Annotated in this window: 211 protein-coding genes and 5 tRNA genes (2 of these 216 only partly in view); 73 read left to right on the forward strand and 143 right to left on the reverse strand. The window is 73.0% G+C overall.

The annotated features are described in order from the left end of the window. The 7 genes from uvrA to polA all read right to left on the reverse strand — a co-directional run. Positions 1–811: the start of an excinuclease ABC subunit UvrA gene (uvrA, locus tag KYT88_RS09090; RefSeq protein ID WP_043586673.1), read on the reverse strand. Its footprint begins 2,111 nt before the window's first position; the window shows 811 of its 2,922 coding nt (coding positions 1–811); it begins with the start codon at positions 809–811; its stop codon lies off the left edge, out of view. An 82-nt stretch (positions 812–893) separates the two neighbouring features. Beyond that, the gene (uvrB, locus tag KYT88_RS09095; RefSeq protein WP_043586665.1) at positions 894–2,960 is read right to left on the reverse strand and encodes an excinuclease ABC subunit UvrB; all 2,067 of its coding nucleotides are present in this window, start codon (positions 2,958–2,960) and stop codon (positions 894–896) included. Between the two features lie 9 nt (positions 2,961–2,969). Beyond that, entirely contained in the window at positions 2,970–3,584 is a 615-nt protein-coding gene (gene coaE / locus KYT88_RS09100; protein WP_043586662.1) for a dephospho-CoA kinase, read from the reverse strand. Between the two features lie 87 nt (positions 3,585–3,671). Next, the gene (gene rpsA, locus KYT88_RS09105) at positions 3,672–5,126 is read right to left on the reverse strand and encodes a 30S ribosomal protein S1 (RefSeq protein WP_012038440.1); all 1,455 of its coding nucleotides are present in this window, start codon (positions 5,124–5,126) and stop codon (positions 3,672–3,674) included. 186 nt (positions 5,127–5,312) lie between these two features. Continuing rightward, positions 5,313–6,992, reverse strand: a complete 1,680-nt coding sequence (locus tag KYT88_RS09110; protein WP_043586655.1) for a DUF885 domain-containing protein — start codon at positions 6,990–6,992, stop codon at positions 5,313–5,315. Continuing rightward, entirely contained in the window at positions 6,989–7,447 is a 459-nt protein-coding gene (locus KYT88_RS09115) for a PTS mannitol transporter subunit IIA (protein WP_043586652.1), read from the reverse strand. The genes KYT88_RS09110 and KYT88_RS09115 overlap by 4 nt, the downstream gene beginning before the upstream one ends. Before the next feature lie 43 nt (positions 7,448–7,490). Then, positions 7,491–10,175: a DNA polymerase I gene (gene polA, locus KYT88_RS09120; protein WP_043586650.1), complete on the reverse strand. Its 2,685-nt coding sequence runs from the start codon at positions 10,173–10,175 to the stop codon at positions 7,491–7,493. Positions 10,176–10,228: 53 nt separating this feature from the next. Between polA and KYT88_RS09125 the strand changes: the two genes are divergently transcribed. Further along, positions 10,229–10,663, forward strand: a complete 435-nt coding sequence (locus KYT88_RS09125; protein WP_043586646.1) for a PaaI family thioesterase — start codon at positions 10,229–10,231, stop codon at positions 10,661–10,663. A 39-nt stretch (positions 10,664–10,702) separates the two neighbouring features. On the opposite strand, the gene KYT88_RS09130 is transcribed toward KYT88_RS09125, so the two are convergent. Next, the gene (locus tag KYT88_RS09130) at positions 10,703–11,311 is read right to left on the reverse strand and encodes an ANTAR domain-containing response regulator (protein WP_012299329.1); all 609 of its coding nucleotides are present in this window, start codon (positions 11,309–11,311) and stop codon (positions 10,703–10,705) included. Between the two features lie 84 nt (positions 11,312–11,395). On the opposite strand from KYT88_RS09130, the gene KYT88_RS09135 reads away from it, so the two are divergent. Continuing rightward, positions 11,396–11,478 (forward strand) — tRNA-Leu (locus KYT88_RS09135). 96 nt (positions 11,479–11,574) lie between these two features. Here KYT88_RS09135 and pyk read toward each other — a convergent pair. The 48 genes from pyk to KYT88_RS09375 all read right to left on the reverse strand — a co-directional run bounded on the left by pyk (position 11,575) and on the right by KYT88_RS09375 (position 65,189). Beyond that, positions 11,575–13,020, reverse strand: a complete 1,446-nt coding sequence (pyk, locus tag KYT88_RS09140; protein WP_043586642.1) for a pyruvate kinase — start codon at positions 13,018–13,020, stop codon at positions 11,575–11,577. A gap of 86 nt (positions 13,021–13,106) precedes the next feature. Continuing rightward, the gene (locus tag KYT88_RS09145; protein ID WP_043586640.1) at positions 13,107–14,564 is read right to left on the reverse strand and encodes a glutamate synthase subunit beta; all 1,458 of its coding nucleotides are present in this window, start codon (positions 14,562–14,564) and stop codon (positions 13,107–13,109) included. After that, positions 14,557–19,128 carry a glutamate synthase large subunit gene (gene gltB / locus KYT88_RS09150; protein ID WP_043586637.1) on the reverse strand — a complete coding sequence of 1,524 codons (4,572 nt, stop codon included), beginning with the start codon at positions 19,126–19,128 and terminating at the stop codon, positions 14,557–14,559. The genes KYT88_RS09145 and gltB overlap by 8 nt, the downstream gene beginning before the upstream one ends. A 108-nt stretch (positions 19,129–19,236) precedes the next feature. Further along, a complete protein-coding gene (gene lgt / locus KYT88_RS09155) occupies positions 19,237–20,259 on the reverse strand; it encodes a prolipoprotein diacylglyceryl transferase (protein ID WP_043586636.1) in 1,023 nt (340 codons plus the stop codon). A 71-nt stretch (positions 20,260–20,330) separates the two neighbouring features. Next, positions 20,331–21,143, reverse strand: coding sequence for a tryptophan synthase subunit alpha (gene trpA, locus KYT88_RS09160; protein ID WP_043586633.1), 813 nt, complete (start codon positions 21,141–21,143; stop codon positions 20,331–20,333). Beyond that, positions 21,140–22,354, reverse strand: coding sequence for a tryptophan synthase subunit beta (gene trpB / locus KYT88_RS09165; protein WP_043586632.1), 1,215 nt, complete (start codon positions 22,352–22,354; stop codon positions 21,140–21,142). Before trpB ends, trpA begins: the two co-directional genes overlap by 4 nt. Beyond that, on the reverse strand, positions 22,351–23,127 hold the full coding sequence (trpC, locus tag KYT88_RS09170) for an indole-3-glycerol phosphate synthase TrpC (RefSeq protein ID WP_043586631.1): 777 nt from the start codon (positions 23,125–23,127) through the stop codon (positions 22,351–22,353). The genes trpB and trpC overlap by 4 nt, the downstream gene beginning before the upstream one ends. Then, positions 23,127–23,369 carry a DUF6704 family protein gene (locus tag KYT88_RS09175; RefSeq protein WP_043586629.1) on the reverse strand — a complete coding sequence of 81 codons (243 nt, stop codon included), beginning with the start codon at positions 23,367–23,369 and terminating at the stop codon, positions 23,127–23,129. Before KYT88_RS09175 ends, trpC begins: the two co-directional genes overlap by 1 nt. Before the next feature lie 103 nt (positions 23,370–23,472). Beyond that, positions 23,473–24,111, reverse strand: a complete 639-nt coding sequence (locus tag KYT88_RS09180) for a Trp biosynthesis-associated membrane protein (RefSeq protein ID WP_043586628.1) — start codon at positions 24,109–24,111, stop codon at positions 23,473–23,475. Further along, positions 24,111–25,670, reverse strand: coding sequence for an anthranilate synthase component I (locus KYT88_RS09185; RefSeq protein ID WP_043586626.1), 1,560 nt, complete (start codon positions 25,668–25,670; stop codon positions 24,111–24,113). The genes KYT88_RS09180 and KYT88_RS09185 overlap by 1 nt, the downstream gene beginning before the upstream one ends. Then, entirely contained in the window at positions 25,667–26,065 is a 399-nt protein-coding gene (gene hisI, locus KYT88_RS09190; protein ID WP_043586625.1) for a phosphoribosyl-AMP cyclohydrolase, read from the reverse strand. The genes KYT88_RS09185 and hisI overlap by 4 nt, the downstream gene beginning before the upstream one ends. Continuing rightward, the gene (hisF, locus tag KYT88_RS09195) at positions 26,062–26,862 is read right to left on the reverse strand and encodes an imidazole glycerol phosphate synthase subunit HisF (RefSeq protein WP_051629364.1); all 801 of its coding nucleotides are present in this window, start codon (positions 26,860–26,862) and stop codon (positions 26,062–26,064) included. Before hisF ends, hisI begins: the two co-directional genes overlap by 4 nt. 2 nt (positions 26,863–26,864) lie before the next feature. Further along, a complete protein-coding gene (hisG, locus tag KYT88_RS09200; protein WP_043587852.1) occupies positions 26,865–27,704 on the reverse strand; it encodes an ATP phosphoribosyltransferase in 840 nt (279 codons plus the stop codon). 48 nt (positions 27,705–27,752) lie between these two features. Beyond that, positions 27,753–28,016: a phosphoribosyl-ATP diphosphatase gene (locus KYT88_RS09205; RefSeq protein WP_043586624.1), complete on the reverse strand. Its 264-nt coding sequence runs from the start codon at positions 28,014–28,016 to the stop codon at positions 27,753–27,755. Positions 28,017–28,125: 109 nt separating this feature from the next. Then, positions 28,126–28,494 carry an FKBP-type peptidyl-prolyl cis-trans isomerase gene (locus KYT88_RS09210; RefSeq protein ID WP_012038460.1) on the reverse strand — a complete coding sequence of 123 codons (369 nt, stop codon included), beginning with the start codon at positions 28,492–28,494 and terminating at the stop codon, positions 28,126–28,128. Positions 28,495–28,528: 34 nt separating this feature from the next. Beyond that, a complete protein-coding gene (gene rpe / locus KYT88_RS09215; protein ID WP_043586623.1) occupies positions 28,529–29,197 on the reverse strand; it encodes a ribulose-phosphate 3-epimerase in 669 nt (222 codons plus the stop codon). Positions 29,198–29,207: 10 nt separating this feature from the next. After that, positions 29,208–30,689 carry an RsmB/NOP family class I SAM-dependent RNA methyltransferase gene (locus KYT88_RS09220; protein ID WP_081840964.1) on the reverse strand — a complete coding sequence of 494 codons (1,482 nt, stop codon included), beginning with the start codon at positions 30,687–30,689 and terminating at the stop codon, positions 29,208–29,210. Next, positions 30,686–31,603: a methionyl-tRNA formyltransferase gene (fmt, locus tag KYT88_RS09225; protein WP_043586622.1), complete on the reverse strand. Its 918-nt coding sequence runs from the start codon at positions 31,601–31,603 to the stop codon at positions 30,686–30,688. The genes KYT88_RS09220 and fmt overlap by 4 nt, the downstream gene beginning before the upstream one ends. Positions 31,604–31,694: 91 nt before the next feature. Then, positions 31,695–33,767: a primosomal protein N' gene (locus KYT88_RS09230; protein WP_081840963.1), complete on the reverse strand. Its 2,073-nt coding sequence runs from the start codon at positions 33,765–33,767 to the stop codon at positions 31,695–31,697. Positions 33,768–33,809: 42 nt separating this feature from the next. Continuing rightward, positions 33,810–35,021: a methionine adenosyltransferase gene (gene metK, locus KYT88_RS09235; RefSeq protein WP_012038465.1), complete on the reverse strand. Its 1,212-nt coding sequence runs from the start codon at positions 35,019–35,021 to the stop codon at positions 33,810–33,812. Positions 35,022–35,059: 38 nt separating this feature from the next. Then, entirely contained in the window at positions 35,060–36,274 is a 1,215-nt protein-coding gene (coaBC, locus tag KYT88_RS09240; protein ID WP_043586618.1) for a bifunctional phosphopantothenoylcysteine decarboxylase/phosphopantothenate--cysteine ligase CoaBC, read from the reverse strand. A 78-nt stretch (positions 36,275–36,352) separates the two neighbouring features. Then, positions 36,353–36,622 (reverse strand): DNA-directed RNA polymerase subunit omega, encoded by a 270-nt coding sequence (rpoZ, locus tag KYT88_RS09245; RefSeq protein ID WP_012038467.1) that lies wholly within the window; start codon positions 36,620–36,622, stop codon positions 36,353–36,355. Positions 36,623–36,670: 48 nt separating this feature from the next. Continuing rightward, positions 36,671–37,579, reverse strand: coding sequence for a guanylate kinase (gene gmk, locus KYT88_RS09250; protein ID WP_043586615.1), 909 nt, complete (start codon positions 37,577–37,579; stop codon positions 36,671–36,673). Further along, positions 37,576–38,469 carry an orotidine-5'-phosphate decarboxylase gene (pyrF, locus tag KYT88_RS09255; RefSeq protein WP_051629363.1) on the reverse strand — a complete coding sequence of 298 codons (894 nt, stop codon included), beginning with the start codon at positions 38,467–38,469 and terminating at the stop codon, positions 37,576–37,578. Before pyrF ends, gmk begins: the two co-directional genes overlap by 4 nt. After that, positions 38,466–41,756: a carbamoyl-phosphate synthase large subunit gene (gene carB, locus KYT88_RS09260; protein ID WP_043586609.1), complete on the reverse strand. Its 3,291-nt coding sequence runs from the start codon at positions 41,754–41,756 to the stop codon at positions 38,466–38,468. Before carB ends, pyrF begins: the two co-directional genes overlap by 4 nt. Further along, on the reverse strand, positions 41,756–42,928 hold the full coding sequence (gene carA / locus KYT88_RS09265) for a glutamine-hydrolyzing carbamoyl-phosphate synthase small subunit (RefSeq protein ID WP_043587845.1): 1,173 nt from the start codon (positions 42,926–42,928) through the stop codon (positions 41,756–41,758). The genes carB and carA overlap by 1 nt, the downstream gene beginning before the upstream one ends. 5 nt (positions 42,929–42,933) lie before the next feature. Then, a complete protein-coding gene (locus tag KYT88_RS09270; protein WP_237583624.1) occupies positions 42,934–43,461 on the reverse strand; it encodes a PH-like domain-containing protein in 528 nt (175 codons plus the stop codon). After that, the gene (locus KYT88_RS09275; protein WP_043586607.1) at positions 43,458–44,870 is read right to left on the reverse strand and encodes a dihydroorotase; all 1,413 of its coding nucleotides are present in this window, start codon (positions 44,868–44,870) and stop codon (positions 43,458–43,460) included. Before KYT88_RS09275 ends, KYT88_RS09270 begins: the two co-directional genes overlap by 4 nt. Further along, positions 44,867–45,823, reverse strand: coding sequence for an aspartate carbamoyltransferase catalytic subunit (locus KYT88_RS09280; RefSeq protein ID WP_043586605.1), 957 nt, complete (start codon positions 45,821–45,823; stop codon positions 44,867–44,869). Before KYT88_RS09280 ends, KYT88_RS09275 begins: the two co-directional genes overlap by 4 nt. Then, positions 45,820–46,404 (reverse strand): bifunctional pyr operon transcriptional regulator/uracil phosphoribosyltransferase PyrR, encoded by a 585-nt coding sequence (pyrR, locus tag KYT88_RS09285; RefSeq protein ID WP_043586600.1) that lies wholly within the window; start codon positions 46,402–46,404, stop codon positions 45,820–45,822. The genes KYT88_RS09280 and pyrR overlap by 4 nt, the downstream gene beginning before the upstream one ends. A gap of 112 nt (positions 46,405–46,516) precedes the next feature. Further along, positions 46,517–48,559, reverse strand: a complete 2,043-nt coding sequence (acs, locus tag KYT88_RS09290) for an acetate--CoA ligase (RefSeq protein WP_043586598.1) — start codon at positions 48,557–48,559, stop codon at positions 46,517–46,519. Positions 48,560–48,631: 72 nt separating this feature from the next. Next, positions 48,632–49,498 (reverse strand): ABC transporter permease, encoded by an 867-nt coding sequence (locus KYT88_RS09295; protein WP_043586593.1) that lies wholly within the window; start codon positions 49,496–49,498, stop codon positions 48,632–48,634. After that, positions 49,495–50,547: an aliphatic sulfonate ABC transporter substrate-binding protein gene (locus KYT88_RS09300; RefSeq protein ID WP_043586590.1), complete on the reverse strand. Its 1,053-nt coding sequence runs from the start codon at positions 50,545–50,547 to the stop codon at positions 49,495–49,497. Before KYT88_RS09300 ends, KYT88_RS09295 begins: the two co-directional genes overlap by 4 nt. Before the next feature lie 73 nt (positions 50,548–50,620). After that, entirely contained in the window at positions 50,621–51,490 is an 870-nt protein-coding gene (locus KYT88_RS09305) for an ABC transporter ATP-binding protein (RefSeq protein WP_043587843.1), read from the reverse strand. A gap of 105 nt (positions 51,491–51,595) precedes the next feature. Beyond that, the gene (gene nusB, locus KYT88_RS09310) at positions 51,596–52,009 is read right to left on the reverse strand and encodes a transcription antitermination factor NusB (RefSeq protein ID WP_043586586.1); all 414 of its coding nucleotides are present in this window, start codon (positions 52,007–52,009) and stop codon (positions 51,596–51,598) included. Positions 52,010–52,012: 3 nt separating this feature from the next. Further along, positions 52,013–52,576 carry an elongation factor P gene (gene efp, locus KYT88_RS09315; RefSeq protein ID WP_012038481.1) on the reverse strand — a complete coding sequence of 188 codons (564 nt, stop codon included), beginning with the start codon at positions 52,574–52,576 and terminating at the stop codon, positions 52,013–52,015. 110 nt (positions 52,577–52,686) lie between these two features. Next, positions 52,687–53,127 carry a type II 3-dehydroquinate dehydratase gene (locus tag KYT88_RS09320; RefSeq protein WP_043586584.1) on the reverse strand — a complete coding sequence of 147 codons (441 nt, stop codon included), beginning with the start codon at positions 53,125–53,127 and terminating at the stop codon, positions 52,687–52,689. A gap of 32 nt (positions 53,128–53,159) precedes the next feature. Continuing rightward, the gene (locus KYT88_RS09325; RefSeq protein ID WP_043586582.1) at positions 53,160–53,942 is read right to left on the reverse strand and encodes an SDR family oxidoreductase; all 783 of its coding nucleotides are present in this window, start codon (positions 53,940–53,942) and stop codon (positions 53,160–53,162) included. After that, positions 53,939–55,081 (reverse strand): 3-dehydroquinate synthase, encoded by a 1,143-nt coding sequence (gene aroB, locus KYT88_RS09330; RefSeq protein WP_182480756.1) that lies wholly within the window; start codon positions 55,079–55,081, stop codon positions 53,939–53,941. The genes KYT88_RS09325 and aroB overlap by 4 nt, the downstream gene beginning before the upstream one ends. Next, positions 55,078–55,569, reverse strand: a complete 492-nt coding sequence (locus KYT88_RS09335) for a shikimate kinase (RefSeq protein ID WP_043586581.1) — start codon at positions 55,567–55,569, stop codon at positions 55,078–55,080. Before KYT88_RS09335 ends, aroB begins: the two co-directional genes overlap by 4 nt. Before the next feature lie 2 nt (positions 55,570–55,571). Beyond that, positions 55,572–56,810: a chorismate synthase gene (gene aroC / locus KYT88_RS09340; RefSeq protein ID WP_043586577.1), complete on the reverse strand. Its 1,239-nt coding sequence runs from the start codon at positions 56,808–56,810 to the stop codon at positions 55,572–55,574. A gap of 137 nt (positions 56,811–56,947) precedes the next feature. Continuing rightward, positions 56,948–57,838: a shikimate dehydrogenase gene (locus tag KYT88_RS09345; RefSeq protein ID WP_043586573.1), complete on the reverse strand. Its 891-nt coding sequence runs from the start codon at positions 57,836–57,838 to the stop codon at positions 56,948–56,950. Next, a complete protein-coding gene (gene mltG / locus KYT88_RS09350) occupies positions 57,831–59,183 on the reverse strand; it encodes an endolytic transglycosylase MltG (RefSeq protein WP_237583625.1) in 1,353 nt (450 codons plus the stop codon). The genes KYT88_RS09345 and mltG overlap by 8 nt, the downstream gene beginning before the upstream one ends. A 154-nt stretch (positions 59,184–59,337) precedes the next feature. Further along, a complete protein-coding gene (ruvX, locus tag KYT88_RS09355) occupies positions 59,338–59,823 on the reverse strand; it encodes a Holliday junction resolvase RuvX (protein WP_043586572.1) in 486 nt (161 codons plus the stop codon). Continuing rightward, positions 59,823–62,480 carry an alanine--tRNA ligase gene (alaS, locus tag KYT88_RS09360; RefSeq protein ID WP_043586571.1) on the reverse strand — a complete coding sequence of 886 codons (2,658 nt, stop codon included), beginning with the start codon at positions 62,478–62,480 and terminating at the stop codon, positions 59,823–59,825. Before alaS ends, ruvX begins: the two co-directional genes overlap by 1 nt. A 5-nt stretch (positions 62,481–62,485) precedes the next feature. Continuing rightward, positions 62,486–62,707 carry a hypothetical protein gene (locus KYT88_RS09365; protein WP_012038491.1) on the reverse strand — a complete coding sequence of 74 codons (222 nt, stop codon included), beginning with the start codon at positions 62,705–62,707 and terminating at the stop codon, positions 62,486–62,488. 185 nt (positions 62,708–62,892) lie between these two features. Beyond that, positions 62,893–63,522 carry a 30S ribosomal protein S4 gene (gene rpsD / locus KYT88_RS09370; RefSeq protein WP_012038492.1) on the reverse strand — a complete coding sequence of 210 codons (630 nt, stop codon included), beginning with the start codon at positions 63,520–63,522 and terminating at the stop codon, positions 62,893–62,895. 248 nt (positions 63,523–63,770) lie between these two features. Next, positions 63,771–65,189: a replication-associated recombination protein A gene (locus KYT88_RS09375; RefSeq protein WP_081840961.1), complete on the reverse strand. Its 1,419-nt coding sequence runs from the start codon at positions 65,187–65,189 to the stop codon at positions 63,771–63,773. A gap of 72 nt (positions 65,190–65,261) precedes the next feature. Here KYT88_RS09375 and KYT88_RS09380 point away from each other — a divergent pair, with 72 nt between their 5' ends. The 3 genes from KYT88_RS09380 to KYT88_RS09390 all read left to right on the forward strand — a co-directional run bounded on the left by KYT88_RS09380 (position 65,262) and on the right by KYT88_RS09390 (position 67,718). Continuing rightward, entirely contained in the window at positions 65,262–65,573 is a 312-nt protein-coding gene (locus tag KYT88_RS09380) for a hypothetical protein (protein ID WP_043586568.1), read from the forward strand. A gap of 207 nt (positions 65,574–65,780) precedes the next feature. Further along, entirely contained in the window at positions 65,781–67,013 is a 1,233-nt protein-coding gene (locus tag KYT88_RS09385) for a DUF349 domain-containing protein (RefSeq protein WP_043586566.1), read from the forward strand. A gap of 93 nt (positions 67,014–67,106) precedes the next feature. After that, positions 67,107–67,718 carry a type IV toxin-antitoxin system AbiEi family antitoxin gene (locus tag KYT88_RS09390; protein ID WP_043586563.1) on the forward strand — a complete coding sequence of 204 codons (612 nt, stop codon included), beginning with the start codon at positions 67,107–67,109 and terminating at the stop codon, positions 67,716–67,718. Here KYT88_RS09390 and KYT88_RS09395 read toward each other — a convergent pair. The 16 genes from KYT88_RS09395 to KYT88_RS09470 all read right to left on the reverse strand — a co-directional run bounded on the left by KYT88_RS09395 (position 67,705) and on the right by KYT88_RS09470 (position 81,765). Then, on the reverse strand, positions 67,705–69,954 hold the full coding sequence (locus tag KYT88_RS09395; RefSeq protein WP_012038496.1) for a RelA/SpoT family protein: 2,250 nt from the start codon (positions 69,952–69,954) through the stop codon (positions 67,705–67,707). The two genes, KYT88_RS09390 and KYT88_RS09395, sit on opposite strands and share 14 nt — an antisense overlap. Before the next feature lie 161 nt (positions 69,955–70,115). Continuing rightward, positions 70,116–70,475 (reverse strand): rhodanese-like domain-containing protein, encoded by a 360-nt coding sequence (locus tag KYT88_RS09400; protein WP_043586561.1) that lies wholly within the window; start codon positions 70,473–70,475, stop codon positions 70,116–70,118. Then, positions 70,472–71,482 carry a protein translocase subunit SecF gene (gene secF / locus KYT88_RS09405; protein WP_043586559.1) on the reverse strand — a complete coding sequence of 337 codons (1,011 nt, stop codon included), beginning with the start codon at positions 71,480–71,482 and terminating at the stop codon, positions 70,472–70,474. The genes KYT88_RS09400 and secF overlap by 4 nt, the downstream gene beginning before the upstream one ends. Beyond that, on the reverse strand, positions 71,482–73,308 hold the full coding sequence (gene secD, locus KYT88_RS09410; protein WP_043586554.1) for a protein translocase subunit SecD: 1,827 nt from the start codon (positions 73,306–73,308) through the stop codon (positions 71,482–71,484). The genes secF and secD overlap by 1 nt, the downstream gene beginning before the upstream one ends. A 126-nt stretch (positions 73,309–73,434) precedes the next feature. Further along, positions 73,435–73,818, reverse strand: coding sequence for a preprotein translocase subunit YajC (gene yajC / locus KYT88_RS09415; protein WP_237583626.1), 384 nt, complete (start codon positions 73,816–73,818; stop codon positions 73,435–73,437). A 76-nt stretch (positions 73,819–73,894) separates the two neighbouring features. Then, a complete protein-coding gene (ruvB, locus tag KYT88_RS09420) occupies positions 73,895–74,974 on the reverse strand; it encodes a Holliday junction branch migration DNA helicase RuvB (RefSeq protein ID WP_043586550.1) in 1,080 nt (359 codons plus the stop codon). After that, a complete protein-coding gene (ruvA, locus tag KYT88_RS09425; RefSeq protein WP_043586548.1) occupies positions 74,971–75,615 on the reverse strand; it encodes a Holliday junction branch migration protein RuvA in 645 nt (214 codons plus the stop codon). The genes ruvB and ruvA overlap by 4 nt, the downstream gene beginning before the upstream one ends. 16 nt (positions 75,616–75,631) lie before the next feature. Beyond that, complete coding sequence (ruvC, locus tag KYT88_RS09430) at positions 75,632–76,240, reverse strand: crossover junction endodeoxyribonuclease RuvC (protein ID WP_043586544.1); 609 nt, start codon at positions 76,238–76,240, stop codon at positions 75,632–75,634. Between the two features lie 51 nt (positions 76,241–76,291). Then, on the reverse strand, positions 76,292–77,059 hold the full coding sequence (locus KYT88_RS09435; RefSeq protein ID WP_043586538.1) for a YebC/PmpR family DNA-binding transcriptional regulator: 768 nt from the start codon (positions 77,057–77,059) through the stop codon (positions 76,292–76,294). A 76-nt stretch (positions 77,060–77,135) separates the two neighbouring features. Further along, positions 77,136–77,765, reverse strand: coding sequence for a pyridoxal 5'-phosphate synthase glutaminase subunit PdxT (gene pdxT, locus KYT88_RS09440; protein WP_043586537.1), 630 nt, complete (start codon positions 77,763–77,765; stop codon positions 77,136–77,138). Continuing rightward, entirely contained in the window at positions 77,755–78,657 is a 903-nt protein-coding gene (gene pdxS, locus KYT88_RS09445) for a pyridoxal 5'-phosphate synthase lyase subunit PdxS (RefSeq protein ID WP_043586535.1), read from the reverse strand. The genes pdxT and pdxS overlap by 11 nt, the downstream gene beginning before the upstream one ends. 13 nt (positions 78,658–78,670) lie before the next feature. Further along, a complete protein-coding gene (locus KYT88_RS09450; RefSeq protein ID WP_051629362.1) occupies positions 78,671–79,255 on the reverse strand; it encodes an HIT family protein in 585 nt (194 codons plus the stop codon). A 2-nt stretch (positions 79,256–79,257) separates the two neighbouring features. Beyond that, the gene (thrS, locus tag KYT88_RS09455; RefSeq protein ID WP_051629361.1) at positions 79,258–81,312 is read right to left on the reverse strand and encodes a threonine--tRNA ligase; all 2,055 of its coding nucleotides are present in this window, start codon (positions 81,310–81,312) and stop codon (positions 79,258–79,260) included. A 157-nt stretch (positions 81,313–81,469) separates the two neighbouring features. Beyond that, positions 81,470–81,544 (reverse strand) — tRNA-Val (locus tag KYT88_RS09460). 10 nt (positions 81,545–81,554) lie between these two features. Next, positions 81,555–81,628, reverse strand: a tRNA-Cys gene (locus KYT88_RS09465). A 65-nt stretch (positions 81,629–81,693) separates the two neighbouring features. Next, positions 81,694–81,765 (reverse strand) — tRNA-Gly (locus KYT88_RS09470). Positions 81,766–82,044: 279 nt separating this feature from the next. Here KYT88_RS09470 and KYT88_RS09475 point away from each other — a divergent pair. Continuing rightward, a tRNA-Val gene (locus tag KYT88_RS09475) sits at positions 82,045–82,117 on the forward strand. Between the two features lie 32 nt (positions 82,118–82,149). Here KYT88_RS09475 and KYT88_RS09480 read toward each other — a convergent pair. Next, positions 82,150–83,109: a sugar-binding transcriptional regulator gene (locus KYT88_RS09480; RefSeq protein ID WP_043586532.1), complete on the reverse strand. Its 960-nt coding sequence runs from the start codon at positions 83,107–83,109 to the stop codon at positions 82,150–82,152. Between the two features lie 109 nt (positions 83,110–83,218). On the opposite strand from KYT88_RS09480, the gene KYT88_RS09485 reads away from it, so the two are divergent. Continuing rightward, positions 83,219–84,979: a glycerol-3-phosphate dehydrogenase/oxidase gene (locus tag KYT88_RS09485; protein ID WP_043586530.1), complete on the forward strand. Its 1,761-nt coding sequence runs from the start codon at positions 83,219–83,221 to the stop codon at positions 84,977–84,979. Between the two features lie 108 nt (positions 84,980–85,087). After that, entirely contained in the window at positions 85,088–85,579 is a 492-nt protein-coding gene (locus tag KYT88_RS09490; RefSeq protein WP_043586528.1) for a glutathione peroxidase, read from the forward strand. 44 nt (positions 85,580–85,623) lie between these two features. On the opposite strand, the gene KYT88_RS09495 is transcribed toward KYT88_RS09490, so the two are convergent. Then, positions 85,624–86,139: a mycothiol transferase gene (locus KYT88_RS09495; RefSeq protein WP_043586527.1), complete on the reverse strand. Its 516-nt coding sequence runs from the start codon at positions 86,137–86,139 to the stop codon at positions 85,624–85,626. 91 nt (positions 86,140–86,230) lie between these two features. Here KYT88_RS09495 and KYT88_RS09500 point away from each other — a divergent pair, with 91 nt between their 5' ends. Next, the gene (locus tag KYT88_RS09500; protein ID WP_043586525.1) at positions 86,231–86,647 is read left to right on the forward strand and encodes a YchJ family protein; all 417 of its coding nucleotides are present in this window, start codon (positions 86,231–86,233) and stop codon (positions 86,645–86,647) included. Positions 86,648–86,680: 33 nt separating this feature from the next. On the opposite strand, the gene dhaM is transcribed toward KYT88_RS09500, so the two are convergent. The 3 genes from dhaM to dhaK are packed head-to-tail and all read right to left on the reverse strand — an operon-like array spanning position 86,681 to position 89,073. Further along, positions 86,681–87,415 (reverse strand): dihydroxyacetone kinase phosphoryl donor subunit DhaM, encoded by a 735-nt coding sequence (gene dhaM / locus KYT88_RS09505; protein ID WP_043586523.1) that lies wholly within the window; start codon positions 87,413–87,415, stop codon positions 86,681–86,683. After that, complete coding sequence (dhaL, locus tag KYT88_RS09510; protein ID WP_043586521.1) at positions 87,412–88,068, reverse strand: dihydroxyacetone kinase subunit DhaL; 657 nt, start codon at positions 88,066–88,068, stop codon at positions 87,412–87,414. Before dhaL ends, dhaM begins: the two co-directional genes overlap by 4 nt. A 3-nt stretch (positions 88,069–88,071) precedes the next feature. Next, on the reverse strand, positions 88,072–89,073 hold the full coding sequence (gene dhaK / locus KYT88_RS09515) for a dihydroxyacetone kinase subunit DhaK (protein WP_043586520.1): 1,002 nt from the start codon (positions 89,071–89,073) through the stop codon (positions 88,072–88,074). Between the two features lie 227 nt (positions 89,074–89,300). On the opposite strand from dhaK, the gene KYT88_RS09520 reads away from it, so the two are divergent. Both KYT88_RS09520 and glpK read left to right on the forward strand, forming a co-directional pair. Further along, positions 89,301–90,107, forward strand: coding sequence for an MIP/aquaporin family protein (locus KYT88_RS09520; protein ID WP_182480720.1), 807 nt, complete (start codon positions 89,301–89,303; stop codon positions 90,105–90,107). 30 nt (positions 90,108–90,137) lie between these two features. Beyond that, complete coding sequence (gene glpK, locus KYT88_RS09525; RefSeq protein WP_012038518.1) at positions 90,138–91,655, forward strand: glycerol kinase GlpK; 1,518 nt, start codon at positions 90,138–90,140, stop codon at positions 91,653–91,655. Positions 91,656–91,744: 89 nt separating this feature from the next. Here the strand turns inward: glpK and KYT88_RS09530 are convergent, their stop codons facing one another. Both KYT88_RS09530 and trpD read right to left on the reverse strand, forming a co-directional pair. After that, entirely contained in the window at positions 91,745–92,491 is a 747-nt protein-coding gene (locus tag KYT88_RS09530) for an SOS response-associated peptidase (protein WP_043586516.1), read from the reverse strand. A gap of 46 nt (positions 92,492–92,537) precedes the next feature. Beyond that, positions 92,538–93,593, reverse strand: a complete 1,056-nt coding sequence (gene trpD, locus KYT88_RS09535) for an anthranilate phosphoribosyltransferase (protein ID WP_043586514.1) — start codon at positions 93,591–93,593, stop codon at positions 92,538–92,540. Positions 93,594–93,672: 79 nt separating this feature from the next. Here trpD and ctaE point away from each other — a divergent pair, with 79 nt between their 5' ends. The 7 genes from ctaE to KYT88_RS09570 all read left to right on the forward strand — a co-directional run bounded on the left by ctaE (position 93,673) and on the right by KYT88_RS09570 (position 100,552). Next, a complete protein-coding gene (gene ctaE, locus KYT88_RS09540; RefSeq protein ID WP_079533409.1) occupies positions 93,673–94,311 on the forward strand; it encodes an aa3-type cytochrome oxidase subunit III in 639 nt (212 codons plus the stop codon). A 26-nt stretch (positions 94,312–94,337) separates the two neighbouring features. Beyond that, entirely contained in the window at positions 94,338–95,138 is an 801-nt protein-coding gene (gene qcrC, locus KYT88_RS09545; RefSeq protein WP_043586512.1) for a cytochrome bc1 complex diheme cytochrome c subunit, read from the forward strand. A gap of 45 nt (positions 95,139–95,183) precedes the next feature. Beyond that, entirely contained in the window at positions 95,184–96,293 is a 1,110-nt protein-coding gene (gene qcrA, locus KYT88_RS09550) for a cytochrome bc1 complex Rieske iron-sulfur subunit (RefSeq protein WP_043586510.1), read from the forward strand. Next, the gene (gene qcrB, locus KYT88_RS09555; RefSeq protein ID WP_119374015.1) at positions 96,277–97,908 is read left to right on the forward strand and encodes a cytochrome bc1 complex cytochrome b subunit; all 1,632 of its coding nucleotides are present in this window, start codon (positions 96,277–96,279) and stop codon (positions 97,906–97,908) included. The genes qcrA and qcrB overlap by 17 nt, the downstream gene beginning before the upstream one ends. A 113-nt stretch (positions 97,909–98,021) precedes the next feature. Next, entirely contained in the window at positions 98,022–98,942 is a 921-nt protein-coding gene (locus KYT88_RS09560; RefSeq protein WP_043586506.1) for a methyltransferase domain-containing protein, read from the forward strand. A gap of 230 nt (positions 98,943–99,172) precedes the next feature. Continuing rightward, on the forward strand, positions 99,173–99,448 hold the full coding sequence (locus KYT88_RS09565) for a hypothetical protein (RefSeq protein WP_051629360.1): 276 nt from the start codon (positions 99,173–99,175) through the stop codon (positions 99,446–99,448). 9 nt (positions 99,449–99,457) lie between these two features. Next, the gene (locus KYT88_RS09570) at positions 99,458–100,552 is read left to right on the forward strand and encodes a PP2C family protein-serine/threonine phosphatase (protein ID WP_051629359.1); all 1,095 of its coding nucleotides are present in this window, start codon (positions 99,458–99,460) and stop codon (positions 100,550–100,552) included. 226 nt (positions 100,553–100,778) lie between these two features. Here KYT88_RS09570 and KYT88_RS09575 read toward each other — a convergent pair whose 3' ends face one another. The 6 genes from KYT88_RS09575 to KYT88_RS09600 all read right to left on the reverse strand — a co-directional run bounded on the left by KYT88_RS09575 (position 100,779) and on the right by KYT88_RS09600 (position 106,342). Further along, the gene (locus KYT88_RS09575; protein WP_043586504.1) at positions 100,779–101,216 is read right to left on the reverse strand and encodes a GNAT family N-acetyltransferase; all 438 of its coding nucleotides are present in this window, start codon (positions 101,214–101,216) and stop codon (positions 100,779–100,781) included. Between the two features lie 4 nt (positions 101,217–101,220). Continuing rightward, complete coding sequence (locus KYT88_RS09580; RefSeq protein WP_043586502.1) at positions 101,221–101,637, reverse strand: cytochrome c oxidase subunit 4; 417 nt, start codon at positions 101,635–101,637, stop codon at positions 101,221–101,223. A 1-nt stretch (position 101,638) separates the two neighbouring features. Continuing rightward, positions 101,639–103,384, reverse strand: a complete 1,746-nt coding sequence (gene ctaD / locus KYT88_RS09585) for an aa3-type cytochrome oxidase subunit I (protein ID WP_043586500.1) — start codon at positions 103,382–103,384, stop codon at positions 101,639–101,641. A gap of 10 nt (positions 103,385–103,394) precedes the next feature. Further along, the gene (gene ctaC / locus KYT88_RS09590; RefSeq protein WP_043586498.1) at positions 103,395–104,306 is read right to left on the reverse strand and encodes an aa3-type cytochrome oxidase subunit II; all 912 of its coding nucleotides are present in this window, start codon (positions 104,304–104,306) and stop codon (positions 103,395–103,397) included. A gap of 124 nt (positions 104,307–104,430) precedes the next feature. Next, positions 104,431–104,793: an iron-sulfur cluster insertion protein ErpA gene (erpA, locus tag KYT88_RS09595; RefSeq protein WP_012038530.1), complete on the reverse strand. Its 363-nt coding sequence runs from the start codon at positions 104,791–104,793 to the stop codon at positions 104,431–104,433. Positions 104,794–104,920: 127 nt separating this feature from the next. Further along, the gene (locus KYT88_RS09600; RefSeq protein ID WP_043586495.1) at positions 104,921–106,342 is read right to left on the reverse strand and encodes a dipeptidase; all 1,422 of its coding nucleotides are present in this window, start codon (positions 106,340–106,342) and stop codon (positions 104,921–104,923) included. A 40-nt stretch (positions 106,343–106,382) separates the two neighbouring features. On the opposite strand from KYT88_RS09600, the gene KYT88_RS09605 reads away from it, so the two are divergent. Continuing rightward, a complete protein-coding gene (locus tag KYT88_RS09605; protein ID WP_043586493.1) occupies positions 106,383–106,976 on the forward strand; it encodes a DUF3043 domain-containing protein in 594 nt (197 codons plus the stop codon). Between the two features lie 30 nt (positions 106,977–107,006). Here KYT88_RS09605 and KYT88_RS09610 read toward each other — a convergent pair whose 3' ends face one another. The 3 genes from KYT88_RS09610 to hisD all read right to left on the reverse strand — a co-directional run bounded on the left by KYT88_RS09610 (position 107,007) and on the right by hisD (position 109,900). Next, complete coding sequence (locus KYT88_RS09610; RefSeq protein WP_043586491.1) at positions 107,007–108,041, reverse strand: quinone-dependent dihydroorotate dehydrogenase; 1,035 nt, start codon at positions 108,039–108,041, stop codon at positions 107,007–107,009. Between the two features lie 63 nt (positions 108,042–108,104). Continuing rightward, on the reverse strand, positions 108,105–108,578 hold the full coding sequence (gene nrdR / locus KYT88_RS09615) for a transcriptional regulator NrdR (protein WP_043586489.1): 474 nt from the start codon (positions 108,576–108,578) through the stop codon (positions 108,105–108,107). 17 nt (positions 108,579–108,595) lie between these two features. After that, a complete protein-coding gene (hisD, locus tag KYT88_RS09620) occupies positions 108,596–109,900 on the reverse strand; it encodes a histidinol dehydrogenase (protein WP_043587829.1) in 1,305 nt (434 codons plus the stop codon). Between the two features lie 61 nt (positions 109,901–109,961). Here hisD and KYT88_RS09625 point away from each other — a divergent pair, with 61 nt between their 5' ends. Further along, positions 109,962–110,477 (forward strand): flavin reductase family protein, encoded by a 516-nt coding sequence (locus KYT88_RS09625; RefSeq protein ID WP_043586487.1) that lies wholly within the window; start codon positions 109,962–109,964, stop codon positions 110,475–110,477. Positions 110,478–110,508: 31 nt separating this feature from the next. On the opposite strand, the gene dnaE is transcribed toward KYT88_RS09625, so the two are convergent. From dnaE to KYT88_RS09725, 20 genes are all read right to left on the reverse strand, one after another. Then, on the reverse strand, positions 110,509–113,970 hold the full coding sequence (gene dnaE, locus KYT88_RS09630) for a DNA polymerase III subunit alpha (RefSeq protein ID WP_051629408.1): 3,462 nt from the start codon (positions 113,968–113,970) through the stop codon (positions 110,509–110,511). 127 nt (positions 113,971–114,097) lie between these two features. Beyond that, the gene (locus tag KYT88_RS09635) at positions 114,098–115,015 is read right to left on the reverse strand and encodes an RluA family pseudouridine synthase (protein ID WP_043586483.1); all 918 of its coding nucleotides are present in this window, start codon (positions 115,013–115,015) and stop codon (positions 114,098–114,100) included. 135 nt (positions 115,016–115,150) lie between these two features. Then, positions 115,151–115,798 carry a DivIVA domain-containing protein gene (locus tag KYT88_RS09640; protein ID WP_043586482.1) on the reverse strand — a complete coding sequence of 216 codons (648 nt, stop codon included), beginning with the start codon at positions 115,796–115,798 and terminating at the stop codon, positions 115,151–115,153. A gap of 138 nt (positions 115,799–115,936) precedes the next feature. Beyond that, positions 115,937–116,236, reverse strand: a complete 300-nt coding sequence (locus KYT88_RS09645; RefSeq protein ID WP_043561739.1) for a YggT family protein — start codon at positions 116,234–116,236, stop codon at positions 115,937–115,939. 66 nt (positions 116,237–116,302) lie between these two features. Further along, complete coding sequence (locus KYT88_RS09650; protein WP_012038541.1) at positions 116,303–116,797, reverse strand: cell division protein SepF; 495 nt, start codon at positions 116,795–116,797, stop codon at positions 116,303–116,305. A 48-nt stretch (positions 116,798–116,845) separates the two neighbouring features. Next, positions 116,846–117,577, reverse strand: coding sequence for a YggS family pyridoxal phosphate-dependent enzyme (locus KYT88_RS09655; protein ID WP_043586481.1), 732 nt, complete (start codon positions 117,575–117,577; stop codon positions 116,846–116,848). Further along, positions 117,574–118,713: a cell division protein FtsZ gene (gene ftsZ, locus KYT88_RS09660; RefSeq protein WP_012038543.1), complete on the reverse strand. Its 1,140-nt coding sequence runs from the start codon at positions 118,711–118,713 to the stop codon at positions 117,574–117,576. The genes KYT88_RS09655 and ftsZ overlap by 4 nt, the downstream gene beginning before the upstream one ends. A gap of 137 nt (positions 118,714–118,850) precedes the next feature. Beyond that, on the reverse strand, positions 118,851–119,912 hold the full coding sequence (locus KYT88_RS09665; RefSeq protein WP_237583627.1) for a cell division protein FtsQ/DivIB: 1,062 nt from the start codon (positions 119,910–119,912) through the stop codon (positions 118,851–118,853). Between the two features lie 164 nt (positions 119,913–120,076). Continuing rightward, on the reverse strand, positions 120,077–121,507 hold the full coding sequence (gene murC / locus KYT88_RS09670; RefSeq protein ID WP_043586477.1) for a UDP-N-acetylmuramate--L-alanine ligase: 1,431 nt from the start codon (positions 121,505–121,507) through the stop codon (positions 120,077–120,079). 42 nt (positions 121,508–121,549) lie between these two features. Then, positions 121,550–122,653: an undecaprenyldiphospho-muramoylpentapeptide beta-N-acetylglucosaminyltransferase gene (murG, locus tag KYT88_RS09675; RefSeq protein WP_043586476.1), complete on the reverse strand. Its 1,104-nt coding sequence runs from the start codon at positions 122,651–122,653 to the stop codon at positions 121,550–121,552. Continuing rightward, the gene (gene ftsW / locus KYT88_RS09680) at positions 122,650–123,939 is read right to left on the reverse strand and encodes a putative lipid II flippase FtsW (protein WP_043586474.1); all 1,290 of its coding nucleotides are present in this window, start codon (positions 123,937–123,939) and stop codon (positions 122,650–122,652) included. Before ftsW ends, murG begins: the two co-directional genes overlap by 4 nt. Next, positions 123,896–125,440, reverse strand: coding sequence for a UDP-N-acetylmuramoyl-L-alanine--D-glutamate ligase (murD, locus tag KYT88_RS09685; RefSeq protein ID WP_043586472.1), 1,545 nt, complete (start codon positions 125,438–125,440; stop codon positions 123,896–123,898). Before murD ends, ftsW begins: the two co-directional genes overlap by 44 nt. Positions 125,441–125,442: 2 nt before the next feature. Then, on the reverse strand, positions 125,443–126,552 hold the full coding sequence (mraY, locus tag KYT88_RS09690; protein WP_012038549.1) for a phospho-N-acetylmuramoyl-pentapeptide-transferase: 1,110 nt from the start codon (positions 126,550–126,552) through the stop codon (positions 125,443–125,445). Beyond that, on the reverse strand, positions 126,546–127,955 hold the full coding sequence (locus KYT88_RS09695) for a UDP-N-acetylmuramoyl-tripeptide--D-alanyl-D-alanine ligase (protein ID WP_043586470.1): 1,410 nt from the start codon (positions 127,953–127,955) through the stop codon (positions 126,546–126,548). Before KYT88_RS09695 ends, mraY begins: the two co-directional genes overlap by 7 nt. Before the next feature lies 1 nt (position 127,956). Next, positions 127,957–129,501 carry a Mur ligase family protein gene (locus KYT88_RS09700; protein WP_043586468.1) on the reverse strand — a complete coding sequence of 515 codons (1,545 nt, stop codon included), beginning with the start codon at positions 129,499–129,501 and terminating at the stop codon, positions 127,957–127,959. A gap of 12 nt (positions 129,502–129,513) precedes the next feature. Further along, a complete protein-coding gene (locus KYT88_RS09705; RefSeq protein WP_043586466.1) occupies positions 129,514–131,295 on the reverse strand; it encodes a peptidoglycan D,D-transpeptidase FtsI family protein in 1,782 nt (593 codons plus the stop codon). A 91-nt stretch (positions 131,296–131,386) separates the two neighbouring features. Then, positions 131,387–132,061 carry a cell division protein FtsL gene (gene ftsL, locus KYT88_RS09710; protein WP_043586464.1) on the reverse strand — a complete coding sequence of 225 codons (675 nt, stop codon included), beginning with the start codon at positions 132,059–132,061 and terminating at the stop codon, positions 131,387–131,389. Further along, complete coding sequence (gene rsmH / locus KYT88_RS09715) at positions 132,058–133,014, reverse strand: 16S rRNA (cytosine(1402)-N(4))-methyltransferase RsmH (protein WP_043586462.1); 957 nt, start codon at positions 133,012–133,014, stop codon at positions 132,058–132,060. The genes ftsL and rsmH overlap by 4 nt, the downstream gene beginning before the upstream one ends. A 103-nt stretch (positions 133,015–133,117) precedes the next feature. Continuing rightward, positions 133,118–133,549, reverse strand: a complete 432-nt coding sequence (gene mraZ, locus KYT88_RS09720) for a division/cell wall cluster transcriptional repressor MraZ (protein ID WP_012038555.1) — start codon at positions 133,547–133,549, stop codon at positions 133,118–133,120. A gap of 339 nt (positions 133,550–133,888) precedes the next feature. Next, entirely contained in the window at positions 133,889–134,284 is a 396-nt protein-coding gene (locus KYT88_RS09725) for an SCO2097 family morphological protein (RefSeq protein ID WP_051629357.1), read from the reverse strand. A gap of 77 nt (positions 134,285–134,361) precedes the next feature. Here KYT88_RS09725 and KYT88_RS09730 point away from each other — a divergent pair, with 77 nt between their 5' ends. Continuing rightward, on the forward strand, positions 134,362–135,483 hold the full coding sequence (locus KYT88_RS09730; protein WP_043586460.1) for a polyprenyl synthetase family protein: 1,122 nt from the start codon (positions 134,362–134,364) through the stop codon (positions 135,481–135,483). A 51-nt stretch (positions 135,484–135,534) separates the two neighbouring features. Here KYT88_RS09730 and KYT88_RS09735 read toward each other — a convergent pair whose 3' ends face one another. Further along, positions 135,535–135,876 (reverse strand): Rv2175c family DNA-binding protein, encoded by a 342-nt coding sequence (locus KYT88_RS09735; RefSeq protein WP_043586459.1) that lies wholly within the window; start codon positions 135,874–135,876, stop codon positions 135,535–135,537. Between the two features lie 213 nt (positions 135,877–136,089). Between KYT88_RS09735 and KYT88_RS09740 the strand changes: the two genes are divergently transcribed. Continuing rightward, positions 136,090–137,361, forward strand: a complete 1,272-nt coding sequence (locus KYT88_RS09740; protein WP_051629356.1) for a muramidase family protein — start codon at positions 136,090–136,092, stop codon at positions 137,359–137,361. Positions 137,362–137,443: 82 nt separating this feature from the next. Beyond that, positions 137,444–139,393 (forward strand): Stk1 family PASTA domain-containing Ser/Thr kinase, encoded by a 1,950-nt coding sequence (gene pknB, locus KYT88_RS09745; protein WP_043586457.1) that lies wholly within the window; start codon positions 137,444–137,446, stop codon positions 139,391–139,393. An 80-nt stretch (positions 139,394–139,473) separates the two neighbouring features. On the opposite strand, the gene KYT88_RS09750 is transcribed toward pknB, so the two are convergent. From KYT88_RS09750 to KYT88_RS09760, 3 genes are all read right to left on the reverse strand, one after another. Beyond that, positions 139,474–140,844: a class II 3-deoxy-7-phosphoheptulonate synthase gene (locus KYT88_RS09750; protein ID WP_043586456.1), complete on the reverse strand. Its 1,371-nt coding sequence runs from the start codon at positions 140,842–140,844 to the stop codon at positions 139,474–139,476. Between the two features lie 59 nt (positions 140,845–140,903). Continuing rightward, entirely contained in the window at positions 140,904–141,593 is a 690-nt protein-coding gene (locus KYT88_RS09755; RefSeq protein WP_012038562.1) for a lysophospholipid acyltransferase family protein, read from the reverse strand. 78 nt (positions 141,594–141,671) lie between these two features. Continuing rightward, on the reverse strand, positions 141,672–142,637 hold the full coding sequence (locus KYT88_RS09760; protein WP_043586454.1) for an ROK family glucokinase: 966 nt from the start codon (positions 142,635–142,637) through the stop codon (positions 141,672–141,674). A gap of 133 nt (positions 142,638–142,770) precedes the next feature. Between KYT88_RS09760 and KYT88_RS09765 the strand changes: the two genes are divergently transcribed. Beyond that, entirely contained in the window at positions 142,771–144,597 is a 1,827-nt protein-coding gene (locus KYT88_RS09765) for an AMP-dependent synthetase/ligase (RefSeq protein WP_043586452.1), read from the forward strand. Positions 144,598–144,633: 36 nt separating this feature from the next. Here the strand turns inward: KYT88_RS09765 and KYT88_RS09770 are convergent, their stop codons facing one another. From KYT88_RS09770 to KYT88_RS09780, 3 genes are read right to left on the reverse strand one after another with little or no spacing between them, the layout of a single operon-like run. Next, the gene (locus KYT88_RS09770) at positions 144,634–145,125 is read right to left on the reverse strand and encodes a peptide deformylase (RefSeq protein ID WP_043586449.1); all 492 of its coding nucleotides are present in this window, start codon (positions 145,123–145,125) and stop codon (positions 144,634–144,636) included. 32 nt (positions 145,126–145,157) lie between these two features. Next, positions 145,158–146,630, reverse strand: coding sequence for a mycothione reductase (locus tag KYT88_RS09775; protein WP_043586447.1), 1,473 nt, complete (start codon positions 146,628–146,630; stop codon positions 145,158–145,160). Between the two features lie 15 nt (positions 146,631–146,645). Next, entirely contained in the window at positions 146,646–150,047 is a 3,402-nt protein-coding gene (locus KYT88_RS09780) for a pyruvate carboxylase (protein ID WP_043586445.1), read from the reverse strand. Positions 150,048–150,126: 79 nt separating this feature from the next. Here KYT88_RS09780 and KYT88_RS09785 point away from each other — a divergent pair, with 79 nt between their 5' ends. Beyond that, positions 150,127–150,939 (forward strand): ParA family protein, encoded by an 813-nt coding sequence (locus KYT88_RS09785; RefSeq protein ID WP_012038568.1) that lies wholly within the window; start codon positions 150,127–150,129, stop codon positions 150,937–150,939. 195 nt (positions 150,940–151,134) lie between these two features. Here KYT88_RS09785 and KYT88_RS09790 read toward each other — a convergent pair whose 3' ends face one another. The 4 genes from KYT88_RS09790 to KYT88_RS09805 all read right to left on the reverse strand — a co-directional run bounded on the left by KYT88_RS09790 (position 151,135) and on the right by KYT88_RS09805 (position 154,600). Continuing rightward, positions 151,135–151,677, reverse strand: a complete 543-nt coding sequence (locus KYT88_RS09790) for a MerR family transcriptional regulator (RefSeq protein WP_012038569.1) — start codon at positions 151,675–151,677, stop codon at positions 151,135–151,137. Between the two features lie 265 nt (positions 151,678–151,942). Next, positions 151,943–152,644: a transcriptional regulator FtsR gene (gene ftsR / locus KYT88_RS09795; protein WP_012038570.1), complete on the reverse strand. Its 702-nt coding sequence runs from the start codon at positions 152,642–152,644 to the stop codon at positions 151,943–151,945. Next, positions 152,644–153,126 carry an FHA domain-containing protein gene (locus KYT88_RS09800; RefSeq protein WP_012038571.1) on the reverse strand — a complete coding sequence of 161 codons (483 nt, stop codon included), beginning with the start codon at positions 153,124–153,126 and terminating at the stop codon, positions 152,644–152,646. The genes ftsR and KYT88_RS09800 overlap by 1 nt, the downstream gene beginning before the upstream one ends. An 88-nt stretch (positions 153,127–153,214) precedes the next feature. Then, positions 153,215–154,600, reverse strand: coding sequence for a cation:dicarboxylate symporter family transporter (locus tag KYT88_RS09805; protein ID WP_043586444.1), 1,386 nt, complete (start codon positions 154,598–154,600; stop codon positions 153,215–153,217). Positions 154,601–154,741: 141 nt separating this feature from the next. Here KYT88_RS09805 and KYT88_RS09810 point away from each other — a divergent pair, with 141 nt between their 5' ends. The 5 genes from KYT88_RS09810 to KYT88_RS09830 all read left to right on the forward strand — a co-directional run bounded on the left by KYT88_RS09810 (position 154,742) and on the right by KYT88_RS09830 (position 159,443). Beyond that, positions 154,742–156,463 (forward strand): sensor histidine kinase, encoded by a 1,722-nt coding sequence (locus tag KYT88_RS09810; RefSeq protein WP_237583628.1) that lies wholly within the window; start codon positions 154,742–154,744, stop codon positions 156,461–156,463. Further along, complete coding sequence (locus KYT88_RS09815; protein ID WP_043586442.1) at positions 156,460–157,164, forward strand: response regulator; 705 nt, start codon at positions 156,460–156,462, stop codon at positions 157,162–157,164. The genes KYT88_RS09810 and KYT88_RS09815 overlap by 4 nt, the downstream gene beginning before the upstream one ends. A gap of 93 nt (positions 157,165–157,257) precedes the next feature. Further along, positions 157,258–158,304 carry a M4 family metallopeptidase gene (locus KYT88_RS09820; RefSeq protein ID WP_043586440.1) on the forward strand — a complete coding sequence of 349 codons (1,047 nt, stop codon included), beginning with the start codon at positions 157,258–157,260 and terminating at the stop codon, positions 158,302–158,304. Further along, on the forward strand, positions 158,305–158,586 hold the full coding sequence (locus tag KYT88_RS09825) for a protealysin inhibitor emfourin (RefSeq protein ID WP_043586438.1): 282 nt from the start codon (positions 158,305–158,307) through the stop codon (positions 158,584–158,586). Next, positions 158,583–159,443: a DUF3097 domain-containing protein gene (locus KYT88_RS09830; RefSeq protein WP_043586435.1), complete on the forward strand. Its 861-nt coding sequence runs from the start codon at positions 158,583–158,585 to the stop codon at positions 159,441–159,443. Before KYT88_RS09825 ends, KYT88_RS09830 begins: the two co-directional genes overlap by 4 nt. A gap of 21 nt (positions 159,444–159,464) precedes the next feature. Here KYT88_RS09830 and KYT88_RS09835 read toward each other — a convergent pair whose 3' ends face one another. After that, a complete protein-coding gene (locus KYT88_RS09835; protein ID WP_043586433.1) occupies positions 159,465–160,538 on the reverse strand; it encodes a substrate-binding domain-containing protein in 1,074 nt (357 codons plus the stop codon). Positions 160,539–160,650: 112 nt separating this feature from the next. Between KYT88_RS09835 and KYT88_RS09840 the strand changes: the two genes are divergently transcribed. The 5 genes from KYT88_RS09840 to KYT88_RS09860 are packed head-to-tail and all read left to right on the forward strand — an operon-like array spanning position 160,651 to position 166,357. Further along, the gene (locus tag KYT88_RS09840) at positions 160,651–161,859 is read left to right on the forward strand and encodes an extracellular solute-binding protein (RefSeq protein WP_237583629.1); all 1,209 of its coding nucleotides are present in this window, start codon (positions 160,651–160,653) and stop codon (positions 161,857–161,859) included. Beyond that, positions 161,856–162,809, forward strand: a complete 954-nt coding sequence (locus tag KYT88_RS09845) for an ABC transporter permease (RefSeq protein WP_043586431.1) — start codon at positions 161,856–161,858, stop codon at positions 162,807–162,809. Before KYT88_RS09840 ends, KYT88_RS09845 begins: the two co-directional genes overlap by 4 nt. Continuing rightward, positions 162,809–163,624, forward strand: coding sequence for an ABC transporter permease (locus KYT88_RS09850; protein ID WP_012038581.1), 816 nt, complete (start codon positions 162,809–162,811; stop codon positions 163,622–163,624). The genes KYT88_RS09845 and KYT88_RS09850 overlap by 1 nt, the downstream gene beginning before the upstream one ends. A gap of 7 nt (positions 163,625–163,631) precedes the next feature. Beyond that, positions 163,632–164,783 carry an ABC transporter ATP-binding protein gene (locus KYT88_RS09855; RefSeq protein ID WP_043586429.1) on the forward strand — a complete coding sequence of 384 codons (1,152 nt, stop codon included), beginning with the start codon at positions 163,632–163,634 and terminating at the stop codon, positions 164,781–164,783. Next, entirely contained in the window at positions 164,780–166,357 is a 1,578-nt protein-coding gene (locus tag KYT88_RS09860; RefSeq protein WP_043586427.1) for an inositol monophosphatase family protein, read from the forward strand. Before KYT88_RS09855 ends, KYT88_RS09860 begins: the two co-directional genes overlap by 4 nt. Here KYT88_RS09860 and KYT88_RS09865 read toward each other — a convergent pair. Continuing rightward, positions 166,354–167,310, reverse strand: coding sequence for an NUDIX domain-containing protein (locus KYT88_RS09865; RefSeq protein WP_237583630.1), 957 nt, complete (start codon positions 167,308–167,310; stop codon positions 166,354–166,356). The two genes, KYT88_RS09860 and KYT88_RS09865, sit on opposite strands and share 4 nt — an antisense overlap. Before the next feature lie 40 nt (positions 167,311–167,350). Between KYT88_RS09865 and KYT88_RS09870 the strand changes: the two genes are divergently transcribed. Beyond that, positions 167,351–167,830 carry a hypothetical protein gene (locus KYT88_RS09870; RefSeq protein ID WP_043586425.1) on the forward strand — a complete coding sequence of 160 codons (480 nt, stop codon included), beginning with the start codon at positions 167,351–167,353 and terminating at the stop codon, positions 167,828–167,830. 52 nt (positions 167,831–167,882) lie between these two features. Here KYT88_RS09870 and KYT88_RS09875 read toward each other — a convergent pair whose 3' ends face one another. Continuing rightward, positions 167,883–168,890, reverse strand: a complete 1,008-nt coding sequence (locus KYT88_RS09875) for an NADP-dependent oxidoreductase (RefSeq protein WP_043586424.1) — start codon at positions 168,888–168,890, stop codon at positions 167,883–167,885. Between the two features lie 116 nt (positions 168,891–169,006). Between KYT88_RS09875 and KYT88_RS09880 the strand changes: the two genes are divergently transcribed. After that, positions 169,007–169,792, forward strand: a complete 786-nt coding sequence (locus tag KYT88_RS09880) for a Pr6Pr family membrane protein (protein WP_237583631.1) — start codon at positions 169,007–169,009, stop codon at positions 169,790–169,792. Between the two features lie 63 nt (positions 169,793–169,855). Beyond that, positions 169,856–170,599: a hypothetical protein gene (locus KYT88_RS09885; protein WP_043586422.1), complete on the forward strand. Its 744-nt coding sequence runs from the start codon at positions 169,856–169,858 to the stop codon at positions 170,597–170,599. Here the strand turns inward: KYT88_RS09885 and KYT88_RS09890 are convergent. After that, a complete protein-coding gene (locus tag KYT88_RS09890; RefSeq protein WP_043586420.1) occupies positions 170,596–172,089 on the reverse strand; it encodes a flavin monoamine oxidase family protein in 1,494 nt (497 codons plus the stop codon). The two genes, KYT88_RS09885 and KYT88_RS09890, sit on opposite strands and share 4 nt — an antisense overlap. Positions 172,090–172,132: 43 nt before the next feature. On the opposite strand from KYT88_RS09890, the gene KYT88_RS09895 reads away from it, so the two are divergent. Continuing rightward, the gene (locus KYT88_RS09895) at positions 172,133–172,561 is read left to right on the forward strand and encodes an RNA-binding S4 domain-containing protein (protein ID WP_043586418.1); all 429 of its coding nucleotides are present in this window, start codon (positions 172,133–172,135) and stop codon (positions 172,559–172,561) included. On the opposite strand, the gene KYT88_RS09900 is transcribed toward KYT88_RS09895, so the two are convergent. After that, the gene (locus tag KYT88_RS09900) at positions 172,558–173,526 is read right to left on the reverse strand and encodes a hypothetical protein (RefSeq protein WP_043586416.1); all 969 of its coding nucleotides are present in this window, start codon (positions 173,524–173,526) and stop codon (positions 172,558–172,560) included. The two genes, KYT88_RS09895 and KYT88_RS09900, sit on opposite strands and share 4 nt — an antisense overlap. Positions 173,527–173,618: 92 nt before the next feature. Between KYT88_RS09900 and KYT88_RS09905 the strand changes: the two genes are divergently transcribed. Next, the gene (locus KYT88_RS09905) at positions 173,619–174,053 is read left to right on the forward strand and encodes a hypothetical protein (protein ID WP_012038592.1); all 435 of its coding nucleotides are present in this window, start codon (positions 173,619–173,621) and stop codon (positions 174,051–174,053) included. Positions 174,054–174,122: 69 nt separating this feature from the next. Further along, positions 174,123–174,380, forward strand: coding sequence for a hypothetical protein (locus KYT88_RS09910; protein ID WP_043586413.1), 258 nt, complete (start codon positions 174,123–174,125; stop codon positions 174,378–174,380). A gap of 55 nt (positions 174,381–174,435) precedes the next feature. Here KYT88_RS09910 and KYT88_RS09915 read toward each other — a convergent pair whose 3' ends face one another. From KYT88_RS09915 to KYT88_RS09930, 4 genes are all read right to left on the reverse strand, one after another. Beyond that, the gene (locus tag KYT88_RS09915; RefSeq protein ID WP_043586411.1) at positions 174,436–175,407 is read right to left on the reverse strand and encodes a J domain-containing protein; all 972 of its coding nucleotides are present in this window, start codon (positions 175,405–175,407) and stop codon (positions 174,436–174,438) included. Beyond that, positions 175,407–177,065 carry a stealth family protein gene (locus tag KYT88_RS09920; protein WP_043586409.1) on the reverse strand — a complete coding sequence of 553 codons (1,659 nt, stop codon included), beginning with the start codon at positions 177,063–177,065 and terminating at the stop codon, positions 175,407–175,409. The genes KYT88_RS09915 and KYT88_RS09920 overlap by 1 nt, the downstream gene beginning before the upstream one ends. Before the next feature lie 115 nt (positions 177,066–177,180). Beyond that, positions 177,181–177,630, reverse strand: a complete 450-nt coding sequence (locus KYT88_RS09925) for a hypothetical protein (protein WP_051629355.1) — start codon at positions 177,628–177,630, stop codon at positions 177,181–177,183. Continuing rightward, positions 177,627–178,361, reverse strand: a complete 735-nt coding sequence (locus tag KYT88_RS09930; RefSeq protein WP_043586408.1) for a hypothetical protein — start codon at positions 178,359–178,361, stop codon at positions 177,627–177,629. The genes KYT88_RS09925 and KYT88_RS09930 overlap by 4 nt, the downstream gene beginning before the upstream one ends. 175 nt (positions 178,362–178,536) lie before the next feature. Between KYT88_RS09930 and KYT88_RS09935 the strand changes: the two genes are divergently transcribed. Then, on the forward strand, positions 178,537–179,448 hold the full coding sequence (locus KYT88_RS09935) for an FAD binding domain-containing protein (RefSeq protein ID WP_043586405.1): 912 nt from the start codon (positions 178,537–178,539) through the stop codon (positions 179,446–179,448). After that, entirely contained in the window at positions 179,445–182,327 is a 2,883-nt protein-coding gene (locus KYT88_RS09940) for a molybdopterin-dependent oxidoreductase (protein ID WP_043586403.1), read from the forward strand. The genes KYT88_RS09935 and KYT88_RS09940 overlap by 4 nt, the downstream gene beginning before the upstream one ends. Positions 182,328–182,349: 22 nt before the next feature. On the opposite strand, the gene KYT88_RS09945 is transcribed toward KYT88_RS09940, so the two are convergent. Continuing rightward, entirely contained in the window at positions 182,350–183,642 is a 1,293-nt protein-coding gene (locus KYT88_RS09945; RefSeq protein ID WP_051629354.1) for an APC family permease, read from the reverse strand. Beyond that, on the reverse strand, positions 183,639–184,745 hold the full coding sequence (locus KYT88_RS09950) for an XdhC family protein (protein WP_043586402.1): 1,107 nt from the start codon (positions 184,743–184,745) through the stop codon (positions 183,639–183,641). Before KYT88_RS09950 ends, KYT88_RS09945 begins: the two co-directional genes overlap by 4 nt. A gap of 186 nt (positions 184,746–184,931) precedes the next feature. Between KYT88_RS09950 and KYT88_RS09955 the strand changes: the two genes are divergently transcribed. The 4 genes from KYT88_RS09955 (at position 184,932) to KYT88_RS09970 (ending at position 188,577) form a co-directional block, all read left to right on the forward strand. Next, complete coding sequence (locus KYT88_RS09955; protein WP_043586400.1) at positions 184,932–185,561, forward strand: hypothetical protein; 630 nt, start codon at positions 184,932–184,934, stop codon at positions 185,559–185,561. Positions 185,562–185,648: 87 nt separating this feature from the next. Next, complete coding sequence (locus KYT88_RS09960; protein ID WP_043586398.1) at positions 185,649–186,248, forward strand: hypothetical protein; 600 nt, start codon at positions 185,649–185,651, stop codon at positions 186,246–186,248. Between the two features lie 13 nt (positions 186,249–186,261). After that, complete coding sequence (locus KYT88_RS09965) at positions 186,262–186,912, forward strand: hypothetical protein (RefSeq protein WP_043586397.1); 651 nt, start codon at positions 186,262–186,264, stop codon at positions 186,910–186,912. A gap of 210 nt (positions 186,913–187,122) precedes the next feature. Next, entirely contained in the window at positions 187,123–188,577 is a 1,455-nt protein-coding gene (locus KYT88_RS09970; RefSeq protein WP_051629353.1) for an amidohydrolase family protein, read from the forward strand. An 18-nt stretch (positions 188,578–188,595) separates the two neighbouring features. Here KYT88_RS09970 and KYT88_RS09975 read toward each other — a convergent pair whose 3' ends face one another. The 3 genes from KYT88_RS09975 to KYT88_RS09985 all read right to left on the reverse strand — a co-directional run bounded on the left by KYT88_RS09975 (position 188,596) and on the right by KYT88_RS09985 (position 191,202). After that, positions 188,596–189,285, reverse strand: a complete 690-nt coding sequence (locus KYT88_RS09975) for a response regulator transcription factor (protein WP_255719751.1) — start codon at positions 189,283–189,285, stop codon at positions 188,596–188,598. Next, a complete protein-coding gene (locus KYT88_RS09980; RefSeq protein ID WP_051629352.1) occupies positions 189,282–190,721 on the reverse strand; it encodes a sensor histidine kinase in 1,440 nt (479 codons plus the stop codon). The genes KYT88_RS09975 and KYT88_RS09980 overlap by 4 nt, the downstream gene beginning before the upstream one ends. Positions 190,722–190,833: 112 nt before the next feature. Next, positions 190,834–191,202, reverse strand: a complete 369-nt coding sequence (locus KYT88_RS09985) for a hypothetical protein (RefSeq protein WP_043586396.1) — start codon at positions 191,200–191,202, stop codon at positions 190,834–190,836. A 56-nt stretch (positions 191,203–191,258) separates the two neighbouring features. On the opposite strand from KYT88_RS09985, the gene KYT88_RS09990 reads away from it, so the two are divergent. Further along, the gene (locus KYT88_RS09990) at positions 191,259–191,882 is read left to right on the forward strand and encodes a nucleotidyltransferase family protein (protein WP_051629351.1); all 624 of its coding nucleotides are present in this window, start codon (positions 191,259–191,261) and stop codon (positions 191,880–191,882) included. A 19-nt stretch (positions 191,883–191,901) separates the two neighbouring features. Here KYT88_RS09990 and KYT88_RS09995 read toward each other — a convergent pair whose 3' ends face one another. Both KYT88_RS09995 and KYT88_RS10000 read right to left on the reverse strand, forming a co-directional pair. Continuing rightward, positions 191,902–192,435 carry an iron-sulfur cluster scaffold-like protein gene (locus KYT88_RS09995; RefSeq protein ID WP_043586395.1) on the reverse strand — a complete coding sequence of 178 codons (534 nt, stop codon included), beginning with the start codon at positions 192,433–192,435 and terminating at the stop codon, positions 191,902–191,904. After that, entirely contained in the window at positions 192,432–194,243 is a 1,812-nt protein-coding gene (locus tag KYT88_RS10000) for a gamma-glutamyltransferase family protein (RefSeq protein ID WP_043586393.1), read from the reverse strand. Before KYT88_RS10000 ends, KYT88_RS09995 begins: the two co-directional genes overlap by 4 nt. Before the next feature lie 100 nt (positions 194,244–194,343). Here KYT88_RS10000 and KYT88_RS10005 point away from each other — a divergent pair, with 100 nt between their 5' ends. The 5 genes from KYT88_RS10005 (at position 194,344) to KYT88_RS10025 (ending at position 198,978) form a co-directional block, all read left to right on the forward strand. Beyond that, the gene (locus KYT88_RS10005) at positions 194,344–195,783 is read left to right on the forward strand and encodes an MFS transporter (protein WP_043586391.1); all 1,440 of its coding nucleotides are present in this window, start codon (positions 194,344–194,346) and stop codon (positions 195,781–195,783) included. Between the two features lie 97 nt (positions 195,784–195,880). Next, positions 195,881–196,909: an LLM class flavin-dependent oxidoreductase gene (locus tag KYT88_RS10010; protein WP_043586389.1), complete on the forward strand. Its 1,029-nt coding sequence runs from the start codon at positions 195,881–195,883 to the stop codon at positions 196,907–196,909. Positions 196,910–197,021: 112 nt separating this feature from the next. Further along, complete coding sequence (locus KYT88_RS10015; protein ID WP_043586387.1) at positions 197,022–197,837, forward strand: SGNH/GDSL hydrolase family protein; 816 nt, start codon at positions 197,022–197,024, stop codon at positions 197,835–197,837. Continuing rightward, entirely contained in the window at positions 197,834–198,526 is a 693-nt protein-coding gene (locus KYT88_RS10020; protein WP_043586385.1) for an NAD(P)H-hydrate epimerase, read from the forward strand. Before KYT88_RS10015 ends, KYT88_RS10020 begins: the two co-directional genes overlap by 4 nt. 155 nt (positions 198,527–198,681) lie before the next feature. Then, on the forward strand, positions 198,682–198,978 hold the full coding sequence (locus tag KYT88_RS10025) for a hypothetical protein (RefSeq protein ID WP_043586383.1): 297 nt from the start codon (positions 198,682–198,684) through the stop codon (positions 198,976–198,978). A gap of 92 nt (positions 198,979–199,070) precedes the next feature. Here KYT88_RS10025 and KYT88_RS10030 read toward each other — a convergent pair whose 3' ends face one another. The 4 genes from KYT88_RS10030 to KYT88_RS10045 form a co-directional block, all read right to left on the reverse strand. After that, the gene (locus KYT88_RS10030; protein ID WP_043586381.1) at positions 199,071–200,099 is read right to left on the reverse strand and encodes an NADPH:quinone reductase; all 1,029 of its coding nucleotides are present in this window, start codon (positions 200,097–200,099) and stop codon (positions 199,071–199,073) included. Positions 200,100–200,140: 41 nt separating this feature from the next. Continuing rightward, positions 200,141–201,706, reverse strand: a complete 1,566-nt coding sequence (locus KYT88_RS10035) for an amidohydrolase (protein WP_043586379.1) — start codon at positions 201,704–201,706, stop codon at positions 200,141–200,143. After that, a complete protein-coding gene (locus tag KYT88_RS10040) occupies positions 201,703–202,371 on the reverse strand; it encodes an FMN-binding negative transcriptional regulator (protein ID WP_043586377.1) in 669 nt (222 codons plus the stop codon). The genes KYT88_RS10035 and KYT88_RS10040 overlap by 4 nt, the downstream gene beginning before the upstream one ends. 114 nt (positions 202,372–202,485) lie before the next feature. After that, positions 202,486–204,201, reverse strand: coding sequence for an AMP-binding protein (locus KYT88_RS10045; protein WP_043586375.1), 1,716 nt, complete (start codon positions 204,199–204,201; stop codon positions 202,486–202,488). 125 nt (positions 204,202–204,326) lie between these two features. Here KYT88_RS10045 and KYT88_RS10050 point away from each other — a divergent pair, with 125 nt between their 5' ends. Next, a complete protein-coding gene (locus tag KYT88_RS10050; protein WP_043586373.1) occupies positions 204,327–205,163 on the forward strand; it encodes an alpha/beta fold hydrolase in 837 nt (278 codons plus the stop codon). A gap of 811 nt (positions 205,164–205,974) precedes the next feature. Here the strand turns inward: KYT88_RS10050 and KYT88_RS10055 are convergent. Continuing rightward, entirely contained in the window at positions 205,975–206,322 is a 348-nt protein-coding gene (locus KYT88_RS10055; protein ID WP_043586371.1) for a LysR family transcriptional regulator, read from the reverse strand. Between the two features lie 127 nt (positions 206,323–206,449). Between KYT88_RS10055 and KYT88_RS10060 the strand changes: the two genes are divergently transcribed. From KYT88_RS10060 to KYT88_RS10125, 14 genes are all read left to right on the forward strand, one after another. Continuing rightward, positions 206,450–207,070: a (deoxy)nucleoside triphosphate pyrophosphohydrolase gene (locus tag KYT88_RS10060; RefSeq protein WP_043586369.1), complete on the forward strand. Its 621-nt coding sequence runs from the start codon at positions 206,450–206,452 to the stop codon at positions 207,068–207,070. Positions 207,071–207,102: 32 nt separating this feature from the next. Further along, positions 207,103–208,293, forward strand: a complete 1,191-nt coding sequence (locus KYT88_RS10065; protein ID WP_043586367.1) for a sensor histidine kinase — start codon at positions 207,103–207,105, stop codon at positions 208,291–208,293. Beyond that, positions 208,290–208,934 carry a response regulator transcription factor gene (locus KYT88_RS10070; RefSeq protein WP_043586365.1) on the forward strand — a complete coding sequence of 215 codons (645 nt, stop codon included), beginning with the start codon at positions 208,290–208,292 and terminating at the stop codon, positions 208,932–208,934. The genes KYT88_RS10065 and KYT88_RS10070 overlap by 4 nt, the downstream gene beginning before the upstream one ends. Before the next feature lie 129 nt (positions 208,935–209,063). After that, positions 209,064–210,119, forward strand: a complete 1,056-nt coding sequence (locus KYT88_RS10075) for a DUF418 domain-containing protein (protein ID WP_081840957.1) — start codon at positions 209,064–209,066, stop codon at positions 210,117–210,119. 49 nt (positions 210,120–210,168) lie between these two features. Further along, on the forward strand, positions 210,169–210,828 hold the full coding sequence (locus KYT88_RS10080) for a VOC family protein (RefSeq protein WP_051629349.1): 660 nt from the start codon (positions 210,169–210,171) through the stop codon (positions 210,826–210,828). A 154-nt stretch (positions 210,829–210,982) separates the two neighbouring features. Further along, positions 210,983–211,888 carry an alpha/beta hydrolase gene (locus KYT88_RS10085; RefSeq protein WP_043586363.1) on the forward strand — a complete coding sequence of 302 codons (906 nt, stop codon included), beginning with the start codon at positions 210,983–210,985 and terminating at the stop codon, positions 211,886–211,888. Positions 211,889–212,036: 148 nt separating this feature from the next. Continuing rightward, positions 212,037–212,936, forward strand: coding sequence for an alpha/beta hydrolase (locus KYT88_RS10090; RefSeq protein WP_043586362.1), 900 nt, complete (start codon positions 212,037–212,039; stop codon positions 212,934–212,936). Positions 212,937–213,185: 249 nt separating this feature from the next. Beyond that, positions 213,186–214,610 carry a threonine/serine exporter family protein gene (locus KYT88_RS10095; RefSeq protein WP_043586360.1) on the forward strand — a complete coding sequence of 475 codons (1,425 nt, stop codon included), beginning with the start codon at positions 213,186–213,188 and terminating at the stop codon, positions 214,608–214,610. Beyond that, positions 214,607–215,230: a histidine phosphatase family protein gene (locus KYT88_RS10100; RefSeq protein WP_043586358.1), complete on the forward strand. Its 624-nt coding sequence runs from the start codon at positions 214,607–214,609 to the stop codon at positions 215,228–215,230. Before KYT88_RS10095 ends, KYT88_RS10100 begins: the two co-directional genes overlap by 4 nt. A gap of 63 nt (positions 215,231–215,293) precedes the next feature. Then, on the forward strand, positions 215,294–215,971 hold the full coding sequence (locus tag KYT88_RS10105; protein ID WP_043586355.1) for a response regulator transcription factor: 678 nt from the start codon (positions 215,294–215,296) through the stop codon (positions 215,969–215,971). A gap of 28 nt (positions 215,972–215,999) precedes the next feature. Beyond that, entirely contained in the window at positions 216,000–217,292 is a 1,293-nt protein-coding gene (locus KYT88_RS10110; RefSeq protein ID WP_237583632.1) for a sensor histidine kinase, read from the forward strand. A gap of 35 nt (positions 217,293–217,327) precedes the next feature. Beyond that, the gene (locus KYT88_RS10115) at positions 217,328–217,942 is read left to right on the forward strand and encodes a PepSY domain-containing protein (RefSeq protein WP_043586350.1); all 615 of its coding nucleotides are present in this window, start codon (positions 217,328–217,330) and stop codon (positions 217,940–217,942) included. A 109-nt stretch (positions 217,943–218,051) separates the two neighbouring features. Further along, positions 218,052–219,287, forward strand: a complete 1,236-nt coding sequence (locus tag KYT88_RS10120; protein WP_051629347.1) for an amidohydrolase — start codon at positions 218,052–218,054, stop codon at positions 219,285–219,287. Positions 219,288–219,322: 35 nt separating this feature from the next. Beyond that, positions 219,323–219,562: a PLDc N-terminal domain-containing protein gene (locus KYT88_RS10125; RefSeq protein WP_043586348.1), complete on the forward strand. Its 240-nt coding sequence runs from the start codon at positions 219,323–219,325 to the stop codon at positions 219,560–219,562. A gap of 50 nt (positions 219,563–219,612) precedes the next feature. On the opposite strand, the gene KYT88_RS10130 is transcribed toward KYT88_RS10125, so the two are convergent. Then, positions 219,613–220,086, reverse strand: a complete 474-nt coding sequence (locus KYT88_RS10130) for a DoxX family protein (RefSeq protein ID WP_043586346.1) — start codon at positions 220,084–220,086, stop codon at positions 219,613–219,615. A 99-nt stretch (positions 220,087–220,185) separates the two neighbouring features. On the opposite strand from KYT88_RS10130, the gene KYT88_RS10135 reads away from it, so the two are divergent. Next, positions 220,186–220,734 (forward strand): DinB family protein, encoded by a 549-nt coding sequence (locus KYT88_RS10135; RefSeq protein ID WP_043586344.1) that lies wholly within the window; start codon positions 220,186–220,188, stop codon positions 220,732–220,734. 21 nt (positions 220,735–220,755) lie between these two features. Here KYT88_RS10135 and KYT88_RS10140 read toward each other — a convergent pair whose 3' ends face one another. Next, positions 220,756–221,916 carry a hypothetical protein gene (locus tag KYT88_RS10140; protein ID WP_043586342.1) on the reverse strand — a complete coding sequence of 387 codons (1,161 nt, stop codon included), beginning with the start codon at positions 221,914–221,916 and terminating at the stop codon, positions 220,756–220,758. 164 nt (positions 221,917–222,080) lie between these two features. Here KYT88_RS10140 and KYT88_RS10145 point away from each other — a divergent pair, with 164 nt between their 5' ends. Further along, complete coding sequence (locus KYT88_RS10145; RefSeq protein ID WP_043586339.1) at positions 222,081–222,845, forward strand: SDR family NAD(P)-dependent oxidoreductase; 765 nt, start codon at positions 222,081–222,083, stop codon at positions 222,843–222,845. 103 nt (positions 222,846–222,948) lie between these two features. On the opposite strand, the gene KYT88_RS10150 is transcribed toward KYT88_RS10145, so the two are convergent. After that, complete coding sequence (locus KYT88_RS10150; protein WP_043586337.1) at positions 222,949–224,319, reverse strand: LLM class flavin-dependent oxidoreductase; 1,371 nt, start codon at positions 224,317–224,319, stop codon at positions 222,949–222,951. Positions 224,320–224,550: 231 nt separating this feature from the next. Between KYT88_RS10150 and KYT88_RS10155 the strand changes: the two genes are divergently transcribed. The 3 genes from KYT88_RS10155 to KYT88_RS10165 form a co-directional block, all read left to right on the forward strand. After that, positions 224,551–225,522 (forward strand): trypsin-like serine peptidase, encoded by a 972-nt coding sequence (locus tag KYT88_RS10155; RefSeq protein WP_051629346.1) that lies wholly within the window; start codon positions 224,551–224,553, stop codon positions 225,520–225,522. A gap of 66 nt (positions 225,523–225,588) precedes the next feature. Further along, a complete protein-coding gene (locus KYT88_RS10160; protein ID WP_051629345.1) occupies positions 225,589–226,542 on the forward strand; it encodes a trypsin-like serine peptidase in 954 nt (317 codons plus the stop codon). Between the two features lie 218 nt (positions 226,543–226,760). After that, on the forward strand, positions 226,761–227,712 hold the 5' portion of the coding sequence (locus tag KYT88_RS10165; protein ID WP_051629344.1) for a trypsin-like serine peptidase. It continues 59 nt past the right edge of the window; the window shows 952 of its 1,011 coding nt (coding positions 1–952); it begins with the start codon at positions 226,761–226,763; the stop codon falls past the right edge of the window.

Genomic DNA, 227,712 nt, shown 5'->3' on the forward strand with positions numbered 1-227,712 from the left:
TGAGCTGGATCGGGTGGTTGTTCGGGCAGGACAGCTTCTCGGAGTACGTCCGCAGGCCTCCGGGGCCGTCGACGTCGACGAAGTCGATCATCACGATGCCGTCGGTGAGCCGGAGCGCGGTCTCGAGCGAGTCCGTCAGGCGTCCGAGGATGTCGTCGCTCGCGACCAGGCGGTCGACGACAACCGAGATGTCGTGCTTGTACTGCTTCTTGAGCTTGGGCGGCGAGCTGAGCTGGATGAGCTCGCCGTCGACGATGGCCCGCGAGTAGCCGCCCGACGCGAGCTCCGCGAAGAGGTCGACGAATTCGCCCTTCTTCTGCGACACGATGGGGCTGACGACCTGGTACCTGGTGCCGGTCTCGAGCTCCATGAGCTGGTCGGCGATCTGCTGCACGGTCTGGCGCGAGATGCGCTCGCCGCAGACGGGGCAGTGCGCGACGCCGATGCGCGCCCACAGCAGGCGCATGTAGTCGAAGATCTCGGTGATGGTGCCCACCGTGGAGCGCGGGTTGCGGTTCGTGGACTTCTGGTCGATGGAGACCGCGGGGCTCAGGCCCTCGATGAAGTCGACGTCGGGCCGGTCCACCTGCCCGAGGAACTGGCGCGCGTACGCGGACAGCGACTCCACGTAGCGGCGCTGGCCCTCGGCGAAGATCGTGTCGAACGCGAGGGACGACTTGCCCGAACCCGACAGACCCGTGAAGACGACGAGCGAATCGCGCGGGATGTCGAGGTCGACGTCCCGGAGGTTGTGGACGCGGGCGCCGCGCACGCTGAGGAGGGAGGAGGACTCGACGGGGGAGATTGACACCTGTCCATCGTATGCGTCGCCACCGACAGCGGCCGCGGCCCGGGCGCGCGAGCGACGGCCGTCCGCCGCGCGCCCCTCGGCATCAGGAAAGGTGACCGGCCTTCTCCATCTGCCGGAGCTCGCGCTTCAGGTCGCCCAGCTCGTCGCGGAGCCGCGCGGCCAGCTCGAACTTGAGCTCGCCCGCGGCCTGGAGCATCTGGTCGTTGAGGTCGGAGATGATCGTCTCCAGCTCGTTCGCGCCCGCGGCCGCCTTGCCCTCGCGCCGGAGGTTCGGGGTGGGCGAGCGCTTGCCGCCGCCGCGCCCCTCGAGCATCTTCTTCGTGTCCTCGCCCTCGCGCGCCAGGATCTCGGTGATGTCGGCGATGCGCTTCCGCAGCGGGGTCGGGTCGATCCCGTGCTCCGTGTTGTAGGCGACCTGCTTCTCGCGCCGGCGGTCGGTCTCCTCGATGGCGCGCTTCATGCTGTCCGTGAGCACGTCCGCGTACATGTGCACCTCGCCGGACACGTTGCGCGCTGCGCGCCCGATGGTCTGGATGAGCGACGTGGAAGAGCGGAGGAAGCCCTCCTTGTCGGCGTCGAGGATCGCGACGAGCGAGACCTCCGGGAGGTCGAGGCCCTCGCGCAGCAGGTTGATGCCCACGAGCACGTCGTACACGCCGGCCCGCAGCTCGCTGAGGAGCTCGACGCGGCGCAGGGTGTCCACGTCGGAGTGGAGGTAGCGCACGCGCACGCCCGCCTCGGCGAAGTAGTCGGTGAGCTCCTCCGCCATCTTCTTCGTGAGCGTGGTGACGAGGATGCGCTCGTCCTTCTCCACGCGGATGCGGATCTGCTCCAGCAGGTCGTCGATCTGGCCCTTGGTGGGCTTGACGACGATGGCCGGGTCGATGAGGCCGGTGGGTCGGATGATCTGCTCCACCACGCCGTCGCCCATGCCGAGCTCGTACTTGCCGGGCGTCGCCGACATGTACACGGTCTGCGGCACGCGTTCCGTGAACTCGTTCCACTTGAGCGGCCGGTTGTCGAGCGCGCTCGGCAGGCGGAAGCCGTGCTCGACGAGCGTGCGCTTGCGCGAGGAGTCGCCCTCGAACATGGCGCCGATCTGCGGCACGGTGACGTGCGACTCGTCGATGACGACGAGGAAGTCGTCCGGGAAGTAATCGAGGAGGCAGTGCGGGGCCTCCCCCGCGTCCCGTCCGTCGATGTGCCGCGAGTAGTTCTCGATGCCCGAGCAGAAGCCGATCTGCTGCATCATCTCGATGTCGAAGTTGGTGCGCATGCGGAGGCGCTGCGCCTCGAGCAGCTTGCCCTCGCGCTCCAGCACCGTGAGCCGCTCCTCGAGCTCCTGCTGGATCGTGCCGATGGCGCGCCGCATGACCTCGGTCTCCGCCACGTAGTGCGAGCCCGGGAAGACGGACACGGAGTCCATCTTGCGGACCACGTCGCCCGTGAGCGGGTGCAGCTGGTATAGCGCCTCGATCTCGTCGCCGAACATCTCGATGCGGATGGCCAGCTCCTCGTACATCGGGATGATCTCGATGGTGTCGCCGCGCACGCGGAAGTTGCCGCGCGAGAAGTCGACGTCGTTGCGCTGGTACTGCATGGACACGAACTTGCGGATGAGGGTGTCCCGGTTGATCTGCATCCCCACCTGGAGCGCCACCATGGCGTTCATGTACTGCTCGGGCTGGCCGAGGCCGTAGATGCACGACACCGTGCTGACCACGACGACGTCGCGGCGGCTGAGCAGCGAGTTGGTCGTGGAGTGGCGGAGGCGCTCGACCTCGGCGTTGACCGACGAGTCCTTCTCGATGAAGGTGTCCGTCTGCGGGACGTAGGCTTCGGGCTGGTAGTAGTCGTAGTAGGAGACGAAGTACTCGACCGCGTTGTCCGGCATGAGCTCGCGGAACTCGGTGGCGAGCTGGGCGGCCAGCGTCTTGTTGTGGGCGAGGATCAGCGTGGGTCGCTGGACCTGCTCGATGAGCCAGGCGGCCGTGGCCGACTTTCCCGTCCCGGTGGCGCCGAGGAGCACGACGTCGGGCTCTCCGGCGTTGACACGACCCGCCAGCTCGGCGATGGCCGTGGGCTGGTCGCCGCTCGGGGAGTAGTCGCTGACGACCTTGAACGGGCGCACGGAACGGGTGGGCTGCATGTGATCAGCCTACGAGCGGCCACCGACAGCGCCGGACAGGTTCGCCCAGAGCCGATCCGTCTGCGCGAGCGTCGACGCCAGCGAGTTGCCGGAGTCGACGACCTCGTCGGCGACGGCCAGGCGCTGCTCGTCGGTGGCCTGCGATGCGATGCGGCGCTCGGCCTCCTCGGGCGACATCCCGCGGAGCTCGACGAGGCGGCGGATCCGCTCCTCGCGCGGCGCGTGGATCACGATGATGCGGTCGAACTCGTCGACGCGGCCGGACTCCACGAGGAGCGGGATGTCGTAGACGATGACCGCGTCGGCGTCCGCCTCCCCCGCCGCGGACATGCGCGCGGCGGACAGCGCGCGCACGGCGGGGTGCGTGATCGCCTCGAGGTCGCGTCGCGCGTCCGGGTCCTGGAACACGATCGCGCCGAGCGCGGGCCGGTCGAGGGACCCGTCCGCGGCGATCACGCCGGGGCCGAAGCGCCGGGCGATCTCCGCGAGGGCCGGGGTGCCCGGCTCCACGACCTCGCGGGCCAGCCGGTCGGCGTCGATGCGCACGGCCCCGAGCTCCGCCAGGCGGTCGGCCACCACCGTCTTGCCCGCGGCGATGCCGCCCGTCAGTCCGATCACCTGCATGGATCCAGCCTAGGCGGGCCGATCGACCGGGGACGACGGAGGCCGCCCTCCCCGGAGGGAGAGCGGCCTCGTGATCGTGCGGTGGTGCTACTTCGAGCTGGACAGCTTCTCGCGCAGGGCGGCGAGGCTCTCGTCGTCCGCCAGCGTGCCGGCGCCCGTCGAGTCGCTCGTGAAGCCGGGGCCGGCGGACGTGATGCCCGTGTCGGCCGCCTCGGCCTCGGCTGCTGCCGCGACCTGCTTCTTGTGGGCCTCCCAGCGGGCCTGGGCTGCGGCGTACTGCTGCTCCCAGGTCTCGCGCTGCGACTCGAAGCCTTCCTTCCACTCGTTGGTCTCCGGGTCGAAGCCCTCGGGGTACTTGTAGTTCCCCTGGTCGTCGTACTCGGTGAGCATGCCGTAGAGGGCGGGGTCGAACTCGGTGCCCTCGGGGTCGACGCCGTCGTTGGCCTGCTTGAGGCTCAGCGAGATGCGACGACGCTCGAGGTCGATGTCGATGACCTTGACGAACACCTCGTCGCCGACGGACACGACCTGCTCGGCGAGCTCGACGTGCTTGCCGGAGAGCTCCGAGATGTGCACGAGGCCCTCGATGCCCTCGGCCACGCGGACGAACGCACCGAACGGCACCAGCTTGGTGACCTTCCCGGGCGCGACCTGGCCGATGGCGTGCGTGCGGGCGAAGACCTGCCACGGGTCCTCCTGCGTCGCCTTGAGCGACAGCGAGACGCGCTCGCGGTCCAGGTCGACCTCGAGGATCTCGACGGTCACCTCCTGGCCCACCTCGACGACCTCGCTGGCGTGCTCGATGTGCTTCCAGCTGAGCTCGGAGACGTGCACGAGGCCGTCGACGCCGCCCAGGTCCACGAACGCGCCGAAGTTGACGATCGAGGAGACCACGCCCTTGCGGACCTGGCCCTTCTGGAGGTTGTTGAGGAACGTGCTGCGGCTCTCGGACTGCGTCTGCTCGAGGAGGGCACGGCGCGACAGGACCACGTTGTTGCGGTTCTTGTCGAGCTCGAGGATCTTCGCCTCGATCTCCTGGCCGAGGTACGGCGTGAGGTCGCGGACGCGGCGCAGCTCGATGAGCGAGGCCGGGAGGAAGCCGCGGAGGCCGATGTCCACGATGAGGCCGCCCTTGACGACCTCGATGACGGTGCCGGTGACGACGCCGTCGGACTCCTTGATCTTCTCCACGTCGCCCCACGCACGCTCGTACTGCGCGCGCTTCTTGGACAGGATCAGACGGCCTTCCTTGTCCTCCTTCTGGAGGACGAGGGCCTCGACGGTGTCGCCGACCTTGACGACCTCCGTGGGGTCGACGTCGTGCTTGATCGACAGCTCACGCGAGGGGATGACGCCCTCGGTCTTGTAGCCGACGTCGATCAGGACCTCGTCCCGATCGATCTTCACGACGGTGCCCTCGATGAGGTCTCCGTCGTTGAAGAACTTCAGTGTCTTCTCGACCGCGGCGAGGAAGTCCTCAGCAGATCCGATGTCGTTGATCGCGACCTGCTTGGGCGCCTTGTCGGTCGTTGCGATTGTCATGTAGTTAGTGCTCCAGGATGGGCATGAATAAGGCCGCTGGCGCGGACCCGCGCGGGTACCGGTCGAGCGGCGGACGGATGGGTCGTCGCAGAAGTGCGACAGTCGATCTTAGACCCGGCCGCGGAGGCGGGACAACCGCGCCGCGCGGGACGCCGGCCCTCGGCCGGTCGACCGCCCCGCCCGCGGTCAGCGGAGGACCGCCGCCCGCAGCGTGTCGAGGCCGACGCCGCCCACGTCGAGCGCGCGGCGGTGGAACGCGCGGATGTCGAACGCGTCGCCCTCGCGGCGGCGGGACTCGTCGCGGAGGTCCTCCCAGATGCGCTGGCCGACCTTGTAGGAGGGGGCCTGTCCGGGCCAGCCGAGGTAGCGGTTGACCTCGAAGCGCACGAAGGACGGATCCATGTTGACGTTCCGGCCCATGAAGTCGAAGGCGTACTCGGCGTCCCAGACGCCCTCGCCGTCGGGGCGCGTCTTGCCGAGGTGGACGCCGATGTCGAGCACCACGCGGGCGGCGCGCATGCGCTGCCCGTCGAGCATCCCGAGGCGGTCGGCCGGGTCGTCGAGGTAGCCGAGCTCCTGCATGAGGCGCTCGGCGTAGAGGGCCCAGCCCTCCGCGTGGCCCGACGTGCCGGCGAAGCGGCGCCACGTGTTGAGCTCCGCCTTGTTGTAGGTGGCCTGCGCGATCTGCAGGTGATGCCCCGGGACGCCCTCGTGGTAGACGGTCGTCAGCTCGCGCCAGGTGTCGAACTCCGTGACGCCCTCGGGGACCGACCACCACATGCGCCCGGGGCGGCTGAAGTCGTCCGCGGGACCCGAGTAGTAGATGCCGCCCTCCTGCGTCGGAGCGATCATGCACTCGAGCGCGCGGATCTCCTGGGGGATGTCGAAGTGCGTGCGGCCGAGCTCCTCCACCGCGCGGTCGCTCGTCTCCTGCATCCACGCGCGGAGGGCCTCCGTGCCGTGGAGCTTGCGCGACGCGTCCGCGTCGAGGTGCGCGATGGCCTCGAGCACGCTCGCGCCCGGGAGGATCTCGCGGGCGATGGCCTCCTGCTCCTCCACCATGCGGGCGAGCTCGCCCACGCCCCACTCGTACGTCTCGTCGAGGTCGACCTCGGCACCGAGGAAGGAGCGCGACCGCAGGGCGTACTGCTCGCGGCCCACGGCATCGGCGTCGCGGCCCGCGGGCTCGAGCTCTGAGCCGAGGAACGACGCCAGGCGCTCGTACGCGGACCGGGCCTCCTCGGCGCGCGCCCCGAGGTCCTGGCGGAGGGACGCGGGCAGCTCGCCGGCGTCCGGTCGCGCCTCGTCCGCGAAGGACCGGAAGAAGCCGTCGGGCGCGGCCTGGCGCTGGACCTGGCCGAGCACCTCGCGGATCTGGCGCTTCGCGGGCACCTGGCCGCGGCGGACGCCCTCCCGCAGGGTCTCGATGTAGCCGTCGACCGCGCCGGCCACGTTGCCGAGCCGCGTCGCGATGCCCTCCCAGTCGTCCGCGGTCGCGGTGGGCGAGATGTCGAACACCTCGCGGATGCCCTGCGCGGGCGACGCGATCACGTTGAGGTCGGAGAGGTGCACGCCGGCGTCGTGCATCTCGACGTCGAGCTCCAGCTCCCGGGTGAGGTCCATGCGGGTGACCTCGTCGATCGCGTCGACGGGCGTGGCCTGGGCGAGCTGCCGGACGACCGCGCGGGCGGCGTCGGCGTGCGCCGCATGCCCCGCGGGCGACATGTCGCCGTACTCGCCCTCGCGTCCGGGGCGGCCGAGGTAGACGCGCTCCTCGGGGTGCAGGTCGAGCGAGGCGTCGATCCACCCCTCGGCGATCCTGTCGATGTCCGTCTGCGGTCGGGGGGCCTTCGGCGTCGTCGTCATCCCTCGACCGTAGCGGCTCCCAGGAGGGACCGGACGGTCGCCGGATCCGTCGCGCCGCGCAGCTGCTCCGCGCGCACGGGGTCGAGCAGGATCTCCGCGAGGCGCGACAGCAGCGCGATGTGCCCGCCTCCGGTGGCCGCGATGCCGATGACGATGCGGACGTCGTGGCCGTCCCAGTCGACGCCGTCGGGCAGGCGCAGCAGGCTGATCGCGTCGGCCAGGACGAGGTCGCGGCCGGCGGCGAGCGTGCCGTGCGGCACCGCGACGCCCTCGCCCACGAAGGTCGACACGGATCGCTCGCGCTCGACCATGGCGTCGACGTAGCCGGGCTCGACGGCACCGGCCGCGACCAGCGCCTCGCCCGCCTGGCGGATGGCGGACTCGCGGTCGTCGGCGCGCGCGTCGAGGCGGATGGAGCCGTCCGCGAGGAGGTCGGAGAGTCGTGCTGTCGTCATGCGCTGTGCTCCTCGTGCTGGGTGGATGGAGGGGATCCGCCGGTCAGTGCGCGGCGGCGGCCCACGAGTCGCCGCGGCCCACCTGCACCTCGAGCGGCACCCGGAGGTCCGCCGCGTGCGCCATGCGGTCCGTGACGATGGCCTCGAGCGCGTCCCACTCCCCCGCGGCGACCTCGAGGATGAGCTCGTCGTGCACCTGGAGCAGCATGCGCGACGCCATGTCCCGCTCGCGCATGTCGGCCTCGATGCGGATCATCGCGATCTTCATGATGTCGGCCGCCGATCCCTGGATCGGCGCGTTGAGCGCGGCCCGCTCGGCGTTGTCGCGGAGGACGCGGTTCGGGCTGTTGAGGTCGGGGAAGGGACGACGACGGCCGAAGATCGTCTCCGTGTAGCCGGCGGCGCGCGCCTCCTCCACGACCTGGCGGAGGTAGTCGCGCACGGCACCGAAGCGCGCGAAGTAGTCGGTCATGAGCTGCTTGGCCTCGGACGACGGGATGCGCAGCTGCTTGGACAGCCCGAAGGCGCTGAGCCCGTAGGCCAGGCCGTAGCTCATGGCCTTGACCTTGGTGCGCATCTCGGCGCTGACGTCAGCCGGCTCCACCCCGAAGATGCGGGATCCGACGAAGCGGTGCAGGTCCTCCCCCGCCGCGAAGGCCTCGATGAGGCCCGCGTCGCCGGAGAGGTGCGCCATGATCCGCATCTCGATCTGCGAGTAGTCGGCGGTGAGCAGCGTCTCGTAGCCCTCGCCGACGCGGATGGCGCTGCGGATGCGGCGGCCCTCCTCGGTGCGGACGGGGATGTTCTGCAGGTTCGGGTCGTTCGAGGAGATGCGGCCGGTGGTCGTGCCGGTCTGCACGTAGGTGGTGTGGATCCGCTCGTCGTCGCCGATGCCGCGCTCGAGCGTCTGGATGATCTGGCGCAGCTTGCTCGCGTCGCGGTGCTCGAGCAGCAGGTCGAGGAACGGGTGCGGGTTCGACGCCTGGAGGTCGGCCAGCGCACCGGCGTCGGTCGAGAAGCCGGTCTTGTTGGCCCGGGTCTTCGGCATGCCGAGCTGGTCGAAGAGCACCTCCTGCAGCTGCTTCGGCGAGCCGAGGTTGATCTCCTTGCCGATCTCGGCGAACGCGCGCTGGGCGAGGTCGGTGATGCGCTCCTGCAGCTGCGCCGACAGCTCCGCGAGGCCGGCGCGGTCGGTCGCGACGCCGCGCAGCTCCATCTCCACGAGCACGAGCAGCGTCGGCATCTCGATGTCGACCATGACGCCGAGCGTGCGCTCGTCGAGCACCTCGCGCAGCGCGTGCTCGACCCGGAGCGTGTACCAGGCCTCGACCGGCGCCGTGAGCGCCTCGGTCTCGGGCACGAGCTGGTTGGCGTCGGGCTCGGGCAGGTCCTCCAGGAGGTAGCGGCTGACGAGGGCGGCGAGCGTCTTGTCGGTGAACCCGGGACGCAGCAGCCAGCCCGCGACGAGCACGTCGAACGCGAGCCCCTGGACCTCGAGGCCGGCGCGACGCATGGCCTTCACCTGCAGCTTGGCGTCGGACATGATCTTCGGCGCGTCGCTCGCCAGCCACCGCTCGAACGGCGCGTAGTCGGCGCGGCCCTCCTGCCACGGCAGGGTCACCGCCTCGGTCGCGCTCGCGAGCCCGAAGCCGACGGGCCTCCCGTCCTGCGTCTCGACCGTGAGGCCCAGGCCGTGCGGCGACGCGGCGCTCTGCCTCTCGATCCACTTCGCGAGCTCCTCGTCGAGCAGCTGCTGCGGCCGCGGGGCGGCGGGGGCCGTGGACGGCTCCTGCTCGACCACGCCGACGGGCGTGCCCTCGCTCGACGCGGAGGCGCCGGATCCCTCGAGCTTCAGCACGCGCTCGAGCAGCTGCTTGAACTCCAGCACCGCGAACACCTCGCGGAGGGCGGGCTCGTCGATGGGCTTCCGCTCGAGGTCCTTCGGCCCGAGCGGCAGCTCGACGTCGGTGAGCAGCCGGTTGAGGCGGCGGTTGCGGATGACGTTCTCGTACTGGGCACGGAGGTTGTCGCCGACCTTGCCCGAGATCTCGCCCCGGTGCTCGAGGACGGCGTCGAGCGACCCGTACTGGTTGAGCCACTTGACGGCCGTCTTCGGGCCGACCTTGTCGACCCCGATGAGGTTGTCGCTCGTCTCCCCCACGAGCGCCGCGATGTCCGGGTACATCTCGGGCTGCACGCCGTACTTCTCGAACACCTTCTCGGCGTCGTAGCGCGTGAGCTGGGAGACGCCCTGGGTGGACGGGTAGAGCAGCGTGACGTCGTCGTTGACGAGCTGGATGGCGTCGCGGTCGCCCGAGACGACGAGCACGCGGAAGCCCTGCTCGCGACCCTGCGTGGCGAGGGTCGCGAGGATGTCGTCCGCCTCGTGGTCCTCCTTGGTGAGGGTGGGGATGTTCATGGTCTTGAGCGCCCGCTCGAGCAGCGGCACCTGCCCGGTGAACTCCACGGGCGTCTCGCCGCGCGTGCCCTTGTACTCCGGGTACTCGCGCGTGCGGAACGAGAAGCGCGAGATGTCGAACGCGACGCCCACGTGCGTGGGCTTCTCCTTCTGCAGGAGGTTGATGAGCATCGCGATGAAGCCGTGCACGGCGTTCGTGTGCTGCCCCTCGCGGTTCTGGAAGCTCTCCGCCGGCAGGGCGTAGAAGGCCCGGAACGCCAGGGAATGGCCGTCGATGACGAGGAGGGTAGGCTTTTCCGTGTTCGGCACGGGTCCAGCCTATAGAGGGCTCCCGACGTACGACCGGCCCTGGAGGATCCCCCATGACCCAGCCCGCACCCGAGTCGTCCGCCACCGCGCGGCTCCTCCGCCAGCCCCAGGACGTGGGCGCGCTCGCCGAGAAGATGGGCATCGTCTTCCAGGAGCTGAGCCCGGAGCGATCCGTCGCCACCATGCCCGCCGAGGGCAACACGCAGCCGTACGGCGTCGTGCACGGCGGCGCGTACGTGGTGCTCGCCGAGTCGCTCGGATCCATGTCGGCCAACGTCCACGCCGGCCCCGACCGGGTCGCCTTCGGCATCGAGCTCAACGCGAGCCACACGCGCTCGGCGTCGACCGGGACCATCACCGGCACCTGCACGGCCATCCACCTCGGCGGCACGCTCACCACGCACGAGGTCGTCATGACGGACGACGAGGGACGGCGGCTGTCGACCGTGCGCATCACGAACATCATCCGCGAGCGCTCGCGACGCTGAACGGGGCGACCCCTGACCGCGCGTCACGCGCGGCGGCGGCTAGGCCTTCTTGGCGCTCAGCTGCTCGATGATGGCCTGCGCCACGTCGTGCATGGTGAGGCGGCGGTCCATGGACGCCTTCTGGATCCAGCGGAACGCCTCGGGCTCCGTGAGGCCCATCTTCTCGTTGAGCAGTCCCTTGGCCCGGTCGACGAGCTTGCGGGTCTCGAAGCGCTCGACGAGGTCGGACACCTCGGCCTCGAGGGTGATGATCTGCGCGTAGCGCGCCAGCGCGATCTCGATGGCAGGCAGCAGGTCGTTCGGCGTGAACGGCTTGACGACGTAGGCCAGCGCGCCGGCCTCGCCCGCGCGCTCGACGAGCTCCTTCTGGCTGAACGCCGTGAGGAGGACGACGGGCGCGATGTGGTTGCGGTTCAGCCGCTCGGCCGCGGAGATGCCGTCGAGCTGGGGCATCTTGACGTCCATGATGACGAGGTCGGGACGCAGCTCCGTGGCGAGCGCGACGGCGGTCTCGCCGTCACCCGCCTCGCCCACGACCTCGAATCCGTTGTCGCGGAGGGTCTCCACGATGTCGAGGCGGATGAGCGACTCGTCCTCGGCGACGACGACACGGCGGGGGGCTGCGGGGGTTGCTTCCTGGTCACTCACGGATAGGAGCCTACGGTATCGTCGGGCGGGCCGGTGCGCGCCGGGACGGCGGGTGCCCGCAGGATCCCGGGTCGACCGGGGTGCGCCGGATTGGCGGAATGGCAGACGCGGAGCACTCAAAATGCTCTGTCCGTGAGGGCGTGTGGGTTCGAGTCCCACATCCGGCACCGCATCCCGCAGGGGAGACGCGAGAGGGCGGGCGACCAGTCAGGTCGCCCGCCCTCCGGCGTCTCCGCGGGGGCCGGGGCCCCCGCGTCCGCGCGCTACTTCTCGTACGCGGGAGCGGCCTCGTTCACGGCGTCGCCGACGACGTGGACGCGCAGCTCGTTGGTCGAGCCCGCGATCCCGGGAGGGGATCCGGCGATGACGACGACCTTCTGGCCGACCTCCGCGAGGCCCTCCGCGAGGAGCACCTCGTCGACCTGGTGGAACATCTGGTCGGTGTGCGTGACCGGATCCACGAGGTAGGTCTGCACGCCCCACGACAGCGCCAGGCGACGGCGGATGCCCTCGTTCGGCGTGAAGGCGAGGATCGGGATGCCGTTGCGCAGGCGCGTCATGCGGCGCACGGAGTCGCCGGACTCGGTGAAGACGCAGAGCGCCTTCGCCTCGACGAACTCGGCGACCTCGGCGGCCGCGAGCGTGATGGCGCCGCCCTGGGTGAACGGGCGCGTGCCGAGCTTGGGGATGCGCTCCAGCCCGTGCTCCTCGGTCGACTCGATGATGCGGGCCATGGTCTTGACCGTGACGACGGGGAACTCCCCCACGCTCGTCTCGCCGCTCAGCATGAGCGCGTCGGCGCCGTCGAGCACCGCGTTGGCGCAGTCGGAGGCCTCGGCGCGCGTGGGCCGCGGGCTCGTGATCATGGACTCGAGCATCTGCGTGGCCACGATGACGGGCTTCGCCTTGCGGCGGGCGAGCTCGACCGCGCGCTTCTGCACGATGGGCACGGCCTCCAGCGGGAGCTCGACGCCCAGGTCGCCGCGGGCGACCATGATCGCGTCGAACGCGTCGACGATCTCCTCGAGCGCGTCGACGGCCTGCGGCTTCTCGACCTTGGCGACGACGGGGACGCGACGGCCCTCCTCGTCCATGATCTCGTGCACGCGGACGATGTCCGAGGCGTCGCGCACGAAGCTCAGCGCGATGAGGTCGGCGCCGAGGCGGAGGCCCCAGCGGAGGTCGGCCTCGTCCTTGCCGGAGAGCGCGGGGACGTTGACCGCGACGCCCGGGAGGTTGATGCCCTTGTTGTTGCTGACGGCGCCGCCCACCTCGACCGTGGTCGTGACGCGGGTGCCGTCGGTGGAGACCACACGGAGCGTGACCTTGCCGTCGTCGATGAGCAGCGGATCGCCCGGCTTCACGTCGCCGGGGAGGCCCTTGTACGTGGTGGAGCAGATGTCCTTCGTGCCCAGGATGTCCTCGACGGTGATGACGAAGGTGTCGCCGAACGCCAGGTCGTGGGGCCCGTCCGAGAACTTGCCGAGCCGGATCTTCGGGCCCTGCAGGTCGACGAGGACCGCGACCGCGCGGCCCGCGTCGTCGGCGGCCTTCCGGATGGTGGAGTAGATGCCCTCGTGGACGTCGTAGGTGCCGTGGCTCAGGTTCATGCGGGCCACGTCCACGCCGGCGTCGATGATGGCGCGGATGCTCTCATAGGAGCTGGTCGCGGGCCCGAGGGTCGCGACGATCTTCGCTCGTCTGGTCATGCTCTGTCTGTCTCGCGTTTCTGCGTCGCACACGGACGCGGTTCGGGTGAGTGGTCGCGGCCCGCGCACATGGCGCGGCGGCCGGGTCAGATGGAGAGAGCGCGGTCCGTGGGACGGACCGGGAACGGGAGCTCCGTGTCCCCCTCAAGGTACCGGTCGACGGCGGAGGCCGCTGAACGTCCCTCCGCGATGGCCCACACGATGAGCGACTGGCCGCGGCCCGCGTCGCCCGCGACGAAGACGCCGGCCTGGTCGGTCTGGTAGTCCTCGCCGCGCGCGACGTTGCCGCGCTCGTCGAAGGGGACCTCCAGCTGGCTCTCGAGGGCGGCCTTCTCGGGGCCGGTGAAGCCGAGCGCGAGGAGCACGAGGTCGGCGGGGATCTCGCGCTCGGTGCCCGACTTCGGCACGCGGCGCCCGTCGCGGAACTCGGTCTCGGCCACGCGGACGGCGCGGACGTGACCGTCGTCGTCCTTCAGGAACTCCACCGTGGTGGCGAGGTAGTGGCGCTCCCCGCCCTCCTCGTGCGCGCTCGACACCTCGAAGAGGGTCGGGTACGTCGGCCACGGCTGGTCGGGGCGACGCTCCGTCGGCGGCTGCTGGCCGATGGCGAGGTTGGTGACCGAGGCCGCCTTCTGCCGGTGCGCGGTGCCGATGCAGTCCGCACCTGTGTCGCCGCCGCCGAGGACTACGACGTGCTTGCCCTCCGCGTGGATCTGCTCGGGCACCTGGTCGCCGGCCGTCGCGTGGTTGGACTGGCGCAGGTAGTCCATGGCGAAGTGCACGCCGTCGACGTCGCGACCCGGGATGTCGAGGTCGCGGGGCACGAGAGCGCCCGTGCAGACCACGACCGCGTCGTAGCGGAGGCGCAGGTCGGACCAGGTGATGTCCTTCCCGATGTCGACGCCCGCGCGGAAGCGGGTGCCCTCGGCGGTCATCTGCGCGAGGCGCGCCTCGAGGTGGCGCTTCTCCATCTTGAAGTCGGGGATCCCGTAGCGGAGCAGTCCGCCGATGCGGTCGTCGCGCTCGAAGACCGCGACCGTGTGGCCGGCGCGCGTGAGCTGCTGGGCGGCGGCGAGGCCGGCGGGGCCGGATCCGACGACCGCGACGGTCTTGCCCGTGAGGCGCTCGGGCGGGTGCGGCTCGACCCAGCCCTTCTGGAAGGCGTCGTCGATGATCGACACCTCGACCTGCTTGATCGTCACCGGAGGCTGGTTGATGCCGAGGACGCACGAGCTCTCGCAGGGCGCGGGGCACAGCCGGCCCGTGAACTCGGGGAAGTTGTTCGTGGCGTGCAGGCGCTCGATGGCCTGGCGACCCTCGCCGCGCCACGTGAGGTCGTTCCACTCCGGGATGAGGTTGCCGAGCGGGCAGCCCTGGTGGCAGAACGGGATGCCGCAGTCCATGCACCGGCCGGCCTGGCGCACGAGCTCGCCGCGCTCCTGCTGCTCGTACACCTCCTTCCAGTCCATGAGCCGGACCGAGACGGGTCGGCGCTTGGGGAGCTCGCGCTCCGTCACCTTGAGGAAGCCCTTGGGGTCAGCCACCGGTCACCTCCAGGATGCGCTTCCAGGCGACGTCGCCGTCGGGGTCGAGGCCCTCGTCCACCGCGGTCTGGCGGGTGGCGAGGACGGCCGCGTAGTCCCGCGGCAGGATCTTGGTGAAGCGTTCCATGGAGGTCTCCGGCTCGGCGAGCAGGCGCTCGGCCACGGTGGATCCGGTCTCGGCGAGGTGCCGGCGGAGGAGGTCGAGCACGATCTCGACGTCGGCGCTCCCGAGCGGGTGCAGCTCGAGCTCGCCCGACGCGAGGGCGTCGGTGTTGATGCGGTCGCGGTCGAGGTCGATCACGTACGCGGTGCCGCCGGACATGCCGGCGCCGATGTTCCGACCGGTGCCGCCGAGGACGAGCGCGAGCCCGCCGGTCATGTACTCGAGCGCGTGGTCGCCCACCGCCTCGACGACCGCGGTGGCGCCGGAGTTGCGGACGAGGAACCGCTCCCCCACCATGCCGCGGATGAACATGGTGCCCTGCGTCGCGCCGTAGCCGATGACGTTGCCCGCGATGACGTTCTCCTCCGCGGGGAAGCCGGCCCTCGCGTCGGGCCGCACGACGATGTCGCCGCCCGAGAGGCCCTTGCCGAGGTAGTCGTTGCTGTCGCCGATGAGGCGCAGCGTGATCCCCGACGGCATGAACGCGCCGAACGACTGTCCGGCGGACCCGCGGAGGGTGACGTCGATGGACCCCGACGGCAGCCCGTCCTCTCCGTGCGCCTTCGTGACGAGGTGGCCGAGCATCGTGCCGACCGCGCGCGCCGTGTTCCGCACGGGCAGGTCGATCTCGATCCGGCCGCCGTGGTCGAGCACGTCGCGGCTGAGGCGGATGAGCTCGTTGTCGAAGTGGTCCTCGAGCTCGTGGTCCTGCGACCGGCCGTGCTTCATCGGCTCGTCCTCGGCGAAGGTCGGGCCGACCAGGATCGGCGTGAGGTCGAGGCCGGACGCCTTCCAGTGGTCGACCGCGTCCTCGACGCCGAGCAGGTCGTTGCGCCCCACGATCTCGTCGAGCGAGCGGTAGCCGAGGGCGGCCAGGTGCTCGCGCACCTCCTGCGCGATGAACTCGAAGAAGTTGACGACGTGGTCGGCCTTGCCGGGGAAGCGCTTGCGCAGCTCCGGGTTCTGCGTGGCGACGCCCACGGGGCAGGTGTCGAGGTGGCAGACGCGCATCATGATGCAGCCGGACACGACGAGCGGCGCGGTGGCGAAGCCGAACTCCTCGGCGCCGAGCAGCGCGCCGACGATGACGTCGCGGCCGGACTTCATCTGCCCGTCGACCTGCACGACCACGCGGTCGCGCATGCCGTTGAGGCGGAGGGTCTGCTGCGTCTCCGCGAGACCCAGCTCCCACGGAGTGCCCGCGTGCTTGAGCGAGTTGACCGGGCTCGCACCCGTGCCGCCGTCGTGGCCCGAGACGAGGATCACGTCGCTCAGCGCCTTCGCGACGCCCGCGGCCACCGCGCCGATGCCCGACTGGCTCACGAGCTTCGTGTGGATCCGGGCGCTCGGGTTCGCGCGCTTGAGGTCGAAGATCAGCTGCTTGAGGTCCTCGATCGAGTAGATGTCGTGGTGCGGCGGCGGCGAGATGAGGCCGACGCCCGCGGTCGCGTGCCGCGTGCGCGCCACCCACGGGTAGACCTTGCCGGGCGGCAGCTGACCGCCCTCGCCGGGCTTGGCGCCCTGCGCGAGCTTGATCTGGATGTCGTCGGCGTGCGTGAGGTACATGCTCGTGACGCCGAAGCGCCCGGACGCGACCTGCTTGATGGAGCTGCGGCGCTCGGGGTCGAGCAGGCGCTCGACGTTCTCGCCGCCCTCGCCGGTGTTCGACTTGGCTCCGAGCCGGTTCATCGCGATGGCGAGCGTCTCGTGCGCCTCCTCGGAGATCGATCCGTAGCTCATCGCGCCCGTGGAGAAGCGCTTCACGATGTCGCTGATGGGCTCGACCTCGTCGAGCGGCACCGGCGGGCGCGTGCCCGTGCGCAGCTGGAACATGCCGCGGAGGGTCATGAGGTCCTTCGACTGCGCGTCGACCATGGACGTGTACTCGCGGAAGATGTCGTACCGGCGCATGCGGGTGGCGTGCTGCAGCCGGAAGATCGTGTCCGGGTTGAACAGGTGCGGGGACCCGTCGCGACGCCACTGGTACTCGCCGCCCGTCTGCAGGCGCTCGTGCGACAGCACGGCGCCGTCCGTCGGGTACGCGCTGCGGTGGCGCGCGGCGTTCTCGGCCGCGATGACGTCGATCCCGACGCCGCCGAGGCGCGTCGTGGTGCCCGAGAAGTACTGGTCCACCAGCCCCTGCGAGAGGCCGACGGCCTCGAAGCACTGCGCGCCCGCGTACGAGGACACCGTCGAGATGCCCATCTTGGACATGATCTTCAGGACGCCCTTGCCGAGCCCCTTGATCAGGTTCCGCGTGGCCTTCTCCGGCGTCACGCCCGTGAGCATGCCGCTGCGGACGAGGTCCTCGCAGGACTCCATCGCCAGGTACGGGTTGACCGCCGAGGCGCCGTAGCCGATGAGCAGCGCGATGTGGTGCACCTCGCGCACGTCGCCGGCCTCGACCACGATGCCGACCTTCATGCGGGTCTGCTTGCGGATGAGGTGGTGGTGCACGGCCGCGATCATGAGCAGGGACGGGATGGGCGCGAGGTCGCGGTTGCTGTCGCGGTCCGACAGGACGACGAACCGCGCGCCGTGCGCGATGGCGCGGTCGACCTCGTCGCACATGGCGTCGATGCGCTTCTGCATGGCGAGGGGACCGTCGTCGACGCGGTAGAGGCCGCTCACGATGGTGGTGGTGCGGCTGCCCGGACGGTGGTCGATGTGGATGACCTTCGCCAGCTCGTCGTTGTCGATGACGGGGAAGTCGAGCACGACCTGCTTCGTGTGCTCGGGACCGGCGTCGAGGAGGTTGCGCTGCGGCCCGAGGCCGAGGCGGAGGCTGGTGACGACCTCCTCGCGGATGGAGTCCAGCGGCGGGTTCGTGACCTGCGCGAACTGCTGCGTGAAGTAGTCGAACAGCAGGCGCGGGCGCTGCGACAGGACTGCGATGGGCGTGTCCGAGCCCATGGCGCCGAGGGGCTCCGCGCCGACCTTCGCCATGGGCATGAGGAGCATCCGCACCTCCTCCTCCGTGTAGCCGAAGGTGCGCTGACGACGGACGACGGACGCGGGCGTGTGCACGACGTGCTCGCGCTCCGGCAGGTCCGCGAGGTGGATGCGGTTGCGGAGCCACTCGCCCCACGGCGCGCTGGCAGCGAGCTCGGACTTGATCTCGTCGTCCTCGATGATGCGGCCGGCCTCGGTGTCGACGAGGAACATCTTGCCGGGGCGCAGGCGGCCCTTCCGCATGATGCGCGCGGGGTCGATCTCGAGCACGCCGATCTCGCTGCCCAGCACCACGAGCCCGTCGTGCGTCACGAGGTAGCGGCCCGGGCGCAATCCGTTGCGGTCGAGGGTCGCGCCGACGAGCGTGCCGTCGGTGAAGGTGAGCGCCGCCGGGCCGTCCCACGGCTCCATGACCATGGAGTGGTACTCGTAGAAGTCGCGGCGGACGGGGTCGATGTCGGTCTGCTTCTCCCACGCCTCGGGGACCATCATCATCATCGCGTGCGGCAGGCTGCGGCCGCTGAGGCTGAGGAGCTCGAGCACCTCGTCGAACGACGCGGAGTCGCTCGCGCCGGGCGTGACGATGGGCATGAGCGGCGACAGGTCGCCGAGCAGCTCCGACTCGAGCTGGGACTGGCGGGCGCGCATCCAGTTGCGGTTGCCCGCGACCGTGTTGATCTCGCCGTTGTGCGCCATCATCCGCAGCGGCTGCGCGAGGGGCCACGACGGGAACGTGTTGGTGGAGTAGCGCGAGTGCACGATGGCGAGCTTGGACGCGAAGCGCTCGTCGGAGAGGTCGGGGTAGAACGGCTCCAGCTGGAGCGTCGTGACCATGCCCTTGTAGACGAGGGTCCGCGAGGACAGCGAGATGAAGTACGCGCCGAGCTCCCGCTCCGCGCGCTTGCGCAGGCGGAAGGCGAGGCGGTCGAGGGCGAGCCCCGACGGCCGGTCCTCCGGCCGCGCGGAGTCGGATGTCAGGAACAGCTGGCGGAACGCGGGCATGGCCTTGCGCGCCAGGTTGCCGAGGTGCGTCGCGTCGACCGGGACCTCGCGCCAGCCGAGGACGCGCAGGCGCTCGTCGCCCGCGATGCGCTCGATGCCGGCCTGCAGCTCCTCGCGCTCGGCGTCGTCGGTGGGCAGGAAGGCCATGCCGACCGCGTACTCCCCCATGAGAGGAAGGTCGAAGCCGACGACGCCCCGGAGGAACGCGTCCGGGATCTGCGTCATGATGCCGGCGCCGTCGCCGGTGCCCGCGTCGGATCCGATCGCGCCGCGGTGCTCCAGGTTCCGGAGCGCGTCCAGCGCGTTCACGATGATGTCGTGACCCGGCGTGCCGCGCAGGGTGGCCACCATGGCCAGGCCGCACGCGTCCTTCTCGAACGCCGGGTCGTAGAGACCCTGCTTCGCGGGGAACGAGCCGCCGGGAGGGGAGGTGGAGGAGAACGCCATGGGAACCGTCCTAGATGCACTGCGGAGGGACGTCGCTGGCCCTGTGGTGGGGACCGCCTCGCGGGAAGAGGGAGGAGGCGGTGACCGCGGGGGTGCCCGCGCTGGGGACTAGGCGCCGCGTCCGCTTGTGGCGGGGAGAGCGTGGGAGTCCGACCCGGTGGATGCCCGATCGTCGTCGCCGTCGGTGAAATCCGAATCCGTGTACACCGATGCTACCTCGCCGTCGCGGCTCGCCTTCGCGCGGGCGCTTACGTCCTCCGGGGTGCGGCCCGGCAGGTACGGGCTCGGCTCGCTGCCGACGTGGCGCCGGGTCTGCACGATGAAGAGGACGAGGCCGAGAGCGACCGCGAAGAAGGCGGCCCAGACGTTGGTGCGGATGCCGAAGAAGATCTCGCTCGGGTCGATGCGGATCGACTCGAAGACCATGCGCCCGAGGCCGTACCACATGAGGTAGACGGCGAGCCCGCGGCCCCACTGCAGGCGGACGGCGCGGCCCAGCGCCATGATGACGAGCGCGCCCGCGACGTTCCACACGATCTCGTAGAGGAACGTGGGGTGGAAGAGCGTGCCCGCGGGCAGCCCGGCCGGGAACGCGGCGTTGGTCGGGTCGACCTCGAGGCCCCAGGGCAGGGTGGTCGGCGTGCCGAACAGCTCCTGGTTGAAGTAGTTGCCCATGCGGCCCGCGGCCTGCGCGAGGAGGAGGCCGGGGGCGAGCGCGTCGGCGAAGGTCCAGAAGCGGACGCCCGTCCACTTGGAGCCGAGCCACACGCCCACCGCGCCGCCGAGGAGGGCGCCGAAGATGGCGATGCCGCCCTCCCACACGTAGAGCACGCGCCAGAGGTTGGCCCCGTCGTAGAAGTAGTCGCCGGGGTGGGTGAGCACGTGGAACGCGCGGGCGCCGACGATGCCGAGGACGAGCGCGCACAGCGTGAAGTCGATGACCGTGCCCGACTCCACGCCCCGCGCCACCAGGCGGCGGTTGGTGAGGTACGCGGCGATGAGGATGCCGATCAGGATGCACACGGCGTACGCGTGGATGACGAAGGTGAGCGGCAGGTCGATGCCGAGGCCCTGGAGCCACGCCGTGACGTCGAACCGGGTGTCGGACGGATCCGGGCTGGGGATGCTCATCGGGTCGAACAACGGATGGCGCTCACTTTCGCAGGGGGGTCGGCGGGCGCGGCGGGACCGCGGGCCGGGGGCTACTGTAGCGCGGTTCCCCGCGCGAGATCGGCCGCGGCGCGGGCGACGCCGGGCACGCCGCCGTCGGCGAGTGCCGCCACGAGGGCGGATCCGACGATGGCGCCGTCGGCGTAGTCGAGCACCTCGCGCACCTGGTCGCCGGTGGAGATGCCGATGCCGACGCACGCGCTCGTGGATCCCGCGTCGCGCAGGCGCGAGACGAGTCCGCGCGCGGCCTGGTCGACGTCCTGGCGCGCGCCCGTGATGCCCATGGTCGAGACCGCGTAGACGAACCCGCGGCTGCGCTCGACCGCCTGGTGCAGGCGCGCCTCGCTGGACGACGGCGCGGCAAGGAACACGCGGTCGAGGCCCGTGCGCTCGGAGGCGGCCAGCCAGTCGGCGCCCTCGTCCGGGATGAGGTCGGGCGTGATGAGCCCGGCCCCGCCCGCGGCCACGATGTCGTCCGCGAAGCGCTCGACGCCGTACTGGACGACGGGGTTCCAGTAGGTCATGAGCAGCACGGGCGCGTCGACGCGCTGGGTGATCGCGTGCAGCGCGTCGAATCCGTCGCGGAGGCGGAAGCCCTGCGCGAGCGCGGTCTGCGTGGCGCGCTGGATGACCGGGCCGTCCATGACGGGGTCGCTGTACGGGAGGCCGAGCTCGATGACGTCGACGCCGTTCTCGACGAGCGCGACGGCGGCCTCGATGCTCGTGGCGAGGTCGGGGAAGCCGACGGGGAGGTACCCGACGAGGGCGCCCGATCCCTGCTCGCGGCGGACCGCGATGGCGCGCTCGACGGGGCTGACGGCGGGCGGCGCGGCGTGAGCGGTCACGACTGCTCCGCCCCGGCGTCGATGAGGTCGAAGTACTTGCCCGCGGTCTCCATGTCCTTGTCGCCGCGGCCGCTGAGGTTGATCAGGATGATCGAGTCCGGGCCGAGCTCCTTGCCGAGCTCGAGCGCTCCGGCGAGGGCGTGCGCGGACTCGATGGCGGGGATGATGCCCTCGGTGCGGCTGAGCAGGCGCAGCGCGCTCATGGCCTGGTCGTCCGTGACGGGACGGTACGACGCGCGGCCGAGGTCCGACAGCCAGGAGTGCTCCGGGCCGACGCCCGGGTAGTCGAGGCCCGCGGAGATCGAGTGCGAGTCGATGGTCTGGCCGTCCTCGTCCTGCAGGAGGTAGCTGCGCGCGCCGTGCAGCATGCCCGGGCGGCCCTTGGTGATGGTGGCGGCGGTGCGCGGGGTGTCCGCTCCGTCGCCGCCGGCCTCGAAGCCGTAGAGCGCGACGTCGGCGTCGTCGAGGAAGGCGTGGAAGATGCCGATGGCGTTGGACCCGCCGCCGACGCACGCGGCCACGGCGTCGGGCAGGCGCCCGGTCAGCGCGAGGACCTGCTCGCGGGCCTCCTCGCCGATGACCTTCTGCAGGTCGCGGACCATCGCCGGGAAGGGGTGCGGGCCCGCGACCGTGCCGAAGACGTAGTTCGTGGTCTCGACGTTGGTGACCCAGTCGCGCATGGCGTCGTTGATGGCGTCCTTGAGCGTGCGCGAGCCCGAGCGCACCGGGATGACCTCGGCGCCGAGCAGGCGCATCCGCGCCACGTTGAGCGCCTGGCGCTCGGTGTCGACCTCGCCCATGTAGATGACGCAGTCGAGGCCGAAGAGCGCGGCCGCGGTGGCGGTGGCGACGCCGTGCTGGCCCGCGCCCGTCTCCGCGATGATGCGCTTCTTGCCGATCTTCTTGGTGAGCAGCGCCTGGCCCAGCACGTTGTTGATCTTGTGCGAGCCGGTGTGGTTCAGGTCCTCGCGCTTGAGGATGATGCGGGCGCCGCCGGCGTGCTCGGCGAACCGCGGCACCTCCGTGATGAGCGACGGGCGTCCGGTGTAGCTGCGGTGCAGCTCCTTCAGCTCCGCGATGAACGCGGGATCGACCTTGAGCTCCTCCCACGCCTCCGCCAGCTCGTCGAGGGCGGCGACGAGGGACTCGGGGACGTATCGCCCGCCGAAGTCGCCGAAGTACGGGCCCGTGGCGCTGCGCAGGTCCGTCATGCGCGGATGTCCAGGAACTCGCCCAGCGTGCGGACGGGATCGCCCGTGACGAGCGCCTCGCCCACCAGGACGACGTCGGCGCCCGAGCGGCGGTAGTGCGCCACGTCGTCCGCGGTCTTCACCGCGGACTCGGCGATGCGGACGACGCCCGCGGGGATGGAGTCGGCCAGGCGGCCGAAGAGGTCGCGGTCGAGCTCGAACGTGGTGAGGTTGCGGGCGTTGACGCCGACGACCTGCGCGCCGAGGTCGAGCGCGCGGGACACCTCCTCCGCGGAGTGGGTCTCGACGAGCGCTGTCATGCCGAGCTCGCCCACGAGCGCGTGCAGCTCGACGAGCGTCTTCTGGTCGAGCGCGGCGACGATGAGGAGGACGAGGTCGGCGCCGGACGCGCGGGCCTCGAGCACCTGGTACGGCTCGCCGATGAAGTCCTTGCGGAGCACGGGGATGGAGACGGTGTCCCGCACCTGCTCGAGGTCCTGGAGGGATCCGCGGAACTTGCGGCCCTCGGTGAGGACGCTGATGGCGCTGGCGCCCCCGGTCTCGTAGCGGGACGCGAGGAGCGCGGGATCCGGGATCTCGGCCAGGGCGCCGCGCGAGGGGCTCGAGCGCTTGACCTCGGCGATGATCTTCACGCGGTCGGCGGGCGCGAGGGCGCTGAGCGCGTCGAGGGCCGCGGGACGCGCGAGCGCCTCGGCCTCGACCTGGGCGAGCGGACGGGTCTCGCGGCGTGCGGCCGCGTCCTCGAGGGCGCCGGCGAGGAGGTCGCCCAGCACTACGAGCGCGCCTTCGAGTGGGTGGAGACCGTGCGGTGCCCGTCGACGCCGAAGCCCATCTTCTTCATGACGCCGCCGGTGATCCAGCCGAGGATCGCGAGGACGGCCGACGCCCACACGACGGGCTCGATGGCGAACCAGAAGGCGATGGTGCCGACGGTGAACGCGACGAGCATGATGACGACAGCCGTCCAGGCCGCCGGCGAGTTGCCGTGGCCGGGTTCTGCGGACTCTGTGGACATGCGTGCTCCTCGGGGATCGTGCGATGGGGACGGGTCGAGTCTACCCGGCGGCGTCCGGGCGGCCGTCGGCTTGGGGAGGGCGGACGGGGACGTCAGTCGACCCTCACGCGGCTGTGCCGGGCGGGGTGTCGTCCGCGTCGCCGGCCTCGCGGCGGGTGGGATCCGCGCCGCCGCTCAGGCTGTCCCATGCGGCCACGGGGTCCTCGCGCGGGACGATGCGGCGGGCGGGCGACTGGTCGGGCGCGTCGTACCGGGACCGCCGGGTGGGCCAGCGCGGTCCGGTGACCGCGACGAAGATGCCCGTCAGCGCGGACGCGATGCCCGCGACCAGCGTGACCGGACCCCAGGGGGTGGTCGTCCACCCGTCGACGAGCTCCGCCACGGCCGATGAGCCCGCGACGCCCGTGACGGTCGTGACCGCGGCCTCGCCCGCCTGGACGGGACCCGCGGTCGCGGCGAAGGCCGTGAGCGCCACGGTCGCGCCGATGAGCGCCTGCAGGATCCCGAGCACCACGCGGAGCACGCGGCCCGCGATGGCGAGCGCGCCGGCGAGGGCGAGGCTCGAGAGCGCGAGGGCGCTGAGCGCGGGGGCGGCGACGCTGCCGGCGACCGGCACGAGCGTCGGCGCCTGGCCGCCGATGCGGAGCGTGGACCAGTCCTGCGACCATCCGAGGAACGTGGCCGCGCTCGTCGCGAGGACGAGCAGGAGGGCGAGGGACTTCGTGCGGCGGGTGACGCGCATCAGCGCACGCGCCGCATGGCCTCGGCGACGGCCACGGCGCGCAGCGGGGCGGCGGCCTTGTTCTGCGACTCGAGGTACTCGGCGTCCGGGTCGGAGTCGGCGACCATGCCGCCGCCGGCCTGCACGTGCGCGATGCCGTCGACGATGGTGGCCGTGCGGATCGCGATGGCGAGGTCGGCGTCGCCCGCGAAGTCGAAGTAGCCCACCACTCCCCCGTAGACGCCGCGCTGGGCGGGCTCGAGCTCGTCGATGATCTGCAGCGCGCGCGGCTTGGGCGCGCCCGAGAGCGTGCCTGCCGGGAAGGTGGCGCGGAAGACGTCGATGCTCGAGACGCCGGGCCGCAGCGTGCCCTCGACCGAGCTCACGAGGTGCATGATGTGGCTGAACCGCTCGACGCGCATGAACTCGGTGACCTCGACGGATCCCGGGGCGCAGGCCTTCAGCATGTCGTTGCGCGCGAGGTCCACCAGCATCAGGTGCTCGGCGCGCTCCTTCGGGTCGGCGAGCAGCGACTCCTCGTGGGCGACGTCCTCCTCCACCGTCGCGCCGCGGGGTCGGGATCCCGCGATGGGGTGCATGTAGACGTGGTCGTCGGTGACGGTGACGAGCGCCTCGGGCGACGAGCCGACGATCGAGTACGGCTTCCCGTCGGCGTCCTCGAGCGTGAGCAGGTACATGTACGGGCTCGGGTTGAGCACGCGGAGGATGCGGTACACGTCGATCGGGTCGGCCGTGGTCGGCTGGTCGAAGCGCTGCGAGACGACGACCTGGAAGACGTCGCCCTCGTGGATGTGGTGCTTGCTGCGCGCGATCGCCTCGTGGAATTCGGCGGGCTCGGTCCGGAGCGTCGCCGACGGCTGGGCCTGGAGGTCTACCTCGGCGAGGAACGTCTCCGACGGGCGCGCGAGGTCGGCCTGCATGCGGTCGAGGCGCGCCTGCGCGTCGGCCCACATGGCGTCCTCGTCGTCGACGCCGTCGTTGAGCGCCGTGGCGACGAGCGTGACCGTGCCGCGGCGGTGGTCGAGGACGGCGAGCTCGGAGACGAAGCTGAGCGCCTGGCCGGGCACGGGCACCTCGGCCGGCGGGCGGTCGGGCAGGCGCTCGATCTGGCGCACGGCCTCCCATCCGATGAAGCCGACGAGGCCGCCGGTGAGGGGCGGCAGGCCCGGGATCCGCGGCGTCTCCCAGCGCGTGTAGAGCGCGGCCAGGGCGGCGAGCGGGCCGTCGGGCGCGTCGTCGCCCAGGGCGCGGCGCGCGTCCATGCCGTAGTCGAGCCAGCGCGCGGAGTCGCCCTCCTGGGTGAGGACGCCGAAGGACGAGACGCCGACGAACGAGAAGCGGGTCCAGATGCCGCCCTGGCCGGCGGACTCGAGCAGGAAGCTGCCGGGGCGGCCCGCCGTGAGCTTGCGGTGCACGCCCACGGGCGTCTCGCCGTCGGCGAAGACCTCCCGGAGCACCGGGATCACGCGGTGGTCGGCCGCGAGGGCGTGGAACGCATCCCGCGTGGTGGTGCCGGGTGCGGGGACGGACGGCGCGGCGGGGCGCGGGGACTCGCTCATGGGGTGGGCCCTTCGTCGGCGGCGGGGCGCGCGCCCGTGACGGGGTGGAGGTGGTCGGCGTCGAAGCAGGTGCGCGTGCCGGTGTGGCAGGCCACTCCTACCTGGTCGACCTGGATGAGGACCGTGTCGCCGTCGCAGTCGAGGGCCGCGTCGCGCACGTACTGGCCGTGGCCGGACGTGTCGCCCTTCCGCCAGTACTCGCTCCGGGAGCGGGACCAGAAGGTGACGCGGCCGGTGGTGAGCGTGCGGCGGAGGGCCTCGCGGTCCATGTAGCCGAGCATGAGCACCTCGCGCGTGTCGTGCTGCTGGATCACCGCGGGCAGCAGCCCGTCGTCGGCGAACGACGCGCGTGCGAGGACGCCGTCGACGTCGGGGGTCGGCGCGGGTGCGCTCATCGTCGGACCACCTGACCGGCGTCCGCGAGGGCGCCCTTGACGTCGCCGATCGTGAACCGGCGGGAGTGGAAGACGCTCGCGGCGAGCACGGCGTCGGCACCGGCCTCGATCGCGGGCGCGAAGTGGTCGAGCTCGCCCGCGCCGCCCGAGGCGATGACGGGGACACGGCTGGCGGCGCGCATCGCGGCCACGAGCTCGAGGTCGAAGCCGTCGCGCGTGCCGTCGGCGTCGATGGAGTTGACGAGCAGCTCGCCCGCGCCGCGCTCGACGGCCTCGCGGGCCCACGCGACCGCGTCGATGGTCGTGCGCGTCCGGCCGCCGTGCGTGGTGACGACGAAGCCGGACTCCGTGTCGCCGCGCGTGACGTCGAGCGAGAGCACGCACACCTGGGCGCCGAAGCGGTCGGCGATCTCGCCGACGAGGTCGGGGCGCGCGATGGCCGCGCTGTTGACGCCGATCTTGTCGGCGCCGCTCGCGAGCAGCCGCGCCACGTCGTCGGCGCTGCGCACTCCTCCGCCGACGGTGAGGGGGATGAAGACCTGCTCGGCGGTGGCGCTCACCACGTCGTACATCGTCGACCGGTCCTCGACCGTGGCCGTGACGTCGAGGAACGTGAGCTCGTCGGCGCCCTGCTCGTAGTAGAGGCGCGCGAGCTCGACGGGGTCGCCCGCGTCCTGCAGGTCGAGGAAGTTGACGCCCTTGACGACGCGGCCCGCCGCCACGTCGAGGCACGGGATCACGCGGACGGCGAGCCGCGCGGCCGGGCCGGGGGCGGCGGATCCAGATGATGCATCCACGGTCAGATCCGGGCGGCGTGGATGGGGCTGACCAGGATGGCGCGGGCGCCGACCTCGTGCAGGCGGTCCATGATCTGGTTCGTGTCGTCGCGCGGCACCATCGAGCGCACGGCGACCCAGGCGGGATCCTGCAGCGGCGAGATGGTGGGCGACTCGATGCCCGGCGTGATGGCCGTCGCGGCGTCCAGCAGCGACAGCGGCACGTCGTAGTCCATGAGCACGTAGCGGCGCGCGACGAGGACGCCCTCGAGGCGGCGGAGCAGCGTGGACGCGCCCGGCTTCTCCTCGGCGCCCGAGATGAGGACGGCGGTGGAGCGGAGGATCACGGGGCCGAAGATCTCGAGCCCGGCCTTCCGCAGCGTGGTGCCCGTCTCGACCACGTCGGCGATGGCGTCGGCGACGCCCAGCTGGATGGCGGACTCGACCGCGCCGTCGAGGCGGATGAGCTGCGCCTCGACGCCGTGCTCGCGGAGGAATCCGCCGACGAGCACGGGGTAGCTGGTGGCGATGCGGACCCCGGCGAGGTCCGCCAGGTCGGCGAAGCGGCCGACCGGGCCGGCGAAGCGGAACGTGGATCCCGCGAAGCCGAGCTCCGCGGTCTCGGAGGCGTCGGAGGCGGAGTCGATGAGGAGGTCGCGGCCGGTGATGCCGACGTCGAGCGCGCCGGATCCGACGTAGGTCGCGATGTCGCGCGGGCGGAGGTAGAAGAACTCGACGTCGTTGCGCGCGTCGAGGACGTAGAGCTCCTTGGGGTCACGACGGCCGGCGTACCCGGCCTCGGCGAGCATCTGGGCGGCGGTCTCGGCGAGCGAGCCCTTGTTGGGCACGGCGACACGGAGCATGGGGATCACTTCTTCCGATGGAGGGGACGACGCGGGTGACGGTGGGCGTCACAGATGTCGGCCGACGTCCTCCAGGGTGAGGCCGCGCGCGATCATCATGACCTGCACGTGGTACAGCAGCTGCGAGATCTCCTCGGCCGTGCGGTCGTCGGACTCGTACTCGGACGCCATCCAGACCTCGGCGGCCTCCTCGACGACCTTCTTGCCGATCGCGTGCACGCCGCCGTCGAGCTCGCGGACGGTGCCGGACCCCTCGGGCCGCTCGGCGGCGATGCGGGTCAGCTCGCCGAACAGGTCATCGAAGGTCTTCACGTGCTCCAGGGTACAGCCGCACGACGGGCGCCCGGCACGACGACGGGAGGCCGGGAGCGCGATGCTCCCGGCCTCCCGGTGGTGGTGCTGGTCGTGCGGAGGACGCGTGCTAACCGACGCCCTGCAGGTCGATCACGAAGATCAGCGTGCGGCCGGACAGGCGGTGGCCGCCGCCCGCGGGGCCGTAGGCGAGCTCCGGCGGGACGACGAGCTGGCGGCGTCCGCCGACCTTCATGCCGGGGATGCCCTGCTGCCAGCCGGCGATGAGGCTGCGGAGGGGGAAGCGCACTGACTGGCCGCGGCTCCACGAGGAGTCGAACTCCTCGCCGGACTCGAAGTCGACGCCGAGGTAGTGCACGTCGACCGTGTCGCCGGGCTGGGCCTCGGGGCCGTCGCCCACGGTGATGTCGGAGATGGTCAGCTCTGCGGGGGCCGGGCCGTCGACGGGCTCGACCTCGGGCTTGGTGGTGTCGGTCATGGATCCAGTCAAGCAGATCCGCGCGGGCCCTCCGTCAGTGCGCGTGGGTGTGCGCCTCGGCGGCGCGGCGCAGCTCGGCGATCGCCGACCCGGGGTCGCCGCCGCGGAAGACGCCGGATCCGGAGACGAACGTGTCCGCGCCGGCCTCGGCCGCGCGGCCGATGGTCTCGACGTCGATGCCGCCGTCGACCTGGAGCCACACGTCGTGGCCGGACTCGCGGAGGCGCGAGCGCAGGGCGCGGAGCTTCGGCATGGTCTCGGGCATGAAGGACTGGCCGCCGAAGCCGGGCTCCACCGTCATGACGAGCACCTGGTCGAACTCGTGGAGGAGATCGAGGTAGTCGTCGACGGGCGTGCCGGGCTTCAGCGCTATACCTGCCCGGGCGCCGATCTCGCGCAGCCGGCGGGCGAGCGCGACGGGCTCGCGCGTGGCCTCGGCGTGGAACGTGACGCTCGCGGCGCCCGCCTCCGCGTAGCCGGGCGCCCAGCGGTCGACGTCGTCGATCATCAGGTGGATGTCGAGCGGGACCGGGGTCACCTGCTGGAGGCGCTCGACCATCGGCAGGCCGAAGGTGAGGTTCGGCACGAAGTGGTTGTCCATGATGTCGACGTGCACGAGGTCGGCGGTGGCGAGGCGCTGGATCTCGCGCTCGAGGTTCGCGAAGTCGGCGGACAGGATGCTCGGTTCGATGCGGACGGGCATGCTCCCGACCCTACCGGCGGGTCAGCAGGGCGATGAACATGGCGTCGGTGCCGTGGCGGTGCGGCCAGAGCTGCACGCTGGATCCGCGGGCGCCGGCGTCGGGGTCGGCCTCCGGCAGCTCGAGGTCGCCGTCGGCCACCTCCTGGAGCACGGCGCGCGTGTCGAGCGCGGTCACGTCGGCGTGGCGCTGGAGCGCGGCCTGCACGATGGCGCGGGTCTCGGCGAGGTGCGGCGAGCACGTGACGTAGGCGAGGATCCCGCCGGGCGCGAGCGCACCGATCGCGGAGTCGATGAGGCCGGCCTGCAGGGCGCCGAGGCCCGCGACGTCGCGCGGGGTCTTGCGCCAGCGCGCCTCGGGTCGGCGGCGGAGGGCGCCGAGGCCGCTGCAGGGGGCGTCGAGCAGGATCCGGTCGAACTCCCCCGGGTGGGTCTCCCCCACCGTCGTGCCGTCGGCCTCCCACACCTCGGTGTCGCCCGGGACGGCGCGGAGGGCGTCGCGGACGAGGCCGGCGCGGGCGGGGACGAGCTCGTTGGCGGTGAGCAGGGCGCCGGAGCGGCCGGCCTCGGCGGCGAGGAGCGCGGCCTTGCCGCCGGGTCCCGCGCAGAGGTCGAGCCAGCGCTCGCCGGGGGTGACCGGACGGGCGCGGCTGAGGGCGAGCGCGGCGAGCTGGGATCCCTCGTCCTGCACGCGGACGCGGCCGTCGGCGACGCCGGGAGCGTCCATCGGGTCGCCGCCCTCGAGGTAGGCGCCGACGGGCGAGAAGGCGGCCGGCTGCTCCTGCGTCTCCGCGACGGTCGCCAGGCCGGGCAGCGCGACCAGGCTCACGGCGGGGGCGGCGTTGTCGGCGCGGAGGAGATCCTCGAGCTCGTCGGCGCGGCCCTCGCGGGCGAGCGCCTGGCGGAGGGCGCGGAGCACCCAGAGCGGGTGGGAGTGCTCGAGGGCGAGCCGCTCGTCGTCGCTCGCGGCGCTGTCGAGCACGCGCTGCCGCCACTCGGCGGGCTCCGAGCGGGTGATGGTGCGGAGGACGCCGTTGACGAACCCCGTGGCGGAGCGGGATCCGACCGCACGCGCCATGTCGACGCCCTCGTTGACGGCGGCGTGGGTGGCGACGCGCATGCTGAGGAGCTGGTGCACCGAGAGGCGCAGGACGTCGAGGATCGGCGCGTCGATCGCGGCGACGGGACGGCCGGCGGCCAGCTCGATCACGCGGTCGTAGTAGCCGGACATGCGCAGGGTGCCGTAGGTCAGCTCCGTGGCGAGCGCCGCGTCCTGCGCGCTGAGGGCGGCGCGGCGGATCTTGACGGGCAGCAGCAGGTTCGCGTACGCGTCGGACTCGCGGACGGCGCTCACGACCTCGTAGGCGACGCGGCGGGCCGGGCTGACGGACGAGGGGCCGCCGACCTCGGCGCGGTCGCCGGATGGACGACGGCCGCCTCCCGCGGGACGGCGGCCGTCCGGTCGACGGGCGGGGGATCCGGTGCTGTCGCTCATCGTGCGGTGATGTCCCTCGTCGTGACGCCGCGCCACCAGTCGGCGGCGGGCATGGGCTTCTTCCCCGCGGGCTGCACCTGGATGAGCTCGACGGGATGGCTGGTGGTGCCGACCATCACGGCGCCGCCGACGGACTCGATGCGCCCGGGGTCCAGCGGGGCGGCGTCGCGCAGCTCGGCGGCGCGGTGGACCTTGACGCGCACGTCGTCCACCGAGGTGAACGCGCCGGGCTCCGGCGTCACGCCCCGGATCTGCGCGAGCACGGCATCCGCCGGGCGCGCCCAGTCGATCCGGCCGTCGTCGATGGAGGTCTTGGGCGCGAGCGTGGGCTCGCCCTCCTGGGGACGCGCGACGGCGCTGCCCGCGGCGATCCCGTCGACCGTGCGGACGAGCAGGTCGGCACCCTGCATCGCGAGCGCGTGCAGCACGTCCCCCGCGGTCTCGTGCGCGCCCGTGGGCCGCTCCTCCACGGCGAACACGGGACCGGTGTCCATGCCCCGCTCCAGTCGGAAGACGCTGGCGCCCGTGACTGTCTCGCCCGCCATGATCGAGCGCTGCACGGGCGCCGCTCCCCGCCACCGGGGCAGGAGGGAGAAGTGCAGGTTGATCCAGCCGTGGGCGGGCGTGGACAGCAGCGGCTCCCGCACGAGGCCGCCGTAGGCGACGATCACCCCGAGGTCGGCCCCGACCGCGGCGATGCGGGCGGTCGCCTCCTCGTCCAGCCGGTTGGTGCGGAGCGTGGGGATGCCGAGCCCCTCGGCCTCCCGGGCGACGGGCGACGGCGTCAGCAGGCGCTTGCGGCCGGTGGGCGCGTCGGCCCGCGTGACGACGAGCGCCACCTCGTGGCCCGAGGCGTGCAGGCGGACGAGCGACGGCACGGCCGCTCGGGGCGTGCCGGCGAAGACGAGTCTCATGCGGTTCCCTCCCGGGGACGGCGTGCGGGGCGAGCGGTGGATGCGGGACGAGCTGTCGGGCCGGATGCGCGGTCGGCTCGACGGACGCGCATCAGAACAGCCCCGTGTCGTCGAACCGTACACGGAGCGGGACCGTGGGCCGGAACCCGGCGCGGCCCGCGACGGGCTTGCGACGGCTCGAGGCGTTGCGCACGACGGCGGCGCGGAGCTCGCGCGCCGCATCCGGGCCGCTCGCGTAGTCGAGCCGGACGATGGCGCGGACCCGGCCCTGCTCGGTGGGCACCGGGCCGAGCACGTCGACCCCCTCGATCCCCGCGAGCCGCTCGACCGCCTGGCCGACCGCGTCCGGCAGGCCCTCGACGCTCGCCGCGCGCACGGCGGGCGGGAAGCGCAGGGCACGGCGCTCGAGCAGCTCCTCGCGGGCGTACCTCGCCTGCTGCCAGGTCGCGAGGGCGCGCGCGACCTGGCCGCCGACGCCCACGAGCATCACGGGCGCGCGCGGAGCCGCGAGGGCCGCGGCGTTCGACCACTGGCGGAGCACGTCCTCCCCCACCCGGAGGCTCTCGCGCGCGAGCATGCGCTCCCCGTCGAGCAGCAGGATCGCGCGGTAGCCGCCCGCTGCGACGGGCTCGGCCCCGCGCGTGGCGACGACGAGCCGCGACTCGGCGTCGACCTCCTGCACGTGGCGCTCGCCGTCGGCCAGCACCACCTGCACGCCCGGGAAGGCGCGTCCGAGCTCCTCCGCCGTGCGGCCCGCGCCGATGGTGACGAGGCGCAGCTCGTCGGATCCGCAGTTGGCGCAGCGCCAGTCGCCCGCGAGGTGCCCGCACCAGCCGCACGTGGGCGTGCTCGTGGCGGTGGACATGCCGAGCGGGCCCGTGCAGACGGTGCAGCGGGCGGCTTGGCGGCAGGCGCGGCAGGCGACGAGCGGCGCGTACCCGGGGCGGGCGACCTGGATGAGGACCGGCCCGTGCTCGACGGCGTCCTTGGCCGCTCGCCACGCGCCCGAGGGGATCCGCGCCTGCCGGGCGAAGCCCTCGTCGCCCGTCTGCGACGTGGTCGGGATCACCCGCGGGGTCCGGGTGGCCGCGGGCGAGACGCTCGCGAGGTAGCCGATCGCGACGAGGCGCTCGACCTCCGTGCTCCGCGAGTGCGCGAGCAGCACGAGCGCCGTCCCCTGCTGACGGCTGCGGAGGAGGGCGACGTCGCGCGCGTGCGCGTAGGGGCTGAGCGGCTCGGCGTGCAGCGGGTCGCCCTCGTCCCACATCGCGACGAGGCCGAGGCGCGGCGCGGGCGCGTAGACGGCCGAGCGGTTGCCGACGACGATGCGGGGCGTGTCGCCGAGGCCCGCGAGGAAGGAGCGGTAGCGGTCGGGACCGGACTGGCGCGCGTCGGTGCGCAGCACGGAGCCGACGGGCGCGTGCGCGGCGAGGGCGGCCTCCAGCTGGTCCTGGTCGCGGTAGTCGGGCACCACGAGGACGCTGCTGCGTCCCGACGCGAGCACGCGCGCCGCGGCCTGCGCGAGCGTGACGGCCCAGCGGCCGGCCCAGATGCCGCCGGGCAGCTCGACGACCTCGGGGATGGCGTCGACGGCCACGCGACCGGATCCGTCGACGGCGGCGGCGAGGCCGTCGGGCGCGTAGCCGTCGATGGGCGGGAGGTCCGCGGGCGGGGCGTCCGCGGCGGCGGCGTCCGCCTCCGCGGTCGATCCCGCGGCGCCGTCGGCATCCGCGTCGGTCGTCGTCGCCGCCAGGATGTGCCCCTTCTCCACGCGCACCTGCCGCGGCGGCACGGCCAGGCGGATCACGTCGGACGCGGTCCCGGCCTGCCGGTCGGCGACCTCCCGCGCGAGCGTCCAGATCTCCGGGCGCAGCACGGGCAGCGGCGACACGACCTGCTCCACCTCGCTGAGCGCGCCGTCGTAGCCCCCGCCGTCGCCGACCTCGATGACGTAGCCGTCGGCCACCCGGCCCGCCGAGCGCAGCGGCACGCGCACGCGGACGCCGGGCACGCACGTCGCGCGGAGCTCCTCGGGCACGGCGTAGTCGAAGAGCCGGTCGAGCTGCGGCAGCGGCGAGTCGACCATCACCCGCACGACGGGCGGGCGCGTGCCCGCCTCGGCCGCGGGCGTCGCGGATCCGCGAACGGCCTCCCCCGCGGTCACCCGACCCTCCCGGTCATGCCGGGACCCGGGCGGCGGGGCGCGTCAGAGGCCCGCGGCGCTCTGCAGGTCGGCGACACGGTCGAGCGCCTCCCAGGTGAAGTCCGGCAGCTCGCGACCGAAGTGCCCGTAGGCGGCGGTCTGCGCGTAGATGGGACGGAGCAGGTCGAGCCGCTCGACGATGGCGGCGGGACGCAGGTCGAAGGTCTCGCGGATGGCGCGCACGATGCGCTCCTCGGGCACGTGCGCCGTGCCGAAGGTCTCGACGTAGAGGCCCACGGGCGCGGCCTTGCCGATGGCGTAGGCGACCTGCACCTCGAGGCGGTCGGCGAGGCCCGCGGCGACCGCGTTCTTGGCCACCCAGCGCATGGCGTACGCGGCGCTGCGGTCGACCTTCGACGGGTCCTTGCCGCTGAACGCGCCGCCGCCGTGCCGGCTGAATCCCCCGTAGGTGTCGACGATGATCTTGCGTCCGGTGAGCCCCGCGTCGCCCTTGGGCCCGCCGATCTCGAACTTGCCGGTGGGGTTGATGAGCAGCGTCGCGTCGCGCGAGTCGAGCTCGATGCCGATCTCGGCCGCTGCGGCGAGCACCGGGCGGATCACGTGCTCCTCGACCTCGCGGCGGAGGTCCTCCTGGGAGACCTGCGGGCCGTGCTGCGTCGAGAGCACGACCGTGTCGACCGTGCGCGGCACGAGCCCCTCGTAGCCGATGGTGACCTGCGTCTTGCCGTCGGGCCGCAGGTACGCGAGCTCGCCCGAGTGGCGGACTGCCGCGAGGCGCTCGGCGAGGCGGTGCGCGAGGTAGATGGGCAGGGGCATGAAGACGGGGGTGTCGCGCGACGCGTAGCCGAACATGAGGCCCTGGTCGCCTGCGCCCTGCAGGTCGTGCGCGTCGGTGGACGCGGATCCCGAGCGCGACTCGTACGAGCGGTCGACGCCCTGCGCGATGTCGGGCGACTGCGCGCCGATGGACACCGTGACGCCGCAGTTGCTGCCGTCGAAGCCGACCTCGGAGGAGTCGTAGCCGATGTCCCGGATGCGGTCGCGCACGATCTGCGGGATGTCGACGTAGCCGCTCGTGGTGACCTCGCCGGCGACGTGCACGAGCCCCGTGGTGACGAGCGTCTCGACGGCCGCGCGGCTCGTCGGGTCCTGCGTGAGGAGCGCGTCGAGGATGCTGTCCGAGATCTGGTCGCAGATCTTGTCGGGGTGACCCTCGGTGACGGACTCGGAGGTGAACAGGCGCAGGTCGGTCACGGGTGCCTCCAGGGGATCGCGTGGTCGCGCGCCGTTCGCTACTGCGTCGGCGCGCCCACTACGTCGAGAATTCGATGGGCGACCTGCTCCTTGGAGCCGGAGGCCTCGGCAAGTGTATCGCCGGTCCTCCCGAGCACCGTGATCGTGTTGCCCTCCGTGGCGAACCCCTCGGACCACCCGACCCTGTTGAGGACGAGCAGGTCGCAGCCCTTCCGCGCGAGCTTCGCGCGGCCGATCCTGAGCAGCTCGGCCGGGTCCTCCTCGGTCTCGGCCGCGAAGCCCACGACCAGGCGGCGGGTGCCGTCGGCGCGCGGCACGGCCGCGTCGGACGCGAGCCGCTGCAGGATGTCGGGGTTGCGCACGAGCTCGACGGAGAGCGCGTCGCCCGCCTCCTCCTTCTTGATCTTGCCCGCGGACACGGCGACCGGCCGGTAGTCGGCGACGGCCGCGGCCATGATCACCACGTCGGCGTGATCCGCCTCGCGGAGCATCGCGTCCGACAGCTCGAGCGCGGTCGAGACGGGCACCACGCGGACGCCCGTCGGCGCGGGCACCTCGAGGTGCGCGGCCACGAGCACGACGTCGGCGCCGCGGTCGCGCGCGGCGACGGCCAGCGCGACGCCCTGCCGACCGGAGGAGCGGTTGCCGAGGAAGCGCACGGGATCCAGCGGCTCGCGCGTGCCGCCCGCGGACACGACGACGCGGCGGCCCTCGAGGTCGCGACCGCCCGGTCGGACGGCGGCGAGGGCCGCGGCGATGACGTCCTCCACCTCGGCCATGCGGCCGGGCCCGGAGTCCGTCCCGGTGAGGCGGCCCGAGGTGGGGCCGACGAGGGTGGCACCGCGGGAGCGCAGGAGGGCCGCGTTGGCCTGGGTCGCCGGGTGCTGCCACATCTCGGTGTGCATCGCGGGGGCGACGACGAGGGGCGCACGGCTGGCGAGGATCGTGGTGCCGAGCAGGTCGTCCGACAGGCCGAGCGCCATCGTGGCGAGGGTGTGCGCGGTGGCGGGGGCGACGACGATGAGGTCGGCCTTCTGGCCGAGCGCCACGTGGCGGACCTCGGAGACGCCGTCGTAGAGGTCGCTCGTCACCGGGTTCCGGCTGACGGCCTCGAGCGTCGGCTTCCCGACGAAGCGGAGCGCCGCCTCCGTGGGCACGACGTGCACGTCGTGGCCGAGGAGCACGAGGCCCCGGACCACGCCGACGGCCTTGTAGGCCGCGATGCCGCCCGTGATCCCCACGACGACCATCACGCGGCGGCGCTCCGGGACCCGTGGGCGGGAGCGGCGTGCGGGGTGCGGTCGGCGCGGGGCATCCGGGACGGCGGGCGGCTAGGAGGCCGCGGGCTCCACGATGGGCGTGGCGACGAGCTTGTCCTCGTTGATCTCGTGCATGGCGACCGAGAGGGGCTTGTCGTCGATGGTGCTGTCGACGAGCGGTCCGACGTTGTCGAACAGGCTGCCCTCGTGCAGGTCGGCGTAGTAGTCGTTGATCTGGCGGGCCCGCTTGGAGGCGAAGATCACGAGCGCGTACTTCGAGTCGACCTTCGAGAGGAGCTCGTCGATGGGCGGGTCGATGATGCCCTGGGTCTTGTCAACCATGGATGTGCCGCTTCCTCATTGCATGGAAGAAGGCCGCACGGGTCCGTGTCATGGACCGACGGCCTTCCTGGATTTCATCAAGTCTACGACCTCGCGCGCCGCCTCCGCGACATCTCGGTTGACGACGAGGTGGTCGAACTCGTCCTGTGCGGCCAGCTCGACCTTCGCGGTGTCCAGCCTGCGCTGCTGCTCCTCGGGTCCTTCCGTGCCGCGACCGACCAGGCGGCGCACGAGCTCCTCCCAGGTGGGCGGCAGCAGGAACACGAGCCGCGCCTCCGGCATCGCGGCCTTCACCTGGCGCGCGCCCTGGATGTCGATCTCGAGCAGCACGCTCCGGCCCTCGGCCAGCGCGGCGTCGATGGGCGCCCGCGGCGTGCCGTAGCGGTGCGCGTTGTGCACCGTGGCCCACTCGAGGAGCTCGTGCTGCTCGACCATGCGGTCGAACTCGGCGTCGGAGACGAAGAAGTAGTTGACGCCCTCGACCTCGCCGGGACGCGGCGCGCGCGTGGTCGCGGAGACGGAGAGCAGCACGTCGGGCTCGTTCTCGCGGATGAAGGTGGAGACGGTGCCCTTGCCCACCGCGGTGGGACCTGCCAGCACCACGAGCCGGCTGGGCTCGACGATCTGCTTCGCGGCCTGCCACTCCTCGAGGAAGCGCGTGAGGCGCACGCGCTGGTGCACGCCGAGGCCGCCGAGGCGCTTGGCGGTGGAGATGCCGAGGTCGCCGAGGATCCGCTCGAGCTTGGTGGGGCCGATGTTCGGGATGCTCGTGAGGAACTCCGTGACGCGCAGCGTGGCCTCGGCGCGGTGGGCGGGATCCGCGGACGCGTCGAGGACGCCGAGCGGGGTGCGCTCCCCCGTGACGATGTCGTGCTTCACCTGCGCGCGTGCGCGGCGGGCGGCGACGGCGGCCTGCGAAGCGGCGACCCGGTCGACCTCGGGTGGTTCGGGCCTCATGGCAGCACCTCTTCGAGTCGTCCGGCGTGGTCGGTGACGGCCTCCGCGACACGCCGTGGCCCTGCCGCGAGGATACTCCGCGACGCGGCCGCGATCACAACGCCCGCGGCCGGGCCGAACAGCTTCCGGACATCGCCGAGCAGCGCGCCCTGGTGGCCGAAGCCGGGCGCGAGGATCGGGGTGCGGACGAGCCGCGCGAGGTCGAGCCCGGCGTCGGCCGCGTCGACCGTCGCTCCGACGACGAGCCCGAAGGACCCGGGGTCGGCCGACGGGTCGTCGAGCGGGCCGTTCGCGGCGACGGCCGCGTCCTGGATCCCGCGCGCGACCGTGCGGCCGACCGCGGATCCGTCGCCGGGGAGCACGGCGCGCTGCAGGTCCCGGGCCTCGGGGTTCGAGGTCGCGGCGAGCACGAAGACGCCCGCGCCCCAGGCGTCGGCCGCCGCGCGGACGCCGTCGAGGGATCCGACGCCCGTGTACGCCGTGAGGGTGACGGCGTCGGCGCGCAGCGGGCTGTCGGGCGCGAGCCAGGCGGCGCCGTACGCGTCGACCGTCGAGCCGATGTCGCCGCGCTTGGCGTCGGCGATCACGAGGAGGCCGGCGTCGCGCGCGGCGGCGAGCACGCGCTCGAGGGCGGCGTACCCGGCGGATCCGTGGCGCTCGAAGAACGCGACCTGCGGCTTGACGATGCCTGCCCGCCCCGCGGTCGCCTCGACCACGCGGAGGCCGAACTCCTCGAGGCCGCGCGCGTCGTCGCCGAGGCCCCAGGCGTCGAGCAGCGATCGGTGCGGGTCGATGCCGACGCAGAGGTGCCCGTGCGCGCGGAAGGTGCGGGCGAGCCGCGCGCCGAACGACGGGGCGTCGGGAACCGCCCCGCCGTCCGCGGTCGTCACCTGCGGGCCTCGCGGGCGATCGCGTAGTCCTGCAGGCTCGTCACGTCGAAGCCCGCGCGGATGGCGTCGAAGGACGCGACCGCCGCCGTGAGCTGCGCGATGGTGGTGAACAGCGCCTTGTCCGCCGCGACGGCCGCCGCGCGGATCTCGTAGCCGTCCGCGCGCGCCGTGCGGCCCGACGGGGTGTTGATGACGACGTCCACCTCGTCGCGGTTGATCAGGTCGACGATCGACGGCGAGTCGCCCTCGGCGGGCTCCTCGCTGTACTTGCGCACGACGCGCGCCTGGATCCCGTTGCGGCTGAGGATCTCCGCCGTGCCCGCGGTCGCGAGCACCTCGAAGCCGAGCTGCTGGAGGCGGAGCACCGGCAGCACGATCGAGCGCTTGTCGCGGTCGGCGACCGAGACGAACACCGTGCCCGAGAGCGGGAGGCCGCCGAACGCCGCCTCCTGGCTCTTCGCGAACGCCCGCGGGAAGTCGCGGTCGATGCCCATGACCTCGCCGGTCGAGCGCATCTCCGGGCCGAGCACGGAGTCGACGATGAGGCCGTCCTTCGTGCGGAACCGCTTGAAGGGCAGCACGGCCTCCTTCACGGCGACGGGCGAGTCCATCGGGACGTCGGATCCGTCGCGCTCGGGCAGGAGCCCGGACGACTTCAGCTCGGCGATGGACGTGCCGACCATGACGAGCGACGCGGCCTTCGCGAGCGGGATGCCGAGCGCCTTGGAGACGAAGGGCACCGTGCGGCTCGCGCGCGGGTTCGCCTCGAGGACGTAGAGCACGCCCGCGCCGATCGCGAACTGCACGTTGAGGAGGCCGCGCACGCCCACGCCCTCGGCGATGGCGCGCGTGGCGTCGACGACCTGCTGGATCTGGCCGCGGCCGAGGGTGACGGGCGGGAGCGTGCAGCTCGAGTCGCCCGAGTGGATCCCGGCCTCCTCGATGTGCTCCATGACGCCGCCGACGTACAGCTCATGGCCGTCGTAGATGGCGTCGATGTCGATCTCGATGGCGTCGTCGAGGAACCGGTCGATGAGGAGGGGCTTGCCCTCGCCGATGATCCCCTGGTCGGCCATGCGCAGGAAGTAGTCGTGCAGCGTCGCGGTGTCGAAGACGATCTCCATGCCGCGGCCGCCGAGCACGTAGCTCGGGCGGACGAGGACGGGGTAGCCGATCTCCTCCGCGACGACCACGGCCTCGTCGATCGCGACGGCCGTGCCGTTGCGCGGCGCGACGAGGCCCGCGGCGTCGAGGATCCCGGAGAACAGGCCCCGCTCCTCCGCGAGGTCGATGGCCGACGGGCTCGTGCCGAGGATCGGGACGCCCGCCGCCTCGAGGCCCTTGGCGAGGCCGAGCGCGGTCTGGCCGCCGAGCTGCACGACGACGCCGACGAGCTCGCCCGCCTGCTGCTCGACGTGCACGATCTCCAGCACGTCCTCGAGCGTGAGCGGCTCGAAGTAGAGGCGGTCGCTCGTGTCGTAGTCGGTCGAGACCGTCTCCGGGTTGCAGTTGATCATGATGGTCTCGTACCCGGCGTCCGCCAGCGCGAAGGACGCGTGCACGCACGAGTAGTCGAACTCGATGCCCTGGCCGATGCGGTTCGGGCCCGAGCCCAGGATGATCACCTTGCGGCGCTCGGACGGCACGATCTCCGTCTCGGAGTCGTAGCTGGAGTAGTGGTACGGCGTGAGCGCCGGGAACTCGCCCGCGCACGTGTCGACCGTCTTGTAGACGGGGCGGATGTCGGCCGCGTGGCGCGCGTCGCGCACCTCCTGCTCGGTCAGCCCGCGGATCTCGGCGATCTGCGCGTCCGAGAACCCGTGGTCCTTCGCCTCGCGGAGCGTGTCCGCGTCGAGGGAGCCTGCGTCGCGCACGGCGTCGGCGACCTCGTTGATGAGCACGATCTGGTCGATGAACCAGGGGTCGATCTTCGTGGCGTCGAAGACCTGCTCCGCCGTGGCGCCCGCGCGGAGCGCCTGCTGCACCGTGACGATGCGGCCGTCGGTGGGCGTGCGGCTCACCTCGAGCAGCTCGTCGACCGAGCGGGTCTCCGCGCCCCAGTGGAAGGAGGATCCGCGCTTCTCGAGCGAGCGCAGCGCCTTCTGCAGCGCGGTGGAGTAGTTGCGGCCGATGGCCATGGCCTCGCCGACCGACTTCATGGTGGTGGTGAGCTCGGCGTCCGCGGCCGGGAACTTCTCGAACGCGAAGCGCGGCACCTTCACGACGACGTAGTCGAGCGTGGGCTCGAAGCTGGCGGGCGTGACCTTGGTGATGTCGTTGGGGATCTCGTCGAGGCGGTAGCCGATGGCGAGCTTGGCCGCGATCTTCGCGATCGGGAAGCCCGTCGCCTTCGAGGCGAGGGCGCTGGAGCGGGAGACTCGCGGGTTCATCTCGATGACGATGAGGCGGCCGTCCGCGGGGTCCACCGCGAACTGGATGTTGCAGCCGCCCGTGTCGACGCCCACCCGGCGGATGATGTCGATGCCGATGTCGCGCATGTGCTGGTACTCGCGGTCGGTCAGCGTGAGCGCCGGCGCGACCGTGATCGAGTCGCCCGTGTGGACGCCGACCGGGTCGACGTTCTCGATGGAGCAGACGACGACCGTGTTGTCGGCCGTGTCGCGCATGAGCTCGAGCTCGTACTCCTTCCAGCCGAGGATCGACTCCTCGAGGAGCACCTCGGTGGTGGGGCTCGACTGGAGGCCGTCGGCGACCATGCGCTCCAGCTCCTGGCGCGTGTGCGCGAAGCCGGAGCCGAGGCCGCCCATGGTGAACGAGGGGCGGATCACGAGCGGGTAGCCGAGGTCCTCGGCGAACTCCACGGCCTGCTCGAGCGTCTTGGCGACGTGCGAGCGGGCGACGTCGGCGCCGGACTCGATGACGAGGTCCTTGAAGAGCTGGCGGTCCTCGCCCTTCTGGATGGCCTCGACCTTCGCGCCGATGAGCTCGACGCCGTGCTTGGCGAGGATCCCGAGCTCGTCGAGGCGGATGGCCGCGTTGAGCGCGGTCTGGCCGCCGAGGGTCGGGAGCACCGCGTCGGGACGCTCCTTGATGATGATCTTCTCGAGCACCTCGCTCGTGATCGGCTCGATGTAGGTCGCGTCGGCGAAGCCCGGGTCGGTCATGATCGTGGCGGGGTTCGAGTTCACGAGGATGACGCGCACGCCCTCCTCGCGGAGCACGCGGCAGGCCTGCGTGCCGGAGTAGTCGAACTCGGCGGCCTGGCCGATGACGATCGGCCCGGAGCCGATGACGAGGACGCTGTTGATGTCGTCGCGCTTGGGCATTACACGGTCTCCTGGGGGGTCGCGGCGGACGCGGGGGCGGTGCCCGCGGCATCGTGGATCAGCTCGATGAACCGGTCGAAGAGGTAGGACGAGTCGTGGGGACCGGCGGCCGCCTCCGGGTGGTACTGCACGCTGAAGGCGGGGATGTCGAGGCAGTTCAGCCCCTCGACCACCTGGTCGTTGAGCGAGACGTGGCTGACCTCCGCGCGGCCGAAGCCGGCGGGGCTCTCGACGGGGCCGTCGAGCGGCGCGGAGACCGCGAAGCCGTGGTTCTGGCTCGTGATCTCGACGCGGCCGGTGCGGCGGTCGAGCACGGGCTGGTTGATCCCGCGGTGGCCGAAGGGCAGCTTGTAGGTGTCGAAGCCGAGGGCGCGGCCGAGGAGCTGGTTGCCGAAGCAGATCCCGAAGAACGGGATGCCCTTGCGGAGCACGTCCTGCAGGAGCTCCACGTGGTACTGCGAGGCCTCGGGGTCGCCGGGGCCGTTGGAGTAGAAGACCGCGGTGGGCGCGAGGTCCTCGAGCTCGGCCGTGGTGATCGACTGCGGCACGACGTGCACGTCGAGGCCGCGGGCGGCGAGGTGCTTCACGGTCGCGGTCTTGATGCCGAGGTCGAGGACCGCGACGGATCCGATGCGCTCGCCGACCGCCGGGATCGTGTACGTCTCCTGCGTGGACACCTCGGCGGACAGGTTGCGGCCCGTCATGTCGGGCGCCTGCCGCACCTGCGCGAGCTGCTCCTCGTCGCCGAGCGCGAACGCCTCGCCGGAGAAGACGCCGGCGCGCATGGCGCCCTCGTCGCGGATCCGGCGCGTGACCGCGCGCGTGTCGATGCCGGAGATGCCGACCACGCCCTGCGCGACCAGGTCGTCCTCGAGCGTGCGCTGCCCGCGGAAGTTGGAGACCACGCGGGAGGGGTCGCGGACGACGTAGCCGGCGACCCAGATGCGCCGGGACTCCATGTCGTCGTCGTTCATGCCGGTGTTGCCGATGTGCGGCGCCGTCTGGAGCACGATCTGGCCCGCGTAGGACGGGTCCGTGATCGTCTCCTGGTAGCCGGTCATGCCGGTCGCGAAGACGGCCTCGCCGAGGGTCACGCCGCGGGCGCCGTACGCGCGTCCGACGTACCTCCGTCCGTCCTCGAGCACCAGGACAGCTGGTTCGTGTCGGGCCATGTCGGTCACTTCCCTTCGTTGTCGTCGTCGTGCGCAGGACGCGTGATGTGGTGGAGGGCGTCGACGAGCGCGGTCTTCTCGCGCGGGTCGATCACCCGGAGGTACGTGTCGACCGAGGTCCCGGCCGCCTCGTCGAGGATCCAGGTGACGGCCACGAGGCCGCCCTCCTCCACGACGCGGTCGATCGCGTAGGTCGCGAGCCCGGATCCCGTGATGCGGTCGGCGGGCACGAGCACCTCGCGCTCGCCGTCGATCGCGAGCACCAGGCCTGCGTCGTGCACCCGGGCCGCGGCGCGGCCGCGGAAGCCGAGGGGCGCCACGGTCAGCCGGTCGAGCGGCTCCCCCGCCGTGGTCGTGGCGACGTAGAGCACGTCGACCTCGAGCGCGGGCGCGCCGAGCCCGGCGGGCGGGCGCGGCGGCTCGGGCAGCGCGCGCTGGCGGCGGCGGCGCGCGCGCCAGCCGAGCACCATGAGCGCGAGCAGCAGGACGAGGAGCGCGATCACCGTGATCGCGGGTCCGAGGCGGCCGCTCATGCGCGTGCCTCCGGGACGCCGGCCGAGGTCGTCGCGCCGCGCGCGTCGGCGTCCGCGCGGTCGCGGAGGACGGCGGCGCGGGCGACGGTCTCGCGGTCGACGAGCGCGCCGTCGAGCACGGTCGGGTAGCCGCGGTGGAGGGTCGCGACGACGCGGCCGGGCAGCGTCATCTCGAGGTAGGGCGAGTTGCCGCTGAGGCCGCCGAGGTCGTCGCGCCCGAAGACGCGCGACGCCGACGGGTCGTAGAGCGTGATGTCGGCCGGGGATCCGCCGGCCAGGGCGTGCCCGTGCTCGGCGAGGCGGCCGATGCGCGCGGGCGCGTGCGACATGACGCGCGCGACGCCCTGCCAGTCGAGGAGCCCCGTGTCGACCATGGCGAGCTGCACCACGGAGAGCGCCGACTCGAGGCCGACCATGCCGAACGCGGCCGCGTCCCACTCGCAGTCCTTTGCCTCGGTGGGGTGCGGCGCGTGGTCGGTCGCGACCACGTCGATCGTGCCGTCGGCGAGGGCGGCGCGGAGGGCCTGGACGTCCTCGCGGCGGCGCAGCGGCGGGTTGACCTTGTAGCGCGCGTCGTAGCCGGCGACGAGATCCTCGGTGAGGAGGAGGTGGTGCGGCGTGACCTCGGCCGTCACGTCGACGCCGCGGGCCTTGGCCCAGCGGATCACGTCGACGGAGCCGGCGGTGGAGACGTGGCAGACGTGGAGGCGGGACCCGACGTGCTCGGCGAGCAGCACGTCGCGCGCGATGATCGACTCCTCGGCGACCGCGGGCCAGCCCGTGATGCCGAGCTCGCCGGACAGCGCGCCCTCGTTCATGGTGGCGCCCTCGGTGAGGCGCGGGTCCTGCGCGTGCTGCGCGATGACGCCGTCGAACGCCTTCACGTACTCGAGCGCGCGGCGCATCAGCAGCGGGTCCGAGACGCACTTGCCGTCGTCGGAGAAGACGCGGACGGCCGCGCGGCTCGAGGCCATCGCGCCGATCTCGGCCATCGACTCGCCGGCCAGGCCCACCGACACCGCGCCGATGGGGCGCACGGTCGCGTAGCCCGCCGCGTCGCCGAGCGCCTTGACCTGCTCGACGACGCCCGCGGTGTCCTGCACGGGCATGGTGTTGGCCATCGCGAAGACCGCGGTGAAGCCGCCGAGGGCCGCCGCGCGGGATCCCGTGAGCACGGTCTCGCTCTGCTCGTAGCCGGGCTCGCGGAGGTGCACGTGGAGGTCGACGAGTCCGGGCAGCGCGATGAGCCCGTCGGCCTCGATGACGCGCGCGCCCGTGGGCGCCGCGAGGTCGGGCCCGATCTCGCGGATGAGCCCGTCGGCGACGAGGATGTCGGCGCGCCCGCCCGACGGCAGGGTCGCGCCGCGGATCAGGTGGGTGTCGTCGGGGTTCGTGTCGTTCTGGGTCATCGGTCGGCCTTCCCGTCGCCGGACAGCAGGAGGTAGAGGACGGCCATGCGCACCGAGACGCCGTTGGCGACCTGCTCGCGCACCGTGGACCTCTCCGAGTCGGCGGCGGCGGCGGATATCTCGAGCCCGCGGTTCATGGGCCCCGGGTGCATGACGATCGTATCGGGCCCGAGGAGCGCGAGCCGCGCGTCGTCGAGGCCCCAGATGCGCGCGTACTCGCGCGGGTTCGGGAAGAAGGCGGCGCGCATGCGCTCGGCCTGGATCCGGAGCATCATCACGGCGTCGGGCGTGCCCTCGACGAGCGCCGCGTCGAGGTCGTAGCGGACGGTGACGGGCCAGGATCCGACGCCCACCGGCACGAGCGTGGGCGGCGCGACGAGCGTGACCTCGGCGCCGAGCGTCGTGAGGAGCCAGGCGTTCGAGCGGGCGACGCGGCTGTGCAGCACGTCGCCGACGATGACGACGCGCGTGCCGTCGAGGCCCGTGCCGCGTGCGGCGGATCCGTGAAGCCGGCGGCGGATGGTGAACGCGTCGAGCAGCGCCTGCGTGGGGTGCTCGTGCGTGCCGTCGCCCGCGTTGACGATCCCGGCGTCGATCCAGCCGCTGCCGGCGAGCGTGTGCGGCGCGCCCGACGACGGGTGCCGGACGACCACGCCGTCGGCGCCCATCGCCTGCAGCGTCTGCGCGGTGTCCTTGAGGCTCTCGCCCTTGGAGACGCTCGACCCCTTGGCACTGAAGTTGATGACGTCGGCCGACAGGCGCTTGGCGGCGGCCTCGAACGAGATGCGCGTGCGGGTGGAGTCCTCGAAGAAGAGGTTGACGACCGTGCGGCCGCGGAGGGCGGGCGTCTTCTTGATCTCGCGCGTGCCGACGTCGGCCATGTCCTCGGCCACGTCGAGGATGTGGATCGCCTCGTCGCGGGACAGGTCGCGGGTGGAGAGCAGGTGCCTCATCGGGTCGCCCCCTCGCCCGCGGAGTCGCTCGCGGCATCGTCGTCCGGGCCGGCGATGCTCACCGACTCCTCGCCGTCGGTCTCCTCGAGCCGGACGAAGATCCGCTCGGCGAGGCTCGACGGCAGGTTCTTGCCCACGAAGTCGGCGCGGATGGGGAGCTCGCGGTGGCCGCGGTCGACCAGCGCGGCGAGCCGCACGGCCGTGGGACGGCCGAGGTCGCCGATGGCGTCGAGGGCGGCGCGCACGGTGCGGCCGGAGAAGAGCACGTCGTCGACGAGCACGACCGTCCGGCCGTCGACGCCGCCGGCGGGCAGCCGCGTGGGCGCGGGCGCGCGGGTGGGGTTCCGCTGCAGGTCGTCGCGGTACATGGTGACGTCGAGCGAGCCGACCAGGTCGGCGGGGGCCTCGGGCTCGAGGCGGGCGATGATCCGGCCGATGCGCTCGGCGAGGACGGTGCCGCGGGTGGGGATCCCGAGGAGCAGCAGGCCGTGCGGGCCGCGGTTCGACTCGAGGATCTCGTGGGCGATGCGCGTGAGCGCACGGGTGATGTCAGAGGGCTGCAGCACGATGCGCTGAGGCAATCCGACCTCCTTCCCCGCCTCTCGGGACGGATGTTAAAGGTGGTCTGTTCCGCCGGTCACTCTAGCGGGTGTCCCCCGTGCGCGGGGTGCGTCGCGCAGCCCGCGCGTGTCCTCAGCGCTCGGACGCGTCGAGCACCGCGCGGATCCGGCCGAGCACGGCGGCGTCCTGCAGGCTCGTGGCGTCGCCGAGGGTGCGGCCCTCGACGAGGTCGGCGAGGAGGCGCCGCATGATCTTGCCCGAGCGCGTCTTGGGCACGTCCGGCACCGCGACGATCCGGCGCGGCTTCGCGACCGGCCCGATCGCGCGCGCGACGTGCGCCGTGAGGATCGGCCCCAGCTCCGCGGCGAGCGCCGCCCAGCCCTCCGCGTCGTCGTCCGCGGGCCGGTCGTCGCCGCGCGGCACGACGAACGCGACCACGCGCTGGCCGGTGAGGTCGTCCGCGACTCCCGTGACGCCCGCCTCCCCCACGCGCGGGTGCGCCACGAGCGCCGACTCGATCTCGATGGTGGAGAGGCGGTGGCCGGACACGTTGACGACCTCGTCGATCCGGCCCTGCAGCGCCACGTCGCCGTCGGCGTCGCGCCGGGCGCCGTCGCCCGCGAGGAACCAGCCGCGGTCGGCGAACCGCTCCCAGTACGCGCGGCGGTAGCGGTCGGGATCGCCCCACACGGTGCGGGCCATGCCGGGCCAGGGACGCTGGATCACGAGGAGGCCGCCCTCCCCATCTGCGGCGGGCTCCCCGTCGTCGTCGACCACGTCCACGCGGAACCCGGGCAGCGCGCGGCCGGCGGCGCCGGGCTTCAGGGTCGAGACGCCCGGCAGCGGCGCGATGACGGCGGCCCCGGTCTCGGACTGCCACCACGTGTCGACCACGGGCGCGCGACCGCCGCCGATCTCCCGGTGGAACCAGCGCCACGCGGCGGGGTTGATCGCCTCCCCCACGGACCCCAGCAGCCGGATGCTCGACAGGTCGTGCCCGTCGACGCCCTCCGGGTACCAGCCCATGAGAGAGCGGATGAGCGTGGGCGCCGTGTAGTACGTCGTCACCCCGTACCGCTCGATGATCTCGAGGTGCCGCCCGCGGTGGGGCGTGTCGGGCGTGCCCTCGTAGATCACCTGCGTGAGCCCGTTGGAGAGCGGCCCGTAGATCTCGTAGGTGTGCGCGGTGACCCAGGCGAGGTCGGCCGTGCACCAGTGCACGTCGTCGGGCTTGGCGTCGAAGTGGGCCCAGTGCGCCCATGACGCGTGCGTGAGGTAGCCGCCGCTCGTGTGCACCAGGCCCTTGGGGCGGCCGGTCGTGCCCGAGGTGTAGATGATGAAGAGCGGGTGCTCGGCGTCGAAGGCGCGGGGCTCGTGCAGCGGAGAGGCGGATCCCACCGCGTCGTGCCACCAGACGTCGCGTCCCGCGGTCCACGGCACGTCCTGGCCGGTGCGGCGGACGACGAGCACGTGCTCGATCGACGCGACGCCCGCGACGGCCTCGTCGGCCTGCGGCTTGGTGGCGACGGCCGTGCCGCGCCGGTTCTGCCCGTCGCTCGTGATGAGGAGCTTCGCGCCCGTGTCCTCGACGCGGAAGCGCAGGGCCTCCGCGGAGAAGCCGCCGAACACGAGCGAGTGCACGGCGCCGATGCGGGCGACGGCGAGCGTCGCGACGATCGTCTCGACGAGCACGGGCAGGTAGATCACGACGCGGTCGCCGGGGCCGACGCCGAGGGCCGTGAGGGCGTTGGCGGCGCGGGACACCTCCTCCTGGAGGTCGCGGTAGGTGACCGTGCGGCGGTCGCCCGGCTCGCCCTCGAAGCGCAGCGAGACCTTCTCCCCGCGTCCCGCCGTCACGTGCCGGTCGACGCAGTTGACGGCGACGTTGAGGCGTCCGCCCGCGAACCACGTGGCGGCGGGGACCTGCGGGCTGCCGTCGGCGGCGACCGGCGGGATCCACGTGTGCGCCGTCTCCCACGGCGTCTCCCAGTCGAGACGGCGGGCGGCCTCCTCCCAGAAGGCGACAGGATCCGCCTCCGCCCGGTCGTACGCCTCCGCGGTGACGTTCGCGGCGGCGGCGAGCGCGGCGGGCGGCGGGAAGAGCGCCTGCTCGGTCGCGGTGCCCTCCACGGCATCGGGTGCGGTCTCGGCCTGCTCGGTGCGCTGCGAGGTCATGCGACGACGGTACGTGCGGCGCACCGCGGATCCGGAACCGGGACGTCACGGGGCGACACGGAGCGGGCGGGGTCAGCCCCAGCGCCGCACGAGCACCCGCTCGACCAGGCCCACGACCGCGTCGGTGACGGCGCCCAGCACGGCGAGCAGCACGATGGCGAGCAGCACCCGATCGACGCGTCCGTTCGCGGACGACTCCGTGAGCAGGAAGCCGAGCCCCATCGACGCGGCGAGGAGCTCGGCCGCCACGAGGAACAGCCACGACTGCGCGAGCGCGAGGCGGAGGCCGGAGACGACGGCGGGCAGCACGGCCGGCAGCTGCACCGTGAGGAGCAGCGGGATCCGCGTGAGCCCGAACGCGCGTCCCACCTCCACGAGGTGCGGATCCACGTGCCGCAGCGCCCCGGCGACGGTCGTGTAGACGGGGAACATCGCGCCGATGGCGACCAGGGTCACCTTGGAGTCCTCGTTGATCCCCATCCAGAGCAGCAGCAGCGGCACCCACGCGAGCGACGGCACCGTGCGGAACGCGCCCGCGGTCGGCGCGAGGAGGAGCCGGCCGATCCGAGACAGCCCGACGACGGCCCCGAGCACGAGTCCCACCGTGGCCCCCAGCGCGAAGCCGAGGAGCACGCGCTGCAGCGAGATGGCGACGTACCGCCCGAGGATCCCCTGCTCGGCGAGCTGCACGCCGGCGCGCACGACGTCGAGCGGCGCGGGCAGGAGGTGGGCGGGCACGGCGCCCGTCGCCGTGACGACCGCCCAGAGGCCGACCACAAGGACGGGGACGACGAGGCCCACGGCGGCCCGGAGGAGGACGCCACGGGTCGCCCGGCCGGGCGCCGGCCGCGCGACGCGATCGCCGACGTCGTCCGGGACCTCGGCGCCCGCGCGGCCGCCCGTGCGGACGTCCTCCCGCGCGGGCCGGAGCGCGGTCATCCGGCCGACCCGGAGGCGGCGTCCGCGGCCTCGGCGAACCGCGGCTCGAACAGCTCGTCGAGCGCGGTGTCGACCTTCCCCTGGTCCGGCACGTCGCCGGACTCCACGAGGATCGGGCCGACGCGCTCCAGCACGGCGCGCTGGGCGTCGCCGGGGACGGGATCCACGCCGAGGTTCGTGCGGTCGATCACGGTGGAGGCGACGGCGGGGTCGATCGCGGCGGCCTGCGCGAGGATCGCCGCGGTCTCGTCGGGGTGGTCGACGGCCCACGCGCGAGCTTCCTCGTAGGAGTCGACGACGGCCTGCGCGAGGTCGGGCGACGCGTCGAGGAACGACTGCGTGGCGTTGAGGAACCCGTAGGTCGCGAAGTCGACGTTCCGGTACAGCAGCGTGGATCCCGCCTCGGCCTCGCTCGCCGCCATGAGCGGGTCCAGCCCGGCCCACGCGTCGACCGAGCCGTTCTCGAGCGCGGCGCGGCCGTCGGCGTGCTGGAGGTTCTGGATCGTGACGTCGGAGGCGGGGATGCCCGCCTGGTCGAGCGTCTGCAGCAGGAAGAAATACGGGTCGGTGCCCTTCGTGGCGGCGATGTCGGCCCCGCGGAGCTGGTCGACGCTCGTGATGGGTGACCCCTTCGGCACGACGATCGCGGTCCACTCGGGCTGCGAGTACACGTCGATGGTGCGGATGGGCGAGCCGTTGGCCCGGTTGAGGAGCGCGGCGGACCCGGCGGTGGATCCCACGTCCACGGCCCCGGCGCGCAGCAGCTCGTTGGCCTTGTTGGATCCGGCGCTCTGCACCCAGTCGACCGTCACGTCCGTCCCCAGCCGCTCCTCCACGAGGCCCTGGTCCTTCACGATGAGGCTCAGCGGGTTGTAGGTCGCCCAGTCGAGGGTGAGCGTGTCGGCGCTCCACCCGGCGGGATCCGCGGATGCCTCGGCGGCGGGGGCGACGGACGAGCCCTCCCCCGCGGCGCACCCGGCGAGGAGCATCGCGGCGACGCCCGCGAGCGCGAGGGCGGGGAGGGATCTGCGGGGCAGGAGACGGGTCACGGTGGGTCCTCGGTGCGGTGTCGGGTGGTGCGGGTGGGCGGCGTGTGGTGCGGGTGGGTGGCGGTCGGCCGGCTCAGCGCGCCCGGTGGCCCGGCACGCCGAGCCCCTCGAGCAGCTCGGCGCGGAGGGCGGCGAGGGTCGCGTCGCCGCGGTCGCGCGGGCGGGCGCCCGGCACCTCGAGGACGCGGCGGACGATCGCGCCGGGTGCGGCGCCGTCCGCGGGATCCGGGCCGAGCAGCACCACGCGGTCGGCGAGGTGCAGGGCCTCGTCCACGTCGTGCGTGACGAGGAGGACCGTGGTCGGGATCGCGGCGTGCACGTCGAGCAGCAGGTCCTGCATGCGCAGGCGCGTGAGGGCGTCGAGCGCGCCGAACGGCTCGTCGAGCACGAGGACGCGGGGCCGCCGGGCGAGCGCGCGGGCGAGCGAGGCGCGCTGGGCCATGCCGCCGGAGACCTGCCGGGGACGGAGGTCGGCGGCCTCGGCGAGGCCGGTCAGCTCGAGCAGGTCGCGCACGCGCGCGTCGCCCTCGGCGCGCGGCACGTCGCGGGGCAGTCCGAGGCGGACGTTGGCGCGGATGGTGCGCCACGGCAGCAGGCGCGGCTCCTGGAACGCGACCGCGGAGCGCTGGTCGACGTCACGCACGGGCGTGCCGTCGATGCGGATGGATCCGGCGTCGGGCCTGTCGAGGCCGCTCACCTGGCGGAGGAGGGTCGACTTGCCGCAGCCGGACGGCCCGAGGACGGCGACGACGTCGCCCGCGGCGAGGTCGAGGTCCACGTCCCGCAGCACGGTGCGCCGGGCCCTGGATCCGTCGACGGCGAACGACCGTCCGACCCCGCGGAGCTCGACCGCGCCGGCGGAGCCCGCGGTCGCATCCGGGGCGGGAGCGGGCGACGCGGCGGTCGTCCGGTCGGGTCGCGATGCGGATGCGGTGACGGGCATGACCCGACGGTAGGACGGCCCGGGCACCGGCGGAACGTCCCGCGTCACACGCGGTCGCGGGGCGTCACGCGAGGTAACGGGGTGGCGCGACGCACCCCGCGACGCCTAGGCCTGCGTCGCCGCGATCCGCGCGAGCATGCCGTTCACGAACGAGGCCGACTCGTCCGTCGAGAGCGACGACGCGAGGTCCACGCTCTCCGAGATCGCGACGCCGTCGGGCACGTCGGCGTTGAAGAGGATCTCCCAGATGCCGATGCGCAGGATCGCGCGGTCGACGGCGGGCATGCGGGCGAGCGTCCAGTTCACCGAGTACGTCTCGATGAGCTCGTCGATCTCGTCCTGGTGCTCGACGAAGCCCTCGGCGATCTCGCGCGCGTACTGCCACGAGGCCTGGCGGTCGGGCTCGGCCGCGGCGCGCTGCTGCTCGACCGCGAGGGTCGCGGGGATGGACTCGCCGCGGATGTCCGCGACGTAGAGGACGTCGAGGGCGCGCTTGCGCGCCTTGGTGCGTGCGCTCACGGGTCAGTCGGTGACGCGGCCGAGGTAGTCGCCCGTGCGGGTGTCCACCTTGACGCGCGTGCCCTGCTCGAGGAAGAGCGGGACCTGGATCTGGTGCCCGGTCTCGACGGTCGCGGGCTTGGTGCCGCCCGTCGAGCGGTCGCCCTGCAGGCCCGGCTCCGTGTACGTGATGGTGAGCACGACGGACGCGGGCAGCTCGACGTAGAGCCCCTCGCCGTTGTGCAGCGCCACGGTGACGTCCTGGTTCTCGAGCATGAAGTTCTTCGCGTCGCCGACCTGCGCGGCGGACAGCGTGATCTGGTCGTAGTCGCTCGTGTCCATGAACACGAAGTTCTCGCCGTCGGCGTAGAGGTACTGGAAGTCGCGGCGGTCGACCGTCTCGGTCTCGATCTTCGCGCCCGCGTTGAACGTGCGGTCGACGACCTTGCCGCTCATCACGTTCTTGACCTTGGTGCGCACGAACGCGCCGCCCTTGCCCGGCTTGACGTGCTGGAACTCGATGACGGTCCACAGCTGGCCGTCCATGTTGAGGACGACGCCGTTCTTGATGTCAGCGGTAGAGGCCATGCGGGAGGGTCCTTGCCTGTTCGACGAGCGGGAGGTGCGGCGTCGATGCGGCCGCACGGGGATGCCGGGGCCGACCCGGTGCGGGCGGCGTGGCGATCCGAGGGATCAGCCTAACGGGTGCCGGTCACGACGTGCGCGAGGGCCAGGAGGTACGAGCCCTGCCCGAGCCCCGCGATGACGCCCGTCGCGACGGGCGAGATGACGCTGGTGTGCCGGAACTCCTCGCGCGCGTGCGGGTTGGAGATGTGCACCTCGAGGAGCGTGATGCCGGCCTTCGTGACGAGCGCCGCGGCGTCGCGGAGCGCGTACGAGTAGTGCGTGAAGGCGGCCGGGTTCATGATGACGGGCGTGCGCGTGTCGACGGCCTCGTGCAGCCAGCCGATGAGGGTCGCCTCGTCGTCGGTCTGCCTGAGGTCGATCTCGACGTCGTCGGGCGCGAACGCGACGAGCTCGCGGCGGAGGTCGTCGAGCGACCCGGTGCCGTACACGTCGGGCTCGCGGCTGCCGAGCCGTCCGAGGTTGGGGCCGTTGAGGACGAGCACGCGTGACATGCGCACCAGCCTAGGGCGCGGCCCGGGCCCGCTCAGCCGACGCTCTGGCCGCCGTCCGAGCGGATGCGCTGGCCGTTGATCCAGCCGCCCTCGGCCGAGACGAGGAAGCACACGAGCGCCGCCGCGTCGCGGGGCTCGGCGAGGCGGCCGCGCGGCGTGGTCTCCCGCAGGGTCTCGCGGATCTCGTCGGTGAACCAGCCCGTGTCCGTGGGCCCGGGGTCCACGAGGTTCGCGGTGATGCGCACGTCCTCCAGCTCGCGCGCGGCGGCGATGACGACGCGGTCGAGCGCGGCCTTGCTCGCGCCGTAGGGAACGTTGCCGACGACGTGGTCGCTCGTGAGCGCGACGATGCGGCCGGCGCCGGGCACCGCGCGGTACCGGCGCGCGAACCCCTGGATGAGCTGGAGCGACGCCCGCACGTTGACGGCGAGGTGCCGCTCGAGGCTCTCGACGCTGGTGTCGAGGAGCGCGCTGTCGACCGACTCGGCGTGCGAGAGGACGAGCGCCGTGATCGGGCCGAGCCCCGCCTCGACCGCGTCGAGGATCCGCTCGGCCGCGGCCGTGTCCACGAGGTCGGCCTCGACGCCGTGCGCCCGGCCGCCCGCGCGCTCGACGGACTCGGCGACGCGCGCAGGGTCCTCGGGTTGCCGGCCCCAGGGCATCCGGGCGTCGTAGTCGGACCAGTAGGTGAAGGCGACGTCCCAGCCGTCGAGGGCCAGGCCCTCCGCGACGGCGGCGCCGATGCCGGAGACGCGGCCGACGCCCGTGACGAGCGCGACGGGCCGGGGCCGGTCGGGATGCGCGGGATCCGTCACGAGCCGATCTCCTGGTACGCCGCGAACAGCAGCGCCTCCTCGGGCCCGTTGAGCACGCTCGCCCGGCCGACGCCGTCGAGCACGATGAACCGCATCATGTCGCCGCGCGCCTTCTTGTCGCGCTTCATGCTCGCGACGAGCGTGGGCCAGCGGCCGACCGGGTAGCTGGTGGGGAGGTCGAGCGAGTCGAGGATCCGCCGGTGCCGGTCCACCGCCTCGTCGGACAGCGAGCGCGTGAGGCGCGAGAGCTCGGCCGCGAAGACCATGCCGACCGCGACGGCCGCGCCGTGCCGCCAGCGGTAGCGCTCGGCGTGCTCGATGGCGTGGCCGAGCGTGTGGCCGTAGTTGAGGATCTCGCGGCGGCCCTTCTCGGTGAAGTCCTCCCCCACGACCTCGGCCTTCATCGCGATCGACAGCTCGACGACGCGGCGGAACTCCGGGCTCGTGGGGTCCGTGACGCGCGCAACGTCCCGCTCGATGATGTCGAGGATCTCGGGCACGGCGATGAACCCGGCCTTCACGATCTCCGCGAAGCCCGTGACGATCTCGTTGCGCGGCAGGGTCGCCAGCAGGTCGAGGTCGACGATCACGGCTGTCGGCGCGTAGAAGGCGCCCACGAGGTTCTTGCCCTCGGACGTGTTGATGCCCGTCTTGCCGCCGACGGCCGCGTCGACCATGGCGAGCACGGTCGTGGGGATCTGGATGAGCATCACGCCGCGCAGCCACGTGGCCGCGACGAACCCGCCGAGGTCGGTCGTGGCGCCGCCGCCGAGCGTGATGACGGCGTCCGAGCGCGTGAAGTCGGTGGTGCCCATGATCTTCCAGCAGAACGCCGCGACCTCGACGCGCTTGGCGCCCTCCGCGTCGGGCACCTCCGCGAGGTACACCTCCACGTCGCCCTGCAGGCGCTCGCGCAGCCGGGACGCCTCCTCGGCGAGGGCGGGCGCGTGCACGATGAGCACCTTGCGGACGCGCGGGCCGAGCAGCGCGCCAACGCCCTGGACGAGGCCGCGGCCCACGGTGACGTCGTAGCCGGGGGTGCCGGAGACGCGGATCACGGTGGGCGCGTCGGGCTCGACGGCGTCGCTCCCGGCGGCGGGGCTCGCGGTGGGGGTCGCGGTGGGGGTCGGTTCGGTCATGGCTGCCTCTCCCGGGCGAAGCGCTCGATCTCGCGCGCGATGCGCGGGAGCGGGCGGTCGGAGGTGTCGATGGTCAGGTCGGCGAGCGAGCGGTAGAGCTCCTCGCGGTCGGCGACGATGCGCCGCCAGCTGTCGAGGCCGTCGACGAGCGGGCGGTCGTGGCCGCGGATCCGCGAGCGCACGGCGTGCTCGCTCACGGTGAGGAGCACGACCCGGCAGGCCTCCAGATCGGCGCGCGTCGCGGGATCGAGGACGGCTCCCCCGCCGAGCGAGACGACGCCGTCGTCCGCGAGCGCGGCAGCGACCTGGGCGCGCTCGAGCTCGCGGAATCGCGGCTCGCCGTGCTCGCGGAAGATGTCGGCGATGGATCCGTGCGCCTGGACGATCGCCCGGTCCGTGTCGGTGAACGGCAGCCCCAGGGCCTTCGCCACGCGGCGGCCGACCGTGGTCTTGCCCGCGCCGGGCGGGCCGATCAGGACGACCGGCACGCTCAGGCCTCGGGTGCCGCCGGCGGCGCGGCGTCCGCCTCGTCCACGAGGTCGGCGCCGGTGCGGCGGCCCTCGGGGATCGCGTCGAGGTAGCCGCGGAGGTTGCGCAGTGTCTCGCCCACGGAGTCGCCGCCGAACTTCTCCAGCACGGCGTCGGCGAGCGTGAGCGCGACCATGGCCTCGGCGACGACGCCCGCGGCCGGGACCGCGCACACGTCGGAGCGCTGGTGGTTCGCGGGGGCCGCGCCGCCCGTGGCGGTGTCGATGGTGCGGAGGGCGCGCGGCACGGTCGCGATGGGCTTCATGCCGGCGCGGACGCGGAGGACCGTGCCCGTCGACATGCCGCCCTCGGTGCCGCCGGCGCGGTCCGTGGACCGGCCGATGCCGGCCGCCGTGGAGAAGAGCTCGTCGTGCGCCTCGGATCCGCGGCGCGTGGTGGTGAGGAAGCCGTCCCCGACCTCCACGCCCTTGATCGCCTGGATGCCCATGAGCGCGGCCGCGAGCTTGGAGTCGAGGCGGCGGTCCCAGTGCACGTGCGAGCCGAGGCCGGGCGGCAGGTCGTAGGCGAGGACCTCGACGACGCCGCCGACCGTGTCGCCGCCGGACTTCGTGTCGTCGACCTCCGCGACCATGCGGGCGCTGGTCTCGGGGTGGAAGCAGCGCAGCGGATCCGCGTCGAGCGCGTCCACGTCGGCGGGCGTCGGCAGAGGGGCGCCCTCAGGGACGCGGACGGGGCCGATGGCGAGCGTGTGGCTGACGAGCGTGATGCCGAGCTCGGCGAGGAACGCGCGCGCGACGGCGCCGAGCGCGACGCGGGCCGCGGTCTCGCGGGCGCTCGCGCGCTCGAGGACGGGACGCGCCTCGTCGAAGTCGTACTTCTGCATGCCCACGAGGTCGGCGTGACCGGGGCGGGGACGCGTGAGGGCCGCGGCGCGCGCGCCTTGCAGCTTCTCCGGATCCACCGGCTCGGGGCTCATGATGTCGACCCACTTGGGCCACTCCGTGTTGCCGATGCGCACCGCGATGGGGCTGCCGAGCGTGCGCCCGTGGACCACGCCGGTGGACAGGCTCAGCTCGTCCTGCTCGAACGCCATGCGCGCGCCGCGGCCGTAGCCGAGCTTGCGACGGGCGAGGTCGGCGCGGATGCCGTCGAGGCTGACGGGCACGCCCGCGGGCAGGCCCTCCAGGACGGCGATGAGTTCGGGGCCGTGGGATTCCCCGGCGGTGAGCCAACGCAGCATGGCCCCATCCTCCCACAGCGGCAGGGACCGACCCGCGGGCCAGGCGCCGATCCAGGGCCTCCCACAGCGGCAGGGACCGACCCGCGGATCAGGCGCCGATCCAGGGCCTCCCACAGCGGCAGGGACCGGCCCGCGGATCAGGCGCCGGTCCAGGGCCTCCGCGGATCGCGGCCGACGCTCGCGAGCATCGCCGCCAGCACGCGCTCCGCGTCAGGCAGCGGCCGTTCCGCGTCGCCCGCGACGAACAGCCGCACCTGGCCGAGCGCCTGGTGCACGAGCATGTCGATCCCCGGCACGACCCGGCCGCCCGCGCGCTCCCACGCCGACGCGATCCCGGTGGGCCACGGCGCGTACGTCACGTCGAGGAGCACGGTCGCCTCGGGCAGGGCGGTCGGCAGCGGCACGGCCGCGGCGGCGTCGCCCGGCAGGGTGCTGACCACGGTGTCGGCCTCGCGGAGCGCGCCCGCCGCGTCGTCGAGGTGGGCGGTGCGGAGCGCGACGCCCAGCTCCGCGGCCAGCGGCGCGAGCTCCCGCCCCTGCTCCGGCCGACGGGCCGCGACGACGACCTCGTGCGCCCCCATGCGGGCCAGCGCGACGACAGCCGAGTGCGCCGTGGATCCGGCGCCGAGCACGACGGCCCGCTGCGAGCGTTCGACTCCGGCCGCCCCGAGCGCGCGCACGATGCCCGCGACGTCCGTGTTCGCGCCCCGCCGGACGACGGCCCCCGCCGCGTCGCGCTCGAGCAGCAGCGTGTTGGCCGCGCCCGCGAGCCGGGCAGTCTCGTCGATCACGTCGAGGAGCGGCAGCACGTCGCGCTTGAGCGGCATGGTGAGCGAGAGGCCTCGCCAATCGGACCCGAGCCCCGCGATGACACCGCCGAGGTCCGCCCCCGTGCACTCCACAGCCTCGTAGGTCCAGTCGAGCCCCAGCACCGCGTATGCCGCTGCGTGCAGCCGCGGCGACAGCGAGTGCGCGATGGGGCTGCCGAGGACCGCCAGCCGCACGGCCGGCGTCCGCGGGTCAGCCATTGCCCGGGTTGTCCTTCATGAACTGCTGCCACTGCGCGACGGCCTTCTGGTGCTCCTCGTACGTCTGGGAGAAGACGGTGTCGCCCGTGATGGTGTTCACGGTGACGAAGTACAGCCACGGGCCGTCGGCTGGGGCGATCGCCGCCTTGATCGCGAGGTCGCCCGGGTTCGAGATGGGGCCGATCGGCAGGCCCGGGTGCACGTAGGTGTTCCACGGGTTGTCGTCGGCGCGCTCGGCGTCGGTGGTCGTCACGCGGCCGACCGAGTTCGCGCCGTAGGCGACCGTCGCGTCCGACTGCAGCGGCATGCCGATCGCGATGCGGTTCTGGAAGACGCGCGACACCTTGTAGAAGTCCCCCTCGAAGCGGGCCTCCTTCTGGATCAGCGCGGCGAGCGTGAGGACGCGGTGCCGGTCGGCGGGCGCGACGCCGGCCTGGTCGAGCGCCTGGAAGGTGCGGCTCACCATCGCCTTCACCATGTCCGTCGCGGAGGTGCCCGGCGGGAAGTCGTAGGTGGCCGGGAAGAGGTAGCCCTCGATGTTCGGCGCCTCGGCCGGGATGCCGAGCGCGGCGCGATCCGACGCGGCGGCCTCGAGGTCGGCGACGGGCGTGCCCGTGCCCTCCGCGATGAGCTCGAACGCCTGCGCGGCGGTCTGGCCCTCGGGGATGGTGACCTTGGCCTGGATCTGGCTGGCGGGATCCTGGAGCATCGCGAGCGCGGACGCCGCGCTCATCTGCTTCCGCAGCGTGTACGTGCCCGGCTGGAAGACGACCTCGCCGCCCGACGCGACGACGGCCTGGTAGAACGCCTTCGACGTCTTCACCACGTCCTGGGAGGCGAGCGTGTCGCCGATGGTGCTGCCGGTGTCACCCGTCTTGACGACCACCTGGACCTCGCCGGATCCGTCGCCGTCGTAGTCGGTCGGCTCGGCGGGCGTGAGCAGGGCGGAGACGACCGGGCCGAACAGCGACGTCGCGATGACGGCCGCACCGCCGAACAGCACGACGAGCAGCAGCACGACGTACGGCCACTTCGGGTGGCGGCGCTTGGGCTTCGGGGCGACGGGGGCGGCCGCGCGCGGCGGTGCGCCACGAGGGGCGGCCGGCGTCTCGCGCGTCGCCGTGGTGGCGGGCACGGCGACGCGCTCCCGCTCCTCGGTCGCGGGTCGCGGAGCGTCGGCGGACGGCCGGGGCGCGGCATCCCGTCCGACGGGACGCGCCTCGGGCGCCGGGCGTCGCGGCCCGTCATCCGTCGCGGAAGCGGGGGCGGAAGCGGGAGCGGGAGCGGGAGCCGCTGCCTGCGCCTCGGCCGCCTCGCGCAGGGCACGGAGCTCGCGGCGCGTCATGGGCGCGCCGGTGCCGATGCCCGGTCCGTCGCCACGCGGCGCAGGAGCGGGAGACGATGGACGTCCGGGTGCCGCCGCCTGCTCGCCGAACAGGCTCTCGAAGGGGTCGCCACCTCCGCCCGCGGCCGCCGTGGCGCGTCGGGTGGGATCGTTCTCAGGCGTGTCGGTCAGGATCGACTCGGTTCCTCGGGACGAGAGCACCGGGTGGGGAGCCGGCGGCGCGCTCGGTCTCGAGCGCATGTTGAAGGATTATAACGGCCGCCACCTGGTCGATCACCGGCTTCTGCTTACGGGAGCCTCTGCCCGAGGCGCGCAGGGCGCCCTGGGCGGAGACCGTCGAGAGGCGCTCGTCGACCAGCCGCACGGGGATGTCCGTGGCATCCGCGAGCCGCCGGGCGAACCCCTCCGCGTCATCCGTGGATGCGGTCGCCCGGCCCGAGAGCGCGAGCGGCAGTCCCACGATGAGCTCGGTGCAGTCGATCTCGGCGGCGACCTCGAGGATCCGCCGCACGTCCGCGGAGCCGCCGGCATCGCGCGGCACGGTCTCGACGGGCGTCGCGATCAGGCCGTGCGGATCCGAGCGGGCGAGCCCGACGCGGGCCTTCCCCACGTCGACCGCGAGCCGGGATCCGATCCGCATCAGGAGTCGAGCGCCTGGCGCACCGCGGTCAGCGCGTCGCCGATGGCCGAGACGTCGGATCCTCCGCCCTGCGCGAGGTCGTCCTTGCCGCCTCCGCCGCCGCCGAGCACCGCCGCCGCCGCCCGGGCGAGCTGCCCGGCCTTGGCGCCCGCGTCGCGCGCGGCCTGGTTGGTGGCCACGATGACGGTCGGCTTGCCGCCCGCGTCGCCGGCGAGGGCGACCACGACGGGCTCCGATCCCGCGCGCTCGCGCACGAGGGTCACGAGCTGGCGCACCTCGTCGGCGGAGCGGACGCTGCCGAGCGACTCCTGAATCAGCGTCACGGCGCCGACGCGCGCGCCCTCCTGCAGGAGCGCGGGCACGCGCTGCTGCAGCGCCTGCGCCTCGAAGTCGGCGATGCGCCGCTCCGCGGTCTTGAGGTTCTGCATGAGGTCGGCGATGCGGTCGGGCAGCTGCTCGCGCGGCGTCTTGAGGCTCGAGGTGAGCTGCGACACGATGGCGCGCTCCACCGCCAGGTCCTGGAACGCCTCGCGGCCGACGAGCGACTCGATGCGGCGGTTGGTGGATCCGACGGACGACTCCCCCACCACGTTGATGAGCCCGATCTGCGCGCTGGACGACACGTGCGTGCCGGCGCACAGCTCGCGCGACCACGGGCCGCCGATGTCGACCACGCGCACGGTGTCGCCGTACTTCTCGCCGAACAGCGCCATGGCGCCGAGCTGCTTGGCCTCGTCGATGGGCATCACGCGCGTCACGACCTGCAGGTCGTCGCGCACGGCGCCGTTCGCGATGTCCTCGATCTCGCTGCGCGTCTCGGGGCTCAGCGCCTGGTTCCACGCGAAGTCGAGGCGCATGTAGCCGGCCCGGTTGTAGGACCCGGACTGGTGCGCGTCCTGGCCGAGCACCTGACGGAGCGCTGCGTGGACGAGGTGCGTGCCCGAGTGCGCCTGGGTCGCGCCGCGGCGCCAGTCGGCGTCGACGACGGTCGTGGCCGCGTCGCCGACGCCCACCTCGCCCGAGCGCACCTGCACGCGGTGGCTGATGAGGCCCTTCACGGGCTTCTGCACGTCGAGCACCTCGAGGTCGAAGCCCTGGCCCACGATGCTGCCGGCGTCGGCCTCCTGGCCGCCGGACTCGGCGTAGAGGCTCGTCTCGGGGAGGATGACCTCCGCGATGTCGCCGACGACCGCGTGGTCGACGCTGTGGCCGCCGACGATGAGCCCGAGGATCGTCGTGCCGGTCTCGAGCTCGTCGTAGCCCGTGAAGCGGGTCTCGCCCGCGGCCCGGAACTCGCTGTAGACGGTGAGGTCGGCGAGGGCCGTCTTCTTGCTCTTGGCGTCGGCCTTGGCCCGCGTGCGCTGCTCCAGCATCAGCCGGTCGAACGCCTCCCGGTCGACCGTGAGGCCGTTCTCCTCGGCCATCTCGAGCGTGAGGTCGATGGGGAAGCCGAAGGTGTCGTGCAGGAGGAACGCGGTGTCGCCCGCGATCCGCTCGCCGCCCTTCGCCTTCGTGTCGCCGACGGCCACGTCGAGGATCGTCGTGCCCCCGGCGAGCGTGCGGAGGAAGGTCTCCTCCTCCGCGTATGCCAGGCGGGTGATGCGGTCGAAGTCGTCGGAGACCTCGGGGTAGGCGGCCTTCATCGCGTCGCGCGACGCGGGGAACAGCTCGCCGAAGGTCGCGGTGTCCACGCCCATCAGGCGCATCGCGCGCACCGTGCGCCGCATGAGGCGGCGGAGGATGTAGCCGCGTCCCTCGTTCGACGGCCGCACGCCGTCCGACATCAGCATGAGCGAGGAGCGAACGTGGTCGGCGACGATCCGCATGCGCACGTCGTCCTCGTGGTCGGCGCCGTAGCGACGGCCGGACAGCTCGGCCGCGCGGTCGAGCACGGGGCGCACCTGGTCGATCTCGTACATGTTCTCGACGCCCTGCTTGAGGAACGCGACGCGCTCGAGGCCCATGCCGGTGTCGATGTTCCTCTTGGGCAGGTCGCCGAGGATCTCGAAGTCGCTCTTGCCCGTGCCCTCCCCGCGCAGGTACTGCATGAAGACGAGGTTCCAGATCTCCACGTAGCGGTCGTCGTCGGTGGCCGGGCCCCCGTCGGCGCCGTACGCGGGTCCGCGGTCGAAGAAGATCTCCGAGCAGGGTCCGGCCGGTCCGGGCTGGCCGGTGTGCCAGTAGTTGGTGTCGCGTCCGAGGCCCTGGATCCGCTCGTCCGGCAGGCCCGCGATGCGCTTCCACGCCTGCCTGGCCTCGTCGTCCTCGTGGTAGACGGTGACCCAGAGGTCGTCGGGCGAGAACCCGAGGCCGCCGTCGGCCTCGCTCGTCGTGAGCAGCTCCCACGCGTACGCGATGGCCTGCTCCTTGAAGTAGTCGCCGAAGGAGAAGTTGCCGTTCATCTGGAAGAAGGTGCCGTGGCGCGGCGTGCGGCCGACCTCCTCGATGTCGAGCGTGCGGATGCACTTCTGGACGCTCGTCGCGCGCGGGAAGGGCGCGGGCACGACGCCCGTGAGGTACGGCACGAACGGCACCATGCCGGCCACCGTGAACAGCAGGGTCGGGTCGTCGCTCACGAGCGACGCGGACGGCACGACGGTGTGCCCCCGGTCGCCGAAGTACGTCAGCCAGGCGTTGCGGATGTCTGCGGTCTGCATGCGGTCTACTGCTTTCCCAGCTCGGTGATGGTGTCCTCGGCCTCGCCCACGGCGGAGCGCAGCTCGGCCTCGCGGCGGCGGTAGCCGTGCTCGACGGACTCGCCGAACCGGCGGGCCCGGGCGTCGACGTCCTGGAACAGGCGGTGCCCGGCGGGGGTGCGGTCGACCACGTGGGCGACCGCGAAGCCGATGACGACCCCCACGACGATGAGGACGAGGTTCTTCATGCTGCTCCCCTTCCGGGAGGTGACGCGACGGGCTGGCGGCCTTCGGGGCCGAGGGCGATCCTACCGGCCGGGCCCCGCGCCGCCCGGGCCGGGTCGGGTCGTCGCGGCCGCAGGGCCGCCCGGATACGACGCGAGGCGGGCCGCCCGGATGGGCGACCCGCCTCGCGGACGGTGGTGCGGTGGGGCTAGCGGGCCGCGTAGTACTCGACGACCAGCTGGACCTCGCAGGTCACGGGGACCTCGGCGCGCTTCGGCAGGCGCACGAGGCGGGCCTGGAGCTTGTCGAGCTCGACCTCGAGGTACGAGGGGAGCTTCGGCAGCACGTCGGCGTGACCGCCGGCGGCGGCGACCTGGAAGGGCTCGGTGCCCTCGGAGCGCGGCTTGACGTGGATCATCTGGCCGGCCTTCACGCGGAAGGAGGGACGGTCGACGATCTTGCCGTCGACCATGATGTGGCGGTGCACGACGAGCTGGCGGGCCTGCGCCGTGGTGCGCGCGAGGCCGGAGCGGACGACGAGCGCGTCGAGGCGCTGCTCGAGGATCTCGACGAGGTTCTCACCGGTCAGGCCCTGCGTGCGACGCGCCTCCTGGAAGGCGATCTTGAGCTGGGCCTCGCGGATGCCGTACTGGGCGCGCAGACGCTGCTTCTCGCGGAGGCGGACGGCGTAGTCGCTGTCCTGCTTGCGCTTGGACCGGCCGTGCTCGCCCGGCGCGTAGGGGCGCTTCTCGAGGTACTTGGCCGCCTTCGGCGTGAGCGGGATGCCCAGCGCGCGGGAGAGGCGGGTCTTGCTGCGGGTGCGTGACTTGGTGGACACGTTTTCCTTCCAGGGAGAAAGTCTCTGACTACGGATGATGCAGGGCGTCCGCGCACACGCATGGGCGCGCGACGATCGATCCCGCTGATGCGGGTCCTGCGGAAGTAGAGGGATTCGCCACGGGTCGTCCGGCTACAGGACGTGTCCCTTGGATCTGGATGTCGACGCAGCCGCACGCGACACCCCATCTAGGCGTCAGCAAGCGTAGCACGCGATCGGTGCGATCCCGGGGATGGGCCGCGGCGGGATCAGCCCCCGCGGACGATGCGGCGCAGCTTCTCGAGCCGGGCCGAGAGGTCGCGCTCGTACCCGTGCTGCGTGGGCGAGTAGTAGGTGCGGCCGACGAGCTCGTCCGGGAGGTACTGCTGCGTCACGACGCCGATGTCCGCGTCATGGGGATAGCGGTAGCCCTTGCCGTGGCCGAGTCGCTTCGCGCCCGGGTAGTGCGCGTCGCGGAGGTGGAGGGGCACGCGGCCGAAGGCGCCCGCGCGCACGTCCGCGATGGCCTGGTCGATGCCGAGGTAGGAGGCGTTCGACTTGGGCGCGGTCGCGAGGTGCACGACCGCCTGCGCCAGCGGGATCCGCCCCTCCGGCATGCCGATGAGCTGCACCGCGTCGGCGGCCGCGACCGCGACCACGAGCGCCTGCGGGTCGGCGAGCCCGATGTCCTCCGAGGCGGAGACGATGATCCGCCGGGCGATGAAGCGCGGGTCCTCCCCCGCCTCGATCATCCGCGCCAGGTAGTGCAGCGCGGCGTCGACGTCGGACCCGCGGATCGACTTGATGAAGGCGCTGATGACGTCGTAGTGCTCGTCGCCGTTGCGGTCGTAGCGGAGCAGGGCCCGGTCGACCGCGAGCGCCACCTGCTCCGTGGAGATCGTCACGGGCGCGGGATCCTCGGCGGGCCCGTGGTCGACGCCGTCTGGGTCGTCGTCCTCGTCGTCGTCCTCCTGCCCGTCGGCCGCCGCGCGCGCCTTGCCCGACGCGTCCGCCTGCGCCGAGACGGCTGCCGCCTCGAGCGCCGTCAGCGCGCGCCGGGCGTCGCCGGACGCGAGCCGGATGATCATGGCCCGCGCGTCGTCGTCGAGCGCGAACCGTCCGCCGAGGCCCCGGTCGTCGGCGACGGCGCGGTCCACGAGCACGCCGAGGTCGTCGTCGTCGAGCTGCTCCAGCGTCAGCAGGAGGCTCCGGGAGAGGAGCGGCGAGATGACGGAGAAGGACGGGTTCTCGGTGGTGGCCGCGATGAGGATCACCCACCCGTTCTCCACGCCCGGCAGCAGCGCGTCCTGCTGGGCCTTGGTGAAGCGGTGGATCTCGTCGAGGAAGAGCACGGTCGAGACGCCGAAGAGGTCGCGGTCGCTGAGCGCCTTCTCCATCACCTGCCGCACGTCGCGGACGCCGGCGGTCACGGCCGAGAGCTCGACGAAGCGGCGGCTGGATCCGTGCGCGATGGCCTGCGCGAGCGTCGTCTTGCCCGTACCGGGCGGGCCCCACAGGATGATCGAGACCGAGCCCTGCTCCCCGGCCACGTCCGACGCCAGGCTCACGAGGGGCGAGCCCGGGGCCAGGAGGTGACGCTGGCCGGTGACCTCGTCGAGGCTGCGGGGACGCATCCGGACGGCCAGGGGCGTCGCCCCCGAACGGAGGCCCGGTCGCGTGTCGGTCATGGTCTCGATGGTAGGCGCGACCGGCTATGGTTCCCGTACCGCCGCCTCGGGCGGGACCGACCGGAGGACGCCGTGGCCCCCAGGAACGACCGCGCAGCCCGCGAGGCGCAGGCCCGGCTCCGCCGCTACGCGGCCCGCCAGGAGCTCCACGCCCGCGCCGTCCGACGCCGCCGTCGCGACGACCTGGCCGCGGTCGTCGCCGTGGTCCTCGTCGCCGCGCTCGCGATCGGCGCGCAGCTCGCGTACGAGGCGGGCCCCGGCGCTCCGGCGCCCGTCCCGACCTCCTCCACCCCCGCGTCCCCCGACGCCCCCGCGCGCACGACGCCGGACGTCACGCCGCCCGCTGACACCACCCCCGCGCCCGAGGCGACCCCGACGCCCTGAGCCGCCGATCCGGCCGACGGGTCCTCACGAGCGTCTGCGAGCCGAGGCCGATCGGCGCCGAGCCCGCGCAGGCCCGCCCCGCCCTGGGGCATGATCGACAGGTCGGCCAGCGCCCGCCCCGGGAGGATCCCCCGCGGAGGGCGTGCTCTAGGCTGACGTGCACGTCTCCGCACCGGTCCGGCCGGTCCTACGAACAAGGTGAAATCCGTGGCTGACAACGATCAGACCCCCTGGGGCCGCGTCGACGAGACGGGCACCGTCTTCCTGCGCGAGGGCGACGGCGAACGCGCCGTCGGCCAGTACCCCGACGGGACCCCCGAGGAGGCGCTGGCCTACTTCCAGCGCAAGTTCACGGACCTCGCCGGGCAGGTCACGCTGCTGGAGCAGCGCGCCAAGCGCGGTGCCCCCGCCACCGACGTCTCCAAGGCGGTCGCGCACCTCATCGAGGCCGTGGACGGCGCGAACGCCGTCGGCGACCTCGCCGCGCTCCGCACGCGTCTCGACGTCCTCGCCGCCACCGTCGGCGAGCTCACCGAGAAGCAGGGCGAGGAGCAGCGCCAGGTGGTGCAGGGCGCCATCGCCGAGCGCACCGCCATCGTGGAGGAGACCGAGCGCCTCGCGAGCCAGGACTTCTCGAAGGTCCAGTGGAAGCAGCTGACGGCCGAGGTCGACGCGCTGTTCGGCCGGTGGCAGCAGCACCAGCAGACGGGGCCCCGGCTCCCGAAGAACGACGCCAACGAGCTCTGGAAGCGCTTCCGCACCGCTCGCTCCACCATCGACACCGAGCGCAAGGCCTTCTTCGCCGAGCTCGACAACGCCCACAAGGACGCCCGCTCGAAGAAGCAGGCCATCGTCGAGCAGGCACGCGCCCTCGAGCCGCAGGGCGTCGGCGGCATCCCCGCCTACCGTCGCCTCCTCGACGAGTGGAAGCTCGCCGGACGCGCGGGCAAGCGCTACGACGACGCCCTGTGGGCGCAGTTCAAGGCGGCGGGCGACGTGCTCTACGGCGCCAAGGCCGAGGTCGACGCGGCGGACGACGAGGAGCAGCAGGCCAACCTCCAGGCCAAGCTCGCACTCCTCGACGAGGCCGAGCCCATCCTCCAGATCACGGAGCGCACGGCCGCACGTGACAAGCTCACCGCCGTCCAGCTGCGCTGGGACGCGATCGGTCGCGTGCCGCGGGACAGCGTCAAGACCGTCGAGGATCGCCTGCGCAAGGTGGAGACGCACGTGCGCACCCTGGACGAGGAGTTCTGGCGCAAGAACAACCCGGAGACGAAGGCGCGCTCCGAGGGGCTCGCCTCGCAGCTCGGCGCCGCCATCGACAAGCTGCAGCGCGAGCTCGACGCGGCCAAGGCCGACGGCGACGCGCGACGCATCAAGGACGCCGAGGAGGCCCTCGCCGCCCGCCGAGTGTGGCTGGACGCTCTCGGCTCCTAGCCCGCCCCCTCCGCAGCGCGGCGACGGCCCGGGATCCTCCACAGGATCCCGGGCCGTCGCCCGTCGCCCCGTGCCCGATGGCATGGTGCGCCCATGTCACCCCGACTCGCCCCCGTCCTGTCCGTCCTCGACCTCCCGCTCGCCGAGCTCTGCTCCGCCCGCCTCGACGGCGAGGTGTACGAGGTCGACGCCTGCTACTCCCCCGTCGACGAGCTGGCCTCGCCCTGGCTCCGCGCCGCGGCGCTCGCCGCGCAGGTCCCCTCGCGGCTGATCGCCGAGCGGTCGACGGCGGCCTGGGTGCACGGCGCCGTCCGCACCCCGCCGCGCACGCACGAGTACTGCGTCGACAGCGTCGCGCGCTGCCATCCGCCGGCGCTCCGCAACGTGCGCATCCGCGAGGTCGTGCTCGACGAGCGTGACACCGTCGTGCTGGCCGGCCTCCGCGTGACCACGCCCCTGCGGACGCTGTGCGACATCGCGCGCACGGTCGCCGACTTCTCCCCGACCCACGAGGCCGCGTGCCTCGGGCTGCTCGCGCTGCCCGGGGTGACGGACGCGGCAGCCCGGGAGCACCTGGCCGCGTCGGGCGCCCTCCCCGACAAGCGCCGTGCGCTGGCCCGTCTCGATGCGCTGGGCAGCCACGCGGCAGCCGCCTCTGCCCACGCGGGGAGCGGGCAGGAGACAGACCCCGTCAGCCGCCGTTGACCCGGTACACGTCGTACACGGCATCGATGCGGCGCACCGCGTTGAGAACGCGGTCGAGGTGCGTGACGTCGCCCATCTCGAACACGAAGCGGCTGATCGCGAGCCGGTTGGACGACGTCGAGACGGACGCGGAGAGGATGTTGACGTGGTGCTCCGACAGCACGCGCGTCACGTCGCTGAGGAGGCCCGAGCGATCCAGCGCCTCGACCTGGATGTGCACCAGGAACAGGCTCTTGGACGACGGCGCCCACTCCACCTCGATCATGCGATCGGGCTCCGCGCGGAGGGAGTCGACGTTGTGGCAGTTGGCCTGGTGCACGGAGACCCCCGCACCGCGCGTCACGAACCCGATGATCTCGTCCCCGGGCACGGGCGTGCAGCACTTGGCGAGCTTCACGAGGATGTCCGGCGCCCCGCGCACGAGGACCCCGGAGTCGCTGTTGCGCGATACCCGCGAACGCTGCGTGACCGCGAAGACCTCCTCGGCCTCGCCACCGCTGTCGCCCTGGATCGATGACAGCACCTTCTCGATCACCGACTGGGTCGAGACGTGACCCTCGCCGACGGCGGCGTAGAGCGCCGCGACGTCGTCGTACTTCATGCTCTGCGCCACGTCCGAGAACGCATCCTGGTTCATGAGCTTCTGCAGCGGGAGGTTCTGCTTGCGCATGGCGCGGGCGATGGCGTCCTTGCCCTGCTCGATCGCCTCCTCGCGGCGCTCCTTGGTGAACCACTGCTTGATCTTGTTGCGCGCCCGAGCGCTCTTCACGAACGCGAGCCAGTCCTTGCTCGGTCCGCTGTCGGGGTTCTTGGACGTGAACACCTCCACCACGTCGCCCGTGGTGAGCGGGTTCTCGAGCGGCACGAGCCGCCCGTTCACCTTGGCGCCCATCGTGCGGTGGCCGACGTCCGTGTGCACGGCGTAGGCGAAGTCCACGGGCGTCCCGCCGGCGGGCAGGCCGATGACCTTGCCGTGCGGGGTGAAGACGTAGACCTCCTTCGCGCCGATCTCGAAGCGCAGCGAGTCGAGGAACTCCCCGGGATCCGCGGTCTCCGACTGCCAGTCGGAGATGTGCGCGAGCCAGGCGAGGTCGGTGTCCCCCTGCGGCGAGACCTCGGGGGTGCGCCCGCCGTTCATGCGCTCCTTGTACTTCCAGTGCGCCGCGACGCCGAACTCTGCGCGCTGGTGCATCTCGTGCGTGCGGATCTGGATCTCGACCGGGCGGCCCTTGGGCCCGATCACCGTCGTGTGCAGCGACTGGTAGAGGTTGAACTTGGGCGTGGCGATGTAGTCCTTGAAGCGCCCGGGCACAGGGGTCCAGCGGGCGTGGATCGCGCCGAGCACGGCGTAGCAGTCGCGCAGCGAGTCGACCAGGACGCGGATCCCGACGAGGTCGTAGATCTCGTCGAACTCGCGGCCGCGCACGACCATCTTCTGGTAGATCGAGTAGTACTGCTTCGGCCGGCCGGCCACCTTCCCGCGGATCTTGGCGGCGCGGAGGTCGTCGTTGACGCTGTCGATCACCTGCTGCACGAACTCCTCGCGCTGCGGGGTGCGCTGCTTGACGAGGTTCTCGATCTCGACGTAGATCTTCGGGTAGAGCACCGCGAACGAGAGGTCCTCGAGCTCCCACTTGATGGTCGAGATGCCGAGGCGATGCGCGAGCGGCGCGTAGATCTCGAGGGTCTCCTTGGCCTTCCGCTCGGCGGACGCGGATTCGACGAACCCCCACGTGCGCGCGTTGTGCAGGCGGTCGGCCAACTTGACCACGAGGACCCGGATGTCCTTCGACATCGCGACGACCATCTTGCGCACCGTCTCCGCCTGGGCGCTGTCGCCGTACTTCAGCTTGTCGAGCTTGGTCACGCCGTCGACGAGCATGGCGATCTCATCGCCGAAGTCGTGGCGGAGCATGTCGAGCGTGTACTCGGTGTCCTCGACCGTGTCGTGGAGGAGGGCGGCCGCGAGCGTCTTGGGTCCGATGCCGAGGTCCGCGAGGATCTGCGCGACCGCGACCGGGTGGGTGATGTACGGCTCGCCGCTCTTGCGCTTCTGGCCCTCGTGCGCCCGCTCGGCGACGGCGTAGGCCCGCTCGATCAGGCTCATGTCGGCCTTGGGGTGGTGCAGGCGCGCGGTGCGGATGAGCTGCTCCACGGCACCGGCCGGCTGCGCCCGGGAGAAGAGGCGGGGCACCAGGCGCCGGAGGGAAGCCGTGCTCGAGGTCGTCTCCGTCATCGTTCAGCCTCCCAGGCGTGTGCTGGAGACCAAATTATCACCGCGCCCGAGAGCTCCCGACCACAGGCGGGCTGCCGGCGACGCACCCTGGGCATGCCCGAGCGCGTCACCTGAGGACGCGCGGGGCGGCCGTCAGGCTCGGGCGATGCGGGCGTCCCCGATCAGGCGACGCGGCCGGGCTGCCCGTCGTCGGTGACGACGTCGCCGCCCATCTCGGACCACGCGTGCATGCCGCCCGTGATGTTGGAGGCCGCGAACCCGCCGCGCAGCAGAGCCTGCGTGGCGATGGCCGACCGGTGGCCGGAGCGGCAGACGACCGCGATGTGCTGGTCGGTCGGGATCTCGCCGACGCGCGCCTCGAGCTCGCCCATCGGGATGTGGTGGGCGACGGCGGAGTGGCCGGCCTCCCACTCATCGGGCTCGCGCACGTCGAGGAGCCAGGACTCACCCGTGGTGGTGCGGGCCTTGGCGGTGGCGGCGTCGAGGTCCTCGGGGACGCCAGCGCCCTGCGCGCTCGTCACGACTCCACCGTCACGGCGGCGCGCTCGGCCTGGGCGCGGCTCGCGGCCGATGCCGCGAGGGCGTCGCCGCGCTTCACCTTCGGCTCGCCCTCACGGAGGTGCGCGTAGAGCGGAGCCGCGATGAAGATCGTCGAGTAGGTGCCGACGATGATGCCGATGAACAGCGACAGCGCGATGTCGCGCAGGGTGCCGGCGCCGAGCACGACGGCGCCGATGAAGAGGATCGACCCGACCGGGAGGATGGCGACGATCGACGTGTTGATGGACCGCACCAGGGTCTGGTTGACCGCGAGGTTCACGGACTGCGCGAACGTCCGCCGCGACTCCTGCCCGTCCTCCGCCGTGTTCTCCCGGATCTTGTCGAACACCACGACGGTGTCGTAGAGGGAGTACCCGAGGATCGTGAGGAAGCCGATGACGGCAGCGGGCGTGACCTCGAAGCCCGTGATGCCGTAGATGCCGGCGGTGAGGACGAGGTCGTGCAGGAGGGCGATGATCGCCGCGACGGACATCTTCCAGGTGCGGAAGTAGACCGACATGACGACCGCGGCCAGCGCGAGGAAGACCACGAGGCCCCAGAGCGCCTGGCGGGTGATGTCCTGTCCCCAGGACGGCCCGATGAAGGACTCGGTGACGCTGGACGTCTCGACGCCGTACGCCGTCGCGAGCGCCTGCCGCACGGCGGAGCTGTCCGCGGGCTGCAGCTGGTCGGTCTGGACGCGGACCCCGTCGGACCCGACCGACGACACGCGAGCCGGCACCGGGGTCACGGTGGCGACGGCGTCGCTGGCGATGTCCTGCGACTGCGACTGCACCCCGCTCACCGTGTACTCGGATCCGCCCGTGAACTCGATGCCGAACGTGAAGCCGCCGCGCACGAGCGGCCCCAGGACGGAGATGAGGATGCAGATCGCCGCGATGGAGTACCAGAGACGGCGGCGACCGACGATGTCGAACGAGCGCTTGCCCGTGTAGAGGTCGTTGCCGAACTCGGAGAAGCCAGCCATCAGTCGTCCCTGCTCGTGTCGTCGGCCCGCGGCGCGTCGATCGTCGCGGTCTTCGTGGATCCGGTCGCCTGGCCCTGGGCGGCCTTGCGCTCGGCGATGGTCTGCCGGCGCGCCGCCTCCTTGGCCGCTGCGGCACCGCGTCCGGTGGTGGCGGTGGGGGTGCGGAACGTGGCGCGGCCCCGGTACACCGCGCCGAGCGCCCGCGGGTCGAGCCCGCTCATGCGGTGGCCCTCGGCGAAGAAGCGCCGGTTCGCGAGCAGCTGCAGGATCGGGTGCGTGAAGAGCGAGACGACGATGAGGTCGATGATCGTCGTGAGCCCCAGCGTGAGCGCGAAGCCCTTGACGTTGCCCACGGCGAGGATGAACAACACCGCCGCCGCGAGGAAGTTGACCGTGTCGGACGCGATGATCGTGCGCAGCGCGCGCTTCCATCCCTGCTCGACCGACGAGACGAGTCCGCGGCCGTCGCGCAGCTCGTCCTTGATGCGCTCGAAGTAGACGATGAACGAGTCCGCTGTGATTCCGATGGCCACGATGAGCCCTGCCACCCCGGCGAGCGACAGCCGATACCCCTCCCGCCAGCTGAGCAGCGTGATCAGGAGGTAGGTGATCACCGCGGCGATCACCAGCGACGCGATGGTGACCATGCCGAGGGCCCGGTACTGCACGAGCGAGTACAGCACCACGAGCACGAGGCCGATGAGCCCCGCGATCAGACCGCTGGTGAGCTGCGAGGATCCGAGCGTCGCCGAGATGACATCCGAGCTCTGCAGCGTGAAGCTGAGCGGCAGGGCGCCGAACTTGAGCTGGTCGGCCAGCGCCTTGGCGCTCTCCTGCGTGAAGTTGCCCGTGATGGAGGGCTTGCCGTTGGTCACGACGCCCTGCGTGACCGGGGCGGAGATGACCTCGTTGTCGAGCACGAACGCGAACTGGTTGCGCGGCGACTCGAGCGTGATCAGGCGGGTCGACATGTCGCCGAACTGCTTCGTGCCGTCGCCGTCGAAGACCAGGTTGACCGACCACGTGCCGGTGCTGACGCCCTGGCTCGACTGCTGGAGGCCGCTCGTGGCGTCGGAGATGGTGCTGCCGTCGACCTCGACCGGGCCGAGGACGTACTTCGCGGCGCCGTCGTCGGAGCAGGCGATGATCGCGCGGTCGGCGGGTGCCGCCTGCCCGTCGTCCTCGGGGGCCGTCGCGCAGTCGTAGGCGGCGAACTCCGCCTGGAGGCGCGGCGTGACCCAGGAGACGTCGCTCGGGCCGGTGGGCTCGGCGGTCGGCTCGTCGGAGAGGGTGGAGGGATCCGGGGTGGCCGCGGCGGCGGGCGCCTCGGCCGCGGGGGTGGAGCCGTCGGTCGGCGTCGTGCCGTCCGCAGGCGCCGAGCCGTCGGTGGGCGCGGGCGTCGGCGTCGGCGCGACCGACGCCGTGCCGGCCGCGCCGATGAGCACGGGGCGCAGCTCGAGCTTGGCCGAGGACTGCAGGCGCTGCATGGTCGCCGCGTCGGGCTCACCGGGAAGGCTGACGACGATGTTGCTGCCGCCCTGCGTGGTGATCTCCGCCTCGGAGACGCCGCTCGCGTCGACGCGCTGGCGGATGATCGAGACCGCCTGGGCGAGCTGCTCGCTCGTGGGCCCGGAGGAGGCCCCGTCCAGCTGCGGCGCGAGGATGATCTGCGTGCCGCCCTCGAGGTCGAGCGCGAGCTTCGGGCTCCATGACCCGTTGCTGAACGCGACGCTCGCGGCGTTGCCGCCGGCCAGGAGGCCGATGATGACCAGCAGCCAGATGAGCTTGCGCCTGGCCTTGCGTACCGGTGTGGGCGACTTGGCCACCTGGACACTCGACTTTCTTCGCGGTGGGCCGGCGGGATCCGCGCGGCGCTCCGGATGGAGGGGTGAGCGGGTCCGGGCGAGGAGCCGCCCGGAGGGGCGGGCGACCGGTGGCCGCCCGCCGGAGGATCAGGAGCGCGCGGTGGGGGCGTCGCCGTCGTCGAGGCGGCGCGTCGCGTCCGTCGTGCCGGTCTCGTCGACCGAGTCCGCGGCGGGAGCGTCGTCCACGAGGACGGAGGCGTCGTCGGCGACGGTCGGCTCGACCACGCGGGCGATGGTCTGGCGGTGCAGCTTCAGCACCGTGCCGGGCGAGACCTCGAGGTAGGCGAGGTTGTTCTCCTCGTCGAAGGAGACGAGCGTGCCGTAGATGCCGGACGCGGTCATGACCTCGGCACCGGGGACCATCTGCGTCTGCAGCGCCGCGAGGTCCTTCTGGCGCTTCCGGCTGTTGCGGAACATGAAGAAGATGAGCAGCGCCAGGACGGCGAACATGATCAAGGTGAACGGGTCCATGCGGGACGGGCCTTTCAGATGCTGGGAGGTGACGGACACGACGAACCGGCGACGTTCCGCGGGAGGCCAGCTTGAATCATAGTTCATCGCCGAAGAGGGCCCCGGCGGCACCTGGCGCACCCGATGCGCGGGCGGGAGCGCCCGGCGCCGCGGGGGCCTCGAGCCCGAAGTGCTCCCATGCGGCCGGCGTGGCGACGCGCCCGCGCGGCGTCCGCGTCACCAGGCCGATGCGGACGAGGAACGGCTCGACGACCGACTCGATCGTCTCCGCCTCCTCCCCCACCGACACGGCGAGGGTGTTGAGCCCGACGGGCCCGCCGCCGAAGCGCGTGAGGATGCCGCGCATGACGGCGCGGTCGAGCCGGTCGAGGCCGAGCGGATCCACGTCGTAGAGGTCGAGCGCCGCGCGCACGGATTCGAGGCCGGCCTCGGTCCCGTGCACGAGGGCGTAGTCGCGCACCCGGCGGAGCAGGCGGTTCGCGATGCGAGGGGTCCCTCGGCACCGGCCGGCGATCTCCGCGACCGCCTCGTGCTCGATCTCCAGGTGCAGCATGCGGGCGGCGCGCTCGATCACCTGCTCGAGCTCGTGCGTCTCGTAGAACTCGAGGTGGGCGGTGAAGCCGAAGCGGTCGCGGAGCGGACTCGGCAGCATGCCCGAGCGCGTCGTCGCGCCCACCAGCGTGAAGGGCGACAGCTCCAGCGGGATGGAGGTCGCGCCCGCGCCCTTGCCCACCATGATGTCGATGCGGTAGTCCTCCATGGCGAGGTACAGCATCTCCTCGGCGGAGCGCGCCATGCGGTGGATCTCGTCGACGAACAGGATCTCGCCCGGCACCAGCGCGGACAGCACGGCCGCGAGGTCGCCCGCGTGCTGGATGGCGGGGCCGCTGGTGAGCCGCAGGGGTCGACGGCTCTCCTCGGCCACGATCATGGCGAGCGTCGTCTTGCCGAGCCCGGGCGGTCCCGCGAGCAGGATGTGGTCGGGCGAGCGGTTCTGCATGGCCGCGGCGGTGAGCAGCAGCTCCAGCTGACCGCGCACCTTGACCTGCCCGACGAACTCGGAGAGCGACCGGGGGCGGAGCGCGCCCTCGAAGGCGAGCTCGGCGTCGGACTCCGGGACGGGGCTGGACGCGTCACCGTGCGCGAGCCCGCTCACCGGTCGGCCGCCTGACCGGTCGGGGCCGCGCCCGCGGGCTGCTGCGGCCCGAGCATGCCGAGCGCGACGCGCAGCAGGCGGGGCATGTCGGCGGGCAGCCCCTGATCCGCCGCCGCGGCGGCGGCGTCGTCGACCGCGGTGCGGGCCACGCGCTCCGACCAGCCGAGGCCGATGAGGGCCGTGACGACATCGGCCGTGACCGTCGAGGCGGCGGATCCCGTCGAGCGGCTGCGCGGCTGCGTGACGAACAGCTTCCCCGCCAGGTGCAGGACGATGAGCTTGGCGGTCTTCGGTCCGATGCCCGACACGCGGCGGAAGGCGGCGTCGTCCTCCGCGGCGACGGCCTGGGCCATGGCCTCCGGATCCAGGTGCTCGAGCACGGCGAGGGCCGACTTCGGGCCGACGCCCGTGACGCCGCAGAGCAGCTCGAAGGCGCGCAGCTCGTCGGGCCCCGGGAAGCCGAAGAGCGTGAGTGAGTCCTCGCGGACGACCAGCGAGGTGAGCACGGTGGCCTCGGATCCGTGCCGCAGCTCGATCGCGTGGCGCGGCGTCACCGAGACGCCGTAGCCCACCCCGTGCACCTCCAGCAGGAGGGTCTGACCGGAGACGGACAGCACGGTGCCGCGGAGGGAGGAGATCACGCCCCAACCCTACGAGCTAGCGCCGACCCCGCTGCGCACGCTCGGCCGCGAGCCACGCGGCCTGGGCCGTCGTCGGCCCGGCACCCGCAGCGGCGTCGGCGCCGCTCGCGCGCGGCGCCGGCGACGGGGTCCCCGCGATGCCGGCGCGCGACATCCCCGCGCGCCAGCCGGCGCAGATCGCGAGGGCGAGGGCGTCGGACGCGTCGGCGGGGGTCGGCAGCTCGTCGAGGCCGAGGATGCGCGCGACCATCGTCGCCACCTGCTTCTTGTCCGCCTGCCCGTACCCGGTGACGGCGGCCTTGACCTCGCTCGGCGTGTGCAGCGCGACGTCGAGCCCGCGCCGCGCCGCGCCCACGAGGGCGACGCCCGTGATCTGCGCGACACCCATCACGGTCGACAGGTTGTCCTGCGCGAAGACGCGCTCGATGGCGACGACGGACGGTCGGTGCCGGTCCACGAGCTCCTCGATGCCGTCGCCGACCGCGAGCAGCCGGTGGTGCAGCTCGGCCGTCGGGCTCGTGCGGACGACCTGCACGTCCACGAGCCGGGCCGAGCGGTCGGCGTAGACGTCGACCACGCCGACGCCGCAGCGCGTCAGTCCGGGGTCGATCCCGAGGATCCGCACGGACGGCCCGGAGCCGGCCGCGCCGCTCCCCCGCGCGCCGGCGATGGGGTCCTACTCCTCGTCGTCGTCGTCCAGCGCGGCCTGCACGTCGGCGGGCACGTCGCTGTTGACGTAGATGTTCTGCACGTCGTCCAGGTCCTCCATGGCGTCGACGAGCTTGTTGACCTTGCGGGCGGTCTCGAGGTCGACCTCGACCTTGACCTGCGGCACGAACTCCACGTCGGCGGAGTCGTAGTCGATGCCCGCGTCCTGCAGCGCCTGGCGCACGGCGACCATGTCGGACGGCTCGCAGCGGATCTCGAACACCTCGCCGTGGTCGGTCACGTCCTCGGCGCCCGCGTCGAGGACCGCCGCGAGCACGTCGTCCTCGGTCGGGGCATCGGCGTGCGGCACCGCGATGACGCCCTTGCGGTGGAAGTTGTAGGCGACGCTGCCCGGGTCGGCCATCGTGCCGCCGTTGCGGCTCATGGCCGTGCGGACCTCGGCGGCCGCGCGGTTCTTGTTGTCGGTGAGGCACTCGACGAGCATCGCGACGCCGTTGGCTGCGTAGCCCTCGTACATGATCGTCTGGTAGTCGACGACCTCGCCGAGCAGCCCCGCTCCGCGCTTCACCGCCCGGTCGATGTTGTCGTTCGGGACGCTGGTCTTCTTGGCCTTCTGCACCGCGTCCACGAGGGTCGGGTTGCCGGACATGTCGGCGCCGCCGATCTTCGCCGCGACCTCGATGTTCTTGATCAGCTTCGCGAACGACTTGGCGCGCCGCGAGTCGATGATCGCCTTCTTGTGCTTCGTGGTCGCCCACTTGGAATGTCCGGACACGGGTGGTTCTCCTTACGCGGCGTCTGCTCGCTGTCAATGATGGACCATCGGGGCACGCCGACTGCGACCCGAGGGGTCAGAGAGTGCGGCCCGCGTCCTCGACCATGTCGAGGAAGAGGCGGTGGAACCGGAGGTCGCCCGTGACCTCCGGGTGGAACGAGGTGCCGAGGAGCGCGCCCTGCCGCACGGCCACGACCCGGCCGTCGTCGAGCGAGGCGAGCGTCGACGCTGCCGGCCCGACCGACGCGACCACGGGTGCGCGGATGAAGACGGCGTGCACAGGCGGGCCACCCAGCGCGGGCACGTCGAGGTCGACCTCGAAGGACGCCGTCTGGGATCCGAACGCGTTCCGCCGCACCGAGACGTCGAGGCCGCCGATGCTGCGCTGGTCGTGGATCGCGTCGACGATCTCGTCGGCCAGCATGATGAGCCCGGCGCACGTCCCGTAGACGGGCAGGCCGTCTTCGATGGCTTCACGCAGCGGCCGCGCGATCCCGAACTGGCGCGACAGCTTGTCCATCACCGTCGACTCGCCGCCGGGGATCACGAGCCCGGAGAGGCCCGGGAGGTCCTTCGGCTGGCGCACGAGCCGCGTCCGGGCGCCGAAGCCCTCGAGGACGCGCACGTGCTCGCGGACGTCACCCTGCAGCGAGAGGACGCCCACGAGAGGGCCGTCGACGTGCGGAGCCGCGGTGCTACCAGCCACGCTCGGCGAGGCGGTGCGGGGCGGGGACGTCGGCGACGTTGATCCCGACCATCGCCTCGCCCAGGCCGCGCGACGCCTCGGCGATGGCGTCGGGGTCGTTGAACAGCGCGGTCGCGGTGACGACGGCCTTGGCCCGAGCCACCGGGTTGCCCGACTTGAAGATGCCGGATCCGACGAACACGCCGTCGGCGCCGAGCTGCATCATCATCGCGGCGTCGGCCGGGGTGGCGACGCCGCCCGCGGTGAAGAGGACGACGGGCAGCTGGCCCGTCCTCGCCACCTCGAGCACGAGGTCGTACGGCGCCTGCAGCTCCTTGGCGGCGACGTAGATCTCGTCGTGCGTGAGGGCGCTGAGCGCGCGGATCTCGGACTTGATGGTGCGGATGTGCTTGGTGGCCTCGGAGACGTCGCCCGTGCCCGCCTCGCCCTTGGAGCGGATCATTGCCGCGCCCTCGGTGATGCGGCGGAGCGCCTCGCCGAGCGTCGTGGCACCGCAGACGAAGGGGACGGTGAAGCCCCACTTGTCGATGTGGTTCACGTAGTCGGCCGGGCTCAGCACCTCGGACTCGTCGATGTAGTCGACCTCGAGGGACTGCAGGACCTGCGCCTCGACGAAGTGGCCGATGCGCGCCTTCGCCATCACGGGGATGGACACCTCGGCCTTGATCTGGTCGATGAGGTCGGGGTCGCTCATGCGGGCGACGCCGCCCTGCGAGCGGATGTCGGCCGGCACGCGCTCGAGCGCCATGACGGCGACCGCTCCCGCGTCCTCCGCGATGCGCGCCTGCTCGGCGTTGACGACGTCCATGATGACGCCGCCCTTGAGCATCTCCGCGAGTCCGCGCTTGACGCGGCTCGAGCCGACCTGTCCGGTGGTGTTGGTGTCAGTCATTGTGGTCCCTATCCTATTCGCCCGCGGGGGCGGGCCAGGCTGCGGCGATGGATGCGCGCACGTCGCCCAGCAGCTGCGGCAGCGCCTTGGTCTTCGCGATGATCGGCAGGAAGTTCGCGTCCTGCCCCCACCTCGGCACGATGTGCTGGTGCAGGTGCTCGGCGATGCCGGCGCCCGCCACCTGCCCCTGGTTCATGCCGATGTTGTAGCCGTCGTTCCGCGACACCTCGCGCACGACCCGCATGGCGGTCTGCGTGAGGGATCCGATCTCGGAGACCTCATCGGGGCTCGCGAGGTCGTAGGTCGCGATGTGACGATACGGGCAGACGAGCAGGTGGCCGCTGTTGTACGGGAAGAGATTGAGCAGCACGTAAGCGTGCTCGCCCCGCGCGACGATGAGCGCATCCTCGTCCGACATCGACGGCGCGATGCAGAACGGGCACTCGTCGCGATCCGGCTGCTGGCCCTTCTGGATGTAGACCATGCGGTGCGGGGTCCACAGGCGCTGGAACTCGTCCGGGACGCCCGCGAGGTGGCCGGGGTCGTCGACGCGCACCTCTCCACGCTCGTCGTCTCCCGCGGGCTCGTGGTCCGACATCGTCAGACGGGCCACGCGGTCACCACCTGCTCGCGTCGGGCGATCGCGCCCGTGATCCGCTCGACGGCCTCCGCCACGGGCACGCCGTTGACCTGCGTGCCGTCGCGGAAGCGGAAGCTCACGGATCCGGCCGCCCGGTCGTCCTCGCCCGCGATGAGCTGGTACGGCACGCGCGCCTTGGTGTGGGTGCGGATCTTCTTGGGCATGCGGTCATCCGAGGTGTCGAGCTGCGTGCGCACGCCCTCGGCGCGGAGCCGGTCGAGGACGCCGCCGAGGTACTCCTCGTAGTCCTCGGCCACCGGGATGCCGACGACCTGCACGGGCGACAGCCACACCGGGAACGCGCCCGCGTAGTGCTCGGTGAGCACGCCGAAGAAGCGCTCGATGGATCCGAACAGCGCACGGTGGATCATCACCGGCTGCTTCCGCGTGCCGTCGTTCGCCGTGTACTCGAGGCCGAAGCGCTCGGGCAGGTTGAAGTCGAGCTGGATCGTGGACATCTGCCACGTGCGCCCGATGGCGTCGCGCGCCTGGACGGAGATCTTGGGGCCGTAGAACGCGGCGCCCGCGGGATCCGGCACGAGCTCGAGGCCCGTGTCGACCGCGACCTGGCGGAGCGTCTCGGTGGCCTCCTCCCAGACCTCGTCGGATCCGACGAACTTCTCCGGGTCCTTCGTGGACAGCTCGAGGTAGAAGTCGTCGAGGCCGTAGTCGCGCAGGAGCGACAGCACGAACTCCAGCGTGCCCTTCAGCTCGTCCGCCATGCGCTCGCGGGTCGTGAAGATGTGGGCGTCGTCCTGCGTCATGCCGCGCACGCGGGTGAGGCCGTGGATGACCCCGGACTTCTCGTTGCGGTACACCGTGCCGAACTCGAACAGGCGCAGCGGCAGCTCGCGGTACGAGCGCTGGCGCGAGCGGTAGATCAGCACGTGCATCGGGCAGTTCATGGGCTTGAGGTAGTAGTCCGCGCCCTGGCGGGTGATCTCGCCCTCCGCGTTCCGCGCCTCGTCGAGGTGCATGGCGGGGAACATGCCGTCCTTGTAGAAGTCGAGGTGGCCGCTCGTCTCGAACAGGTTCGACTTCGTGATGTGCGGCGAGTACACGAACTCGTAGCCGCCGTCCTCGTGCCGACGACGCGAGTAGTCCTCCATCTCGCGGCGGATGATGCCGCCCTTCGGGTGGAAGACCGCGAGGCCCGAGCCGATCTCGTCGGGGAAGGAGAAGAGGTCGAGCTCCGCGCCGAGGCGGCGGTGGTCGCGCTTCAGCGCCTCCTCGATGCGGCCCTGGTACGCGCGCAGCTCGTCCTTGGTGGGCCACGCCGTGCCGTAGATGCGCTGCAGCTGCGGGTTCTTCTCGGATCCGCGCCAGTAGGCGGCGGCGACGCGCGAGAGCGCCCAGCCGTTGCCGACCATGCGCGTGCTCGGCAGGTGGGGGCCGCGGCACAGGTCGCGCCAGAAGACCTCGCCGGTCTTCCCGTCGACGTTCTCGTACACCGTGAGCTCCGCGCCGCCGACCTCGACCGACTCGCCGTCCTCGCCCAGCTCCTCGCTGGATCCGCCCTTGAGGCCGATCAGCTCGAGCTTGTAGGGCTCCGCGGCCATGAGCTCGCGGGCCTCCTCCTCGGAGACGACGCGGCGCGTGAAGCGCTGGCCCTGCCGGATGATGCGCTCCATGTTCTTGGAGATGGCCTTGAGGTCCTCGGGCGTGAAGGGCTCGGCGACGTCGAAGTCGAAGTAGAAGCCGTCGGTGACGGGCGGGCCGATGCCGAGCTTCGCCTCCGGGTTGATCTGCTGCACGGCCTGCGCCATGACGTGCGCCGCCGAGTGGCGGAGGATCGCGAGGCCGTCGGGCGAGTCGATCCGCACGGGCTCGACGACGTCGCCCGGGGCGACCTCCGCCGCGAGGTCCTTGAGCTCCCCGTCGATGCGCATGGCGACGACGGCGCGGTCGCTGAAGAGGGTGAACCCGGTGCCCGCCTCCGTCACCTCGACCGGCTGCCCGGTCGTCTCCGCGGGCGCGGCCTCGTCGTGGATGTCGGGCTGGGCGGCGTCTACCACTGAGGGCTCCTTGCGGGACGGGGAGGGAACCGATCCAGACTACCGGCGCGCGACGAGGCCCCATCGACGGCGGGGCGCCGCTCGCGTCGGCGGCGGGGCCGCACGGGCGTGGCCGTCGGGGGAAAGCAGAAGGCCCCGGTCTCCCGGGGCCTTCTGGTGGTGAGCGATACTGGGATCGAACCAGCGACCTCTTCCGTGTCAGGGAAGCGCGCTACCGCTGCGCCAATCGCTCATGCACTTGCTGGAGGTGGGGACGGGATTTGAACCCGCGTGGACGGCTTTGCAGGCCGCTGCCTCGCCTCTCGGCCACCCCACCCTGGGTGCTTCCACCACAGGTGGATCCCACCTTGTGAAAGGGACCCCCTTCGGGGCCCCTGTTCGAGCGGATGACGAGATTCGAACTCGCGACCCTCACCTTGGCAAGGTGATGCGCTACCACTGCGCCACATCCGCATTTCGCTCGCTGCTCCCGGCTTCCCGGCAACCCTGCGTGCTCGATGACTCTAGCCGATCTCCTGGCGCGGGTGCAAAACGACGGCCGCCCGAGCGCTGCAGTCGCGGCGCTCATCCACCGTTCTCCGCGTGTTCACGCGGATCCGGTGGACGCGGACCCGGAGACGACCCGGGCGTGTCGCGACGGCGGACCGCCGGGAGGGCGCCGCGGCCACCGCGTGACCGCGACCGCCCCCGCGGTATGGCATCATTGACCCGCACCGTCCGCGGTGCGAGCACGGGCGATTGGCGCAGTTGGTAGCGCGCTTCCTTCACACGGAAGAGGTCATCGGTTCGAGTCCGGTATCGCCCACCGAAGCAGTCCATCCGGCGGATCCCACCGCATCAGGTCAGCAGCGCGCGTGCCGTCCCCTCGTCCAGGACGATGTCCGTGACGAGCCCCGCCGCCAGCGCACCGCGCACGCTCCGCGCCTTGGATGCGCCGGCGACGACGCACACGCGCCGAGGCGCCTTGCGGATGGTCGCGAGGTCCGGGCCGCTCGCCCGCGCGTTGATCGCGATGTCGGCCGACGACCCGTCCTCCCGGAAGAAGACCGTGGAGACGTCGCCCACCACGCCGTCCGCGTCGAGCGCGCGCTGGTCGGACCGCTCGAGGTAGCCGCCCGAGTAGACGTGGCTGGGCACGAGCGCGACCGGCGATCCGACGCCGAACAGCACCATGTCCATCCGCTCCTGCAGCTCGAGAACGCGCTTCGTGCTCCGCTCGCGCCACAGCGCCTGCTTGGTGGCCGGGTCGTCGAAGAACGCCGGCACCGGGAACTGCTGCACCGTGGCGCCGTACGCCTGCCCGAACCGGCGGAGGATCTCGCTCGCGTACATGATCCCCGTGGTGCGCACGTTGCCGGCCCCGTTGAGCTGCACCACGAGGGTGTTGTGCGTCGGCTTCGGCACGAGGTAGCGGCTCACCGCGCTCACGGTCGAGCCCCACGCGACGCCGACGACCATGTTCGAGTCGACGTACTGGGTGAGCATCCGTGCAGCCGAGAGCGCCACCCGGTCGACGCGGTCGACGTCGCTCGTCTGGTCGGGCACCGGCACCACGTGCGCGACCACGCCGTAGCGCTCGTGCAGCTGCTCCCCCAGCACCGTGGCGAGGTCGAGCGGCGACCGGATCTGGATGTCCACGAGCCCCGTCTCCCGGGCGAAGGAGAGGAGCCGCGACACCGACGAGCGGCTCGTCCCGAGCTCGCGCGCGATGGCCTCCATCGTCAGGTCCTGCATGTAGTAGAGGTGCGCCGCGCGCAGGGCGTCCTGGGTGCGCTCGTGCGCGATGCCGTCGACCATGACGCGAGCCTTGCACATCCGTGCACGGGCTAGGTCGAATCCGTTCGCGGGCGGAGGATGGAGGGACAGCACGCGCACCATGCACGTCTCAACAGAGAGAAGCCTCCTCGTGACCACGTCGAAGAAGACCGACCTGCGGGACAACGTCGCCCGCATCCACGACCGCCCGAGCGCCAAGGTGCTCGTCATCGGCGGCGGCATCAACGGCATCGCGACGTTCCGCGACCTCGCGCTGCAGGGCGTCGACGTCGTGCTCGTCGAGCGCGCCGACTACGGCTCGGGCGCATCGGCGGCGAGCTCGCACATGATCCACGGCGGCATCCGCTACCTCGAGAACGGCGAGTTCCGCCTCGTCCGCGAGTCCGTCGAGGAGCGCAACGGCCTCATCCGCATCGCGCCGCACTACGTGAAGCCGCTGCAGACGACGATGCCGATCTTCTCCACCTTCTCCGGGATCCTCAACGCGCCGCTGCGCATGCTGACCCACAAGCAGCGCTCCACCAAGGAGCGCGGCGCCCTCCTCATCAGCGTCGGCATGACGCTCTACGACTCCTTCTCCCGGGACGGCGGCTCGGTCCCGCGCCACCGCTTCCGCATCGGCAAGGCGGCCCGCGAGGACATGCCCGCGCTGAACAAGGACGTCAAGTTCACCGGCACCTACTACGACGCCTCCGTCCACGAGCCCGAGCGCCTCGCGCTCGACGTGCTGAAGGACGGCCTCGCCGCCGGCGACCACGCCCGCAGCGCCAACTACCTAGAGGCCGTCGGCGTCGCCGACGGCGGCGTGAAGCTGCGCGACGTGATCTCGGGCACCGAGTTCGTCGTCACGGCCGACGTCGTGGTCAACGCGTCCGGCCCCTGGACCGACCTCACCAACGAGGCCATGGGCGGCGACACGAAGTTCATGGGCGGCACCAAGGGCTCGCACATCGTCGTCGACAACGCCGAGCTGCTCGAGGCGACCAAGGGCCGCGAGATCTTCTTCGAGAACAACGACGGCCGCATCGTCCTCATCTACCCGCTGAAGGGCCGCGTCCTCATCGGCACGACGGACATCGACGCCGACCCGAGCGAGCCGGCCGTCTGCACCGAGGAGGAGGTCGACTACTTCTTCGACCTCGTCAAGCACGTCTTCCCCCAGATCGAGCTGAACCGCGACCACATCGTGTACCGCTACTCGGGCATCCGCCCGCTGCCGCGCCACGAGGACACGGCGCCCGGCTTCGTGTCGCGCGACTACCGCATCGTCGAGACCGAGATCGCGGGCCTCGCCGACAGCAAGGTGCTGAGCCTCGTCGGCGGCAAGTGGACGACGTTCCGCGCGCTGTCCGCGCACCTGTCGACCGAGGCCACCACGCGGCTCGGCGTGGAGCGCTCGGTCGACACGACGGGCATGCCCATCGGCGGCGGCAAGGACTTCCCGTCCTCCAGCACCGCCCGCGCACGCTGGATCGCCACGCAGGCCGCTCGCGCCGAGGGCATCGGCACGGAGCAGGTCGACCGCCTGCTCAACCGCTACGGCACGCGCGCCACGAGCGTCATCGACGTCCTCTCCGGACAGCCGTCGACGCCGCTGGCGACCGACCCGCAGCTGACGCGCGCCGAGATCGCGTACTTCGCCACGCACGAGGACTCGGTGCACCTCGCCGACGTCGTCCTGCGTCGCACGAACCTCGCGTTCGTCGGCGGCGTGACGCACGAGATGCTCGCGGAGATCGCGGACGTCCTGCAGGAGGCCATCGGCTGGAGCGACGACGAGCGCGACGCGGAGATCCAGGACACCGTAGACACCCTGCTCACGTACCACGGCGTCGACGTGGGCGCGACGAAGGTCGCCGCCGACGCGACCGTCACGGAGTTCGCGAACTAGCAGCGCGTGCAGCGGGAATGCCCGCATGCGAGAGGCCGGTAGCCGTGAGGCGACCGGCCTCTCGCCGTATCGGGAGGCGCTGTCAGGGGACGGGGCTACGTTCGGGCCATGACGAATCCCCGGCTCGACCCGATCCCGCTCACCACCCTCCAGGGCGAGGCCACCACGTTCGGCGCGTACGCCGACAAGGTCGTGCTCGTCGTCAACGTCGCCTCGCGCTGCGGCCTCGCGCCGCAGTACGAGAAGCTCGAGCAGCTGCAGCGCACCTACGGCGAGCGGGGCTTCACCGTCATCGGCTTCCCGAGCAACCAGTTCCTCCAGGAGCTCGGATCCGCGGAGGCCATCGACGAGTACTGCTCCACCACCTGGGGCGTCACCTTCCCGATGATGGAGAAGGTCAAGGTCAACGGCCGGTCCGCCCACCCCGTCTACGCGGAGCTGACGAAGACGCCCGACGCGGACGGGAAGGCCGGCCGCGTGAAGTGGAACTTCGAGAAGTTCGTCGTCACGCCGTCGGGCGCCGTGCACCGCTTCCGCCCCACGGTCGAGCCGGACGCACCCGAGATCGTGTCGCTGATCGAGGCCGAGCTGCCCGCCTGAGCCCGATTCCCTCGGATCCGTGCTCGTCCCGGTGTCCCTCGCCGTCAGCGGCGACGGGCGAGGAGGCCCGCGAGGTAGGACGCCTGCCCGGCGTGCTGCAGGTCGTCGGAGAGCACGCTGACGAGGCGGGCGCCAAGCGTCACGGGCGGGATCCAGTCCTCGTCCACCACGCGGGCGAGCTCGGTGTCATCGAGTCCCGCGAGGTAGGCGAGGGTGACGGACTGCACGGCGTCGAGGTAGCCGAGCAGCAGCTCGGGGGTGACGCCGGCGAGCGCCGCGACGTCCTCGGGCGACTGGCCGTATCCGGTCGCCGACTCCTCGAACGGGAGGGCGAAGCGCTCCGCCCATCCCCCGGTCGACCACGTCTGATCGCGGCCGGCGACGTCGGCGACCTGGGCGTCCTGCACGCGGGCGAGGTGCCAGACGAGCCAGCCGATGGAGTTGGCCTCGGGATCAGGGCGGAAGGCGAGGTCGTCGGCGTCGAGGCCGTCGACGGCGTCGCGCACGATCTCCGCGATGCGCCCGTAGGCGTCCACGAGCAGGTCTGTGGCGGGGGTCATGGTGCGCTCCTCTCGTCGTCGATCGAGCGGGTACGCGGGGGCGGCCGCTCCCCCATCCTGCTCCGGGTCGCCGGCGTGGCAGGCTCGGAGGATGACGCGCCTCTCCCCCGACGCCCCGTGGTCGACGCCGGACGACGACGCCTGGTGCCCGTGCACGAGCGGCGATGCCTACGGCGCGTGCTGCGGCCCGCTGCACCGGGGCGACACGGCGGCGCCGACCGCCGAGCGGCTGATGCGCTCCCGCTTCGCCGCCTACGCCCGCGGAGATGCGGCGTACCTCGCCCGCAGCTGGCACCCGTCCTCGCGCCCCGATGAGATCGACCTCGACCCGTCCGTCCGCTGGTTCCGGCTCACCATCCACCGCACGTCGCAGGGCGGCCCCGGGGACGCGACGGGCGTCGTCGACTTCGAGGCGGCGTTCCGGCACGACGGGGAGCGCGGCAGCCAACGCGAGGCGAGCCGCTTCGTCCGGGACGCGGGATCCTGGGTCTACCTCGACGCCCTCTGACGCCCGCGCGGCCTAGCCGACCGAGACCGGCCGTCAGGCCTCCCCGAACCCCGACTCGATCAGCTCGACCAACGCGGTCACGGCCTCCTCCGCGTCCTCGCCCGTCGCCTCGATCACGACGTGCGCGCCGCGGGTCAGGCCGAGGGCCATGACGCCGAGCAGCGACGCGGCGTTCTGGCCGTTGACGGTGACGGCTGCGGAGTAGGCGGACGCCCGCGTGACGAAGTCGGCGGCCGGCCGAGCGTGCAGGCCGTCGCGGTTGATCAGGGTCGCCTCCCCGCGTACGGTCCCCGATGCGCCGGCCGGCGCGGGCTCGGTGCCGTCGGCGCGCGGATCCGGCGCGAGGCCGGCATCGGCGTCATCCATGGCGTCGGCCCCGGCGGCCGAGGAAGCGGCCGCGGCCACCTCCTCCAGGGTGCCGCCCGTCTCGGCTGCGACCGCGGCCGCGACCGCGCCCTCCACGAGCGGGGCCCGCACCACGAGGACGCGGGAGGCGGCGTCCTCGTCGAGCAGGTCGACGGCCGTCTCGGCCGTGAGGTACGCGGATCCGAGGTCCGCGAGGACGACGACCCCGTCGCCGCCCTCCGCCGCCGCGAGCGCCGCGGAGACCACGTCGAAGCTCGTGCCGATGCCCGCGTCGTCCCGCGTGCCGTCGCCGGATCCGCCGGCGGGGACGAGCGCGACGGTCGGCGCCATCTGGCGCGCGAGGTCGACGAGCCCGTGCGCGATGAGGGCGCTGTGGGAGACGAGGACGATGCCGACGCTCATGATGCCGCCCCCTGCGCAGCGCGTGCGGTGACGGCCGCCGCGCGCAGGATGAGCGCGGACGACTGCGCCCCCGGATCGCGGTGGCCGATGGCGCGGTCGCCCAGGTAGGACGCGCGCCCCTTGCGCGCCACGAGAGGTTCCGTCGCCTCCGCACCGCGCGCGGCGGCGTCGGCGGCGGCCTCGAGGGCATCGACCGGGGAGGATCCCTCGACGTCGGCGGCGGCGCGCGCGGCCTCGGCAGCGGGACCCCACGCGTCCACCATCGTCTTGTCACCCCGCTCGGCCTTGCCGCGGAGGACGATGCCGCCCACCGCCGCCTCGAGGAGGTCGGCGATCGCGGGGGCGTCGAGGTCCGGCCGGCCGGCGACGGCCGCGGAGGCCTTGAGGTACGCCGTCCCGAGCAGCGGGCCGGAGGCGCCGCCGACGGTGGAGATCAGCGTGGTGGCGACCGTCTTCAGCGCGTCAGCCGGCGACGCGTCGGGCGCGAGGCCCGCCAGCTTCCCCGTGACGGCCCCGAAGCCGCGGTCGAGGTTCTCGCCGTGGTCGCCGTCGCCGATCTCGCGGTCGAGGGTGATGAGCTCACCGCGCTGGTCGGCGATGACGCGCGCCGCCTCCGCGATCCAGGCGACGACCCACTCGGTCCCGAGTGCCATGAGCTACCTCCCCCACCGCAGCGCGGCGGTCTGCACGGGCGAGTCCCACAGGTCGACCAGCTCGTCGTCGAGCAGCAGCACCGTGAGGGACAGTCCCTCCATGTCGAGGGCCGTGACGTAGTCTCCCACGAGGCTCCTGGCGACGGTCAGGCCGGCCTCCTCGAGCACGGCGGCCGCCCGGCGGTAGGCGATGTAGAGCTCGGACAGCGGCGTGGCGCCCATCCCGTTCACCATCAGCAGCACACGGCTGCCGGCCGGCGCGGCGAGGTCCTCGAGCACCGGGTCGAGGAGCCGCTCCACGATGGCGTCCACCGGCTCGAGCGGCAGCTTGACGCGGCCGGGCTCCCCGTGGATCCCGATGCCGATCTCCATCTCGTCGTCCTCGAGCGCGAAGCTCGGCTCGCCGGCGTGCGGGACGGTGCACGCGCGGATGGCGACGCCCATGCTCCTCACCTGCCCGATCACCCGCTCGGCGATCGCGGCCACGGCGTCGAGGTCGTCCCCGCGCTCCGCGGCGGCGCCCGCGATGCGCTCGACGAGCACCGTGCCGGCGACCCCGCGGCGGCCTGCCGTGTAGAGGGAGTCGGTGACCGCGACGTCGTCGTCGACCACGACCGTCCTCACGCGCACGCCCTCCGCCTCCGCGAGCTCGGCGGCCGTCTCGAAGTTGAGGACGTCGCCCGTGTAGTTCTTCACGATGTGCAGCACTCCCGCCCCGCCGTCCACGGCCAGGGTCGCGGCGACGACCGGATCCGGGGTGGGGCTCGTGAACACCGGTCCGGGCACGGCCGCGTCGAGCATGCCGTGGCCCACGAAGCCCGCATGCAGCGGCTCGTGCCCGCTGCCGCCGCCGCTGACGAGCGCCACGCGCCCGGGACGGGTGGGCTCCGCGCGCCGGACGAAGAGCGGATCCGCGCTCAGGGTGACCAGGTCGGGGTGCGCGGCGGCGAAGCCCGCGACGGCCTCGTCGGCCACCGCCCTCGGGTCGTTGATCAGCTTCTTCACGGCCGGCTCCTCGCGGGTCTCGAGCGGCCTGACGGCAGCCGCGCATCCGAGCCGGATCGAGGACGGGACTCGGTCGGCGGCGACTCGGGTGTGTCGCCAACATACGCCCGGGAGGACGGGCTCCGACAGCCCCGCCGACCCTCCCACAGGGGCAGGGATCCGCGTCGCCGAGCGGCCAGCCGCGACAGGAAGGGCGTCCCCACCGGCACTAGATTGGAGCCACCGCGATGATGCGGAAGAGGTCGCCCCCGCGCCTCGACGAACGATCGGAGCACCACGCAGTGGATCTTGGAGTCATTTTCCTGTCGGAGACGGTGGGCACCGCCCTCCTCGTCCTCCTCGGATGCGGAGTAGTGGCGAACGTCGCGCTCATCAAGTCGAAGGGGCTCGCCGGCGGCACCCTGATGGTCAACTTCGGCTGGGGCCTCGCGGTCTTCGCCGGTGTCACCGTCTCGTACGCGTCCGGCGCGCACCTGAACCCGGCCGTCACGCTCGGCCTCCTCGCCGCCGGCAAGATCCAGGACCCGGCGAGCGTCCCCGTGTACATCCTCGCCCAGATGGTCGGCGCGATCATCGGCGCCGTGTTCTGCTGGCTCGCCTACAAGCAGCACTTCGACGAGGAGCCCGACGCGGCCACCAAGCTCGGCGTCTTCTCGACGGGCCCGTCCATCCGCAACTACGCCTGGAACCTCGTCACGGAGATCATCGGCACCTTCGTGCTGGTCATCGTGATCCTCGGCTTCAGCCTCGCGAACAACCCCGACTCGGACGCGGCCACCCCCGCCGGACTCTCCGCCCTCGGCGCGATCCCCGTCGCCCTCCTCGTGGTCGGCATCGGAGCGTCCCTCGGCGGGCCGACCGGCTACGCCATCAACCCCGCCCGTGACCTCGGACCCCGCATCGCGCACGCGTTCCTGCCCATCAAGGGCAAGGGCTCGAGCGACTGGTCCTACGCCTGGGTCCCGGTCGTCGGCCCCGCCATCGGCGGCGTCCTCGCCGGCCTCGCGTCCTACGCGCTGCTCCCCATCCTCTAATTCCCCCCGACCACTCACAGGAGAGACCACATGAGCGAGAAGTACATCGTCGCCATCGACCAGGGCACCACCAGCACGCGTGCCATCGTGTTCGACCACAGCGGATCCATCGTGTCCACCGGCCAGCTCGAGCACGAGCAGATCTTCCCCCGCGCCGGCTGGGTCGAGCACGACCCGATGGAGATCTGGCGCAACACGCGCGAGGTCATCGGCCAGGCGCTGTCCAAGGCCGACATCACACGCCATGACGTCGAGGCCGTAGGCATCACCAACCAGCGCGAGACCGCCGTCGTGTGGGACCGCACCACGGGCAAGCCCGTCTACAACGCCATCGTCTGGCAGGACACCCGCACCCAGAAGATCGTCGACCGCCTCGCGGCCGACGGCGGCGTCGAGCGCTTCAAGCCCACCGTCGGGCTCCCGCTCGCCACCTACTTCTCGGGCACGAAGATCGTCTGGATCCTCGAGAACGTCGACGGCGCGCGCGAGAAGGCCGAGGCCGGCGAGCTCATGTTCGGCACGACCGACACGTGGGTCCTCTGGAACCTCACCGGCGGCACCGACGGCGGCGTGCACGTCACCGACGTCACGAACGCGTCCCGCACGCTCTTCATGGACCTCGAGACGCTCCAGTGGGACGACGAGATCCTCAAGGCCTTCGACGTCCCGCGCTCGATGCTCCCCGAGATCAAGAGCTCCTCGGAGGTCTATGGCCAGGTCGAGTCCTCGAGCCTCCTGCGCGAGGTGCCGATCGCCGGCATCCTGGGCGACCAGCAGGCCGCCACGTTCGGCCAGGCCGCGTTCGACCAGGGCGAGTCGAAGAACACCTACGGCACCGGCAACTTCCTGATCTTCAACACCGGCACCGACATCATCCACTCGCAGAACGGCCTCCTCACCACGCTCGGCTACAAGCTCGGCGACCAGGAGCCGCACTACGCGCTCGAGGGATCCATCGCCGTCACGGGCTCGCTCGTGCAGTGGATGCGCGACAACCTCGGCCTCGTGTCGAGCGCCGCGGAGATCGAGACGCTCGCCGCCACGGTCGAGGACAACGGCGGCGTGTACTTCGTCCCCGCGTTCTCGGGCCTGTTCGCGCCGTACTGGCGCTCGGACGCGCGCGGCGCGCTCGTGGGCCTCACGCGCTACGTCAACAAGGGCCACATCGCCCGCGCCGCGCTGGAGGCCACGGCCTTCCAGACGCGCGAGGTGCTCGACGCGGTCAACGCCGACTCCGGCGTCGACCTCACCGAGCTCAAGGTCGACGGCGGCATGATCGCCAACAACCTGCTGATGCAGTTCCAGGCCGACATCCTCGGCGTGCCCGTCGTCCGCCCCGTCGTCGCGGAGACCACCGCGCTCGGCGCCGCGTACGCCGCGGGCCTCGCCGTCGGCTTCTGGAAGGACCTCGACGACCTCCGCCAGAACTGGCAGGAGGACAGCCGCTGGACGCCGGACATGGACGACGCCGAGCGCGAGCGCCAGCTGCGCCTCTGGAAGAAGGCCGTCACGAAGACCTTCGACTGGGTCGACGACGACGTGCAGTAGACCGCACCCGCACGACCCGCACGCCCCGTCGCCCCAGGTGACGGGGCGTGCGGCGTGTCCGGGCGGTCATCCGACGGCGCGCCGCGACGTCAGATCAGGGTGGGCTGCCCGCCACCGTCGGTCGTGTCGTCGACGGGCGCCACGAGATCCGGTCCGTCGTTCCGCACGCTGTTGACGCGGGTCGAGACGAGTCGCGGCACGAGGTGGGGCTCCGGCAGCGAACCGAGCAGATGACGCACGTCGTCGACCGCCGTCGTCCCGGCGTCCAGCCAGTCGTCCAGGCGGTCGCGCGGCACGATGACGGGCGTGCGGTCGTGGATGCGACCGAGCGCGTCGCTCGCGGCGGACGTGATGATGGCGAGGCTGCGCAGCCACGCGCCGGGCTCCCCGTCGGGCACGGCGGGATCCCTCCAGTGCTCGTATACGGCCGCGAACGCGAGCGGACGCTCGTCCTCGCCGTGGAGGTACACGGGCTGCTTCCCCGCGGCGGTGACCTGCCACTCGTAGTACCCGTCGGCCGGCACGACGGCCCGCCGCGTGAGCACGGCCTTGCGGAACGTCGGCTTCTCCGTGACCGTCTCGACGCGCGCGTTGATGAGCGGTGCGCCCTGCACCGCCTTCGCCCACGGCGGGACGATCCCCCAGCGGGCCGCCGTCAGCACCCGGCGGACCGCGCCGTCCGCGTCGCCGTGCGGCTGCCGGTCGGCGACCATGCGGACCGTGGTCGTCGGGGCGACGTTCCACGAGGGGGGCGGATCGTCGCCGTCCACGTCGTCGACCGCCCACTCCCCGACGAGGTCGCCCGTCGCCCGCGCCACCACGAATCTCCCGCACATGCGACCATCATCCGCCGCACGCGCGACATCGACCGCGCGACGACGATCAGGCGCGGGTCGCCGCCGCCCACTCCTCGAGCTTGGCGGCCGCGCGGCCGGAGTCCACGGCGTCGGCCGCGACGGCGAGCTTCTCGCGCAGCCGGCGCGCCATGGGCTGCTGCACGCGCGTCGGATCCCCCATCAGGTCGAAGGCCTCGAGGCCGGCCGCCGCGTTCAGCAGCACGACGTCGCGCTGCGGGCCGGGCTCGCCGGCGAGGACGCGGCGGATCACCTCCGCGTTCTGCTCCACGCCCTCGCCGAGGAGCGCCTCGATCGGAGCGCGCGGGATCCCCAGCTCCAGCGGGTCGAGATCGTGCTCGGTGACCGCGCCCCGGCTGACCTCCCAGATGTGGCTGTGCCCTGTGGTCGTGAGCTTGTCGATCCCGTCGTCGCCCCGGTACACGAGCGCGGTGGCGCCGCGGGTCCGGAACACGCCCACCATGAGCGGCACGCGCGAGAGGTCGGCGACCCCCACGGCCGACGCCTCCGGGCGCGCCGGGTTGCAGAGCGGCCCGAGCACGTTGAACAGCGTCGAGATGCCGAGCTCGCGCCTGGTGGCCGCTGCGTGCCGGAAGCCCGGGTGGAAGAGGGCGGCGTGGGCGTACGTGATGCCCGTCTCGCGGAGCACCGCGGCCACGCGCTCCGGCGCGATCGTCAGGTCGATGCCGAGGGCCGTCAGCACGTCGGACGCGCCCGAGGCGGAGCTCGCGCCGCGGTTGCCGTGCTTGATCACGGGCACACCCGCCGCGGCCGCGATGACGGACGCCACCGAGGAGATGTTGAGCACCGCGCCGTAAGGGTCGCCTCCCGTCCCCACGATGTCGAGGGCGCGAGGATCCGCGTCGAGCGGCAGCGCCTCCTCGAGGACGGCGTCGCGGAAGCCCACGATCTCGTCGACGGTCTCGCCCGAGGCCCGCAGCGCCACCAGGAGCCCGCCCAACTGCGCGGGAGTGGCCTCCCCGCGCATCACCTGGCGCATGGCCCAGGTGGACTCGGACACCGACAGGTGGCGTCCCTCGATCAGCGTGGTGATGAGCGCGGGCCAGGTCGGGGCGGAGGGCATGCGGATCAGCCTAACGAGCGGCTGGATCGGATCTCACGGGCGGCCGGGTGGGCATCGGGTGTCGTCGGCCTGGGTCATAATGGAACCTGTGACGACCACCTCAATCTCCCCAGTATCGACCGCGCCGGTGGTGAACCGGCCGAACACGGTCGCCGTCGGCACCATCGTGTGGCTCGGCAGCGAGGTGATGTTCTTCGCGGGTCTCTTCGCGATCTACTTCACCCTGCGCTCCACGTCCGGTGCCCTCTGGGAGTTCGAGGCAGGACGCCTCAACGTGCCCTTCTCCCTCGTGAACACGCTCATCCTCGTGTCCAGCTCGTTCACCTGCCAGTTCGGCGTCTTCGCAGCGGAGCGCCTGCAGGCGCGGGCCACGGGATGGAAGCCCAGCCAGTGGGGCACGGTCGAGTGGTTCTTCCTCACCTACGCCCTCGGCGCCATCTTCGTCGTCGGCCAGATCTTCGAGTACGCCACCCTCGTCACCGAGGGCATCACGCTCAGCAGCAATGCCTACGGCTCGGCGTTCTACATGACCACGGGCTTCCACGGCCTGCACGTCACGGGCGGCCTCATCGCCTTCCTCCTCGTCATCGGGCGCATCTTCGCGGTCCGGTCGATGGGGCACAGGGAGGCGACGAGCGCCATCGTCGTGTCCTACTACTGGCACTTCGTCGACGTCGTCTGGATCGGGCTCTTCCTGGTCATCTACGTCCTCAAATAGCACCGAGCGGGAGCATCAACCACAGCATGAGCACCAAGACAGCACGCGCCCGTCGAACCGGTCGCCGCAGCCCCCTGACCACGATCGCCCTCCTCGCCATCGGCCTGCTCACCACGGGCGGCGCCTACGCGATGATCCAGTCGGGCACCGCGTCGGCCGAGGTCGACCTCAAGTCCGCGCAGACCATCGATGAGGGCCAGAAGCTCTTCGGCTCCAACTGCGCCACCTGCCACGGCATGGACGCGACCGGGACGGGCGTGGCCCCGAGCCTCATCGGCGTCGGCGCGGCCTCCGTCGACTTCCAGGTCGGCACCGGCCGCATGCCGCTGCAGGGCACCACGGTCCAGGCGCCCGAGAAGCCCACGCAGTTCACCGACACGCAGGTGAAGGAGCTCGCGGCCTATGTCGCCTCGCTCGCTCCCGGCCCGGCCATCCCCGACGGCCAGTACCTCGACGGGAAGGGCGACCCCGCCAACGGCGCCGAGCTCTTCCGCATCAACTGCGCCATGTGCCACAACGTGGCCGCTGCGGGAGGCGCGCTCACCGAGGGCAAGTTCGCGCCGAGCCTCGAGGGCGTGGCCCCGGTGCACATCTACGAGGCCATGGTCACCGGCCCGCAGAACATGCCGGTCTTCAACGACACCAACATCTCCCCCGAGGACAAGCGCGACATCATCACGTCGCTGCAGTACATCGAGGAGAACAGCACGGTCGGCGGCGCGAACCTCGGCGGGCTCGGCCCGGTGTCCGAGGGGCTCTTCATGTGGATCTTCGGTCTCGGCGGCATCGTCGCCCTGACCGTGTGGCTCACGGCACGGTCCAACTGACGCCCGCATCGATGACCCGCATCAGCACACAGGAGAGGCACGCACATGGCACACGACGATAAGGACGAGTCGGGCGTCGTCCCCGCGGGCTACGACGCCGGCGAGCTCGAGCCGGCGGGCCGTGACGTCGTGCTCCCCGGAGGCACCGCCGTCGCCACGCGCGACGGCTTCCAGAACCCCGGCTTCCCGGAGCACCGCCTCCGCGTCACCGACAAGGACCCGAAGAAGGCCAAGACCGCCGAGCGCGTCGTCTACACCTGGTTCTACCTGTCCATCGTGGGCAGCGTCTTCGCGATCGGCGCCTACTTCGGCTTCCCGATCTACGCGGACGACCCGGGCAGCGTCCGCCTCAACAACCTGTTCCTCGGCGTCGGCATCGCGCTCGCGCTGCTGAGCCTCGGGATCGGTGCCATCCACTGGTCCAAGGCGCTCATGAGCGACCACGAGTTGATCGACGAGCGCCACCCGCAGGGCGGCTCGCCCGCCACGCAGGCCCGCGCCGTCGAGATCTTCGCCCAGGCGAACGAGGAGTCCGGCTTCGGTCGTCGCTCGCTCATCCGCAACAGCCTCATCGGCGCACTCGTCGCCTTCCCGCTGCCGGCCGTGATCCTGTTCCGCGACCTGTACCCGGGCAGCGCCGAGGAGCCCGCCTCCGCCCTCAGCCACACGCTGTGGAAGAAGGGCGAGGTCCTCACGCGCGATCCCTCCGGCACGCCCATCAAGGCGTCGGACGTCACCATCGGATCCGCGTTCCACGTCATCCCCGCCTCCCTCATGGAGATGGAGGAGGGCAAGCTCGAGGAGAAGGCCAAGGCCGCGGTGCTGCTCATGCGCCTCCGTCCCGAGGACCTCGTCGAGACCCCGGAGCGCAAGGGCTGGTCCTACGACGGGATCGTCGCCTACTCCAAGGTCTGCACGCACGTGGGATGCCCGGTGGCGCTCTACGAGCAGCAGACCCACCACCTGCTCTGCCCCTGCCACCAGTCCCAGTTCGACGTGACCAACCACTGCGAGGTCATCTTCGGACCGGCCAAGCGGCCCCTGCCGCAGCTGCCCATCGCCGTCAACGACGAGGGCTACCTCATTGCACAGAGTGATTTCACCGAGCCCGTAGGGGCGAGTTTCTGGGAGCGTCGTGGTGACTACAACAGCTGATCCGACCACGACGGGTGCCGCCGCACCCGCCGCCAAGAGCGGGGGCGGCCTCACCGCCGCGGCCGCGACCTACCTCGACGAGCGCACCAGCGTCAGCGTCGCTGTCAAGGAGTTCGGGCGGAAGATCTTCCCGGACCACTGGTCCTTCATGCTCGGCGAGGTGGCGCTCTACAGCTTCGTCGTCATCCTGCTCACGGGCACGTGGCTGACCTTCTTCTTCAACCCGTCGATGGCGGAGACGCACTACGCCGGCTCCTACGCGCCCCTCAAGGGCGTCGAGATGTCCGTGGCCATGTCCTCGTCGCTCGACATCTCGTTCGACATCCGCGGCGGCCTGCTCATGCGGCAGATCCACCACTGGGCTGCGCTGCTGTTCGTCGCGTCCATCGGCCTGCACATGCTCCGCATCTACTTCACGGGTGCGTTCCGCAAGCCGCGCGAGCTCAACTGGTTCATCGGCTTCGTGCTCTTCATCCTCGCGATGGCCGAGGGCTTCACCGGGTACTCGCTCCCCGACGACCTGCTCTCCGGCAACGGCCTGCGCATCATCGACGGCATGGTGAAGGGGATCCCGGTCATCGGCACGTGGATCTCGTTCCTCCTTTTCGGAGGCGAGTTCCCGGGCACGCACATCATCCCGAGGCTCTACACGCTGCACATCCTGCTGCTGCCGGCGATCCTCGTCGCGTTCCTCGCGCTCCACCTGCTCTTCGTGGTCGTGCACAAGCACACCCAGTTCGCCGGCCCGGGCCGCACGAACGAGAACGTGGTCGGCGTCCCTGTGCTCCCCACGTTCGCCGCGAAGGCCGGCGGGTTCTTCTTCGTGGTCTTCGGCGTGATCGTCGTCATGGCGTCGTTCTTCACGATCAACCCGATCTGGAACTACGGCCCCTACGACCCGTCGCCGGTGTCGGCGGGTACGCAGCCCGACTGGTACATCGGCTTCGCGGACGGCGCGCTGCGCCTCGTCCCGCCGGGACTCGAGTTCGTGCTGTTCGACCACACGTTCTCGTTCAACATCATCCTGCCGATCACGGTCCTGGGTCTGTTCATCGTGCTCGTCGCGCTCTACCCCTTCATCGAGGCGTGGATCACCGGCGACAAGCGCGAGCACCACATCCTCGACCGCCCGCGCAACGCCCCGACGCGCACCGCCATCGGAGCCGCCGGCGTCACGTTCTACGCGGTCCTCTGGTCCGCTGCGAGCTCCGACCTCATCGCCACGCACTTCAAGGTGTCGATGGAGGGCGTCATCCACACGCTGCAGGCGCTTCTGATCCTCGGACCGGTCATCGCCTACCAGGTCGCCAAGCGCATCTGCCTGGCGCTCATGAAGAAGGACCGCGAGATCGCCCTCCACGGCGTCGAGTCGGGCCGCATCGTGAAGCTGCCCGGCGGTGAGTTCATCGAGGTGCACGAGCAGCTCGACGAGTACGAGCGCTGGCGCCTGGTCAGCTACGACGACTACAAGCCGCTCATGATCCGCCCGGACAGCCGTGGACGCATCACGGTCAACCAGCGGGCGCGCGCGGCGCTCTCCAAGTGGTTCTTCGAGGATCGGATCTCCCCGGTGACCACCAAGGACGTCGAGCGCAGCCACAGCGACCACCACTAGGCACGACCCCGTCCGCGTCCCACTCGGACACGCACGAGAGCCGGTCCGGCGTCACGCCGGGCCGGCTCTCGTGCGTCCGGCTCGACCGCCCCACATCGTCTCCAGGAGGACCCGTGGATCTCGATCGGCTCGCCAGCTGGCTCCGCTGCCCCTCCTGCGGTTCGGACCTGCAACCCGTGCCGCCCCTCGTCCTCCGGTGCGAGCACGGGCACACCGTCGACGGGAACAAGCGGGGCTACGCCAACCTCCTCGCACCGGGTACCCGTGTCACCGGCGACACCGCGGAGATGCTCGCCGCGCGCGGAGCCTTCCTCGACCGGGGGCACTACGCCCCGATCGTCGACGCCCTGGTCCACGCGACGGTCGCCCCCAACGAGCCGGCAGCGGATGATCCGTCACCGCTCGCAGTCGCCCGAGGTGGTCATCGCGATCCAGGGCTGCGCATCGTCGACGCCGGATGCGGCACCGGGCACTACCTCCGGGGCCTCCTGGACACCGTGCCCGGATCGACCGGGCTCGCCGCCGACCTCTCCCCCGCCGCGGTCGCCATCGCCGTCCGCGGCCGGCCCGACATCGATGGCGTCGTCGCCGACACGTGGGCCGCCCTCCCGATGCGCGACGGCGTCGCCGACCTGATCCTCGACGTGTTCGCGCCGCGCAACCTGCCCGAGTTCCACCGCGTGCTCGCCCCGCGCGGCCGCGTGGCGATCGTCGCGGCGGGACCGCAGCACCTCGAGGAGCTGCGGGCGTCAGGGCGCGCCGTCGGCGTCCAGGAGGACAAGCGCGAGCGGATCCTCGAGGCGGCCGACCCGTACTTCGAGACCGAGTCGGAGACCCGCGTCCACCGGATGCTGCGCCTCTCGGAGGACGACGTCCGCCTTCTGCTGGGGATGGGCCCGTCCGCGCATCACGCAGCCGTGGCGGACCGTGGAACCACCGTCCACGCGGCCGCGGGGAGCGGCGATCGTCACGATGTCACCATCGATGTCATGACCCACGTCCTGCGTCGGCGCGACGACGTCGACCCCGGCTGACCCCGACCGTTCGCCGGCCGCCCCTCGACGACACCCGTCGCCGGCAACGGCATCTCGTCCCGGACCGGGCCCGGCGAGACGGAGTAGCGTGACGGACGTCACACAGCTGCTGTCCGGGGGGAAGCGGTCGCCATCGTGTCGTGCCTCCCGGTGGCAGCGCCTCTCCATCCACCGGCTGATCCTCGACGGGGCATCGCGTCCGGCCCGACCCATGGATCACGGACCGCATCTTGCTCGACTCGATCACCCTCCGCGTCGCCTTCGGCGTGACGACCCTCACCCTGTTCCTCCTCTTCGCGCTCGTGACGTTCCGCGGCACGCGATCGCCGTTCAGCTTCTGGTGGTGCGCCGCCCTGGTGCTCTTCATGGGCGGATCCCTCGCCTACCTGCAGGACGGCACCGCATCCCAGGTCTGGGGCAACCCGCTCGGCAACGGGCTGATCGTCGCCGGAGCCGCCTGCGTGTGGATGGGGAGCAGGTCCCTGCGCGACCGCGCGACGCCGTAGTGGCTGGTCGTGCCCCCGGCCGCCGTCATGGTGGCCGTGTCGGCGACCGACTCCCCCTCGACGAACGACTGGTCAGGCGGTGCGCTGTTCCTGGCGCTCATGGCGGGCCTCATCGGGCTCTCGACGCGGGAGATCGTGATGCTGGACGCGGGCCTCTCGCGCACGCGCTGGCCGCTCATCCTCGCCTCGGGCGCGCTGGCCGCCTACTACGCGATCCGTCTGGTGGTGTTCCTCGCCACAGGTCCTCGGAGCGGCATCTTCACGATCTGGTTCGGGACGCCGAGCACGACGCTGATCACGCTGGTGCTCCTCGTCGTCGTGTCGTTCAGCATGGCCTCGCTCAGCGGCGAGCAGGCAGCGAGGATGTTCGCCGCACGTGCGGCGACATCCCGGCAGGAGCTCGTGGACGGCGGCAGCGTGCAACGTCGGCTCCTCCCCCAGCGCGTCCCCGACCTGCCCGGCTACGAGGTCGCCGGCGCATGCGTCCCCAGCGGCGCCGTGAGCGGCGACTTCTTCGACTGGCAGCGCACCCCGGAGGGCCTCGTGGTGACGCTCGCCGACGTCATGGGGAAGGGCGTGGGCGCGGCGATGATCGCGGCCACCGTGCGTGCCGCGCTCCGCGTCGCGTCGACGTCCCTCGATCCGGGGCGGACGCTCGCCGTGGTCGACCGCGCCGTCGAGTCCGACCTCGACGCGAACGACGCTTTCGTCACCCTCCTGCATCTCCGGCTCGACGCGCAGAGCGGTCAGATCGCGCTCGTCGACGCCGGCCACGGCCTCGCCATCGTCTGCCGTGCCGACGGCTCCCGCCAGCCCATCCCGTCGCGGAACCTCCCGCTCGGTGCCCTGGGCACCCAGCGGTGGTCCCCCTCGACAATGCGGCTGGACCCCGGCGACATGCTCCTCGTGTGCAGCGACGGCGTGCTCGACCTCTTCGACGGGACCATCGCGTCCATGGATCTGGTCGCCCGCACAGCGATGGACGCCGACGGCACGGCCGCCGCGGCCGTGGCGAGCCTCACCGGCCTCGCAACGGAGACCACGCCTCCGGACGACGTCACGGTCGTGGCGATCCGGCGGCTGCCCCCTACGACCGCCGGCTGACAGCCGCGCGGCACGAGCGCCACGAACCGACGGCGCCTCGGCCGGGCGCCTCCCGCACACGGGGTCCACCGACAGCGGCACGACGCCGCACCTTCGCAACGCTCGCTCCATGCGGAAGACCCGGCGACGGCCGAGCGTGCCCGGCGCCCCGTACGACCGCGCACGCCCGGACGCGGAGATGCCCGGCCTCTCGCGGAGACCGGGCATCGCGACGAACGGAGCGGAGCTACCGCAGGAGCTTCTTGTAGAACTCGGCCGTGCGCTCGTATCCCAGGCGCTTGTAGAACTCGCCGGCACGCCGAGTGCTCATGGTGATCTGCCCGACGCCGCGATCGCCGCAGAGTCGCTCCACGGCACGAACGAGAGCGGAGCCCGTGCCGCCGCTCCTCGCCCCGGCGTCGACGACGAGCTCCTCGAGGTGGGCGCTCAAACCGCCGGCGTAGAGCAGGCGGCTCACGACGAGGTAGGCGTATCCGACGACGGTTCCCGCCTCTTCCGCGACGAGCAGGACATCGCGCCCCTCGTCCTTGTTCGCCCGGAGGATGTGGAAGAACGTGACGTCGAAGTCGTCCCGGGTAGCCGGGGCGTTGATCATGTCGAGCTGCTGGCAGAGGGCGAAGACCGCGTCCGCGTCGGATGCCTGCGCGTGCCGGATGTCGACCATGGGATCAGCGCGCGAAGTAGCCGCGGTAGTACTCGTAGGTCCAGCCCACGAGCGCGATGATGGCGAGCCCACCGCCGATGATCGCGATCCAGATGCCCACGGCGAGGCCGAGGAAGACGGACGCGGCACCGGCCGCGAGGATCACGGGCCACCAGCTCCACGGGCTGAAGAACCCGAGCTCCGGGTCGCCGTCGTCGACGTTGGCGTCGCTGCGGTCCTCCGGGAGCTCCCCGTTCTGCGCCGCGTAGAGACGCGCGACGAAGAAGCCGATGAACGCGGCCAGCACGCCCGAGAGGGCGATGGCCAGCGTGCCGACCCACTCGACCGTGTTCTGGTCGATCAGGTGCCAGATCGTGTACGCAGCCGCCGCGACGACGAAGAACGCCGCGAGCACGTAGAAGAGGTTCCTATTGGCGCGCACGTCACTTCACCTTGTCGCTGGAGATGTCGTAGGTCGCGGCATCGGGAGCGTCCTTGGCCGGACCGATTCCCACGGGGATGCCCGCCTCGGGGTGGTTGAGGTCGAAGGCCGGGGCCTCCGAGCGGATGCGCGGGATGGACGTGAAGTTGTGCCGCGGCGGCGGGCATGAGGTCGCCCACTCGAGCGAGCGGCCGTAGCCCCACGGGTCGTTCACCGTGACCTTGGGTGCCGTGCGCGCGGTGATCCAGACGTTCAGGAAGAACGGGATCATCGAGAGCGCGAGGATGCCCGCGCCGATGGTGGACAGCTGGTTCATCCACGTGAAGTCGTCCTCGGGCTGGTACGTCGCGTAGCGACGCGGCATGCCCATGACGCCCAGCCAGTGCTGGATCAGGAACGTCGTGTGGAAGCCGATGAACAGCAGCCAGAAGTGGACCTTGCCGAGACGCTCGTTGAGCATCGTGCCCGTCCACTTGGGCCACCAGAAGTAGAAGCCGGAGAACATGGCGAACACGACGGTGCCGAACACCACGTAGTGGAAGTGCGCCACGACGAAGTACGTGTCGGACACGTGGAAGTCCAGCGGGGGCGACGCCAGGATGACGCCGGTCAGACCGCCGAACGTGAACGTGATGAGGAAGCCGATGGCCCACAGCATGGGCGTCTCGAACGTCACCGAGCCGCGCCACATCGTGCCGATCCAGTTGAAGATCTTCACGCCGGTGGGGACCGCGATCAGCATGGTCATGAGAGAGAAGAACGGCAGCAGGACGGACCCGGTGACGTACATGTGGTGCGCCCACACCGTGACCGAGAGGGCCGCGATGGAGATGGTCGCGTACACGAGCGTCTTGTACCCGAAGATCGGCTTGCGGCTGAAGACCGGGAAGACCTCGGAGACGATGCCGAAGAACGGCAGCGCGATGATGTACACCTCGGGGTGACCGAAGAACCAGAAGAGGTGCTGCCAGAGGATGGCGCCGCCGTTCGCCGGGTCGTAGATGTGCGCGTCGAATATGCGGTCGGCGCCGAGGCCGAAGAGCGCGGCCGCGAGGACCGGGAACGCCATGAGCACGAGGATCGACGTCACGAGGATGTTCCAGGTGAAGATCGGCATGCGGAACATGGTCATGCCGGGCGCGCGCATGGTGATGATCGTCGTCACGAAGTTGACAGCGCCGAGGATGGTGCCGAAGCCGCTGAGCGCGAGGCCCATCACCCAGAGATTGCCTCCCAATCCTGGCGAGAACGTCGTGCTCGACAGCGGCGCGTAGGCGAACCAGCCGAACGAGGCCGCTCCGGCCGGGGTGAGGAATCCCGCGACGGCGATGAGCGAGCCGAAGTTGAACAGCCAGTAGGCGAAGGCGTTGAGACGCGGGAACGCGACGTCGGGAGCGCCGATCTGCAGTGGCATGAGCACGTTGGCGAAGCCGGCGAAGAGCGGCGTCGCGAACATGAGCAGCATGATCGTGCCGTGCATGGTGAAGAGCTGGTTGTACTGCTCCTTCGTCTCCACGACGTGCAGGCCCGGCTCGAAGAGCTGCGCGCGGATGACGAGGGCCATCACGCCGCCGAGGCAGAAGTAGAGGAACGAGGTGATGAGGTACAGGTACCCGATGGTCTTGTGATCCGTCGAGGTGATCCAGTTGACGACGACGTTCCCACGCCGTTCCGCCTTGCCGGAGTTCTCGAGGACCTTCGCCTGTCCCGCGGGGATCGCGGTGGGACGGTTGAGTGTCGATGTCACGGTGTGTGCCCTACTTCTCGGACGACTCGGTGGTGGCCGGCACGTCGGTGCCGGGGAGGTTCTGCAGGCGGTCGTAGTCCGTGCCGAGGTCACCCTCGAAGCCGGCGGCCTTCTGCTTCTCGATGTAGGCGTTGTACTCATCGATGGAGACGACCTTCACCTGGAAGAGCATGAGGGAGTGGTATTCGCCGCAGAGCTCGGCGCACTTGCCCATGTACGTCCCCTCCTTCTCCGGGATGAACGTCATGTAGTTCGTCTTGCCGGAGATGAGGTCCTTCTTGTAGAGGAAGTCCACCACCCAGAAGGAGTGCAGGGTGTCGCGGGTGTTGAGCTCGAGCTCGACCTTCGTGTTGACCGGCAGGTACAGCGTCGGGAGCTTGTCCTTGTCGATGGAGCCCTGGGGTCCATTCGGGTCGTCGACCGCCTGGACGCCCTGCTCGTAGGCACCGCCCTCGAGGGGCTGGCCGGCCTCGGTCTCGCCGCCCTTGTAGTTGAAGTCCCAGGCCCACTGCTTGCCGAAGACCTGGACCTTGACCTCGGGCTTGTCGAATCGGGCCTCGATGGCGGCCTGGTCCTTGGCGGTGAACGCGAAGAACCCGAGCACGAGGATCAGAGGCACGATCGTGTAGAAGATCTCGATCGGCATGTTGTAGCGCATCTGCACGGGCAGGCCGGTCTGGCCCTTGCGGCGGCGGTACACGACCGCGGCCCAGATGGTGAGGCCCCAGGTGAGGACGCCCACCGCGAGGAGGACGATCCAGGCGGTGACCCACAGGCCGATGACCGAGTCGACGTGGTTGGTCGTGCCCGGTTCCGTCGGCAGGAAGCCCTGGAGCTGCTGCTGCGTGCACCCCGCGAGGAGTACCGAGATGCCCAGGGCGACGGGGATCGTCAGCCAACGTTGACGGCGAGTGAAGCGCACGTGCAGACCCTTCGAAGAACCGGATGTGAGGGGTCCCACACTACGCGACAGGGAGCCGCCCGAAGGACGACCCCCTGCTCGGGCCCCGTGTTTCCGGGCCCAGATCCGCTTACCGTTCCGTGTGTCAGTGGAAAGAGTCCCCGCACGCGCACGACCCGCCGGCGTTCGGGTTGTCGATGGTGAAGCCCTGCTTCTGGATGGTGTCCTCGAAGTCGATGGTGGCGCCGTCGAGGTACGGGACGCTCATCTTGTCGACGATGACCTCGACGCCGTCGAAGTCGACCGTGGCGTCGCCGTCGAGCTCGCGCTCGTCGAAGTAGAGCTGGTAGATGAGCCCCGAGCAGCCGCCGGGCTGGACGGCGACGCGGAGGCGGAGGTCCTCGCGGCCCTCCTGCTGGAGCAGGCTCTTGACCTTGCTCGCCGCGGTGTCCGTGAGTCCGACGCGGTGGGCCGCCTGGGCGGTCTCGGTCAGCGTGGTGTCGGTCATGAGCACTCCTCGGGTGGTGGGATCTGCGGTCGGGCGACTCCGGTGGAGTCTACGTCGTGCAACCGCGGGAGTCACCCGGGTGTTCCCGACCGCCGGGCCGATCCGTTCGGCGATCGGGAGGGGCCCGTCAGCTGCGGCGGGCGATGCGCGACAGCAGGACGGCCTCGCTGAGGATCGCGCGCCGCAGCACGCCCAGGTGCTGCGACTCGTTCGGGCTGTGGGCCCGCGTGTCCGGGTCCTCGACGCCGGTGACCAGGATCTGGGCAGCGGGGAACGCCTCGACGAGGTCGGCGATGAACGGGATGGATCCGCCGATGCCGGCCTGCACGGGCGCGCGGCCCCAGCCGGCGGTCATGGCGGCGGTGGCCTCGGCCATGGCCCAGCCCGTCGTGTCGACGAGGAAGGGATCGCCCTGGTCGACGTCGCTGATCTCCACGTGCGCGCCGAAGGGACGGTTCCGCTCGACGTGCGCCTCGAGGGCGCGGTACGCGTCCGCCGCCGTCTGGCCGGGGGCGATGCGCGCGCTGATGCGGACGGAGACCTCCGGGAGGAGCGTGTTGCTCGCGTTGGCGACGGAGGGCGCGTCGATGCCCGTGACCGTGATGGCGGGCTGCGCCCACAGGCGCGTGAGGATCGGGCCGGTGCCCACCGCGGAGACACCGGGCAGCAGCGCCGCCTCCTCGGCGAGGCGCGCGTCGTCGTAGGCCGGCGTCTCCATGTCGGTCGAGGTGAGGCCCGCGACGGCGACGGATCCGCGCTCATCCCACAGGGAGTCGAGGAGGCGGACGGCAGCCATCATCGCGTCGGGGACGGCGCCGCCGAACATGCCCGAGTGCGAGGCGTGGTCGAGCGTGCGCACCGTGAGGCGGAACGTGACGTTGCCGCGGAGGGCGATCGTGATCGACGGGGTGTCGACGTCCCAGTTGTCGCTGTCGGCGACGACGATGACGTCGGCGGCGAGGGCGTCGTGGTGCGTGGCGAGGAAGTCGGCGAAGGAGCGGGATCCGGCCTCCTCCTCCCCCTCGATGAAGACGGCGAGGCCCAGGTCGAGGTCGTCGCCCTCCGCCTCGACGAGCGCGCGGATGGCCGCCACGTGCGTCATGATGCCGGCCTTGTCGTCGGAGGCGCCGCGCCCGTGCAGGCGGTCGCCGCGGAGGGTCGGCTCGAAGGGCGGGGTCTCCCAGTGCTCGTCCGCTCCGGGGGGCTGCACGTCGTGGTGGGCGTAGAGGAGGACCGTGGGCTTCCCGTTCCGCGCTGCGCGCGTGGCGAGGACGGCGGGCTGCCCGTCCTCGCCCGAGGGGGTCGTGGCGCGGTGGACGGAGACGTCGTCGAAGACGCCGAGCCCGGCGAGGAGCCCCGCGACGGCGTCCGCGCTGGCGGCGACGTGCGTCGGGTCGAAGGCCTGCCAGGAGACGGAGGGGATGCGCACGAGCGCCGAGAGGTCGGCGATCGTGGTGGGCAGACCTCCCGCGACGGCGGCGGCGAGCCGGTCGACGACCTCCTGGTCCGGTGCGGTCACGGCGTCTGCGGAGGTGTCGGGAGGCGTCATGCAGGTAATCTTAGATTCACTCCAGGCAAGGACGAGAGACGTGGCGAAGCAGCACACCCCCGCAGAGACCCCCTCCGAGACGAACGCCCCGGCGCCCGTCGACGGGCGCACGGCCGACGGGAAGAAGGGCCCCACCCCGACCCGTCGGGAGCGGGAGGCCGCGAACCTCCGCCCGCTCGTGCCCCAGGACCGCAAGCTCGCGGCCCAGCAGGCGAAGGAGAAGGCCCGCGAGGCGCGCGCGCGCGCCAACGCGGGCATGGCCGCCGGCGACGAGCGCTACCTGCCCGTCCGCGACAAGGGCCCGCAGAAGCGGTACGCCCGCGACGTGGTGGACGCACGCTGGAGCGTCGGGGAGCTGCTGCTCCCCGTGATGGGCGTCGTCGTGGTGCTCACGTTCGTGCTGCCGAACCTGTCGGCCATCCCGCTGCTGTCGATCTACGTGTTCGTCATCGCCGCGATCATCGACGCGTACTTCACCGGGCGCCGTGTGCGGGCCGCCATCGCCGCCCGCGTCGGCGCCGACCGCGTCGAGCGCGGGATCCGGTGGTACACGGGCATGCGCACAATCCAGATGCGGCCGATGCGCCTGCCGAAGCCGCAGGTGAAGCGGCGCGAGGACGTCACCTTCAGCTGATCGCGCGCACGCGCCGTCAGCGCGTGCGCGTCACCGCGCGCGGCGGATCCGCGCGAGGCCGGCGTTGATGGACCTCGCCCAGAGCGGACCCCGGTAGAGGAACGCCGTGTAGCCCTGCACCAGCGTGGCGCCGGCGTCGAGTCGCGCCTGCACGTCCTCCGCGGTGTCCACCCCGCCGACGGAGATGACGCATGCCTCGGCGGGCAGCGCGCGGCGCAGCGTCCGGAGCACCTCGAGCGCGCGCGGGGCCAGCGGCGCCCCTGAGAGCCCGCCCGCGCCTGCCGCCTCCACGACCGCGGCGTCCGTGCGCAGATCCGCGCGCGACAGGGTCGTGTTCGTGGCGATGACGCCCGCGAGGCCCAGCTCGGTCGCGAGCTCGGCGATCCGCTCGACCTCCGCGTCCTGCAGGTCGGGCGCGATCTTCACGAGCACCGGCACGCCGTCGGCCGCGTCGCGGATGCTCGTGAGGAGGGGGCGGAGCAGCTCGATCTCCTGCAGCCCGCGGAGCCCCTGGGTGTTCGGCGAGCTGACGTTGACCGCGAGGTAGTCGGCGACGGGAGCGACGAGGCGCGTCGACCGGACGTAGTCGGCGACGGCGTCGTCGACGGCCACGGCGCGGGTCTTGCCGATGTTGACGCCGATCACGGGCCGATCGCGCCGGGACCGCAGGCGACGGAGCCGCTCGGCGAGAGCGGCCGCTCCCCCGTTGTTGAAGCCCATGCGGTTGATGACGGCGCGGTCCTCGATCAGGCGGAACAGCCGCGGCCGCGGGTTGCCCGGCTGCGCCTCGGCCGTGACGGTGCCGACCTCGACGTGGCCGAAGCCCAGCTGACCGAGGCCGAGCACGGCCTGCGCGTCCTTGTCGAAGCCGGCGGCCACGCCGAACGGGGACGGGAAGCGCAGGCCGAGCGCATCGACCGCGAGCGACGGGTCCGGCGCCGTCAGCCGCCGGGCGATCCAGCCGAAGCCGGACGACGGGAGGAGGGCGATGGCCGTGGACGCGAGGTGGTGGGCGTCCTCCGGATCCATGCGCGACAGGACCGTGCGGAAGAGGAGGGGATACATCGGCACCAGGCTAGCGCCTGCGCGGGCGGCCTCCTGCGGGACGGACGCAGGACCCGCCGCGGGTCAGAGCGCGTCGGCGTCGGGGCTGGCGGCGTGCGCCACGCGGAGCTGCGCGATGGCCGACTCGAAGTCGTCGAGCGAGTCGAAGCCCTGGTAGACGCTGGCGAAGCGGAGGTACGCGACCTCGTCGAGCTCGCGCAGCGGCGGCAGGATCGACAGGCCGATGTCGTTCGCCTCGATCTGCGACGCGCCGGTGGCCCGGATCGCCTCCTCCACGCGCTGCGCGAGGACCGCGAGGTCGGTGTCGGTCACGGGACGTCCCTGGCACGCCTTGCGGACGCCGGTGACGATCTTCTCCCGGCTGAACGGCTCGACCACGCCGTTGCGCTTGATCACGCTGAGGCTCGCGGTCTCCGTGGTGCTGAAGCGGCGGCCGCACTCGGGGCACTGCCGGCGCCGGCGGATCGACAGGCCGTCGTCGCTCGTGCGGGAGTCGACGACGCGGGAGTCGGGGTGGCGGCAGAAGGGGCAGAACATGGTGTGGCCAGGATACGTCAGGGCGTGAGGCGCGCCGTCACCGCGTCGCCGTGCGCGGGCAGGTCCTCGGCCCGGCTGAGCGCGACGATCATCGGCTCGGCCTCGCGCAGCGCGTCGGCGTCGTAGCGCACGACCTGCTGCGGGCGGAGGAACGTGTACGCGCCGAGGCCCGAGCCGAAGCGCGCCTGGCCGCCCGTGGGGAGAACGTGGTTGGATCCGGCGAGGTAGTCGCCGAGGCTCACCGGGGAGTGCGGGCCCAGGAAGATCGCGCCGGCGCTGTGCAGGTGCGGGAGCAGGGCGTCCGGGTCGGCGGTCTGGACGGAGAGGTGCTCGGGGCCGTACGCGTCGCTGTAGCGCGCGGCCGTGACGAGGTCGTCGACCACGAGGATCGCCGACTGCGGTCCGGTGAGCGCCTGGCCGACGCGGGCCGAGTGACCCGTGGTCGCCGCCAGGGCCTCGACCTCGGCGTCGACCGCACGTGCGAGCTCGGGCGAGTCGGTCACGAGGACCGACGCCGCCATCTCGTCGTGCTCGGCCTGGCTGACGAGGTCGGCGGCCACGAGACGGGGATCGGCGTGCGCGTCGGCGATGACGAGGATCTCGGTCGTGCCGGCCTCGGAGTCGATGCCGGTGACGCCGCGGACGACGCGCTTGGCGGCGGCGACGTAGATGTTGCCGGGGCCCGTGACGACGTCGACGGGCTCGAGGCCGAGGTCCGGGACGCCGTGCGCGAAGGCGCCGATGGCCCCGGCGCCGCCCATCGCGTAGACCTCGTCGACGCCGAGGAGACCGGCGGCACCGAGGATGACCGGGTGCACGGATCCGCCGTGCGCGGCCTGCGCGGGCGAGGCGAGGGCGATGCTCGCGACGCCGGCGACCTGCGCGGCGACGACGTTCATCACGACGCTCGACGGGTAGACGGCCTTGCCGCCCGGGACGTAGAGGCCCACCCGGCGCACCGGCTGCCAGCGCTGGACGATGGTGCCGCCGGGCACGACCGTGGTGGTGGTCTCTGGCGGGACCTGCGCGGCGGAGCCCAGCCGGACGCGGCGGATGGCCTCCTCGAGCGCGGCGCGGACGGCGGGGTCGAGGCCGTCGACGGCGGCGGCGATGGCCTCGGCGGGCACGCGCAGCGTCTCCGGCCGGACCCGGTCGAGCCGTTCCGCCTGGTCGAGCAGCGCGGCGCTCCCCCGCGTGCGCACGTCCTCGACGAGCTCGCGCGCCACGTCGAGCGCGACGGCGACGTCGGTGACCGGACGCGGGAGGAGGTCGAGCAGGTCGGCGGTGCTGGGCGTGGTGCCGCGGAGGTCCTGGATGCGCATCATGACTCCGGAAGTCTACCGAGCGGGCGCCGGGCGGATCCGGCGGCTAGCGTCACCAGGCATGGACGCGCACCCCGCCACCACGCTCGCCGAGGCCCCGGGCCAGGCCGCCTTCCGCGCCGCGTTCCGGCGCCATGCCGCGGGCGTCGCGGTCGTCACGACCCGCGATCCCCACGGCTCCCCCGTCGGCTTCACGGCGACGTCGCTCGCCTCCGTATCGGCGGATCCCCCGCTCGCCAGCTTCAGCCTGGCCCGCACGGCGTCGAGCGCCGCCGCGATCGCCGCCGCCGACCACGTCGCGATCCACGTGCTCGGCGCGCGCGACCGGCAACTCGCCGAACGGCTCAGCGGGCCGGCGTCCGAGCGCTTCGCCGGGGACCACTGGTCCGCCGGCCCGCACGGCCTGCCCGTGCTGGCGGGCGGGACGGCGCTCTTGGTCGCCCGGATCGTCGAGCGGGTGCACGTGCACGACGCGATCGTCGTGATCGTCCGGATCGAGGACGGCGGCACGGGCGTGGAGGACGACCCGCTCGTCTACCACGCGCGCCGCTACCTCCGACCGGGCGCCGAGGCCTGAGCGCTGACGCGCGTGAGCCGAGACGCGCGGGTCACCCCAGGCAGTTCGGCCCGAGCAGCGACTTCAGCTCGCCGTAGAGGTCGGCGCTCACCGTGACCGGGTACGGGATCTCGAACACGCGCCCGCTGTCGCCCTTGACGAGCTGCAGCCGCACCTCGGTGTCGCCCGAGTGGCGGATGAGCACGTCGTTGAGGCCCATGACGGTCTCCGTCGTCGCCCGGTTCTCCGCGAGGCTGATGAGCAGCGGGCCGGACCCGAGGCTCTGCCCGAGGTCGGGCTGGAACATCGAGAAGGCGTGGATGTTCATGCCGTCGTCGCGCGTGGAGACCCGGCCGCGGATCACCACGACGGTGTCGCTCTGCAGGGCCGGCGCGAACTCCTGGTACGCCTTGCCCATGAACATGCAGGTGATCTCGCCGCCGAAGTCCTCGAGCTGCACCATGCCGTACTGGTTGCCGGAGTTGCGGGCGGTGCGGTGCTGCACGCTCGTGAGGAGGCCCGCCAGGGTGACCGTCTCGCCGTCCATCGATGCGTCGGTCGCGAGCAGCTCGGCGATGCCCGTGGAGGCGAGCTTCGCCAGCGGGATCTCGAGCCCGGCCAGCGGGTGGTCGGAGACGTAGAGGCCGAGCATCTCCCGCTCGAAGGCGAGCTTGTCGCGCTTCGCCCACTCCGGCCGCTCGGGCACCTTCCGCGCGTGCTGCGGCTCGTCCCACAGGCTGTCGAAGTCGAAGCCGACCTGGCCGTTCATCGCCGCGCGCTTGTCGCTGACCGACGCGTCGATCATGCCCTCGTGCACCTCGAGCAGCGCTCGGCGGGTGTCGCCCAGCGAGTCGAACGCGCCGGCCTTGATGAGCGACTCGACCGTGCGCTTGTTCGCGACCGGCAGCGGCACCTTCTTGAGGAAGTCGTCGAACGACTCGAACGCGCCCTGCTCGGTGCGGGCGCCTCGGAGCGCCTCGACGACGTTCGCGCCGACGTTCCGGACGGCGCCCAGGCCGAAGCGGATGTCGGCGCCGGCTGCCGCGAAGAAGCCGATCGACTCGTTGACGTCCGGCGGGAGCACCTTGATCCCCATGCGGCGGCACTCGTTGAGGTAGAGCGCCATCTTGTCCTTGGAGTCGCCGACGCTCGTGAGGAGCGCGGCCATGTACTCGGCCGGGTAGTGCGCCTTGAGGTACGCGGTCCAGTAGGAGACGACGCCGTAGGCCGCGGAGTGCGCCTTGTTGAAGGCGTAGTCGGAGAACGGCAGCAGGATGTCCCAGAGGGCCTTGACCGCGGCCATCGAGTAGCCGTTGTCCTTCATGCCCTGCGAGAAGCCCTCGAACTGCTTGTCCAGCTCCGACTTCTTCTTCTTGCCCATCGCGCGTCGGAGGAGGTCGGCCTGCGCGAGCGTGAAGCCCGCGAGCTTCTGCGCCACCGACATCACCTGCTCCTGGTAGACGATGAGGCCGTGCGTGGTGCCGAGGACCTCGCGAAGCGGCTCCTCGAGCTCCGGATGGATCGGGGTGATCTCCTGCAGCCCGTTCTTCCGCAGCGCGTAGTTGGTGTGCGAGTTCGCGCCCATGGGGCCCGGCCGGTAGAGCGCGATGACGGCGGAGATGTCCTCGAAGTTGTCTGGCTTCATCATGCGCAGGAGCGAGCGCATGGGCCCGCCGTCGAGCTGGAAGACGCCCAGCGTGTCCCCACGGGCCAGCAGGTCGTACGCGCCCTGGTCATCGAGGCCCAGGTCCTCGAGCACGAGCTTCTCGCCGCGGTTGGACTCGATGTTGTTGAGCGCGTCGTCGATGATCGTGAGGTTGCGAAGCCCCAGGAAGTCCATCTTGATGAGGCCGAGCGACTCGCACGCGGGGTAGTCGAACTGCGTGACGATCTGGCCGTCCTGCTCCCGCTTCATGATCGGGATGATGTCGATGAGCGGCTCGCTCGACATGATGACGCCGGCAGCGTGCACGCCCCACTGGCGCTTGAGGTTCTCGATCCCCTGCGCGGTCTCGAAGACCTTCTGCGCCTCGGGATCCATCGCGAGCACCTCGCGGAAGTCACCGGCCTCGCGGTACCGCGGGTGGTCGGTGTCGAGGATGCCGGACAGCGGGATGTCCTTGCCCATGATCGCGGGCGGCATGGCCTTGGTGAGCTTGTCGCCCATGGAGAACGGGTAGCCGAGCACACGGCTGGAGTCCTTGAGCGCCTGCTTGGCCTTGATGGTGCCGTACGTGACGATCTGCGCCACCCGCTCGTCGCCGTACTTGTCGGTCACGTAGCGGATGACCTCGCCGCGGCGACGGTCGTCGAAGTCGACGTCGAAGTCGGGCATGGAGACGCGGTCGGGGTTGAGGAACCGCTCGAAGAGCAGGCCGTGCTCCAGCGGGTCGAGATCGGTGATGCCCATGGCGTACGCGACCATCGACCCGGCGCCCGAGCCGCGGCCGGGGCCCACGCGGATCCCGTTCTCCTTCGACCAGTTGATGAAGTCGGCGACGACGAGGAAGTAGCCCGGGAAGCCCATCTGCGCGATGACCCCGACCTCGTAGTCGGCGCGCTTGCGCACGTCGTCCGAGAACCCACGCGGGTACCGGCGCACGAGGCCGCGCTCGACCTCCTTGACGAACCAGGTCTGCTCGCTCTCGCCCTCGGGCACCGGATAGCGCGGCATGTAGTTCGCGGACTCGTTGAACTGCACGTCGCACCGCTCGGCGATGAGCAGCGTGTTGTCGCACGCCTCCTCGTGGTCGCGGAAGAGGTGGCGCATCTGCTGCGCGGTCTTGAGGTAGAACTCGTCGGCGTCGAACTTGAAGCGGTTGGGGTCGTCGAGCGTGGTGCCGGATTGGACGCACAGGAGCGCCGCGTGGCTCGTCGCGTCGTGCTCGTGCGTGTAGTGCAGGTCGTTCGTGGCGACGAGCGGGAGGCCGAGGTCCTTCGCGAGCCGGTGCAGATCGGTCATGATCCGGCGCTCGATGCCGAGCCCGTGGTCCATGACCTCGCAGAAGTAGTTCTCCGCCCCGAAGATGTCGCGGAAGTCCGCCGCGGCCTTCACGGCCTCGTCGTACTGCCCGAGGCGGAGGCGCGTCTGCACCTCGCCGGACGGGCAGCCGGTGGTGGCGATGAGGCCCTTCGCGTAGGTGCTGAGCAGCTCGCGGTCCATGCGGGGCTTGAAGTAGTAGCCCTCGAGCGAGGCGCGCGACGAGAGGCGGAAGAGGTTGTGCATGCCCTCCGTCGTCTCGGCGAGCATCGTGAGGTGCGTGTAGGCACCGGATCCGGAGACGTCGTCCTGGCCGCCGTTGCCCCACCTGATGCGGGTGCGGTCGCCGCGGTGCGTGCCCGGCGTGATGTACGCCTCCGTGCCGATAATGGGCTTGACGCCCGCGGCCTTCGCCTGCTTCCAGAAGTCGAACGCGCCGAACACGTTGCCGTGGTCGGTGATCGCCACGGCCGGCATCCTCTGCTCGGCCGCGGCCTGCACGAGCGGGCCGACGCGGGCCGCCCCGTCGAGCATCGAGTACTCGCTGTGGACGTGGAGGTGGACGAACGAGTCGTTGCGGGGCACGGGTCTCTTCTACTGATCGGTCGGCGGTGCAGCAATCATAGGCAGGCTCCCGGAGGCGCTCCGGGCGTGTCGCGCGTCAGTCCTCGAGGACGTCCAGCGCGTGCTGCAGGTCGGCCGGGTAGGTGCTCGAGAACGACGCCCGGTCGCCCGTGGCGGGGTGCGTGATCTCGAGCCGCATGGCGTGCAGCCACTGCCGGTGGAGGTCGAGCTGCGCCGAGATCGTGGGATCGGCGCCGTACATCGCGTCGCCCACGCAGGGGTGGCGCTGCGCGGCCATGTGGACGCGGATCTGGTGGGTCCGGCCGGTCTCCAGGTGCACCTCGAGCAGCGCCGCGCGGCGGAACGCCTCGAGCGTCTCGTAGTGCGTGACGGACGGCTTGCCGTCCGCGGTGACCGCGAACTTCCAGTCGCTGCGGGGGTGGCGCCCGATGGGCGCGTCGATCGTGCCCGCGAGCGGATCCGGATGCCCCTGCACGACCGCGTGGTACACCTTCTCGACCTCGCGGTCGTGGAACTGCCGCTTGAGCTCCGTGTACGCGCGCTCTGTCTTGGCCACCACCATGAGGCCGCTGGTGCCCGCGTCGAGCCGGTGCACGATGCCCTGCCGTTCCTCCGCGCCCGAGGTGCTCAGGCGGAACCCGGCGGCGGCCAGCGCTCCCAGCACGGTCGGCCCCGTCCAGCCGACGCTCGGATGCGCCGCGACGCCGACGGGCTTGTCGACCACCACGATGTCGTCGTCGTCGTGCACGATGCCGAGGTCGGGCACCGCGAGCGGCACGACGGTGGGCTCCTGCTTCGGCTGCCAGCTGACGGCGAGCATGGATCCGCCGACGAGCCGGTCGGACTTGCCCGCCTCCCGGCCGTCCTGCGTCACGCCGCCGGCCTCGGCGACCTCGGCGGCGAAGCTGCGGGAGAAGCCGAGGAGGCGGGCGAGTCCCGCGTCGACGCGCTGCCCGTCGAGCCCGTCGGGGACGGGAATGGTGCGGTGCTCCATCGGGTGACCTCTTCCGGTGCGGTGCTGGCGGTGCGGCGGTGACGCGGGCTGCGCGAACGACGACGGCGACGCGGGACCCCGTGGCTCGTCGGAGCCGGGTCCCGCGCCGCCGTCGGGCGTGCGGGTGCTGCGGTGCTAGTTGCCGAACGAGGCGGTGGCGGGCGCCTCGCTGGAACCGGCGGAGTCGAGCTCGCGGAGCTGGCCCTCGATGTAGCCCTTGAGCTTCGTGCGGTACTCGCGCTCGAACGTGCGGAGCTCGTCGATGCGGCCCTCGAGGACCTGGCGCTCCTTCTCCAGGACGGCGGTCTTCGAGCGCTGCTCGGCCTCGGCCTCGGCGGCGATGCGGGCGGCCGTGGCGTGCGCCTCGGCGACGAGCGCGTCGCGCTTCTCGATGCCCTCGCGGACGTGCTCCTCGTGGAGCTTGCGGGCGAGCTTGAGGAGGCTGCTCGTGCTGGAGGTCTCGTCGTCCACGTCCGCGGCGGGGGCGGCGGGCGCCTGCGCGACGACCGGGGCCGGCTCGGGCTCCGGGGTGGGCTCGGGCTCGACGACCACGGGGGCCTGCTCGACGGCGGCGGGAGCCGGGGTCTCGATGACGGAGGTCGCGGCCGGGGCGGCGTCGCCCGAGCCGAGGCGCTGGCGCAGCTCCTCGTTCTCCTGGTGGAGGCGTCGCAGCTCGACGACCACCTCGTCGAGGAAGTCGTCGACCTCGTCCTGGTCGTATCCCTCGCGGAACTTGGTCGGCTGGAAACGCTTGTTGACGACGTCTTCAGGAGTGAGAGCCATGGCCTGCCACCTCTTTTGTGCGTAGAGCGGGGTCCGCAGCTGCGGACGGGGATTCGGGACAACGTGCGACCCAACGCTATCAGCGGAACGCGTCGCTCCGGGGACGGGAGCGCGGAACGGCGGACGGAGCGCCGGGCGTCAGCCCGTGAAGCCGCGGACGACGTTGAGCAGGATGATCGCCACGAGCATCGTGATCATCCAGCCGAAGTCGAGCGCGACCGGGCCGAGGCGCAGCGGCGGGATCAGGCGCCGGACGAAGCCGATGGGCGGATCCGTGACCGTGTACGAGGCCTCCGCGACGATGAGCATCGCGCCGCGCGGACGCCACTGCCGCGAGAGCGACTGGACCAGGTCGAGGACGAACCGGCCCCACATGCAGATGATGAACGCCAGGAGGGCGAACCACAGGACGGTGGCGACGATGTTGACGATGATCACGGACACAAGTATGGCGGGCGCCGATGGGAGGTCCCGTCGGCGCCCGCCATGGCGGTGCTGGGTGGATCAGCGTCCGAAAAAGGAGGCCTCGACCTCGGCCTCGGTGGCCGACTGCTCGCCGGACACGGCGACGTGCGACGGCGACAGGAGGAACACCTTGGCCGTGACGCGCTCGATCTTGCCGTAGAGGCCGATGGACAGGCCGCTGGCGAAGTCGATGAGGCGGCGGGCGTCGTCGTCCGTCATCTGCGAGAGGTTGATGATGACCGGCACGCCCTCGCGGAAGTTCTCGGCGATGACCTGGGCGTCCTTGTAGGCCTTGGGGTGGACGGTGAGGATCTCGTTCATTTCAGCCGGCGCCGCATTCCTTGTGGTGGTCGAGGGCTTGTGCAGGGGGGTCACGGGTGCGCGCTTCGCCTGCTGCTGGGGAGCGGGGGCGGGCGTCGGGACGGCCTGCACGGGCGACTGCTGCTGCTGCGCGGGCTGCTGGCCCTGCTGGTAGTCGAGCTCCTCGTCGGCGAGTCCCAGGTACACCATGGTCTTGCGAAGTGGGTTGGCCATCATTCCTCTTTCCGTTTCGGCCTGACGAACCGGACCGCACTCCCGACATTAAGGGCCGTCGGGTCGCTTTCCCGTGATTGCCGACCCGATCCGAAGGTGTGTCGCGCCCTCGAGGAGCGCCTCGCGCAGGTCGCCGGACATGCCCGCGGAGATCGCGTCCGCCTCGGGCAGGATGCGGCGCACGTCGTCCGAGATCCCGCGGAGGCGGGCGAACGCGCGGCGGGGCTCCCCGTCGTCGGGCGCGACCGCCATGACGCCGAGGACGCGGATGCCGGGGGCGGCCGCCGCGTGCTCCGCGAGCGCCTCGGCCTCGGCGGGCCGGACGCCGCCGCGTCCGTCGTCATCGGTGAGGTTGACCTGCAGGAAGACGCGCGTCTCCTGCTCGTCGGACGCGAGCGCGTCGACGAGGGACGGGCGGTCGACCGAGTGGATCACGGAGGCGTAGCGCCTCACCTGCCTGGCCTTCTTGCCCTGCAGCTGGCCGACGAAGTGCCACGCGACGCCCGTGCCATCGAGCTCGGCGGCCTTGCCCTGCGCCTCCTGGTGCCTGCTCTCGCCGAGGTCGCGGACGCCGAGGCCGACGAGGCCGCGCAGGAGCGACACGGGCTGGAACTTGGTGACGACGATCGTCGTCACCTCGTCGGGACGGCGGCCGGCCGCGCGGATCCCGTCGGCGACGTCCGCCTGCACGGACGCCCACCGCTCGGCGAGGCCGGGGTGGGCCTCGCCGGGGTGGGCGTCCGACGCGTGCGCGCCGCCTGTCTGTTGAGCGTCGGTCACTTCAGGAAGTCGGGGATGTCCAGGTCGTCGCCGTCGTCCTCGAACGTCGGGTCGCTCGCGGGGACGGACGCGACGGGCGCCTCGGCCTGCGGGCGAGCCGGCGCGGACTCGACGGCCTCGGGAGCCGCGACCGCTCCCCCGCCCGCGGCGACGAAGCCGCTGCGGCGGTTCTCGACCTTGGACGCCGGCTCGCCGCCGTCGAAGCCCGCGGCGATGACGGTGACGCGCACCTCGTCGCCGAGCGTGTCGTCGATGACCGCGCCGAAGATGATGTTCGCCTCGGGGTGCACGGCCTCCTGCACGAGCTTGGCCGCGTCGTTGATCTCGAAGATGCCGAGGTTGGATCCGCCCTGGATCGAGAGGAGCACGCCGTGGGCGCCCTCGATGCTCGCCTCGAGCAGGGGCGACGCGACCGCGAGCTCGGCGGCCTTGATGGACCGGTCGGCGCCGCGGGACGAGCCGATGCCCATGAGCGCGGATCCGGCACCCTGCATGACCGACTTGACGTCGGCGAAGTCGAGGTTGATGAGGCCGGGGGTCGTGATGAGGTCGGTGATGCCCTGGACGCCCGCGAGGAGCACCTGGTCGGCGGTCGCGAACGCCTCGAGCATGCTGATGCCGCGGTCGCTGATCTCCAGGAGGCGGTCGTTCGGGACGACGATGAGCGTGTCGACCTCGTTCTTCAGCGTCGCGACGCCGAGCTCGGCCTGGGCCGAGCGGCGCTTGCCCTCGAAGCCGAAGGGCTTCGTGACGACGCCGATGGTGAGCGCGCCGATCGACTTGGCGATGCGCGCAACGACGGGTGCGCCGCCGGTGCCGGTGCCGCCGCCCTCGCCCGCGGTGACGAAGACCATGTCGGCGCCCGCGAGGGCCTCCTCGATCTCCTCAGCGTGGTCCTCGGCGGCGCGACGGCCGACCTCGGGGTCCGCGCCGGCGCCGAGGCCCCGCGTGATCTCGCGGCCGACGTCGAGCTTGACGTCCGCGTCGCTCATGAGCAGCGCCTGCGCGTCGGTGTTGATCGCGATGAACTCCACGCCCCGCAGACCGAGCTCGATCATGCGGTTCACGGCGTTGACGCCGCCACCGCCGATGCCGACGACCTTGATGACGGCGAGGTAGTTCTGGTTGTTCGACACGACGGGCCTCCGCTAGAACCTTCGACCTCCGGTGGAGGCTTAGAGTTTACTCAGTATGCATTTCCTGATCCCGACGTTAGGGGGCTCGGGGTCGGCGCGACGACTCCCGTGCCGCGTGTCGCGAAGGCGGGGCGGGATCAGGGGCCGGCGACCGGCGCGTCGGGTGCCGACACGTCGTAGGACCCGACGTCCCCGCGTGCCTTGACCAGCGCCTGCAGCACCTGCGCCTTGTCGACCGAGCGCTCGCCGCTCCCCCACAGCACCTTCTTGCCGCTGCGGAGGGTGAGCATCACGTCGTCGGTCGTGTTGGCCTGGATGCTGTCGACCTGCGGCAGGAAGTCGGCGGGCAGCGCGACGAGGACCGCGGCGGCGGCCTGGAAGCGCGGCGACGAGAAGTCGGCGCTCGGCAGGTCGATGAGGGGGTAGCCGTCGGGGCGTGCCGTCGCGCGCTCGATCGTGATGCCCGCGGGATCCACCAGGTCGAAGCCGGCGCCCGACTGGATCACGGCCACGGGCGTGCGCTCGACGATGCGGATCACGAGCGTCGACGGCGGACGGCTCTCGGTGCTGTAGCTGCGGATGAGCGGGAAGGCGCGGAGCTCGTCCCCGACGCGGTCGAGGTCGACGAGCGGGAGCGGCGTGCCGACCTGGTCGGAGAGGGCCGCCTGGATGCTCGACGGGGACACGCGGTCCGCGCCCTCCACCTCGACGGTGCGGAGGGCGAGGAGCGGCGAGTACACGGCGATGCCGACGACGATCGCGAGGGTGAGGACGGCGCCGAGCGCGCCGAGGAGTCCGGCGCGCCGGCGGCGGGCGCGCTGGGTGAAGCGGCGCACCTCCTGGCGTTCGTAGCGCTGCCGCTCGCGTCGGGCGCGGCGCAGCTGGCGGCGCGCCTCGGCGTCTCCGGTGGCCGCGCTCGCGGGGCGGGCCGGGCGGTGGGCCCGTGGGGTGGGCTCCCCGTCCGCGTCCGAGTGGGTGCGCCGACGGAGCGGACGCGCGGAAGCCGCGGTCTCCGCCGCTCCGCGTGCCCGAGCGCCCAGCCTGCCGGCGAGGCCGCCCGTGCGCGGCGTCGTCGGCTCGCGGCCCGTGCGCGGCGCGGGCGGCGCCTCGACCGGCGCCTGCGCGAGGTGCGGGAGGACGATGGGCTCGGTGTCGGGCTCGTCGTCGTCGCGCCACGCCGCGCGGGGGCGCGGGGTCACGGGCGGCGTCGGCGCAGCCGGTGCTGGCGCGGCCGGCGTCGGCGTCACGGGCGCGGCGGGACGGGATCCGCGGCCGCGACGGCTGGGCGCGTCCGCGCCCTCGGCGGGCGCGGCGGGCGCGGGCGGCCTCGGGACCCGGGGCCGGTCGAAGCCCTCGGGCCGCTTCACTCGCGCGGCCGGGACGACGCGGCGGGCTGGGAGGATCCGTCGGGACGCTCGAGCGCATCGATCACCTGCGGGATGATCCGGTACACGTCGCCGCAGCTCAGGGTCACGATGAAGTCGCCGTCGCGGGCGATCTCCGCCGCGCGGTCGGCCGCCTCCTGCCAGTCGGGCAGGTAGTCGACGTGGCCCGCGTCCTGGAAGCGCTGGGAGACGAGGGCGCCGGTGACCCCGGGGATCGGGTCCTCGCGGGCGCCGAACACGTCGAGCACGATGGTGTGGTCGGCCAGCTCCTCGTAGACGCGCGCGAAGTCGCCGGCCATCATCTGCGTGCGGCTGTAGAGGTGCGGCTGGTGGACGGCGATGATCCGGCCCTCCCCCACGACCGTGCGCGCGGCCTCGAGCGCGGCGCGGACCTCGGTGGGGTGGTGCGCGTAGTCGTCGTAGACGCTCACGCCGCGGACCTCCGCGTGCAGCTCGAAGCGGCGGCCGGTGCCGGAGAAGCCGGCGAGGCCCGCGATCGCGTCGTCGGGATCCACGCCGAGGCCGACGAGCACGGCGTAGGCGCCGGCCGCGTTGATCGCGTTGTGGCGGCCGGGGACGCGGAGCGCGGCGCGGCGCGCGACGCCGTCGTGGGTGAGCGTGAAGGCGACGGAGCCGTCGGTGACGATGTCGGTGATCCGGACGTCGGCCGAGGGGTCCTCGCCGAAGGTGACGACGCGTCCCTCGATGCGGGCGGTGACGCGCCGGGCGCCCGGGTCGTCGCTCGAGATCACGACGAGCTCCGACGCCGCGCTCGCGAAGCGCACGAAGGCGTCGTCGAAGGCCTCGTGCGAGCCGTAGTGGTCGAGGTGGTCGGCGTCGACGTTGGTGATGAGCGCGACGGACGTGTCGTAGAGGAGGAACGAGCCGTCGGACTCGTCGGCCTCGACGACGAACAGCTCCTCGGATCCGGGGGCGCTCGAGACGCCGAGCCCGCCGATCACGCCGCCGTTGACGAACGACGGGTCGCGGCCGGCCTCGAGGAGCGCGGTGACGATCATGCCCGTCGACGTGGTCTTGCCGTGGGCGCCGGCGACCGCGACGAGGCGCTGGCCGCTGATGAGCCAGGCGAGCGCCTGCGAGCGGTGCAGGATCGGCAGGCCCCGCTCCTTCGCGAGCACGTACTCGGGGTTGTCCTGCCAGAGCGCGCCCGTGACGACGAGCGCGTCGGCGTCGCCCACGTGCGCGGCGTCGTGGCCGACGTGGATCTCGGCGCCGAGCTCCCGGAGCGCCTGGACGGCGTCGGAGTCGCGGGAGTCTGATCCGGTGACCCGGTGCCCTGCCGCGAGGAACAGGCGCGCGATGCCGCTCATGCCGGACCCGCCGATGCCCACGAAGTGGACGCGCCCGAGGTCGGTCGGGATGTCCATGGTCAGGTCGGGTGCGATCACGTGCGGTCTCCTCGGGAGGGTGGGAAGCGGGGTGGGCGGCGGTCAGCGCCGCGCGGCGGGCCGTGACGGGCGGGCGGCGACGGCGTCGAGGACGAGATCGGCCATGCGGGCCGCGCCGTCGCGCGTGCCGACGGAGGTCGCGGCCCGGGACATGCGCGCGAGCGCCGCCGGGTCGGACAGGAGCGGGAGGACGTGCGCGAGCACCCAGTCGGGCGTGAAGTCGGCGTCGGCGACGACGATCCCGCCGCCGGCCGCGACGACGCCGCGGACGTTGACGGCCTGCTCGCCGTTGCCCACCGGGTAGGGCACGTAGACCGCCGGCACGCCCACGCAGGTGAGCTCGGAGAGGGCACCGGCACCGGCGCGGGAGACCACGAGGTCGGCCGCGGCGATCGCGAGCTCCATCCGGTCGGAGTAGCCGACCACGTGGTAGCGCTCGACGCCCGGGTCGGTGAACTCCTGCGCGCCGCCGACGATGTGCAGGATCTGCGCGCCCGTCGCCGTGATGCGCTCGGCCACCTGCACCACCGTGCGGTTGAGGCTGCGCGCGCCCGTGGATCCGCCCGTGACGAGGAGCGTCGGCCGGTCGGCGTCGAGTCCGAGCTCGGCGCGCGCGGCGTCGCGGGCTGCCTCGCGGTCGAGGGTCGCGATCTCGCGGCGGAGCGGCATGCCGACCACCCGGGCGCGCGGGCCGAGCGCGGTGCCGGGGAACGTGATCCCGACCGCCGCGGCGACGCGCGCGCCGAGCCGGTTGGCGAGTCCCGGCGAGGCGTTGGCCTCGTGCACGACGACGGGGACGCCCGAGCGTCGGGCGGCGACGTAGGCGGGCGCGGCCGCGTATCCGCCGAAGCCCACGACCACGTCGACGCCGCGCTCGGCGATCATGCGGCGGATCTGGCCCACGGCCCGCGCGAACGCCGGCGCGAAGCGCACGGCGGCCCGGTCCGGGCGGCGCGGGAACGGCAGGCGCGCGATGGTCAGCAGCTCGTAGCCGCGGGCCGGGACGAGTCGGGACTCGAGGCCCTCGCGCGTGCCGAGGACGAGGATCGTCGAATCCGGCTCGCGCGCACGGAGCTCGTCGGCCACGGCGAGCAGGGGGTTGACGTGCCCCGCGGTGCCGCCGCCGGCGAGCAGGTACACGGTCACGAGCGCATCCCGACGACGGCGGGCACGACGTCCGGCGACTCCTCGTTCGTGGGCCTGCGGGCGAATCCCAGCACGATGCCCATCGCGACGAGCGTCGTCACGAGGGAGGACCCTCCGGACGACACGAAGGGCAACGGCACCCCGAGCACCGGGAGCAGGTTGAGCACCACGGCGATGTTCACGAAGGCCTGCACGATGATCCAGGTCATGACGGCACCCGTCGCGACGCGCGCGAAGGTGTCGGTGTTGGCCCGGATCACGCGGATGAAGCCGATGGCCAGCACCACGAACAGGAGGATGACGACGATCGCGCCGATGAGGCCGAGCTCCTCGCCGATGATCGCGAAGATGTAGTCGTTGTCCGCCTCGGGTAGCCACATCCACTTGGCCTTCGAGTTGCCGAGGCCCACGCCGAAGATGCCACCGGCGGCCAGCGCGTACAGACCGTGCGTGGACTGCCAGCAGCCGCCCGCGTAGTCGCACTGGCCGGTGATGAACTCGGTGACGCGGCGCATGCGGCTGTCGCTGATCACGGTCATGAGCACGGCCAGCACGGAGCCGATCGTGAGCATGAGCGTGAGCTTGCCGATCGGGATGCCCGCGAAGAAGAGGGCGCCGAGGATGATGCTGGCCATGATGATCACGGTGCCGAGGTCCCCGCCGAGCGCGACGAGGCCGACGGCGCCGCCCGCGACGGGCAGCACCGGGATGAGGATGTGCGGCCACGTGCGCAGCAGGTGGCGCTTCCTCGCGAGGATGAAGGCCAGCCAGATCACGAGGCCCACCTTGATGAGCTCGGCGGGCTGGAACGTCGTGCCGGCGATGCGGATCCAGCCGATGTTCTCGCCGACCTTCACGCCCATCGGGCCGAACACCAGCAGCTGCACGGCGCTGGCCGCGATCAGCAGGACCCACGCCCACCGCTTCCAGAACATGGGCGGCACGAGCGAGACGAGGAGCATGAGCGGCACGCCGATGAGCGCGAACATGCCCTGCTTGAGGAAGATGCCGAAGAAGCCGCCGCCGGCGACGAACGAGTCGATGCTCGACGACGACAGCACCATCACCAGGCCGAAGACGACCAGGAAGAGCGTCGTGCCGAGCAGCAGGAAGTAGGAGCCGCTCTCCGCGTGGAAGGCGCGGCCGAGCTGGATGCGGGCGGCGAGGCCGCGGCGCTGCGTCCCCTCCTGCGCGTCGTCGACGGGCGGCTGCGGGGTGCGCGGACCGCGGGGTCCCGGCGCGTCAGCCGCGCGAGGGGTCCGCGTCGTTCTCGGGGGCAGTGTCATCCGCCGCACCTCCCAGGTGGTGGTCGACCGCGGTCCGGAATCGGCGTCCGCGGTCGGCGTAGTCGGTGAATTGGTCCATGGATGCCGCCGCCGGGGCCAGGAGGACGGTGTCGCCCTCCCGGGCCACGCCCGCCGCGAGCCGCACGGCGGACCGCATGACCTGTTCAGTGTCGCTCTCGGCCACCTCGAGGACGGTGACGTCGGGCGCGTGTCGCGCGAATGCCGCGAGGACCTCGGCGCGCTCGACGCCGATCACGACCGCCGCGCGCAGGCGTGCACCGTGGGCGCGGATCAGGTCGTCGAGCTCGACGCCCTTGAGGAGGCCGCCGACGACCCACACCACGGAGGGGAACGCCGCGAGCGACGCCGATGCCGCGTGCGGGTTGGTGGCCTTCGAGTCGTCGACGAATGCGACGCCGTCGCGCTCCCCGATCCGCTCGATGCGGTGGCTGTCGAGCTCGAAGCGCAGGAGCGCCTGCCGCACGACGCCGGGCTCGACGCCGTACGACCGGGCGAGGGCCGCCGCGGCCAGGATGTTCTGCACGATGTGCGGTGCCGCGAGGCCCACTGCGCGCAGCTCGTCGAGCGTCGTCAGCTCGAGCGCGGAGGTGAACCGCTCCTCCAGGAAGGCGCGGTCGCAGAGGATCCCGTCGACGATGCCGAGGTCGCTCGGGCCGGGCGCGTCCAGGCCGAAGCCGATGGCACGCGCGCCGTCCTGGACGTCGGCCTCGCGGAGCGCGTCCTCGGTGGCGCGGTCGGCCCGGTTGTACACGCAGGCGACGCGCGTGTCCGCATAGACCCGCCCCTTCGCGGCCGCGTACGCCGCACGCGAGCCGTGCCACTCGAGGTGGTCGTCGGCGAGGTTGAGGAACGCGCTCGAGTAGGGCCGCACCTCGCGCATGTAGTGCAGCTGGTGGCTCGACAGCTCGACGACGAGCACGTCGAAGCCGTCCGGGTGGCGGACGACGTCGAGCACGGGCAGGCCGATGTTGCCGCACGGCACGGCGCGCACGCCGCCCTCCTGGAGGAGCGCGGCCGTGAGCTGCGTGGTCGTGGTCTTGCCGTTGGTGCCGGTGATGGTGATCCACTCGGCAGGCGTCCCCGTCTTGTCGCGCACCCGCCAGGCGAGCTCGATGTCGCCCCACAGCGGGATCCCCGCCTCCGTCGCCCACGCGGGCAGCGGGTGCGTCGGCGCGTAGCCGGGTGACACGACGACGAGCTCGGGCGCGAAGGCCACGAGCTCCGCGGGGACGGGCTCCTCGTCGGTCGGCCGCACGAGCCGCCCGCCGATCACCTCGAGCAGCGCCAGCCGCTCGGGCGACGCGTCGGACGCGACCACGAGCACGTCGGCGCCGAGCTCGACCAGCGTGTCGGCCACCGAGAAGCCGGTGCGCCCGAGGCCGAGGACGGCGACGCGGAGGCCGGTCCAGTCGTCGTGCCAGCTGTGCAGGGAGTCGGGTCGCGCGAGCGCTGTGCCGTCGTCGGGGGTGCCGTCTGTCATCTCTACTGCGTGATCCATTCCAGGTAGAAGGTGCCGACGCCCGCCGCCACGAGCAGCCCGGCGATGATCCAGAAGCGCACGACGACCGTGACCTCCGCCCAGCCCTTCAGCTCGAAGTGGTGGTGGAGCGGGCTCATGAGGAAGATCCGCTTGCCGTGCGTGAGCTTGAAGTAGATGCGCTGGAGCACCACGGAGCCCGCGACGATCACGAACAGGCCGCCGATGAAGACGAGCAGCAGCTCGGTGCGGCTGAGGATCGCGAGGGCGGCCAGCGCGCCGCCGAGGCCCAGCGAGCCGGTGTCGCCCATGAAGATCTGCGCGGGCGACGTGTTCCACCAGAGGAAGCCGATGAGCGCGCCCACGATGGAGGCCGCGATGATCGCCAGGTCGAGGGGGCTCGCCACCTCGTAGCAGCGGTACTCGTTCTGGTAGCTGGAGACGCTGTCGCACGACTGGTTGAACTGCCAGAACCCGATGATGACGTAGGAGCCGATCGAGAAGATCGACGCGCCCGCGGCGAGGCCGTCGAGCCCGTCGGCCACGTTCACGCCGTTCGAGGCGCTCGCGACGATGAGGCAGATCCAGACGATGAACAGGCCCGTGCCGATGACCGCGCCGAGCGCCATGAAGTCGAGCGGCAGGTCGCGGAACAGGCTGATGGCGGTGGATGCGGGCGTGAGGCCGGACACCGGGTCGCGCAGCGTGATGGCGAGCACCGCGAACACGGTCGCGACGACGACCTGGCCGGCGATCTTCTGCCAGCCGCCGAGCCCGAGCGACTGCTGCTTGCGGGTCTTCAGGTAGTCGTCGAGGAAGCCGACGAAGCCGAGGCCGACCATCATGAACACGACCAGCAGGCCAGACGGCGTCACGGGGTCGAAGCGGATCCCGTCCCATGTGAGCAGGTGCCCCACGAAGTAGCCGAGCACGCTCGCCAGGATGATGACGATGCCGCCCATCGTGGCGGTGCCGCGCTTGGTGTGGTGGGTCTGCGGTCCGTCGTCGCGGATGAACTGGCCCCATTGCAGACGGTGGAACAGCTTGATGAACAGCGGCGTGAGGAAGAGCGTGAAGGCGAGCGAGAACGCGCCCGCGAAGAGGAGGGCTACCACGCGTACTTCTCCCCCAGCTCGTCGCCGAGGAAGCGCAGCCCGGCGGAGTTGGACGACTTCACGAGCACGAGGTCGCCGTCGCCGAGGATCCGGTCGAGGATCTCGCGGGCCTCGGCCGCGTCCTCCGCGAAGATCGACTCGCCGTCCCACGAGCCCTGCGCGATGGCCTCGAGGTGCAGGCGGCGCGCGGGGCGGCCGACCACCACGAGCTGACCGATGTTGAGGCGCACCGCGAGGAGGCCCACGCGGTCGTGCTCCTCCTCGGAGAACTCGCCGAGCTCGCTCATCTCGCCGAGCACGGCGACCGTGCGCTGCTCCGGTCCACGGATCTGCGCGAGCGTGCGGAGGGCGGCCGCCATCGAGTCGGGGCTCGCGTTGTAGGCGTCGTTGATGATCGTGACGCCGTTGCCGCCGAGCACCTCCATGCGCCAGCGCTCGGCGCGCTGCACGGTCTGGAGAGCGGAGACGATGGAGTCGCCGTCGACGCCGAGCGCCCAGGCGCCCGCCGCCGCGGCCAGCGCGTTGGTGACGTGGTGCTCGCCGAGCACGCGGAAGGACACGGGTCGGGTGGATCCGTCCGGCAGGTGGAGCGTGAAGGTCGTGCCCGCCGCGGAGGCGACGATGTCGGTGGCGCGGACCGCGGCGCGCGAGTCGCGGCCGAACCAGAGCACGGGTGCCTCCGTCTTGTCGCTCATGGAGGAGACGCGCGGGTCGTCCGCGTTGAGGACGGCCGTGTCCTCGGGCAGCAGGTCCTTGACCATCTCGGTCTTCGTCATGAGCGTCCGCTCGATGCCGCCGAAGCCGCCCGCGTGCGCGAGGCCCACGGTGAGGACGATTCCGACGTCGGGCTTGGCCATGCGGATCAGGCGCGTGATCTCGCCCAGCCCGCTCGCGCCCATCTCCGCCACGAGGAACCGCGTGGTGCGCGTGACCTTGAGCATGGTGAGGGGCGCGCCGACCTCGTTGTTGAAGGACGCGACGGGCGACACGGTCTCGCCCTGCGTGGAGAGGATCGCGTGCAGCAGGTTCTTGGTCGTGGTCTTGCCGTTGGATCCGGTGACCGCCACCATCCGCAGGCCTCCGAGCGCGCGCACCCGCGCCACGACCTCGTGCGCCAGCCGGCCGAGCGCGTCGACGACGTCGGGCACGAGCACCTGGGGCACGGGCAGGTCGAGCTCGCGCTCGACGAGGAGCAGCGCGGCGCCCGCCTCGACGGCCTTCGGCGCGAAGAGGTGCCCGTCGGTCTCCTCGCCGGGCTTGGCCACGAAGATCCCGCCGGGGCCGATGAGCCGGCTGTCGGTGTCGACCGCGCCGTCGACGACGGTCTGCGCGGTCGCGTCGCCGCGCAGCAGGAGGCGGCCGTCGACCGCCTCGGCGATCTCGGCGAGGGTGAGGGCGATCATGTCAGCTCCAGCCTGCGTCGCGGAGGGCCGCGCGCGCGTCGTCACGGGCGGAGAACGGGATCTTGCGCCCGGCCACCTCGTGGTAGTCCTCGTGCCCGGGTCCGGCGACGAGGATGGTGTCCCCCTCGCCGACCAGCGACACCGCGGTGCGGATCGCCGTGGCGGGGTCGGGCACCTCGTGGATCTCGCGGTCGGGCACCGCGGCCGTGGCCCCCGCGATGAGGCTGGCCCGGATGGACGCCGGGTCCTCGTAGCGCGGGTGGTAGTCGGTGATGACCACGACGTCGGCGAGGCGGGCCGCGATCGCGCCCATCTCGGCGCGCTTCGTGGTGTCGCGGTCGCCGTCGGCGCCGAACACCATCACGAGCTTCCCGGGGGTGAACGGACGCAGCGCCTGCAGCGTCTGCTCGAAGGCGTCGGGGGTGTGCCCGTAGTCGACGAAGAAGAGGGGGCCGGTGTCGCCGGAGACGCGCTCGGCGCGACCCGGGATGTACGCCTGGATGCCGCCGTCGCGGTCGAGCACGTGGGCGACGGCGTCGAGGTCGTAGCCGGACTCGACGAGCATCACGATGGCGAGCCCCGCGTTGGCGGCCATGAACCAGCCGGGCACGGGCACGCGCGAGACGAGCACCCGGTTGTCGGGCCCCTCGAGGCGGAAACCGGTCGAGTCGGGCGTCTGCTCGAGCACCGTGACGGTCCAGTCGGCGTCGACGCCGGGCTTCGAGGCGATCGTGGTCATCGGGATGCGGGATCCGTCCACGATGCGCTGGCCCCACTCGGTGTCGAGCGAGACGACGCCGCGGCGAGCGCGGTCGGGGTCGAAGAACGCGGCCTTGGCGTCGAAGTACTCCTCGAAGTCCGCGTAGTCGTCGAGGTGGTCGTGGCTCAGGTTGATGAAGGCGGCCACGTCGAACACCAGGCCGTCGACGCGGTGCCGGGTGAGGGCCTGCGCCGACACCTCGATCGTCACCGCGCGGACCTCGGCCTCGCGCATGCGCGCCAGGAGCGCGTGCAGCTCGCTCGCCTCGGGCGTCGTGAGCCGGCTGGTGATGCTCTCCTCGCCGATGCGGCGCTCGGCCGTCGACGTGAGCCCGGTCACCACGCCGAGCTGGCGGAGCAGGCCGTCGAGCAGGTACACCACGCTCGTCTTGCCGTTCGTGCCCGTCACGCCGTAGAGCGTCGCCGGGTTCTCGGCCGAGCGGTGGACCCATGCGGAGATGTCGCCGAGGGCGGCGCGCGGGTCGGGGGTGAGGATCACCGGGAGGCCGGAGCCCTGGGCGTCGGCGAGCCCGTCGGGGTCGGTCAGCACCGCGACCGCGCCGCTCTCCGCCGCGTCGGCGGCGAAGCGGGCGCCGTGCACGCGGACCCCCCGGAGCCCGACGTACAGGTCGCCGGGCTGCACGTCGCCGGAGGACAGGGTGACGCCCGTGACCTCCACGTCGTCCACGTCGCCGACGACGTCGAGCGCGAAGTCGCTCACCAGGCCGGACAGCGACCGTGCGACGGGATGCTCGGGGCGGAGGGCGGGAGTGGCAGGGGAGGTCATCGCCCTCATCTCTCAGTAGGTCGTGGCGAGGTTCGGGGACGGCACGGTGGAGGGGGGCACCCGGTACGTCTTCAGGACCTGGGACATGATCTTCTGGAAGACGGGCGCCGCGGCCGCCGAGGACTTCATGGTATCCGGATTGGCCAGGCTGATCGACACGACGTACTGGGGGTCCTCGGCCGGCGCGAGGCCCGCGATCGACACCAGGTAGTTCTTGCCGTACTTGCCGTCGGCCTCCGCGACCTGCGCCGTGCCGGACTTCGCGGCCACCCGGTAGCCGGGGATCGTGAGGTCCTTGGAGAGGTGCCCGTCGGTGACGACCGTCTCGAGCATGTTCACGGTCGAGTCGGCCGCCTGGGGCGAGACGACCTGCGTGCCCTGGGTCGAGGGCTGGTCCGTGACGGTGCCGTCGGCGGCCTTGCAACCGGAGACGAGCGACAGCGGCAGCTTCACGCCGTGGTTGCCGATGGTCTGGTAGATGCTCGCGACCTGCAGCGCCGTGGTCGTGAGGCCCTGGCCGAACATGGTCGCGTAGTTGGTCTGCGGGTCCCACTCCTGCCACGGCCGGATCAGGCCGCTGCTCTCGCCGGGGAAGTGGAGGCCGGTGTCGCCGCCCACCCCGAACGCCTTCAGGTAGTCGTAGCGCTCCTGGGCGGAGAGGCGCTCGCCGAGCGCCGAGATGCCCGTGTTGGAGGAGTCCATGAGCACGCCGGCCAGCGTGAAGTGGAGGTCGGGGTGGACGTAGCTGTCGCTGAGCTTCACGTTCGGGCGCGTGAACGTGTACGGCGCCACCACGTGCGTGCCCGCGTCGGCCTTGCCCGAGTCGAGGAGCGCGGCGGCGGTCACGGCCTTGAGCGTGGATCCGGGCTCGAACGGCGAGCTGAACGCGCGGCTCCCCCGGTCCTCGGGCTTCGTGGCGGACACGTCGTTGGGGTCCACGGACGGGTACTCGGCGACCGCCAGGACCTTGCCCGTCTTCACCTCGACGATGGTCGCGTGCCCGTAGTCGGCGCCGACCTTCACGGCCTGCTCGGCGACGGCGGTCTGCGCGAAGTACTCGAGGTCCGTGTCGATGTTGGTCATCACGTCGCTGCCGTCCTTGGCCGGCTTCTGCGTGACGGTGCTGCCGGCGATGGGCACGCCGTCCGCGCCGCGCTCGTAGGTCTGCGCGCCGTCCTGGGCCGCGAGGCAGGAGTCGTACTCCTGCTCGAGCCCGGCCTTGATCGTCCCGTCGCCCGCGATGTAGCCGAGGATGCTGCCCGCGATCTGCCCGTTGGGGTACGTGCGGCTCGAGACGGCCTGGAAGTAGATCCACGGGATCTTGAGGTCCCGGATGGCGAGGTACGCATCGACGTCGACGCCTTTGGTCACGTAGCCGAACAGCGACTTGGGGTCCTTGGCGAGCGCTCCCGTGATGAGCCCGTGGATCTCCTCGGGCTTCTGCCCGGTGATCGCGCCCAGCTGCGCCTCGGCGTCCGCGAGCGACACGTCCTGCTTCACGGGCTTGCCGTCGTCGCCGGCCACCGTCCGGGTGAAGTCGCCGGCCTTGGACGGATCCATCGTCACGTCGTAGCGGAGCACGCTGTCCGCGAGCACCTTGCCGTCGGCGTCGTAGATGCTGCCCCGGACGCCGGGCAGCGTCTGCGAGATGGCCCGCTTGCCGAGCGCCTCCTCGTTGAGCTCCGTGGCCTGCACGACCTGGATGTCGATGAGCTTGACGACGAAGACCCCGATGACGGCGAGGATCGCGATGAGGGAGAAGGCGATGCGCCGTCGGTTCGAGATCGTGCTCACTCGGATGTTCCTCTCGATGCCTGCGGTGCGGTGCGGTGCTCCGTGGGAGCGGTGTCGTGCGGTGTCCTGCGCCTCTCGGCGCAGGACGTGATCAGCGGGTCTGCGGGGTCGGGATCGACGTGGCCGACGCTAGCCCGGAGGCCGCACCGGACGCGGGAGGCGCGCTCGGGGTCCCGGCGGTCACTCCGCCTGAGGCCTCGGCGGAGCCGGGGATGGCCGAGCCGGGGTCGACCGCGGCGGCACCTTCCTGCGCGGTCGCGGCCTGGAGCGCGGCCGCGCGCTTCTCCGGGTCGCTCTCGATGGTGAGCGGGACTCCGGAGAGCAGCGAGTTGCCGATGAGTGTGTCGGCCGTGAGCGCCGTGGTGGCGCCGTCCTTCGCCTGCGGCGTGCCCTGGATGGTGCCGTCGAGCGAGAGGAAGGAGGGCGACGCGCTCGCGACCATGCCGAGCGCCTGGGCGTTCCGCGCCAGGTTCTGCGGGGACGACAGCCGGTCGACGTCCTCGGTGAGCGCCTGGTGGGTGCGGTCCAGCTCCTTCTGCTGCTGCTGCAGCGACTGGATCGCGTACGCCCCGTCGGACAGGCCGATCGAGAGCAGGAGCTGTGCGAGGAGGACGACGAAGAGCCCGCCCACCACGATCACGGCGTAGACGGTGCGCGGGCGGGCGCGACGCTGGCCGCGGGTGGCGACGACCTCGATGTGGCGGGTGGGCGGCTCGGCGGACGGCCGGATCCGGGGACGCGCGGTCGCGCGTGCTGCATCGGTCATGCGTGTCGCCTCCTGGCTCGTTCGGCGGCGCGCAACCGGACGGAAGCGGCGCGGGGGTTCTGGGCGATCTCGTGCTGGTCCGCGAGCTCGGCGCCGCGGACGAGGAGCTTCAGCTCCGGACGGTGCTCGGGGAGCTCGACGGGGAGCCCGACGGGCGCGGTGCTCGTGGACCGGGCGCGCAGCTCGCGCTTCACGATGCGGTCCTCCAGCGACTGGTACGACTCGACGACCACGCGTCCGCCGACGGCCAGCCGGTCGATGGCGGCCGGCATCGCCCGGGCCAGCACGCTCAGCTCCTGGTTGACCTCGATGCGCAGCGCCTGGAACACGCGCTTGGCCGGGTGCCCGGCCCGCTGCACCGCGGCGGGCGTCGCCTGCTGGATGATCTCCACGAGCCGCGCCGAGGTCGTGATCGGCTCCACCTCGCGCGCCTGGACGATGCGGCTGGCGTATCGAGGGGCGAGCTTCTCCTCGCCGTAGTCGTAGAAGATCCGGCGCAGCTCGAGCTCGTCGTACTCGGCGACGACCTGCGCGGCCGTGAGACCGGCGGTCCCGTCCATGCGCATGTCGAGGGGCGCGTCCTGCGAGTACGAGAAGCCGCGCTCGACGCGGTCGAGCTGGAGCGACGAGACGCCGAGGTCGAAGAAGACGCCCTGCACCTCGCCGATCCCGAGCCCGTCGAGCGCGCGACCGATGCCGTCGTAGACCGTGTGCACGAGGTGGACGCGGTCGCCGAAGCGCGCGAGCCGCTCCCCCGCGATGGCGAGGGCGTCGGGGTCGCGGTCGAGCCCCACGAGCCGGAGGCCCGGCAACGCGTCGAGGAACGCCTCGGAGTGGCCGGCCATCCCGAGGGTGGCGTCGACCAGCACGGCGCCCTCGCCCTGGAGTGCGGGGGCGAGCAGCTCGAGGCACCGCTCGAGGAGGACGGGGGTGTGGATGTCGTCGAGTGCCATGGCATCCCTCCGTCCTGTCCGCGGCTCCTGATCCCCATCCGTCCCGACCTGCCACCGGGGAAGTGCGGCAGGGCGTCGGACGGCTGGGAGTCAGGGGCCGGGGTCAGAACAGGCCGGGGATCACCTCCTCCGCGGTGTCGGCGAACGCGCTCTCGTTGGCGGTGAGGTACTCGTCCCACGTGCCGGCGTCCCAGATCTCGACGCGGCTGCCCGCGCCGATGACCGCGAGCTCGCGGTCGAGGCCCGCGTAGGTGCGGAGCGCCTGCGGGATCGTGATGCGGTGCTGCTTGTCCGGCGTCTCGGCGTTCGCCCCGGACAGGAAGACGCGCATGTAGTCCCGCGCCTGCTTGCTCGCGAGGGGCGCCTGGCGCATGCGGTCGTGCAGCTCCTCGAACTCGCGCGTCGTGAACACGTAGATGCAACGGTCCTGGCCGCGCGTCATGACGACGCCGCCCTCGAGCTCGTCGCGGAACTTCGCGGGGAGGATGAGCCGCCCCTTGTCGTCGAGACGAGGCGAATGGGTGCCAAGGAACACACCGACACCCCCTGTCTCTCCGGCCATGGTTCAGGACTTGCTCCACTTTACTCCACAGCCCTCCACACACCGCCAGGGACGCAGGGTGAATTCGCGGGGAGTGTCCCCCGATCCCAGTGATCGCCTGGCCCTTCTCCTGGGGAGGGATGTGGAGGGGAATGTGGCGACCGGCGCGCCGTGGGCACGCAGAAGCGCCCCACGGGCGGTCCGAGGACGGCCGGCGGGGCGCTGGGGAGGGATGTGGGCGACGGAGGGAGACAGGAGAAGGGGCCGATCCCTGTTCGGGATCGGCCCCTTCGGGTCGAGTGGAGGGCGGTGGAGGACCGCCTCAGTCGTAGGTCAGTCCTGACCGCCCTGGCGCTTCTCCCAGCGCTCGTTGATCCTGTCCATGAAGGAGGACGACGAGGCCGGACGCTTGGCTCCACCTCGGCCGGGAGCCGGAGCAGACGTGGGCGACGACGCACCGCCAGCCGCGTCGCGCGGGCTGAAGATGAGGAGCGCTCCGACGATCATGACCGCGAAGCCGAGGATGCCGATGATGGCCAGCTTGGTGATGACGCCGGCGGCCAAGGCGGCGATGCCGAGGACGATGACCAGCACCCCGACCACGACCATCGTGTAGTTGGGTCTGCTGCGGCGACCGCTGACGGTCGCCACGAAGTCTGCATCGTTGTGATAGAGACTGCGCTCCATCTCCTCCAGCAGGCGCTGCTCTTGCTCGGAAAGCGGCATCATGTTCCCCTCAGGCTCGGGACGACGCGTTGGTGTTCACCCGTGAATTCTAGCTCCCTGCCCCTGGCTAGGCTAGGCGGGTGCCCGAAAGCGACCGCCTCGTCAGCCACGTCCAGACCCGCCTCGACGACTTCCTGACGGCGCAGGCGGCGGGACTCCGGGAGATCAGCCCGGATCTTGTGCCCATCCAGGAGTTCTCCTCGGATCTGCTGAGAGGCGGCAAGCGGTTCCGCGCGCAGTTCTGCTACTGGGGCTGGCGCTCGGTCATCGACCTCGAGCCCTCCCCCGCCGGACGCCCGCAGGGCGAGGAGCGACCGGGCTATCGCGCCGTCGTCGGCGTCGCCGCCGGCCTCGAGATCTTCCACGCCGCTGCGCTCGTGCACGACGACATCATCGACCGCTCCGACACGCGTCGCGGCCGACCCGCTGCCCACCGGCGCTTCGAGGCGCTCCACGCAGCCGGCGGCTGGGTCGGATCCTCGCCGCGCTTCGGCGAGGCGGGCGCGACCCTCCTCGGTGACCTCCTCCTGGGCTGGAGCGACGAGCTGCTCATCGACTCGCTCCTGGCGCTGGCGGACGGATCGGCGGCACGCGCCACCCGCGCCGAGCTCGCCACGATGCGGACCCAGGTCACGCTCGGCCAGTACCTCGACGTGCTCGAGGAGGTGGCGTGGCCGACGGTGCCCGAGGAGGACACTCTCGCCCGCGCGCACAACGTGATCGTCTACAAGTCCGCGAAGTACAGCATCGAGGCCCCGCTCGTCGTCGGCGCGAGCCTCGCGGGGGCGACGCCCGAGCAGGTCGTGGCCCTACGTGCCATCGGGCTGCCGCTCGGCATCGCGTTCCAGCTGCGCGACGACGTGCTCGGCGTCTTCGGCGACAGCGCCGTGACCGGGAAGCCGAGCGGTGACGACCTCCGCGAGGGCAAGCGGACGGTCCTGATCGCGCTGGCACGCCGCCGGCTCCCGGACGGCGTGCGCCGCACGGTGGACGCGCTCCTCGGGGATCCGGACCTCGACGACGAGCAGATCCGCGTGCTCCAGTCGATCCTGCGCGAGAGCGGGGCCCTCGACGAGGTCGAGGGGATGATCGCGCGCCACGTGCGGGAGTCACTGGCGGCGCTGCGTGACGCACCCATCGGCTCCCGCGCGAAGAACCAGCTCGAGCTGCTCGTCGACAGCGTCACGCGCCGCGTCACCTGATCGCGACCCGAGCGGCTCGCGCCGGGCGGTCGACGACCACGAGGGAGGGGATCAGGCGCTGGCCTGGGCCACTCGCCGCACCTCGGCCTTGCGCCCGGCGAGCAGCGCGTCCACGGGGGCCGCGCCGAGGCTCGGCTCCTCCGTGAGGAGCCACTGCATGGCCTCCTCGTCGGTGAAGCCGTTGTCGCCGAGCACGATGATCGTGCCCCGCAGCTCGGACAGCGGCTCGCCGTCACGCAGGAACACAGCCGGCACCTTGAGCACGCCGTCGAGACGGACGGCCAGCAGGCGCCTGTCCTCGATGAGCCGACGCACGCGGCTGACGGTGAGACCCAGGAGGTCGACGAGATCGGGGACGGTCAACCACTCACGGTCGGCATAGGGCTCGTTCACGCCTCACATGCTGGCACGTCCGGACGTGGCCCCGGGACCCGGGGCCCGGACGACGCGGCGATCGTGGCCGTCGAACGACTGCCTATCCGCCGAAGACGCGTGTCGCTGTTCACTCCAGTCACATCCGTCCCTTATGTGTGCTTTTCTCTCCCTGCGTGTTAACGTGGAACTCCTGCATCAGGGAATCGAGCACGACGGCCGGAGTAGACCAGCATGCCCATGACCGAACCCACCTCTCCTCGCGACCCCAGCCGGTCCTCGGACACCTCCGCGGGACGCTCGGCGAACCGCCGCTCCAAGGCGCTCCTCGCGACCATGCCCATCGTCCTCGTCGGCTCCCTCGCGGTGAGCCTCGGCATGGCGACGCCCGCCGAGGCCGCCCCCGTCAAGCGCGTGCCGAAGGCCAAGTCCGGTGCGACGCAGACCAAGCTCCCCCGCGTCGCGGCTCCGACGGCGGCCCCGTCAGCGGCGCCCATGGTCGCGGCGCCCGCCACCTACGTGGTCGAACAGGGCGACACCGTCTCCACCATCGCCGGGCGCTTCGGCCTCTCCACCGCATCCGTGCTCGCGCAGAACGGCCTCGGCTGGAAGACGACCATCTTCCCCGGGCAGACGCTGACGCTCGGCGGCTCCGGCGCCTCGACGGCCGCGCCCGCCTCGGCTCCGACCGGAGCCGGTGCGAGCTACACGGTCGTCGCGGGCGACACCGTGACCGGCATCGCCGGGAAGCACGGCGTCTCGACGTCGTCGGTCCTGCAGGCGAACGGCCTGCAGGCGACGAGCACCATCTTCCCCGGCAACCGCCTCACCATCCCGGGGGCGGCGTCCACCGCGGCGGCTGCGCCCTCGGCTCCCGCGAGCGCATCGCCCGCCGCGAAGCAGGGCCTCTCCGGCACGTACACGATCGCGACCGGCGACACCCTGCACAGGATCGCGACGAAGTCCGGCGTCACCGTGCAGGATCTCCTCAACGCCAACGGGCTCAACTGGTCGAGCATCATCTACGCGGGCAGCAAGCTCACCATCCCGCACGCGTCGACGGCCGTGGTGCAGGTCGCGTCGCTCGACGGGACCACGATCATGACCGATGAGATGCGCCGCAACGCGCGGGTCATCGTCGAGGTCGGCCGCTCCGCCGGCGTGAGCGACTACGGGCTCGTCATCGCGCTCGCGACCGCGGCGCAGGAGTCGACGCTGCGCAACCTCGACTGGGGCGACCGCGATTCCATCGGGGTGTTCCAGCAGCGCCCGAGCCAGGGCTGGGGCAAGCCCGAGCAGCTCCACGACCCCGTGTTCGCCTCGAAGGCGTTCTTCGGCGGCAGCGTCAATCCGAACCCCGGCTTGACGCGCGGACTCCTCGACATCGCCGGGTGGAAGTCCATGACCGTCACGCAGGCCGCACAGGCCGTGCAGTACTCCGCCTACCCCGACGCGTACGCGAAGTGGGAGGCGTCGGCCTGGGCCTGGCTCGACGAGATCGGCTGACGCCGATCCGCAGGCGCACCCGCCAGGCGGCGCACCGGTGTGCCGGGGAGGCCCCGGCACCCGCGATCCCTAGAATCATCCAGTGACCTCCAGCCCGACCGACCCCATGATCGGCCGTCTCCTCGACGGTCGGTACCAGGTCAGGTCCCGCATCGCGCGCGGCGGCATGGCGACGGTCTACGTCGCCACCGACCTCCGGCTCGAGCGCCGCGTCGCCGTGAAGGTGATGCACGGGCACCTCGCCGACGACAGCGCGTTCCGCGACCGCTTCATCCAGGAGGCGCGGTCGGCCGCGCGGTTGGCGCACCCCAACGTCGTGAACGTCTTCGACCAGGGCCAGGACTCGGACATGGCGTACCTCGTCATGGAGTACCTCCCCGGCATGACGCTGCGCGAGCTGCTGCAGGAGTACGAGCGGCTGACGCCCGAGCAGACGCTCGACATCCTCGAGGCCGTGCTCTCGGGGCTCGCCGCCGCGCACAAGGCCGGCATCGTCCACCGCGACCTCAAGCCCGAGAACGTGCTGCTCGCGGACGACGGGCGCATCAAGATCGGCGACTTCGGGCTCGCTCGCGCCGTCAGCGCGAACACCGCCACGGGGCAGGCGCTCCTCGGCACCATCGCGTACCTCTCCCCCGAGCTCGTCACCCGGGGCATCGCCGACACCCGCAGCGACATCTACGCGGTCGGCATCATGATGTACGAGATGCTCGCGGGCGAGCAGCCGTTCAAGGGCGAGCAGCCCATGCAGATCGCGTACCAGCACGCGAACGACCAGGTGCCGACGCCCAGCACCGCCAACGCGTCCGTGCCGGTCGAGCTCGACGAGCTGGTGCTCTGGGCGACCGCCCGGGATCCCGAGCAACGACCCCGCGACGCACGGGCGCTCCTCGACGAGCTCTACGCGGTCCAGAACCGGCTCGACGCGCGGTCGGGAGATCCGGCCCCGCTCCAGCGCACCGTGGTCTTCCCGAGCGCCCCGGCGCTCCCCTCCGTCACGACCGGCGAGACGAAGGTCGTGGGCGGGCCTCCCGTCATGACGCGCCAGGAGACCGAGCGCACCGAGCCAGAGTCCGTCGTCGCCCTGGCCGCGGCCGGTTCGCGCCGACGTTCGCGCGGCTGGATGCTCGCGCTCCTCGTCGTGATGCTCGCCGCCCTCGCCGGCGGCACGGGCTGGTACTACGGCCAGGGCCCGGGCGCGCGCGTGCCGGTGCCGTCCGTCGCCGCCATGGCCGTCGACGACGCGGCCGGCACGCTGCAGGGTCAGGGCTTCGTCGTGGCGCGTGCCGAGGAGCCGAGCGTGGACGTCGAGGTGGGGCACGTGACCCGCAGCGTCCCGGCCTCGGGGACGCCCGTGGACCAGGGATCCACCGTCACGCTGTACGCGTCGACCGGTCCACGGCTGCTCGACGTGCCCGACGCGGTCGGGGCCGCCGAGGCGGACGCCCGCACGCGCCTCGAGGGCGTGCCGTTCGTCGTGCAGGAGGCGACCATCCGACAGTACGGCGACGCCGCCGAGGGCACGGTCGTGCAGGTGCTGGACTCGGCGGGAGCGCCCCTCGGCGCCCAGTACCCCGAGCAGCAGCCCGTGACCCTGGTGGTCGCCGCGGGCAAGATCCCGCAGGTGAACGGTCGATCCGTCGACCAGGCCAACGCGACCCTCGCCCAGGCGGGCCTCGTCGGCGAGCCGGGGAAGCAGAGCTTCAGCGACGACGTGGACACGGGCGAGGTCATCTCGGTCTACGCCCTCGACCAGAACCCGGTGCGCTCGGGACTCGGCGACGCCCCCGGCAGCAAGGTGGGGCTCGAGATCTCCAAGGGTCCGGACCTCGTGGCGGTGCCGAAGGTCGTCGGCCTCACGCGCGATGGAGCGAAAGCCGAGCTCGACAAGGCGGGCTTCAAGTACGCGTACTCCGCGTTCTGGGACGCCCTCCCCGACAGCATCACCAAGGTCGCGTCGGCGAGCCCGGATGCGGGGGCCATGGTCCGCCGCGGGTCCACCGTGAACCTCGGCATCACCGCCTCCGGCTGATCCGGCGCGCGCCACCGCGGTCCTGGTACGACGATGCCCCGCCACCCAGAGGGCCGCGGGGCATCGTCGTGCGGGCGGGATCAGCTGCGCGCGGCGGCCAGCTCCTCGGCCACGAGGAACGCGAGCTCGAGGCTCTGCATGTGGTTGAGCCGCGGGTCGCACAGCGACTCGTAGCGGGTGGCCAGCGTCGCCTCGTCGATGTGCTCGGATCCGCCCAGGCACTCGGTGACGTCGTCGCCGGTGAGCTCGATGTGGATGCCGCCGGGATGCGTGCCCGCCGCCCGGTGCGCCTGGAAGAAGCCCTGCACCTCGTCGACGACGTCGTCGAAGCGCCGCGTCTTGTAGCCGGTGGGCGTGGTGAGGCCGTTGCCGTGCATGGGGTCGGTGACCCAGAGGGGGTTCGCGTCCGACGCCTTCACCGCCTCGAGCAGGGGCGGCAGGGCGTCGCGGATCCTGCCGGCGCCCATGCGCGTGATGAAGGTGAGGCGGCCGGGCTCGCGGTCCGGGTCGAGCTTCTCGATGAGCTCGTGCACCGTATCCGGCGTCGTCGACGGCCCGAGCTTGACGCCCAGCGGGTTGCGCACGCGCGACAGGAAGTCGACGTGCGCCCCGTCGAGGTCGCGCGTGCGCTCCCCGATCCAGATGAAGTGCGCCGAGGTGTTGTACGGCGTGCCGGTGCGCGAGTCGATGCGCGTCATGGGCCGCTCGTAGTCCATGAGGAGGCCCTCGTGGCCGGTGTAGAACTCGACGCGCTTGAGGTCGTCGAAGTCCGCGCCCGCGGCCTCCATGAACTTGATGGCGCGATCGATGTCGCGCGCGAGCTGCTCGTAGCGCTGGTTCGCCGGATTCGCGGCGAAGCCCTTGTTCCAGCTGTGCACCTCGCGGAGGTCGGCGAAGCCGCCCTGCGTGAAGGCGCGGATGAGGTTCAGGGTCGATGCGGCCGTGTGGTACCCCTTCACGAGGCGCGCGGGATCCGCGGCGCGCGACTCGGGCGTGAAGTCGTAGCCGTTGACGATGTCGCCGCGGTACGCCGGCAGCGTCAGGTCGCCGCGCGTCTCGGAGTCGCTCGAGCGGGGCTTGGCGAACTGGCCCGCCATGCGGCCCATCTTCACCACGGGCATGGCCGCGCCGTAGGTGAGGACCACGGCCATCTGGAGCACGGTCTTCACGCGGTTGCGGATGGCGTCGGCCGTGGCGCCCGCGAAGGTCTCGGCGCAGTCGCCGCCCTGGAGGAGGAACGCGCGTCCGTCGGCGGCGGCGGCGAGGCGCGAGCGCAGGAGGTCGACCTCGCCGGCGAAGACCAGGGGCGGCAGCAGGGCGATCTCGGCGGACGCGGCATGGACGGCCGCGGCATCCGGCCACTGCGGCTGCTGCTTGACCTCGAGGGTGCGCCAGTGGTCGAGGCCCGCGAGGACGTCGGGATGGGCGGGGACGAGGTGCTCAGAGGCCACGGTGGGATCCCGGTTCGTGTCGTGCGCGTGGTGCGCGGTGGAGGCTGTGCGGGAGACGGTCAGCGGGCCGCGCTCGCGCGCTTCTCCTTGACCGAGGTCGCATAGACGTCGACGTACTCCTGGCCGCTCAGCCTCGAGAGCTCGTACATGATCTCGTCGGTGATGGAGCGGAGGATGAAGCGGTCTCCCTCGAGGCCGGCGAACCTACTGAAATCTAGCGGCTCGCCGATGACCACACCAATCCGGCGGACCTTCGGGATGCGGGTGCCGATGGGCATGACCTTCTCGGTGTCGATCATCGCGATCGGGACGACCGGGACGTCGCCCTCGAGGATCATGCGGGCGACGCCGGTGCGGCCGCGGTACATGCGGCCGTCGGGGCTGCGGGTGCCCTCGGGGTAGATGCCGAGCATGCGGCCCTCGGCGAGCACGCGGAGGCCGGTGTTGAGGGACGCCTCGGATGCCTTGCCGCCGGAGCGGTCGATGGGGAGCATGCCCGTGGCCGTGAAGAACATCTTGGTGGCCCAGCCCTTGAGGCCGGTTCCCGTGAAGTAGTCGCTCTTGGCGAGGAAGACGAGGTTGCGGTCCACCAGCAGCGGGAGGAACACCGAGTCGATGAAGGACAGGTGGTTGCTCGCGAGGATGACGCCGCCCTTGGCGGGGATGTTCTCGATCCCCGTGACCCAGGGCCGGAACGTGCTCCGGAGGAGGGGTCCGGCGACCAGGTTCTTCATGAACCAGTAGAACATCGTCGGTCACCTTCCGGGTGGGGTCGCCTCAAGCATAGGCGGCCGGGCAGGCGCGACGCCGCAGCCCGGCGACCGGGCTCAGGCCCCGTGGTGCAACGCGGCGGCGTGGCGACGGGCGAGGTCCGCCGCGCCGACGACGCCGGCGTCGTTGACGAGCTCGGCGATGCGGAACTCCGGCTCCGGGTGGTAGCCGCGGGCCGGGAGGTGCGCGAGGTAGGCCTCGCGGATCGGGTCGAGCAGCAGGTCGCCCGCCTGCGCGACGCCGCCGCCGATCACGAACATCTGGGGATCGAGGATCGCGCCGATGCTCGCGGCCGCCTCGCCGAGCCAGCCGCCCAGGCGGCGGAGGGCGAGGAGGGCGCCGGGGTCGCCGGCCTGGATGAGGTCGCTGACGTCGTGGCCGGTGAGCGTGCCCACCTCGCGGCGGCGGGCGGCGAGTCCCTCGCCGTGCGTTCCGCCGAGGTCGGCCAGCTCGTCGGCGGTGCGCAGGAGCGCGCGGCCGGATCCGTACTGCTCGATGCAGCCGCGGGCGCCGCAGCCGCAGGGCAGGCCGTCGGGCACCACGCGCATGTGGCCGAGCTCCGCGCCCGCGCCGAAGCCGCCGCGGAACAGGCGGTCGTCCGCGACGATCGCGCCGCCGACGCCCGTGCCGATGGTGAGGGTCACCATGTCGCTGACGAGGCGGCCAGCGCCGTAGCGGAACTCGGCCCAGCCGGCGGCGTTCGCGTCGTTCTCGATGACGATGGGGAGGTCGATCCGGCCGCGCAGCTTCTCGCGCACCGGCTCGTTGCGCCAGTTGATGTTCGGGGCGTAGTAGACGGTGGACTGCGCGGCGTCGATGAAGCCGGCCGCCGCGACGCCGACCGCGACGACGTCGGGGTGCAGGGCGCGGAGCCGCTCGACCATGCCGACGACGGCCTCGACGATCGCGTCCGGGCTGCTCGCCTCCGTGGGCGTGCGCTCCTCCGCCGCGATGACGCCGAGCTCGTCGACCACGGCTCCCGCGATCTTGGTCCCGCCGATGTCGATCCCTATTGCATGCACTCCGCGGGCCCTTCCTCATCGTCTCGCCCGTCGATCCTACTGACGCGCCGGACGCCCCCGACCGGGGACGAGCGCCCGGGAGCCCCCCGCCGATAGGCTGACCACATCCATTTCCGGTACCGAGGGAGTTGCCGTGGAACAGCACACCATGCCCGCCGTCGTCGAGGCGAGACCCGACGACAACATCACCGACGTCCTGGTGCACCGCGTGAGGACGAGCCCCGACGCTCCGCTCTTCGCGCTGCCGGACGGGACCGGGGGATGGAGCGACGTGTCGGCTGCCGAGTTCCACCGCCAGGTCGTCGCCCTCGCCAAGGGCCTCGTGGTCGCCGGGATCGAGCCGGGCGAGCGCATCGGCATGATGTGCCGGACCCGCTACGAGTGGACGCTCGTCGACTTCGCGGTCTTCTTCGCGGGCGCCGTCCTCGTGCCCGTCTACGAGACCTCCTCCCCCGGCCAGGTGCACTGGAACATGCAGGACTCCGGCGCGGTCGCGATGATCCTCGAGTCGGCCGACCACTTCGCGCGCTTCGACGAGGTGCACCCGGAGCTGCCGGCGGTGCGTCGCGTCTGGCAGATCGACCTCGGCGACCTGGACAAGCTCGCCGAGCAGGGCGTCGACGTGCCGGATGCCGAGATCGAGCGTCGCCGCAACATCGCGGTCGGCTCGGACATGGCGACGCTCATCTACACGTCGGGCACCACTGGCCGACCCAAGGGCTGCATCCTCACGCACGCCAACTTCGTCGAGCTCTCGCGCAACGCCGAGGTCGCGATGGAGGAGGTCGTGCAGGTCGGCGCGTCCACGCTGCTGTTCATCACGACGGCGCACGTGTTCGCGCGCTTCATCTCGATCCTCAACGTGCAGGCGGGCGTGAAGACCGGGCACCAGGCCGACACCGCGCAGCTGCTGCCCGCGCTCGCGTCCTTCAAGCCGACGTTCCTCCTCGCGGTGCCGCGCGTGTTCGAGAAGGTCTACAACTCCTCGGAGCAGAAGGCCGAGGGTGCCGGCCGCGGGAAGGTCTTCCGCAAGGCCGCCGAGGTCGCGTACGCGCACTCGGTCGCCGTCGACGCCGGCTCCGTGCCGCTCGCGCTGAAGCTCCAGTACAAGCTCTTCGACGCGCTCGTGTACTCCAAGATCCGGCAGGCGATGGGCGGGCGCGTGCGCTTCGCCGTCAGCGGATCCGCGCCCCTCGGCCTCCGGCTCGGGCACTTCTACCGGTCGCTCGGCCTCACGATCCTCGAGGGCTACGGGCTCACGGAGACGACGGCGCCCGTGAGCGTGAACCTCGTGAAGGGCTTCCGGATCGGCACCGTCGGCCCCGCGCTCCCGGGCGTCTCCACGCGGATCACCGACGAGGGCGAGATCGAGGTGAAGGGCGTCAACGTCTTCGACGGGTACTGGCAGGACGAGGAGGCGACCGCGGCCGTCTTCGACGACGGCTGGTTCCGCACGGGCGACCTCGGGAGCTACGACGCGGACGGCTACCTCACGATCACGGGCCGCAAGAAGGAGATCATCGTCACGGCCGGCGGCAAGAACGTCGCCCCGGCCGCGCTCGAGGACCCCATCCGCGCGAACCCGCTCGTCGGGCAGGTCGTGGTGGCGGGCGACCGGAGGCCGTTCATCTCGGCGCTCATCACGCTGGATCCCGAGATGCTCAAGGTCTGGCTGGCGAACAACGGCCAGGATGCCGCGATGACGCTCGAGCAGGCGTCGCAGAACCCGGCGGTGCTCGCCGAGGTGCAGCGCGCCGTCGACGCCGCGAACGCGACCGTGTCGCGCGCGGAGTCCATCCGGAAGTTCGTCGTGCTGCCGGTGGAGCTCACCGAGGCGGCCGGGCACCTGACGCCGAAGCTCAGCATCAAGCGCCAGGTCGTGCTGGACGCCTTCGCCGACGTGATCACGCGGATCTACGAGGCGGCGCCGACGACCGAGGGCCACTCGCTGGTCCACTGACCGGATCGACGGCCCGCGCACGCGCGGGCCGTCGACTCAGAACCAGTCGGACTCGCGGACCTGCTTCATGGCCTCGCGGCGGCGCTGCTTGTCGAGGCGGTCGAGGTAGACGAGGCCGTCGAGGTGGTCGACCTCGTGCTGGAACGCCTGCGCGAGCACGCCCGTGCCCTCGATGCGGACGGGCTTCCCGTCGAGGTCGAGACCGGAGATCACGGCCTCGGGGTGGCGCATGGTGGGGAACCAGAGGCCCGGCACCGAGAGGCAGCCCTCGTCGACGAGGACGGCCTCGCCGCGCAGCTCCTCGATCACGGGGTTGAGGACGTACCCGAAGGCCGGCCCCACGTTGTAGCTGAAGGCGCGGAGGTTCACGCCGATCTGCGCGGCGGCCACCCCGGCGCGGCCGTCGGGCCGGACGCTGTCGAGGAGGTCCTCGACCAGGGCGCGCACGCCCTCGTCGATCTCGTGGATCTCCGAGGAGACGGTCTTCAGCACCGGATCGCCGAACAGGCGGATCTGTCGTTCAGTCATTCTCTGCTTCCGTGGGTCCTGCGGGCCGGCGGTCAGGGTCGATCGGCGCCCGCGGGCGCGAGGCCCGGTCCATTCTCCCGTGCCCAGTCGGCCACCGCGGACTCCGCGGACAGCAGGGCGTTCTCGACGATCTCCGTCACGGCCGGGTGCGGCCAGTACTGCGCCCGGGCGAGCCCCGTGACCCGGTGGCCGAGGCTCGCGGCCATGAGGAGCGGCTGGATCAGCGCCGCCGAGTCCGAGCCGATGATGTGCGCGCCGAGGATGGTGCCGCCGTCGCGCGGATCCACCACGAGCTTGCAGAACGACGTCGTGTCCTCGAGCGCCCAGCCCCACGCGGTCGACGAGTACGGCTGCTCGATCGTGACGACGGGTCCGGCCTCGCGGGCCTCCGCCTCCGTGAGGCCGAACGAGCCGATCTGCGGGCGCGAGAAGACCGCCTGCGGCACGGGCCCGGGCGCCCCGCCGATCAGGTCGTCCGGGTGCAGCAGGTTGTGCTGCACGACGCGCGCCTGGTGGTTGGCGACGTGCTTGAGCTGGTGGTCGGCGCTGATGTCGCCCAACGCGAAGACGCCGGGCACCGGCTCGCCGCCGGCGAGCACGCGCTGCCGGTCGTCGACGACGACCCTGCCGTCCTCGTGCAGGTCGTAGCCCGCGTTGACGACCGCGAGCGTGTCCGTGTTGGGGACGCGGCCGAGGGCGACGAGCACGGCCTCCGTCTCGACCAGGTGGCCGGAGGCGAGCCGCGAGCGGAGCACGTCGCCGTCGCGCTCGATCTCCTCCACCTCGCAGTCGGTGATGACGTCCCACTGCGTGCGGGCGAGCGTCGTGAAGCGCGTGGAGACGTCGGCGTCGAGGTTGCCCAGGAGGTGCGCGGAGCGGGCGACCTGCGTCACGTGCACGCCGAGGTGGCTGAAGACGTGCGCGAACTCGGCCGCGACGTAGCCGCCGCCCACGATGAGGAGCGACGCGGGGAGCTCGGCGATGCGCATGATCGAGTCGGAGTCGTGGATGTCCGGGTCGGGCGAGTAGACCGCCTGCAGCGGCCGGGGCCGGGAGCCGGCGGCGAGGACGATCCGGTCGGCGGTGATCCGCTGCCCGCTCGCCGACACCAGCACGCCCGGCGCCTCGAAGCCGACGCTCTCGCGCAGCAGCGTGACGTTCTCCATCCCGCTCTCGCGCCACTCGCGGCCGCCCTCGCTGATCGCGTCGATGCGGCCGAAGACGCGGGCGCTGATGGCGGGCCAGTCCACGGCGTCGACCGACGCGCGGATGCCGAGGGCCGCGCCGTCGCGGGTCTCCGCGGCGACGTCCGCCACGTGCACGAGCATCTTCGTGGGGATGCAGCCCGCGTTGAGGCACGTCCCGCCGAAGTGCTCGCCGTCGTCGACGAGCAGCACGCGCTGGTCGGCGAAGCGCTCGTCGGCGATGGAGTTGCCGGATCCGGCCCCCACGATCACGAGGTCGTAGCGGTCGTCCTGCTGCTGGTCCTGCGGGCTGTCGGTCATCTCGTGGCTCATCTCCTAGGGCTCGACGACGACGAGCAGGTCGCCCGCGTCGACCTGCTGCGTGGTCGGCACCGCGAGGCGCGCGACGCGTCCCGCGACGGGCGACGTGATGGCCGCCTCCATCTTCATCGCCTCGATGGACGCGACGGGCTGGCCGGCGGCGACGACCTGGCCCTCCTCCACCTTCAGCGTGACGACGCCGGAGAACGGCGCCGAGACGTGGCCGGGCTTCGCCGGGTCGCCGCGCTCGGCGGCGGTCGTGGTGACGGCGATGCCGCGGTCGCGCACGAACACGGGGCGGAGCTGGCCGTTCATGACGACCATGACGGTCCGCATGCCCGACTCGTCGGCGTCGCCCACGGCCTCCAGGGCGATGAGGACCTCGACGCCCCGGCTGATCCGCACCGCGTGCTCCTGCCCCGGGCGCAGGCCGTGCAGGTAGTCGTCCGTGTCGAGCACGGAGAGGTCGCCGAACAGCTCGCGGATGGTCTCGAACTGCTCCGTCGGCTGCGGGAAGAGGAGGTGGTTGAGCGTGCGGCGCCGGGCGGCTCCCGGTGCCTCGAGGGCGGCGCGGTCCTCGGCGGACACGGGTGTGACGCCGATGCGCACGTCGCGTCCCTGGAGGACCCGGGTGCGGAAGGGCTCCGGCCAGCCGCCGGGCAGGTCGCCCAGCTCGCCCGCCATGAAGCCGACCACCGAGTCGGGGATGTCGTAGTCCTGCGGGTTGCGCTCGAAGTCGGCCGGGTCGGCCTTCGCGGCGGCCAGCTGGAGGGCGAGGTCGCCGACCACCTTGGACGACGGCGTGACCTTCGGGATGCGGCCGAGGATCCGGTCGGCCGCGGCGTACATGTCCTCGATGAGCTCGAAGTCGTCGGCGAGCCCGAGCGCGATCGCCTGCTGCCGCAGGTTCGAGAGCTGACCGCCCGGGATCTCGTGCCGGTAGACGCGCCCGGTCGGCCCGGCGAGCCCGGACTCGAACGGCCGGTAGAGGCGGCGCACCGCCTCCCAGTACGGCTCGAGGTCGCTCACCGCGTCGAGCGAGAGGCCCGTGTCGCGCTCCGTGTCGGCGAGGGCCGCGACGAGCGCGGACAGGGACGGCTGGCTCGTGGTGCCGGACATCGGTGCGCTCGCGACATCGACCGCGTCGGCCCCGGCACGGCTGGCCGCGAGCAGGGTCGCGAGCTGGCCGCCCGCGGTGTCGTGCGTGTGCACGTGCACGGGCAGGTCGAACTCGCGGCGGAGCGCGGTGACGAGCCGCTCTGCCGCGGCGGGACGCAGGAGCCCGGCCATGTCCTTGATCGCGAGGATGTGCGCGCCGGCGGCCACGCTCCGCTCGGCGAGACCGAGGTAGTAGTCGAGCGTGTAGAGGTCCTCGGCGGGATCCAGCAGGTTGCCCGTGTAGCAGAGGGCCACCTCGGCCACCGTGGTGCCGGTGGCGAGGACGGAGTCGATGGCCGGTCGCATCCGCTCGACGTCGTTGAGCGCGTCGAAGATCCGGAACACGTCGACGCCGGTCGCGGCGGCCTCCTGCACGAACGCGTCGGTGACCTCCGTCGGGTACGGCGTGTAGCCCACGGTGTTGGCGCCGCGCAGCAGCATCTGGATCGCGACGTTCGGCAGCGCCTCGCGGAGCGACGCGAGCCGCTCCCACGGGTCCTCGCCGAGGAACCGCAGCGCGACGTCGTACGTGGCGCCGCCCCAGGCCTCGACGGAGAGCAGCTCGGGCGTAGTGCGCGCGACGTACGGGGCGACGGCCACGAGGTCGCGGGTGCGCACGCGCGTCGCGAGCAGCGACTGGTGGGCGTCGCGGAACGTCGTCTCCGTGACCGCGAGGGCGGTCTGCGCGCGGAGGGCCTCGGCGAAGCCGCGCGGTCCGAGCTCGAGGAGCCGCTGGCGGGATCCCGCGGGCGCGGGCTGCCGGAGGTCGACGTCGGGCAGCTTGTCGGCGGGCCGGACCACCGCGGTGCGCGGCCCGTTCGGCTGGTTGACGGTGACGTCGGCGAGCCAGTTGAGGATCTTCGTGCCGCGGTCCTTCGACACGTTGCTGCGCACGAGGCCCGGCCGCTCGTCGATGAAGGACGTGCTGATGTCGCCCGCCTGGAAGTCGGGGTCGTCGAGCACGCCCTGCAGGAACGGGATGTTCGTGGAGACGCCGCGGATCCGGAACTCGGCCAGGGCGCGCTTGGCCCGCGTCACGGCGGCCGGGAAGTCGCGCCCGCGGCACGTCAGCTTCGCGAGCATCGAGTCGAAGTGCGGGCTGATCTGCGCGCCGGTCGCGACCGTGCCGCCGTCGATGCGGATCCCGCCGCCGCCCGGCGAGCGGTACGTCGTGATCTTGCCGGTGTCCGGCCGGAAGCCCTGCGCCGGGTCCTCGGTCGTGATGCGGCACTGGAGCGCCGCGCCGCGCAGCACGATCGCGTCCTGGCGGAGGCCGAGACCCTCGAGCGTCTCCCCCGCCGCGATGCGCATCTGCGACTGCACGAGATCGACGTCGGTGACCTCCTCGGTCACCGTGTGCTCCACCTGGATGCGCGGGTTCATCTCGATGAAGACGTGCTGCCCCGCCCGCGGCCCGTCCGTGTCGAGCAGGAACTCGACCGTGCCGGCGTTGACGTAGCCGATGCTCCGGGCGAACGCGATCGCGTGCGCGTGCATGGCGTCGCGGATCGCGGGATCCAGGTTCGGCGCGGGCGCGATCTCCACGACCTTCTGGTGCCGGCGCTGCACCGAGCAGTCCCGCTCGAAGAGGTGCACGGTCTCCCCCGTGGCGTCGGCGAGGATCTGCACCTCGATGTGCCGGGGCCGCAGCACGGCCTGCTCGAGGAACATCGTGGGGTCGCCGAAGGCGCTGTCGGCCTCGCGCATCGCGGCCCGGAGCGCGTCCTCGAGGTCCTCGGCGCGCTCGACGCGCCGCATGCCGCGGCCGCCGCCGCCCGCGACGGCCTTGGCGAAGATCGGGAAGCCGATGGCCGCCGCCTGCTCGAGCAGCAGCTCCACGTCGGTCGACGGCGGCGTCGACGCGAGGACCGGCACGCCGGCGGCGGTCGCGTGCTCCTTGGCCGTGACCTTGTTGCCGGCCATCTCGAGCACGCGGGCGTCGGGGCCGATGAAGACGATGCCGTTCGCCGCCGCGGCGCGCGCCAGGTCCGGGTTCTCCGACAGGAAGCCGTACCCCGGGTAGATCGCGTCGGCGCCCGACTCCTTCGCCACGCGGATGATCTCGTCGACGTCGAGGTACGCCCGGACGGGGTGCCCCTCCTCGCCGATGAGGTACGCCTCGTCCGCCTTGAGGCGGTGCAGCGAGTGCCGGTCCTCGTGCGGGTAGACGGCGACCGTGCGGGCGCCCAGCTCGACTGCGGCACGGAACGCGCGGATCGCGATCTCCCCGCGGTTGGCGACGAGGATCTTCTCGAACATGGCGGGGCCTTCCGTCGAGAGGGGCTTCGGGACCCCCGCGTTTAGGTCTTCCCAGAGTATCGACGGTAGCCTCTCCCACGTGCATGTACTGAGCGTCAGCTCCCTCAAGGGGGGCGTGGGAAAGACCACAGTGACCCTGGGACTGGCGTCCGCCGCCTTCTCCCGCGGCTTGAGGACCCTCGTGGTCGACCTCGACCCGCAGGCCGACGTGTCCACGGGCATGGACATCCAGGTCGCTGGCCACCTCAACGTCGCCGACGTGCTGGCCTCCCCCAAGGAGAAGATCGTCCGCGCAGCCATCGCGCCCAGCGGCTGGACCAAGGGCCGCCCCGGCACCATCGACGTCATGATCGGCAGCCCGTCGGCCATCAACTTCGACGGACCGCACCCCAGCATCCGCGACATCTGGAAGCTCGAGGAGGCGCTCGCCAACGTCGAGGCCGACTACGACCTCGTGCTCATCGACTGCGCGCCCTCCCTCAACGCCCTCACGCGCACGGCCTGGGCGGCGAGCGACCGCGTCACCGTCGTCACCGAGCCCGGCCTCTTCTCCGTCGCGGCCGCCGATCGCGCGCTCCGCGCCATCGAGGAGATCCGTCGCGGCCTCTCCCCGCGTCTGCAGCCCCTCGGCATCATCGTCAACCGCGCTCGCGTGCAGTCGCTCGAGCACCAGTTCCGCATCAAGGAGCTCCGCGACATGTTCGGCCCGCTCGTGCTGAGCCCGCAGCTGCCCGAGCGCACGTCGCTCCAGCAGGCGCAGGGCGCCGCCAAGCCGCTCCACGTTTGGCCGGGCGAGAGCGCGCAGGAGATGGCGCGCAACTTCGACCAGCTGCTGGAGCGCATCATGCGCACGGCGAAGATCGGCGACTACGCGGAGAACGCCGCGCGCTGATCCGCTCGCTCCCCCGGACGCCGCTCCTCCTCGAGGGGCGGCGTCGTCGTCCGAGGCGCATGCGGGCGGATCCCCGCCGGCCGACGACATGAGCGCGCCGGTGAGCGGTGTCGACTGCGGTGCGCGAGGCGCGCGGCAGCCGAGCGCGTCCGCTGACCGTGGAGGGGCGCCGGCGGGTGGAGCGGGTGCTCCGGTCTAGGACGCCTTGACGGCGCGGCGGGCCGCGAGCTCGTCGGTGGGATCCACGGTCTGCGTGTCGATCTCGACGAGGGAGTGCTCGACCTCACGGAGGACCTTGCCGACGGCGATGCCGAACACGCCCTGGCCGCGGCTCACGAGGTCGATGACCTCGTCGTTGCTGGTGCAGAGGTAGACGCTGGCGCCGTCGCTCATGAGCGTGGTCTGCGCGAGGTCGACGACGCCGGACTCGCGGAGCTGGTTCACGGCGGTGCGGATCTGCTGCAGGGAGATGCCGGTGTCGAGGAGGCGCTTGACGAGCTTGAGGACGAGGATGTCGCGGAAGCCGTAGAGGCGCTGCGTGCCGGAGCCGGAGGCCCCGCGGACGGTGGGCTCGACGAGGCCCGTGCGGGCCCAGTAGTCGAGCTGGCGGTACGTGATCCCGGCTGCCCGGGCGGCGACGGCACCGCGGTATCCGGCGCTCGCGTCCATCTCGGGGAGGCCGTCGGTGAAGAGCAGACCGAGGTCGTAGCGCCCGGAGTCCGGGGTGGAGTCGCTCATCGTTCTGCCTTCCACCCCTCAGCGCTCGCCCCGGTGGGGTTCTCGCGCTGCTCGGGTCGGTTCGTCGGGATCGTGTTCTCACGGTAGCGGGGCCCGCGGGCCCGATCAACGACATCCGGCGGAAGCTCCCGGCGTGTCGTCCCGGCCCTCCGCCGCGCCCCCGTCGGGGGTGCGCATGGACCGGTCCCGACGGGCCCCTCCGGCGTGCGGACGGCCCCGTGCGGACACGTCAGCCTACCGGCCGCGTCCGTTCGCGCGAGCCCGATCAGGACGAGAGACGGCCGAGGGCGGACCGGATGAGGCTCCCCCGCACGACCTCGAGCTGCGTGGCGATCTCGCGCGCGAGCTCCGCGGCATGCGCCCGGCTCGACGCGTCACGTCGGCGGGACACGGGCACCAGGGCCGACTCGATGAGGCTCAGCTCGCGCTCGGCCGCCTGGCGGAAGCCGCGGAGGTGACGCGGCTCGATGCCGGTGCGCTGCAGCTCGACGAGCGCGCGCATCACCTGCACCGCCTCCTCGCCGTACACCTCGGCAGGCATGAGCACGCCGGCCGTGATGGCGTCGCCGAGGAGCGGGGCGGTGGCGCCGGACTCGCGCACGAGCTCCGCCCGGCTGTAGCGGCGCTCCTGGTCGAGCATGGAGACGGTCGGGACCGGCGTGCCGCCGGGAAGAGCGGGCGAGAGCCCGGCGTCGAGGTCGTGCAGGTAGGAGCGGATGACCTTGAGCGGGAGATAGTGGTCGCGCTGCATCCCGAGGACGGTGCGCAGGCGCTCGACGTCGGCGGGGCTGAACTTGCGGTAGCCGGACTCCGTGCGGGACGGCTGCACGAGCCCCTGCTCCTCGAGGAAGCGGAGCTTGCTGTTGGTGAGGTCGGGGAACTCCGGCGTGAGGCGCGCCAGCACCTGCCCGATGCTGAGGAGACCGGGGGTGCGGGCTGGCGTCGACCGGGCGGCGGACGCCGGCACTACTCGTTCGTCCGGCCGACGAGGTCGGTGCGCGATGCGTAGAACGTGAGGCGGAACTTGCCGACCTGGACCTCCGCGCCGTCCTGGAGGAGCGCGGTGTCGATCCGCACGCCGTCGAAGTAGGTGCCGTTGAGCGAGCCGAGGTCCTTCACCTGAAACGACGTGCCCTGCCGGACGAACTCCGCATGGCGGCGGGACACGGTGACGTCGTCGAGGAAGATGTCGGCGTCGGGATGGCGGCCGGCCACGGTCACGTCGGCGTCGAGGAGGAAGCGCGCGCCCTGGTTGGGGCCGCGGCGGACCACGAGGAGGGCGGATCCCGAGGGGAGCGCCGTGACAGCGTCCTTCTCCTCGGCCGAGACGGCGCCGTCGAGACCCGCGAGGGCCGCTCCGAGCTCATCGCGGAAGGTGGCCGTGGTGTCCGTGCTCGTGTACTGCTCGGGCACGCGCGTGGCGCCGTGACCCTCTTCGCGTCCATCCATGGTCGTACCTCCTGTGACCTGACAGCGTAACGGATCGGACACGGCCGGGACCACGGTGGGCGGCACCCGGGCGTGGCCCCGCTCCGGGTCAGCGGGCGGTGCCGCGCGGCTCCTCGCCGAGCTCGCCTGCGCGCGTGACGTCGGCCTCGAGCGCCTCGGCCGGGGCCTTCAGCTCGTCCCCGTGATCGGTGCCCATGGTCTTCTCGTCGAACGGGTCGCCACCGCCGAGGACGAGGGCGACGCGGTCGGCGTCGATGCCGCGGGTCCAGGTGCCGATGAGGAGCGTGGCGACAGCGTTGCCGGTGAAGTTCGTGAGCGCGCGCGCCTCGGACATGAACCGGTCGATGCCGACGATGAGGCCGACGCCGTCCACGAGGTCGGGGCGGTGCGACTGCAGGCCGCCCGCGAGGGTCGCGAGGCCGGCGCCCGTCACGCCCGCCGCGCCCTTCGACGCGATGATCATGAAGACGAGGAGCGACACCTGCTCGCCGAGGGCCAACGGGCTGCCGAGCGCGCTCGCGATGAAGAGCGACGCCATCGTGAGGTAGATGGCCGTGCCGTCGAGGTTGAACGAGTAGCCCGTGGGGACCGTGATGCCGACGACGGGCTTGGAGACGCCGACGTGCTCCATCTTCGCGATGAGGCGCGGCAGCGCGACCTCGGACGAGGACGTGGACACGATGAGGAGGTACTCGCGGCCGAGGTACTTCATCAGCTTGAAGATGCTGACGCGGGTGACGAACCAGAGGAGCGAGCCGAGGATCACGACGATGAACAGCGCGCACGTGATGTAGAAGCCGATCATGAGGGTCGCGAGGCTGATGACCGCCTGGAACCCGGTGGCGCCGACGACCGCCGCGATCGCGCCGAACGCGCCGAGCGGGGCCACCCACATCACCATGCTGAGGATGCGGAACACGAGGATCTGGATGTTGCGGATCCCCTCGAGCACGGGCTCGCCGCGCTTCCCGAGCTGCTGCAGGGCGAAGCCGACGAGGAGCGCCACGAAGAGCGTCTGCAGGATGCTGCCCGAGGTGAGCGACGACAGCAGCGACGTGGGGATGATCGAGAGGAGGAAGTCCGTCTCGCCCGCCGCCTCCGTCGAGCCCTCCGGCGCGCGCAGGCCGCTGAGGTCGAGCCCCTCGCCCGGGTGGATGAGGTTGCCGACCACGAGGCCGATCGCCAGCGCGAACGTCGACATCACGATGAAGTAGAGGAGCGCGAGCCCGCCGACCCGACCGACCGTGGCGGCCTTCGCGACCGAGCCGACGCCGAGCACGATGGTGCAGAAGATGATGGGCGCGATCATCATCTTGATGAGGGCGACGAACGCGTCCCCGACGGGCTTCAGGGCGACGCCCGTCTCGGGGGCGACGAGCCCGACCGTGATGCCGAGCAGCACCGCGACGATGACGGCGATGTAGAGGTAGTGCTGGCGGTCCAGGCGACGGAGCGCGGCGATGGGGTTGGTCATGGGACGTCCTTGTCTCGTGAGCGGCGCCCGCGCACGGGTGCGCAAGGCGGTCCTCGACAGGATGGCCCACGCGCGGGGGCGCTCCGGCGTTGTGTTCATAATGTTCCTGCCGGGTGCCGGCCGCGGACGCGAGGGGGCAGCATGGCCGGACGCGCGTTCGCCGACCGGCTCCGCCGCGCTCCGATCGGCCTCCCCCGCGGGATCGCGGCCCGGCTGCTGGTCGTCCAGCTCGCGGTCCTGCTCCTCGTCGCGGTCGTCGCCACCGCGGCGCTCTGGACGGACTCCCGGCAGCGCGCCCAGCAGGCCGCCGCCGACCGGAGCCTGGCGGTCGCGACGACCGTGGCCGACTCGCCGCGGGTGGCGGAGGGGCTCGCGTCCGCGGATCCCACGGCGGCCCTCCTCGACTACTCGCTCGACGTGACGCGCGACACCGGGGTCGACTTCGTCACGATCATGGACCGCGACACCGTGCGCGTGACCCACCCCGACCCGGACGAGATCGGCCGCAGGTACCTCGGCACCACGGGCCCCGCGCTCGCCGGGCGGTCGATGACCGAGACCTTCACGGGGACGCTGGGCCCCAGCGTGCGCGCGGTCGTCCCCGTGCGCGACGCGGCCGGCGGCATCGTCGGGCTGGTCGCGGCCGGCGTCACCGTCGACCGCGTCACCGAGGTGCTCGGCGCGCGCCTCCCCGGGCTCGTCGGCACCGTCGGGGCGCTCGCGCTGCTCCTCGCGGCGGGGGCCGTGCTCCTCAGCCGGTCGCTCGAGCGGACGACGTGGGGGCTCGGGCCCGAGGAGATGGCGCGCATGCTCGCGTACTACGAGTCGGTGCTGCACTCGGTCGGCGAGGGCATCGTGCTCGTCGACCGCGACCGGCGGCTCGTGCTCCACAACGACCAGGCCGCCGAGCTGCTCGACCTCGAGCTGGATCCCGCCACCGGTCCCGTCGAGATCCGCGAGCTGGGGCTGCCGCCCGCGATCGAGCGGCTGCTCGTCGCGGGCACGACGGCCGACGAGGTCGTGCACCTGCCCGGCGGGCGCGTCCTCGTGGTGACGCAGCGGCCGGCGCTGCCCACCGGCCGCACCGGAAGCGCCGCGCGGCTCGGGACGGTGACGACGCTGCGGGACCGGACGGAGATCCAGCGCCTGTCGGGCGAGCTCGCGACGCTGCGGACCCTCTCGGACGCCATGCGGGCGCAGACCCACGAGTTCGCGAACCGGCTGCACACCATCGTGTCGCTCATCGAGCTGGAGCGGCCGCGCGAGGCGCTCGCGCTCGCGGCCGCGGAGCTCGAGACGGACAGGCGAGCATCGGAGGGCGGGCTGGCGGCGGACGCGGATCCCGTCGTCCGGGCGCTCGTGCGCGGCAAGACCGCGCAGGCGGCCGAGCGCGGCGTGGAGCTCTCCGTGCGGGTGGCCGACGGCACGGGCGACCCGGGCGTGCCCGCGACGGAGCTGGTCACGATCGTCGGGAACCTCGTCGACAACGCGATCGACGCGGCGGCGGATCCGTCGGTCGCGACGGCGCGCGGGGACGACCGCGGCCGCGTCGAGCTCTCGCTGTCGCGGACCGAGGCGGGCGGGCTCGTCGTCGAGGTGGCGGACGACGGACCGGGCGTGGATCCCGCGGTGCGGCCGCGCGTGCTGGAGTTCGGGGTCACGACCAAGGCGGGAGACGCCGGGCCGCGCGGCGTGGGCCTCGCGCTCGTGGCCCGCTCGGCCGCCCGGCTCGGCGGACGGGTCGAGGTGGGCGACGCGGACGTGCGGCTGGGCGGGGCGCGCGTGCGGGTCGTGCTGCCCGCGGATCAGGACGCCGCGGGCGCCGACGCGGCCGACGCGCGCGACGGCGGGGTACGCGCGTGATCCGCGTCCTGGTCGTCGACGACGACGCGCTGACCGCCGAGGCCCACGCCCTCTACGTCGGCCGGCTCGAGGGGTTCGAGGTGACCGGCGTGGCGCACACGGGCGGCGAGGCGCTGCGGCTCGTCGCGGAGGCCGGGCACGACGGGATCGACCTCGTGCTGCTCGACATGACGCTGCCCGACATGCACGGGCTCGAGGTCTGCCGCCGGTTGCGGGCGGCCGGGCGCGCGACCGACGTCGTGGCCGTGACCGCGGTGCGGGACCAGGCCGTCGTGCGCAGCTCGGTGACCGCGGGCATCGTGCAGTACCTCATCAAGCCGTTCACGTTCGCGGCGTTCGCGGAGAAGATGGCGGCCTACGTCGGCTACCGCGAGGGGCTCGGGGCGGGCAGCGGGAGCACCACCCAGCTGCAGGTGGACCGGGCGCTCGCGGCCCTGCGCTCCCCCGCATCCGACGCCCGGCTGCCCAAGGGCATGTCGGCGGAGACCCTCGACCTCGTGCGCGGGATCGCGCGGGGCGACGGCGTGGCGACCGGCGCCGCCGACGGCGTCTCGGCGGCCGAGGTCTCGGGCGCGCTCGACGTGTCGCGCGTGACGGCACGCCGCTACCTCGAGTACCTCGCCGACGTCGGGCAGGTGGAGCGCGTGCCGCGCTACGGGACGCCGGGCCGGCCGGAGCTCGGGTACCGCTGGACGAGCTGACGCACCGTACGCGACGGGACGCGGTCGCGCGACCCCCGCGCCGGATCCGCCGCTACCCGTGACGATGTCGCCGCCCCATGCGAGTCTCGGGTCATGAGACGCACCATCCTCCCGCCGTACCTGCTGACCCGCCTCGCCGAGGCCGACCCCGAGCGCATGGCCGCCGCCCGCCAGGCCGCCCGCCGCGCCCTCCGCGACCAGGGACCGCTCATCCACGACCGCCGCGGTCCGGGCGCCGCGCCGGACGCGTCGGCGCTCGCGGAGCGGGATCCGTCGGGGATCCACCGCACCATCTCCGACGCCGGCAACCGCGAGGAGCTGCCCGGCAGCACGGTGCGCGTCGAGGGCGCGCCCGACACGGGCGACGCCCAGGTCGACGAGGCCTACGCGGGGCTCGGCGCCACCTACTCCCTCTTCTCCGAGGTGTACGGCAGGGAGTCGCTCGACGACCGCGGCCTGCCGCTGCTCGCGACCGTGCACTACGGCGACGAGTACGACAACGCGTTCTGGGACGGCACGCGCATGGTGTTCGGGGACGGGGACGGCGAGGTCTTCGCGCCCTTCACCCGCTCGCTCACGGTCATCGGCCACGAGCTGACCCACGGGGTCACGGAGCTCACGCTCGGCCTCGTCTACCAGGGCCAGTCGGGCGCGCTCAACGAGTCGATCTCGGACGTGTTCGGCGTGCTCGTGGAGCAGCACTCGCTCGGGCAGACGGCCGACGAGGCCACCTGGCTCGTCGGCGCGGAGCTGTTCCTCGACCGGTCGACCGGCCTGGCGCTCCGCTCGATGAGCGCGCCCGGCACCGCGTACGACGACGACGTGCTCGGGAAGGACCCGCAGCCCGGGCACATGGACGACTACGTGGAGACCCAGGAGGACAACGGCGGCGTCCACATCAACTCCGGGATCCCCAACCGCGCCTTCCACCTCGCGGCCACGGCCATCGGCGGTGCGGCCTGGGAGGGCGCGGGCCGCATCTGGTACGACGTGATCGAGTCCGGTGCCGTGCGCGCCGATGCCGACTTCGCGGCGTTCGCCCGCGCCACGATCGACGCGGCAGCGGCGCGGTACGGTGAGGGCGCGTCCGAGGTCGCCGCGGTCCAGGCGGCGTGGGAGGGCGTCGGGATCGAGGTCTAGGTGGAGATCGCCGTGTCGCGCACGGGCGGGGTGGCGGGCATGACCCGCACCTGGTCGGTGCGCGTGGACGACGGCCAGGACGGCGCCGCCGACTGGAGCGCGCTCGTCGACGCCTGCCCGTGGGACGAGCCCGCGGTGCCCACTCCCGGCGCCGACCGCTTCGTCTACGTCGTGCGCGCGGGCGACCGCGAGGCGCGCCTCGGCGAGGCCGCGGTCGACGGTGCGTGGCGTCGGCTCGTCGACCGGGTGCGCGACGCGTCCCGTGAGAGCCTCGGAGGATGACCCCGCTCCCCTCCGCCGACGACCGCTACGGACAGGACGTGCTCGCCCCCGGCTGGCGCGGCCCCGCGAAGAAGGCCCCGCGGCCGCAGGACGCGACGCGCGACCTCGTGGTCGAGGAGCTGTCGACCGGGTTCTGCGGCGCGATCGTGCGCGTCGAGTCCGGGATGGTCGTGCTCGAGGACTTCCGCCGGAAGCAGCGCACGTTCCCGCTCGGCGGATCCTTCCTGCTCGAGGGCGAGCCCGTCGCGCTGCGCGTCCCGCGTGCCGCGCCCGCCGGCCCCGCGCGCACCGCATCCGGATCGCTCGCGGTCGCCGACGCCAAGGCCCGTGTGGCCCTGCCCAGCCGGATCTTCGTGGAGGGCCGGCACGACGCCGAGCTCGTGGAGAAGGTGTGGGGCGAGGACCTCCGGATCGAGGGCGTCGTCGTCGAGTACCTCGAGGGCGTCGACCACCTCGACGAGGAGCTCGACCGCTTCCGGCCGGGCACGGGCCGCCGCGTCGGCGTGCTCGTCGACCACCTCGTGCCCGGATCCAAGGAGAGCCGCATCGCCGAGGCCGTCGCCCGCGGGCCGCACCGCGCGCACGCGCTCGTGGTCGGGCACCCCTACGTCGACGTCTGGCAGTCGGTGAAGCCCGCGCGTCTGGGCCTCCGCGAGTGGCCGGTCATCCCGCGGAACGTGGAGTGGAAGCACGGCATCTGCGCCGCGCTCGGCTGGCCGCACGACGAGCAGGCGGACATCGCGCGGGCGTGGCAGCGGATCCTCGGCCAGGTGCGCTCGTACCAGGACCTCGAGCCCGCGCTCCTCGGCCGGGTGGAGCAGCTCATCGACTTCGTGACGGATCCCGCGGGACGCTAGCGCCCGGGCGGATGCCCTGGATCACGCGGGCGCGGCCGCCGTGTCGCCCATCCGCACGCGCACCGGCAGCACGACGCTCGCCGGTGCCCGGCCCGCGAGCAGCTCGCCGACCATGCGCCCGGCGCGCACCCCGCGATCGTGCAGCGGCTGCTCCACGGTCGTGAGCTGGCGCTCCAGCCACGGCAGGTGCGCGCCGTCGAAGCCCGTGACGGTGAGGTCCTCCGGCACGCGCAGGCCGCGGGCTGCGGCGGCGCGGATCGCGCTCGCGGCGAGCATGTCGTTCTGGGCGAGGATCGCCGTCGGCCGCGACGGCAGGTCGAGCAGCACGCCCGCGGCCCGCTCCCCCGCCTCCAGGTCGCGCCCGCCCGCCTCGACGCGGACGGCGTCGGGGAAGACGCTCCACGCCGCGCGGAGCCGCTCGCGGATCGTGCGGTTGACGATCTCCTCGAGGTCGCGTCCCACGGGGATCACGGGGCCGGGCGGGCCGTCCTCCTCGATCCGCGTGGTGCGCATCAGCACGGCGACATGGCGGTGGCCGAGGGCGCGCACGTGGCGCGCGAGCTCGCCCATGCCGCGGGCGTCGTCGATGTCGACCACGGCCACGCCCTCCCCGTGCGGGCCCTCGACGCCGACCATGGGGATCCGGCGCGCGCGCAGCCCGGGCAGGAGCGCGTCCACCTCCTCGCCGCGGGTGAGGAAGACCACGGCGTCGACGGGCATGCCCTCGAGCAGCGGCGCGGATCCCTCGCGCGGCTGGCGCCGTCCCGGCAGCAGCAGCTGGCCCACGTCGAGCTCGTCGAGCGCCTCGCTGAGTCCGGCCATGGTCGCGAGCGCGACCGGGTTCTGGAAGGCGCGGCGGATGCTGCCCGCGACGACGACGCCGACGATGCCGGAGCGGCCGCTCTTGAGGGACCTGGCCGTGGGATCCGGCCCCGCGTAGCCGATGCTGGCGGCGGCGCGCAGGATCCGGGCGCGCGTGGCGGGCGTGATCGAGCCGGTGCTGCGGTACGCGAGCGACGCCGTGGAGGTGGAGACGCCCGCGAGAGCGGCCACGTCGGCGAGGGTCACGGAGGCGCGGGGCGAGTTCCTCCTCATGCCGCCCACCCTATTCACGGCCGGCTCCCCGGCACGCCCGTTCGCCCTCGGGGACCTGGATCGCAACGTCCCGTTCACGTCCGGGCCACCGGAGGACCGCACCATCGAAACGATGCGATCCGCATCGCTCCCCCAGCAGAAGGACACCCGACCCGTGATCCCCCGCCGTTCCCTCCTCGCCCTCGCCGCCGCCGCGTCCGCCGCGGTCGCGCTCGCGGGCTGCGCTCCCACCACGAGCACGCAGGCCCAGGCCCAGAACCACGCCGTCACCGACGCATCGGGCACCGCCCGCGTCTTCATCTCCGGCGACACCAACGTCCAGGCCCTCTGGGACGACGGGATCATCCCCGCGTTCGAGAAGGCGAACCCCGGCGCCTCCGTCACCACCACGCTCGACCTCCACGGCGAGCACGACGCGCAGACCATGGCCACGCTCACGAGCTCGGTCCAGGGCGGATCCGACCCCGGATACGACCTCATCGACGCGGGCTTCACCGCGGCGGCCGGTACCGGCGGGCTCCTCGCGCCCGTCTCGGCCGACACCATCCCGAACCTCGCGACCGTCCCCGACGCGACCGTGCAGTCCGGCGGCGGCTTCGGGATCCCCTACCGCGCCTCGTCCGTGCTGCTCGCCTACGACTCCACGAAGGTGACCGCCCCGCCGAAGACGCTCGCCGACCTGCTCTCCTGGATCCGCGCCAACCCCGGCCAGTTCGCCTACAACTCCCCCTCCACCGGCGGATCCGGCCAGGCCTTCGTCACGACCGTCCTCGACACCCACGTCGACGACGCCACGCGCGAGAAGATGACGACCGGCTACGACCAGTCGCTCGAGAGCGCGTGGGACGCGGGCTTCGACGAGCTCAAGGGGCTCAACTCGGCCATGTACCAGGGCGGCGTCTACCCCAACGGCAACAACCAGGTGCTCGACCTGCTCGGCACGGGCGCCATCGAGATGGCCCCCGTCTGGAGCGACCAGGTCATCACGGCGCAGAAGTCCGGCACGCTGCCGGCGACCGTGAAGTACGCGCAGATCTCCGACCCGGCCTTCACCGGCCACGCCTCCTACCTCGGCATCCCGAAGACGGCCGAGCACGCGGACGTCGCGCAGAAGCTCGCCGACTACGTGCTCTCCGCCGAGGGCCAGGCCATCATCGCGAGCACCATCGCGGGCTACCCCGTGATCTCGCTCGACCAGGTGCCCGCCGACCTCGAGGACCAGTTCGCCTCGGCTGACCCGTCGACGCTCCGCCCCGGCTACTACAGCCAGATGGCGTCGGACATGTCGAACCTGTGGGACCAGAAGGTCCCCGGCCAGTGACGGCCGTCCGGACGGCGGATCCCGCCGCCCGGGCCGCCAGCGCGCGGCGGGTCTCCCCGGAGACCCGCCGCGCCGGCGTCGGCCTGGCTCTCGCCCTCCCGCCCGCGCTCCTGCTCGCGTTCTTCGTCGGGATACCCGTCGTCCTCGCGATCGGCTTCAGCCTCGGCCACACGGGCGGGCTCAACAGCACCATCGCCACGATCGGCCTCGGCACGCGCACCGCCACGAGCTGGTGGGGCACGCTCGACGCCTACGTCGACGTGTTCACCGACCCGCGGTTCCTCCGCGACCTCGGCGTCACGGTGCTCGTGACGGTGATCTCCACCGCCATCGTGATCGCCCTGTCGCTCGCGATCGCGCTCAACCTGCGCCTCCGCGGCGGCCGCCTGGCGTCGGTGTTCGCGGGGCTCGCGATCGTCCCGCTGTTCATCCCCGTCGTCATCGCGTCGTGGGCGATCCTCACCTTCTACTCGGGCGACGGCTTCGTCCGCACGGTCTTCGCGCTCGTCGGCCTCGAGGGGCCGACCTGGGGCTACACGACGGTGGCGGTGGTCATCGGATCCGTGTGGACGAGCCTCCCGTTCGCCACGCTCATGGCGACCTCCGGCGTGCAGGGCATCCCCGACGCCATGATCGAGGCCGCGCGCGACGCGGGCGCCTCGACCTGGGCCATCGTCACGCGCGTGCTCGTGCCGCTCGCCGCGATCCCGCTCGTCATCGCGACGACCTTCACGGCGATCGGCGTGCTCGGCTCCTTCACGGTGCCGTACTTCACCGGCCCCAACGCGCCCAGCATGCTCGGCGTCGACATCTCGAAGTACTTCACGGGCTTCAACCACCCGCAGCAGTCGATCGTGATGGCCGTCGTGGTGTTCGTGCTCGCGTCCGGCATCGCCTTCCTCTACGTGCGGGCCAACTTCCGCTCCGCGAAGAAGGAGGGCCGGGTCTGATGCGCGCGCTCCTCTCCGCCCGCGGCTGGATCCAGGCCGCCCTGTTCGCGGTCGTCGCGGTGTTCATCCTCGGCCCGCTGCTCTGGCTCGCGGCGCACGCGTTCGCGACGAGCTGGGACTACCCGAGCCTCGTGCCCGCCGGCCTCACGCTCGACTGGTGGCGCGTGGTCTTCGAGGACGCCGAGCTCGCCGCCGCCGTCCGCAACTCGCTGTACTTCGCGCCCATCACGGTGCTCGTCTCGGCGCTCGTCTGCCTGCCGGCCGCGTACGCGTTCTCCCGGTTCCAGTTCCCGGGCCGGCGGATCCTGCTGGTGGGCCTGTTCGCCACCAACGCGTTCCCCAAGATGGGCCTCTTCGTGTCGATGGCGTCGCTATTCTACGGGCTGCACCTGATGAACACGGTCACGGGCATCGTCATCGTGCAGCTGATCGGCACGGTCGTGTTCATGACCTGGATCCCGGCCGCCGCGTTCAGCGCCGTGCCGCGCTCCCTCGAGGAGGCCGCGCGCGACGCGGGCGCCGGACGCGTGCGGACCTTCCTGCACGTGACCCTGCCGCTCGCGCTGCCCGGGATCCTCGTGGCCGTGCTCATGTCGTTCCTCGCCGCGTTCGACGAGGCGCAGGGCACCTACCTCGTGGGCGCGCCCGTCTACATGACGATGCCGACCGAGATGTACTCGCTCGTCCTCAACCACCCGAAGCAGGTCGCCGCCGTGTTCGCGATCCTCCTCTCCGTCCCCTCCGTCGCCCTCCTCCTGCTCGCCCGCCGCCACATCATGGGCGGGCGTCTGGCCGAGGGCTTCCAGATCCGTTAGGCCGGTCATGACCGCATCCGCTCCATCCACCACGACCGTCGCTCCCCCGCGCGCCGACGACGACGGCACCGCGACGGCCCCGCCGTCCGGCCTCGTCGTCGCCGGGCTCTCCAAGGACCTCGGCGGCCGCACCATCGTCGACGACCTCCACCTCGACGTCGCGCGCGGCGAGCTCGTCGCGCTCCTCGGCCCGTCGGGCTGCGGCAAGACCACCACGCTCCGCATGATCGCCGGGTTCCTCGAGCCCGACCGCGGATCCGTCGTAATCGGCGGCCGCGACGTCACCGCAGCCGGCCCGGACAAGCGGCCGAGCGCGATGGTGTTCCAGAACTACGCGCTCTGGCCGCACCTCACCGTGTTCAAGAACGTCGCCTTCCCGCTCACGCTCCGGAAGCTGTCCAAGGACGAGGTCACCCGTCGGGTCATGGCCGCGCTCGAGACCGTGAACCTCGGGCACCACGCCCACTCGCGCCCCACGCAGATCTCGGGCGGCGAGCAGCAGCGCGCGGCGCTCGCCCGGGCGATCGTGCAGGAGCCCGACCTGCTGCTCCTCGACGAGCCGCTGTCGAACCTCGACGCGAAGCTGCGCGTGAAGGTTCGGGAGGAGATCCGCGACATCCAGCAGCGGCTGGGGATCACCACCGTCATGGTCACGCACGACCAGGACGAGGCGCTCGCCATCTCCGACCGCGTCGCCGTGATGCACCAGGGCCGCATCGAGCAGGTGTCGGCCCCGACCGAGCTCTACGCCCGGCCGCGTACCCTCGTCGTCGCGTCGTTCATCGGCAGCATGAACCTGCTGCCCGCGCCGCGCCTGCAGGGCACGACGCCCGAGACCCTCACGGCCGGCCCGCCGACGGCGTTCGTGCCGACCTCGGCCGACGCCGACGTCTGGGCCGTCCGCCCCGAGGACGTGTCCTACGCGCCGCGCGGGACCAGGCCCGAGGCCGACGCGACGTCCGTCGTCGTCCGCCGGGTGCTGCCGCACGGCCACTTCCAGGAGCTCGTGCTCGACGCGGGCGGCGTGGAGGTGCGTGCCCTCGTGACCGGATCCGCGCCCGCGGTCGGCGAGGCCGGCACCGTGACGCTCCGCGAGGTGCGGCACTACCGCGACGGGATCCTGGTGCCGGACGGCGCCACGGCGGGCGACGCGCGATGACGGCCGCGACCGCCCACCGCGGCGACTCCTCCCGGCACCGCGAGAACACGCTCGCGGCCATCCGCTCGGCGGCCGAGGCCGGCGCGCGCACGGTCGAGGTCGACGTGCACGTCACGCGCGACGGCCAGGTCGTCCTCGTCCACGACGACACCCTCGAGCGGCTGTGGGGCGTCGACGCGCGGATCGCTGACCTCGACCTCGCCGACGTGCGCGCGCTCGGCGGCGGGGATCTCCGCATCCCGCTCCTCGCCGAGGCGCTCGAGCTCCTGGCGGGCACGGACGTCGAGCTCGTGATCGACATGGCGTCCGGGGATCCCGCCGCCGCCGCCCACGCGGTCGTCCGGGCCGCCCCGCGCACGCCGCGCGTCGCCTGGTGCGGGCACCTCGACGGCATGCGCGTGATCCGCGAGCTCGACCCGGCGGCCGCCATCTGGCTGCCGTGGGCCGACCCCCAGCCGCCCACCGCGGACGACCTCGCCGAGCTCCGGCCCGCCGTCGTCAACATGCCGCACCTCGTCGTCGGCCGCGCGCTCGTGGACGCCGTGCACGCGCTCGGCGCGCGAGTGGCTGCGTGGACCGTGGACGAGCCCGCCCAGATGGAGTGGCTGGCGTCGATCGGCGTGGACGCGATCACCACGAACGAGCTGGCGACGCTCCTCGAGGTGCTCGCGCGCCGGGACGCCGACCCCGCCGCCGCGGACGCCCGCGCGACCGCGCCCGCCGCGGAGCGGACCCGCGCCCGTGCCGCGGCGCGCGACCTCGCGGCGCGCGCCGTCCACCACGTCCGCTCGCACGAGGTCGGGGCCGTGACGACGAAGGCGAACCCCGCGGACCACGTGACGGAGATCGACCGGGCCGTCGAGCGCGACGTGCGCGCGGTCGTCGGCGCGCAGTTCCCGCACCACGTGCTCGTCGGCGAGGAGTACGGCGGCGAGGCCGTGCCCGGCCGTCCGTGCTGGTACCTCGACCCGGTCGACGGCACCGCGAACCTCGCGAACGGCGTGCCGTGGACGAGCTTCTCGCTCGCCCTCGTGGTCGCCGGCGAGCCCGTCGTGGGCGTCGTGGCGGATCCCTGGCGCGGCACGGTCGTCGAGGCCGCCGCGGGCGAGGGCGCCTGGTCCGCAGGCGCCCGCCTCGACCTGACGGCCGCGCCCGGCGGCGTGCACGCACGCGACGCGGATCCCCTCCGCGGCCGCATGGTGAGCACCGAGCTCGCGGGGCACGCGCCGTGGCCGGGGATGCTGCCGCTGCTCGACGCGCTCGCCGCGCGCTACTGCACCATGCGGATCATGGGGTCGGGCACGCTCACGGTCGCCGGCATCGCGCTCGGCCACGGCGCGGGCGCGGTGATCGGCGCGTTCGGGCCGGTCGACCACCTCGCGGCGACGCTCATCGTGCGCGAGGCCGGCGGCGTCGTGCTCGACGCGGACGGCGAGGACACGCTGTTCCCGGCGTCCGGCGGCGTCCTCGCGGCCCGCGACCGCGCGACCGCGCGGGCCTTGCACGCGCTCTGGCGCGCGGGGATCGTCGAGGCGACCTCCGCGGCGCTGCCGACGCGCGCGCCGGCGGCCTAGCCCGCGTCGGGGTCCGCGCGCGCGTCGAGCAGCGCGCGGACCCGGCCGGGCCCGACGACGCGTGCGCCGAGCGCCGCGACCCGGGCGACGAGACCGCGGTCGGCCGTGACCACCACGACCTCGCGCCCGGCGTCGCGCGCCGCGCCGACGACGCGCACGATCTCGCCGTCGCCGTCCGCCGACGCGGCGACCACGGCGACGCCGGGCGCGCGGAGCGTGGGCGACGCGGGAGCCGCGACGGGCTCCGCCGGGAGCGACGCGTCGCGCGCGTCCCCCTCCACGACCGCCACGACGTCGGGCCAGCGCACGGAACCCGGCAGGTCGAGCTCGGCGGCGGGCAGGCCGTCGCGCGCGAGCGCGTCGAGCCCGGCGAGGAGGCGGGTGGTGGATCCGGCGCGGTCGCGCCACCAGCCGTCCGGCCGGGAGCCGAGCAGGTTGGCGGTGTCGACGACCAGCGTGACCTCCCGCGTGAGCTCGTCGCGCAGCATCGGCCAGGCCCGGCCGAACCCCGGGTGCAGCTCGAGCCCGTCGACCCCGTCGACGGGCACCCAGCGCAGCTCGATGCTCTCGGCGTCCGCGACGCGCGGCTCGAACGGGCGGATGGTGCGGGCCGTGACGGTCGTGTAGCTCCAGAAGCCGAGGTCGAGCACGGTCGCCAGCACGGGGCGGATCCCCGCGGGCGGCACCCCCGCCTCCTCGGCGGCCTCGCGCGCGGCGCCGTCGACGGAGGACTCGCCCGCGTGACGTGCACCCCCGGGCAGGCCCCACGTGCCGCCGTGGTGGCTCCACGCGACCCGGTGCTGGAGCAGGACGCCGCGATCCGGGTCGTGCACGAGCAGCGCCGCGGCGCCGAACGCGCCCCAGAACCGCTGGCCCTCGGGGCTCTCGACCCACGCGTCGCCGCTGTCGCGATGCGCCCCGCGCGGGAGCTCGGGCGGGCGGTCGGCGGTCATGGATCCACCATCTCACGGGCACCTTCGATAGCGTCGGGGCATGTCGTGCATCAGGTTCACCACCGCCGCGCAGCTCGAGGCCCTGCACCGGACCGCGCCCGCCGTCCTCACCGCCGAGCAGGCCGCCGCGCTGCATCCCGCGCCCGAGGTCACGCCCAGCAAGATCCGCCGGCTCCGCCTGCTCGCCGAGCACCGCGACCCCAAGGTGCGCGAGAGCGTGGCGAGCAGCCTGCACGCCCCGCTCGACGTGCAGCAGGCGCTCGCGCGCGACGCCGACGAGGGCGTCCGCGCGTGCCTCGCCCGCAACCCGCAGGCGCCGGCGGCCGTGCTCACGATGCTGGTGGGCGACACCTCCGAGCGCGTGCGCTCCTGGCTCGCCGTCAACGACGCGACGCCGCAGGCCGCCGTCGCGATGCTCGAGTGCGACGAGTCGCCCGCGGTGCGCGACCTGCTGCGCTGGCGCGAGGCGCACATCGAGACGCCGGCCGAGCCGGAGCCGGCCGAGGTCGTCGCGCGTTGACCCCGGCGGGCGTCACCCGAAGGGCGTCACCCGGCCGGGGACACTGTCGGCGTCAGGCCCGCCCGTCCGCCACGTCGCGCGCCTTCGCCGTGCTGCGCCGGTCGCCCGGGTAGTGCACGGGCCGCATGCCGAGCACGATCTTGCCGCGCGCGTGCCGACGCTCCAGGTCGTCGAACGCGTCCTGCACCTCCGCGAGCGGGTAGAAGCCCGACACGAGGACGTCGACCTCGCGCTTTGCCGCGAGGTCCGCGACGGTCGCGAGCGTGCGGGAGCGGTGCACGTCGTCCTCCTCCACGGGAGGCAGGACGGCCTCGAGCTCGAGCTCCCGACGGTCGTCGCTCGAGCTGAAGCGCTTGCCCGCCACACCCAGCTCCTCGGCCACGTGCTCGCCGCCGCCGAAGTTGTCGACGAAGCCCTGCACGCCGTTCGGGGCGGCCGCGCGGATCCGGTCGGCCAGGCCGTCGCCGTAGACCACCGGGGTGACCCCGATCTGGCGCAGGTAGTCGAAGTTGCGCTCGCCGCACGTGCCGATCACGCGGGCGCCGCGCCGCATGGCGAGCTGCGCCTCGATGCTGCCCACGCCACCGGCCGCCGCGGTGACGACGAGCGTGTCGCCCTCGCCGACCGTGACGGCGTGCAGCACGTCATGCGCGACGAGCCCGGCGAGGAACAGCCCGCCCGCCACCTCCCACGGGAGCTGCGCGGGCTTCGGGACGACGTTGCCCGCGGGCACGACCACGTGCGTCGCGTGAGCGGCCATGACGGTGTGGCCGAGGACGTCCTGGCCCTTCTTGAAGCGCGTGACGCCCTCGCCGACCGCCGCGATGCACCCGGCGAAGTCGCTGCCCTGCCCGTTGGGGAAGGCGGTCGGCACCTCGTCGGGGAAGCGGCCCTGGCGGATGTACGCCTCGATGTGGTTGATGCCCGCCGCGAAGACCTCGACGAGCACCTCGCCGGGGCCGGGCGAGGGACGCGGTATGTCGACGACCTCGAGGACGTCGACGCCGCCGAAGGATCCGAACTGCACCTGCTGGCTGGTGGATCGCGATGAAGGGCTCATGGGCGTCATCCTGCCGCTCCCGCCCGCGACGCGCGAGGGCACGGAGCCGATCGTGAGACCTCGTTCGTAGACTGGACGCGGCGGGCATGCCAGGAGCCGGCCGCGATCGGAGACACGTGCAGAGGATCCTCGGTGGCGTGCGCCTGGTCGCCGCGATCGTCGTGGTCGTCGCGCTCGTCGGCGACTTCGACTACGTGCAGGGCTTCACGACCTTCGCGGCCGAGAACTGGTTCAGCTACTTCACGACGCAGAGCGGGATGGCCGGCGTCGTCGTGCTCGCCGCCTCCGGCCTCCAGGCCCTCCGCGGCCGCGCCGAGCCGCCGCTCATGGCCGCGGTGCGCGCCGTGGTGCTCAGCTACGTCGTGGTGTCCGGCGTGGTCTTCGGCCTCATCGTGCTGGAGTCGAGCTCGCAGGCCTACTACGTCGAGGTACCGTGGTCGAGCCGGCTGCTGCACTTCGTGATCCCCGCCTACGCGCTCCTCGACTGGACCCTCGCGCCGGGACGCCCGCGCGTCACGTGGAAGGCCGTCGGCTGGGCGATGCCGTTCCCGGTCGCCTGGTGCGCGTTCACGGAGGTCCGCGGTCCGCGCGTCGGCTGGTACCCCTACTTCTTCCTGGATCCCGCGCAGGTCGGGGTCCCGTTCGAGATCGCCGCGTGGCTGGCGCTCGTGGCGGGCGTGCTGGCGGGGGTGTCCGCGTTCGTCGTGGCGCTCAGCCGCGTCCGGCCCGCGGATGCCGGGACCCGGAGGCGGACGCACCACGGCGACGCGCCGGGCGGGACGGCACCCTCTCAGCCTGCGCCGTCGGATGCCGAGGACGAGTCGGTGGCGGAGACCGCGGGGACGCCAGCGCCCCGGCGGGCACGGGGATCCGCGGGCGACAGGGAGGCAGTCCGCCGCTGAGCCGCGGACGACGGCAGCCGCCGCTCCCTCCGGCGCCCCGCTGTCGCGTGACAGCATGGACGGATGGTCACCGACGACGGACGCTCCGCTGCCCGACCCGACGACGCGGCACGAGGGCCGGCGCTCGAGCTGCGCTGGCCGTCGGTGGTGCGGGACGACCCCGATCCGGAGGCCCTCGTGGTCGACGTGGTCAACGTCGGCGACGCACGGTGGGTGCCCGTGGCCTCGTTCCACACGGTCGGCGGCCTGACGCCGCGCGGCGGCGTCGCCCGCGGCATCGACTTCGCGTTCGTCGGCGGGTCGCCCGGCGCCGTGCCGCTGGATCCGGGTGACAGCACGCGCGTGCCCGTCCACGTGGCCACGTCGCAGTGGAGCGACCTGGAGCCCGGCGAGCACGAGGCACGCGCGACGATGCCCGCCCTGGGGATCCGCACGGCCGACCCGCTGCCGGTGCGGGTCACGGCCGCGATGATCGCGCGACACGTCCCGGGAGCTGTCACCGCTCTCGGAGCGGCCGCCGAACGCAGCGCCGTCGAGACGCAGATCTCCGCCGACCGGGCACGGCTCGCCGCCGGCGCCGACCTGGAGGCGCTGGGCGCGACGCTCGCGCGGGCGGAGTCCCACGAGGACGCGATGGCGCGCATCGTCGACCTCGTCGGCGTCGACCGCGACGGAGCCCAGCAGGTGCTCAGCAGCTTCGTCCACTGGCTGCTGCCGTACGAGATGGCCGAGACACGGCGTCGCCTGGCGCGCAGCGAGGGCCGACGCGATGCGCTCGGCGACGGCCCCGCGGTCACCGTGGCCTAGGGGGTCGGCTCGGCGCTCGGGCCGGGATCCGGGGTCGCCGTCCCCGTCGCGAGGAGCGCGGGATCCGCGAACGGCGCGAGCGAGCGCAGCGCCGCCGCCCGCAGCGCCTCGTCGTCCATCGCCGCGATCCGCTCCGCCGCATCCGCGCCCACCTCGGCCATGAGCACGGGCTCGCCCGATACCGGCATGAGGTTGTACCAGCGGGTGAAGCGGCCGTCCTCGTCGTAGGACGTCCAGACCGTCGCCGTCGTCGACCAGAACGGCTCGGCGAAGCGCAGCCAGATCCGGTCCGCGCGGCCGGGGCCGAGCGCGCGGATGGCGATGTCGTGCGACGACGGGAGCGCGGGGTCGAAGGCGATCGCGCCCTCCTGCAGCACGCCGAGCGGCACGGTGACGACCACGCGGTCGACCGACAGCGACTCACCGGATCCGAGCCGCAGCCCCACCCGGCCGTTGCCGTAGGCGATGCGCGAGACGGTGGACTCGCGCAGCACGTCGATGTCCTGGTCGCGCAGGAGGTGCTGCACGAGGCCCGCGAAGCCGCCCGTGACGGCGACGTTGCCGACGGGCGCCGGCTCGTCGAGGCCGCGGGCGCCCGAGAGCTCGTCGGGTGCCGCGCCGTGGGCGATCGCGACGTCGGTGGCGACGAGCGCGGCGAGGCGGGCGGCGGGCGACGCGGCGCCACCCTCGGTGGAGAGGGCGTCGGCGCCGGTCTCGCGCAGGGCCGCGGCGAGGCTCACGGCTCCCGGCTGCGCGAGGGCCCAGGCGCGCGCGGCGGCGAGGGCGTCGGATCCCGCGCTCGAGGCTCCCAGCACCGCGCCGTCGGGACCGCGGTCCTCGGCGACGAGCGCGAGGCCGTAGCGGGTGATGCCGGCGGCCTCGATCGCGTCGCGGAGCAGGTGGTCGTCGTCGGCGGCGATCCAGAGCGCGCCGAGCTCCGCGGGGTGCGGCCAGCCCGTGCCGCCGGCCGCGCGGATCCGTCCGCCGAGGTCCGCCCGCGCCTCCACGAGGACGACGTCGTGCCCGGCGTCGCGGAGGGCACGGGCGGCCGCCGTTCCCGCGATGCCCGCGCCGACGACCGCGACGCGCTCGGATCCGGCGCCCGCGCGATCCACCTCGCCCGCCGCGCGGAGGCCCGAGGCGTACGCGCCGGCGACCGTCCCTGGGCGGTCCGCGCTCGTGGCCTCGCCGGCGAAGAACACCCGGTCCTGGATGGGGCGGGCGAGCGCCTCGCGGTCGGCGGTCGTGGCGCCGGGCCGGAGGAAGCTGCCGGATCCGCGCGCGAACGGGTCGCCCGCCCAGTCGGAGCGCGCGAAGGCGACGGGATCCGGGAGGCCGGCCGCGCCCGCGGTGGGCGTGGGGGTCGGCCTCGCGGAGGGGGTGGCCGTGGCGGTCGCGGGCGTCGGCGTCGTCCGCGTGCACGCCGCGAGCCCGAGGAGCGACAGCCCCGACACGGACGCGGTGAGGAGGGTGCGGCGGGAGATCGACATGCTCGGGCCAGCGTACCGGGGAGCCGTCGCCTAGGGTCGGAGCATGCCCGCCGACGCCGCCCCGCCTCCCGTTCGGGCCGCGGACGCCGCGCAGGCCGCGGTCCGGGTGGACAGCTGGCTCTGGGCCGTGCGGATCTACAAGACCCGCTCGCAGGCGACGGCGGCCTGCCGGGCCGGGCACGTGAAGGTGGCCGACGAGCGGGCGAAGGCGTCGCAGTCGGTCCGGCCAGGCGACGAGGTGCGCGTCCGCGTCGCGGGTGCCGAGCGGATCCTCGTGGTGCGCCGCACGCTCGTGAAGCGCGTGGGACCCGCCATCGCCGCGGAGGCGATGACCGACCTCACTCCCCCGCCTCCCCCGCGCGACGCCGCGCCCGCGACGGTCGTGCGCGACCGCGGCGCCGGACGCCCGACGAAGCGCGACCGACGCGAGATCGAGCGGCTGCGCGACCCCGAGGGGATGCGCGGGCGCTAGAGCCCGGCGGCCGCCGCGCGACGCGCGTGCGCGAGCTCGTCGAGGATCCGCGCCCGCAGCGAGTTGGACCTCTCCGCGAACCCGCGCTGCTCGGCCGCGTAGCGCGCCTTGCCCGCGGGCTCCTCGATGCGCACCGCCTCGAGACCGAGGCCGGACACGTCGTACGGGCTCGCGCGCATGTCGAGCGAGCGGATGTCGCGGGCCAGCTCGAACGCGTCGAGCAGCAGCTCGCCGGGCACGAGCGGGCCGAGCTTCGTGGCCCACTTGTAGACGTCCATGCCGGCGTGCAGGCAGCCGGGCTGCTCGAGGTCCGGCTGGGTCTCGCGCGTGGGCGCGAGAGCGTTGCGCGGCACGGCCTCGGGCGTGAAGAAGCGGAAGGCGTCGATGTGCGTGCACGCCAGCTTGTGCGTCTCGACGACCTCGTCGGTGGCCGCGGATCCGAGGCGCAGCGGCAGCCGCTCGTGGCGCTGCTCGCCCGGCCCGACCCCGTAGACCATCGCCCACTCGTGCAGGCCGAAGCAGGAGAAGCGGCCGGGGCGCGCGGCGGTGCGGCCGAGGATCCGCTCGATGAAGGACGCGGTGGATCCGCGCGCCTCGAGGTACCCGGCCGCGTCGACCCGCACGCCGCCGGGTGCGCGCTCGTCGTCGGCGACGTACCAGCGCCAGGCCGCGCGCTCGTCGCCCGCCGCGTCCGCGAGCACGACGCCCGCGCCCGGGTGCCAGCGTCGGAGGAGCGACGGCTTGTGCGGGTAGTAGGTGAAGAGGAAGTCGTCGACCTCGTGGGTGCGGCCGGCCAGGCGGCGCGCGCGGAAGCCCGCGGAGAAGGCGTCGGCGCGGTCGGCGTGGCGGGCGGCCCGGTCGCGCCAGGCGGCGGGTCCCAGGACCGCGGACAGGTCGCGCGCGGCCGGGTCGGTCGCCGCATCCGTCGTCGCCGCGGAGGTCGCGGGATCGGCGGCGGAGGTCATCCGACGAGGCTACCCGCGCGACCTGGCCCGATCCGCCCGCGGACGCGGGACTCCGGCCTCGCCGGACGCCCCGCCACGGCTAGCATGAGCGCATGGATGACGACTCCCTTCTCACGCCTCCCGGCGTCGCCGGCTACACGATCACCGAGATCGTCGAGAGCGAGTCGGGCGGCGAGCCCCTCTTCATCTCCGCGATCCACCTCGACGGCGAGCACGTCGCCAACTGGATCTCCACCGACCTCGACGAGGACGACGGCATCGTCGCCGACCTCGACCACGCGTTCGGCGGCCCGGCCACCGACCGCATGTTCCGCCAGGCCGCGGCGATCTTCCCGGACGCCGTGCTGTCCGAGATCCTCCCCGAGCTCGTGAGCTTCCTCTGGGTCGTGGCCGACGTCGCGGGCGTCGCCGACGACCAGGACCTCGACTTCGAGGCCGCCATCCGCGTCGTCGCCGCCGAGGGCGACCTCGACGCGCAGGACCGCGACCTGCTCGGCCGCCTCGAGAGTCTGAAGCGCATCGACTGACCGTCGCCCGCCGCATGACCGGAGCCCCGCACGCCTGACGCGCGCGGGGCTCCGGCGTACGGTCGAGTGATGAGCGACTCCGACATCGATCCCCTGTCCACCGTCCAGGGCGCCCCCGGCGTCTCGCAGTCCATGCCCGGCGAGGCCGACTCCGACGCGAGCGTCGGCGGCACGGTGCCGGACGGCGAGAGCATCCAGCACGTCGACGACGACGAGGCGCCCGGCGACGGCGGCCTGTCCAGCGGCGGCGACTCCCTCGGATCCGACGAGGACGCGGCCGACACCGGAGCGGGAGCGGGCGACGCCCCCACCGACCTGCCCGTCTGATCCACCCGCACCGCCCGAGGGCCCGCCGCGATCGTCGCGGCGGGCCCTCGTGCCGTCAGTCCGCGGCGGGCCCCAGCAGCGTCAGCCGCTCGCGGAGGAGGGCGCGCACGGCGTAGGGGTCGGCGACGCTGAGGCGCGCCTCGTCCGAGATGCCGTCGCGCAGCAGGATCGGCAGGACCGAGCGGCGGACGACGAGGGCACCGCGATGCGGGCCGCGCTCGACCGCATCGACCGGCTGCGCGAGCGCCGCGTCGGGCACCACGACGACCGCGGCGGCGAACCTGACGCCCACCGACTCCGCGAGGGCGCGGGCCGCGCGCGCCAGCCACGCGACCGGCTCGTCGCCCGCCGCGAACGCGCCGTCGGGATCCGGTCGGCGCGGCTGCAGCTCGCCGCGCACCAGCTGCACCTCGGCGCCCCAGTCCTCGGAGCTCAGCGCGAACAGGCCCGCGGGCGCGAGCACGACGTGGTCGATCTTGCCCGCGCCGGTGAGCGGGCGGACGTCGTGGAAGATCGTCGCGCCCATGCCGAGCGAGGCGGCGGCCCGCGCGGTCGCCTCCTCGGCGATGGCCTTCGCGAGCAGCCAGCGGACGTCGCGCGGGGCGCGGCGGACGAGCTCGGCCGACCACGGATCCACGGCCAGCTCCTCGTCGGGCGCGACACCGATCCACCCGCGGACGCGCGCCACGTAGTGCTCGCGCGCGAGGGCTCCGGCGACCCCCAGGACGGTGGCGCCCAGGCGCGTGCCGGATCCGGGTGCGGGCGCGTAGCCGTCGTCCGGGCCGAGCGGCTCGTCGGTGGCGCCGACGCCGCCCCGGCCGCGGTCGTACGAGGCGCGGTCGGCCGGATCCCCGACGAGCGCCCACGCGTCCTGCACGGCGTGGAAGAGGTGCGCCTCGCCGCCCGTGTCGGGGTGCGTCACCCGGAGCAGGCGACGGTACGCGGCGCGGAGGGTCGCGGTGCCGGCCGCGGGATCCACGCCGAGGACCTCGTAGGGGGTGCGGTCGGCGGGGCTGCCCGCGACCACTAGCCGGCGGGTGCGGCCGGGTCGGCCCCGGCCTCCGCGACCTCGGCCTCCCACGGCGCCGGGATGCCGTAGTAGCGCTCGAGGAAGTCCTGCACGCGCTCCTGGCGCTCGTCGGCCGGGACCTCGGGGAAGGACCCGTCGTTGAGGCAGAAGAAGTCCTGCGAGCGGCGCTTCAGGAGGCCGGGCAGCATGTCGAGGCCCGCGCGCGACGTCGTGTCGACGTAGGCGACCTTGGCGTTCTCCTGCTGCACCGCGCGCGCGGTCATCTGCGCGTAGTAGTGGTACAGCGAGTTGGTGACCGAGATGTCGGTGCTGGAGCGGAAGCGGCTGAGCTGCGTGCGGTGGAAGTCCTCCGCGAACTCCTGCTCGAGCTCCAGCAGCACGCTCTTGCGCAGCGGCGTGGCCGCGTGCTCGAGGTGGCGCGTGATGAGGCGGCCGAAGCGGTCCATGAGCAGGCGCCGGTTGACGCGCGCCGAGTTCTCGAAGCCGCTGCGGTCGGAGTCGTTGTCGCCGAGGCCGATGCGGGTCGACGCCTCGATGAACTTGGTGATCCCGCCGGGCGAGAAGAACATGCCCGGCTGCACGGGACGGCCGAAGAACATGTCGTCGTTCGAGTAGAGGAAGTGCTCGCTGAGGCCCGGGATGTGCTGGAGCTGCGACTCGACGGCCTGCGAGTTGTGCGTGGGCAGCCCGGCGGGATCCGTGAAGAACTCCTCGCTGCGCACGAACGTGACGCCGGGGTGGTCGGCCAGCCACGACGGCTTCGGGGAGTCGGTGACGATGAAGATCCGGCGCACCCACGGCGCGAACAGGTAGACGGAGCGCAGCGCGTACTTGAGCTCGTCGATCTGGCGGAAGCGGGCCTCGGAGTCGTCGCCCTCGCCGACCACGACGTCCTTCATGCGCTCGGCGCGGCGCTTCTGGAACTCCGGGTCGTTGCCGTCGACCCAGGAGAAGACCATGTCGATGTCGAAGGTGATGTCGGACGCCTGCGCGTCGAACATGCCGCGGAGCGTCTTCCACTCGTGGCCGTACATCTCCACCGTGGTGGGCACGACCTCGGCGGCGGGCAGGATCTCGCGCGTGAGCGAGTTCTCGACCGGCCAGACGATGGTCTCGCCCTCGAAGCGGAAGAACTGCAGCTCGACCGCGGTGGACGCGCCGTAGGCCAGGAGGCCCACCGGCTCGATGCGCGGGCGGTAGAGGCGGAAGATCCCGGCATCGGGGTTGTCGGTGAGGCGGCCGTCGGCGACGAGCAGCGGCGGGCGGCGGCGCCCGTCGACCGTCTTGGCGTACAGCGGCTCGTCGGCGCACGCGGCGACGAGGGCGCGGACCACGGTGTCGCGGTTCTGCACGTCGATCGCGATGACGGGGCGCTCGTCGTTGCCGCGGATGAGCCAGAAGTCGATGCCGGTCGCGAGCAGCGCGTCCCGGATGAAGAGCAGGTCGGTCACGAGCGCCTGGTGCGGCGTGAGCGTGCGGTTGACGAGCGTGGCGAGGCCCTTGCGGACGACGACGTCGGGGCGGTGGTGCGTGGTGGGCCACGTGGCGGGGGCGGGGGCGACCGCGTCGTCCTGGCGGGAGAACTCCTCCTCGCTGGTGGCGGGATCGACCGTCGGCTCGAGCGCTACGTTGAACTGCCGTGCGCTGCCCGCCATGGATCATCCCCTTGGTGCTTCTCGTGTGCCTGGTGCGGCCGCCTGACCCGACGGGTGGCGACGGATCATTCTACCGAGCGCGGGTGCGCGCCCCCGGTCGGGGGCTCTCGGCGGATCAGGCGCGATCGGGCGGGCTCAGCGCTGAGCGCACCGCGCCCGTCGCGTCGCGCCCGAGCCGCGCGTGCAGGAGGAGCACGAGGGCCGTCCCCGAGAGCACGCCGTCGAGGAGCCCCGCGGGCAGCAGGAACACCATCAGGACGAGCGTGACGACGCACATGGCGCAGGCGAGGGCGAGGCCCCAGAGCCGGTCGCGCCAGAGGCCGACGGCCGCGGTGATGCGGAGGGCGGCGAAGATCCCGCTCATCGCCATCATCGGGTAGAGGTTCTCGCGGAGGTACGGCAGCGCGAAGACCTCGGCGTGGTCCGTGATGGCGGCCTGCGGGATCCCGAGCGCGAGCAGGACGACGAGCCCCACGGCGACCAGGCCCTCCATGAGCACGCCCTGGACGAGCAGCAGCACGGCGGCGGCCCGGAGCTCGCGGCGCGCGCGGCGCGGTGCCGTCATCCCTCGGCCTCGGCGGTGGCCTCTGCGGCCGGCAGGGCGTCGACCTCCCAGACGACGGGCGCCGCGAGGAACGGGTGCGTCGCGGGATCCGGCGTCTCGAGGACGGTGCGCGGGACGTCGTGCCAGCGCAGCTCGGCGAGCTCCTGGCCGACGGGCACGGCGTAGACGACGCACTCGAGGTGCTCCTCGGCGGCGTGGCCGTCGTCCGAGCGGAGGACGGGCATCTCGTACGGGCACTCCGCGGACGCGCTGACGCCGCCGACCTGGCGCTGGATGATGTCGACCTCGGTGCCGTCGGCGAGGAAGGGGCGGAGCACCGGACCGTTGGCGGGGCCGCGCTCGCCCTCGAGCCAGCGCGTCTGGACGAACGCGAAGTACGGGATCCGGTCGGCGAAGCGCGCGCCGTCCTCGAAGCCGGACCAGTAGGAGGGCCGGCCCTCGGCGACGCCCAGCACGGAGGTGGCGACTACCGGCCCCGCGGCGCCGTCGGCGTCCGCGCTCGCGAGGGCGACGACCTCGCCCGCGGCGACGCGCTGGTCCGGGACCGCGGTCGGCGCCTCGGGTGGCAGGGCGACGGCGTCGAACGGCGGGGCGGGCGGGCCGTCGGGGGCGGACGCGCATCCGGCGAGGAGCAGGGACGCGGCGAGCGCGGATCCGGTCGCGGCGAGAGCGGCGCGACCGCGGGATCGGCGGAGGGCACGGGGTGCGCTGGCGGTGGTGCGGATGCTCATGGTCTCCCCGGGTCTCGACCCGAGCGTGGCAGCGCGTCCCGGCGGCGGCAACTCGGGGGCGCGCGGGCGGGGGCGGCGCCCGGCGGATGCGAGGATCGCTGTCACACCCCCGCGCACGCCCGTGCTCCCCCGGAGGACCCGCGGCCGTCGACCGGGACGCCCTCAGAGGAGACCCATGGACCAGCCCACCGTCCGCTCCGTCGTGCCCGCCCGGACGCGCGACGACCTCGCCGCCCTGGGGCCGAGCGTGGCCGCGCTCGCGGGCGGATCCGGGATCTTCGCCGAGCCGCACCCGCACCTCACCGGGCTGGTCGACCTGCAGGCGCTCGGCTGGGAGCCGCTCGTGGTCACGGACGACGGGCTCGAGATCGCCGCGACGTGCACCATCGCGGAGGTCGCCGGGATCGCGCCGCGCGACGGCTGGGCGGCGCACCCGCTGTTCCTGCGGGCGTGCACGGCGCTGTTCGGGTCGACGAAGATCTGGCGGGTCGCGACCGTGGGCGGGAACATCTGCTCGGCGCTGCCCGCGGGGCCGATGACGGCGCTCGCCTCCGCGCTCGACGCCGACGCGCTCATCTGGCGGGCCGCCACCGCCGACGGACCGGCGCACGACGAGCGGATGCCCGTGGCCGAGCTCGTGACCGGGGACCGGACCACCGCGCTCCGCCCGGGCGACGTGCTGCGGTCGATCCACGTGCCGGCGGCGTCGCTGCGTGCCCGGACGGCCTTCCGCAAGATCGCGCTGTCGCCCATCGGCCGGTCCGGGTCCGTGGTGATCGGCCGGCTCGACGAGGACGGCGCGTTCACGCTCACCGTCACGGGCGCGACGCTCCGGCCCGAGCTGCTGCGCTACCCCGCGCTGCCGGCCGCCGCGGCGCTCGCCGACGACGTGCGGGCGATCGGATCCTGGTTCACCGATGCGCACGGTGCCGCCGACTGGCGCCGCGCGGTGAGCGCGCTGCTGGCGGAGGAGATCCGCGCGGAGCTGGCGGGCGATGCGGCCGGCTCCGGCGACGGGCCGGCATCCGGCGAGCGCGGCACCCCGCCCGGCGCCGCCATCACGACGACGGCAGGAGCACGCCCGTGAGCATGACCGTGGACGGCCGCGAGATCCCGGGAGAGCCGGCGCCCGGCCAGAGCCTGCGCACCTGGCTGCGCGCGCACGAGGTGTTCAGCGTGAAGAAGGGCTGCGACTCGGGCGACTGCGGGGCGTGCTCCGTGCTCCTCGACGGCGAGGCCGTGCACTCGTGCATCCTGCCGGCGTTCCGGGCGGCGGGCCGCGAGGTCACGACCGCGGCGGGGCTCGGGACCCCGGGCGACCTGCATCCGGTGCAGGAGCGGTTCGTGGAGGCGGCCGGGTTCCAGTGCGGGTTCTGCACGCCCGGGATGGTCGTCACGGCGGCGTCGCTCGGAGACGACGACCTCGACGACCTGCCGCGGCTGATGAAGAGCAGCCTCTGCCGGTGCACCGGGTACCGGGCGATCGACGAGGCGATCCGCGGGGAGCACGGCGGCGCGGACCACGCGCACGCCGAGGGCTGCGGCGGGGCGCGGCCCGAGGGGCTGGGGCCGGTGCGGGCGACGGGATCCGCCCCCACCGCAGCCGGGTCCGCCGCGACGGCCGACGACGCCCGCGCCGCCGAGCGCGCCCAGACCGGCCGCGTCGGCACGTCGCTGCACGCCCCCGCGAGCGAGCGCGTCGTCAGCGGCCTCGAGCCGTACACGCTCGACGTCGCGATCCCCGGCCTGCTGCACGCGAGCCTGGTGCGGAGCCCGCACCCGCACGCGCGCATCCGCTCCATCGACACCTCGGAGGCGCTCGCGCTGCCGGGCGTGCACGCGGTGCTCACCCACCACGACTCCCCCGCCACGCTCTACTCGTCCGCCCGGCACGAGGACCGCTTCGACGACCCCGACGACAGCCGCGTGTTCGACGACGTCGTGCGCTTCCGCGGGCAGCGCGTCGCGGCGGTGATCGCCGACGACATCGGAATCGCGGAGGCCGCCGTGCGCCTGGTGCGCGTCGACTACGAGGTGCTGCCCGCCGTCTTCGACCCCGAGGAGGCGAGGCGGCCGGGCGCTCCGCTCGTGCACGGCGACAAGGATCCCGCCGTCTCGCGCCTCGCCGACCCGCAGCGCAACGTCGTCGCGGAGATGCACGGCGAGCACGGCGACGTGGCGGCCGGGCTCGCCCGCGCCGACGAGGTCGTGACCGGCACGTGGTCGACGCACCGCGTCGCGCACACGCATCTCGAGACGCACGCGACCATCGGCTGGATGGAGGAGGGCCGCCTGGTCCTCCGCACCAGCTCGCAGGTCCCGTTCCTCGTGCAGCGCGAGATCTGCCGGCTGTTCGAGCTCACGCCGGATCAGGTGCGCGTCTTCACGGCGCGCGTCGGCGGCGGGTTCGGCGGCAAGCAGGAGATCCTCACCGAGGACGTCGTCACCCTCGCCGTGCTCGCGACCGGGCGCCCGGTGCAGCTGGAGTTCACCCGGTCGGACGAGTTCACGCTCTCCCCCGCCCGGCACCCGATGCGGGTGGGCGTCACGGTCGGCGCGACGGCCGACGGCGTGCTCACGGCGCTCGCGGTCGACGTGCTGAGCGACACGGGCGCGTACGGCAACCACGGGCCTGGCGTCATGTTCCACGGCTGCAACGAGTCGATCGCGCTGTACCGCTCGCCGGCCAAGCGGGTGGACGCGCAGAGCGTCTACACGAACAACCTGCCGTCGGGCGCGTTCCGCGGCTACGGCCTCGGGCAGGTGATCTTCGCGATCGAGTCCGCGCTCGACGAGCTGGCGCGGCGGCTCGGCATCTCGGGCTTCGAGATCCGGCGGCGGAACGCGGTCGTGCCGGGCGACCCGCTGATCATCACGCACGCCGAGGGCCCGGACCTCGGCTTCGGCGGCAGCTACGGGCTGGACCAGTGCCTCGACCTCGCCGAGCAGGCGCTGGGCGACGGCGGCGGGGATCCGGTGCCTGCCGGCGACCGCTGGCTCGTGGGCGAGGGCATGGCCGCCGCGATGATCGCGACCATGCCGCCGCGCGGGCACTTCGCCGACGTGACCGTGGCGCTGGCTACGGACGGGATCGTGACGGTGTCCGTGGGCACGGCCGAGTTCGGCAACGGCACCACCACCGTGCACGCGCAGCTCGCCGCGACCGCGCTGGGGACGACGCCCGACCGGATCCGCATCCGCCAGTCCGACACCGACGTCACCCGCTACGACACGGGCGCGTTCGGATCCGCGGGCACGGTCGTCGCGGGCAAGGCCGTGCACGGGGCCGCGACCGCGCTCGCCGACCTGCTGCGGGAGGCGGCCGCCGCGCGCACGGGGCTCGCCGCCGACGCGTTCGCGCTCACGCCGGACGCGCTCGTCGCGGACGGCGTCGCGGTGCCGATCGCCGAGCTGGTCGGGCCCGAGGGCCTCTCCGCCCAGGCGCACGAGGACGGCGCGCTGCGCTCCCTCGCGTTCAACGTGCACGCGTTCCGGGTGGCGGTGGATCCCGCGACGGGCGAGGTCCGCATCCTCCGCTCCGTGCAGGCCGTCGACGCCGGCACCGTGCTCAACCCCGCGCAGCTGCGCGGCCAGGTGGAGGGCGGCACCGCGCAGGCGATCGGCACGGCCATGTTCGAGGAGGTCGTGCACGACGGCGAGGGGCGGATCCTCACGGACGTGCTGCGGAACTACCACATCCCCCAGCTCGCCGACCTGCCCGTCACCGAGGTGCTCTTCGCCGCCACGCACGACGACAACGGGCCGCACGGCGCGAAGTCGATGAGCGAGGCGCCCTACAACCCGGTCGCGCCCGCGCTCGCCAACGCGGTGCGGGACGCGATCGGGATCCGCCCGCACGACCTGCCGATGTCGCGCGACCGCGTGTGGCGGCTCCTCCACGGCGGCGGCCCGCAGCCGCGGTTCGACAGCCCGACGACGCTCGGGGAGCGCGGGACGCGGGAGTAGCGGGCGACGTCGGTCGCGGCGATCAGCGCATCGCGGCGGCCCGGCGCCGACGAACGAGCACGACCGCGCGCCCGACGACCCCGACCAGCAGCACGCCGACTCCCACGGCGATGGACGCCCCCGGCAGCGTCGCCACGAGCACCAGGCAGCCCACGACGCCGAGCACCTGCAGCGCCCGCGGGTACCGGCGATCGGCGTGTTCCTGCGTGAAGGCGGCTGCGTTCGCGACCACGTAGTACAGCAGCACGCCGAAGGACGAGAAGCCGACGACGCCGCGGAGGTCCACCGTCAGGACCAGGGTGACGACGATCACGGCCACCGCGATCTCGGCCCGCTGCGGCACCCGGTACCGCGGGTGCACGACGGCGAGCGCGCGCGGCAGGTCGCCCTCGCGCGCCATCGCGAGCGAGGTGCGCCCGATCCCCGCGAGGAGCGCGAGCAGCGCGCCGAGGCACGCGGCCGCGGCCCCGACGCCGACGACCGGCACCGCCCACCCCCAGCCCGCGTAACGCACGACGTCGGCGAGCGGCGCGGTCGATCCCCCGAGCCGCGCCTCCCCCAGCACCCCGAGGAGCGTCGCGGCCACGAGCGCGTAGACGACGAGCGCGCCGCCGAGCGCCAGCAGGATCGCGCGCGGGATGGTGCGCGCCGGATCCCGCACCTCCTCCCCCATGGTCGCGATGCGCGCGTAGCCCGCGAACGCGAAGAACAGCAGCCCGGCCGACTGGAGGACGCCGTAGGGCGTCGTTTCGACGACTCCCGCGATCGGGCCCACGCCCGCGGTCCGCCCGCCCGCGACGAGGCCGGCGACCAGCACGAGCGCGATGACGGCGAGGACCACCGCGATGATCACGCGCGCGAGCCGGGCCGTGCGGGTCACGCCGAGGCAGCCGACGACCGACAGCGCGATGACGGCGAGGGCCGCGACCGGCCGCTGCCACGCCGCGGGCACCGCGTACGCGGCGAACGTGAGGGCCATGGCCGCGCAGCTCGCGGTCTTGCCGATGACGAACGACCAGCCCGCGAGGAAGCCCGGCCACTCCCCGAGCCGCTCGCGGCCGTAGAGGTACGAGCCGCCGGACGACGGGTAGCGGGCGGCGAGCTGCGCGGACGCCGTGGCGTTGCAGAACGCGACGACCGCTGCGATCGCGAGGCCGACGAGGAGGCCGCCGCCGGCTGCGCGGGCGGCGGCGGGCATGACCGCGAAGATCCCGGCGCCGATCATCGCGCCCAGGCCGAGCACGGTGGCGTCGAGGAGGCCCAGGCGGCGAGCGAGGCCGGGCTGGGCGGGGGCGGCGGACGCGGCGGCGGTCATGCTCTCTCCTTGTGGATCGGTCCGGTGGTCGTCGTCAGCGGCGCGCCGGCGGCACCGGCGCGCGCGGCGAGCACCTCCGCGAGGATCGACACCGCCGTCTCCTCGGGCGTCGACGCGCCGATGTCGAGGCCGATGGGCGAGCGCAGGCGCGCGAGCTCGGCCTCCGTCAGGCCCTCCTCGACGAGCAGCGCCCTGCGGCGCACGTCGGTGGCGCGGGATCCCATCGCGCCGACGAACTCGACCGGCAGGCGGAGCGCTGCGACGAGCAGCGGCACGTCGAAGCGGTCGTCGTGGGTGAGCACGCAGATCACGGTGCGGGCGTCGACCTCGGTGCGCGCGAGGTACTCGTCGGGCCACTCGGCGACGACCTCGTGCGCCGACGGGAATCGCGCGCGGGTCGCGAAGGCCGGACGGGCGTCGCACACCGTGACCCGGTAGCCGAGGAGCGCGGCCGCGTCGGCGAGGGCGGCGGAGAAGTCGACGGCGCCGAAGACGAGCAGGCGGGGCGGCGGCGCGGCCACGAGGTGCAGGACGCGCAGGGGCCCGTCGGCGCAGTCGACCTCCGTGGTGCCCGAGCGGCCGGCGGCGAGGCGGGCGGCGAGCTCGGCGCGGATCCGGCGGGCGGGGTCGGCGCCCACGGCCGCGTCCACCGCGGCGTCGGGGACGCTCGTGATCCACGCGCCGACGGCCGGCCCCTCCAGCACGAGCGCGAGCGACGCGGCGCGGCCGGCGCGCGCGTCCTCGAGGGCGGCGTGCACCGCGGCGGGGATCGGCGACCGCGCGTCGCCCGCGGGGGCGACCTCGACGACGACCACCCCGATCCGGCCGCCGCAGGTGAGCCCGACCTGGAAGGCGTCGTCGTCGCTGACGCCGAAGGACGTGGGCGCGGGCACCCCGTCGTCGAGCACGCCGTGGGCCACCTCGACGACGGCTCCCTCGACGCAGCCGCCGGAGATGGATCCGATCACGCGGCCCCGGTCGTCGACCGCCATCGCCGTGCCCGCCGTCCGCGGGGCGCTGCCGAGCACGTCGGTGACGCACGCGACGGCGAGGCGACGGCCATCCGCGAGGGCGTCGAGCACCTCCACGGCGATCTCGAGCACGGCACCTCCGGGACGGGAGCGCCGACGGGCGGGCGCGGAGCGGGACGGGGAGGGCGGCGGCCCGACGGATCGGGATGGTACCGCCCGCGTCAAGCCTCGCACGGCCCCTGCGTAGGGTGGGACGCGGATGCCGGGGGGATCCTCCTCCGGCGACGTGCGCGCATCCGCCGCACCCGAGGAGGCCGCATGACCCCGACCGCACCCGACCGCCCGCAGCCGCTGTTCCGGCGGATCCGCCGCGCGTGGGCGGACGCGCCCGCGGTCGTGCAGGTGCTCGCCGTCGCCGTCCTGTACTTCGGCTTCCTGACACTCATCGACTTCGCCGGGTGGAACGAGGTCGGCTTCGCGCTGCTCCTCCGCGCCGGCCTCGCGCTCGTGTTCGGCGCGCTGATGATCGGCTCGCGACGCATCCAGGGCCGGCGCTGGGCCCGCACCCCCAGCTGGGTCGAGGTGTCGGAGGCCGCCGAGGACGGCGAGCTCCCGGCGGGCGCGGACCTCGGCGCCTGGCTCGCGGCGCTGGAACGACGCCGCGCGGAGATCCGGCAGGAGGCGTGGCTCGTGCCGATCGCGCTGGTCGCCGTCGTGGCCCTGACGTTCCTGAACGGGGCAAGCGGTGACCGAGCCATCGCCGGACTGGTGTTCCTGGCGGTCTTCGTGACCTGGGGGATGTCGAACATCGTCTCCCGCGGTCGCCGCCGTGACGGGGTCGACGCCCTCCTCATCTCGCTGCAGGAGTCGGCACGGGTGGACGAGGAGCGGCGCGCCGGCTGGGCGCCGCCCGCCCCCGACGACCGTATTCCCCCGGCTGCTGGATAATGTGCAGCGCGCGCGACGACCCGGCGCCCCGCGAATCCGAGGAGCGAGCATGACCCCGACGACCCGCCGCACGTCCGGCCCCACCGCATGAAGGCCCTGTCCGACAGGTTCCAGCGGGCTCCCCTGGGGATCGTCTTCCTCGTCCTCGCCGTCGTCGTCATCGTCGTCCGCCTCCTGCTCGAGGCCGTCATGCTCGAGGACGGCCTGTCGCTCGGTCGCACGATCGCGACCGTCATCGGCTCCCTGATCATGAGCGGCGTGCTGACGTTCGTCGTCGCCCGCCAGCGCCGTCGCAGCGGCGGCGCCGACACGATGGCCGAGGTGACCACCTCGCTGAAGAGCCGGCAGCTGCCGCGCGACGCCGACCCCGCCACGTGGATCCCCGCCCTCGAGTGGCGGCGCCGGCAGTTCCGCCGGTCGCTGTGGCTCATGCCCGTGCTCGTCGCGGTGCTGGTCGCGATGGGCGTCGCGGCGGCCGTCCTGATCCCGGGCTCCCCCGCCGGCTGGATCATCGTGGTCGTCTTCCTCGCCCTCGGCGCCGTGAGCGTGATCCAGGCGCGCCGCACGATCCCCCGCATCGACGACCTGCTCCGCCAGCTGCGCGAGCGCGACGGGGCCGACGCCCGTCCGGGCGGGCACGCCGATGCGACCCGGCACGCTCCCTCGAGCCCGGCAGCGGGCGCCTGATCCGCCTCCGCGCATGACGACCCCGACGCCCTCCCCGCGTGGGCGCGTGTGGCGCGCCCGCCGGTTCGCCGATCGACACCCCGGCGTGCCCGCCCTGGGCGTCGCCGCGGCCTACGCGGGCATCATGATCTACTCGCGCGCCGCGTTCGGGCACGAGGTGAGCGTCGAGCGCATCCTCGCGACGCTCACCACGGGCGCGCTCGGGGGCATCGTCCTGACGCTCGTCCTCCGCCGACGGCGACGCGGAGGCCCTCCTCTCCTCCGCTGGATCGACGTCTCCGAGGCGATCGACGACGGACGCCTGCCCGCCGACGCCGAAGAGGACGCGGACTCCTGGCGGTTCCTCCTGCTCCGCCGCCGCGAGGTGCACGACCAGCTCGGCGGGCCGTGGGCGGTGCTCGTCACGACCGTGGTCCTCGGCGGCACGATCGCGCTCGGCGCGCTGGGCGGTCCGCCGTACGCCTGGACGCTGCCGGCGGTCGTCGCCGCGATGGTCGCGGGCATGGCCGTGGTCCGCCGACACCGGGTCGCGGAGATCGACGCGCTCCTCCAGCCGCTGCTCGACCAGGACCGCGCCCCCGAGGCACCGGCCGCTGCGGGCGCGAGCGACGCCGACTCGGGCTCGGCCTCGGCCACCGGCCCCGGACGACGCCCGCCGACCTGACCTGGCCGAGAAGGGTCACCGCTTCCTGAGCGCCGCCGTCGGGCGCGGCGTGTCGGAGCGCGCGCCCCGTCCCGAGGTCGACGATCGACCGGGTTCCCGATCCCGTGCGACTCGACGCCGCGCCACCGCAGGATCCGGCCCCCGCGTGACGCCCTCGGGCTCCCGCCGTCCAGCACCGCCGCGCACCAGCCGAGCGAACGGATCCCCCGCATGAGCGAACCCCGGACCACCGACCACCCCGCATCGCCCATCACAGACTCCCGCCGGGCCGTCCACCGCGGCCACGTCCTCCACATCACGGGATCCCCGCTGGTGCAGGACGCCCGCCGCCACCTCGTCTCCGTGCCCGACGGCGCGCTCGCGGTCGACGACGCCGGCCGCATCGCGTGGGTCGGCCCGTTCCGCGACCTGCCCGCCGCCTTCGCCGACGCGCCCGTGCACGGCGACGCCTCCGACTTCCTGATCCCCGGCTTCGTCGACGCGCACGTGCACTTCCCGCAGACCTACACGACGAGCGCGCACGGCGGCGGCCAGCTCCTCGAGTGGCTCGACACGTGCGTGTTCCCGTCCGAGGCGCGCCTCGAGGACGAGGGCTTCGCGCGCATGATCGCCGCCGACTTCACGCGCCGCCGCATCATGGCGGGCACGACGAGCGCGCTCGTGTTCGGATCCGCGTTCCCGCACGCGCAGGACGCCCTGTTCGAGGCCTCCCGCGACGCGGGGCTGCGGCTCGTCAGCGGCCGCGGGATCCAGACGGTCGGCTCCGGCCCCGCGACCCCGCTCCTCACCTCGGAGGAGGACGCGATCGCGCTGTCGTGCGCGGAGATCGACCGCTGGCACGCCGTCGACACGGGCGACGCGACGACGGCGACGCTGCAGGTCGCGATCGTCCCGCGCTTCAGCCTCTCGGTCACGCCCACGACGCTCCGCGGGCTCGGCGAGCTGTACGACGTGGCCCGAGGCGAGGGCGTGCACTTCCACTCGCACCTCAACGAGAACGACCGACCGGGCACGGGCGAGATCGCCGCCGTCCGCGAGGTCTTCGGCACCGACACCTACCTCGACACCTACGACGGGCTCTTCCTGCCCGGGTCCGAGCGCGGCGGATCCAGCCTCCTCGGCCGCCGCAGCGTCTTCGCGCACGCGGTGCACTGCCAGGACTCCGAGCTCGCGCGGCTCGCCGAGACGGGCAGCAGCATCGCGCACTGCCCGACGTCGCAGCAGTTCCTGGGCTCGGGCACGATGCCGTGGCGGCGGACGGTGGCGTCGGGCGTGAACGTGGCGATCGGATCCGACGTCGGTGCCGGCGACGAGTGGCTCGTCTCCCGCGTGCTCAACGACGCGTTCAAGGTGCACCTGTCGGAGCCGGGCGACGCGGGCGTGGAGATCGACGCCGCCGAGCTCCTCTTCACCGGCACGCTCGCGGGCGCCCGCGCGCTCGACATGGAGGAGCGCTACGGCAACCTCGACGTGGGCAAGGACGCCGACTTCCTGACGATCACGCCCGACCGCTGGGAGCCGCTCGCCCTCACGCTCGCCCACGGCATCCGCGCGGACGACGACGAGCGCGCCACCGACCAGATCCTGTTCACCCTCCTGATGGGGCTGCGCGAGCCGGCCATCGCGGGCGTGCACGTGCAGGGGCGGCGGGTGTCGGCGGGCTGACGTCGCCCGCGACCGTCGTCAGGAGGTCAGCAGCCGGTTCTCGTAGGCGTGGACGACGATCTGCGCGCGGCTCCGGAGGTCGAGCTTCGCGAGGATGCTGCTGACGTGGGTCTTCACGGTCGTCTCGCTGATGGAGGCGGCCGCCGCGATCTCGGCGTTGCGCAGCCCCTTCGCGGCGAGCAGGAAGACCTCGCGCTCCCGCGGGGACAGCACCTGGAGGGCGCGCTGGGGCTGCGTCGTCGCGGAGGGGCGCGCGTGCTCCGCCACGAGGTGGGTCAGCGGCATCGGAGCGGCGTCCCCCGAGTGCACCGCGCGGATCGTCTCGAGCAGCGTCTCCGGTGTCGCGTCCTTCGTGATGAACGCGCTCGCCCCGTGCCGCATCGACTGGAACAGGGCCTCCTGCTGCTGGAACGTGGTGAGGATCACGACCCGCGGCCGCGAGTCCGGCGCCCCCTCGACGGCGTCGGGATCGTCGCGGGTGATCCGATGCGTCGCCTCGATCCCGCTCATCACGGGCATGCGGATGTCCATGAGCACGATGTCGGGCCGCGTCGACGTCACGAGGTCGACGGCCTGCCGCCCGTCGGTCGCCGAGCCGACGAGCTCCAGGTCGGGCTGCGACTCGATGAGCATGCGGATCCCGTAGATGAAGAGCCGCTGGTCGTCGACGATGACGATGCGGATGCGGCGCGGGGCCTGGTCGCTCACGCCGCGTCCTCCGCCCGGTCGTCGCGGGGACCGTCGCCGGCCGAGGAATCCGGACCGCCGTCCGCCGAGCCCCCCACAGGAGCACCAGCCGCCTCAGCCGCGTCCCGCGCCTCCGCGTCCCGCGGCTCCGCCGGACGCAGCCCGTCCATCGGGTGCTCGCCGTACGTCGGCAGGAACGCCGTCACCAGGTGGCCGTCCGTGGCGTCGCCCTCCTCGGGATCCGTGCGCTCCGCCGTGAGCCAGCCTCCCGCGAGCCGCGCCCGCTCCTGCATGCTGCCGACGCCGAAGCCGCCGCGCGCGCGGGCCGGCGGCAGCTTCGTGGCCGGCTCGGGCTCCGGCTCGGATCCGCGGCTGCGGATGGTCAGGGCGAGACCCGGCCCCTCCCACACGAACGAGACGTCCACGGTCGCGGTCCCGCGCGTGTGCTTGAGCGCGTTCGTCAGGCTCTCCTGCACGATCCGGTAGACGCTGAGCTGCTGCGACGGCGTGAGCCCACCCGGCCTGCCGGTCGTGCGCAGGTCCACGCGCATCCCGGTCGCCGCCATGCCCCGGATCAGCGCGGGCAGGTCGGCGAGGTTCGGCTGCGGGCGGTGGCTGTCATCGGTGAGCTCCTCGATGAGGCCGCGGAGGTCGAGCAGCGCCGACCGGGCCGTCCCGGCGATCTCGCGCAGCGCCTCCTCCGTCGTCTCCGGCCGGGTCTCGCGCAGGAACCGGGACCCGTCGGCGACGGCGACCACCACGGCGAGCGAGTGCGCCAGCACGTCGTGCACCTCCTGCGCGATGCCGCTGCGCTCCTGCGCGAGCCGGAGCTCGACGCCCGCGACCTCGAGGTCCGCCTCGGCGACCTCGAGCCGCTCGCGGACCCGCAGGCCACGGCTGCCGAGCTGCAGGACGCTGCCCAGGGCGAGCGCGGTGAGGTAGAGGAACGCAGCGACGCCCGAGAGGATCAGGGCCCACTGGAGCGCGATGCCGCCCCGGCCGATGACCGTCTCGCCGTATCGGGTCCACGACGGCCAGCGACCGCCCGACGCGAGCGCGAAGCCCACGCAGGCCGCCTGCAGGATCCCGACGGCTGCGGCCGCGATGCGGATCGCAGCCCCGGCCGACAGGCCCACGGCGAAGGCCACGAACACCGCCGCGCCCGCGATGGGCCAGGACGTCGACTCGAGCGGGGCGACGAGCCGCTGGAGCGGTGTCACGCCCGCGGCGCCGAGCATCTGCAGGAACGGCACGACCACGATGATCCCGAGCGCCCAGCGCGGAGCCACCCGCGCGACGGCCATCGCGAGCGAGTAGAGGCCGAGCATGACGTAGAAGCCGAGGTTCCCGAGGCCCGTGTTCCGGCCGATCTCCGCGATGACCCAGAGCACGAGGAACACGGATCCGGCGACGGGCTCGAGCAGCGGCCGGAGGCGGGAGAGGTGGCGGGGGCGCATGCCCTCACGCTAGGGGTGGGGGTGCCGCGGATCCGAGGCCGGGCGACCGTCTTCATCCGAAGGGACGAGGCCCCGGCCGCTCACCCGGGGTCGGCACGGGGACGCACGGGGATCAGCCGCGGACGAGCGCCGACGACGGCTCGTGGTCGCGACGGCGGACAGCCGCGGCGATGAGACCCGCCGTGCCCGCGATCAGACCGATGACGAAGGTGGCGACGCCGCCGATGACGCCCATGAGCACGATCCCGAACGCGCCCGCGGACGCGTCCGGCTGCCCGGCGACGTCCCGCGTCGCCCACGCGGCGAGCACGGCCAGACCCAGGGCGAGGACGAGCGCGACGATCGTGGTCCCGACGAGGTACCAGCCCCAGCCGGCGCCGCGCGCCTTCGCGACGACGAGCACGACGGCGGCGACGATCACGAGCACCGGCACGCCGAGCGTCAGGGTGAGGGCGAGCGCGAACGCGGTGTCGGGATCCATGGATCGAGCGTAGGCCGGGCGGTGTGCGACGGCGAGGGCGCTCCTAGCATGGGCGGATGGCGGGAGCACATGGCGCGGACGACGACGGGCGAGCGGGCCAGCGCATCGCGGGCGTCGTGCTCGCCGCCGGCGCGGGCACCCGGTTCGGCGGCCCCAAGGCGCTCGCGACGCATCCCGACGGCACGCCGTGGCTCGCGACCGCGATCCGCGCGCTCGCCGATGCCGGCTGCTCCCCCGTGCTGGTCGTGATCGGCGCGCGGGCCGACGAGGCGGCGGCGGTGATCGGCACGCTCCCCGAGACCGCCAGCGCGGTCGTCGTGCGCGCCGACGACTGGGCCGACGGCATGTCCGCCTCCCTGCGCGCGGCGCTCCGTGCCGCGGATGCCCTGGATCCGCCGCCCGTCGCGCTGGCCGTCGTCCCGGTCGACGTGCCCGACCTCGACGCGGCGACCGTCCGGCGCGTGCTCGAAGCCGGACCCACGCATCCGGCGACCCTCCGGCAGGCCGTCTTCCGCGGCCGGCCCGGGCACCCAGCGCTGATCGGCCGCGACCACTGGGCGCCGCTGGCCTCATCCGTGCGCGGCGACGAGGGGGCGCGCCGCTACCTGGCCGCCCACGACGCGCGGCTCGTCGAAGCCGCCGACCTCAGCACGGGCGCGGACGTCGACCGGCGGATCTGACGGCGCACCGCATCCCGCCTCAGCGCGCCAGCGCCTCCTCCAGCGCGTGCCAGGCGAGCAGCGCGCACGTGCCGCGGAGCGGGTAGCGGCCGGAGTCGGCGAGGGCGAACGCGTCGCCGAGCCGGTCCTCCGCGCCGGGCAGGAGCTCGTGGGAGCGGATCAGGGCACGGAGCTCGACGACGAGCGCCGAGGCCTCCGTGGCCGTGCGTCCCTCGACGAGCTCGGCGAGCATCGACGCGGACGCCTGCGAGACCGTGCAGCCGCGGCCGTGCCAGCGGACGGCGATGCGCGCGGCGGGATCCACGGCCGCGGCCGCGTCGACGGGCGGGTGCGCGGGATCCACCGCGAGCACCCGGAGGTCCACGACGTCGCCGCAGGTCGCGTTCCGCTGCTCCGAGGAGCCGAGCACGACGCCCGCCGACGGCGTCGCGGCGTCCGGTTCCGCGACGAACCGGCCGGGCGCCGAGGCCGCCCGCAGCGCCGCGTCGCTCCCGACGCGGCGCCGGGCGTGGTCCGCGATGAGCGCCGACGCGATCTGCCGATCCAGCGTCATCGCCCGACCGCGTACCCCTGCGCCCCGCGCGGGTTGGCCGCCGCGCCCAGGAGGCCGGTGGCGGGATCCCGCGTCACGGCAGAGAGCCGCCCCAGCGTCCAGTCGCCGACCACCTCCACCTCATGCCCGCGGGCGCGGAGGTCGGCGATGACGTCGTCGCCCACGCGCCCCTCGACCACGAGGCCGCCGGGCGTCCAGGTGCGCGGCCAGAAGGATCCGGGGACGCTCGTCGTGTGGAACGTGGGCGCGTCCACGGCCTGCTGCGGAGCGAAGCCGCCGACGATCGTGCGCAGCAGGTACGGCAGCTGCCACTGGTCCTGCTGGTCGCCGCCGGGCGAGCCGAGCGCCTCGACGGGTTCGCCGTCGCGCGTGATCAGCGTGGGCGTCAGCGTCGTGCGCGGCCGGCGACCCGGCACGAGCGACGACGGGCCGCCGGGCTCGAGCCACGTCATCTGCAGGCGCGTGCCGAGGCAGAAGCCGAGCGACGGGATGAACGGGGACGACTGGAGCCAGCCGCCGGAGGGTGTGGCGGAGATCATGTTGCCCCACCGGTCGGCGATGTCGAGGTGGCAGGTGTCGCCGCGGGTCTCGCCCGTGCGCGAGACGGTGGGCTCGCCCGTGCCGCCGGCGGATGCGGGCGCGTCGCCCTCCACGACGAACGGCGGCAGGAAGGGCTCCACTCCGTCGACGCGTCCGGGGCGCAGCTCGTGCGACGCCTCGTCGGTGATGAGCGCGCGCCGCTCGGCCGCGTACTCCGCGCTGAGCAGCACGTCGAGGGGCGCGCCGCCCGGCACGGCGTCGCCGTAGTAGGCCTCGCGGTCGGCCAGCGCGAGCTTCTGCGCCTCGATGATGCGGTGGATCCCCGCGGCCGTCGCCGGGTCGATCTCGTCGTCCGTGAACCCGTCGAGGATCATGAGCGCCTGCAGCAGCGCCGGGCCCTGGCCCCACGCGTCCGTCTTCCAGATGCGGAGGCCGCGGAACCCGATTGACACCGCGTCCTCCCACGATGCGCGCGACCCGGCGAGGTCCTCGGCGGCGATCAGGCCGGCGTGGTCGGCGCCCGTCGAGTGCCGGTGCGGATCCCGCGCGCTCGCGACCATCTCCTCCGCGACGAAGCCCTCCGCCCAGACGGTGCGGGCGGCCTCGATGCGCGCCTCGCGCGTCGCGTGCGGGCCGACCGCGGTCGACGCCTCGGCGAGGATCCGCTCCATCGCCGCCGCCCACGCCGGGTTGCGCACGAGCGACCCGGCGACGGGCGCCTCCCCGTCCGGCATCCAGAACGCGGCCGACGTGGACCAGTGGTCGCGGAACAGGTCGCCGACGCCCGCGATGGTGCGGCGGACGCTCTCGAGCACGGGGTGCCCGTCGCGCGCGTACTCGATCGCGAAGGCCCACGCGTCGGCGAGCTCCCACGTGCCGTGGTCGCGCAGCAGCAGCAGCCAGGCGTCGACGGCGGCGGGGACGGCCGCGGCGAGGGCGCCCGCGCCGGGCACGCGGTCGAGGCCCTCGGCGCGGAAGCGCTCGGGGGTCGCGGCGGCGGGCGCGGATCCCTGCCCCATGAGCAGCTTCGGCGCCGCGTCACCCGCGACGTGCACGACGGCCGTCATGTCGCCGCCCGGCCCGTTGAGGTGCGGCTCGACCACGTGCAGCACGAACGCGGCGGCCACCGCGGCGTCGAACGCGTTCCCGCCGCGCTCCAGCACGGCCTGCCCGGTGCCGGACGCGAGCCAGTGGGTCGAGGCGCTCATGCCGAACGTGCCGCGGAGCGTGGGTCGGGTGGTGAATGCGTCGGGCGCGCGGAACGTCACAGAGGGTCCTTCCGGTGGGGATCCCAGTCGACCACATCGATCGCGTGTCGCGGGAATGCCGTCGGCCTCCCGGCCGTTCACCGTTCGACCCGGGAGGCTCATGACTGACACCACTGGCGTCGGATTCCGATCCGAGCGCGGCCCGATCCTCATCGCCCTGATGATGACGACGGGCCTCGTGGCCATCGACTCGACCATCCTCGCCACCGCGGTGCCGTCCATCGTGGACGACCTCGGCGGCTTCGCCTCGTTCCCGTGGCTGTTCTCCATCTACCTGCTCGCGCAGGCGGTGTCGGTGCCGCTGTACGCGAAGCTCAGCGACACCGTGGGGCGCAAGCCGATCATCCTCGTCGGCATCGGCCTGTTCCTCGTGGGATCCGTGCTGTGCGGGTTCGCGTGGAGCATGCCCGCGCTCATCGCGGCCCGCGCGATCCAGGGCCTCGGCGCCGGTGCGGTGGCGCCCATGGCGATCACGATCGCGGGCGACATCTACACGGTCGCCGAGCGCGCGAAGACGCAGGGCTACCTGGCGAGCGTCTGGGCCGTCTCCAGCGTCGTCGGCCCCACCCTCGGCGGCGTCTTCTCCGAGTTCACGACCTGGCGCTGGATCTTCTTCGTCAACGTCCCGCTGTGCCTCCTCGCCGGGTGGATGATCATCCGCCGCTTCCACGAGTCCATCGAGCGCACGAAGCACCGCGTCGACTACGCCGGCGCCGCGCTCCTCACGGTGGGCCTCAGCCTCCTGATCCTGGCGGTCCTCGAGGGCGGCCAGGCCTGGGCGTGGGACTCCGTGCCCAGCGTCGGCGCGTTCGCGGTCGGCGCCGTGCTGATCGTCGCGTTCCTGCTGGTGGAGCGCCGCGCGGCCGAGCCCGTGCTGCCGCTCTGGGTGTTCTCCCGGCGCCTGCTGCTCACGACGACGCTCGTCTCGCTCGGCGTCGGCGCGATCCTCATCGGCCTCACCTCCTACGTGCCCACCTACCTCGAGGGCTCGCTCCGCGTCACGCCGCTCGTCTCCGGCCTCGCGCTCGCGGCGCTCACGATCGGCTGGCCCATCTCGGCGTCGCTGTCGGGCCGGCTCTACCTCCGCATCGGGTTCCGCCGCACCGTGCTCATCGGCATGGCGCTCACCATCGTGGGCACCGGATCCATCGCGCTGCTCGCCGGCACGCCCACGCTCGTCGGGATCGCCGCCGGCTGCTTCGTGGTCGGCCTCGGGCTCGGCCTCGTCGCGACGCCCAGCCTGATCGGCGCGCAGTCGAGCGTCGGCTGGGGCGAGCGCGGGGTCGTCACGGGCGCGAACCTCTTCGCGCGGTCGATCGGCAGCGCCGTGGGCGTCGCCGTCTTCGGCGCGATCGCCAACGCGATCTTCGCCGCGTCGGCCGGCGGGCAGCGGGATCCGGACGCCGTGATCGCCGCGTCCGGCGCCGTCTTCCTCGCTGTCGGCGTGTGCGCGCTGGCGACGGTCGTCGCGGGCCTGCTGATGCCGGAGTCGCGCGTCGAGGACACCGAGCTCGCGCGCGCCGAGCCCGTCGTCGACTGACCCGCCGCGCCGCGCGCGCGATTCGCGGGAATGCCGACCCCGCCCCTACAGTTGACTCGAATGCATACGTTCGCATGGATCAGGGAAGCAGGGCAGCATGGCGCAGGAGATCGAGCTCGGACTGGACACGTTCGGGGACGTCACGGTCGGACCGGACGGCCGCGAGCTGCCCTACGCCGAGGTGATCCGCAACGTCGTCGCCGAGGGCGTGCTGGCCGACCAGGTCGGCATCGACTTCATCGGCCTCGGTGAGCACCACCGCGACGACTACGCGATCTCCTCCCCCGAGGTCGCGCTCGCCGCCATCGCCGCGAAGACCTCGCGCATCCGCCTCGGCTCCGCGGTCACCGTGCTCAGCTCGGACGACCCGGTGCGCGTCTTCCAGCGCTTCGCCACGCTCGACGCCGTCTCGGACGGGCGTGCCGAGGTCATCCTCGGCCGCGGATCCTTCACCGAGTCGTTCCCGCTCTTCGGCTACGAGCTGAGCGACTACGAGCGCCTCTTCGAGGAGAAGCTCGGCCTCTTCGCCGAGCTCGTGAAGGAGACGCCCGTCACCTGGAGCGGCTCGACGCGCGCCGGCCTCACCGAGCACGACGTGTTCCCGAAGACGGCGAACGGCATCACGACCTGGGTCGGCGTCGGCGGCAGCCCCGAGTCGGTCGTGCGCGCCGCCCGCCACGGCTTCCCGCTCATGCTCGCGATCATCGGCGGCGAGCCGCACCGCTTCGCGCCCTACGCCGACCTGTTCGCGCGCGCCCTCGACCAGCTCGAGCAGCCGCGGCTGCCCGTCGGGATCCACTCGCCCGGCTACGTCGGCGAGACCGACGCAGAGGCGCGCGAGGCCTTCTTCCCCGACTACCAGGTGATGCACGCGCGCATCGGCAAGGACCGCGGCTGGCCGCCCCTCGCCCGCGCCTCCTACGAGCAGGAGATCGAGCACGGCTCGCTGTACGTCGGATCCCCCGAGACCGTCGCCCGCAAGATCGCCGCGACCCTGAAGGCCGTGGGCGCCACGCGCTTCGACCTCAAGTACAGCGCTGGCCCGTTCTCGCACGAGCGGATGATGGGCGGGATCGAGCGCTACGGCACGATCGTGGCGCCCATGGTCCGCGACATCCTGGCCTGATCCGCCCTCCCGGCACCCCTCATCCGCCGTCGCGGTGGAAGGGGTGCCCGTGCGCGGGATATCCTGCGATCGTCCCCATTCCGGGGCGTCGCGATGAACAGGACGGGCTGCGATGACCGGCGCACCGCCCTCCGATGCCGAACCGGGTCGCGATGACGCCGCGGACCCGTCCGACGCCTGGGCGGCCCAGCCCGTGCAGGGCTCCCGGGTGCTCTCCGCCGGGCCGCTCGCGTCGCTCCGGTCGGCCACGATCGGACGGCTCCAGTACCGCGTCCTCTACCGCGAGATGCGCAGCGCCACCTTCCCCCGCGACTCCCCCACCGGCTCGCTGCCCGGCCCGGATCCCTTCGGCCTCGCCGTCGTGGGCGAGGGCACCGCGGTCGGCTACCAGACCGTGTCGCACGACCTCGGCGTCGCCGGGCAGGTCGCGCACAAGCTCGCCGCCCGCACCGGCCGCGGCGTCTTCTGGTCCGTGCAGGCGTTCCCCGACTTCACCGTGCGCTCCTGGCGCGCCGGCCTCGACGCGTTCCCCGCCTGGGCGAGCACCGACGTGGCCGTCCTCGCCCTGGGCATCGGCGACGCCATCCGCTACACCCCGACGCCGCTCTGGGAGTCGCTGCTCGACGCGTGCATCGCGGGCATGCAGGCGCGCATGCCCGAGGGCGCGCTCGTGCTCGTGACGGAGGTCCCGCCGCTCGAGATCTCGCCCGTCACGCCCCCGCTGATCGCCGGTCCCGTCGGACGCCACGCCGACGCGCTCAACCGCAGCACCCGCCGGGTCGTCGCGCGGCACGAGCGGGCCGAGAGCGTGCCCTTCCCGGCCTGGCGGATCCCCGAGTTCACGGCGCCGAACCCGGAGGACACCCTGTACGGCCGCGTCTACCGGGCGTGGGCGGAGCTGCTGGTGGAGCGGATCGCGCCGTCGTGACCGATCCCGTCTCGCTCGCCGACGGCTACGCGGCCGCCGACATCCGCGCCGCCGAGGCGCCGCTGCTGGCGGCCGGGGCGCAGCTCATGCGCGTCGCGGCCGCCGGTCTCGCCCGCGTGTGCCGCGCCGAGGTGCCCGCGGGCGCGGTGCTCGTGCTGGTCGGCGCGGGGAACAACGGCGGCGACGCGCTGCTGGCCGCGGCCGAGCTGGCGCGCGAGGGCCGCGAGGTAGGCGTCATCCGGACGGCCGGGCGCATCCACGAGGCCGGCGCCGCACAGGCGGTCGCGGCCGGCGTGCCCATCACCTCCGCGGACGAGCTGGACGACGCGACCCTCGCGGACATCGCACGCTCGTCGGCGCTCGTCGTGGACGGGATCCTCGGCATCGGCACCACCGACAGCCCTGCTCTCCGCGGCGAGGGCCGCCGGGTCGTCGCCGCGCTGCTGCCCGTCGTGACCGCCGAGGGCGATCCCGCCGTGATCGCCTGCGACATCCCGAGCGGCGTCGGCTGCGACGACGGCCAGGTGCCGGACCCCACCGTGCTGCCCGCGGACGTCACGGTCACGTTCGGCGCGGGCAAGCCCGGCCTGTTGCGGGGCCCCGGCCGCGCGCTCGCGGGCCGCGTGGAGCTGGTCGACGTCGGGCTCGACCTCTCGGACGCGACCCCGCTGGTGCGCGCCGCACGCTGACGACGCGCCCGGGCCGGCGTTTGTCCCCGATAGCGCCGACTTCACCCGACGCTCCCCCTGCGGAAGAGTCGAGGCAGGCCATCCGGCCCGTCGAAGGGGGACGACAACATGCACGGTCACGCCAGGAAGCACCGCACCACGGGTGGAGGGGCCGCATGACCGGCCCGCTCGCCCTCGCCATCGCCAACGCCGCCGTCATGGCGGCCGTCGCCCTCGCGGGGGCGCGCACCCCGCGGTGGCTCCGCGGTTCGTCGTGGGCGCTGCTCGCGGTCTCGCTCACGGTGCTCGCGCTGCACCTCCTCGGCGACGCGTGGGACCTCCCGACGCACCTGCTCGCCATCGCGTTCCTGATCTCCACCTGCCTGAACGCGAGCGCCCTCGCGCCGCTGGTGATGCAGCGCCTGCTCACCCGGCCGCCGCGCTCGAGGCGCCGGGTGGCGCGCACGGAGTAGCCCACGACCGCCGCGGCCGCCCTGCGGCGGGCAGACGGATGGCCGCATCGCCCGAGGGCGGTGCGGCCATCCGTCGTCCGGGACCCGTCGGATCAGGCGGGCGTCACGTCGATCAGCACCTTGCCGGTCACGCCGTCCTCGACCGCCTGGTGCGCGTCGGCCGGGCGCTCGAGCGGGAAGCGGGTGATCGGCAGGCCCGCGTCCTCGCCGACCGGCAGCGCGCCGTCGATGAGGGCCAGGTGGATGTCCGCGCGCGCGGTGTCGAGCGCCTCGCGGCCCACCGTGTAGAGCAGCAGGAACTGGTAGCGCAGGTTCTTCACGAAGCTGTCGACCACGGGCAGCGTGACGGTGTCGCCGCCGTTGTTCGCGTACACGGCGACCGAGGCGCGGTTCTTCGCGACCGCCTGGTTGAGCTCGGCGTTCTGCGCGGGGGCGACCTCGACGATCAGGTCCACGCCGTCGGGCGCGATGGACTGGATCTCCGCAGCCGCGTCGCCCGCCTTGTAGTCCACGACGTGGTGCGCGCCGGCGGCCGTCGCGAGGGCGGCCTTCTCGGGCGAGCTGACCGTGGTGATCACGGTCGCGCCTGCCCAGCGCGCGAGCTGGATCGCCGCGTGGCCGACCGCTCCCGCGCCGCCGGCGACGAGCACGTGCTTCCCCGCGAGGGCGCCGGGCGCGAGGCGCGACGGGCCGTCCTCGGAGACGGTCAAGGCGCGGTGCGCGGTGACCGCGGGGACGCCGAGGCTCGCGCCGAGGTCGAAGGACAGGCCGTCGGGCAGGGGTGCCACGCGGTCGACGGGCAGGACCGTCTTCTCCTGCGCGGTGCCGGTGGGGCGGCCGTGGGCGGCCAGCATGATCCAGACCCGGTCGCCGACGTCGAGGTCGGTCACGCCGGGGCCGACGGCGTCGATGACGCCCGCGCCGTCCTGGTTGGGGACGACCTCGGGGAACGGCAGCTCCTGGCCGGGCGATCCGCCGTCGCGGGATTTCCAGTCGGTGGGGTTCACGCCCGAGACGACGATGCGCACGCGCACCTCGCCGGGGCCGGGGGCGGCCTCGTCGCGGTCGACGGGCTGCAGGACGTCGGGGGCACCCGTGCGGGTGTAGGTGATCGCTCTCATGACGGGCCCAACGCCCGGCGGCCGCGTGGTGTTCCTGCCGGTCAGCCGCCGAGCGTGTCGTGCGTGAGGCGTCCGCCGAGGAGGGTCGCGGACACGCGCATCGCGCGGAGGTCGTCGGCGGAGGTGGAGGCGGCGAGCGGATCCGCGTCCACGACCGCGAGGTCGGCCCGCTCTCCCGCGGCCACGCGCGTGCGGACGGAGGCGTCGAGCGCGGCCGCCCGGTCGATGGCCTGCTCGGGGTGCCAGGGATCCCGGCCGTCGCGCGACCGGCCGACGGCGGCGCTCATGGTGGCCCACGGATCCAGCGGCGCGACCGGCGCGTCGGAGCCGAGCGCGAGGCGCGTGCCCGCGGCGCGGAGGTCGGCGAGCGCGAAGGCGCGGGCCGTGCGCCCGGCCCAGTAGACGTCGGCGATGTCGCGGTCGTCCATCGCGTGCTCGGGCTGCACGCTCGCGACCACGCCGAGCGCGGCGAAGCGGGCGACGTCCTCGTGCGTCAGCAGCTGGGCGTGCTCGATGGATCCGGCGAGCCCGTCCGCGTCGCGGTGCGCGCCCCCGAGCACCCGGTCGAGGTGCGCGAACGCGTCGAGCGCGAGCCGGTTCGCGTGGTCGCCGATCGCGTGGATCGCGGGCCGGAGACCCTGCCGCGCGGCCCGCACCATGAGCTCCCTGAGGTCGTCGGGCGGGACGGAGAGCTGGCCGCACGCGCCGCCGTGCGCGTCGCCGCCCTGGCCGTCGAGGTCGGGGTACGGTTCGAAGCAGTACGCGGTTCGGGTGTTGAGGGATCCGTCGGTGACGACCTTCGCGGGTCCCACGCGCACGAGCCCTCCGGTGCCCGCGAGCACGTCGCCCGTGCGGAGCCCCTCGTCGCGCGCCCGGTCGAGGTCCTGCGGCCAGACGCCGGCCTCCACGCGGAGCGCGTCGTGGCCGAGGGCGGCGAGGCGCCGCCAGCGGTCGGCGTTCCAGTCGATCTCGAGGTCGACCACGCCGACCACGCCGCGGCGCGCGGCCTCCCGGGCGACCTGCACGGCCTGCGCGTCGAGCGACGACGCGTCGCCCTCCTCCACGCGGTACATGAAGTCGAAGCAGTCGTCCTCGCGCAGGAGGCCGGTGGGGTGATCGCCGTAGCCGTGGGGCGCGAGCGCGGACGAGCTCGCCCAGCAGCAGTGCAGGTCGCCGCTGACGAGCAGCACGGGGGTGTCGCCCGCGACGGCGTCGAGCAGGTCCTTCGTGGGGAGGTCAGGCCAGAGGCCGTCGCGGAAGCCGTAGCCGACGAGCGCCTCGGGGGTGCCCGCGCGCGTGACCGCGCCGGATCCGGCGGAGGCCCGGCGGGCGGCGAGCGCGGTGCGCACGAGCTCGACGGCCTCCGCGGCGGACGACGCCCGCGACAGGTCGAGGCGGCGCGACACCTTGGTCCACTGCGTGAAGTGCACGTGGTTGTCCCAGAGGCCGGGGATGACGAACCGGCCGTCGAGCGCGCGGGTCTCGATGCCCGTCGCGTCCGCGGATCCGGCCGGCCCGACGGACGCGATGACGCCGTCGCGCACGAGCACGTCGACGGGCGCGTCGGATCCGGGCAGGCGACCGCCCGCGAGGAGCAGCGCGCTCACGCGTCGACCCCGGCGGATCCGCCCTCGATCCGCCCGGCCGCGCGCCGCATCTCCGCGGCGAGCGCCGGGTTCGGGTACTCCGCCCCGTGCTCGAGCTCGTGCAGCACGCGCTCGACCACGTGCGCCGGCTTGTCCTGGCTCAGCTTGGCCTTGGCGACGAACCGCGTGGCGACGAGGCGGAGGCCCACGGTGCCGGCGCTGATGCGGGCGGCGTAGGCCGCGTCCTCGAGCGTGCCCTCCATGCGGCGCGGCTCCGGCATGCGGTCCTCGAAGCGGTCGACCAGCTGGCCGAGCACCCGCAGGTTCTCCTCGGGGCTCAGGATCTCGACGCGGCAGGTCAGGTGCGCGGACACGTGGTTCCAGGTGGGCACGGCCGGGTCGGCGTCGTACCAGCCGGGCGACACGTAGCCGTGCGGGCCCTGGACGACGACGAGCACCTCGGCATCGGCTCCGTCGCGCTGGCCGAGCTCGTGGATCCGCTCGTCGGGGCGGCCGACGTGGGTGAGGAGGGTGAGGTCGTCGCGCGCCGGATCCAGCAGCACCGGGTAGTGCGAGGCGACGAGCCCGGCGCCCGTGCCGCTGACGATCGTGGCCCACGGGTTCTCGTCCACGAGGCGGCGGATCTCGGCGACGTCCTCGAGCGCGTACGACGGGTTCTCCCTCACCGGACGGCCCGCCGCGGCTCGAGGGCGGGCGGGGAGACGAGGGGCATGACGGGATGCTACCGGCCGCCGGACGCCGCTCCCGTCACGGCGCGGACGACCCGCGCCGACCGCGCGTCAGCGTCCCCGGAGCCCCGGGAACTGGTCGTCGCGCCACTCCCCGTCGAGCCGCTCGCCGGCGTCGGACGCGGCCACCTCGCGCTGCCGCAGCTCGACCCGGCGGATCTTCCCCGACGCGGTCTTCGGCAGCTCGCCGAACTCGACGCGGCGCACGCGCATGAAGGCCGGGCAGCGCTCGCGCGCGTGCTTCAGCACGGCGAGCGCCGTCTCCTCGTCGGGCTCCCACCCGGCCGCGAGGTGCACGTACGCCTTCGCGACGTTGAGCCGCACGGCGTCCGGCGCGCCCACGACGGCGGCCTCCGCGACGGCCGGGTGCTCGATGAGCACGCTCTCGACCTCGAACGGCGAGATCTTGTAGTCGGAGGACTTGAAGATGTCGTCGGTGCGGCCGATGAAGGTGATGGTGCCGTCGGCGTCGCGGCGGGCGACGTCGCCCGTGTGGAAGAACCCGTCGCGCATCGACTCGGCCGTGCGGGCGTCGTCGCCGAGGTAGCCGGCCATGAGGTTCACGGGCCGCGTGGTGAGGTCGAGGCAGATCTCGCCCTCGTCGGCGGGCTCGCCCGTGACGGGATCCACCAGCACGAGGTCGACGCCGGGGAGCGCCGTGCCCATGGAGCCGGGGACCACGGCGTCGCCGGGCGCGTTCGCGACGATGGCGGTGGTCTCGGTCTGGCCGTAGCCGTCGCGGATCACGAGCCCCCACCACTCCTCGATGCGCGCGATGACCTCGGGGTTGAGCGGCTCGCCCGCGGACATGATCTCCCGCAGCCTGCCCGGCCGCTCCCGGATCCCGGCCTGGATGAGCATGCGCCACACGGTCGGCGGCGCGCAGAACGTGGTGACCTCGGCCCGGTCCAGCTGCTCCACGAGCGCGTGCGCGTCGAAGCGCGCGTAGTCGTGCACGAAGACGGTGGCCTCCGCGATCCACGGCGCGAAGAAGCAGCTCCACGCGTGCTTGCCCCAGCCCGGCGAGCTGATGGCGAGGTGCACGTCGCCCGGCTGCAGCCCGAGCCAGTACGCGGTCGTCAGGTGCCCGACCGGGTACGAGACGTGCGTGTGCACGACCATCTTCGGCTTGCTCGTGGTGCCGGACGTGAAGTAGACGAGCACGGGATCCGTGGACGCGACCTCGACGCCCACCCGGTCGGCGGGCGCGTCGTCGGCGTCGCGGTAGTCGGCCCAGCCGCCGGGCACGGACGTCGCGCCCGCGGCGCCGATGGCGATGCGCGCGTACTCCCCCGGCACGTCCTCGAACACGGCCGTGTGCGCGAGGTCGGCGATGACGTGGCGCACGCCCGCGCGCTCGACGCGGTCGGCGAGGTCGGCGGATCCGAGCACCGTGGAGGTGGGCAGGATCACGGCGCCCGCCTTCATGATCGCGAGCATCGTCTCCCACAGCTCCACCCGGTTGCCGAGCATGAGCATGACGTGGTCGCCCTTCCGCACGCCGAGCCCCACGAGCCAGGTCGCGACGCGGTCGGAGCGCGTGGCCATCTCGTCGAAGGTGACCTGGCGCTCGGATCCGTCGCCCGCGACCACGCGCAGCGCCACCCGGTCGTTCCCGCGCGCGATCCCATCGAACCAGTCGACCGCCCAGTTGAACGTGTCCCCGACGTCCGGCCACTCGAACCGCGCGACGGCGGCTGTCCGGTCGGTGCGCATCTCCTGCAGGAGGTCGCGGGCGGCGCGGTAGGAGGAGTTGGCTCGGGTCATGGGTCCATCCTGCCGTCCGCGCCCGGGTGCCGGCGGCCGGGGATCCGCATCACCGCTCCGGATCGCCCACGGCTCCGAAGCATTCCAGTAGTGCACGAATCCATGCAAGACGGAAGGACCGCAGCATGACCGAGATCACCGCCCACCACGGGCTCCTCAAGGACACGAACCTCCACGTCGACGACACCGGCGGCACGGGCCGCCCCGTCGTCCTGATCCACGGCTGGCCGCTGTCCGGCGAGTCCTGGAGCAAGCAGGTCCCCGCGTTCGAGGCCGCCGGCTTCCGCGTCATCACCTACGACCGCCGCGGCTTCGGGCGCAGCGACAAGCCGCTCACCGGCTACGACTACGACACCTTCGCCTCCGACCTCGACGCCGTGCTCACCGCGCTCGACCTCGTCGACGTGACGCTCGTCGGCTTCTCGATGGGCGGCGGCGAGATCGCCCGCTACATCGGCACGCGCGGCGAGGCGCGCCTGCACAGCGTGGTCTTCGCCTCGGCCGTGCCGCCGTACCTGGAGAAGACCGACGACAACCCGGACGGCCCGCTCACGAAGGACGCCGCCGCCGAGATGACGGCCGGCCTCACCAAGGACGAGGACTCCTTCTACGACGAGTTCACGACCGGCTTCTACTCCGCGAACGGCGTGCTCAAGGTCACCGAGGCCGAGCGCCAGGAGGCCATCGCGCTCGCGCACCAGTCGAAGAAGCACGCGGCGCTCGCGTCGATGGCCGCGTTCGCGACCACGGACTTCCGCGACGACCTGACGAAGGTCACCGTGCCGACGCTCGTCATCCACGGCGACAGCGACGCGACCGTGCCGTTCGAGGGATCCGGCGAGCGCACCCACCGCGCCATCGCCGGCTCGGAGCTGCACGTCGTGAAGGACGCCCCGCACGGCGTCACGGTCAGCCACCCCGAGGAGTGGAACCAGGCCGTGCTGGAGTTCCTGAACAAGTAGCAGCTTCACGCCAAGAGAGGCCCCGGGACTGCGGTACGCCAAGTCCCGGGTAATTCTTATTGTCGCGACAACGATGCGCATCATTATCAGATTCCACAGCTAGCTTGCGTCAGCCACGCAGAGGCGACCTGAGGAGAAAACGCCCGAATTGGGGGTGCGCGGATCCTCTCCTGCCGCCTACTGTATACGAAGTAGAGTTCGTGAGCACTATTGCTCAGCGGCGCCACTAAGCGATGGGAGTGTTTTGATCGAGATCCTAGGCGGGCAAAATTGGGGAAGCGTGCCGGATTGGTTCGCTGCTGTTGGAACAGTTGCAACGCTCGGGCTCGGCGTATTTCTCTTCGCGTCGGACTCTCGCCGCAGGGCACGGTCGAATACCGACCCGGTCATCACATGGATGAGTCACGCTGGCACCGAGAGTCAGGGGTGGACATCAACCATTGAAATCGGCAATTTTGGCGACGTGCCGATGTTATCTATGTTTTTCTATGCCGGACCAAAAGGTGGCACGCTCGAATTTGGTGTGATCGATCCTGACGATCCCGACTTCTTCGGCTTACTACCGGGTGGTAGATTTCGAACGGTCACACAGCGAGATGACTCGCCCCTCGGTATCCCCGTGTACGTTGAAATAATGGATACAGCAGGTAGAGAATGGGTCCGAGACATCAGGACTAACAAATACATTTCGCGCTTCAGGTGGTACTTCATCAAACGCCGCATTCTGCGACAAAATGAACGCGTACGGGACCTCCGCCGTAGGGATCTGCAAGCCGCAGCAGGACCACGATGGAAAGTCCTCTAAAGCGCGTCAGCGCCCCTGCGTGCGCTTGTAGGGCTTCGGCTGGCCCTTGACCACGGGCGCGCGGCCCTGGCCCTTGGAGGCCTTCGCCTTCCCGCCGGCCGGCGGCTTCGGCGCCTCGGGCGGGGTGGACGGCTTCGCCAGCTCCTCGACGGCCTCCTCGTAGGCCAGGCGGCCGGTCTTCGTCAGGCGCGTCTCGGTGCTCTGCGGGTCGAAGACGGCACGGCCGTAGTGCTCCTCGATCGCGCGGATGGACGAGGCGAGCTTCGCGCGCGAGATGCCGAGCTGATCCGCCGCCTTCGGATGGTGCAGCACCTCGGCCGCGACCACGAAGTGACGCTGGTGGCTGATCTTCACGGGTGGAGCCTCTCGTCGCGGCGGATGCCGGATGTCCCACGGTACAGGCCGGGTCGGTGCCGCCCTGGCGCGGCCGGACGGGCCGGTAGCGTCGAGGCGGCGGACGTCGCCGACGGGGAGGCACGGGATGGCGGGACTCGAGGTCGTGGCGGCGGTGCTGATCCGCGACGGGCGCGCGCTCGCCTGCCGTCGCGCGGCGCACAAGGACGGCGCGGGCACGTGGGAGTTCCCGGGCGGCAAGGTCGAGCCCGGCGAGCGGCCCGAGGCGGCGCTCGCGCGGGAGATCCGCGAGGAGCTGGGCGTCGAGGTGACAGTCGGCGCGCTCATCGACCGCTCCGAGGTGCCCGTCGGCGAGCGCGTGATCGACCTCGCCTGCTACCGGGCGGATCCGGTCGGGCCGCTGCCGACGACGAGCACCGACCACGACGAGCTGCGCTGGGTGCCGCTCGCCGACCTCGGCGACCTCGACTGGTCGGCGCCCGACCTGCCGGCGGTGCGTCGCCTGGTGCTCGAGGCGCGGCACCCGGACGCGGACTGGGTGATCGACGTCGGCGCGCCGCCACGTGCTCCCGATCCCGCGCACGACCGGCACGCGGCGCTGCTCGCGGAGGCGTCCGCCGGCGCGCAGGCATCCCTCGACGCGCTCGCCGCGGCGGTGCGCGCGGCCCACACGGCCGGGCTCGACGAGCACCGCATCGCGGTCGCCGCCCGCCTGTCCCTGGCGCACGTGCGGGACCTCCTCCGGTGAGCGCGGGCCGACGGGCCTGCGATGCTGGCGATGTGACACCGCCGACCGATCCGCCGCCGACCGTCATGGCGGCGCGGCGGCCGCGGCTCGCCCGGTCCGTCTTCGTGCTCGGCGTCGGCGGGCTCACCCTTCTCGACGCGCTCCTCGCCGCCTCACCCCTGCAGGCCGTGATCGCGGTCGCCATGCCGGGGCTCGGCGTGCTGGTGGTGCGCGGCCGGATCCGCCCGTGGATCCTCGGCGCCGTGTCGCTCGCCGTCACCGCCGCATCGCTCCTCATCGGCCCCGCCCTCGGATCCGGCGCGCCGCTCGGGCTCGGCGAGTGCTTCGTGCTGCTGATCGCCGTGGTCGCGTCCTCCCGCACGGCGGTCGGGGCACGCGCCTGGGCCCTGGCCGGGATCGTCGTCGTCGCGGTCGTCGGCGTGCCGCTGCGGCTCGCCTCCTCCGACGCGCTGGTCTACGCGATCCTGCTGATGGCCGCGGCGGCCTGCGCGCTGGCCGCCGGCGCCGTGCTGCGCGACCTCGACGCCGAGCGCCGCCTCGCCCTCGAGATCGCCACCCGCCAGGAGCGCGACGGCCTCGCCCGCGACCTCCACGACGACTTCACCAACCGGGTGACCGGCATGATCCTCTCGGTGCAGGCCATCCGTCGGACGCTCGAACCCGCCACCGCCCCGCTCGACGCCGAGCTGGCGCGGGTGGAGGCCGCGGGCGGCGAGGCTCTCGCGTCCATGCGGGCGTGGGTCGCGACCCTGCGGGCCACCGACGTGGAGCGCGACCCGGAGCTGTCCGCCGCGCCTGCCGACGGGATCCGTTCGCTGCTCGACCGGTGGGAGGCGGCGTCCCCGGGCGGCCGCGCCGCGCTCGACGACGGATCCCCCGCCGACCTGCCGGACGAGGTCCGCACGGCCGCCTTCCGCATCGTGCAGGAGGCCGTGACCAACGCGACCCGGCACGCGGCCGACGCCCCGTGGATCCGCGTCGCCCAGCGCCACGACGCCGGGCACCTCGTCGTGGAGGTGACGAGCCCGCTGAGCGCGGGCACCGACGGCGGCGCGGATCCCGTCCCCGGTTCCTCGGGCCTCGGGCTCCTCGGCATGCGCGAGCGCGCCGCCCTCGTCGGCGGCACGGTGGCGGCGGGCCGGTTCGCCGCGGATGGCGGATCCGGGGATGCCGGATGCGTCTGGCGCGTCCTCGCCCGGCTCCCCCTCGGCGGCCCGTCGTGACCATCCGCGTCCTGGTCGCCGACGACCACCCGTCCGTGCTCCGCAGCATGACGCGGATCCTCGAGGCCGAGCCCGACATCGAGGTGATCGCCGAGTGCGCCGACGGGCTCGCCGCCCTGGAGGCGGCGCAGCGGCTCGTCCCCGACGTGGCGATCGTCGACATCCGCATGCCGCGCATGGACGGCCTCGAGCTCACGCGCCTGCTCGCGGGACCCCGGGCGCGCGTCCCCGTGAAGGTCATGATCGCCACGACCTTCGACCTCGACGAGTACGTCTACGGTGCCCTGCGCGCGGGCGCGTCCGGGTTCCTGCTCAAGGACGCGGGCGCCGGCCTCGTCGTCGCGGCCGTTCGGGCCGCGCACACCGGCGACCAGCTCATCAGCCCGTCCGTCACCGTGCGCCTGCTGCAGCACCTCGCGCCGCGGACCTCGGGCCCGCACCACCCCGAGCTGACGCCGCGCGAGACGGAGGTCGCCGCGCTGGTCGGCCGCGGGCTCACGAACGCGGAGGTCGGTGAGGCACTCGTGATCTCGCTGGGCACCGTGAAGTCGCACCTCGGATCCCTGCAGACGAAGCTCGACGCCCGCAACCGCGTCGAGATCGCCGCCTGGGCCTGGAGCTCGGGGCTGCTGCGGCCCTGAGCCAGCACCGTGCCCCGATCCGGTACCGCGGAGACCGGCCGAACGGCCGATGCCCGTGCACCGCGCCCGCCCGGAGAGTGGGGGACGGCGGCCGGCACGAGATCCGCGCCCCGCCGCGAGAGGCAGACAGTGACCGGCATCCGGCTCGATCCGCGCACCACCCCGACGGCCCGCGGGCCCCGCGCGTCCGGCGAGCGCATCCTCGCGCTCGACGTGATCCGCGGCGTCGCGCTCTGCGGCATCGTCTTCGTCAACATCGCGCCGCTGACGCGCTTCGGCACCGCGGCCGGCTTCTACGAGACGCCCGCGCTCGACACCGTGAGCGGCTGGCTGCAGCTGGTCGTGCAGCAGCGCTTCTTCCCCGTGTTCGCGCTGCTGTTCGGCATCGGGTTCTCGATCCTGCTTGCGTCTGCGACGCGGACCGCCGCCCGCCCGCGGCTGGTGCTCCTCCGGCGTCTGCTGCTGCTCCTCGCGATCGGCATCCCGTTCCAGTTCCTGCAACCGGGATCCGCGCTCCTCCCGTTCGCGGTCGTCGGGCTCGTGATCCTCCTGCCGAGCACCTGGCTTCCCCGGCCGGTGGTCGCGGTCGCGGCCGTGGTCGTCACGGTCGCGGGCGTGGTCGGCGCCGGCGGCGGCCTGGCGCTCATCCCGGGCGTGTTCCTGCTGGGATCCGCGCTGACCCGCTACGGCGCCGTCGAGCGGATCGGCCGGGCCCGACGCGGGTCCCTCGTCGTGATGGCGGTGGCGACCGCGTCCGCCGTGCCGCTCGTGCTGTGGCAGGCGACCGCCGTCGAGCAGTCCGGGTTCAGCGTCGAGTCCGCCGCGGCCGGCCTCGCCATGGCGGCCGCGTGGGCGGCCCTCGTCTCGTACCTCATGACCACCTGGGCCGCACGCCCCCTCCGGGCCGCGTTCGCGCCGCTCGGGCGCATGGCCCTCACGAACTACGTCGCCGCCGCGCCTCTCATGCTCGCCGCGGGTGGGCTGCTCGACCTCCCGCACGCGACGAGCTGGGCGCCCGTGCTCGGCACCGCGGTCGCCGTGCTCGTCGGGCAGGGGATCGTCAGCGCGCTCTGGCTGCGGGTCTTCACGCAGGGTCCGCTCGAGTGGCTGTGGCGCTGGGGCACGTGGGGCCGCCGCGCACCGCTGCGGCGCGTCTCCCCGACAGCGGGTCGGGCGGGGGCGTGACCTGACGAGCGCTTGACCTCAAGTGACCTTCAACTGCTGGGATCGGCGCATGATCATCCACGCCGTGACCCTGCCTGCCCGCGACAACGCCGAGGTGGCCGACGCCTACCGGGCGCTCGGCTTCCCGGTGCGCACGACCGAGGACGCCGTCGAGGTGGAGGTCGGGACGACCCGCCTCCGCTTCGACCGGGACCCCGGGTACCGCGGCGCGCACCACCTGGCGTTCACGATCCCGACGGGATCCTTCGCCGCCGCACGAGCGTGGATCGGCGAGCGCGCGGAGGTCATCGCGCCCGAAGGACGGGACGAGTTCGAGGGGCCGGGCACGTGGGACTCGCGCTCGGTCTACTTCCGCGGACCCGACGCGCAGGTGCTGGAGCTGATCGAGCGCCGCGCCCTCGCCCCCGACCCCGGTGCGCGCGAGCCGTTCCGGGCATCCGACGTCGTCTCGGTGAGCGAGGTCGGCGTCGTCGTCGACGACGTACCCGCCGCGGTCGGGCTGCTGGAGGAGGCCGGCCTGCACCCCTACGGCGGCTTCGCGACGGACGGGTTCGCCGCGGTCGGCGACGTCGACGGGCTCGTGATCCTCGTGGCCCGCGGCCGGCCGTGGGTCCCCGAGGGCACGCAGGAGGCGGCCGACGTCCCGGTGGTCGTCGACGCGGGCCTCGGGCGGGAGGTCGTGCTCGGTCCCGGCACGCGGATCCTCTGACGCCGCGGCGTGAGGCGCGAGGCGCGGGTCGGGATGGGGCACGCCCCCGCGCGGGGGCTGGGGACGACCGGGGTCCGCGGGCGCATCGACCGCCGTAGCGTCCTCCCCGTCCTGCGGCCCTCGCCGCGGACGTCCCCGATCCGAGAGACGCCCGATGCCCGCAACACCCCCCTGGTCCCGCTCCCGCTCCGCGGCCGTCGCCGCCCTGACCCTCATCGCCACCCTCGCCGTCCCCACGGCCGCCCAGGCCGCGGCGCCCGTGCACCACCCGGTGACCCGCCCGGCCCCCGCCCACCACCAGCCGGCCGCAGCCGCCGTGGACCAGATCGTCGTCCCGGCCGCAGCGGATGCGCGCTTCGGCGGCGGCACGATCTTCGCCCCGCGGGGCGCCGGGCAGAAGGTCCTCGGATCGGTCGTCGTCACCCCCGGGTTCCACGGCAGGAAGTCGGACATGGCCGTCTACGGCACCGAGCTCGCCGCGGAGGGCTTCGTCGTCTTCACCATCGACACGCGCGACCGCGCCGACCTCCCCGACCAGCGCGCGACCGAGATGCTCGCGGCCGCGGACTACCTCACCGGCCGGAGCGCCGTGAAGGGCGAGGTCTCCCCGGACCGCGTCGCCCTCCTCGGCTACTCCATGGGAGGCGGCGGGACGCTCCAGGCCGCGCAGGAGCGCCCGTCGATCAAGGCCGCGCTGACCCTCATGCCGTACGACTACCCGCCCGCCGGCGACCCGAAGGCGGTCCACCCCGCGTACCCGGAGCTGACGGTGCCGACGCTCATCATCACCGGGCAGAAGGACGCGACCGCGATCCCGGCGAAGTTCGGCAAGCCCGCCTACGACTCCATCCCCGCGGGCACCCCGAAGCAGTACCTCCAGCTGACGGGACTCGGCCACGCGGCCGGCATGGGGAAGCCGACCGTCGCGATCCGGGCCGCCGTCACCGCGTTCCTCGAGCGCTACCTCGACGGCGACACCGCCTATGCGAAGCAGATCTGCCCGGCCCCGAAGGTCGGCGGTCCCATCAGCGCGTCGATCAGCTCCTGTCCCGCGGGCTGATCCCCCGCGCGTCCCGCGAGCGGATCGCCCCCAGGCCGCACGGCTGGGGATGGCGGGACGGCCTTCCGATCGCGCGCCCCTAGCGTCATGCCGCACCCTGTCCGCGGCGATCGCCGCGGAGCCCCATCCATCGAACAGAGAGACGCCCATGCCCGTCATGCCCTCCGCGCTCCGCTCGCGTCCCGCGGCCGTCGCTGCGCTCGCCCTCGTCGCCACCCTCGCCATCCCCACCGCGGCCCAGGCCGCCCCCGCCCACCACGCGGCAGCCGCCCACGCCGCGGCCCACCACCACGCGCCCTTCGCGGTGCGCGCCACGGTGGTCCCGAAGACGGCCGTGAAGGCCTTCGGCGGCGGCGTCATCTACACGCCGCAGGACACCGGCAAGGCCGTCCTCGGTGCCGTCGTCATCACCCCGGGCTTCACCGACACGAACGCCGACGAGAAGGCGACGGCCGAGCTCGTCGCCTCGCAGGGCTTCGTCGCGTTCGCCATCGACACCCTCGACGTGTACGACCTGCCCGACCAGCGCGCCACCGAGATGCTCGCCGCGGCGGACTACCTCACCGGGACGAGCGCGGTGAAGTCCGAGGTGTCCGCGAACGACGTCGCCCTCCTGGGCTACTCGTTCGGCGGCGGCGGCACGATGCAGGCGGCGCAGTCGCGCCCGTCCATCAAGGCAGCGGTCACGCTCATGCCGTACGACTTCCCGCCCGCGGACCAGCCGGACGCGCAGTACCCGGCGTACCCGAAGCTGACGGTGCCCACGCTGGTCATCACGGGCCAGAAGGACGAGGTCGCCGTCCCCGCGGAGTTCGGCAAGCCCGCGTACGACTCCATCCCGGCGGGCACGCCCAAGCAGTACCTGGAGCTGAAGGGCCTCGGTCACGCGGCGGGCGAGCACGTGCCGGTCGCCACGATCCGCACCGCCGTCACCGCGTTCCTCAAGCGCTACCTCGACGGCAACAGCGCCTACGCGAAGTTCATCTGCCCGGCGCCGAAGGTGGGCGGTCCCATCAGCGCGTCGGTCAGCTACTGCCCGAAGGGCTGATCCCCTCCGCTCCATCCCGCGCGGCGTCCGACCATCCGGTCGGGCGCCGCGCGGGCGTGTCCCCCGGGCCGCCGCCTAGGGTGGGGGACGAACCACCATCCGCCCCCGCTCGACGCGGGCCGGCCACCGAACGGAGCGCTGATCGCGCTGAGCACCACCCCGCCGCCCGGCGACCCGCGGCGCCCCCGCCGGGATCCCGGAGCCGCGCGTCCGCCGCGCCAGCGCCGCCGCCGCGTCAACCCGCAGGAGATGCGCGACGTCCGCGCGCGCCTCCGCGGCACCATCTACGAGGGCACCGAGCCCGCGCACGGCCGCCTCGGCGACCTGTACTCCCCGCGCCAGATCGTCGACTTCTGCCTCGACCTCGGGGAGGTGATGCTCGCCTCCGGTGCCGACGTCCGCGCGGTCGAGATCGCCATCGTCGCCGTGAGCACGAAGTGGAACCTCGCGCCGCTGGAGCTCGACATCACGGGCACGGCCATCACCATCCAGTACGCGCCGCACGAGGGCCCGCCGCTCGTCAAGCTGCGCGTGGTCACGGCCGAGGGCAGCGACCTGCACCGGCTCTCGCTCGTGTACCAGATCGTCGACGAGCTGCTCCACGACGACCTCGACATGACGAGCGCCGTCGACGGCCTCGTCGAGGTGCTGAAGTCGCCGCCGCGCTGGCCGTCGTGGATCACCGACGCCGCCATGGGGCTGTTCGGCGTCTCCGTGTCGCTGCAGGCGGGCGGATCGCTTCCGGGCGCCGTCGGGGCGTTCCTGCTGATGATCGGCGCGATGGTCCTCGGCCGGCAGCTCTTCCGTCGCGGCATCCCGCCGTTCTTCGTGGTGGCCGTGCAGTCCGCGATCGTCGCCGCCGTCGGCACGCTCGCGATCTGGTCCGGCGTCATGCCCGCGGGGAGCGCCGCCGCGATGGTCGCCGCCGTCGTGGTGCTGATCCTCCCCCACGTCACCATCGTCACGTGGGCCCAGGACGCCATCTCCGGATTCCGGGCCATGGCGCTGTCGCGGGCCATGATCATCGTGCTCATCGTCGCGGGCATCGCCGTCGGCATCCCGGGCGGCCTCGCGCTCACGGCGGGCGTCGACATCGAGGTGGATCCGACCGACATCACCCTCCGCTCCCTGCCCTTCTGGATGCTGCTCATCACGACGTTCTTCGCGGCAGGTGCCACCGGGATCACGCAGGGCGCGAACGCGCGCGTGATGCCCGTCGCCATCGCCGTCGCGATCGTGGGCACGACGGCGCTCTACCTCCTCAAGGCGGCGGGCGTCCCGCTGCTCGCGGGCACGTTCCTCGTCGCGACGCTGCTCGGCGCGCTCGGGACGGTGGTCGCGGCGCGCCTGCGGGTGTCGGCCACGGCGATCGCGGTGCCCGCCTTCTGCGGGTCCCTCCTGCCCTCGCTCGCGGTCGCCTCGGCGCTGCTCAACTCGATGGCCGGCACGTCGGGAGCCACGGGCGCGTTCGTCGGCGCGATGGCGACGACCCTCGCGATCGGCGCGGGCCTCGTTCTCGGCAGCCTGCTCGCGACGCCGCAGGCGCGCCGTCACCTCCGCCGCCGGGCGAAGCGCGTGGTCGTGCAGTCGGTGCGGCTCGACACGACGCCGATCGGCATCATCCGCGACCCGTCAATGCTCGATCCGCCGGCGGGCTCGGGAGGATCTGCGTGAGGGAGCTCCTCCTCGTCTCGCATCCCGAGGCGACGCATCACGTCGAGGGCGGGGTCGGCGGCTGGCACGACTCCGAGCTGACCCCGCGCGGGCTCGCGCACGCGTCCCGCATCGCATCCGCGGTCGCGACGCGCGTGCCCCCGGGGACGCCGATCCTCACGTCGGATCTGCGGCGCACGCGGCAGACCGCCGACGCGATCGCCGCCCTCGTCGGCGGGAGCCCCACGGCGGTGCCCGAGCTGCGGGAGAAGTCCTACGGCGAGGGCGAGGGCCAGCCGGACGCGTGGTTCCGCGAGCGCTTCGTCCCGCCGCCTGCGCACGGCGAGCGGATGCATCACGACGAGGGTCTCGCGGGCGCCGAGACGAAGGCCGAGTGGGTCGCCCGCGTGTACCGCGGGATGGACGCTGTCATGGCCGACCCGGCGCCGCACCGCGTCATCGTCACGCACGGCGGGTCCGGCACGTTCGTCATCGCCCGGTGGATCGGCATGCCCCTCACTGCGCTCGACGTGGTGGGCTTCCGCCTGCCGGCCGGGAGCATCACGCACCTGGTGGAGGACGACGTGTTCCACAACCGCACGGTCGTGACGCTCGGCGAGACCGCGCACCTCGCGGGCTGAGGCCGGGAGGCGCGCGCCGCCCGCCGGGAGGCGCACGCAGCGGGCGTCTGGCACGGTGGTCGGATGAGGATCCTCGTGGTGGACGACGAGCGGCGGCTGGCCGACGGGATCCGGCGCGGGCTGCAGGCCGAGGGGTTCGCGGTCGACGTGGCGCACGACGGCGTCGACGGCCTGTGGTGGGCCCGCGAGAACCGCTACGACGCGATCCTCCTCGACCTGATGATGCCCGGCCTGAGCGGCTGGGCCGTGTGCCGCACGCTCCGCGAGGAGGGCGTCTGGACGCCCGTCCTCATCCTCACCGCCAAGGACGGCGACTGGGACGAGGTCGAGGCGCTCGAGGCGGGCGCCGACGACTTCGTCACCAAGCCGTTCGCGTTCCCCGTGCTGGTGGCGCGGATCCGCGCGCTCGTGCGCCGCGGCGCCCCGGCGCGGCCGGTCGCGCACCGCATCGGCGACCTCGTCGTGGATCCGGGTCCACGACGGGCTTCCCGCGGCGGCGAGGAGATCGAGCTGACGAGCCGCGAGTTCGCGGTGCTGGAGTTCCTCGCGCGGAACGCCGGCAGCGTCGTGTCCAAGCGAGAGGTGGTGGCGAACGTGTGGGACGACGACTTCGACGGCGACCCGTCCATCGTGGAGGTGTACGTGGCGCACCTCCGGCGGAAGCTCGACCGGCCGTACGGCACCGCGACCATCGAGACGGTGCGAGGCGCGGGCTACCGGATCGGCGGGTCCGATGCGTGAGCGGGGCCGTCGGCGCCGGTCCCTGCGCGTGCGCGCCACCACGGCGGTCGCCCTCCTCGCGCTCCTGCTCGGGGCCGTCGGCGCGGGCGCCTTCGCGCTGCTGCTCCGCGGATCCCTGGAGGACGGCGTGCGCGAGGCCGCGAGCCAGAGGCTCGAGACGGTGTCCGACGCGGTCGCCGCGGGCGGCCCGCAGGCCGTGGCCGACCTGGGCGACGACGACCTCGTGCAGGTGCTCGACGGCGACGGCCGCGTCATCGCGCACGGCGAGGACGCCGACGGTCCCGCGCTGTACGACGGCCGACGTGCCGACGACGTGGTCGTCGACGGCGAGCGCCGGCTGGTGGTCGCGGGCGACGTGGAGGACGCGGGCGACGTGACCGTGGTCGTCGCCGCGTCCCTCGAGGACGCCGACGACGCCGTCGCCGCGGTCGTGCGCCTGCTCGCCGTCGCCGTGCCGCTGGTCGTGGCGCTCGTGGCGCTGCTGGCGTGGGTGGTCGTGGGGCGCGCGCTCCGACCCGTGGAGCGGATCCGCCGCGATGCCGAGGCCGTCGGCTCGTCCCCCGGCGACGCCCGCATCGACGAGCCCGGCACCGGCGACGAGGTCGACCGCCTCGCGCGCACCCTCAACGGCATGCTCGCCCGCCTCGAGGCGGCCCGCACGGCGCAGCGGCGCTTCGTCTCCGACGCGTCGCACGAGCTGCGCTCCCCGCTCGCGACCGTGCGGCAGCACGCCGAGCTCGCGCGCATCCACCCGGATCGCACGAGCCTCGCCGAGCTCGCCGACGTGGTGCTCGACGAGGGCGCGCGGCAGCAGGACCTCGTCGACGCGCTCCTCGTGCTCAGCCGGCTCGACGAGGGCGCGGCGCTCGACGCGCGCCCCGTGGACCTCGACGACATCGCGCTGGAGGAGGTCGCGCGCCTGCGCGGGCGATGCGGCGTGCGCGTCGACGGATCCGGCATCCGGGCTGCCCGGGTCGATGGCGACGCGCGCCTCCTCGCGCTCGCGGTGCGCAACCTCGCGGAGAACGCGGCCCGGCACGCGGCGTCCACCGTGACCGTCACCACCGCGGCCACGGTCGAGGGCGTCGAGCTCGCGGTCGACGACGACGGACTCGGGATCCCCGCCGCCGAACGCGAGCGCGTGCTCGACCGGTTCGTGCGCCTCGACGAGGGGCGCGACCGCGACTCCGGCGGATCCGGGCTCGGCCTCGCCATCGTGCGCGCGGTCGCGGAGGCGCACGGCGGATCCGCCCGGGTGGAGGAGGCGCCGGGCGGCGGCGGCGCGCGCGTGGTGCTGCGACTGCCGGCCGCAGCGGCTTAGGGTCCGATTAAGGTGCCCCGGGTCAGGGTGGCCGCATGACCACGCACACGACATCGACCACCGCCCGCCGCGCCGCCCTGGCGCTCGCCCTCCCGCTGATCGGCGGCCTCGCCCTGGCGGGCTGCTCCGCGGGAGCCGCGCCCGTGTCCGCCCCGGGCACCGTCCCATCCGCCGCTTCCGCCCCGGCCGCAGGCGCCGACGGTGCCACGCCGCTCGCCGCCGACGGTGCGCTCGCCGCCGCCGTCGCGACCGCGATCGCGGCCGTCCCCGGCAGCGCGCTCCTCTCCGTCGACCAGGAGGCGGGCGGTACGTCGTGGGAGGTCGTCGTCGCCGAGCAGGACGGCCGCGAGCACGAGGTGCACACGGCCGTCGACGGATCCGCGGTCACCGCCGGTCCCGTCGCCGAAACCGCCGACGCGGACGACGTCGCCGAGAACCAGGCGCTGCTCCAGGGCGCCCGCACCGCGTACGCCGACGCCGCATCGGCCATGACGGGCGCCGTCGCCGGCACGGTCACCGAGCTCGGCCTCGACGAGGACGGCGGTCGGATCCTCTGGGAGGGCGACGTCGTCGATGCGTCGGGCATCACGCACGGCGTGCGGGTCGACGCGGGCTCGGGCGAGGTGGTCGACCAGAGCGTCGACGACTGAGGCCGGAGCGCCGTCCCCGGCGCCGGCGGGGATCCGCCGCCGGGGCCGGGCCTAGCCTGGGAGGACCTGTCCCCCCGAGGGACGCCACCCACTCGCGAGGAGGATCCCCATGGACGTGCACCCCGGAGTCAGCCTGCTGGACGACGACGTGCGGGACGCGCACGAGCTGTTCCGCTCGCTTCACGCGCACCCCGAGCTCTCGATGCAGGAGCACGCGACCGCGGCCGCGATCGAGGCGTACCTGGAGGCGATCGGCGCCGAGACGAGCCGCTGCGGCGGCACCGGCGTGGTGGGGATCCTCCGCAACGGCGACGGCCCGGTGGTCGCGTTCCGCGCCGACACCGACGGCCTCCCCATCCTCGAGGAGACGGGCCTCGCGCACGCCAGCCGCGACACGGGCATCGACCCGTCGGGACAGGAGGTGCCGACGATGCACGGCTGCGGCCACGACTTCCACGTCGCCGCCGCGCTCACCACCGCGCAGGCGCTCGCCGCGAACCGCGACGCGTGGGCCGGCACGATCGTCTTCGTGTTCCAGCCCGGCGAGGAGACCGGGGAGGGCGCCCGCGCCATGCTCGCCGACGGCCTCTGGGACCGGGCGCCCCGCCCCGAGGTGATCCTCGGCCAGCACGTCTTCCCGCTCCCCGTCGGCATGGTCGCCACGCGCGAGGGCGCGTTCATGAGCATGAGCGACTCGTGGAAGGTCACCGTGAAGGGCCGCGGCGCCCACGGGTCGCAGCCGCAGAACTCCATCGACCCGATCGTCGCGGCCAGCGCCATCGTGCTCCGCCTGCAGACGGTGGTCGCGCGCGAGCTGGATCCGCAGGCGGCGGCCGTCGTGACCGTCGGCACGTTCCAGGCGGGCACGAAGGAGAACATCATCCCCGAGCACGCCGTGCTCGGCCTCAGCATCCGCACGTTCGACCCGGCCGTGCGCGAGCGCGTCCTGGCGTCGGTCCGGCGGATCATCCTCGCCGAGGCCGCCGCGAGCGGGGCGCCGGAGCCCGAGATCGAGGAGATCGTGTCGTTCCCGCTCAACCGCAACGACCCCGAGGCGACGCGCGGGATCGTTGCGGCGCTCACCGCGCAGCTCGGCGAGGACATGGTCGAGGAGTCGCCGCCGATCATGGGCAGCGAGGACTTCGGGATCCTCGGCGAGGCGATCGGCGTGCCCACCGTCTACTGGGCGTTCGGCGGCGTCGAGGCGTCGGCGTTCGGCGGCGAGACCCCGCCGCCCGGCAACCACACGCCGCAGTTCGCGCCCACGATGGAGGGCACGATCGAGACGGGCGTCAAGGCCGCGACGGCCGCCCTGCTCTCGCGCGTCGGGGTGGGCCGCGCGTAGGTTCGAGGGACACGCACACGACAGGAGGCACCACCATGTCCGACGCACTCGTCGCCGGGGCCGTCGTCGCCCCGCTCGCCATCGCCTACGTCGCGCTCGTCGTGACGGCGCTCGTGCAGGTCGTCCGCGACCGCGCGCTGACCGGGCTCGCGCGGGACCTCTGGATCATCGGGATCGTGCTGTTCCCGATGATCGGCGCGATCGCCTGGTTCGGCATCGGCCACCGCACGCCCGAGGCGCAGCGCGCCGTCGACAGCCTGCGGCTCAGCCTGTAGTCACGGATCGGGGCTCCCATCGGATCCCCGCGCCCGCCGCTCGACCCCGGTCAGCGGCGGGCGCGCCTGTTCCGCCACGCGGACCACGCGCCGGTCGCCCACAGCGCCCAGAGCACGAGGAGCGGCTGGAAGACCAGCCGGATCGCCCGCGCGGCGTCGGTCTCGAGGCCGAACGCGGGCGTGCGGGTGACGAGCTGCGAGATGTTGCCCGGGAAGATCGCGATGAAGAACAGCGCGACCACGAGGCCCACCCACACGCGCCAGCGGCCGAGGAGCACGAGCGACAGGCCGAGCGTGATCTCCACGACGCCCGACGCGAGCACCACGAAGTCGGGGTCCATCGGCAGCCAGGTGGGCACCTGCGCCTGGAACGACTCCCGCGCGACCGTGAGGTGGCCGGTGCCGGCCATGATCAGCACGAGGCCGAGCAGGATCCGCCCGATCGTGCGCGGGATCGAGCGGCGTCCGCCATCCGGGGCGATGCGCTCGTCGGCGGTGGGGCGGGTCGCGGGGCTCGTGGTCATGCGCCCAGTCTGACGCGGGCCGGATGCGCGGCCCCTCCACGCGGATCCCCGTGGCAGCGCCTCTTCCCCGGGTGCCGGAACCGGTCCTGGGATCCCGCCATGACCGACCTCCCCGACATCGCGACCGGCGCGGACACCGACGTCCTCGGCCCCGACGACCGCCCCCGCCCGCCGCGCGCCGACGAGCGCGCCTGCCTCACCGGCTTCCTCGCGATGAACCGCGCCACCGTGATCCGCAAGGCCCGCGGCCTCACCGACGCCGACGCCGCGCGCCGCGTCCTCCCCAGCCTCACCTCGGTCGCGGGCGCGCTCCGGCACCTCGCCGACGTCGAGCGGTCGTGGACCGTCGAGCTCATGGAGGCCGGCGACTACGACCGGCGCTTCGGCGGGGACGACGACCCGGACGGCGAGTGGCGGGTGAGCCCGACCGACTCGCTCGCCGAGATCGTCGCGGACTACGCGCGCGCCTGCGCGGAGAGCGACGCCGTGATCGCCCGGCACGACCTCGACGACATCGCCGCCGCCGGACCGCCCGACGAGATGCCCTCGCTGCGCTGGATCGTCGTGCACCTCATCGAGGAGACCGCGCGCCACGCGGGCCACGTCGACGTCGTGCGGGAGCTGGTCGACGGCGTCACCGGCGAGTGATCCCATCGGCCCGGACACGGCTCACGGCAGCGTCGTGATCACGAAGGCGAGCCCGAAGAAGACCACGCCGAGGGCGATGAGCAGGAAGAGCCCGAGCGTCGGCCGCATCCGGAGCCGACGCCCGGCCGCCGCGACGCCGCGCGAGCGACGCGCGCGCCGGCGCGTGCGCCCCGGCTCCGGCACGGCGAGCGCCTCGTCGGACGCGGTGAGCACGGAACGCTCCTCGCCCTCGAGCGACCGCAGCCGGTCGTCGCGCCAGCGCTCCCAGCGGTCGACCTTCGCCATCAGGGCGGCGGTCGCGTCGATCACGTCGTGCCAGCGGCGGGGATCCAGCGTCACCATGTCGGCGGGCGAGCGCAGCAGCAGGCGGTCGCCGCGGATCTCCACGTCGAATCCGTCCACCCGGTCCACGAGCACGGCCATGACGTCCGGCGTGAAGAGGTAGAGGGCGTCGCGCTCGTAGCCGTCGGGGCAGTAGAGCGCCGCGTGCCGGTCGAAGTCGCCCTCGAGCTCGAGGCGCTGGTCGCGGGCGACGTCGATGGTCGGCGTCATCTCCCGGCGGAGGCGCGTGCGGTTCGAGATCACCTGGATGTGCGGCAGCTCGCGGCGGAGGCCGATCATCGCGTAGCCGCCGTACTGCGTGATGCCGTCGAACCGCGACCCCTGGTTGAGCTCGTGGTTGCCGAACTCGACGGGGCGCGCGGTGCGCGGCCGCATGACGCGGGTCACGAACATGCCGCGCGCGGCGGATCCCATGTGCCCGTCGGAGACCGGCCCCGGTGCGTAGCTCAGGCCGTTGATCCGCCCGAAGCGCGTGAGGCGGTAGTGGGAGCGGATCGTGCTGCGGCGGCGGCGGGTGCGGATGAGGCGCCACGCGAAGAAGACGCCGACCCCGAAGAGCGGGATCGCGAAGACGGTCATGCCCAGGGCGTCGCCGCGGGTCTCGGGGTCGTCGGTGACGATCGCCCCCAGGCCGCCGGTGAGCAGGAGGACGCCGCCGAGCGGGATCGCGAGCACGGCGAGGATGCCCAGGGCGATGCGGCCGAGCACGAACAGCGGCGAGACCAGGATCGGGAACCGCGCCGTGAACTCGCGCCGGAACCGGCGGAGGTCGTCGCGGGCGATGCGGTCGGTCAGCGGCGTCGTGTCCAGCTGCGGCCGGCTGGGCGCGTGCGTCGTCATGGATCCCCTCGTCCTCGCGGCGTCGCGGCCGCCCGTCCACCGTACCGAGGCGGCGCGGCGCCGCCCGGCGCGCGGACGCCCCCAGGTCGGGCGGCACGAGCGCGGGAGCGGGATCGCTCCTGCCGTTCGCGCGTTCGCGGCTCCTGCGCCCGTACCCTGACCCGATGGACCTGCAGCAGCTCTTCGGCCTCGACGGACGCACGGCGCTGGTCACCGGCGGCAGCTCCGGCATCGGGCGCGCCATCGCCGAGGCGCTCGCGTCCGCGGGCGCGCACGTGCTCATCGCCGCGCGCACCGCGGCCACGATCGACCAGACGGTGGCCGGGATCCGCGCGCAGGGCGGGTCGGCGGACGGCATCGTCGCCGATCTGTCGACCCGCGCGGGCGCGCACCTGCTCGCGGACCGGGCGCTCGCGGCCGGCGCCGTGGACGTGCTGGTGTGCTGCGCGGGCATCAACCTCCGCCCGCCCCTGGCCGAGCTCGGCGAGGACGTCTGGGATGCCACCATGGCCGTCAACCTCGACGCGCCGTTCGTCCTCGGCCAGCGTCTCCTGCCCCTGATGGCGGAGCGCGGTCACGGCCGCGTCATCCACGTCAGCAGCCAGCAGGCGCAGCGGGCGTTCGCCGCGAGCGGCGCCTACGGGGTGTCGAAGGCCGGGCTCGAGGCGCTCGCCCGCTCCCAGGCGGAGGCGTGGTCGGCCCAGGGGGTGACGGCCAACGTGCTGGTCCCCGGCTTCGTGCTCACGGCCCTGAACGCGCGGCTGGGCTCCGATCCGGCGACGGTCGCCGCGCTCGCGGCCCGCACCCTGGTCGGCCGCAACGGCGTCCCCTCCGACTTCGCCGCACCCGCCGTCTTCCTCGCGGGCGCGGGATCCGCGTACGTGACCGGTCAGACCATCGCGGTCGACGGCGGCTTCTCCGTGCACTGACGGCGAGACGGGTCGCGGGAATCCGTCGGTCCCGGGGAGCGCGCATGCCCCGACGGCCACGCCCGCCTCGGCGCCGACGCCTCCGTCGACGCCTCCGCGAGGCTCAGGAGAACGCGCCCCTGTACGCCGCCGCCGGGTGCGACTCGGGCAGCCGGTCGCGCCCGGTCAGCTTGTGCCGGAGCGTGCCCGGCTCGTACTCGCGCTGCTGCAGGCCGCGCTCCTGGAGCACGGGCGTGACGTGATCGACGAAGTCCTCGTAACTGCCGGGGAGGGTCCAGTTGATGACGTTGATCCCGTCGACGCCCGCCTCCTGCCATCCCGCGAGCACGTCGGCGATCTGCTCGGGCGTGCCCACAACGCGGCCGCGCAGCTTCGCGGAGAGCCGGGCGAGGTCGGCGATGGTCGGCTCGCGGTCGGGCGATGCCTCCCGCAGCCAGTTGAGGTGGCTCTGCCCGGCCTGCGTCTCGACCTGGCTGAGCGGGGTGGCCGGATCCAGCTGCTCGCCCGTCTTCGGGTCGAAGCCGAGGTTGGAGTGCAGGAGGAACCCGTCGGCGCTCAGGTACTCGTCGATCTCCGCCTCGTTGCGCTTCGCCTCCTCCTCGGTGCTCCCGGTGATGAACGACAGCCCGAGCCAGAAGGACAGGTCGTCCGCCCGCCGGCCCGCGTCCACGGCGAGCGCCCGGGTGTCCTCGATCAAGGCACGGGTCTTCTCCGGCGTCGACGACAGGATGAACTGCGCCTCCGCGTTCCGGGCGGCGAAGCGGCGGCCGACGGGCGAGGATCCGGCCTGGAAGAGCACGGGCGTGCGCTGCGGCGACGGCGACGACAGGTGCGGGCCGGCCACCTTGTAGCGAGGGCCCTCGTGGTCGATGCGGTGGATCCTCGACGCGTCCGAGAACACGCCGCGCGCCTTGTCGCGCTGGAGCGCGTCGTCGTCCCACGAGCCCTCCCACAGCTTGTAGACGACGTCGAGGTACTCGTCGGCCCAGGCGTAGCGGGCGTCGTGGTCCTCGAGGCCGTCGTGCCCGAAGTTGCGGGCGGCGCCGTCGAGCGCGCTCGTCACCACGTTCCAGGCGATGCGCCCCTTCGTGATGTGGTCGAGCGTCGACACCTTCCGCGCGAAGTCGAAGGGGTGCGCCTGGAGCACCGAGCTCGTGAACGCGAAGCCGAGGTGCTCGGTGCTCACGGCGAGCGCCGAGATCAGCACGGACGGGTCGTTGCTCGGGAACTGCAGGCCCTCGCGCGCGTTGACGTCGTAGGCGCCGCCGCCCGGACCGTAGAGCCCGATGACGTCGGCGAAGAACATGGCGTCGAAGCGGCCGCGCTCGAGCGTCTTCGCGAGGTCCACCCACAGCTCGACGTCCTTGAACTCGTGCTGCCGGGCGGACGGGTGCCGCCACAGTCCGTGCTGGATGTGGCTGGCCGTGTTCATCACGAAGGCGGCGAAGCGGAGCGGGGGCCGGGCGTCGGGCATGGGGATCCTCTCGTCGGACCTCCAGCGTCGCACGGGTGGGGAAATGCGGGTCGGGCGGGCGTAGCCGGCCGTCACACGCGCGCTGTGCAGCGGGCACGCAGGAGCGCCCGGCCAGCCGCTACCGTCGGCGCACACGGACGCGGACCTCGATCAGGTGCCGGTCCGCGATCCACTCCTCCCTCTCCCCGGCGCCGACGCACGTCCGCGCCGCCCCTCTCCGGAAGGTCCCGCATGCCCTGTCGCCTCACGATCACGCACCGTTCCACCGTCGCCGCCGCTGCCGCCGTCTGCCTCGGCGCCGCCCTGCTCGGCTCGGCGGCCCCCGCGTCCGCCGCCGACGCGGACGCGCCCGCGTCCGCGTCCGCTCCCGCCTCGTTCGTCCCCGTCGCCGCGCCCGCCGCTCCCGCCTCCGACGAGGTCTCCTACTGGACGCCCGAGCGTCGCGCCGCGGCGACGGAGGACGACGGCCCGGGCGACGCGACCGCCGCGTCCGGATCCGAAGCCGGATCCGAGGCCGCGACCTCCGACGCGACCCGCACCGTGAACCACGCCGAGCAGATCGCGCCCGTGTCGCACATCGGCCGCATCTACTACGTGCAGGAGGGCTACGGCCACTGGTGCTCGGCGAACGTCGTCGCCTCCGCGAACGGATCGACCATCGCCACGGCGGGGCACTGCGTGACCATGGACCAGACCTTCTCGACCCAGATGGTCTTCTACCCCGCCTACGAGTCGGGCGGCTCACCCTACGGCGGGTGGCCCGTCGTGGGCGGCAACGTCACGTCCGGCTGGTACGCGGGCAACAACGCCGACCAGGCGGAGGACAGCGCGTTCATGGCCGTCGCCCGCGACGGCGACGGGGCGACCGTCCAGAGCGTCGTCGGCGCCTCCCCCGTGCTCTTCGACCAGTCGGCGACGCAGGTCTTCTCCGCCTTCGGCTACCCCGCGGTCGGGCGCTTCGACGGCGAGCACCTCGACCGCTGCACCGGCCCGGGCACGGCGGCCGGGAGCGCTCAGATCCTCATCGCGTGCGACATGACGGGCGGCGTCTCGGGCGGCCCGATCCTCGCCGGCGACGGCAGCGACGGCGCGCAGATCGCGAACGTGGCCGAACGCGACGACACGGGCACCCACAACCTCGGCCCGCTCTGGCAGGCATCCGCGCACTCCGCGTACGACCTCACGGCGGCCATCACGACCTGATCCACGCAGCCTCCCCCGGGCCGCATCCGCGGACCCGCCCGTTCCATCCTCCTGAAGGAATCGACCATGACCAGATCACCGCACCCGTCCCGCCATCCGCTCCGGATCGCCGTCGCGGGGGCACTCCTCACCGGTGGCGTCCTCGTGTCGCTGGCCGCCGCGCCGGCTGAGGCGTCACCGGCGCACCCGTCCGCGGACGCGTCGAGCGTCAGCGTGCCGACCGTCGTCTCCGTGCCGTCCGCGCAGGCGGCCGCTGCGCTGGCGTACTGGACGCCGGCGCGCAAGGCCGCCGCGATCGCCGCATCGGACGGCACCGTCCCCGGTCCCGCACCGGAGGCCGCGTCGGCCGCCGCCGCGCCCATCTCGGTCGCCGAGCACGTGGCCCCCGTCCCGCACATCGGCCGCTTCTTCTACGACCGCGACGGGCACAGCTACGCCTGCAGCGCGAACGTCGTCCAATCGGGGAACCGCTCCACCGTCGCGACGGCGGCGCACTGCCTGACCGGCGGCGGCGCCTTCTCGACGAACGCCGTGTTCACCCCCGACTACGACAACGGGACCTCGCCGTACGGCGACTGGCCCATGGTGACCGGCGTGATCGCGGGCGGCTACTTCGCCGACAACAGCGACATAGCGGATGACTCCGCGTTCCTGGTGGTCGCGCACGACGCCGCGGGACGGGACATCCAGAGCGTGGTGGGCGGCTCACCCGTGCTCTTCGACCAGCCCCTCGTGCAGCCGGGGACCGTATACGGCTACCCCGCGCAGGGCCGCTTCGACGGCCTCACCCTGCAGCGGTGCCGGGGTACCTTCCACGCCTTCAGCACGCAGCAGATCGTGCTCGACTGCGACATGCGCGAGGGCGTCTCCGGCGGTCCGATCTTCGAGGGCGACGACGCGAGCGGTCCGCAGTACGCGGACGAGAACGCGCGGGTCACCGCAGAGCCGAAGGTGCTGGGCCCGATCTGGCTGGCCAACGAGCACGCGGCCTACGACACCGCGGCAGCGTACACGGGCTGAGCCGCGGCAGCCGGCGGCTGCCGATCGGAGGGAGGGCCGCGGTCACGGTGCGTTACGCGCCGTGAACGCGGCCCTTCCCCGGTCGGGGGGGGAACTACGGGCACGGTGGGCGGCGGCTGTGCGGTCCGCGGTCAGGTCGGCGCGGCCGCTCGCTACCGTGTGCGCGCGGCGCTCGCCGTGATCCCCCTCCGTCCCGCTCCGCTCCGAGAGGACCCGCCATGCCCCTGTCCCCGTACCTCCCCACTCGACGGACGCGGACGGCGGGGCTCTCCGCCGCGTCCGCCGTGGCCATCGGCGTCCTGCTCTGCGGCGCGCCCGCCGCGTGGGCGGGCGACCGGACCGCCGCGGATCCCGCGACCTCCGCCCGCCCGCTCGAGCTGCACGCCTCGGCCACGGAGGCCGCCGACGCGCTCGCCTTCTGGACGCCCGCCCGGATGGCCGCGGCCACCCGGAGCGACGATCCGGCCACCACCGTCGACGCCCTCGACGCCGCCGCGCCGGCAGCGCGCCCGGACGCCGCGATCGCCGCATCCGACGCGGCCTCCCCCGCACCGATCTCCACCGCCGAGCAGGTGCCCGTCGTCCCCCACATCGGCAAGCTCTTCGGGATCTTCGGCAGCTCCATCGAGACCTGCAGCGCGAACGTCGTCGTCTCCGGCAACAAGTCCGTGGTCGCCACCGCCGGGCACTGCGTCCTCCGCGGCGGCCAGTACGCCTCGCGCCTGATCTTCGCCCCCGCGTACGCGAACGGCCAGGATCCGTACGGGACGTGGGCTCTGAGCGGCGCGGTCGTCGCTGCGGGCTACGCGCAGGACGAGAGCGACCAGGGCGATGACACGGCCTTCGCCGTGGCCGCGCCGAACGCGGACGGGGCCGACATCACGAACGTCGTCGGCGCGTCCCCCGTGCTGTTCGACCAGGATCCCGCCGAGCTCGGCACGGTCTACGGCTACCCGGGGGCCGGCCGCTTCGACGCGCGCACGCTCCAGCGCTGCCGCGGCGTCTTCGAGACCTTCGACCCGGAGCGGATCGACGTGGCGTGCGACATGAACGAGGGCGTCTCCGGCGGGCCGATCTTCGCGGGCGACGGATCCGACGGCGCCGAGTTCGGGAACGCCGCCGCCCGCTTCGAGGACTCCTCCCACGTCGTCGGCACGCTCTGGATGGCGG

The organism is Clavibacter sp. A6099 (assembly GCF_021919125.1).
GTDB classification, from domain to species: Bacteria; Actinomycetota; Actinomycetes; order Actinomycetales; family Microbacteriaceae; genus Clavibacter; species Clavibacter seminis.

Excerpts from the sequence above, each read along its gene's own strand:
- uvrB (WP_043586665.1), bottom strand. The coding sequence starts at position 2,960 with ATGCAGCCCACCCGTTCCGTGCGCCCGTTCAAGGTCGTCAGCGACTAC.
- coaE (WP_043586662.1), bottom strand. The coding sequence starts at position 3,584 with ATGCAGGTGATCGGACTGACGGGCGGCATCGCCGCGGGCAAGACGGTG.
- rpsA (WP_012038440.1), bottom strand. The coding sequence starts at position 5,126 with ATGACAATCGCAACGACCGACAAGGCGCCCAAGCAGGTCGCGATCAAC.
- KYT88_RS09110 (WP_043586655.1), bottom strand. The coding sequence starts at position 6,992 with ATGACGACGACGCCGAAGGCCCCCCGACCGCAGACGGACATCGACAGG.
- KYT88_RS09115 (WP_043586652.1), bottom strand. The coding sequence starts at position 7,447 with ATGACGACAGCACGACTCTCCGACCTCCTCGCGGACGGCTCCATCCGC.
- KYT88_RS09125 (WP_043586646.1), top strand. The coding sequence starts at position 10,229 with ATGACCCAGCCCGCACCCGAGTCGTCCGCCACCGCGCGGCTCCTCCGC.
- pyk (WP_043586642.1), bottom strand. The coding sequence starts at position 13,020 with ATGACCAGACGAGCGAAGATCGTCGCGACCCTCGGGCCCGCGACCAGC.
- gltB (WP_043586637.1), bottom strand. The coding sequence starts at position 19,128 with ATGGCGTTCTCCTCCACCTCCCCTCCCGGCGGCTCGTTCCCCGCGAAG.
- lgt (WP_043586636.1), bottom strand. The coding sequence starts at position 20,259 with ATGAGCATCCCCAGCCCGGATCCGTCCGACACCCGGTTCGACGTCACG.
- trpB (WP_043586632.1), bottom strand. The coding sequence starts at position 22,354 with ATGACGGACCTGCGCAGCGCCACGGGCCCGTACTTCGGCGACTTCGGC.
- KYT88_RS09175 (WP_043586629.1), bottom strand. The coding sequence starts at position 23,369 with ATGTCCACAGAGTCCGCAGAACCCGGCCACGGCAACTCGCCGGCGGCC.
- KYT88_RS09180 (WP_043586628.1), bottom strand. The coding sequence starts at position 24,111 with ATGCGCGTCACCCGCCGCACGAAGTCCCTCGCCCTCCTGCTCGTCCTC.
- KYT88_RS09185 (WP_043586626.1), bottom strand. The coding sequence starts at position 25,670 with ATGAGCGAGTCCCCGCGCCCCGCCGCGCCGTCCGTCCCCGCACCCGGC.
- hisI (WP_043586625.1), bottom strand. The coding sequence starts at position 26,065 with ATGAGCGCACCCGCGCCGACCCCCGACGTCGACGGCGTCCTCGCACGC.
- hisG (WP_043587852.1), bottom strand. The coding sequence starts at position 27,704 with ATGCTCCGTGTCGCCGTGCCCAACAAGGGCTCGCTCGCCGAGACCGCC.
- KYT88_RS09210 (WP_012038460.1), bottom strand. The coding sequence starts at position 28,494 with ATGACCGACACCACCAAGCCCGAGGTCGAGCCCGTCGACGGCCCGGCC.
- rpe (WP_043586623.1), bottom strand. The coding sequence starts at position 29,197 with ATGCCCGTCCGCATCGAACCGAGCATCCTGTCCGCCGACTTCGCGAAC.
- KYT88_RS09220 (WP_081840964.1), bottom strand. The coding sequence starts at position 30,689 with ATGAGCGACAGCACCGGATCCCCCGCCCGTCGACCGGACGGCCGCCGT.
- fmt (WP_043586622.1), bottom strand. The coding sequence starts at position 31,603 with ATGAGACTCGTCTTCGCCGGCACGCCCCGAGCGGCCGTGCCGTCGCTC.
- rpoZ (WP_012038467.1), bottom strand. The coding sequence starts at position 36,622 with ATGGTTGACAAGACCCAGGGCATCATCGACCCGCCCATCGACGAGCTC.
- gmk (WP_043586615.1), bottom strand. The coding sequence starts at position 37,579 with ATGAGGCCCGAACCACCCGAGGTCGACCGGGTCGCCGCTTCGCAGGCC.
- carB (WP_043586609.1), bottom strand. The coding sequence starts at position 41,756 with ATGCCCAAGCGCGACGACATCAACAGCGTCCTCGTCATCGGCTCCGGG.
- carA (WP_043587845.1), bottom strand. The coding sequence starts at position 42,928 with ATGGCCCGACACGAACCAGCTGTCCTGGTGCTCGAGGACGGACGGAGG.
- KYT88_RS09270 (WP_237583624.1), bottom strand. The coding sequence starts at position 43,461 with ATGAGCGGCCGCCTCGGACCCGCGATCACGGTGATCGCGCTCCTCGTC.
- KYT88_RS09275 (WP_043586607.1), bottom strand. The coding sequence starts at position 44,870 with ATGACCCAGAACGACACGAACCCCGACGACACCCACCTGATCCGCGGC.
- KYT88_RS09280 (WP_043586605.1), bottom strand. The coding sequence starts at position 45,823 with ATGAGGCACCTGCTCTCCACCCGCGACCTGTCCCGCGACGAGGCGATC.
- acs (WP_043586598.1), bottom strand. The coding sequence starts at position 48,559 with ATGACCTCGCAGCGCACCGAGCAGGCCGAGACCGCACCCGATGCCGTG.
- KYT88_RS09295 (WP_043586593.1), bottom strand. The coding sequence starts at position 49,498 with ATGACCGCGCTCCGGCCCGCGCGGGAGGACGTCCGCACGGGCGGCCGC.
- KYT88_RS09305 (WP_043587843.1), bottom strand. The coding sequence starts at position 51,490 with ATGCCCGTCACCGCATCCGCATCGCGACCCGACCGGACGACCGCCGCG.
- efp (WP_012038481.1), bottom strand. The coding sequence starts at position 52,576 with ATGGCCTCTACCGCTGACATCAAGAACGGCGTCGTCCTCAACATGGAC.
- KYT88_RS09320 (WP_043586584.1), bottom strand. The coding sequence starts at position 53,127 with ATGTCACGCGTGCTCGTCCTCAACGGCCCCAACCTCGGACGGCTCGGC.
- aroB (WP_182480756.1), bottom strand. The coding sequence starts at position 55,081 with ATGACCGAACCGACCCCCACCGCGACCCCCACCGCGAGCCCCGCCGCC.
- aroC (WP_043586577.1), bottom strand. The coding sequence starts at position 56,810 with ATGCTGCGTTGGCTCACCGCCGGGGAATCCCACGGCCCCGAACTCATC.
- KYT88_RS09345 (WP_043586573.1), bottom strand. The coding sequence starts at position 57,838 with ATGGCTGACCCGCGGACGCCGGCCGTGCGGCTGGCGGTCCTCGGCAGC.
- mltG (WP_237583625.1), bottom strand. The coding sequence starts at position 59,183 with ATGACGCGCCGCGAGCTCCGTGCCCTGCGCGAGGCGGCCGAGGCGCAG.
- ruvX (WP_043586572.1), bottom strand. The coding sequence starts at position 59,823 with ATGCGGATCGGATCCCGGCTCGCGGTCGACGTGGGGAAGGCCCGCGTC.
- alaS (WP_043586571.1), bottom strand. The coding sequence starts at position 62,480 with ATGCAGACCGCAGACATCCGCAACGCCTGGCTGACGTACTTCGGCGAC.
- KYT88_RS09365 (WP_012038491.1), bottom strand. The coding sequence starts at position 62,707 with ATGAAGAACCTCGTCCTCATCGTCGTGGGGGTCGTCATCGGCTTCGCG.
- KYT88_RS09375 (WP_081840961.1), bottom strand. The coding sequence starts at position 65,189 with ATGACCGACACGCGACCGGGCCTCCGTTCGGGGGCGACGCCCCTGGCC.
- KYT88_RS09390 (WP_043586563.1), top strand. The coding sequence starts at position 67,107 with ATGTCACCCCGACTCGCCCCCGTCCTGTCCGTCCTCGACCTCCCGCTC.
- KYT88_RS09395 (WP_012038496.1), bottom strand. The coding sequence starts at position 69,954 with ATGACGGAGACGACCTCGAGCACGGCTTCCCTCCGGCGCCTGGTGCCC.
- secF (WP_043586559.1), bottom strand. The coding sequence starts at position 71,482 with ATGGCTGGCTTCTCCGAGTTCGGCAACGACCTCTACACGGGCAAGCGC.
- yajC (WP_237583626.1), bottom strand. The coding sequence starts at position 73,818 with ATGGACCCGTTCACCTTGATCATGTTCGCCGTCCTGGCGCTGCTCATC.
- pdxS (WP_043586535.1), bottom strand. The coding sequence starts at position 78,657 with ATGACTGACACCAACACCACCGGACAGGTCGGCTCGAGCCGCGTCAAG.
- KYT88_RS09450 (WP_051629362.1), bottom strand. The coding sequence starts at position 79,255 with ATGTCGGACCACGAGCCCGCGGGAGACGACGAGCGTGGAGAGGTGCGC.
- KYT88_RS09480 (WP_043586532.1), bottom strand. The coding sequence starts at position 83,109 with ATGGTCGACGGCATCGCGCACGAGCGCACCCAGGACGCCCTGCGCGCG.
- KYT88_RS09490 (WP_043586528.1), top strand. The coding sequence starts at position 85,088 with ATGACGAATCCCCGGCTCGACCCGATCCCGCTCACCACCCTCCAGGGC.
- KYT88_RS09495 (WP_043586527.1), bottom strand. The coding sequence starts at position 86,139 with ATGACCCCCGCCACAGACCTGCTCGTGGACGCCTACGGGCGCATCGCG.
- KYT88_RS09500 (WP_043586525.1), top strand. The coding sequence starts at position 86,231 with ATGACGCGCCTCTCCCCCGACGCCCCGTGGTCGACGCCGGACGACGAC.
- dhaM (WP_043586523.1), bottom strand. The coding sequence starts at position 87,415 with ATGAGCGTCGGCATCGTCCTCGTCTCCCACAGCGCCCTCATCGCGCAC.
- dhaL (WP_043586521.1), bottom strand. The coding sequence starts at position 88,068 with ATGGCACTCGGGACCGAGTGGGTCGTCGCCTGGATCGCGGAGGCGGCG.
- KYT88_RS09520 (WP_182480720.1), top strand. The coding sequence starts at position 89,301 with ATGATGCGGAAGAGGTCGCCCCCGCGCCTCGACGAACGATCGGAGCAC.
- glpK (WP_012038518.1), top strand. The coding sequence starts at position 90,138 with ATGAGCGAGAAGTACATCGTCGCCATCGACCAGGGCACCACCAGCACG.
- KYT88_RS09530 (WP_043586516.1), bottom strand. The coding sequence starts at position 92,491 with ATGTGCGGGAGATTCGTGGTGGCGCGGGCGACGGGCGACCTCGTCGGG.
- trpD (WP_043586514.1), bottom strand. The coding sequence starts at position 93,593 with ATGCCCTCCGCCCCGACCTGGCCCGCGCTCATCACCACGCTGATCGAG.
- ctaE (WP_079533409.1), top strand. The coding sequence starts at position 93,673 with ATGGAACCTGTGACGACCACCTCAATCTCCCCAGTATCGACCGCGCCG.
- qcrC (WP_043586512.1), top strand. The coding sequence starts at position 94,338 with ATGAGCACCAAGACAGCACGCGCCCGTCGAACCGGTCGCCGCAGCCCC.
- qcrA (WP_043586510.1), top strand. The coding sequence starts at position 95,184 with ATGGCACACGACGATAAGGACGAGTCGGGCGTCGTCCCCGCGGGCTAC.
- KYT88_RS09575 (WP_043586504.1), bottom strand. The coding sequence starts at position 101,216 with ATGGTCGACATCCGGCACGCGCAGGCATCCGACGCGGACGCGGTCTTC.
- erpA (WP_012038530.1), bottom strand. The coding sequence starts at position 104,793 with ATGACCGACACCACGCTGACCGAGACCGCCCAGGCGGCCCACCGCGTC.
- KYT88_RS09600 (WP_043586495.1), bottom strand. The coding sequence starts at position 106,342 with ATGACGCCTCCCGACACCTCCGCAGACGCCGTGACCGCACCGGACCAG.
- KYT88_RS09610 (WP_043586491.1), bottom strand. The coding sequence starts at position 108,041 with ATGTATCCCCTCCTCTTCCGCACGGTCCTGTCGCGCATGGATCCGGAG.
- nrdR (WP_043586489.1), bottom strand. The coding sequence starts at position 108,578 with ATGTTCTGCCCCTTCTGCCGCCACCCCGACTCCCGCGTCGTCGACTCC.
- hisD (WP_043587829.1), bottom strand. The coding sequence starts at position 109,900 with ATGCGCATCCAGGACCTCCGCGGCACCACGCCCAGCACCGCCGACCTG.
- KYT88_RS09625 (WP_043586487.1), top strand. The coding sequence starts at position 109,962 with ATGGACGCGCACCCCGCCACCACGCTCGCCGAGGCCCCGGGCCAGGCC.
- dnaE (WP_051629408.1), bottom strand. The coding sequence starts at position 113,970 with ATGCTCGACGGGGCGGCCCGCGTCGGCCCGCTCGTGCAGGCCGCGGCC.
- KYT88_RS09635 (WP_043586483.1), bottom strand. The coding sequence starts at position 115,015 with ATGGAGCACCGCACCATTCCCGTCCCCGACGGGCTCGACGGGCAGCGC.
- KYT88_RS09640 (WP_043586482.1), bottom strand. The coding sequence starts at position 115,798 with ATGGCTCTCACTCCTGAAGACGTCGTCAACAAGCGTTTCCAGCCGACC.
- KYT88_RS09650 (WP_012038541.1), bottom strand. The coding sequence starts at position 116,797 with ATGGCCAACCCACTTCGCAAGACCATGGTGTACCTGGGACTCGCCGAC.
- ftsW (WP_043586474.1), bottom strand. The coding sequence starts at position 123,939 with ATGACACTGCCCCCGAGAACGACGCGGACCCCTCGCGCGGCTGACGCG.
- murD (WP_043586472.1), bottom strand. The coding sequence starts at position 125,440 with ATGACAGACGGCACCCCCGACGACGGCACAGCGCTCGCGCGACCCGAC.
- KYT88_RS09695 (WP_043586470.1), bottom strand. The coding sequence starts at position 127,955 with ATGATCGCCCTCACCCTCGCCGAGATCGCCGAGGCGGTCGACGGCCGC.
- KYT88_RS09700 (WP_043586468.1), bottom strand. The coding sequence starts at position 129,501 with ATGACCTCCCCTGCCACTCCCGCCCTCCGCCCCGAGCATCCCGTCGCA.
- ftsL (WP_043586464.1), bottom strand. The coding sequence starts at position 132,061 with ATGACCGATGCAGCACGCGCGACCGCGCGTCCCCGGATCCGGCCGTCC.
- rsmH (WP_043586462.1), bottom strand. The coding sequence starts at position 133,014 with ATGGCACTCGACGACATCCACACCCCCGTCCTCCTCGAGCGGTGCCTC.
- KYT88_RS09725 (WP_051629357.1), bottom strand. The coding sequence starts at position 134,284 with ATGATGCCGCTTTCCGAGCAAGAGCAGCGCCTGCTGGAGGAGATGGAG.
- KYT88_RS09740 (WP_051629356.1), top strand. The coding sequence starts at position 136,090 with ATGCCCATGACCGAACCCACCTCTCCTCGCGACCCCAGCCGGTCCTCG.
- KYT88_RS09755 (WP_012038562.1), bottom strand. The coding sequence starts at position 141,593 with ATGTTCTACTGGTTCATGAAGAACCTGGTCGCCGGACCCCTCCTCCGG.
- KYT88_RS09770 (WP_043586449.1), bottom strand. The coding sequence starts at position 145,125 with ATGACTGAACGACAGATCCGCCTGTTCGGCGATCCGGTGCTGAAGACC.
- KYT88_RS09775 (WP_043586447.1), bottom strand. The coding sequence starts at position 146,630 with ATGACCGACAGCCCGCAGGACCAGCAGCAGGACGACCGCTACGACCTC.
- KYT88_RS09780 (WP_043586445.1), bottom strand. The coding sequence starts at position 150,047 with ATGTTCGAGAAGATCCTCGTCGCCAACCGCGGGGAGATCGCGATCCGC.
- KYT88_RS09790 (WP_012038569.1), bottom strand. The coding sequence starts at position 151,677 with ATGAGCGACTCCACCCCGGACTCCGGGCGCTACGACCTCGGTCTGCTC.
- KYT88_RS09800 (WP_012038571.1), bottom strand. The coding sequence starts at position 153,126 with ATGGATGGACGCGAAGAGGGTCACGGCGCCACGCGCGTGCCCGAGCAG.
- KYT88_RS09805 (WP_043586444.1), bottom strand. The coding sequence starts at position 154,600 with ATGACCAACCCCATCGCCGCGCTCCGTCGCCTGGACCGCCAGCACTAC.
- KYT88_RS09810 (WP_237583628.1), top strand. The coding sequence starts at position 154,742 with ATGGCCGGACGCGCGTTCGCCGACCGGCTCCGCCGCGCTCCGATCGGC.
- KYT88_RS09820 (WP_043586440.1), top strand. The coding sequence starts at position 157,258 with ATGAGACGCACCATCCTCCCGCCGTACCTGCTGACCCGCCTCGCCGAG.
- KYT88_RS09830 (WP_043586435.1), top strand. The coding sequence starts at position 158,583 with ATGACCCCGCTCCCCTCCGCCGACGACCGCTACGGACAGGACGTGCTC.
- KYT88_RS09835 (WP_043586433.1), bottom strand. The coding sequence starts at position 160,538 with ATGAGGAGGAACTCGCCCCGCGCCTCCGTGACCCTCGCCGACGTGGCC.
- KYT88_RS09840 (WP_237583629.1), top strand. The coding sequence starts at position 160,651 with ATGCGATCCGCATCGCTCCCCCAGCAGAAGGACACCCGACCCGTGATC.
- KYT88_RS09850 (WP_012038581.1), top strand. The coding sequence starts at position 162,809 with ATGCGCGCGCTCCTCTCCGCCCGCGGCTGGATCCAGGCCGCCCTGTTC.
- KYT88_RS09855 (WP_043586429.1), top strand. The coding sequence starts at position 163,632 with ATGACCGCATCCGCTCCATCCACCACGACCGTCGCTCCCCCGCGCGCC.
- KYT88_RS09860 (WP_043586427.1), top strand. The coding sequence starts at position 164,780 with ATGACGGCCGCGACCGCCCACCGCGGCGACTCCTCCCGGCACCGCGAG.
- KYT88_RS09865 (WP_237583630.1), bottom strand. The coding sequence starts at position 167,310 with ATGACCGCCGACCGCCCGCCCGAGCTCCCGCGCGGGGCGCATCGCGAC.
- KYT88_RS09870 (WP_043586425.1), top strand. The coding sequence starts at position 167,351 with ATGTCGTGCATCAGGTTCACCACCGCCGCGCAGCTCGAGGCCCTGCAC.
- KYT88_RS09875 (WP_043586424.1), bottom strand. The coding sequence starts at position 168,890 with ATGAGCCCTTCATCGCGATCCACCAGCCAGCAGGTGCAGTTCGGATCC.
- KYT88_RS09885 (WP_043586422.1), top strand. The coding sequence starts at position 169,856 with ATGGTCACCGACGACGGACGCTCCGCTGCCCGACCCGACGACGCGGCA.
- KYT88_RS09890 (WP_043586420.1), bottom strand. The coding sequence starts at position 172,089 with ATGTCGATCTCCCGCCGCACCCTCCTCACCGCGTCCGTGTCGGGGCTG.
- KYT88_RS09895 (WP_043586418.1), top strand. The coding sequence starts at position 172,133 with ATGCCCGCCGACGCCGCCCCGCCTCCCGTTCGGGCCGCGGACGCCGCG.
- KYT88_RS09900 (WP_043586416.1), bottom strand. The coding sequence starts at position 173,526 with ATGACCTCCGCCGCCGATCCCGCGACCTCCGCGGCGACGACGGATGCG.
- KYT88_RS09905 (WP_012038592.1), top strand. The coding sequence starts at position 173,619 with ATGGATGACGACTCCCTTCTCACGCCTCCCGGCGTCGCCGGCTACACG.
- KYT88_RS09910 (WP_043586413.1), top strand. The coding sequence starts at position 174,123 with ATGAGCGACTCCGACATCGATCCCCTGTCCACCGTCCAGGGCGCCCCC.
- KYT88_RS09920 (WP_043586409.1), bottom strand. The coding sequence starts at position 177,065 with ATGGCGGGCAGCGCACGGCAGTTCAACGTAGCGCTCGAGCCGACGGTC.
- KYT88_RS09925 (WP_051629355.1), bottom strand. The coding sequence starts at position 177,630 with ATGACGGCACCGCGCCGCGCGCGCCGCGAGCTCCGGGCCGCCGCCGTG.
- KYT88_RS09930 (WP_043586408.1), bottom strand. The coding sequence starts at position 178,361 with ATGAGCATCCGCACCACCGCCAGCGCACCCCGTGCCCTCCGCCGATCC.
- KYT88_RS09935 (WP_043586405.1), top strand. The coding sequence starts at position 178,537 with ATGGACCAGCCCACCGTCCGCTCCGTCGTGCCCGCCCGGACGCGCGAC.
- KYT88_RS09945 (WP_051629354.1), bottom strand. The coding sequence starts at position 183,642 with ATGACCGCCGCCGCGTCCGCCGCCCCCGCCCAGCCCGGCCTCGCTCGC.
- KYT88_RS09955 (WP_043586400.1), top strand. The coding sequence starts at position 184,932 with ATGACCCCGACCGCACCCGACCGCCCGCAGCCGCTGTTCCGGCGGATC.
- KYT88_RS09960 (WP_043586398.1), top strand. The coding sequence starts at position 185,649 with ATGAAGGCCCTGTCCGACAGGTTCCAGCGGGCTCCCCTGGGGATCGTC.
- KYT88_RS09965 (WP_043586397.1), top strand. The coding sequence starts at position 186,262 with ATGACGACCCCGACGCCCTCCCCGCGTGGGCGCGTGTGGCGCGCCCGC.
- KYT88_RS09970 (WP_051629353.1), top strand. The coding sequence starts at position 187,123 with ATGAGCGAACCCCGGACCACCGACCACCCCGCATCGCCCATCACAGAC.
- KYT88_RS09980 (WP_051629352.1), bottom strand. The coding sequence starts at position 190,721 with ATGCGCCCCCGCCACCTCTCCCGCCTCCGGCCGCTGCTCGAGCCCGTC.
- KYT88_RS09985 (WP_043586396.1), bottom strand. The coding sequence starts at position 191,202 with ATGGATCCCGACACCGCGTTCGCGCTCGCCCTCACCCTGACGCTCGGC.
- KYT88_RS09990 (WP_051629351.1), top strand. The coding sequence starts at position 191,259 with ATGGCGGGAGCACATGGCGCGGACGACGACGGGCGAGCGGGCCAGCGC.
- KYT88_RS09995 (WP_043586395.1), bottom strand. The coding sequence starts at position 192,435 with ATGACGCTGGATCGGCAGATCGCGTCGGCGCTCATCGCGGACCACGCC.
- KYT88_RS10005 (WP_043586391.1), top strand. The coding sequence starts at position 194,344 with ATGACTGACACCACTGGCGTCGGATTCCGATCCGAGCGCGGCCCGATC.
- KYT88_RS10010 (WP_043586389.1), top strand. The coding sequence starts at position 195,881 with ATGGCGCAGGAGATCGAGCTCGGACTGGACACGTTCGGGGACGTCACG.
- KYT88_RS10015 (WP_043586387.1), top strand. The coding sequence starts at position 197,022 with ATGACCGGCGCACCGCCCTCCGATGCCGAACCGGGTCGCGATGACGCC.
- KYT88_RS10025 (WP_043586383.1), top strand. The coding sequence starts at position 198,682 with ATGACCGGCCCGCTCGCCCTCGCCATCGCCAACGCCGCCGTCATGGCG.
- KYT88_RS10030 (WP_043586381.1), bottom strand. The coding sequence starts at position 200,099 with ATGAGAGCGATCACCTACACCCGCACGGGTGCCCCCGACGTCCTGCAG.
- KYT88_RS10045 (WP_043586375.1), bottom strand. The coding sequence starts at position 204,201 with ATGACCCGAGCCAACTCCTCCTACCGCGCCGCCCGCGACCTCCTGCAG.
- KYT88_RS10050 (WP_043586373.1), top strand. The coding sequence starts at position 204,327 with ATGACCGAGATCACCGCCCACCACGGGCTCCTCAAGGACACGAACCTC.
- KYT88_RS10060 (WP_043586369.1), top strand. The coding sequence starts at position 206,450 with ATGGCGGGACTCGAGGTCGTGGCGGCGGTGCTGATCCGCGACGGGCGC.
- KYT88_RS10080 (WP_051629349.1), top strand. The coding sequence starts at position 210,169 with ATGATCATCCACGCCGTGACCCTGCCTGCCCGCGACAACGCCGAGGTG.
- KYT88_RS10085 (WP_043586363.1), top strand. The coding sequence starts at position 210,983 with ATGCCCGCAACACCCCCCTGGTCCCGCTCCCGCTCCGCGGCCGTCGCC.
- KYT88_RS10090 (WP_043586362.1), top strand. The coding sequence starts at position 212,037 with ATGCCCGTCATGCCCTCCGCGCTCCGCTCGCGTCCCGCGGCCGTCGCT.
- KYT88_RS10095 (WP_043586360.1), top strand. The coding sequence starts at position 213,186 with ATGCGCGACGTCCGCGCGCGCCTCCGCGGCACCATCTACGAGGGCACC.
- KYT88_RS10105 (WP_043586355.1), top strand. The coding sequence starts at position 215,294 with ATGAGGATCCTCGTGGTGGACGACGAGCGGCGGCTGGCCGACGGGATC.
- KYT88_RS10115 (WP_043586350.1), top strand. The coding sequence starts at position 217,328 with ATGACCACGCACACGACATCGACCACCGCCCGCCGCGCCGCCCTGGCG.
- KYT88_RS10120 (WP_051629347.1), top strand. The coding sequence starts at position 218,052 with ATGGACGTGCACCCCGGAGTCAGCCTGCTGGACGACGACGTGCGGGAC.
- KYT88_RS10125 (WP_043586348.1), top strand. The coding sequence starts at position 219,323 with ATGTCCGACGCACTCGTCGCCGGGGCCGTCGTCGCCCCGCTCGCCATC.
- KYT88_RS10130 (WP_043586346.1), bottom strand. The coding sequence starts at position 220,086 with ATGACCACGAGCCCCGCGACCCGCCCCACCGCCGACGAGCGCATCGCC.
- KYT88_RS10135 (WP_043586344.1), top strand. The coding sequence starts at position 220,186 with ATGACCGACCTCCCCGACATCGCGACCGGCGCGGACACCGACGTCCTC.
- KYT88_RS10140 (WP_043586342.1), bottom strand. The coding sequence starts at position 221,916 with ATGACGACGCACGCGCCCAGCCGGCCGCAGCTGGACACGACGCCGCTG.
- KYT88_RS10145 (WP_043586339.1), top strand. The coding sequence starts at position 222,081 with ATGGACCTGCAGCAGCTCTTCGGCCTCGACGGACGCACGGCGCTGGTC.
- KYT88_RS10150 (WP_043586337.1), bottom strand. The coding sequence starts at position 224,319 with ATGCCCGACGCCCGGCCCCCGCTCCGCTTCGCCGCCTTCGTGATGAAC.
- KYT88_RS10155 (WP_051629346.1), top strand. The coding sequence starts at position 224,551 with ATGCCCTGTCGCCTCACGATCACGCACCGTTCCACCGTCGCCGCCGCT.
- KYT88_RS10160 (WP_051629345.1), top strand. The coding sequence starts at position 225,589 with ATGACCAGATCACCGCACCCGTCCCGCCATCCGCTCCGGATCGCCGTC.